The following is a 184,953-nucleotide window of genomic DNA, read 5'->3' on the forward strand; positions in this document are numbered from 1 at the left end:
TGAGTCTATTAAAGCATATGAGTTAATTGAAAAAGAATACTTTGAAACTCTATCGATTTCTAAAAAAGCGAAGGTCCACAATAACAAGGGAGCTCTTTTCCTTAAGATGAATAAATTTATCCAAGCTAAACAGGAGTTTACCAAGTCACTTAGTTTAAAAAATCAAATTAATGATATTAATGGAATTGCGACTACCCTTCAAAACTTATTTGAACTCTCAATTAATCAAAAAGATCTTGAACTATCGCATATTTATCTAGAAAAATTAGAAATACTCTACTGTGAACATAATCTTGATATAAATACTAGATTAAATTTTCTTTATTCAAAGATTGACTATTATCTATTACTAAATGACATTGAAAAGGCAAGAGAAGCTATTAATGTTTTAGTCAACTCTAAAGACTCCCTTTCCAACGCTGCTTTCTCCGACAAGCTTATCGACATGCAAAAGAGCTTTGAGCTCAAAGAAAAAGACCGTGAGATAGCTCTGCTCGAAAAAGAAGATGCCCTTAACCAAGCGCGCCTAAAAACAAAAAATATCTTGGTCTATGTTTCCGTTGGCTTTTTAGTACTGATGATTATTGTGGCCTATTTTATCAACCGTCAGCGCAAGGAGTTAGTGCAGTCGCGTCGCCGCCTGTTGCGACAGAAAGAAGACATCACCGGCATGAACGAGCAATTGCGGGTGTCTAACCTGGCCAAGGAGCGCATTTTGTCGGTTATCGGTCACGATTTACGAGGACCTGTTGGTGGTTTAAAAGAATTGATTGAGCTTTATATGGAGCTGCCCGAATACGAGCCTCATGATATTGATAATTTATTAAAAACGGCTCGCGAAGCATCAACTAGTACCTACCACCTGTTAGAGAACTTGCTAAGCTGGGCCAATTCTCAGCGTGGCGATATCGTTTATAACCCGGTATCAACACCTCTATTGCCTCTAATTAAACAAACCGTGCAATTGCTGGATGCTTCCATCAATACGCGTCGTGTCAAATTCGAATACGATATACCCGAGGCATTGGTGGTGCAAGTGGATATGAATATGCTGCGCACCATCATTCGCAACCTGGTATCCAATGCCCTTAAATACTCACCGGAAGACAGCCTGATAAACATATCGGCTAAAGAAGAAGGCCGCAGCATCCATTTTTGCGTCTGCGACCAGGGTGAGGGTATGACAGCCGACGAAACCGAACGCATCTTTAAAAAGAAAGAAGCTTACTTTATTGGCACCGAAATGACTGCCAAAGGTACTGGTCTTGGACTCATACTCTGTAAGGAGTTTGTGGAGCGCCATGGTGGCACCATCTGGATTGAATCAGAAGTAGGGGCCGGAACCAAAGTATGCTTTAGTATCCCTTCAAAAAGCTATAAAAAGGTGTCCGTTGGTGAGGTAAGTGAGGTGAGTGCTCAGTAACAGATTTTTATCCATCAAAAAAAATAGTATTTTACATCGCTGATTAATACTCTTACTCAAATGCGACTAATAACCTCCTTGTTAACGATTTTGTGTTTACTATCAGTACATCTGGTATTTGCTACAGAGCAGGATTCACTTACTAATAAATATTTAGATGCTAAGGATAAAGCGATTCGGTTTGTAGCAAAACAAAATAAGGGAACTGAGTTTGAGTTACTTTTAAAAGAGGTTATTGAGGAAGTTACACATAAAGAGGAGTTCGAACAAGCGGCTTTTTATATTCAATTTTGTAAACAACATAAAAATGAAGGGTTAGAGATAGACTCTTTGCTGCAGCTTGCTGTGAATGAAATGCGAGCGTCCAATTGTAAAAGAGGGCTCGGTGAAGCTTTGTTTTTTGTTGGTGTTAGGGCTATTGATGAAAATGATGTAGAAGAGCTGCATAGTGTGTTTAATGAAGCGGCCAAGTGCTTTAAGGCAACCAATTATGATTTAGGCGTTATTTATGCTTTTTCACGTCTGGCTAATTATTATTCTAAGACGGATAATTTTGAATTGGCAAACAAATACAATCAGCAATTATTGAATTTGGTTGATAAATCGACTGATCGCAATTTAAAGGAAATGGTGTATTTAAATGTGGCTAACTTTTACACCGAACAGGCGCAGGCAGATGAGGCCTTGGAGTATTACAAAATGCTTGAGGAGAGTATTAATATTAGTAATAATACCAGGCGCTTAAAACCTTTGTATAACAACCTTGGAGTCATCTATATTTATAAGCATGATTGGGCAAATGCGAAGAAATATATTAATAAATCTCTTGCCATAAAGCAACAGGAGAAAGATTCACTGGGGATGTTTGCCAGCTATCAAAACCTATTTAGGATTAGCATAAAGACCCAACAGATGCAAGATGCAGAATTCTATCACACCATAATGAGTGATTGGCTTACCAAACTGAAAATCCCATCTGAACAAATACTTTCTTTTAAATTCAATACTACCGATTATTATATTTTAAAAGGAGAAAGAGAACAGGCACAAGCCGCTCTTTATGATTTTTCGTCGGATAAAGATTCGATTAGTAATGCCGTTTTCTCTGAGCAACTACTTGAAATTGAAGAAGCATTTGAAATAGAACGACGTGATCAGACAATAAAACTGATGCAACAGGAAGATGAGCTACAACAAGCAGAACTTAAGAGCTTAAAGGTGATCGTTTTTTTTGTGATAGCTTTTATTGTTGTTTTGTTAATTAATGGTTTTTACATGAAGCGGCATTGGAATAAATTGATACGTGCCGATGAAAAGTTGAAGCTAAAACAGGGAGAGCTGATAGCGCTTAACAAGAAACTGGAACAATCAAGCCAGTCAAAAGACCGTATTTTGTCAATAATAGGGCATGATTTACGTGGTCCTGTTGGCGGCTTGAAAGAATTGGTGGAGCTATATATGGAGTTGCCAGAGTTAGAACCGCAAGACGTTACGAATCTACTTCAATCAGCCCGCGTATCATCGTCAAGTACCTATTATTTGTTAGAGAATCTGTTAACGTGGGCCAACTCTCAGCGTGGTGAAATTTCTTATAGTCCGCAAACGACACCAATTTATCCGGTTGTCAAGCAAACAGTTCAATTATTAGAGCAATCGATTAATAACAAAAATGTTGACTTTATTATTGATGTGCAGAAAAGCCTTAGTTTGAAGGTGGATGTTAATATGTTTCGCACTGTGATTCGTAATCTTGTGTCGAATGCCATTCGATACACCCCTGAAAATAGCCTGGTGTCTATTGCCGCAACCATTAGCGACCATGAAGTTCGCTTTACGGTAATTGATAAGGGAACCGGCATTACAGCTGATAAGTTAAATCAGCTGTTTGATAAAAAGGAAACTTATTATATCGGTTCTGATATATCGAAAAAGGGTACAGGTCTTGGTTTAATTTTGTGTAAAGAATTTGTGGAGTTGCATGGAGGTAAAATATGGGTAAATTCTCACCAGGAAGTGGGAACACAAGTTTGTTTTAGTATTCCAACAGTATCCACAAAAGTTATAGAAACAAAATTGGGTAAAGAAGTTATGCAATCGTAGAGCTTGTCTTCAAACAACTAACTCGGTCACTGAGCGGAGTCGGAGTAATTAGGTGTCGATAATCAGTTTGGTTTAAATGTCATCTCGACTCCACTCAATGAACAGACTTCGAGAACCACTTCTTTGGTTGCTCAAAATACTTGTCTTCAATTTCTGAGTTATTCGCGTCATGGTCCCTCGCTGCCGAGCGACTCCCGTTGCATGGTTATTAACAATATTTTACCACAACAGCTCTTTTTTACCATCTAATCCTGCCCGATAAAACCGGTTATTATCAATGATTAATAGTTCACCGTTTTCGCCTCTTTTAATGGATGTATCGGCAGCCAGAATGCGCTTGTCAAACAATACTTCAACTTGCTCCATAGAGGTGTGTCCAACCACTATATGGTTCACATTAAAATGATGAAGGATGGAGTCAATAGAGGCATTTGTTAAAGTAGTGTCACGGAAATAACCGCGGTACCAGATGGGGCCTTGCGAACGTGCTAATAAGGATAACTCTTCGCTGGCGCGAATACTGTCTTTATTGTTGTCAATAATGCTTGTAGAAAAGGTGTTATTAATCTTATCAATTGTTTGTCCGCTATTGACCATGGCCATAGAAAGACCGGCATGGTTAAAAATAATATTGTTAATGCGCAGCACCACCGGACAGTTTCTGAGCCATTGTCCCATTAATGAATTGTGAGCGAAAAGCTGTGCATAGCTTAAGCCGGTTTGTTCTGCAACTGTTTTGTATTTATCGTGTATGTAGCGTAAATCACCGTTAAGAACCATCACGTCGTGGTTGCCTAGTAAATAGTGCACTTTGCCACCTGCCTTGTCGGCTTGTTGTCTTAGTTTTAAAATATGCCAGAGTGTTTCGGTCACTTTTTCGCCCCGGTCGAAGGCATCACCAATAATTACCAGGTGGCCTTTGCCGTAGCTCCAGTTACCTTTTGCGTCAATAATGTGGTTGGCCTCCAATAATTGAATGTACAATTCGTATTGACCATGAATATCGCTTAATGTAGCTATTTTATCCACCTGGTCATATTGGTTTTCAGGCCTGCTGTTTAACGCCAGTAATTGTTTGGGTTGGAATTTAAAATCAACACCTTCACCAATGTGGATATAGTCGCTTGGTTTGCTCTCTAACTTAAAAAGCGAATCGTTGCTAATCCATTGCACGCTCGTTGTTTTGTTGTCGAAAAATACGTAAGGGCCATCGCTAATACCTGCTTCGCTTAATAAATCTATTTCTACAACATGGCTTGTTAAACGAGGGTAAAACTTTAAGGCTAGAATAATGGCCAATGCTACGCCAGTAATTATAACAATGCTTTTTCTTACTGTTAATTTCATCGATGCTGTTTTAGGGGAGTAAATATATTAAAAAGGCCGAAGAAGCCAGTCACACATCGGCTTCTTCGGCACTGTTACCAAGGTTATGCAAAAATTACACAACTAAACCTTTAATCATATGTTGCCTTACTCGCCAGCAGCATAGGGGGCATAACCAGGGTTTTGTTGATCTCGTATGTTAGGGTTGGCTTCCATCTCATTCATTGGGATTGGATATACCACCTGAGGCTGTGTGTAATCGATATGTGCCACATCATTACTCACGTTGCCTTCAGCTTCGCGGTCAAAAGGAATAGCACGGCGGAAATGATCCCAAAATGTGTGTCCTTCTAATACCAACTCTTTGCGGCGTTCTTTTAAAACGTCGGCTACGATTAGGTCTCCTGTCGCTGGTGCAGTATATTCAACATTGGTTCGTGCTTCATACACATGATTCATGTATTCAGCTGCCTTGCCAAGATCAGTTCCTTGTTCGGCATAGGCTTCGGCCAAAGTCAGGTAAACTTCTGGTAGACGCACCATATAGATATTGTGTACCGAGTGGTTGCCATCACCAATGTATTTGCGAATTCCGGTATCGTCGCCCAATTCGTTGTCGCAAATCAGATATTGACGCACGTCGCCATCTACTTCATTCAGTAGGGCACCCAAATAGATGTTACCACCATAACCAGCATATCCAATTCCGTCATCTGCTATGGTTCCATCGTTAGGATCACCAGGTATATCAACTGTTGGGTTACGCGTTAGGTGGTTCAATGAGTTAGAACCCAGGTTATCGGCTAAAGAATACTCAATTTCCCAAATACTTTCACTGTTATAAGGCTTAAAGTAGTTACTTGTATAAGCAGCATAACCGAGCATGCTTGTTCCACCCAGGGCTTTTTCGCCAGCAGTTATCACTTTGCTCCATTCGCCCATATACAAGTAGACACGTGCTAATATCGCATTGACAGCTTCGTATGAGATGGTGCCTGATGCTGCAGAAGTTCCATCTAAATAACCAGCGGCCTCTTCAAAGTCGCTAGTGATTTGGGCATAACAGGCAGCAGCCTCAACTCGCTTTGGTCCTTCTATTGATGCATTAATATGGTCTTCCTGAGATAATAACAATGGAACACCCCATTTGTATTGGTCATTGTAATTGGCACCTCCCGGAACTGAGAAAGTAGGCGGGTAAGCAAATAAGCGCATCAGGTCGAAATAGGCCAATGTACGAATGGCTAAAGCTTCACCTCTTAATCGACGGATTTCATCAGCCTCTCCTTCTGTTAAGTCGATATTAGCCAACATTTTATTGCATAAAAAGATAGTGCTGTAAATTTTATCCCATGCATCGTTGGCATAGCCATCTAAAGTTGATGATTCGCGATAGCCATTTTCCTCCTGGAATCGGTTACCAGTATCCTCCACATAAAAATCGGGCCCTTTAGAGCCTTCAAAGGCATAGATAAGACGTCCATAGTAGTCGGCACCGCTGATTTCGTTGTAAATACCGTTGAGTGCTTGTTGAGCACCTTCAGTATCGGTAAACATTTCAGAATCGGGTATCGATGTGTATGGTTGTTTGTCAAGTACATCATCACAGCTCCATAAAACAGCTAGTAATAAGGTAATTATTAATAGTTTATTTTTCATTGTAGTACGTGTTAAAAGTTAAGCTTTAAACCAAATGTGTATGTTGTCGCTGTTGGATATTGATCAGGATCTCGGTATCCACTTAACGAAATTTCAGGGTCGAAGCCATCGAGTTCTGTAGCCACCCAAAGGTTTTCAGCCTGTGCAAATACGCTGGCGCTGCGCAGTTTTAATTTATCCGTTATCGACGATGGGATGGTATATTGTAATTTAATGTTCTTCAGTTTCAGATAGTCACCTTTATACAGGTAACGCGACGAGCGGTAGCGATTCCATGTTCCTGATGAGTTTACACGGATGGGTTCTTTACCGCTTCTGTTGTCAGGTGTCCAGCGATCGAGCTGACTACGTTCAATGCCGCGATAATCGCGATAACCATCATTTTTAGTCGCCGTACGACCAGTATAGTCCATCACATGATGTCCCACTCCATAGGTGAATAAGAAACTAAAATCAAGACCTTTCCAGGTAAATGTACTGGACAATCCTCCGGTTACTTTAGGTAATGCTTTGCCTAAAATACGACGTTCAGCATCATCAAAGTCTTTAACAATGATTTCCTCTCCAGTCTCTTCATCTCTGCCATACCATCGCTGTTCTCCGGTTTCAGGGTCAACACCAGCCCACTCTGGCATGTACCAGGTGTAGTAGCTTTCGCCATTACGCTTAATCTGTGTAGTGCTTATAATGTCGTTTTCAAGGCCTGAAAACTCATTTTTTAAGGTGGCTGCATTTACATTTATGTTCCAGTTAAAATCAGAGTTGCGGATGATGTCGGCATTAATATCCACTTCAATACCTCTGTTGCTCAGGCTAGCATCAGAATTAACCAGCATTGATGTATAACCACTAGTACCCGATATAGGAAGGTCTTGTAATAAATTTTTGGTTGTTCGGTTGTAGTATTCAACGTTAAAATTAACACGGTTGAATAAACGTGATTCGAAACCAATATTATACACTTCATTTTCCTCCCAGGTTAAGTCTTTATTGGCGATGCTAGGAGGCGTTGAACCGGGTGTCTCTTTGTAGTCATATCCAAAAGAATAAAGCGACTGCCAGGCATATAATTCAGAAGGAAGTGTACCATTGGTACCAATACTCGCCTTTAGTTTTAGATTATCTATAAAACTAATGTTCGACATAAAATCCTCTTCTGAAAGGCGCCATGCCCCTGAAACAGACCAGAAACTACCTTTGCGGTTCGCCTCAGAGAAACGAGACGATTCATCAACACGGTAGGTTGCCGATAAGTAATATTTACCATTATACACATAATTGGCGGCAGACAAGATAGAGAACATACCATATTCGTTACCCGAACCACTAACCGATTCAGGAGTTGCTGCAGCACTCAGGTAAGGTGTGTTATTTGTTGGGAAATTAACACCTGATGCTCCAATGTATTCGTATTTTACATCTTCTACTTCTGCACCTACATAACCGCTGATGCTGTGTACTTCGTTAAAGCTTTTATTAAAATTAAGCAAAGTCGTGTTACTTAACTTACGGCGACGGGCATCTCTTTCGTATAAAGAACCACCGTCTGACAATCCATCCCCAAAATCTTTATTGTACCAGTTGCGCTGACGGGCATGGGTGTAATCCAGGTTAGTTCTGCTATTCAAATTGAGGTAATCAGTGAAGTTAAGTTGTAACCATCCTGATGTAATAATTTTGGTTTGTGGACGTAAGTAATAGTTTTCTTTGGAAACAGCCACAGGATTCTGGTTATTGTTAACACCTTTGGGCAGATTGAGGTTGTAGGAACCATCTTCCAGGTAAACAGGGGCAACAGGAGCAATGGCTAAAGCCGTGTATTGCGGCATGGCATAGCCATATGCATTAGAACGCGGTCCTTGCTGATCACTGTATGACATCATGTTGTTTAATCCCCAATGAATGAGTGCACCACTAGGTTTCGACGAAAGGTTAGTACGCAGTGAGTAACGCTCTAAACCACTACCGATTATAATACCTTCCTGGTTAAAGTATTCAAGTGAAGCATAATAGTTAAAGTGACTATTTCCACCCTGTGTTGAAACATTAAATTTTTGGAAAGGAGCCACACGTGTTATTTCATCGTACCAGTTGGTATCGGCCAATTTATCGTAATCTTCACCAGGAGTACCGTCTTCATTAAAGAAGTTATCGTAGTAATCATCGTTATTAGGACTGTAGATTTTGAAATGACTGTTGAACTGATCTTTGGCATAATTGTACCAATCGTGGTAGTTTCGACCATTGACCATGTAGTTTTCTTTATCTGCATATAGGTTTTGGATTTCTGTAAAGAAATCGTCGTAGCCTGTTTTGCGTCTTACCTGGTAGTGCATTTCACCTTCCAGCCATAATTCCATAAACTCCTCTTTGTTAACTAAATCTGGTTTACTGGCATTGAATAATTCTGAAACACCCATTTGCATATCCACACTGTATTGCGGCTTATCACTTTCGCGACCTTGTTTGGTTGTAATAACAATAACACCATTGGCACCTCGTGAACCATAAAGCGAAGCCGAAGCAGCATCTTTCAATACTGTCATCGATTTAATATCGGATGGGTTAATGGAGTTGAGCGGGTTGGTGGCGTACTGAGAGCTGCTCGACATGTTTGAAATGTCCATAATGACACCATCAATGACATAAAGCGGTGCATTGGACGCATTCATAGAGCTGATGCCACGCAGGCGTATGCTGTTCATAACACCTGGCTGACCGGTTCCAGTCACAATGGTACCTGGAGAGTTACCTCTTAAAACATCCTGGAAAGATGCTACCGGGCGTTCCTCAATTTTCTTAGCACTAACAATGGATGCTGAACCTGTATAAGCTTCCTTAGCCACCGTGCCATAACCTGTTACAACCACTTCTTCAATCCCTATTTGCTCTTCAACAAGGGTTATGTCAACTTTTGTGCGACCAGCAACCTGTACCTCTTGATCTTCAAAACCGATAAATGAGAATGCTAAAACAACATTTTCATTAGTGACATTGATAGTATAGTTGCCGTCAATGCCAGTAATCACACCGTTTTGAGGATTCGTTTTATCGTACACATTAACTCCTGGTAATGGGTCTCCATTGGCATCAACCACTTTCCCGGTTACCTGAACCGCTTCTTGTTGTATTGATTGGTTTTTTGTACTTGATTGTACTTTGGTTACCACTACATTGTTTTCGATGATGGTGAACGTATAGTTTGCTTCATCCAGCAATTCGCTCAAAAATTCATGTACATCTTCATTTTGGGCATTCACCGAAAAGGTTTGGTTAAGATCTATCTGGTCGTTTTTATACAAAAAGCCTAAATCGGTTGTCGCCTCAATTTCTTTGAATATCTCCAGAAGAGTGGCATTTTTAACCGAAAGGGTTAGTTTTTTGTTTTGACCAAAACCGGCAGCCGATACCGACAAACCGCATACGACCATTAGAACGAACGTAATTTTCATGATACGTAGAATTTTCCCAATGCCCAGGTGCTTCCACCAGAGCCTAGTTTGCTTTTTTTTCATAAATTTGTGATGTTATAATTAAACATTATGAAACTGTTGGAGCAGTTTCGTAAAAACTATAAGCAGTAGCCGCTTCCACCTGGCTGCTGCTTTTTTATTGGATCATAATTTCTGTTTGATTGTTTATTTTGTTAATACTGTATTTAATGCCTGCCGAATAGGCAATGACTTCCAGAACTTTATCAATGTTGGTGCTTTTTTGAATGACACCAGTAAAACGCTCTTGTGCAATTTTCTTGTTTTTAAACGTGATATGAACGCCATACCAGTTCTCCAAATCGTGTGCAATGTCTTCCAGTGATTTGTTCACAAATTCAAACTTGCTATCCTTCCAGGTTCCTACATAAGTTGTGTCGATACTGGCTATCGTATAGCGTCCATCAATGGTTGAGTATTGCATTTGTTGACCAGGCAATAAATGCTCAGTAAATTGATGTTGGGTGTCACTGATTTCAATTTCTCCTTCAATCAGAGTCGCTATAACTTCTTTATCTTTCTCAAAGCTTCTGATGTTAAAACGGGTACCTAAATCCTCAATTTTTAACTGATTAACATTGACAATAAAACGACGATTGTCGTTGTGTACAATGTCAAATAGTGCTTCACCACTTAATCGCAGTTCAATGTAGTTGGATTCTGCTTTGTTGATATCGATTGATGAGTTGGCATTTAACCAAATTTGTGAGCCATCACTTAATAGAATGGTATTCACACTGCCTTTTCCCGTTTCGTAGTGGTTTACTGCTACATAGTTTGATGATTGAGAATTGTTAAACATCCATAGCGAATAGGATGAGATGAATGCTATAATAAGAATTGCGGCGTATTTCAAAATTGGCAATATCCATGATTTTTTTGCTTCTTTTCTTTGGTATGACTGCTTAAATTCTTTGTATTTGGCCTCAACGTCTTTTTGCGGCAACGCACGGTAGCTATCAGATAGTGACCAGATGCGTTTCATGTTTTTATATTGGCTCAACCATTCAGGTGATGCCTGAATCTGTTCCCAGAGTTCACTTTCTTTATCAGGAGGTAACTGTTTTGTAATAAGTTCCCAAATCAATTTTTTATTCATGGTGTCGTTGTCTTCTGATTATTAAGACAGGTAAACGATTAGTTACCCTACATAGGAAATAAAAAAAATAGCTTGTTTAGATGAGTCCTAGTAAAATACAAAGAGGCAGGTAATCTTTTAAATGAATGCGCAAAGACTTTAAAGCTCTGGTCATGTTAGCCTCCACAGCTTTAATAGAGATGTTGAGTTCTAAAGCAATTTCTTTGTTTTTTAGTCCATTAAAGCGGCTTAATTCAAAAACCCTTCGACATTGCTCTGGCATTTCGTCTAATGCTTTATGAAGTAATTGTTCAATTTCATCAAATGTCACATCTGATATTTGCATTTGCCCAAGGATATCAATGTCAGCTTCATGTTTTTGGCGCTGATAATTGGTGTATTGGCGTTTATTACTTTCCTTTTCCAGATAATTAAGGCACTTATTTTTTAAAGTGGTGTAAAGCCATGATTTTATTGTGTTGTTCGATTGGCCTGTTATACTCTCTTTATTGACCCACAACGATAAAAAAGTTTCCTGGACAAGGTTTTCTGCTTCAGATTTTTTGTCAACATATTGGATGGCAAAAAAGTAAAGTGAACTAAAGTATTGTTTATATACTTTTTCAAAGGCGCCTTCATCTCCGGAACGGATGAGTTCAATGTTAATATGTTGGTTATGAATTTTCAATTACTTTCTTTTGTATGATGTTTTTGTATTCAGAAATTTTTTGAAAGCTATAAAAATAGTTAGCGTAATTAAAATACCAAATTGAACATGATAAAACAAAGTTAAAAACATGACAATATTCAGCGTAAATAAATCTTCAGTTCGTGCTTTTATTGAAAGAATATTATAAATTTATTGGCAGAAGATTTACCTTTTAATAGAGCAGTTATGAAGAATACATCAGAACTCATAGAGCGTATTATTAAACTGATGAATGATAACCTGATTGTGTATGTTCAGCGACAAAGCAAGCGCGTCATTGCTATTCCTGAGGATTACGATTTTATGGATTTTATGGATTCTGATGAAGATTATGAACGACTGTACAATGAGATTGAATCCAATCCGGATAATTATTATAAGATTGAGCCGCTTACTTCCCGTGAACTGTATAATGTTATGATGGATTTCTCCATCGATCAGGAGCGTAGAAATAGTGTTCCATTGGTTAAGGCACTGCGCACCAATCGACCAATGGAGGCCTTCATGAAACAGCTGAACAAACTTGATGCTGATATCCCCGTAGCATGGCAAATTTATTATAGTGATCGCCTTAAACGCATCTACAGAACACGCTTGTGTAAAGAACATATCCATTTTATTTCAGAGCAATGCAGTTAAGCTTTCGAAATATTTCTATACAAATGAAAAGAAAATTAATTACTTCAAAACGAAAGTAAACGATAGATTTTTGGTTTTTAAATGTATATTTGTTGCATCAAAAATTAAAACCAAAAAATAATCGACATGACAAATTCTACAGGAAATGACGGGAAGAGTTATTTGGTTCCTATCATGATTATTGGTTTAATGTTTTTTGCAATAGGATTTGCACTAGGCATTAACAGTTACTTAATACCACTTTTAAATTCGGCACTTGAAATATCCTCAACAGAATCATATTTGGTGTTGGCAGCTACTTTCTCGGCCTTTTTATTGTTTGGATACCCTGCGTCACTTGTAATAGGTAAGATTGGATATAAAAACACCATGGCACTTTCATTCTTAATGTTTGCCATCGGGTTTTACTTGTTTATTCCTTCGGCCAAAAACGAAAGTTTGCCTTTATTTTTAGTAGCCTCTTTTATTAGCGGAATGGGTAATACTTTCTTGCAGGCATCTGTAAATCCTTATATAACTATTTTAGGCCCCATTGAGAGCGCTGCAAAACGTATGAGCATAATGGGTATCGCCAATAAACTGGCGTGGCCAATTGCTCCCCTATTTCTGGCTTTGGTGATTGGAAAAGAAGTTGAGCATGTACAATTGGTTGATATCAACTTACCATTTATGATTATCATAGGTGTGTTTCTTTTATTAGGTGTTATTGCTTTGCTTGCTCCGCTGCCTGAGATTAAGGCAGCTGGCGAAGATGAAGATAACGCAGATGACTGCCCCTATGCAGCTAACAAAACATCTATATGGCAGTTTCCACACCTATTATTAGGCGTGTTGGCGTTGTTTCTTTATGTAGGTGTTGAAACCATCTCATTAGGTACTTTGGTTGATTATGCTACCAGCCTTGGATTGGCCAATGCTGAGTATTATGCATGGATTGCACCAATTGGCATGGTGATTGGCTATATCTGTGGGGCAGCGTTTATTCCGAAGTTTATTAGCCAGGATAGAGCATTGCGCATTTGTGCCTACTTGGCCTTGTTTGGTTCGGTTATGACGGTTGTAGTGCCAGAGGCCTATTCAATTTATTTTATTGCTTTTATGGCCTTGGGTTGCTCATTAATGTGGCCGGCTTTGTGGCCGTTGGCAATGACCGATTTAGGGAAATTCACCAAAGCAGGTTCATCATTGATGGTGATTGCCATTGTTGGTGGAGCATTGATTCCAACAGCTTTTGCATCCTTAAAGGATGTTTTTAGTGCTCAATATGCTTATGCTATTTGCATACCATGTTTTCTTTACATCCTTTATTATGGATTGAAAGGACATAAAATCAGGAGTTAGTAGTTTCTACAAATCAATATCCTAAGGTGTTCATTCGAGTTGTGGTGAGCACCTTTTTTATTGATAGCTGTTCATCAATTGAATAGCTTGTTGTTTATATGATGCGCCAAATAGGTTCAGATGGTTCAGAACATGATAGAGTAAGTAGATGTTTTCCCGGTAGGCATATCCATCTTTTAAAGGATAAGCGGCATTGTAGCTGGTATAAAAATCGTCTGAGAAGCCGCCAAAAAGTTTCGTCATTGCCAAGTCCGCTTCCCGATGGCCATAGTAAACGGCCGGGTCTATCAATACTGCTTCACCGCGGTCATCTACCATATAGTTGCCTCCCCATAAATCGCCATGCAACAAACATGGAGGTTCTTCGCTTCCTTTTAGTATGGTTTCAATGTTCTGTTCAATAACCGCAAATGCTTTTCGAAAAGAGTTGTCACTATGGCCATTTTTTTCGGCTAGTTTGAATTGAAATAACAGTCGATTGGTAAAATAGAAGTCTGCCCAGTTATCCATCCATTTGTTAACCTGAGGGGTAGAGCCAATAAAGTTATCTTCATCAAAACCATAGGATGAATGGGTAAAGAGGTGCATCCTGGCAAAGGCTTGGCCAAATTCAGTGAAGAAACCTGCTTTTTTACGTCCGCTTCTGATGGCTTCCAGCAACAACAAGTCATCATCAACTAAAATAACTTCTGGTATGCGAATGGCTTTGGTTTTAGCAAGTTCCTGCAAGCCTCTGGCTTCGTTTCGAAACATGCTACCGCTAAAACCTTGCTTTAAAAAGAAGGAGCGCTTATCATTGGTGGTAATGACAGAGCTTTGAGCAATACATCCACCACCAGCTATATTTTGCTTGGTGATAGAGCATTGCAGAGCTTTTTCTATTTTCGAAAAAATCTTATTTGACATTGGCTTCAATATGATTTAGCAAACCATCACAGGCATCTTCCAGTATATCAAGTACTAACTCAAAGCCGGCTGCACCACCATAGTAGGGGTCAGGAACCGATGCATTTTGATGATGCGAGCAATAATCGGTCATCTTGCTGATTTTGCCCGATTTGTCACTGGGCGATAAACCATAAAGGTCGTCCATGTTTTGGTCGTCCATGCCAATGATGTAATCAAAGTAATCAAAATCTTTGGGGCTTTTTACCTGTCGGCTGATACTGGTTAAGTTAATGCCGCGATTCAGGGCGTGCCGCTGCATACGTTGGTCGGCAGGTTCACCAGCATGGTAACCCGTAATGCCTGCTGAATCAATTTCAAATTCTTCCTCAATGCCGCGGTTTTTAACAAGGGCTTTCATCACCGCTTCAGCACTTGGGCTTCGACAAATATTGCCCAGACATACAAATAAGATTTTTGTTTTATCCATTATAATTTTGTTTTACATGTCTATTCTAAACGAAAATAAATAAACAAACCTGAGCTGGCGTTGTTTTTCTTACTAAAATATATTTCTTTAGCTGATTCTACTAAAAAAATGTCCCATGAAAAGTGTAACAACTATATTTCTATCAGTCGCATTCCTTATAGGAAATAGCGTTTTTGCCCAGGAAGATTATAAAGATATTCATGCCAAACATGAATATACTATTGAAAAAAAATACGATGTTCTGGATATCAATTACGATGAACTACGCTTTAAAAAGCGTCCAAAGAACATTATTTTGTTTATTGGCGATGGTATGGGCGTAGCCCAGGTTTTCTCAGGTATCACCGTCAACGGTGGATTAAATATGGAGCAGATGCCCTATATTGGATTTAGTAAAACACAAAGCGCTGATAATTATGTGACGGATTCGGCGGCCGGAGGAACAGCTCTCTCAACAGGAGTGAGGACGAACAATGGAGCTATTGGTATTGATGCGAATGGCGAAAAACTCACTACTATTCTGGAATATGCCGAACGTAATGAAAAAGCCACCGGGTTGGTTTCGACGTCAGCGATAACCCACGCCACGCCGGCTTCGTTTATAGCCCATCAGCCACAGCGGAGCATGTATGAGGCAATTGCTGCCGATTTTTTGGAAACAGATATTGATGTATTTATTGGCGGAGGAGCTGATTTTTTTACCAAGCGTGTTGACGGGCGTAACCTGGTACTGGAGCTAAATAAAAAAGGCTATCGTGTTGGTTATAATATTGATGAAGTGAAGGAAGTTAACTCTGGTAAGTTGGCAGTTCTAACAGCAGTAGCTCACAATCCTGGCTATCGCGATAGAGGTGAGATGCTAACACAATCAACAAGTAAAGCGATTGAAATATTGGACAATGCCGATAGTAAAGGTTTCTTTTTAATGGTTGAGGGCAGTCAGATTGATTGGGGTGGCCATCAGAATGACGCATCTTACGTTACTGGCGAGGTTTTAGATATGGATAGAGCACTGGCTGAAGCCCTGAAATTTGCTATGGAAGACAGGCGGACACTGGTTATTGTTACAGCCGACCATGAAACTGGAGGAATGACCATTAATGATGGAAACTCGGAGGCAGGTTATGTGAAAGCTGGCTTTAATGTTGGCGACCATACGGCTGTTATGGTGCCCGTATTTGCTTTTGGGGCTGGAGCTGAAGAGTTCATAGGTACTTATAACAATACTGAGATTTTTGAGAAGATGTATAAGCTTTTTAAATTTAAAGAAGAGGATAAGGATCAATAAGATAATATGACTGTTATTGTTAAGGGCTGCCTGTTGGGTAGCCTTTTTTATTACTTTTATGGCTTCAAAAAAGTTTATTATGACTCAACAATACGATTACGAATTAGAGTTTAAAGTGCGTGATTACGAATGTGATTTGCAGGGTATTGTTAATAACTCGGTTTACCAGAATTACCTCGAACACACTCGTCATGAATTTCTTGATTCGCTTGGGGTGAATTTTAAAGAGTTGTTTGAAAGGAACATTGTAGCTGTAGTGGCACGCATTGATTTACAGTATAAGACACCATTGAAAAGCAATGACAAATTTGTGGTACGTACCCGCGTGGAGCACAAAGGCATTAAGTACATGTTTTATCAAGACATTTATCGCTTACCTGATGAAAAGCTATGCTTAAAGGGAATTGTTACTACAACTACCCTAATTGATGGTAAACTGGCAGTTTGCAACGAATTAGCAGATGCTCTTATGCAAGGAAAATAAGAAAGTATAACAGATGTCATCGCTAAGCAATTCAAGCAAATAGCGATGACATCTGTTAAAAGATTATAACTCCACACCAACCGGACAATGATCAGAACCCATAACTTCGTTGAGGATAAAGGCATCTTTCAATTGAGGTAAAAAACTTTCAGACGCTAAGAAATAATCGATTCTCCAGCCTACATTCTTACCGCGTGCTCCGGCTCGGTAGCTCCACCATGAGTATTTGTCTGTTACTTCGGGATAAAAATAACGGAAGGTATCTTTGAAACCACCTTGCGTAAAGCGATCCATACCATCAATCTCTTCCTGCATATAGCCGGCCGACTTGTTGTAATTAGGCTTTGGACGCGCCAAATCAATTTCGGAGTGGGCTACGTTAAAGTCGCCACATACCAGCACTGGTTTCGTTTCTTCCAGCTTTTTCAGGTAGTTGAAAAAATCTTTATCCCATTCCTGACGATAGCTTAATCGCTTCAATTCGCTGCCTGAGTTTGGCACATACACGGTTACTAAAAAGAAGTTTTCATACTCGGCACAAAGCACACGTCCTTCCTGATCGTGCTCTTCAATACCCATATCTTTGGTGATGCTCAGTGGTTTTTCTTTACTGATAATAGCTGTGCCCGAATACCCTTTTTTAACTGCCGAGTTGGAGTAAATATGATAGTCGTTAAAATCGGCCAGAGCTTCAGTTACCTGATTATCCTGTGCTTTTGTTTCCTGCAGGCACAGTATATCGGCCTCCATTGCCTTGAATGATTCAGTAAATTCCTTTTTCATCACGGCACGGATGCCATTAACATTCCATGATATAATTTTCATACGTAATTGCTAAATGTGGAAGTGCAAATTAACGAAACTAACGCATGCTTCAAAAATATTTAAGCACTGCGAACAGGTTTGTGGAATCGTTTTCCTCGGGTAAAAGTTAATTGCTGCGCCAGTTCTGGCTTTTTCTCATCAGGTGCTAAAATATAGCTCTGGCAATCGTTACTGCAACAGGCATCGTATTTTGCTCTGCAGCTCTCGCATTGTATAAAGAGCAGGTTACATTGCTTATTGGCGCAATTGGTGTGTGTATCGCAAGGTGCACCGCATTGGTGGCAATGGCTGATAATATCGTCACTAATGCGTTCACCTAAACGATTATCAAATACAAAGTTTTTACCGATAAACTTATTCTCAATATTTTCTGACTCAATTTGTCGTGTGTAATCTATAATACCGCCCAGCAGCTGGTTAACATCTGAAAAACCATGGTGCTTGAGATAAGCACTTGTTTTTTCACAACGCACACCACCCGTACAATACAATAGTATTTTCTGGTCTTCTTTACCTTTTAATTTATCAACCACCTCAGGTAGTTCTTCTTTAAATGTTTCGGCATCGGGCAGAATAGCACCATCAAAACGTCCGATCTCGCTTTCGTAATGGTTACGCATATCAACCACAATAGCACCTTCGTCCATGGCTTGGTTCCATTGTTGAGCGCTCAGGTGTTGACCCACATTGGTCACATCGTATTCATCCGATTGTAATCCATCGGCCACAATTTGTTGCCGTACTTTAATTTGAAGTTTGAGGAAAGATTGTCCATTGTCCTCCACGGCTATTTTAAAGGGGATGTCTTTAAACTGAGGAATGGTATTCAGCTGCTCCTTAAAATCCTGCCAAAAATGGTCGGGCACACTCATTTGTGCATTAATACCTTCATTAGCCAGATAAATACGGCCATAGCACTGCAGTTTATCCCACATGTAATAAAGAATATCACGCAACTCTGAAGGATTGTCGATAATAACATAGCGATAGAAAGAAACAGTGGTGCGACTATATGTTTCATTAGCCAGACGTTGTTTCAATTCTTCCGGGTTAAGGCGATTTATCAGGTGCTTTTTGTGGCTATTTGGATCCATATTTTAAATATTAAAGCGCAAAAATATAAAAAGACCTCAAAATCTGAAAATATAATTCAGTACAAAAAATAAGCTGCCAAATCTGACAGCCTATTCTTTGTTTTAAACGACGGAGACTGTGAATAAACTACTGCCTTCTGCCAATATACTTTTAACTTGTTTTACAATCCGCTAAAATCAATGTCATTAAATACTAATGTAGGACTTAGAAGACTTGAATATTTATAGGGATCATTGCCCATTTCGGTCAGCTGCTGCCAAAATTCTTTAGCATTTCCCGAGATATTCATTTCGTTAACAGGTTTTACGATTTTACCACCTTCAACCAAAAAGCCGGAAACACCAAATGAGAAATCACCGGTTGTTGAGTTGGAGTTACCACCGTTAAATGAGGTAACGAAAATGCCAGATTTTACATCTTTCACAATTTCATTAAAACCTCGCTGACCCAGTTCAAAACGAATGTTAGATGATGAACCTCCATTGGGTGTCATTCCCAGTTTTTTACCGTAATAATTGTCGATGTAATACTCTTTGAGCACGCCTTTTTCAATCATCACACGCTTTTTAGCCGCAATACCCTGGCCATCATATAAGCGAGAGCCAAAACCACTTTCGATAAATGGATCATCAATGACGGTTAAGAGTGGCGAGGCAATTTGTTTGCCTAACATACCATCTAAGTAGGAGCTTTTTTGTTGCAAGGCTCTGGCCGACATGGGGCGCATAAACATTGATAGCAAGCGTCCGGCTGTGCGATTTTCAATCAGCATATCGTATTTACCTGATGCAATTTTGGTCTGACCCATCTTTTGAATCGCATATTCAGCTGATTTGCTACCTAGTTCTTCAGCCGATGGCATTTGATTAAAGAAGCGGCTGCCTCCCCAATGCCAACCTTCAGGACGAGCATCACCATCTTTGACCGTTACAGAACCGCCTGCCCAGAATGATGTTGAGGCGCGCTCAGCCACTAAGCCGTTACTATGTACCAACACACTTTCGGAATAGTCGTCGCTGAAACCTCCGGTTGCTGAAATAATTTTATCACTTTTAGAACGGGCTACCTGCTCAATCTCTTTTGAGATTTGGACACGCTGCTCAGGTGTCACCTGTAAATAGGACTTGTCTTCTAGTTTTAAATCCTTGCTCAAGTCGCTTGGGTAGAGCGATGGATCTGGTAATTCACGATATTCATCGGCTGTTAAATACTTGGTGGCTTCAACTGCTTCAGTGATAAATTTCTCCAGCTCCTTCTTGTTTAGGTTATTGGTTGAATGACCTGAGTATTTGTGGTCACGATAAATATTCAGGTTCAGACCGTTTGATGTTGATTCCTTAATGGTTTCTATCTTCTGTTCGCGCACTTCAATTTCAACCGAGCGCGAATTGCTAATGGATGCAGCCACTTCGGATGCTCCTTTTTGCTTGGCGAACTCAACGGCCCACATGGCCAGTTCTTGTCGTTCTTTATTGTTCATCGTTATCGTTTTTCGGGTTAAAGATTAAGCATTAACACCACCAACGGTGATTTTGGATACTTTAACGGTTGGCAAACCTTGCGAAACAGGCACACCTTGTCCGTTTTTACCGCATGTCCAGCCACCTTCGGCCATCTTCAGGTCATCAGCTACCATTTCAATATCGGCCAATACTTTTGGTCCATTACCAATGATGTTGATGTCTTTAATCGGACGTGTTAGCTTACCATTTTCAATCAAATAACCCGACTTAACGTAGAAAGTGAAATCACCGGCGCCAATCATTACCTGTCCATTTGAGAAGGACTCGGCATACACACCATATTTCACACTTTCAATAATTTCTTCTTTTTTATGAGGTCCGTTCTCCATGTAGGTGTTACGCATACGAGGCATCGGCATATGTCGGAAAGATTCTCGTCGGCCATTACCCGTTGGTTTCACGCCGTAATGTTTGGCACTGATGCGGTCGTGCAAATACGATTCCATGGTTCCGCCGGCCACCATGTAGGTTTTTTCAGTATTATTACCTTCATCATCCACATTGATTGAGCCACGAACGTTTGCATTTGTTCCGTCATCAACAATGGAGATAAAGTCTTTAGCTACTTTTTTACCGATCTTATCGCTGAAGATAGATGTCTCTTTACGGTTAAAGTCTGCTTCCATACCATGACCGATTGCTTCGTGTAATAAGATACCCGAACTACCCGCAGCTAATACAACTGGTAATTCACCAGCCTTAGGTTTTACAGCATCAAATAAAGAAACGGTGCGTTTCACAGCTTCACTCGCTAAGGTATTGATGGCTTCAGGCGTAAAGAATTCGATGCCACGACGGCCTGAATAATCGAAATAGTTTTGCTCTTTTTGTCCGTTCTGCTCGGCTGTTACGCTAACCGATAACTGCGCCATTGGTTGATAATCGCATGTCATGCGACCCTCTGAGTTGGCAAAAAGCACATAAGAGGTTTCATCGTTGAACCATACGTTTGACTTAATAACGCGTCCGTCCAGTGCAAACACTTTTTCATTAACCTGCTGTAGGTAAGGGATTTTTTCATTAATAGACACCTCTTCCCAGGCCGTGTTAATTTTATAGTAGCTTGGTAATTTGGGCGATTCAAAAGCAACCGGCTCAACAGTGGCACTGCTATTGGCAATGTTGGCCGCTGTTTTAGCCGCCGACTTCATGGCTTCCAGGCTCACTTCTTCGCTGAATGAATAGCCTGTTTGGTCGCCTTTTAATACACGAATACCCACTCCAAAGCTAATGTCGGAATAGGCGCGGTTAACGGCATTGTCCTCTAATCCAATGTAATTGGCAATGCTGTGCTGAAAGAAAACATCGCAGTAATCGCCGCCTTTTGATAATCCTTCAGCAATAATCTGCTGAATCATTTGTTCGGTCACACCAAAGTGTTCCAGATAGTCGTGAATGGTCATGTTACCTCCAATTTTTGCCGGTCCAGCAGTGCAGCTGGAAAGAACGTGGGGAAGAACAGCTGCACCAACAGCAGTTACCGTTCCGGCTTTTAAGAAATCTCTTCGATTAATAATTGCTTTCATTTGCATAGATTTTAAAGCAAAGCAACAGAAAAGCAATGACTGCTCTGCTCATGGGTTTGTAGATAATAAAAGGTTAATAAATCAGGCATCAAATCGAACTATGATGCCTGATAAATAAGCTAATAAATGGGACTTATAGCTTAACGGGTATTAAAGATATTTTTTATCTGTGTGAATAACAAACTCATCTGTGAAATTATGTTATCCCTTTCTAAGATGGTTTAATTAATAGGTTCCAAATATTTTTTTCAAAATGATGCTTTTTTTATTAGCAGACTATGCTGTTGCACTTAAAAATACACATGTGTGTTACTATCTGCAATGCTTGTGCGATATTGTTTCGTAGTTATTTTGAGTTTAGGTTTGCAGCTAAAAATGATAATAAAAATGAAGAAAATTGTAGTTGCTCTTAGTTTATTCTTGCTTATAACAAGCAGTATTATTTCACAAAAAACAAAACAGATGAATAACGTAAATGAAAAGATGAAGCCTTATCCGAAAACATTTTCACATATTGGCATAACCGTGCCTGATATTCATGAGGCAGTTAAGTTTTACACTGAGGTGATGGGTTTTTATGTGATAATGGAACCAACTGTTGTAGTTGAAGAAAATGAAACAGCCATTGGACAGATGTGTATTGATGTGTTTGGTGAAGGGTGGGGGAGTTTTAAAATTGCCCATTTATCATCAGGTGATAAGATTGGGTTTGAGTTATTTGAATTTAATGAAAGTAAAAATTCAAGACCAAAATTTGAGCCTTTCAGAACCGGATTGTTTCATTTCTCGGTGCAAGATCCAGATGTAGAGGGATTGGTAAAGAAAATAGTAGAAGCAGGCGGAAAGCAAAGAATGCCAATCCGAGAATACTATCCTGGCGAAAAGCCTTTTAAAATGTGTTATGTTGAGGACCCATTCGGTACTGTATTTGAAATTTATTCACACTCCTACGAATTACATTATTCAGCAGGAGCATATAAGTAATGTGTCTGAGCAAAGTCTTGTCCCCATTTGTCTAATTCAAGAATAATGGGGATAAGGCTTTTTCCGTCTTCCGTTAGTTCATATTCGACTTTAGGAGGCGTAACCGGGTAAATGGTGCGCTTCACCAGTTTATCCTTTTCAAGTGCTCTTATAGAGTAGGTAAACATTCTGTTTGACAAGTCAGTAATGCTCTTCTGTAATACACCTGAGCGTTGTGGGCCATCTTTTAAGTGATATAAAATTAGACTTTTGTACTTGTCGCCAATTAAGTGTAGTGCAAACGCTAATGTGCAGTTAAACGCTTTGTCCCCGTATATTATTTTTTGGTTGTCACTATTGTTACTTTCCATGATCAATATATTTTTAAGCGTTTATTATAGCGGCAGAGTTTTGCTGTTTTACTGACGATGAAAGACATCACCAACAAACTGCAAGCCATGGATGATGTTGGTTCGCCAGTAAGTCCAGTTGTGGGCACCCTCACGAATACGATATTGGTGTTCGATGTTTTTGTCACGCATCAAAACATGTAACGCTGCATTGCCTTTGTACAAAAAATCATCATCGCCGCAATCGATATAAAACTTCACACCATTGAAGATTTTCGGCTCAGACTTTTCAATGATATTAAGTATGTTGTAATTCATCCAGTGTTGAGGCAGATTACCATTCTCATCTAATTCGCCATAAATGGGAGCAAACCATTGTTTATTACCTGATGTCAAATAGTTTTTCATCTCTTCGTTGGTATAAACAGCCGCGCTAAAAGCTGCACAGGCACCAAACATATTTGGGTGTTTGATGGCATATACCAGCGAACCATGACCGCCCATGGATAAGCCACTCACAGCACGAAATTCTTTTTGAGAACGAATGCGATATTGCTTCTCAATCTGAGGAATAAACTCTTCGAAGAACATATCTTCAAAAGGATCGGTTCCATCAAACTTATTCACATACCAGGTGACCTTGGCATCTGGCATTACAATGATCATTGGCGGGATTACACCTTCTTCAATGGCCTTGTCGGCTGTGCGGTTGACTTCGCCAAATTGTACCCAGGCCGTTTCGTTATCGCTGTAGCCATGCAATAAATACAAAACGGGGTAGGAGCGCTCCGATGTGTCATAGCAAGGTGGTAGATAGACAGAGTAATTGACATTATAACCAGTTAACTTACTTGAGATGGATTGGCCTTCAATGATTTTGCCTTTAGGTGTTTGCGCTGCAGTTGTTAGGGCTATGAGGATAATAGCGAGTGATAGGAGTTGTTTCATGTTTTATTTATTAAGATTGTGATTCATACGAACTGAGAAAGTGACATTGTCATTCCCGTAATCTATTGAGTACACATAATTTGATTCTTCCCAGAATAGACTATAGTTTTTAATCTCTTCAGTGATAATTTTTTCGAATAATAGCTCGTAGCTATTAAACTCATATGAATAATCACTCGTTAATTGTTTCTGGAATCTTATTAAAGATGGTGGAGAATTTAAATTAAAACGTATGATGTTTTTAATTCTTGTAATACCATTTTTTAAAGACTCCTGATATTCAAAGTGACCAGATACGCCTCCTATGATGTAATTATCAGAGTCGCCCCAATCGTCAATGCAAGATCCGCTTACAGGACATCTGCTTTCGGGATATATTGTGTAGAAACCATTGGCTGTTTCGACACTGTAATAAGAAATCTTGCCTTTAGGTTGCACCAGGTTTTTCTTATTTTTTTCTTTAAAGTAATCAAGATCGTTACCAATGTATCTCTCAAAATTTCTGAATCTTATTTCAGGATAGATTGATAAAGTATCCTTATTGCAGCCAATACAAACAATTATCAGGAGTATGAATGGTATTTTCTTCATTGTAGATTAGATTATCAGCTCTAAAATAAAAAAGACCTTAAGCTTTTCAAAAACTTAAGGTCTAAATAGAAGTATTTTTAAAAGAGGTTTACCAAAGTTTTTCAGGGTAAACACCTTTTGCAATAAGCTGATCCAGTTTTTTCTGTACCAAGGGCTTGTCTTCCTGGTAAGTCACACCAAACCATTTGGCATCGGTGCGGATGACTTTAGTGCTGGCTTCACCTTTTTTAATCATGGTATCTACCACTGCATTAAAGTAGAACTCTGATTTCATTTCTGTTCCTTTTTCTTTCAGGAAGTCAATAAACGCAGTTTCTAAATGCTGGAAGTACTCTGGTTTAAAGGCCCAGAAGTTCATTGATACAGCCTCATTACCTGTTAACTCAGTTTTGCTGTTTTCTTCGTAATAGAAGATTTTATCGTCCTCGTAGCCAATTTTAGTGCGCTCGGTAATGTTGACTAGGTTGCCTTTTTCATCAGCTTCACAAACACCGCGCGACACGGTGCCGTGCTCCGAAAGTGTGTTGTTAAGCGCATAACCAACCATGGCGTATTCATTGGCATTCGTGCTTTCGGCTACAAAATCAAATACCTGTTTGTAGGCTTCACGACCATAGAAATCATCAGCGTTAATAATTGCAAAAGGCTCCTTGATGGCATCCTTCGCCATTAAAATGGCATGACCTGTTCCCCAAGGTTTTTCACGTCCTTCTGGCACTGAATAACCTTCAGGTAAATCTTTTAAATCCTGATAAACGTATTCGGTTTTAATTTTTCCAGCCAGGCGAGGTTCGAAGCGCTCCTTAAAGGCTTCAGCAAAATCTTCGCGAATAACAAAAACGACCTTTTCAAAGCCCGATTGAATAGCATCATAAACAGAGTAATCGATGATTGATTCGCCGTGTGGACCCAATTCATCCATCTGCTTCAAGCCGCCATAACGACTTCCCATACCTGCTGCTAAAATTAAAAGTGTTGGTTTCATTGTAATCTGTATTTGCGTGTTTTTAGTATTGGCTTGCAATATCCATATTTATTTTTGCAAACCACACTAAATAGTTAGTTTTAAATTATACGAAAGGCAAAAGTAAGGATTATTTCTTATTATTTCTTTCAAAATCTTTCTTTATTCCATCGTAAAGCCAATTGGCCAAAGCTTGCCGATTATCGGCTTTAACAAACCGTTGCTGGTCGCGATAGTTTTGGATATTTCCCAATTCGATGAATACCGAAACAGGTGTAGTGTTCCTTAAGAGGTAGAGGTTGCGCGTACTAACGGTTCCTGAAAAACCACGGGAAGGTTGATGTTGGTTATATTTTTCGTCAAAAGTATCGCGCAATTGGTAGGCCAGGTTTTTACCGCTTTTACTTTTTTTGTGGTGATAGAAGAAAACATCTATCTGCTTGCGTTTACTACGACTGTCGAGGTGAATGATGATGCACCGACGATAGGCTTCCGAATCTTGTTTATACAGTTTATTAACTTCAAGCGTTCGCTGCTTAAGACGTTCGTTCTGGTCGAGCGGAATGGTGTTGGTGCCACAGGTTTCATGATTGTCGTAGCGTAATATTTGTTGGTCGCGGATGCCATCATCCTCATCCTGAATAACAAAATGCACCTTGGCACCATTTTCCTGCAGCTTCTTGGCCAATCGAAGTGTGATGTCATAAGCATACTCGTCTTCATGCAATTCGTGACTGCCATATTTTCCAATCGCACCCGGGTCGGGACCACCGTGGCCCGCCACCAAATAAAAAACGCTTCCTTTTAATGCTGTCGACTCCAGTGGAAATCGTTCGCGCTCTGTTCCATAAAGTGGTTCGTATAATTCAATTTCGGCCGAGGGAATTAAATAGCTTTGATGGGCTAATAAGGAGTTGTTCTTGCCAAATTTTCCTTTGTTGAGCTCTATAAACGTTTGCTGATACTCTTTCGGCGATAGCTGATGACGAATAAGAAAGCTGTGAAGGCCTTCTCCTGCTTTGGGTCTGGCTGTTTCGTAATCAGCATTGGCCTGGGCAAAAAGTAGGATATTGCAAATTATAAATAGCCCAAGTATAATATGTCGTTTGGCATTAATTGTACTCATCGTGTACAAAAATAATTTTTTTAGTAGATCTGAAGGCAATAAAAGAAATCATAGTCTTACATATTTATAAATGTCATTATTAGAAGGATGAATAATCCGGTTTTGATGATTGTTTTAGAAGAAAGACATGCGTAGATCTCCACGATGGGAGCATATTTAAATAAACACAGAGACACCGAGTCGCATAGTCTTTATAATAAAAGCTCTGCGACTCGGTGTCTCTGCGTTTATTTTTATATTTGAGATGAATAGCGTCCTAAAGGCTTTGTGCCTATTTTTGTAAAGTTGTGATTTTGAATGACCTCAGCCGGTGAACCTAAAAGCAAGGTTGATTTGACTATTAAAAATTGATTTCTGTCCGAGCCTTTTGGAGGAACGAAAAAAGGCGAGTTTAATCAATTTCAGTCAATCAATTGTAGCTTTTAGAGTGAAGTGGGTGTAGTCTTGATGTTTTTTCCTTAGTTTTTGTCATCAAGAACATCGGAACAATGAAGAATTGATTATTCTTAATTGTTTCAGCATAAGTCGGGTTTGGGCGAAGCGCCAATATAATTAGGACAATAATGATTTGAGATGAATTATAATCATGTTATCTATCAATGTAGATATTCATAAAAGCACATTACCATGCACAAAGAAGCATATTTGAAGGAAAAAAAGGAAGTGGCTAAATGGATGCGTCGTTTGTATAAGAAAGGGCTGACAACTTCATTGGGTGGTAATATCAGTCTACGTATCGATGAACATCATATTGCCATCACGGCATCGGAAACCGATAAAGGGCGAATCAAAGCCAGCCAGATTGCGATTGTTGCCATGGATGGTCAGTTAGTCGATTTATCCAATAAAGTTAGCATGGAAACAGGTATGCATTTATCTATATATAATAAGCGGTCCGATGTTATGGCTATCGTGCATGCCCATGCTCCGATGGGAAGTTTGTTTGCTGTAACAACTAAAACCATCAATACGCATCTGCTGGCAGAAGCTTATACCATTTTAGGTCATCCTGAAAAAGCGGCGTATGCAGCACCTGGTTCTGAAGAGTTAGCGGCTAATGTTGCTGTTGCATGTAAAGCGGCAGATGTTATTTTGATGGCCAATCATGGTGTGTTAGCTGTAGGAACATCTCTATTGCAGGCTTTCGACCGGATTGAGGTACTGGAGAATGCTGCTAAGATGACCGTTCTAACAGCTTTACTAAAGGATAAGTCGGAATTGACTGAAAACCAATTGACAGAATTAAAGTCCATTTTTTTCTGATTTTTTAGAGTGTTGAAGGCTAGTGTTTAGGAGTGCTTTGTTTTTTAGTAACTAAAAAAATCGTTCGCTAACGAAAAAAATAGTTGATAAAACGAAATGAATAGTTATATTTGTTTTGTCAATACATTCATGGTACAATTTTATTAATGCAATAACGATGATTACAAAACGATTAACCAAGCGCGAAGAAGATGTGATGAAGATATTGTGGGAAGCCGGTAAGGGCTTTGTGAAGGACTTGCTGAAGCAGCATCCTGAGCCAAAACCGCACTACAATACTTTTAGTACCATTATTCGCGGACTGGAGGAAAAAGGTTATGTAGCTCATAATTCTTATGGTAATTCGCACGAGTATTATCCGGCGGTTACTAAAGAGGAATATCGTAAATTGTTTATCAAAAATGTGGTGTCCGATTATTTTGAGTCGTCTTACAAAAATGTGGTGTCATTCTTTGTAAATGAAGACAAGCTGAATGTGGAGGATTTAAAAGAGTTGATTGACATTATTGAAAAGAAAAAGCAGGACTGATGGACACATTTATCGAACTACAACTGAAGACAGGCGGAATCATAGCGATTTCGGTTCTACTGTTTGTTTTACTATTGGCAAAAGACCACTTTTTTAACCGCAACAGGGCATGGCTGTTGGCCACCTTAATCGTACCATGGATAGTGCCTGTTGTGGCGATGCCTGCTTGGTTAAAAAGTTTGTTTTTTAAACCCGAAGTAGCGGCTCAACCACTCGTATTGACAATGGATGTGCCGGTAACTTATGGTGAAGTAGTGGCGATGCCCGAATCAATTAACTGGACGCAGATTGGTTTGAGCATTTACGCAGTTGTTAGTTTGTTATTGGTAGTCCGCTTAATTTGGGGATATGTCTATATCCACCGATTAAAAAAACGTGGGCAACATCAGCACTATAAAGGTTTTGGTGTTGTGCTGCTGAAAGATAAGGGCGTGAATCCTTTTTCATTTTTCCGAACCATTTACCTGCCAAAGCATTTGGAGAGAGACCCTAACAGGCAGATGATTCTGGAACATGAGCGCAATCACTGTGCTCAATTACATTCAATTGATATTTCGCTGGCCGAATGGTTACTGATTATCCAATGGTGGAATCCGTTTGTGTGGTGGCTTCGTAAGCTAATTGCCCAAAACCATGAATATTGTGTTGACAACGCGATGGTGCATACTACCTGCGAACCAAAGGAATATCAGTATTCCCTGTTGAATTTATTACAAGGCCATAAGCAAATGCAATTGGTGAATAACTTCAACCAAAGTTTAACTAAAAAAAGACTTGTAATGATGAATAAAAAACATACTAACAAAATAATAGGATGGGCTAAAGGTCTACTTGTTTTGCCGCTTGTAATAGCTGCTTTGCTGGCTTTTACCAACCCTGACAAAACGGTTGTTAAACCTGTTGATAAATTAGAGATTAACGATGCACAAAGTTTAAGGAAATACTTTGCTATGCGCATTAAATATCCTGTTCAAGCGCAGGAAGAAGGTGTTGAAGGTACTGTTACCGTTCACTTTAAAGTGGATAAAAAAGGTAAGGTAAGTGACGTAACAATTGGTTCGAATGCCAGTGCCACTCAACTGGATAAAGTGGTTGTGGTGGCTTACGCCAAAGACACGGATAAGACACAAGCTAAATATACCCATGAAAACGACGGGACTAAACATCTGGAAGAAGAAGCAAAGCGTGTGGTTGAAACCATGCCTGAAGTAAAAGACAAAGCCTTAAGAGGTAAATTGTTGCAAATTGATTTTGAGTTTATGCTTCAGAAACGTAGTATCGAGGAAAAAGAACAGGTTTCTTCACAATGGGAAGAGATTAAAACTCAAGTGGTGAATTCAAAAGGTGAAGAGTTTACCCTGATAGCGAGTAATGGTCATATTCATTTGAATGGGCCAGAAACTAATCAACCGGAATTCGTTTTAGATAAACAGCCATCTACAAAGGAAGAGGTTGCCGCTTTGGATATAAGTGATGTTGGTGCTATTGGTAAAAGTCCTGCCGGATTGCATGTAAAAGCCCTTGGTAAGAAAGCTGAGAATGGTGCTTTTACTATTCATACCAAGAGTTATATGGAGACCTTAAAACGTTCGTCTGTTTTTAATGTAAAAAAATCAGAGCCTTCGCTTTATTTTGTTGATGGAAATGAAGTGACGAAAGAGGAAATGAATGAACTAGCTGTTGAAATTATTGACAACGTGAATGTTCTCAAAGGAGATGCAGCAACTAAAAAATATGGCGAAAAAGCCAAAGATGGAGCGATTGAAATAACCACCAAATCAGCACTCAAAGAAGAAGTTTTACTTAAGTCAACAGATAAGGTAAAGGTGGAATCTTTTAGCATTGATGCTGATAGTGGAGAAGCACCAGTTTTTATTGTTGATGGCGAACGACGCTCTGTTGAAAATATGAATGCCGAAGATATTGAAGTGGTTACTGTTTTAAAAGATCCTGAAGTAACCCAACTATATGGAGAAGGAGCTGAGAATGGTGTTGTCTTGGTGACGACAAAAGATAAGGCTGAAGAGAAAGTTATTTTTAAATCGACTGAAAAGGCGAAGATAAGTTCTATTGAACTAAATATAACAGACGAGAATGGCAAATCGCCTTTGTATATTGTTGATGGAGAAAGAATCACTGATGGTGAAATGCTAAAGGCAAAAGATGTTGAGAAAGTTAGTGTTCTTAAAGGTGAAGAAGCTATTAAGAGGTATGGTGAAGATGCTAAGAATGGTGCTATTTTGATTGAAACCAAATCAGATAAAAATGTAGATGAGGTGGTGGTTGTTGGTTATGGAGCCATGAACAAATCTGATATGAATAATTTGTTGGTACGTCGTGGTGAGAAGGCTGAAAATGTTTGGCTAAAAGGAGCTTCAGGTGAGAAAAAACCTCATGTCATTTTAGATGGCGAAGAATTTGATGGAGATTTAAAAGATTTAGATGCTGAAAAAATAAAAAGCATGACTGTACTAAAGGATGAATCTGCAAAAGCTTTATACGGCGAAAAAGCTGAACATGGCGTGATTATTATTGAATCGAAAAAACAGTAGTTATTAGCTGCTAGAAGCTAGAGGCTAGTTTCTAGCAGCTTATTATTTATTCTTCTTCAATCTGCACCGTTTGCTTGTCAAACGACCAAGCACGGAAATAACCCAAGATATTTTCCCCCATATTCGACTCAGGATTAAAAGGTGTGGAGCTGCCGCCACCTTCCTGATCAATGATTTCTTCCAGTTGCGAGTAGTAATCGTAGGTGCCTTCATCAATAGAATAGGCTACCAGTGTAACTACATCTTCTTTTGTAAACGAAAAACGCAGAGGCGTAAATTCAATGGTTTCCTCATTGGCGAAATACTCGTGTGACCACACGCTATATGTATCTTCCTTTTCTTCGTCGTTCAGGTAATACTTTATCAGGAAGTAATTTTCCTCGTTGGGATTATTCTTCAGGGTAATTATCAGGTTGTATTCCTCTTCATCGCCAGACCCACCAAAACCATCAAATTTTTCATAGCCCAGGCTTAGAATCTCGGTTGGAGTTAATATCTGGCTACTTCCTTTATATGTTTTCTCTTCTACTGTCACTGATAATTCATATTCCATGCCAACCTGGCCTCGCATTAAGGAGCCTTCGTACAGGCCTTTACCTTTATGAATCAGGGTTTCACTATTGCCTTCCGAGTCGCTGATTGAAACAGTGGCTGATTCTTCGTATTGTGGTTCTTCTTCAGAGAAATAGCTGGTGGTATAGCTTAACTGTACAGTAGCCGTTTCATTAAGCGTTATCTGTCCGTCAATCGATAATTTTGGGTCAGCATCGTTGAGGTCAATATCAATGACTTCTTCGCACGACTGGAGTGAGCCTCCAATCAGCATAGATAGGGATAGGAAAAACATGGCTTTGGAAATTATATATCGTTTCATAATCGGGTGTTTAAAATTTAAAGTTCCAGGTAACAGATGGTACAATGCCAAACAAGCTTAGTTTAACTGCTTCGGTAACATTGGGGTTATTCTCGTTTTCGCGGAAGTTAATGGTATAGGCATTCATTTGGTTGTAAAGGTTATAAAGCGAGAAATCCCAGCTCGACCTAAATCGTCCTTTGTTTTTTCCTTCGAGATGCACGTTTAAATCCAGGCGATGATAATCGGGCATGCGGTATCCATTGCGCTCTGTGTAATAAGGTACCTGGTTGCCATCAAATTCGTATTTTCCGCTTGGGAATGTAACAGCATTACCGGTATAGAATATCCAGTTGGCCGATACAGAAACACGGTCGGTAAACTGGTAACTGGTCACAATGGATACATCGTGTGTTTTATCGTACGACGAATCGTACCAGTCGCCATTGTTGATCCCTTCAATTTTGTTATCGGTGTTGGATAAGGTATAACTAATCCAACCGGTAAAAGCACCGTATTTTTTCTTTAAATAAAGCTCCATGCCATAGCTGCGGCCTTCGCCCTGCAGTACATACGATTCGATATCTTCATTAAGCATCACCTGCGTGCCGTCTTTGTAGTCGCTGATGTTGTTCATGGTTTTATAATAGGTCTCAGCCGAAAACTCAAAAGTGTTATCCATAAAGTTGCGGAAGAATCCTACAGAGTATTGATTTACCGTTGTTGGTTCAATATTAAAGGTACTTGGCATCCAGGTGTCGGTTGGCTGGCCCGATGTACTGTTGGACATCAAATGCAGGTACTGCACCATGCGATTGTACGATGCTTTTAGTGAGCTTTTGCTGTTCATTCGATAATTTAGACCTATGCGAGGCTCAAAGCCATAGTAGCTTTGCATCACTTCACCTTTCTCGAAATATTCCTTTTCAACAATGTTGTTATCATTGTCGTAGGAGGTGTTATTGCCGGCTCCAAACTGGTTAAACATCGATGCCCTCAGACCGTAGTCCAAAGTTAGTTGAGTGCCCAGCTTTTGCTCATTGCTGATATATATTGAAGATTCTAATGCTTGCTTTTCGGCTACTTTAATGTCTGATATTGAATTGTCTTCAAACAGGAATTCGCCGGGATAGAATGTATGGTATGTGGCATTTAAACCAAATTTCAAGGTGTTTTTAGGACTGGCATACCAGGAAAAATCCTGTTTCAGGCTAATGTCTTTAATGCCTGAGGACATACTGCCATTGTCGCCAAAGTTAAAACCATAATCGTATTCGCTGTATAAAGCTGTGGTGTTGGAGAAGAGCTGCGAGCTAAACAAGTGGTTCCAACGAAGCGTGGCAGTTGTATTGCCCCAGTCCATGCCCAGGTCATCGAAGCCAAAGTCATCTTTACCAAAATAGCCAGACAGGAATAGGCGGTTATTATCGTTGATTTTCCAGTTGAGCTTGGCATTTAAATCATAGAAATACATCTGGGTATCACCGTCAATCTGATTCGCACCTTTGGCCATTAGGTCGGCATAACTACGTCGCCCCGATACAATAAATGACATTTTATCTTGAATGATTGGTCCTTCCAGTGTTAAGCGTGATGCCAGAAGACCGATGCCTCCAGCGCCCTGAAACTTCTTCATATTGCCATCGCGCATTGTAATGTCTAGCACCGAAGCAGCTCGTCCGCCATAATTGGCCGGAATGCCACTTTTGTATACCGTCATGCCTTTGATGGCATCGGCATTAAAAACCGAGAAGAAACCCATGAGGTGAGAGGCGCTGTACACTGGTGCTTCATCCAGTAAAATAAGGTTCTGGTCGATAGAGCCACCGCGTACGCTAAAGCCATTGCCTCCTTCCGATACTGTGCTGATGCCAGGTAGTAACTGGATGGTTTTTAGCACATCGCGCTCGCCAAATAACACCGGCAGCTTATCGATGGTTTTCATGTCCAGCTTTTCTCCTGTCATCTGGGTAGCAGCAATGTTTTTATCTTTTTTTTCAGCACTCACCACCACTTCATTCAAAGCTGTTTGATTGGTTTGAAGTTGAATTTTAATGCTTTGGTTAGCCGTTAGGTTTATTTGTCGTTGCTGCGTTTTGTAGCCTACAAAGCTGTAAAAAATAGTTTGTTGTCCTTTGGGAATTGTCAGAGAATAAAAGCCATAGGTGTTAGTCATGGTGCCAACTGTTTTGTCGGCTGTGTAGATGGTTACACCAATAAGTGCTTCCCCTGTTTCTGCGTCAATCACTTCACCGCTAATGGTGTATTTTTCTTGAGCAATGGCTGTTAAGGTTATAAGGAAAAACAGGGCTAAAACTGCCCATATCTGTCTTTTAAAATCCATGAAAAAGATTTAGGTTGATACTATACTAGGTTAACGTGATGTTGTAATGACAGCTGCTTTTTTGAAAGGATGCATCTGCTACAAACTTTTTTTAATCTCTCCGGCAACAAATGTAAAAGAATATTGTGATGAAGCTGAATTATAAGGAATGAACCGAGAAAGAAAATGGATGAAGAACTGGATGTTTGATGTACGATATTAGATGTGAGGATTAAAAGATATTGGTTTTGAAGTGTCCTAGGTTGTAATTTGCGATGTTCGATAGAGAGATGTTTGATTAGTGGATGGGGAATTACTTTTTATTTCTCAGTGATTTGCGAGTGATAATGAATGCAAGCTCATGTGCTTCTTTAATAAGTGGTGCGATAGAGTCGTGCGGTAATAGTTCCATCCAAAATTCAGATTCATCGGCTTCTTCAATAACGATACTTAGGTTGGCAATATATGCAGCTTTTGATTGTGCCAGACAGGCTACTCAGTAATTGGCAGCAACAGACGTTGAGCAACGTATTGATTCAGATTTGATATGTTTACATAAGTGATTTTGAGGTAAGTTTTCAGTTAAGCCAATTACTTTAATGGCAAAATGCTTCGTCCGGTCTTTAAGGATTTTCTGGTTCATGTGAGGATTTTATTAGTTAGATTCTAATCAAAGTATCCTAAGCTATTAAAATTGACCTCGAATTTCCACTATTCAACTCGAACAATCTCACATCGTAAATCCTTACATCCCCTCATCCAACATCCTTCCATCTCACATCCCTATAACTCTGCCCATATGCGTGCTAAAGAAAAGCCTGGTGCATCAATTTTCAGATCCAGGAAATAGCCAAAAGGGGTTTGTGCCACTTGGTAATCGGCATTCTGCAGTCGTATCTGTGCATCGTCAAACAGTTGCCTGGTAAATTCTACCGAGGCTTTTGATTCACTCAGGTGAGCAAAGGAATGCAGTACTATTTTTTCGGTGTTATTTTTGCGTGCGGCCCATTTGAGGTGGTTGGCCAACTTTTTCTCACGACTACGCACGCCTTTTCCTTCATCGGTTTCTTCCACCTGTATGCAAGCCAGCAGACAATCGTTGAAAGTTTGAGGTTCGCCCGGGTCGGGTGCATTATCCAGGTTTTTCTGTGATGGGGTATAGGCAAATTCTTTGGTGTAAAATATTAGGACTTTCATTAATGGTTGTATTGAATAAAATAGTTAATGACAGGATTTAGTAATGCTGTATGAGCAAAAATAGTAAAATGTCTTTTCTCTTTTTGTTGAAGTAGCTAAAACATTAGGTTTGTTTATAGTTAACCGCCTTAAATTAATACTGAAATTAGACTTGAATGTTCATAAAATAGCTATTTTTACTTTGAAATTATTTAACCTAAACAAACTATGACTCAAAAGATAATAGGGCTAATACTCATCAGCCTGTGTTTATCAGCTTGCAAAAAAGAGGAAAAAGTTCAAAATCCTGCAGTTGTTGTATCTGCTGTTCAAAAAGATGATGTAAGGCTTTATGGAGAATATGTTGGACGAATACGCGCCTATCGATATGTGGAAGTGCGAGCCCGAGTAGAAGGCTATCTCCATCAAATGATGTTTGAAGAAGGGAAACGAGTAGAGCAAGGTGAGGTATTATTTTTGATTGATCAATCACAATATAAAGCAAGACTCGACAAGGCAAAAGCTCAGCTTAAAAGCGATATTGCTACCTTTAATAAAGCCAATCGTGATTTAAAACGTATTGAACCTTTGTTTATGGACAATGCGGCCAGTGAATTGGATATGGATAATGCCAGAGCTGCTCAGGAAAGTGCAATAGCTGCAGTGGCTATGAGTGAGGCTGACCTGGCACAGTATCAATTAGAATTTGATTTTACCACCGTTCGTTCACCTTTAAAGGGTAATATAAGTGAGCGTTATGTTGACATTGGAGCCTTGGTCGGACCGGGTAATAATTCTTTATTGGCAACTGTTGTGCAGAGTGATACTGTTTTGGTAGACTTTAAAATGACGGCGCTGGATTATTTACGAAGTAAAAAAAGAAATGTAGCGATTGGTGAAACAGACAGTACACGCTCATGGCAGCCTACTGTTAAAGTTACTCTAGCCGATAATACCGAATATCCTATTGAAGGAATTGTTGACTTTGCTGATCCGCAGGTAGATCCTAAGACCGGTACTTTTGGCGTTCGTGCCGAACTGGCTAATCCAGATCAGGAGTTGTTACCTGGCCAGTTTACCAAGGTGAAATTCTTACTCGATATCATCGAAGATGCGGTAGTAATACCACGTAAGTCGCTGATTATTGAAAAAGGCGGAAGTTTTGTGTATGTGATGCGTCGAGATAGTATCGCCGAACAACGATTTGTTGAAACTGGACCTGAGATTGGTAATAGAATTGTTGTGGAACGTGGTCTCGGGGCGAATGAGGTAATTATTATCGAGGGGCAGCAGAAGTTAAATCCAGGCGTTAAAGTGAAAGCTGTAGAACCAACAATTAATGAATTAACGGACAAAAAAGAAGACTAATGAAACCAGGATTTTTTATTGAAAGACCGGTCTTTTCCTCCGTTATTTCTATTCTTATCGTATTAATTGGAATTATTGGTCTTCTGTTTCTACCCATTGATCAATATCCGAAAATAACCCCACCGGTCGTAACCATAAGTGGTTCCTATCCCGGAGCAAGTGCTTTAACTGTTTCTCAAGCTGTTTCAACACCCATTGAGCAGGAGCTGAACGGAACACCCGGTATGATATATATGGAATCGAGCAGTTCCAACTCCGGTGGGATATCGATTAATGTGACCTTTGAGGTAGGTGCTGACCCTGATTTGGCTGCCGTTGAAATACAGAACCGGGTGAAGCTGGCCGAATCGCGTTTGCCTGCTGAAGTGGTGCAAAATGGTCTGGGTGTGGAGAAGCAATCATCCAGTCAGTTGATGACCATTTGTCTCGTATCTGAGGACCCTAAATTTGACGAAATATACCTGAGTAACTTTGCCACCATTAATGTGTTGGATGTGCTGCGACGGATTCCTGGCGTAGGGCGTGTTTCCAATCGGGGTAGTCGTTATTACGGGATGCGCATCTGGGTGATGCCTGATCGCTTAGCCAGTTTTGGATTAACGGTAAAGGATCTTCAGGATGCCTTAAAAGACCAAAACCGCGAATCTGCAGCCGGTGAATTGGGCTTACAGCCTATGCAGTACATTGATGTGACGATGCCCATTTCAACTAAAGGGAGATTAGAAACGGCAACTGAGTTTGAGCAAATAGTCGTGAGGGCTAATTCTGATGGCACACTTATTCGCATGCGTGATGTGGCCCGTGTATCACTAGAATCGTCATCTTATACGCAGGAGAGCGGTATTAACAATGGTAATGCAGCCATGCTGGCCATCTACCTGTTACCAGGAGCCAATGCGGTGGAAGTAGCCGAAAATGTGCGTGGCGCTTTGGCCGAAATTAGTCGGAACTTCCCGGAAGGACTGGACTATCTGATTCCTTTTGATATGACTGATTATATCAAAGAGTCGATAAAAGAGGTGTATGTAACTTTATTTCAGGCCTTGCTGCTGGTTGTGATTGTGGTGTTTTTATCGCTACAGAACTGGCGGGCTACTGTTATACCTGTCATTGCTGTGCCAATATCTTTAATTGGTACTTTTGGCTTTATGATGGCCATGGGCTTCTCCTTAAATATGTTGACTCTTTTGGGACTAATCCTTGCTATTGGTATTGTGGTGGACGATGCTATTGTGGTGGTTGAAAATGTGGAGCGCATCATGGAAGAAGAAAAAGTGGGGGCACGCGAAGCCACGCATAAAGCTATGAAAGGTTTGTCTGGGGCTCTAATTGCCACTTCCTTAGTATTGGCAGCTGTATTTGTACCAGTTAGTTTCTTATCGGGTATCACGGGTGAATTGTATCGCCAGTTCTCGGTGACCATTGTTGTATCAGTATTAATTTCAACCGTGGTGGCCTTAACTTTAAGCCCTGCCATGTGTGCTATTATTCTAAAACCCGGTGGAAGCAAGAAACATATTGTTTTCAGGAAAATTAACAGTTGGTTAGATTTTAGTAATAATAAATATCAGAGTATTTTGACTAAGGCCGCTGGTAACCCCAAACGCATATTGGCGGGGTTTGGCATGGCACTGATATTCATCTTCATATTGAGCCGTGTGATACCGACCTCATTTATTCCGGAGGAGGACCAGGGCTTTTTTACGGTTGAGATTGAGTTAAACGAAGGGGCTACCCTGGAGCGGACACGAGTTATTACTGCCGAAGTAGTGGATTATTTTATGAAGCAGGAAGCCGTGGCTTATGTACAAAGTATTTCAGGTAGAAGTCCACGAGTAGGTGTTAACCAGTCGCGAGCTGAGCTCACAGTGACCTTAAAGCCATGGGGCGATCGAACAGATGATGAGTTAAGCCTGCAGAGCGTAATCGATAAAGCACGTAAGGATTTATATGATATTCCGGAAGCACGTTTGTTTTTTAACAAACCACCTGTAATTCCAGGACTGGGTACTTCGGGTGGTTTTGAATTGCAGTTACAGGCAAAGTCGGGTGCCAGCTTGGAAAACTTGGTTGACGCAACAGATAGCTTGTTATATTATGCATCTCAGCGAAAAGAACTGAATAATATTTCGTCTGCTTTACAGGCTGATATCCCACAGATTTATTTTGATGTGAATCGAGATAGGGTTAAGTTATTGGGTATTCCATTGGCCGATGTTTTCTCAACCATGAAAGCCTTTTTAGGTTCGGTTTATGTGAATGACTTTAATATGTTTAACCGTATCTATAAAGTATATATTCAGGCCGAAGCCCCTTATAGGGCCAATCAAAATACATTGGGATTGTTCTTTGTGAAAGGAGCCGACGGTGCTATGGTGCCGTTAACAGCCTTGGGTAGTACTAATTACACAACAGGTCCGGGTAATATCAAGCGGTTTAATATGTTCTCTTCAGCGGTTATCCGAGGCGTACCAGCCAGTGGGTATAGCTCTGGTGATGCCATGGAAGTGATGGAAGAGTTGGTGGAGAATCATTTGCCAGAAAATATCGGGCTCGACTGGAGTGGTTTATCCTACCAGGAAAAACAGGCCGGTGGGCAAACGGGTATGATTATGGGATTGGTTTTTCTATTTGTCTTTCTCTTTCTGGCAGCCCAATACGAGAGCTGGCTGGTGCCGGTGGCCGTCTTATTGTCCCTGCCAATTGCTGCTTTAGGTGCTTTTGCCGGTGTTTGGGTAACCGGGCTGGAAAACGACATCTATTTTCAAATAGGTTTGGTTACACTCATTGGTTTAGCGGCTAAAAATGCTATTCTGATTGTTGAATTCGCTAAGGTGGAAGTAGACAAAGGTATGGATGTGGTTCAGGCCGCCATTTTAGCTGGTAAACTACGTTTCAGACCTATTGTGATGACCTCCCTGGCCTTTGTGTTGGGTATGCTACCTATGGTATTGGCAACAGGACCGGGTTCGGCTGGTCGCCATTCAATAGGTACGGGAGTGTTTTTTGGAATGTTGGTGGCCATTACAATTGGTATTGTATTAGTGCCATTTTTCTTTGTGATGACTTATAAGCTGAAAGAGCGAATTACTAAGCGCTTAAAGTAGATGATAATGAACAGACATATATTAAAAACTTTATCCCAAACAGGAATGGTAGTGATAGCACTGGTGGTGCTAAGTACCTCATGTAAGGTAGGTAAGAAGTATTCACGTCCCGAATTGAACTTACCAAGTAAGTTGGAGGAGATGAGCATAGATACCAGCACTATTGACGATATAACATGGTGGAAACTTTACACAGATACGATTCTTCAGAGTCTGATACACGAAGCGTTGGAGAATAATAAAGATATGCTGATTGCTACGGCTCGTTTAAAGCAATACATGGCGGCCAAACGAATTGCTTCGGCTGATTTGTTTCCGCATTTATCGGCTGATTTTCATGCCGAGCGTGAGATGGAAAACTATGGCGGAAATAATGAGGAAATATCACCGGAACTGGAACTGGAAGGAACTTTAAGTTGGGAGCTTGATTTATGGGGCAATATAAGATGGGGGCGTGAAGCGGCAATTGCCGACTACCTGGCCACACAAGAAGGACAGCGTGCTTTGCAAATGACGATAGTGGCCGAAGTGGCCCAAACCTATTTTGTTCTGATTGCTCAGTATGATGAGTTGGATATCATCCGCCAAACCCTGAAGGCTCGCGAGGAAGGTGTAGGCTTTGCCAAGAAACGATTTAATGGAGGATTGACATCGGAAACATCGGTGCAACAGGCCGAAGTGGAGCTGGCTAAAACCATGACACTGGTGCCGGTGCTGGAACGAAAAATCAGACTGACACAAAATTCCCTGGCTCTGCTGCTGGGTACCTATAAAACAGAAATTGATGCCTGGAAAAGACTGGATGAGCAGGAGATGCCAGAGCAGTTACCGGCAGGGTTACCTGCTCAACTATTAGAGCGTCGCCCCGATATACGTAAAGCAGAGCAGGAACTGATTGCAGCCAATGCCCAAGTTGGGGTGGCTACCACCAATCGTTTTCCACGTTTGTCCTTAACATCCAGCTTTGGTCGCGAGAACGATGATTTAGGTGAGTTGTTAAAATCACCCTATTGGTTTTTTGCCGGCGACATTTTAGCGCCTATTTTTCAAGGGGGCAAATTAAAGGCGCAGCAAAAAGTATCAGAGGCTTTGCTGGAGCAGCAAATATATGCTTATCAGCAAACCGTATTGGTGGCCTTTCAGGAAACCAATGCAGCTATTATGACCGTGCGAAAGGCTAAGGAGGTGTATGAAGCGCAGTCGAACCTCCAAGCTGCCTCTCTCAGTTATCAAAAGCTAGCCCGACTGCAATATCTCAATGGTGTCATTAGGTATATTGATTTGTTAGATGCGCAACGGAATCTCTTAGATGCTGAAATCGAGCTTAATAATGCAAAGCGCGATGAGCTACTGTCGATGGTTTATCTATATAAAGCTCTAGGGGGTGGATGGCAACGACAATAACTGATGCCAAAAGAAATTAGGCTAACATAGCGATTAAAAAAGCACTCTGCCACAATGTTAATGGAAGGGTGCTTTTATTTTTTGAAAGACATATCTATTTCTTGCCAATGGTGCAATGCTTCGAGGTTTGAGGCAATCTCTCCCAATTGTATTTAATAGAATGTTTGATTGCCTGATGCTGTTTGGCTATTAATTTTAATTGGACCTGAACCAAGCGCTAAACTTCTTTTAACTGTATTAGAGTATGCTTTTAATATACCCGATTTTGATTTCATCAGAAAACTAAGTTCGCTCTTGGGATTTATTAATTGAAAATAAATGTTACCTGATAAAGAAGTGAATGTTGAATTACCTGTTAATCTTACTGACTTTCCTGTTTGACTGCCTGCAACGGTGTTAATAGATATTGTACCAGAGGCCTGTTCAATATTAACCTGACCTGATGTTGATTCTGCATTGATATGTCCCTTAATATTGTTTATCGTCAGATCACCTTCTTTTGATGTCAAATCAATATTTCCATTCATCATTTTAATTGTTTGGCGACCGCTGGAGGTTTGAATCTTAAGAGGTCCATTGAAATCGCTAACTGTAACATGTCCTCTTCCGGTATTAATAGAGGCTTCTCCGCTACAACGCCTGAGTATATGATTTCCCAGCTGCGCTGATAACTCCAATTGACCTTTTAATCCTGCTACTGTTACATCTCCTGATACAGTTTTGATGTCAACCGTGGCAGAAATATTTTCAAGATGAATTTTTCCCAATGTGGTGTTGATGGATTGCTTGGTACCTGTCAGGTTTTGCAACAATACCTGACCATTGGTGTTTTTAACAGCTATATTTGTACGTGAAGGTACTGATAGTCTAATAAGGCCTTTTGTGTTGTCTGGATTCGATTTTGGTGTATCAACCGTAATGGTCAGAGTTCCATTTTCACTTTTATGATGAATGTTAAGGTAGGGGTGAAGAGATGACGAGATATTTGCTTTAAGAATTGTTTGTGAAGTGCTGGTGCCCATAACTTCAACCCGGCTGTAATACCCATTAATAATAATAGTATGTATACCAGAATAATCTTTTTCAACAGAACTAACAATGCTCTGAGCATTAATTAGGTGAGTCATAAAAAGCAAGCTGATAAATAATGTCAGTAGTTGGTGTGTTTTTCTCATGATAGATTTTTTTTGATAAAAACAGATATTGAGATAGATCTATTTAGTTTCCTAACGAGTTAACTGGCTCGTTTGTTGCATTATAATATGTTTATATTATGGATTGTTCATATCCAAACTGTCGGAAATATTTATGCCGACAGGCTCAATGCAATAATTGCCTATAACTGGATATATGGTTGAAGATGTGGAGTGGAACTTAAAAAAGACTATTAATTACAATCGGTAACATAGTTTTGTTACTTCGGTTATTAACTTAAAATTGATGGATTACATTGTTTATAGTAGAATAGAAGCTCATTTTAAAGAAAGAATACTGATTGAAGGCAAATGGGGCGATGATTTGATTTATGCTTTCTTATATAAAGAATGGAGCAGGTAAAGATTCTGCCTTTTCCTTCTTAGGTTGGATTCAGATAGTAAAGAAACGCCGCCACTGAAACAAATCAATGGTGGCGAATCGTATACAGGAAACTATAAAGAAATTACTGTCTTAGCTGACTAACTGTATCAACAATTGCTAGTAAAACGGCCGCACTAACTATGGTTACAACAGCTACAAGGAAAAATTTAACTAGTATCATGGCTTATTATTTTAAAGGTTAATATATGCTGGTATTAAAACAATAGCTGTACCAAAAAAGTAAGCCTTTATAGTCTTTAACAAAGATTAGTATTTCGAAATAATTAAGGTTTACCTAACAACAGGCCAGAAAGAATTGGCCGAGGTAGTTCCTTTAATAGCCCCAAATAGATGCATGGATCATACACAAAATAACTCGAAGTTTCTTCGATGATTATTGAATAAATATTGATGAAATAATTATAAACTATCTTCGAGTGAACAATGGGTATGAGTATACACCAGTTCATAGTTAGATTGATACGACTACAAACAAAAAAAAGCTTCAGTATTATACCGAAGCTTCTTTCTTGGTGACTCAGCAGGGATTCGAACCCTGGACCCACGCCTTAAAAGGGCGTTGCTCTACCAGCTGAGCTACTGAGTCATCCTTATACCGACTTTTGTCGGCTTTCAAAAAAATAGACCTTCCTTGAAAGGTCTAAAAGTGGTGACTCAGCAGGGATTCGAACCCTGGACCCACGCCTTAAAAGGGCGTTGCTCTACCAGCTGAGCTACTGAGTCATCCTCATACCGACTTTTGTCGGCTTTCAAAATTAAGACCTTACGCTTTAAGATCTAAAAGTGGTGACTCAGCAGGGATTCGAACCCTGGACCCACGCCTTAAAAGGGCGTTGCTCTACCAGCTGAGCTACTGAGTCATCCTTGTTTTTCTCAATTGCGGGTGCAAAGATATATGCTTTTCTTGTGATTGCAAATTTTGATGTGAAAAATATTGTAAAATATTCCAATGTAAGAAGGTCTTTAGCTGACTTCTTTATATTTTCTTGTTGATTTTCAGATAGGATAAAAGTGTCGTAACTTTAGTTGTAATAATTTAAGCAATGAAACGAAAAGCAGCAGTAGCAGGCACGTTTTATCCCGGTGAGAAACATTTGCTGGTGACCAAGGTTAACCATTACCTGGATGAACAAGAACAAGTGTTGTCTTCTGAAAATATACGTGCCTTAATTGTGCCGCATGCAGGTTATGTGTATTCGGGCAGTGTAGCCGCCGATGCTTTTGTGCAAATAATAGGGCAAGCGTTTGATACCGTATTTCTGATTGGTACCAGTCACCAGGCAACGTATAAAGGTGCGGCCCTTTGCGATGTCGATATTTTTGAAACACCTATTGGTGATGTGGTGGTTAATACCCAAATTACTGCTGAATTATGTTCCAACAGTCCCTTGTTTCAGTATAATAACTACTTGCATCGTGATGAACACACTTTGGAGGTGCAGTTGCCTTTTTTGCAAGGTGTGTTAAGTGATTTTCAGATAGTGCCTTTACTCATTGGCACAAAAGATACGGATGAGATTCAGCAAATAGCTGATCAGCTAAAGCCTTACTTCAGACCGTCAAACCTGTTTGTTATCAGTACTGATTTCTCGCATTACCCACCTGCTTCATTCGCCGGGGAAGAGGATAAAAGTACGGCCGAAGTCATTTCCATCAACAAAGCCGAAGAGCTAATCAAGCACCTGGAGAACCAGCAAGAAAGTTTGACGCCCAACCTTTTAACCGGCCTGTGTAGCTGGACAGCTGTTTTGACGCTCTTGTATTTAACTCGCGATGAAGCTGTGGTATACCATAAGTTGAGCTATGAACATTCCGGCATGAAACTTCAGCGCGATACGTCACGCGTGGTGGGTTATCAGGCTTTCGCTATATCTGATAAACCCAACGTTTACAATTTAACCCAGGAGGAAAGAAAAGCACTGCTTAATTTGGCTCATCAGTCTATTGTCAGTCATATTAAAGGAGAAAAGGTAGAGGAAGAGGAGTTGGCATTGGATGTTTCTGGTGTATTTGTATCTGTCTATTGTCAGGATGAATTAAGAGGGTGTTTGGGGCACGTTGACAGTAGGTTGCCATTGGGGCAGTTAATTCGAAAGTTAGCGGTCGATGCTGCTTTTTATGATTCGCGCTTTAAGGCTATTGAGGCGGAAGAACTGGAAGATGTACATATTGAAATATCTCTGCTGACGCCCCTGAAGCAAGTGGACAATTTAGAAGAAATTGAGGTTGGACGGCATGGAATTTATATTAAGAAAGGGTTTAGCAGTGGCCTGTTTTTACCACAGGTTGGTGCCCGAAACCATTGGAGTACAGAGGAGTTTCTGGGGCATTGTTCAAAAAGCAAAGCGCAGATAGGCTGGGATGGTTGGAAAGATGCCAATATATTCACATTTGAAGCAATGATTATAGCTGATAAAGATGAGGCACGAGGCTAAATATTATCGCAAAAAAGGAAATACTGTCATCTGTGAGCTGTGTCCGAATATGTGCCGTCTGTTAAATGGAGAAACAGGCAAGTGTCGTACGCGAACCAACCGACATGGGATGCTTATAACGGAGGCTTATGCCAATCCTTGTGCCTTGCATATTGACCCAGTGGAAAAGAAGCCCTTGTATCACTTTTTGCCCGGAACATCAACACTATCTTTAGCTACTGCAGGATGTAACCTGGCTTGCCGAAACTGTCAGAATCACGACATTTCGCAGACATCGCCTTTAGAAACACAGAATTTAGATTTACAGCCTGATGATATCGTAGTCATGGCGATTCAAAAAGGATGTTCATCGATATCATACACCTACACCGACCCGGTGGCCTACTATGAATACATGTTAGATACGGCTCAAAAGGCAAATGAAAAGGGATTGAAGAATATTATGGTTTCTGCCGGTTATATCAATCCTCAGCCTTTAGATGAACTGCTGCCTTTTATCGATGCTGCCAATATAGACTTGAAGACATTTGACGATAATGTTTACCACGAATTATCAGGCGTCCACTTAAAACCGGTACTTAATACGCTGCTAAAGCTCAAAGAAGCCGGAGTATGGCTCGAAATAACCAACCTGCTTGTACCTACTTATTCTGATGATGTGGCGATGATTGAAAAAATGCTTGATTGGCTAGTTGAAAATGGGTTTAAAAGTGTGCCTATACATTACAACCGTTTTGTTCCCACTTATAAACTGCATTATCTGCATTCAACCCCTATAGCTTTGTTGTTGCAAGTGGCCGAAATGGCCGTATCTAAAGGTATGAAGTATGTTTATGTTGGCAATATTGGCCCTAACCATTACTCAAACACTTACTGTCCGGTTTGCCAAGCTGTTTTATTATACAGAACGGGTTATTCCATTCGTTCAAAGTTAAATAATTATGGAAAATGTGATGAGTGTAACTGTGAGTTGGATGGTGTCTGGAAATGAGTGTTTTATAGTGGTGTCATTAGCTTTTGCTCGTTGCTTAATTGGCTCTATCTACTATAAAAATGTTTTTTGATGAAACAAAAGTAATCCCTTATCGTAACTGTGGTTCCTAGCCCGCACAAGCAATTTTATGAATTTAATTTAATGAATTATGAAACAGTTATTTGCAATTGTTTTTGTTGGTGCTTTGTTCTTGGGGATATCACAAAGCGCTAGTGCTCAGTTGTCAGACGAGGAGTACAATTATGTGACGATGGATTTACGTGGGATTTTAAATCTTACGATGACAACTAATCCACAAGTCGATTTTTCTTTTAAAACCATTGCTGAGTACCAGCAGGGTATCACACGTTTTAACGCCACTCAACTAGAGGTGGATGCTACATTAGCGTGGGATTTATTTGTTTATGCTAATACAGATAATTGGACCCAGGTTGAAGCATACTCAACAAATGGTAATGCTGCTTTGCCGGCAGAGATTTTAGAGTTACGCTCATCAGTGGATAACTCAGCTTCTCCATCAGATTTCTTAGCAGGCTTTGAGTCTCTAAAAGGATTAACTAACTCAGGTGTTGCTGCCGGCGTACCAGCTGCTGCGACTCAGTTCTTAGCAGGTGGCGTTGGAACCGGATTGGCTCCTAACTCATTTGCTCCTGGTACGGCTGCAGGTAATCCTACGACACACCGTTTCCGCATTGATATGCGTATGGTGCCTGATATACCAGCAACATTCCCGAATTCAACAGTGGCAATGGCTGGTCCTGATTATGCTCAGGCTGGTTACTATTACCTGGAGGTAGTTTACTCGTTGGTTGAAGACTTGTAGAGTTAAAACATAACAAATGACGAAAAGAGGGTGCATCACCTTCTTTTCGTTGTATTATAAAATCACTTCATTAATGCCTGGATTGAAGAAACATATTAAGTTGATAATGGTCGTGGCCTGCCTGTTGGGGAACAGTTTTACTCCAAAAGCACAGTCCGTTAACTTTGCCATAAAAACTTCTCCAGCCATTAATTTAGATTTTAATACAGTGCAGAAATATGTTTCTGGTATCACTGTTATGAATGTTTGTGAATTAAATATTGAAGCGGTAGGTACCCAATGGGATTTGTATGTGGGAGCCACCACTACCGTGCCGGGACAATGGGATGTGAATAGTGTCTATTCGGCCACAGGAAGCGTTCCTCCAATCAATATTTTGGAGTTGCAATTTCGCAATGCATCCGGTACTTCGCAGGTGCCTGGATTTTTTCCAATACAAGATATATTAGCTCCTACTTATATCATCGGCTCACCTGTTGCCCCTGACCCGACTATTAACTGTCCGGCGGTTGGAACTAATCAGGCAGGCAATTATCTGGCCTCACCATCGTGCCATAAATTTAACGTGGATATGCGCGTGGTACCAGGTTTTGGTTTGCAGTCCGGCTCTTACAGTTTAAGAATTGACTACATTCTTGTTCAGGATTTATAAATGATACCTAATTAATGATGCGTAACCTGAATAAAAGCTTTTTCACACTGGCCATTTTGTTATTATGTAATTTGGTGGTTCATACTGCGAAGGCACAATCAGGTGTTAGCATGAATTTCTTACAACCTAATTCCGAAATAAAACTATCTGAATTTGCGAGTAATGTGCTTCGCTTGGTCAACAATACCAATCGGCCACAGGAGGTAAAGCTAATGGTTAATCCACCTGCAGGATGGCGTATGCTTGGCAAGTCAGTCAAAAAATATCAACTGGCCGTAAATGATTCGCTGATTGTTCCGGTTCGCCTGCAACCAGCTGGTAATCTACAGGGCGATATGACCTATATCACCAATGTTTTTCTCACTTCACAAGGCTATACTATCGCCAACGCCACCTGGAACATTGAAATAAAAAAGCGATCGGACTGGAGCGCCAACTTATCATCCAACCAGGTCTACTTCTCGCAAAATACAGATTCAACCACCTGTACTTTAAACCTGTTTAACAGTGGTAATGCCGATGAAGCATTAATCGTTAATGCGCTTACCGAGCCGGGCGTATTGATTCAAAACCAACGGGGTGACCTGGTAAAAGAAATACGTTTACCGCTATTGCTAAGAGTCAATCAGGATACCAGCCTAACCTTTAATGTGGCCCGAATAGAAGAAGACGTTCTTCCAACCCAACAGGACGAAGAGGAAGTAAAGCGTTACCGTATCAAGGTTAAAGTGCTGAACGAACGGCAGAAGCACTTGTCGAAAGGCACATGGACAGGCAATATCAATTTCTTAAAGCTATCGGATAGCAGGCAGGTGGAAGAGTCTGTTTTGCCATCGTTTCCTTTAACAGTGGAATGGAATAGCTTTAATATTCTTGAAGATAATACCTATGGTTCATTGGGGCTGTATGGTTACAAGAAACTTAGTAACAGTCGCTATTTTTCCTATTACTACCAGGCCAGCTTTGTTCAAAATCAAATTGACTTTGGAGCTCTGCAAGGCGATTATTTCTACCTGGGCTATTTTACCCCACACTATAATGTGGAAGTGGGTGATATCACCGCCGGTAAAATTGGTAGCTTGCTGGTCGGTTCAGGTATTAAGGGAAGTTATACCTATAAAAACCATCAGGTGGGAGCCATTTATATTGGTAATCCATCGCCTTTTGAAGATCCTTTTTTAACAGGCTATGGGGCCTTTTATACATACAAGAAGAACAAATTAAAGGCCGATGTTTATTATGAATCGACTAATAACACGGTGCACGATATTCAGTCGAACTATGCAACAGTAGATGCTAATTACCGCGTGAATCAGAGTCACACGATACAGCTGGGAGGAGGTTATAGTATTGAAAACTATACAGGAGCAGGTGTTGAGGGTGTTACTGGTTATAGAGCGAAACTGGGTTACTGGGGCTTAGTAAAGAAGTTTACCATTAATTTTAATGGATTGTATCATTCCGAATCGTATGCGCCTCGCCGGGGTGTAATTAATAGTTCAGCAACGGTAGCTTACCCTATAACCGAACGTATCCGTTTACGTGGTGGTGGATCTTTTTTTGAAAATGCGCCATCAGATGTATTATACGATGGCAGTATTCGCGATACGATTTCAACCAGTAGGACTAATTATTTTGTGCAGATGTTGCAGACGGTTAATGGACAGAGTTTTGTGTTGCAGCCCCAATATATTATGTACAAATCCAATGCTCTGAATACCAATACGGCTGGAGCAAGTTTTGAATACCGCACCCGGCTTAATAAACAAACTAGTTTCTTTTCGACTGTTTTTGCAGGTCAGGCTAGTTTTCCAACCTATTCCGATATTGACCCGATTTTTGTTTCAAATATTCGCTTGTCGCTGCGTTATAAGCATTTTAATGCCAATGTGCGTTATTATTATGGCCCGTTTTATTTAAATGAGCAAATTATCTATGTGAATACCTTAGAGAATCCCCAGCGCTTATTTGCCATGGTGAATCACGATTATTGGTTCGCCAGGAACAAGATGCAGCTTAATTTGAATATGAATTACAACTACCGAACAATACAAGGTCGCCATCAGTTGGTGGCACGTCCTGAGTTGTTTTATCATAGCAAAAGTCGTTTCCGCTTTAGCGTATATGCCAATTACCTCTTGTATGCCAATGCTCAATATGAGCGTTCGTCGACAACGGTTAACTATTCACCTATACAGAGCACTGATTTCTTAGTGCCGGCCAGTACATCTAATCGCATTGAATTTGGGTTTGGAATTAAGTTTAATGTGAATGTGCCGGCAGGTGTCGATCGTAATTATCGGGCTACCATGCTGGTGTTTCGCGATTTAAATGGCAACGGTATAAAGGACAGAGGAGAAGAGGGGTATGAAAACATGCTGATTCGGGTGACGCCTGTATCTGAAAACTTTACGGAAGATGATATATTGTTTCAGCAAGAGATATACGAACTCATAACCAATTACAAGGGAGAAGTGGAATATCGTCATTTGCCGAAAGGGAATTACAAGATTGAAACCATCCCGTTGGTTGCCACTGAAGGCTGGTATGGCGGACAGGAGTTTTATAAGTACATTGATGGTAATCAAGTGATAAATATTCCCTTGTCAAGGGGGGCTCGTTTGAGTGGTGGGATTTTTGTGCAACGTGATGTGCACAGTGACGATAAAGCCATTGTGTTGGGAGGCATTCGTGTGACTGCTGTTAATCAGTTGACGGGTGAGTCTTTAAGTTCGCTCACCGACCAATACGGTAATTACAGCATGTATTTGCCCAACGGCGATTACATCATCACCATCAACGAAGGTGCTGTTGGCTCTCGCTACCAGTTTTTGGAAAATAATATTCCCCTCTCGGTAAAAAACAGCGGAGAGAATTATAATGTTGGATTCTTCCTGGTTGAAAAGCAGCGTACCATCAATTTTGGAACAAAGAGAGGCTCAAATGCGATAATGCGTTCAGCAGGTATAAGAGATAACCGAAGTGGCAGCCAGGGTGAAGATGCTGGTTTAATAAGAATTTCTCCGCCTGAAGCTATTGGAAAGGGGCAGGTAGTGCAGTTGTTTGGAGCGGAACGAGAGCGCCTGAAGCTGGATGAATTAGATACTTTACAAAGTGTTGCAGATGTGATGTGTATTGAAACCATAAGTGGTAAATACCTGTATGTAACCAATGGAGTAACGAAGAAAGGAACGGTTAAAAAGTTGCTTAAAAAAATAAAAACACTCGGATATGCGGAGGCCGCTATTGTGAAAGTTGATGATTTGCCAATTGCAAAGGAAGAAGAGCAGGATGCAGCGCCGGTTGAAACAGGTGAAAAGCCCGTTAACTCTAGTAAACGTTTTGAAACGATTTCAACGGAGGCTGATAAAACGTTATTTAGAGTGCAGTTTGAGTCAACAGCCATATTGTATGAGCCATCTGATTTTGAAGAGAGTTTGCCAGGTATTGATGTGATATATACCATTCAGACTGGGGATGTCATATACTATTCGGTTGGTGCTTTTCAAACAGAAAAAGAAGCAAAGAAGTATTTGAAGTCGTTTAAGAAAAAATACAATACAATAGAAGCTGTCATCAGACAGTATGTTGATGAAGAATAATTGGATGTTGGATATAATATTTTAACAATGAAAAATCTTGTTTTTATACTCATGTGTTTAGTGTTGGGTGGCATCACGCAGGTGAATGCTCAGAGTGTTTCTGTTTCGCCGTCGCGTTTGTATTATAAAGAAGCTTTAGGGGGCTATAAAAGTCAGAAAATTCGTGTCACTAATAATGGAAGTAGCACGGAGACGTTTCAGGTTGTATTTAATAATTTTGGGTCGACGGGTAATAAAGGGAAAACACAATTGATTGAAGAAGAAGAATATCAACATGGGTGTTCGCAGTGGTTATCAGCATCGCCGGCCTTTTTTGAACTGGCACCGGGTGTAACACAAGATGTTGAAATTATGCTGCAGGTGCCTAATGTGCCGGAAGCTAACACAGCACGTTGGGCAGTAGCTAATGTCAAGTTATCAAAAGAAAATACAGGTGGACAAAATGGAGCCGAGAATGAAACCGGGATGCAGATTATGCAGACCTTTCAGTTTCTGATTCATATTTTTCAGACACCGCCAAGCGTAACGTATAAAGAGGCGCATATTACCCGATTTGTCCACAATGGTGTTAATGCCAGTAATCAACAAGAGTTACTGATGGAGGTGGAGAATACGGGGGAGACCATTTTAGATTGTGCACCTTATCTGGATGTGGTTAATCTGAAAACCGGAGAATCATCGCGTATTAAATCGCGTGCTTTTACGGTTTTACCACAAGGGAAACGAGAGTTGAAGTTTTATCTGCCTTCAGCATTGGCAAAAGGAAAATACAGCATTTTAGGTGTTGTTGACTATGGTAGTGATACCGATTTGGCCGGTGCTGAATTAGAGATTGAGATTAAGTAAGAGCAATAAAACACTTAATATTGTTAAGAAATTTTACGTCGAACTCGGGTTAACTACATATTGGATAAAAAAAAGTCGAGGTTGGGAGGATTAATCGACAGCCTGGCGTGATAAAAATCAGTGTTAAAAATGATTTCTGTTGAAAATATAACACTCGAAGTGTAAGAGTCTGAGGAGCGGGGTAACTTTTTTATCCCGCTTTTCTTATTATCTCAAAGGATGTTTAGGAAAGTCCTGAAAAATTGAAAGCAGTTATGCTAATTTGCTTTTGCGATTGAAAGTAGTTGGTGAATTTCTTGCTAGTCGCCTTGTTATGAGCACTATTTCTAGCGCTAAAAGCTTTATTTTTGTTGCTTACAACAATGATGCATTAGTTTGCAGAGCTGAAAAAATGTAATGTTTTTCATTGGCCTCAGCTGATGAACCAAAAAGCAAGTTTAGATTGATGGTTAAAAATTGATTCTTGTTTGAACCGCTGTAGGCGGAGAGTTGAATCAATTTCAATCAATCAAACGTAGTTTTTTGAGAGAAGCAGGTGCAGCCTTGATGTTTTTTCCTTAGTTTTTGTCATCAAGAACAAAAAGTAAGTCGGGTTTGGGCGAAGCGCCAAAAAGTATGTTTTTAGAGCAGAATGATGCTCTTAAGTGTTGACTATGCAAGGATTTATAAAGCCAAACAGAAAAGTAAACTATGGCCTCGATATTAATCGAGTATCGATAGGTCAGGAGATTGTCAGTCATTTTAATATAACCGTTGATGAATCGGTTCATAGCTTATGGAGTGGCCTGATGCCGACATCATCGTACCCGGAGAATAGTCGCGAGTTTGCCGGCATCTTAGGGTTTCATGAGTTGTTTTTGCCCTATGGCTTTTTAATGAACCTGACATTAAGTTTAGGTGTTGAGAATTTTGCACACTCAAGCCTTTTACATCTGGAAATTCGTAACGCTTTATATTTAAATCCTGCCTTTGCTGGTGATACCTTCTCTTGCGTGATTAAAATTAAGGATGTAAGCGATACCTCCAATGGTAATTATTCAACGGTTGTTTCTGAGCATGTGTTATCCAATCAGAAAGGTGAGCCTGTTTTTACATTAGAGCGTGTCACCTTGTTTCCGCGCATTAATGTGCTACAGCAATCAGGGGAGACAATGGTTGAACACCTAAAAAATCATCATTTTAAAGAAAAGATACTTGCCCGTGTGCGAGGTATTTCAATTGAAAACAAGATTGATGATTTTAATGCAGGTGATTTGTTGTTACATCCATTTGTTAGGCCAGTAGGTAAAAGTGAAAACTTATTCTGGGCCACCTATTTTAAAAACACGCATCCCATTCACTTTAACTACCAGCGCTACAAACCTGGTGAGATTATTATTTCAGGCGGTATTGTATTATCTATGGTATTAGGTATTTCGGGCCGCGAATTTCGTCAGTTGTTGTTGCCTCAGGTTGATAAAGCCTTTCATGTTGTGCCGGTGGTAGCCGAAGATAGGCTAGGGGCTTTTAGCTACATCAAAAGTAATACGCAGATAATGCCAGGTTTTGAAGAGATTGAAGTACGTACCTTTGGTTTACGTAACGTCGATACAGAGCCCGAGCTTTCGGATGCAGACTTCCCATTGGAACTGTTTAACGGCCTGCAGCGACCTGCCGACGTGGAACGTATTTTAGAGGAAAAGTGCCCGGCACTGAAAGGGAAAATCTGCTGTGTGGCCGATTGGAAAGCATTGAGGAAAGTGGAGTAGAAAATATAATATGAAAGTAAAGCCTGTCAGACGACAGGCTTTTTTATTAGCTGGTATTCGGGAGTGAAAAACTGAACGGATAAGGGAGGAAAGTAGAGAGAAACAATCAATGTTGTTTAAAAAGGAGTCTCAAATTAATAACGCTTAGTGCATAGCCGTTATGTTAATCGAAGGATTTGCGCAGCTTATCAATTTTTTTAGTTCATTAACACAATTAAGTGTTACATTTGTATTGTAAGTGTGTATAAACTAACGTAATGATGTAATAGTAGAGGATGGTGAAACGTTATAAACTACTATACGTACAAATGTTTTTTGGGAAAGAAATAGGTGAATATGAATTACAATATGATTCGAAGAATAAAAGTATTGGTAGCTGTTTTGTTGTTGCAAGTGGGGAGTATTAGTCTTATGGCTGTAAATATCACAACAAGCCAAACTGTTACAGGACCAGTGACTTATAATGAGTTGGTGACAATAGTAGATAATGGTAATCCTAATGATACGGTTACTTATATTGTTGAAGGAGATTTTAGTTGTTTGGAATTGACAGTTCAAGCGAATACAATTATGTATATTAAAGGAGATCTGGTGGTTGGAGCTGTTAATCAAAATAATGTTGACTTTCAGGTTTATGGTACGCTTGTAGTGACTGGAAGTTTGGATGTAAGGGGTAAAAATTCATTGGAGCTTAATATTGAAACTACTGGTATTTTAGTAGTTGGAGGAGCTTATGACTACACAGGTAAGAATGGAGGAGCAGCTGAGGATAATGCAGGACAAATGTATTTAAGTGATCCTGATGACTTTACCGGTTCTGGTAATGGTTCAGGTGATATAGGTGACTTAGTTGAAGCTGGGGTATTGCCAAGCGATATAGTGGAAGACTTTGTAGAAAACGTTGATGAAACTTTATTTACGACAGCTACATGGAATGGAGGAAGTACACAATGGGATATTGATGGTAATTGGACAAATACAGATACACCAACTACAGGTGATAATGTATTTATTGGTGCAGGTGTAGCTTTATATCCGCAGTTTTGTTCAGGTAATGAATATTTTATGTGGGATTTAGATTTGGAGTCTGGAGCTGAATTAGTTATACCAGAAGGTAGTAAAGTAACAATCTTGGGAGATGTTACAATTCCACTTGGAGCAAAACTTACAGTTCAAAACTCAAATGCCAGTCCAACATCGCTAATTGTATATGGTGATGTTGTAGGGAATATTGAGTTCTCTTGGACTTTTGACCCATTACACTGGTTTTTTATAGGACATCCTATTTCAAATCCATCGATGGCCAACTATCGAGCTATCTTAACAGATGAATCTAATCCAAACAATAAGTATGCTTTATACGATTATCAGAATGATGGTACGCTCAACAACCTGGCTTCTGAAGTTGAAACCTATGAGTTTAATCAAGAAGTAGCTTCAGGAGAAAGAATCAAAGGTTATCAATTAAAGGTGTTGAATGCAACAACTATTTCACAAACCGGACTGCCTAATAACCAAGAAAGCTATTCAAAGCAGGTTGTTTATGGCTGGCAGATAATTGCCAACCCTTATCCTGCCTATTATCAAATACCCGTTGGTAGTCTTGATTTTGAAGGAACAGAAAAAACTGTTTATGTATCAGATTCTGACAATAGTTCATCAAAACAGTTTTATACTTTTAATACAGTGAATGGAATTGATGTTCCTGAAGGTTCAGCAGGTAATATAACAGATGGAATTATCGCTCCCGGGCAGGCCTTTTACATTCAAGGTACCAATACGGCGGAATCAATAGTCTTGAGAAAGTCAAATCTGGTGCATGCATCAGGGGTTACACTAAAGTCAGCACCTAAGGAAATAGAAGAAAACCTTCTACGCATAAAGCTATCTAATGAACATGGTTTAACTGATGAAGCAGTTATAGCATTATTCCCGGATGGAGATGTTGCTTTAAATAGTCAGGACTCGAAGCAAATGATGCACAATGGCACCGACTATTCTTACATCTATTCAATGGTAGATGGAGAAAAAACGGTTATTAATGTATTGCCCGAGACACTAGATGCTTATGAACAGCCTTTGGGTATTAAAGCAAAAGAAGGCACGCAGTATTTAAAAATATCAGGTCTTGATAATCTGATAAATGATTATGGAGTCGTTTTATTAGATAAAAAGACAGGTCAGGAGGTTGAAATGACCAGCAGCACAGTATATGAGTTTAAGGCTGATGCAGGTGAAGATCATGAACGTTTTGTGTTGCAATTTAATGTTGCCCATAAAAGTGAAGTGGCTACAGATTTGGATGATGTAGAAGATGATAAGGTGAGAATTTATATACTCGATAGTTCTAAATTAAAGATTGCAAGTGCTTGGGATACACATGAGAAAAAGGTTACTGTTTATACCTTATCAGGTTCAGTAGTTTTGTCAGACAATTATTCGGGACAGGAATATATGAAAGAGCTAAATATCAACACAGGTGTGTATATAGTAAAAGTCACTTGTGGAAATCAATCCTATCAACAAAAAGTACTCATTAAGTAATTAAACTGTCATATAGATTAGATAGAGCCTCCATTTGTGGAGGCTTTTTTTGTTTGTAATACTGAGATTATTCAATGTTGCGCTAAAAAAGACATTAGACATTGGTGCATAATTGGCCTAACTTTAAGGATGTCCAAAATAGTATGAAAGAGAACTTAACTATTGTATCTATTTATTGAATTATACGTATAAAATTTTTAGGATTTGTTTTTGGTGTGGAAACCTTAATTGTTGGTATGTTTTGATAAACCTTGATGTATGAAAAATATTTATGCCTATTTGTTGTTGCTGTCTATACTTTTGATTGATGTAGGGTTTGTGAATGGACAATCAGTTTTATTTGAAGACGACTTTTCCAGTGGTTCAATTAGTGCCGTCAGGTGGCCCGATAATGGTGGATATACATACAGCGCAGGAGAGATCTATGGTAGTGTTGACAGAAATAATCGGACAGAGTATATCGAAACTCAATCAGTTGTCCTGTCACAATATGGGAATGTGCTCATTTACAGAGAAGACCGTACAGATAGAACTGGAAGTACAACATGCACTGTATCTATTACAGATGATAGTGGTGCCACCTATGATGTTCTATTGACTTACGATCAATCCACGATTGATAACACAGGTGCAACTTATAGAACCATCGACCTTAGTAGCTACTCGGGTTCTACCGTGAATATACGTTTCGAGTTAACATATCCTTCTGGGTTTTCAGGTGCCGATAGATATTGGTATCTTGATGATATTAATATAACAGGTTATTCTCTTGAGAACCCCGGTGCTTTTACCATTACCGGTTCATTGACTACTCAATTAGACTTAGGTTGGTCTTTAAATACCTTAGGTGAAGATATTTTATTGGCTTGGTCAACTGATGGTGTATTTGGAGAACCGACCGGAACTTATAGTGTTAATGATCCAATTACAGGAGGAGGAACTGTTTTAGCTATGGGGGCTTCCTCAAGTTATTCACATACAGGTCTGACTGAAGGTCAATCTTATTATTATAAAATATGGTCTTATGATGGTAGTTCTGAGTATTCCATGGGAGCAACTACATCAGGTGTTACTACCAGTAATACAACTTTTGAAGATACCGATTTTGAATCCGGCTTAAACGGTTGGACCGCCTCCTCAGGATGGGATTCGGAAAACTATTGGTACAGAGGAACCGGTACATCATACCGAGGAAGCTACTCTGCATACATATCAGAAGATTTGGGAGTAACGCCTGGTTATAATTCGAGAAGGAGTGATGATTATTCATTAACTAAGTCTATTTCTATACCAGCTTACCAAAGTGTTTCCTTTTCGTTCTTCTTTAAAGCCATGGGAAGAGACGGATTTGCTACAGGAGAGTTATATGTGGATGGTAATCTGGAGAGTGAAGTGGATGAATTCTATGGTTATACAAGTTGGACGGAAAAAGTTGTTGATTTAACACATTATAGTGGTCAGACTGTAGATATAGAATTTAGGTGGAAACAAACCTGGGGAATGGATGGTACCAATCCTGCATTTTGTGTCGATGATATCAGAATGACTGGAAGTAATGTTGCGCGATTAGCGTCTTTTAATGCAAGTGTAATTGGTGTCGATGATGTTGAATTAACATGGGAGCAAAATTCTAGCGCCCATCCTGTTGTTATAGCTTACTCGTCAAATTCAACAATAGGTAACCTGGTTGATGGAGTGAGTTATAGTGTTGGTGATTTATTAGTAGGTGGCGGCGAAATAATTTATGTGGGCAGTGCATTGTCATACACCCATGCTGATGTTTCAGGAGCTGTCGCTTATTATAAAGCCTGGTCGAATAATGGAAGTGATTACTCAACAGGTTTGTCTGCAAGAACCTCACTGCCCGTTACCCTACCATTTACGGAAGATTTCGAAGGTGATGTGGAAGTTTGGAACCTGGGTTTTAATGCCTATACCCAATGGGTAATAGGTAGAGCAGAAGCAAACTCAGGTTCTAAGTCAGCCTATGTGACTGAAGATGGTGGAATAACTTCATCTACTTATAATTTTGCTACCACTTATGATGAACTTACTCTGCCCGTTAACTTAAAAGGATTTCAAACAGCTACCCTTGATTTTGCATGGCAGTTTGGAAATGAGTCGAGTGGAGAATGGGATGCTCAAGGCGATGTTTATATTGACAATAATCAGTTGAATGCCGGAGACCTTGAGCGTACTAGTGCATGGGGCGGCTCAGAAAGTTATTCATTGGACGCTTATTTAGGGAATATATCACTTATTCGCTTTGTAAATAGAACAGGATGGAATGCTTCTGAGACACCCGGTTTTTGTATTGATGATGTTGTAATAGATGGTACCATATATCCTGTTCAGGCTTTTACAGTGGAGAATTATAATACTTTGGCGAATAATTTGTCGTGGACAAAACATGCACAATTGGATGAAGTTATTGTTGCTTATTCTTTCGATGCCGGGGCTTTCGGAGAACCTGTAAAAGGACAAGAATATGTTGAAGGAGATGTTTTTACGGCTGGAGGTACTATTATTTATGCAGGGACAGGTACATCATTTACACATGAACCTCTGCAAACAAACAGAACTTATTATTATAAAATATGGCATAAAAGTGGGTTGATTTATTCTACATCCTTAACTGGTAATGCGACCACGCCTGACAATGTACGTTTTTTTGAGGATTGGGAAAATGATATCACTGGCTGGACCTTGGGTTCTTCAACAACCAATGCCTGGACAAGAGGAACGGCAGAAGCTTTCCAGGGAACACAATCGGCTTATGTATCGTCAGATGGAGGCATGTCTGCCGATTACGATACAGGTGATCCTGCTACAATTTGGTTAGAACATGCTATTGATTTAAGAGATTTTGGTTCCGCTAAACTGGCTTTTTATTATAAGGTAGATGGAAATATCAGTGATTATGGTGCAGTTTATCTGGATGGAGTTCAGGTTGGGAGCAATCTTAATAATCAAACAGTCTGGACAAAATTAGAAATAGATCTAAGTGCCTATATTGATCAAACGCCTACCCTTAGATTTATGTGGGTAAATGCCAGTGGTTCTGCTGAAAATCCGGGGTTGTGTCTGGATAATATTGCTATTACAGGCACCTATGATGAGGATTCTGAAATAAGTGCCGGAGCAGGTGTTGAACCCGATGATATTAGTTCTATAGTTGATACTCAGGCAGAAGAGTTGACTGTGTTGGATTTTGACATAACAGATCTTGGTACGGCAGATACGCGTGCAACGGTTTTTCATCAGATTACCTTTACACAAGGTGATAACAACCAAATTGCTAACTGGACAAATGCCATAGCTGGCGCCAGTTTGTATGGACCTGATTTAGGAGAAAGTACCGGCGTAAAATTAAGTGGAGTTATAAATGCTACCAATATTGTTTTTGAAAGCGATTCAATGATTGTAGTTGAAGATGGAACTATTGAGAATTATGAATTACGTATTTGGTTAAATTCATCACTAGAGTCTACTCTTGATAATCAGTTGTTTGAATTTAGGTTAGATGTCAATGATATGGTAGTTTACGATGGTTCTGGCTTTAAGGATGATTTAACACAAATGGTTGAAAGTGGCGATGCTAAAAATGCCTTGAGGATTATTGCAACGCAATTGCAATTCACTCAGCAACCTTCCGCATACGCTAGTGTTGATCAGGCTTTAGCAACTCAACCTGTTGTTGCCGGAACTGATGAAAATGGGAATGTTGATACTGATTATACAGGTACTATTGTGATTACAAACAGTGGAGGCATTGCTATGACGTATTCCGATCCCGGAGTGGCCTCGGGAGAAGCGATTTATACCGATCTTACTTTTACTGCCAGTGGAGGGCCTGTTACATTAACAGCAACTGATGGTGTACTAACTGACGGCATATCTAATAATGTTTTAATATCTAACTATTGTACAGGTGTTCCATTGACAAATACTAGTTTTATTACTTTAGTTAACCTTAATACAACCATCGACAATTACACTGGTGCAGATGGAGGTTATGGAAACTATTTAGATCAGTCAACCAGTTTGACAAGGAACAACGAGTATACCGTTACTGTTGGCTATGATTTAAGTGGCACTCGAAATATATCTATATGGATTGATTATGATGGAGGTGATGATTTTGATGCTTCGGAACAGGAATTATCTGTGTCAAGGTCGGGTTCAGGAGTTGTTAATGCTACCTTTACTGTGCCATCAGGTGCTGCCCTTGGAGCAACAAGAATGCGGGTAATGGTTACAAATCAAACTATTCCTTCAGATGGTTGCCATCCAGATGGCATAGGAGATGGAGAAGTTGAAGATTATACAATAATATTGACTGATAATAGTTGGCAAGGTCAAAATACTGATTGGACAGCAGATTCTAACTGGAGTAGTGGTTCAGTTCCTAACGGTACATCGGTATATATTCCTGAACATCCACTTTATGGAGATAGGTATCCAATTATTATCAGCTCAGTCTCAATTGGAGATATAGAAATAGCAAATAATGCATCACTGACTATTAAGCCAGGTGCATTAGTGGATGTTGACGGAGATGTTACTGTTAACGGAGATTTTATAATTGAAAATACAAATGCTTCACCGGCATCAGTTATTACCAATACAGCCGCCAGCATTACAGGTGATGTTACCGTTCGCTGGACCTACGATGAATTACATTGGTGGTTTACCGGGCATAGTATTTCAAACCCGACGATTGCTACCTACCAAGGTATCTTAACTGATTTAAGCAACCCTGGTAATAAATATGTGCTTTATGATTATACAGATGCTGGTAGCTTTGTTAACCTGGGCAGCACTGGTACTGAATTTAACCAGGGAGTCACTTCAGGTGAACGGATTCGAGGTTATCAGCTAAAAGTTTTGAATCCATCCACTGTAGTGGAGCACGTGGGTGCTTTAAACAATCAAGTATCCTATTCGAAAGAAGTGCAAAATGGCTGGCAAATAATTGCTAATCCATATCCGGCCTATTACCAGTTGCCTAAAGTAGCTGATGATAGCGGAGATTTTGCAGCGACAGAAGGAACGGTTTATGTGTCCGATTCAGATACCAATGACGATAAGCAATTTTTAACGTATAGTGTATTTACAACCATTGCTGTACCTGAGACTTTTGATGGCGTGATTGCGCCAAATCAAGCATTTTATATTAAGACCAAAGATAGTGAGTATGATTCTGGCAAATTAATTACAATGGATGCAGCTAATCGTACGAATGCAAGCTCAACCCCATCATTAAAGTCAGTTAGTACAACGCCACAGAATCTTCTACGCTTTTATCTAAGTAATGAGCACGGCTTAACTGATGAAGCAGTCATTGCTTTATTTCCTGAAGGTGATTTAGCTTTAAATACTCAGGATTCTAAACAACGTATGTATACGGGAACCAATTACTCATACATCTATTCGATGGTGGAGGGTACTAAAACTGTAATTAATATATTGCCAGAGGATCTAGAGGATTTTCAACAGATATTGGGAATCCAAACAAAGGCAGGAGAGCAGGAATTGAGGATTAGTGGCGTAGATGAATTAGGTGAGCAGTACGAAATTGTATTAGAAGATAAGCGAATGGATACTTTCACCACCATGACCAATGCATCGGTTTACGCATTTACAGCTGAAGAAGGTGTCGACCATGAGCGTTTTGTGTTGCATTTTAAGACATCGAAAACGGAAGTGCCAACCGATATTGATGATATTCATTCAGAAGATGGAGCTGAAGTAAAAGTATATGTGCAAAACGAGTCAAGCTTAAAAGTAACATGCGAATGGGATTTAAGAGATAAAACGATAGAGGTGTTTACCATTAGTGGTTCTTTAATGATGAACGATGAGTTTAGTGGCGAAGTATATGAAGCAGAGTTAAATGTTCAGCCAGGCATATACATTGTTAAGGTGTCGGGTGGTGAGCAGGTTTATCAGCAGAAGGTATTTGTAAAGTGACTTTAGTTGTTTAAAGTATATTTCAAAAGGCTCTCATTTGTGAGGGCCTTTTTATATATTGATATAGAAATAATAAAAAGGATGCTTCTGCTGATACGCGGTCACAGAATTGGGTTCTAAGGCTAATATTACTTATAAAAGTGAATAATAAATTTAATTTAAAGGTTAGATGGAAGTCACACATCTAGCCAACCCATATTTTATATCTCCGTATGTGGATTGTAAATCCGTTGTTTCATAGGGACATAATAGCCTTTTTATCACTGGTATTCGAACTAGTGTTTTATCACTATTAATTCTGGATAAAAAAGAATTACTACATCTATCCATCAGACGTTTGTCACTGGATAGTATTCAATTGTCAAATTTTTGAACTATAAAGTCTGGAAATCGTTATTTTTACGAACTTTTTTAAAATTGCTATACGTGGGGATTTATGGCATTATAACGCATGAATTGGAATAATTTAATCATCCATTTGTGTATTAATCTGGAGTAAAAGGATAAAAAAAATGAGATATTATTACATTGTAGTATTATTACTTCTGTTGGGGGCAGGAGTAAAAGGACAGAATCCATATGCCGATGGAACTGTTATACCGGGAGGAACAAGTATAAATGCAAGATGGTCAATTGCTGCAGGAACATCTGTCAGCACGAACGGTCATTTTACCTCAAGTGCTGATGGAACAGTCAGTGGCGATTTTACTGTTAATGGTAATTATACCCATACTGGTTGGACAAGAGACCGCTTCTTAAGTGGTTCGGTCGTTGAAATATTTGGAAACTTATACGCTAATCAAGAGTTAAGGGTTGCCAATGGAGCTACCCTCATCGTCCATGGCGATTTTTACAATTATGGAGGAGGATCCACCCGGTTAGCAGGGAATATTGTTGTGACAGGTGATGTTTACTTAAACAATACTAGCATTCGAAACACTGGTAATATTGTTGTTGGAGGTAATTTAACAATGTCAGGTGGAAGTAGCTCTTCGGGCGATATTTATGTGCTTGATCCAAGCGCCACCGTCAATGTCCCCGGCTGGATGGGGGTTAATACCGGAGATGAGGAAGATTTTATTAATGATGAATCTGACAATACAGCTCTAAACGATGCCTTGGTAAAGGCAGGCTTAGCTACTAGTGTCGACGAACCGACGAATTTTACCTACACGAACCTGACTGATGTGACAGTAGATTTAAGTTGGACAGCCAATGCAGATGGCGATGATGTGCTCATCACTGTTGCAACAAGTGATCTAACCATTAATCCGGTTGATGCCACTATCTATTCAAATGGCGATAATATTGATGGTGCTACAGTGATATACACGGGTTCTGTGTCGCCTCAGCTTGGGGTTACTATTACAGCTGATGTGGATAACTATTTTGCAATTTGGTCGGTTAATAGTACAGGTGAATATTCCCGGGCGGTAAAACTAACGGTAGATATGCTTTCTTCTTCAACTCCATTTTATGAGGATTTTGAAAATGGAAATGCAAATAGTTGGTCAATCGGTTCTAGCCGTGGTAATACATGGGCCATAGGAGGAGATGAAGCGTATATGGGGGGAAATGCTGCGTATGTGAGTGAAGATGGTGCAACCGCAGGTTACGATGCCAATACTGGTTCAACTGGATGGGTTTCAATGGAGAAGACCATTGATTTATCATCGACTGACTACAGTTCATTTAAAAGTTTAGAACTGTCTTTTTATTGGAAAGGAATATCTGAGCCAGGCTACGATGGCGGTATTGTTTATGAAAATCGTACTAACACATCCTTAACCAGTGACTTGGAGTTAGCCGGTCAGGAAGCCTGGAAAGAAAAAGTAATTGATATAACCGATTATCTAAACACCTCATTTGAGCTTGGTTTTTGGTTTTATTTCGATTGGAGTGTTGGGGAAAATCCTGCACTTTGTATTGATGAGGTGAGGATAACCGGTAGTGAAGTCGCTCGTCCTCAAAGCTTTTCTGGAGCTGCCACGTCCACTTCGCAAGTTGACCTGAATTGGGTGAAGAGTGTAGATAATGATGATGTAATAATCGCCTACTCTACTTTTGGCTCGATAGGCCGGCCCGAGAGCGGCCAGGCTTATACTGCTGGTGATTATTTAAGTGGTGGAGGCCAGGTGATATATGTCGGTTCTGCCAGTTCTTTTGCACATACCGGGAACTTTTCCGATGAAATAAGCTATTCAATCTGGTCGGTCAATAACGATATTTATTCATCTACATTATCAACAACAGTAAAGATACCAGTAGCATTGCCTTTCAGCGAAGGTTTTGAAAGCGATATAAGCGTTTGGGAGTTTAATGGAGGAACCGATAATGAGTGGGTAAGAGGTAAAGCAGAAGCAAGTACGGGTACACAATCAGCTTATATTTCAAATGATTTGGGTATTTCAGCGGGTTATGATAATGGCGTTTATTCAGATACATACCTGGAGTTGGAGGCCGATTTAAGAAATTTCGAAACAATCACGCTTAGCTTCGAATGGAAAGCAAATGGTAACTACAATCAGTCAGGTAGGGTCTATATTGATGGAGTACAACTCAATGGTTCCACAGATACTTATAATACCCGACGCTACTACGATCAAACGAGCTGGCAAAGCGAATCAATAACCTTAGACGGAACAAATGCTAATTACAACGGCATAAAAACAATTCGCTTTAGATGGTATAATAATACAGGTGGATCCTCCCAAAACCCAGGTTTTTGTGTCGATAATTTTAAAATCACGGGTACGATTGCCGACCCCACTTCCTTTTCTGCAACCAACCCAAATGATTTGTTCAATACTTTAAGTTGGGGAAAGAATGCTTATGACGATGAAGTATTAGTGATTTGGTCAAGCGATGGCGTATTTGGGACGCCTGAAGAGGGTGTCATTTATGACGAAGGAGATGTATTACCCGGTGGCGGGACTGTGCTGTTTATTGGCGATTTGTTAAGTTATGAGCACTCACCACTTAATTACGGTTCAGTATATTATTACAAAGCTTTTTCGTCACGAAATGGTATTTATTCAACTGGTATAGAGGCTAGTGCAAATACACCAGCCAAAGTGTCCGTGTTATTTGAAGACTGGGAAGATAACTCAGATGCTTATCCCGAATGGTCATCAAGCTATTCTAATATTGCTTCGGCATCATGGTTGTTAGGAGGAACAAATCTTGTTTCAGGTGGATCTCGTTCTGCTTACATAACAGCTGATGGTTCAACCGCAGGTTATGTTGAAAGTGGAGGAACGTATTGGGCTACATTATCAATAACAGTTGATTTAACCGATTTGCATACGGCCAATTTAACTTTTGACTGGTTGAGCCTGGGAAACCCAACTTATGACTATGGCTCGGTTTTTATAGGTTCTACGCAAATAGGACAAGAGTATTCTGGTGAAGGAACTAACTGGTCGAAGGAATCAATTAATCTGGATGCATTTGTAGGAAGTGTTCAAACGCTTGAATTTCGATGGAACAGTACGGGTTCTGCTTATTATCCACCGGCTTTTTGTATTGATAACATAGAAGTCGGCGGGATTTATGAACCAACATCAACTATTACCAACGGACAGAAATTAGCCACATCAGTTTCTTCAATTGCCAATACATTGGCAGATGCGATAGAAGTATTTTCTTTCGATCTAACCGATAAATCATCGCAGTATTTCGATATTACACGACTTCAGCAATTGCGTATTAGTAAAGGTGCAACCAATACAATTGGTGATTGGAGCGATGCGTTGGCAGGGGCTAGGTTGTTTGGACCAGATATACCAGCAGAAGGGATGGATGGTGTAATAACAAGTTCAGGAATCACGTTCACAGCAAGCGATATGATTCTATTGGAAACGCAGGATGCGCCGGAAACCTATTCTATCAAATTGTGGTTAAACGCCGATTTAAATAGCAATGGTATTAACGATGGTGATAGTTTTGATTTGGCCTTGGAAGGAAGTAATATGGTCACTGGTTTGGGAGATGATTTTATAAAAATTGACATGGTTGAGAGTGGAGCTATCCCTGTTTCGGTAATTGCCACCGAGCTGCGCTTTACTCAACAACCCTCTGCTAATGCAACTATCAATTCTATTTTAGGACAAGTGCCCGAAGTGGCTGCTACTGATGCTAATGGTAATATCGATTTAAATTACTCAACCAACGTAGTAATGACGAATGATGATGGCGCGAGTGGATCAATTGGTATGAGTAATGTAACTGTGTCGCCTGTCAATGGGGTGGCTTCTTTTGCTAATTTAACATTTACAGAAACTGGCGTAGTAACACTTAGCGCTACTTCCGGAAGCTGGACCTCCGATGTTTCTAACCAGGTGACGGTCGGTAATTATTGTCAGCCCGTTAATAATTCATCCGATCGTTATATAACCAATGTCATCATAGAAAGTATTAATAATACCACAGGAGACGATGGTGGATATGCCGAATTTTTGGATCAGGTAACCAGTTTTGCTAAAGGAGAAACCTACAATATTAGTATAGGGGTGAGAAATAACACAGGAACAGGTTATGCTATTGTGTGGGTTGATTGGGATGGTGATGAAAACTTCGATAGTTCCGAAAGCTTTGCAATTGGAAGTACCAGTAATACGGGAAGTCGCGTTTTGATAGGGCAGATTATCGTTCCGCCAGGGGCTTTATCCGGGACTACAAGAATGCGAGTGCGCTTTACGCAAAGTAATAATACATCAACACCATGTAATGCTTTGAATGGAGAAACAGAAGATTATTCAATCGTTGTTGCTTCTGATGGATGGTTAGGACAAAACACAAATTGGAATGTCTCAAGTAACTGGTCCACAGGTTCAGTTCCTGATGGTGCGACTGATATTTATATTCCAGAGCATCCTTATTACAACGATGCTTTCCCAATTATTGATGGAACTGCCAGTATGAATGATTTGGATATTTCGACAAACGCATCACTTACTATTATGAAAGGAAGTTTAGTGACGATAAATGGAGATGTCAATGTTCAGGGAGATTTTATCATTGAAAACACTAATACGCAGCCTACTTCTATTATTACTAATACAGCCGCCAGCATTACAGGCGATGTTACCGTTCGCTGGACCTACGATGAATTACATTGGTGGTTTACTGGGCATAGTATTTCAAACCCGACGATTGCTACCTACCAAGGTATCTTAGCAGATTTAAGCAACACTGGTAATAAATATGTGCTTTATGATTATACAGATGCTGGTAGCTTAGTTAACCTGGGCAGCACTGGTACTGAATTTAACCAGGGAGTCACTTCAGGTGAACGGATTCGGGGTTATCAGCTAAAAGTTTTGAATCCATCCACTGTAGTGGAGCACGTGGGTGCTTTAAACAATCAAGCATCCTATTCGAAAGAAGTGCAAAATGGCTGGCAAATAATTGCTAACCCATATCCGGCCTATTACCAGTTGCCTAAAGTAGCTGATGATAGCGGAGATTTTGCAGCGACAGAAGGAACGGTTTATGTGTCTGATTCTGACTCCAATGACGATAAGCAATTTTTAACGTATAGTGTATTTACAACCATTGCTGTACCTGAGACTTTTGATGGCGTGATTGCGCCAAATCAGGCCTTTTATATCAAAACAAAAGATAGTGAGTATGATTCTGGTAAATTAATTACAATGGATGCAGCTAATCGTACGAATGCAAGCTCAACTCCAACATTAAAGTCAGTAAGTACAACGCCACAGAATCTTCTACGCTTTTATCTAAGTAATGAGCACGGCTTAACTGATGAAGCAGTCATTGCTTTATTCCCTGAAGGAGATGTGGCATTAACAGATATGGATTCTAAACAACGTATGTACTCAGGTACCAACTACTCTTATATCTACTCAATTGTGGACGATACTAAAACAGTGATTAATGTTTTACCTGATGAGCTCAAGGATTATCAGCAAATATTAGGTGTTCAAACTAAAAAGGGAGAACAGCAATTACGCATAAGCGGAATTGATGCCTTAAGTGTCGATTATAATATTGTATTGGAAGACAAAAAAGGTGTTTCAACTACATTGACTAATGACTTTGTTTATAATTTTACGGCTGAAGAAGGTGTCGACCATGAGCGTTTTGTATTGCATTTTAAGACATCGAAAACGGAAGTGCCAACCGATATTGATGATATTTATTCAGAAGATGGAGCTGAAGTAAAAGTATATGTGCAAAATGGATCATTCTTAAAGGTAAGCTGTGGATGGGATATACAGGAAAAGACCGTTGCGGTTTATACAGTTTCTGGTTCTCTGGTGATGAACGATGAGTTTAGTGGCGAAGTATATGAAGCAGAGTTAAATGTTCAGCCAGGCATATACATTGTTAAGGTATCTGGGAGTAATCATCAATTCCAGGAAAAAGTGTTGATAAAGTAATTTGAATCAGATAAGATCAATAGCCCGTTCATGCAAATGAGCGGGCTTTTTTTTGAGTCGTTAACGGATGATATCTTTACTGTTAGAATGCTAATAAAGATGTCATCCGTACAAATTGAGCATTTATATTCATAATATACTAGGAAAAGAGCGTATGTATCAGTCCGGTTCAACTAGCTATCTGCTCCGTGCCAGGTTCGTACCAACAAGTCACTAAACTCAGAGTAAACTCAGAGTAAAGTCATATTAAACTCAGATTAAATTCGACTATAGTTGAGTTTAACTTGACTTTAGTATGTATTAAATATAACTTGAATATGTTTTTAAAGCGAGCCTGGTACCTTGTTGGTAATAAGCTGGTGCGAAATAAGTATAGTGCCTGTTCCTTATGTACCAGCTTGGCTATATCAGGCGTATTAAGATGTTGTAGTTACTTAAGTACTAATGTTAAATCATTATTCCAGACATTTATGGCACAATTTAATATTAACGATGGTTCTTCAGGGAGAGTAGGCAATGTTATCACCTACCAGATGTATGGTAAAAGCTATATGCGCTCACTACCCGGGCAGTATAAAGACAAGAAGTCGGAGAAGCAATTGGTACAACGACAAAAGATGCAGTTGGTCAATGCATTTCTGGGGCCATACAAAGATGTATTAAGAATAACTTTTCAAAAGGAAGCTGTTGGGCGTTCTGCTTTTATGGCTGCTAAATCTTATAACTTGCTAAATGCTATCGGCGGTGTCTATCCTGAGCAATACCTTGATTATACTAATGCGCGGGTGAGCCGGGGCTCTGTGCCACTGCCGGCAGAGGCAAGTGTTGAGCGCACAGAGGATGGCGTATTGTTTAAATGGAACGATAATGGGCTGGGTTATGGCTCGGATACCTTATTGGTTATAGCCGGTTTGCACAGCCAATACGCTACTCGTTATAAACAAACTGGAGGAGAAAGGCGTGATGGATCCTATTTATGGAAAGTTAAGCTGAGTGAAGTTGAGCAATATGATTTTTGGCTGGTATTTCGCGATTACAAAGAAAGAGACTTTAGCAATAGTATGTGGCTGGGACTAAAATAAGTGCGTGGTCTGTTGTCGTAGAGTTATTTATGTCTTGATTAGTTAAGGGGCTGTTAAACTTTAAAAGATTGTACTCCAGAGTTTGTTGACTCCAATTTCTCGATTACCCAGTTTGTCAATTTATCAGTTTTCAACTCTATAACGGCAACACCTTGATGGCCTCTTTAAACTCTTCCAGCACAACTGGTTTTTTCAGAAATGCTTTGGCACCGTAGTATTCGCAGGCACTAATGGTTTCCTCTTGAGAATCACCAGATACAATAACCACTGGAATCCCCATCCACTCTTCTTCCAGGTCTTCCAATATCGAAAAGCCATCTTTATGAGGCATGTGTAAATCCAATAAAACCAAGTCGGGTTGTTCGGCAACGATCTTTTTCCAGCCATCAACACCATCATTGGCTTCCACCACTTCAACGTCATAGTTGCGCAACATACTTTTTAAAATCAGTCGGCTATCTGCCGCATCATCAACAATTAATATCTTCTTCACGATTTAATACATTTTGAGCATGATTAATAGTTAACTAACAAAGCAGTGAAGAAAATGGTTTATTCAAAATCATGATATATGCTTGAAAATTAGATTTATTTCTTCATGAAATCACACTTGTCATGAATGAAAAGATCATCATATGCAGAACGCTGTCTAAATGGGTGGCAAAAATAGGTATGTGCTTTTTCCGTTTATCGAACAAAATGAGCTGTTGGTCAAATATTTAAAATGGTAATGTCTTTGTTGTTGGCGTGTAAGTGGTTGAAAATAAACAGCTAGCTGTTATTGGAGGAATTAATGCTGATAACCTAAGTACGTTATATCAGTATTTTATTACGTAATAATTATAATTTTGTGGCTCTTTAGGGCTTATACTAGGGGATCGCTAAGCCTTATAATAATTTCTAGACAAACTCATGATTATGAAGTATACTTCTACTAAAGGGATTTTAAACTTGCTATTATTATTTATAGCGAGCCATGTATATAGTCAAACAGGCCCTGGTGGGGTTGGAAGTAGTGAAGAGGTTGTAGTATGGCTTAAAGCTGACGCCGGTGTTACTATGGATGGCTCTAATATTGTTAGCTCCTGGACAGACCAGTCGTCAAATGGTTTTATTGCCGAACAATCAACTGTCGGTTATAGACCAACATATGTGGCTGATGGAGGAGCTGATTTTAATAACTTGCCTGTCATTCGGTTTAATGCTGACTTTTTATCAATACCAGATGATAATGGGCTGGAAGGCTTTGCAGATGGTGTATCTGTCTTTGTTGTACTAAAGTCAAATGGTGTTAGTGAGTTTCAGGGAGTTGTTTCTAAGAGTTCTGCCTGGAACTCTAATTGTGCCTATAATATGTACATTAGAAATGATGGTGATTTGAGAATGATTATTAATAATGGAGGTGCAGATGCTCAGTCACTTGGGAGTGGAACTATTGGAGCAAATACCTATATTCTCTCAGGCGTATACGATCCGATTGTCAAGCAGAGTTTAGAAATTTTTTATAACTCAACATTCAGTGATACCGATGGTGGTGAAACTGCTGCAGTTGGTTCTTATGCATCAAACTTAAATATTGGGAATGATACACCTTCAAGTAATACAAATGCTTTAAGAGGAGATATTGCCGAAGTCATTATTTTTAATAGAGGATTAAAAAGTGCTGAGCGTTTATTATTAGAGAATTATCTAAGTCAGAAATACGGAATTACGGTTAGTTCAGACATTTTTGCCACCGATGCCGATTATGACAATTCGTACTTTAACGATTATACAGGAGTTGGTGAAGAATCTGATGGTACACTAACAGTATCTAATAGTGCCGGTTTTTACATTTCAGAAACAGGCAGTTCGTTCAATTCAGGAGAATATATTGTATTTGCCCACAATAATACGGTCAACGCCGTTGTTACTTCAGATATAACAGGAAGCGTGGAAGCCCGATGGGCCCGCGATTGGTGGGTCGAAAAAAGTAGTGGAGCTAATACCAATGTTAGTATGACCTTTGATTTACCAGAAGGTATTACCGGAGGACAATTTCCACAAGATATTGCTAATTACGTTTTGTTGTATCGAAGCACTAATGCAGGTAATTACTCTGTCGTTTCAGGTGCCACACCAAGTATTGGAGATGCCGACCAGGTTTCTTTCGATGTGCTGGATGCTAACCTGCAAAATGGATATTACACCATTGGTACCATTAACCAAACAGATAGCCCTGTTGAGGGAGCGCCTGGAGTGACCTGGTACACCTTAATAAGTGGTGATTGGGATAACTGGGAGACCTGGACATTAGACCCGTCCGGTTCATTGCCTAATAACCCGGGCAATTCATATCCACAAGCAGTAACGGATCATGTTGTTATCAGAGATGGAAAAACAGTAACCATGAATCTGAATAGCATACATTGTGCCTCAATTGATGTTGATGGTCGTTTGGATCTGGGAACGACAACAGGTCATACTTTTGATGAAATTTCTGGTGAAGGCCGTATTTTAATGGCCGCTGACAACTTTCCAAGCTACACCGATTGTTCACAATTTGTTGATGAAGGGCAGGATAAGGGTACGGTTGTCTACTATGGTAATAATTATTCCATAGCAAATGACTACACTTTCTATAGTATGGAGGTTTCCATGTCTGCAGGTCAGCAATTAACCTTACTGGGTGATTACACCTTGAATGGTAACTTAACGATTACCAGTGGTACCTTTAGAGTAAATAACAATGCATCTACAGATGTTATTACCATGACAACTAAAGGTAATGTGACGGTGGAGTCTGGTGCTGCCATACGGACCGGTTCTGGTGATACATACACCTGGTGGGGAGGTTACCATGATCAATATCACCAATTTATTATAGAAGGTGATTTTACAAATAATGGAACCGCCTATTTTACCAATCGTACAAGTGCTGATTACAATGATGACGACGATACAGGAGCCTGTGAGGTCATTTTTAATAATGCCTCTCAAAATCAAACTGTTTTGTGTAATGGCGTAACACGTTTTAATCAGTTAACATGTGATAAAGGTGTTGATGATACTTATGTTTTAGATGTTTCGGCGAGTGCTACGGCTAATTTTAACCTTTACGGAAGAAATAATGAGGCTGTTAGCGGAGATAATGACAACGGAGGCAACCGAGATGGAAATAAAGCTTTAAGATTATTAGCCGGTACCTTGAAGCTGGGAAGTAATATTGTGATTGCCGAATTAGCTGAAGGTAATACCTATGATATTGATACTGATGCCAGGTTATGGTTATATGCCAATGCCTCGGTTACTGTTGACGACGCCAGTTGGCTGGCCGTATACGGTACTTTACAATGTTCGGATAACTCAAGCTTTAATGAAATTACTGGAAGTGGTACCATTCTTAGAGGACGTAGTACCTTAAAGTTCGAAGGAGGAACACATAATCTAAATACCGTAAGAACTTCAACCTGGGGAGGAGCTGGAGATCACCTGGGGGCCTATATTCAATCAGGAGGAACGGTTAATATCGTGAATGAGACAGGCGGCTATGCCTCTTTTCATTTACCTTTCCAAACCAATGTGTTCAACATGTCGGGCGGTACTTTACGAATTACAGATCAAGGTAATGGCGGCGATGGCGATGATTTTGCGATGATTGTGAACTCATCAGATGCCAATAGCAATGTATCTGGTGGAACTGTTATTATTGATGCGGCACAAAATGTTGGTTCAACATACAAGATAAACCTTCGAGCCCCCGTGTGGAACTTTATTTGTAGAAATACACATTCAACTACATGGCCTATTGAGATAGATGCATTCACAGCTACTGATGATAACACGGAAACGATGGCTGCCATGCCATTACGTGTGTTAAACGATTTCACCATTGAAGGTGCCAATAATACAGAGTTTTATCACAATGGAGCAGATGTATATATTGGACGAAACTTCACAATAGAACGAGGAGCTACTTATGAGTGGGGATTAAGATCTGCCAGCTCATGGCCGGCGTCGTGGACAAAGAATACAACCACATTTAATGGAACAGAAGATGGTGAGCTTTATTTTACATGGCACAATAATGCAGATGATGGAGAGGAGCAAAACTTCTGGAATTTTGTTGTGAATAAACCAAGTGGGAAAAAGCTAACGCTAACAAGCGACGAGGTTAATCGCGATAATTCAGGAGTCTTAAACCGACTTATTAAAACACATGGAGAATTAAGAGTTGAGTCAGGAATATTGGAACAGGGTATTTTCTCCATTCGGGCTTATGGCGATATTGTTAATAATGATGTATTGACAACATATGAACATGGCGTTACACCCGGAGAGGCTAATTTAAGATTGAGACCTGGTAGTTACAATATTGAAACTATCGAGGGTGCAGAGTTTGGTCTTGTGAAATGTAATCCTGGTGATGCTTCTGTGATAACTTTTACATCTGATGTTTATATTAAACGTTTAAACTTCCATAATGGTAATATTAATATTGGAGATTATAATCTAAAGCTGGATTATTTATATCGTAATGCCTCTGAAGGAGCCTATCGAATTACGGATGGGGCAGTTGACAACAAGATTATAACATCCGGAAATGCCTCTGATGGAGGAGTTTCTTTAAGAGTTTATGCGAATGCAAATTATCGATTCCCAATTGGTATCGGTACCGATGGCGTGGATGTAACATCGGGAGGTAATTCGAAATACACACCGGTCGAAGTGGTTGTTTCCGATTTTTCAGATGAGGGATATATTACCATCAACCCGGTTGACAGTTATCTGAAAACAACAAACCCATTAGGTGGCGATCCTTTAGACTATTATTGGCGCGTTCGTCATGAAGGCTTTACTACTGTGCCAAATGTCGTTTATAGTTTGACGTATAATGAAAGCGATGTTGTTGGTAATGACTCAAATTACTACCCGGGAAGAGTGTTAGGAGAGAACCCATATACCAGATCATACATTAATGATAAGAGTAGGGTAGATGATACTAATAACATCATTACGTATGACGATGGAAGTGGCGGTGCATTGCCATTGGTGGTTGCCAATTATACAGCAGGTCCTAATAATCGCTTTAATGGTGAAGTACAAGTATTTTACTCCAGAGATAATGCCCGTCAAGCGAACTGGCGTTCCAATAATACCTGGACGCGTAGCGATCGTTTAAATGATATTGACGGTAATGGTACTATAGATGAAGATGAGTATCACGACAGTCGTCAGCCGGGTGTGAATGATTATCCTCAGGAAGGTGATGTAGCTGTGATTGGTTGGGTGCCATGGGGTAATACAGGAAGTTCAGGAAATGAAGGCGAACCTCATGGTATATGGATTGATAATACGCAAGAAACGTGTGCCGAAGTTATTTTTACACAGATGAAGGATGCTGTCGGTAATCCAACAGAAAGGTTGTACCGTTCTAATTTCCAATTCCGCCCATGTTTGTGTATCAATAATACCGGTGGTGAGCTAACAGCCGATTTAGTTCGAGGTGAAGGAATGTTCTGGGCACGCATTGGAGATCCTGATTTCTCATTAATGGATATGGGCGAATTTGCTAAAGAGGATTCGGCTTATATCGTGTATGAAAACTTTACATCATCAGGGAGAACTATTAATAATACGCCTGATGAGGTTCCTAACCTGATGATTGCGAATAATGATTGGGGTGGTAGTAATTATGATGTTACATTGACAAAAGCGATAACAACGAACGGTAACTTTGAAATACTTGGCGATGCAAATGTCATATTAGATAACGATGCCGATGGTGATTTGAATATTGGAAGAGACCTCGTGTTATTTGAAATAACAAATCCTGTTGAAGGTAGTCCTAGTGGTGGAGGTGCCGAATTGGCCTTCCAGAATAGTGGTACGGCACGAACAGTGACGGTGGGACGTGATGTATTATTACATAATACAGGTAATCAAATTCATGTGAGAAGTGCCAATGGTTCAGCATTGGATCATCATATGTATGTTGGACGTCATATTCAACAAACAAATACAGGTGTCGGTCTTAATTTGTGCGATGGTGTCAACAATGACCGCGTGACATTATATCTGAATGGAAATAGTGATATGACCATGGATATAGGAGCAGGCACTAATCCTGATTTATACCGTTTAGTGGTTAATAAAGGAACCGGACAAACAACAACAGCTACAATCAATAGTAATTTTACGATACAAGGAGCTACTTCAGGTGTTGGTGTTGCGAAAGCAATCGAGCTGCAAAACGGAATATTAGTACTGAATCATCCAGATATTGATGTTGATTTAACGACCGGTGATGATAATTTCTCTATTCCATCAACTTCCGGACTTGAAGTAAGACAAGGGAGTGCCAATGCTTCAGGTAATTCTGGTGTTTTTCTCGATGGATTGCTGAAGATATCAGGTGGTACGTTGGATATGCGTGGAGGCGATAACCCAATTATATACTCTGTATCTGGTAATGCCCATATTGAGGTGACAGATGGCGCACTTTACATTGGTTCACAGTTACGTCGTGATGAAACAAGTGCAGAAGGCGTGTTAACTTATACTCAAACAGGAGGGACCGTTGAGGTAGGAGAAAGTGCTGCCGGGGTTGATAACAGGGGTATTTTCGAAATTCTTAATGCGGGAAGCTCATTTACACATACTGCCGGTACCTTAACGCTTGTAAATGATTTACGTTCGAATCCAACCGTGGCCTCGTTTAATTTTGCACCTGAAACGGTTAGTTATGGAGCCGGAACTGTTTTAACTGTTGGTCATGCCAATACCGTTGTAGCCGGAAAAGATTTTAGTATTTATGGTAGTGCGGCATTGTCGAATTTAACGATTGATAATACCAGTTCAGTTGGAACAAGTGCAACATCATTGGTTGTGCCGTTAATTATTAGTGAAGCATTAGAAATCCAAACTGGTGCACAATTTGATGCCAATGGATTGGACTTAACAGTTGGTGGTGATTTTACCAATCATGGCGATTTCGTGGCAAATTCCAATTCAACTTATTTTAATGGTGTGGCCGAACAGATAATCACCAATACCGGAACAGGTGATTTTTATAATTTATATAAAACAACCAGCAATCAATTGACGCTGGCAAATGACATTACGGTTGATAGAGAGCTGCATTTAACCGGAGGAGCATTCGAAGATGGTGGCCACAACCTGTTTGCACAAGGTGATATGTATATCAGTATTACAACCAGTCATACGGCAGGTGGAGATGGAATTGTTGCATGCGGAAGCAGTCAACAACATTTATATGGGACATCTGATTTAGCGAGCCTGAAGATTGATAATATTGGTGGTGTTAAAGTGCCAGTTGGTAACCAGGTTACAATCACAGGTAACCTGATAATGAGTAAAGGTATCTTTGATATTGACCAGAATCTATTAGTAATTGAAAAGGCTGCTACAATTACGGAAGCATCCTCATTTTCTGAGCAGAATATGATTCAGACGAATATTTCATTTACCGATGCGGGTATTAAGAAGTTTTACCCCACCATTAGCAGCGCAACTGATTTTGTTTATCCAATCGGTTCGCAGGGTAAATATACGCCGGTAACAATGACGGTGCGAAGTATGAATGACGGAGCTTCTATTCGTGTGAAGGCAGCAGACGAACACCAGCCAACCGTTCAGGATGGCCTAGGCGCAATGGGCGTCAACGAAACCAGTAATGTATTGCAATATTACTGGATATTAGATGCCGAAGGAACAAGCGGTGTTGATGCTACAGCACTAATGCAGGCCTATGGTGCAGATGAAATGGTGACTGCACCAAATACCACCTCTCAGTATATTACGGCTCGTTTAAGAAGCCGGGCGTCTGGTTTATGGGAAAAATATGGTGATGCAGCCAATAACGATTATAATGAATCGACTCATGAACTAACGTTCGAACTGATTGGAGGCGATGATCAGATAGATGGTGATTACACGGCGGGTATTGATGATGCGATACCGGATCAGGTTGCTCAATACATTTCGCAAAATGATGGCGATTGGACAAATGCTTCAACTTGGTTGCCAAATATTGCAGGTGGCCCACGAGGCGCGCGCGTATTGGTTCGTCACGAAGTAGTTATGGATGATAATTACCGCGTATCGTATGAAACAAGGATTGATGATACAGGTAAGCTAAAAGTGGATCAGGGCTATGGTCATCGATTAGGTAATGTGATCGGTACGGGAACTTTATATCTCGAGCGCGGTGATTTACCGGCCGGCGATTACGGCGGATTCTTTGCACCTGATAGTGGTAAAATAGAATATGGTTATACCGGTGCTCTAAATGGCGATGAGGATTATGATATTCTCAGTTCGGTACCATCGGCTAACACCGTTATAGTTAGCGGAGATGGGACACGACGTTTACCAAATATTGAGTTGCAGTTACATGGCGATTTAATTATTAATGGCTCAGACCTTATTAATGAACATGAGCAGAAACTGAATATTAAAAAGAATTTGGAATTCAATGGCGGCACCTATACTACAAAATCAAGTGCTAACTGTATTGTTAATTTCAATGGAGACAGTGAGCAGTTAATAACCGGTACACGAGGTTTTACATCTGCTAATTCCAGTGCTTTATATAGCGTTGAAATAAGTAACCCTGGTAGCGTAACACTTAATAATGACATTGAAATAAATAGTCAATTAACATTTGTAGATGGTTTGATTAATTCATCTTCAAGTCATACAATTTTAATTACTAACACAGCAACTGATTGTATTAGCGGGGCTACCGATTACAGGTATGTGAATGGACCGTTATTTAAAACAATGAGTGCCGGAGATGAATTTAATTTCCCTGTAGGAAAAGGAAATCGTTATGGTAATGTAGTTGTTAAAGGCGTTAGCGATAATGGTATTTGGGAAGCTGAATATTACAATAATAACCCAACTAATGATGGTTATGATGTTAGCAGCCTGGACGGTGATGTTGAGTTTGTTAGTCATAACGAATATTGGAGAGTAAAAGCACCGGTGTCAGGTAATTCGGCGAATCTATTATTACGATGGGATAGTAGCAGTGGTGTGTCTCCGGACGATAATTTAAGAATTGTAAGATGGACTGATTTAACGCCTGATGCATGGTCGGAGTTAACCGTTGGTACCACTGCAGGTAATGCGAATAGTGGAACAGCCGATTTAGCAGGGGCATTAAGCTTTGGTTTTAATGGAAGTGACAATAACCACTATATCACTTTTGGTTTTGTGTCAATTCCTGAATATACATGGTTAGGTGGTGATAGCGATTGGTTTAAAGTAAGTAACTGGCAGGGAGGATTAATCCCGGGAGCTGGTGTAGATATTGTCATCAATCAGGCTGGTGTTGCCCCCGTTATTAATACAACAGATGTGGCTCAGGTACATGATTTGACAATTGATCATATTGGTGGCTTAACGCTTCAGCCTGGTGCTCAAATGACGGTAAATGGAGTGTTAACAACTAACAACAACTTAATAATTGAGAATACGAATAGCCAACCATCCTCGCTCATTACAATAGGAAATGTAGTGGGAGATGTTACCATTAAATGGACCTACGATAACCAGCACCACTGGTTTATAGGTCATGCTATTGATGCCCCGGCAATGGCTAGTTATGATGCCTTAGTTGGAGCAGGAAACGATTATGTTCTCTATAAATACAAGGCTGGTTCATTAGAACAGATTGGTAAAAACGCAAGTGGTTTTGTTGGCGATGACGAGATTACAGGTTATCAGCTACTAGTGAGGTATTCGGATGCTGTTGTTACACATACAGGAACATTAAATAATGCCTCAAGTTACTCAACTTCATTGCAAGACGGTTGGCAGATTATTGCTAATCCATACAATGCGTATTATCAGTTGCCCCGTGAAGATGGCGTTACAGGTGATTTTGTCAACACTACGGGTACTGTTTATGTGTCTAACTCAGAGCGAAATAGTAACAAGGTGTTTGAGACCTATAATATTTATACAGGAATTGCTTCTCCAGCTGAGACTTTGGTTAATGGAATTATTGCACCTTCTCAGTCGTTTTATGTTCAAACAGATGCAGGAAAGGTGGGGACCAATATTTCGATGAGTGCTTCTAATAGGATTCATGATGTGAATAAAGTATCGTTAAAATCAACATCAACGCGAGATGATTTGCTACGAGTTAAGCTAACTAATGCTTTTGAACTAGTTGATGAAGCTGTTGTGCTGTTGGATGAAAACGGCGATTTAGGAATGAGTCGCAGGGACTCAGAGCAACGTTTCTATAATGGTACAAGTATCTCATATATTTATTCAATTGTAGAAGGTAAGAAAGCTGTTATTAACACTTTACCACAGGATATGTTGGGAGGTGAAGTCGTGTTAGGAATGAAGTTAAAGGCTGGTAATCACACCATTCGAATTGATGGTTTGAATACGCTTAGTGAGGATTATCCAATTTTATTAGAGGATAAAAACGGCACAGGAGCAATGGTTGAGATGGATGCTAACTCAGAGTATACCTTTACAGTTGATGAAGATGTTGAGCTTAATGATCGTTTTGTGCTGCACTTTGGTAAATCGAAGGTGGCTACTGATATTGATGATAAGCCATCTGAATCAGCAGCTGATGTGAAAGTATATATTGAAAATTCATCAAAACTGGTAGTTTACTGTGATTGGGTGGGAGATAAGCAGGTTTACTTATTTACTATCGATGGTCGTATGGTGTCAACCGAAGAATTTAAAAGCGATAGCTATACTAAGGTTCTAAGTTTACAACCAGGTGTTTATGTGGTGAAAGTGATAGGTGAAAATGAGCAATATGAACAAAAAGTGTTCGTAAAATAATACCGATTAGTTAATGTCATAAGCGTTAAATTTACTTTGTATTTGACGCTGTCATTAATCTCCCGACTAAAGTGCGGGACAAGTTATCGGTATTATACCAAAGACTCCATTATAAAAATTGTATAAGTTTTAGTTTGAAGAAGAAGAAAGCCGGGTTTGCATTTGCAAATCCGGCTTTCTTCTTTTAGTGCTGTTGGTGTTTCCCTAATTCAGTATAGGTTTTAGTTGCGAATCATCTATTGACCTAACGACCTATCAGCCTACTGATCTATCAATCTACTGACCTAATATTATCTTTTTTGCCTAAAAAATTCCTGAATAATGGCCTGGCACTCCTCTTGCATAATGCCGGTTATAACCTCTGTTTTGGGATGAATGAGGGAAGGTTGACAACGGGCAAAACCCCGTTTATCATCACTGGCACCATACACAATACGCTTTATTTGCGACCAGTTTAAAGCGCCGGCGCACATCACGCAGGGCTCAAGCGTGACATAAAGCGTACATTCGTTGAGGTATTTGCCTCCCAGAAATTCAGCTGCCGAGGTGATGGCCAGCATTTCGGCATGGGCGGTTACATCGTTTAATGTTTCTGTGAGGTTATGAGTGCGGGCTATAATCTGGTTGTTACATACCACAACTGCACCTACTGGCACTTCATTTTTTTCCTGGGCTTTTTGTGCTTCCACAAAAGCCTGTTTCATATAATATTGGTCTGAGAAAGTGATTTCGCTCATTGTCTGATTCGTTAAATAGCTGCTTGAAAACTGATAAATATCATGTATTAAAATACCAGGCATAAAAAACTCCGGCCTAAAACTCTTAACAGCTTTTTTGTATGCTTTTTCTTACTATTTTCGCAAAGATAATTTTAAACGTCAATATCGTTGCATACATTTGCCAATTGGCAACGATAAATAAGAATTACAATGTACAGGACACATACGTGCGGAGAATTAAGAATTGAGCACATCAATCAGTCGGTAACACTTAGTGGTTGGGTGCAAAAAGTAAGAAACCTTGGGGGAATGACCTTTATCGATTTGCGAGACAGGTACGGGATTACCCAATTAGTTTTTAACGAAGAAACACATAAGGAGCTTTGTGAGCAAACTGCCGAGTTAGGCCGTGAGTATGTGATTCAGATTAAAGGACAAGTTGCTGAGCGAAGCAATAAAAACAATAAAATTCCGACAGGTGAAATTGAAATATTGGTTGAGGAATTAACCATTTTAAATTCATCGGAATTGCCGCCTTTTACCATCGAAGATGAAACAGATGGTGGTGATGAATTGCGTATGAAATACCGTTACCTCGATCTACGCCGTAATCCGGTGCGTGAGAATTTGGTATTGCGTCATAAAATTGCATTCGAGGTTCGTAACTACCTGAATGAAGAACAGTTTATTGAAACAGAAACACCTGTTCTGATTAAATCGACTCCTGAAGGAGCGCGTGACTTTATTGTGCCTTCGCGCATGAACGAAGGTCAGTTTTATGCCTTACCACAGTCGCCACAGGTATTTAAGCAATTGTTGATGGTGAGTGGTTTCGATCGCTACTTCCAGATTGTGAAGTGTTTCCGCGATGAGGATTTACGTGCCGATCGTCAGCCTGAGTTTACACAAATCGACTGCGAGATGTCGTTTGTAGACCAGGAAGATATTCTGAATACGTTTGAAGGAATGACCAAGCATCTGTTTAAAACGATTAAAAATGTGGATATTGATTATACTTTCCCACGTTTATCGTATGCCGATGCAATGAAATATTATGGTTCAGACAAACCGGATACGCGCTTCGAAATGAAGTTTGTTGACCTAACTGCCGATGTTAAAGGTTCTGAATTTAAGTTATTCAACGAAGCAGAGTATGTGGGTGGTATCTGTGCTGAAAGTTGTGCTACATACACCCGTAAGCAGTTGGATAAACTGACTGACTTTGTGAAGAAACCGCAGATTGGAGCTGGTGGATTAATTTACATCAAGTTCAATGCTGATGGTTCTGTTAAGTCGTCGGTTGATAAATTTTTCTCAGCTGAGGAACTAAAAGCGATTGGCGCTAAATTTAATGCCAAAGATGGTGATTTGGTATTGATACTAGCCGGCGCATTGAATAAGACCTTAAATGCACTTTGTGAGTTGCGTTTAGAGATGGGCTCACAATTAGGCTTACGTGATAAAAATAAATTCTCACCACTTTGGGTGGTTGATTTCCCATTGTTGGAGTGGGACGAAGATGCTGAGCGTTTCCACGCTATGCACCATCCATTTACGTCGCCTAAAGCCGAAGATATGGATAAGCTGGATAGCGAACCGGGTCAGGTTCGTGCCAATGCCTATGATTTGGTTATTAATGGTGTTGAAATTGGTGGAGGGTCAGTTCGTATTTTCAACGACGAGCTGCAGCAGAAGATGTTCAAACTACTTGGTTTCACTGAAGAGGAAGCCGAAAATCAGTTTGGTTTCTTAATGAATGCCTTCAAATATGGTGCACCTCCGCATGGTGGTGTGGCCTTTGGTTTCGACCGTTTGGTATCCTTATTTGCAGGTTTAGATTCCATCCGCGACGTGATTGCCTTTCCTAAAAACAACTCAGGACGAGATGTGATGATTGATTCGCCATCGCCGGTAGCTAAGGAACAGTTAGACGAGTTGCAAATTGCGCTTAACATGAAAGAAAAAGAATAAGCAAGATATATTCTAATAGAAAATGGGGCATCGCTTACGGTGCCCCATTTTTTGTTTTTATAGAAAGGGAATTGATTTTCAATAAAGAAGAAGGATGGAATCTTTATCAGCGTATTGCAAATAAAGATGCCATCCTTTATAGTCTTATGTCTTTAATCTTTCGTCTCTAAAAATTATAATACAAACTCTTCAGTGAGGTTCTCACGCCAAAATACACATGCTGAGTGTCCATGCTTTCGTTATCATTCTCCAGTTTTCTGATGCGCGCTCCGGCTACAATATTAAACATGTTGCGCGGGTTGATTAAGAAGGAGATATTGACATCTGCATTGTAAACATTCGTTTCTAATCCCTGTCCAATAGTATGGCCATAATCATAGGGGCGTTGTGTGTTGGGCTTCATCACATCTTTTCCCCAACTAACACCATCGCCATAATCATCACCATATTGGGTAGCCATTAGTTCGGCTTTAAATAACCAACGGTTTTTGCGGTACTTTAATATAGCTAAGCCTTCGCGGAAGTTCGCACCCAACACGTGTGCCATGGGTTGATTCAAGTGACTGTAGGAATATATACTCGTGTAGTGCGAATAGGTGTAAGGCCTCACCTGGTTGTATTCCAGCTGTAAATCCAATTTATCAATACCAAATAAGTCAAAAGTGCGGGCGCCTAACTGGAAGCCATGTTTGTTGGCCCACCATTGGTTACCACCAAACACCTCGTCAAACTTAAATTCACCCAATACAAATTGGCTATATAATGTGAGCCAATCGGCGGCAATATAGCGGGTGTTTAGTCCCATGGTCACATTATCAGGTGAGCCCAGATTATACTCCACTGGTCGGAAGAAACCAAAAGGATTGAGGTAGTGCATATCAAAACCGCGATGTCCGGTTGTGTCCTGCTCGGCATACACCACGTTGGCATATAGCCCAATGCTTAGGCGTTTATTCACATTCCAATCCAGATACTGATGTACACCATATTTGCCATCAAAGCGATAATCTCTATCGGCTTTAAATTGGTCATACTCCAGCATCTTGTTCCACATGATCATGTACTTGATGTTCCAGAAGTCGGCCGTCAGTTTGACGTAAGGATAACTAAAAGCACCATCAGATAATAAAAGTGAACGATGACCATCGCCGATAAAATGCTTGCCATTACCTAGCTGGAAATTAAAATATTTGACGAAGTTAAAGCCAATATAACCGGTAGCCTGTGCATAATCATGACCATTAGTGCCAAAGTCTTTTCGTTGCCCTTCACCGGGCATCATGCTGGTTTTCTGAGCAAACTCATTGATGTAATTAGGTACTACGGCCTGATTTTCCATGAAATCGGTGTAGAAATACAGATGTTTGCCAATATTTCCTTTAATAAACAAGCCGCGTGTATTCTTCCAGGTGTTCAAGCCTTCATCGTTTTCACGTCCGGCTTCGAAAGCAAAAATAGGATTGACTACAATGTTTATATCGCCTTTATCAAGCTTCAATAAATCATCGTGAAAGATACGTTTCCAAAAGTTCAGATGACCATCTGGAACTCGCAGGCCGTCATACAGTACCGAGTCAGTATTGATAATGGCATTCAGTTCATCCATCCGATACTGTCGGACTGAAGTATGAAAACCGGTACCTGGTTTGTACACATGTCTTTCGAAAGGAGAGTAGTAAGGATCTTCGTAATGACTGACAGATTGTGCGCTAAGTGCACTATAAGATGAAATCAGAAGGGCGAATAAAATTAGCCTTTGTATCATGGAGAAAAGTTATTTTTAAAACGAATATACGATATTAATACGAGCATCCTATACGCCGCAGGAAAAGCAAGGTTTCATGGAAGGAATGATACTAAACAATAAGGCATGAAAAAAGAGCTAAAAGCCGTTTCATCTCTCGTTATCCCGCAAACGGTAATACTTTCACCAGGATCCTCGTACCCTTATTATAGCGAGGTGCCACAGCTTTTGGCTCCATAACTGAATTCGAAATCTCATCCTCGAGACAATCTCTAATTTACTATATGTAGTTTCTGTTGTCAATACCATTAGCGCTTTATTTATCTAATGATTAAAAAAAAGAAGTTTTTGTGCTAAAAGGTGCGCATACCGGCTTTAAATCATAAATTTGTCTTTAACAATAATTATCGCACCAGAGCTTGGGACTATTGATTATTTGAATATGAGGCTATTAAAGAAGATTCTAATTTACACATCCCTTGTGTTGCTTGGGGTGTTTTTGTCGTTATTACTGATTGCTGAGCTGGCTGAAAATAAAGTCGCTACTATTGCTTTGAATCGCATCAATGAAGGTGTTGATGCTACTATTTCAGTCGGTAATATTGATTTATCACTCATTACTAATTTGCCAGATGCTACCTTGGAATTTAGTGATGTTGAAGTGATAACACCTGGCGATACACTCACTCAAATTGAGCGCTTATATATTTCTGTGGAGCTTTGGCCTTTGCTCAAGAGTCGTTTTAATATTACCGAAATAAGTCTTGAGGGTGGATGGCTTAACTATCAGGTTGATAGCCTTGGTAAGAGTAATTTCGATGTATTTTTAGCTGTGCCGGAAGAGCAGGAGGCAGATACAACTACTAATGAATTATTCCTGTCGTTGAAGCATTTGGCCCTCAATAATATATTCTTTTCTTATACCGATAAATCTAGTGACATCAATGCATGTTTATACATCGACGAAGGGTTAAGCAAGGTTTATATTGACAACAATAATCAGAAAGCGGCATTTAAAGGTGTATTGCGAGCCAATCAATGTCAATATCCGCAAAGCAAGCTTCATTTAATGGAGGAGCTAAAGGTAGAGTTGGATGTGTCTTATTTTAACGACAAACTCACTATTGCCGGCTGTGATATTGAAACGGATGGTGCCCGTTTAAAAGCCAATGGTGAAATTCACCTGGCGGATGATATTTATACCGATGTGCGAATTTCCTCGTCTGTTTTTGATATCAGGGAGTTGAGTAAATACATTCCGGATACTTTATTGAGTAACTACGATGTGCGCCATGTGGCCGGTATAGCTACTTTGCAGGCCAATATAAAAGGCATTTATAACGATAGTGTCATGCCCAAGATAGATGCCTGGCTACAGTTAAATGAAGGTAGCGTGGCGCTTGGTAATTATCCGGCTGTTAATCACATTAAGTTTACAGGAATGTATTCCAACGGTGAATTGATGAATAACGAAACCACACAACTGGCTATTGATACACTCTCGTTTGCAGCAGGTGGAAGTCGTGCATTTGTGACGGCCAATATTCAAAACCTGGATGCAATAGCGTATCGGGCTAAAGCGAAGCTACAGATCGATTTGGGAGATATCTATTATCACTTGCCCGATTCCGTTGTTGATGGTTTGAGCGGACAAATGCAATTACATGCTTCAACACAAGGGCAGGTGCCTGAAACGATAGATGAGCATTTTGCTGACTATGTGATGGCACGCACACACATCAATTTGCACTTAGCCGATGTTGGTGTTCAAATGGATTCTGTGATTTCTTTGGAGAAAATGAACGGACAGCTGAGCTATGGCGACCGGACATTTAGGCTTAATGATTTTTCTGTTCGTTTGCCCGACTATGGTTTAAGTGTTACCAAAGCCAATGTAGCTGCCAGCTATAACGGACAATTGGCCAGGATGAATACCCTGGGTCTTAATATCTCTAATTTTGATATTGCTACAGTACAAAGCCGATTTAAGGGAGAAGCCAGTTTTAGTCATCCTGATTATCCCGAATATCGACTGGACGCCACGGCCAAATTGGGTCTTAGCGAGTGGATGGCTTTTGCGCCCGATTCACTTCTAAAGTCAATGACGGGTTCTGTAAGTGCTTCGTTAAAAACGGCCGGTCGACTTCATCTGGATTCGATTGCCAACAATTTGATGGAAACACTATTCATGCATAGCGAATTAAGTGCCGACCTTAACGATGTAGGTGTTGAGATGGATAGTTATCCTGTAAAAATCAGTCACCTGAGTGGAAAAGTAGGCTTGTCAGCCGATTCTCTGAATCTCGAAACTGTATCGGGCGACTTTAACGGAATTACTTTCGATGCCGATTCCTCCTTTGTCAAGCATATCTATACGGCCTATTGGCTCAATCAACCCGATACCATTATGGCGGAAGGCTACTTTAATTTTGGGGATATTGATTATGCTATGTTTGAGCCATTTATGGTTGAAGAAGTTGAAGAAGAGCCTACTGAAGCAGCCGAGCCTGCCGAACCAGCGCGTTACCATTTTGCCGCTAAAGGAAAGCTGTCGGCCAATAGTTTTTGGTATGACAATGCTTTGTTGGAGAATATGAGTGCCTTATACAACGTGTCGGATAGTCTGTATATTGCCGACCAGATAAAGATTGATGCTTTTAAAGGACACATGAACAGTTCGATTAGAGTAGAAATGTTGCCCGATGATGGCATGACGATTAACTTCAAAAACAGCACGAAAGGACTCGATATCAATCAACTCTTATACGACTTCGACGACTTTATGGATTATACTGATGAGGTGTATATCAGCCATAATCAATTGAGTGGGTTGTTTAGTACTGATAACCTAAATGGTGAGTTAACGTTTAAAGGTGATTCGATTGATATGAATTTAATCAAACTAACTGCTAATTTGACGTTGGAAAATGGACGTTTAAGTAATTACCCAATTACAACAGAGATGGGAAAGGATTATAATATAGATGGTCTGGAAGACTTGCAATTTAAAACTTTAGATACAAAAGTGTTTATTTATAAACAAGCTGTTTATATGCCAATGACGAATGTAAAGTCGAATACGTTTGATATTACTTTGTTTGGAAGACAGGATTTTAATCTTGATTGCCAGTATCACCTTAGATTCTATTTAAAAGAGATCTTACGAAAAGGGAAAACCAATCGATTAGAACGGAAACAATCAAAAGAAGATAAGGTAGATGACTATGGAGGAACTAAAGGGCTTACGTCAATGTTTGCTATATACAAAGTTGTTAATGGTGATGTTGAGAAGAGTTTTTTGGAAGGGAAGAAGTCCGAAGATAGGCGTATAATGCAACGTTTAATAAATAATAAGGAGGGAATTTATGAGTTTTACTTCAAACCAAAATTTGTGAAATACAATACGAAAGTATTGGTGGACTGATTATGAAGAGATATTATTGGTTAATAAGTTTAATTCTAATGCTTTTATTGGTATTAGGATTTTACATTACAAAGCTTAGCAAACATAGAGATGTGCTTGTTGCTATTAATGAGGATGTATCAAATAGCATTGTGCTTGGTGCTTCTGATGCACCTGAAACTATTACCTTGTTTTTTGATTATAATTGTAGGTTCTGCAAGAACTTCTTTTCAGATGTATATCCACAGCTAGATGAAGATTATATACAAACTGGTAAGGTGAAATTAAACCTTAGACTTGTATGTTCTGAAAATGATAAATTTGCTTTACTAGCATATCAAACAGCATTGTGTTTATATAAATTTGGAGAGTTTGATAAATTACATAAACTATTACTGCATCAAAGTAAAGTGATGTATACAGAACAATTTGTAACTTTAGTAGAAGATTATATTGCCATTAATGAGATGGTTGGTGAGTGTATAACTGAGTCGAACAATCAAGAAGTTTTATACAATATTTATCAATTTGAGAAGTTAAAAACAAAAGGAACGCCTACCTTTGTCATAAATAATGGTGTTATAGTAGGTTACCAGAGTTACGAATCAATTATCAAGAATCTTAATTAATAGTTTTGAAATGAAAAAGGTTAAATGGTTTATTTGTTTGATGGTCGTGGTTGCTATGGTGGGTTGTAGTGATGATGATGAAACGTGTGAAAGGTTAGATGAAGACTTCAAACCAGAAGAGTGTAAGAGTGACAATATTTCAGTGTGTAGTGATGATGATGGTGGACGATATTTCATCTTCAATGGGGAAACTTATGATACCTCAGATGAGTTATCTTTGGCATGTTCTCCACAGGCTTCGGCTGAAAGATTGCAGATGATTAAGATGGAATTTGATGAAGCAACATTGAAGCTATTCAACGAAGCGCGCTCAGCCGCCATCTGCGACTAACAATATTATTTAAACAAGGATCGCATCTTAATAAGCAAAATGCCTGTTAAGATGCGATCCTTGTTTTATGCGTTCCTTTTTTACAATCAGTTTTAAAACCTTTATTCCCAAAAGCGATACCAGGCTTTGCGTTTTAAACGGCGGAGTTTTCTATCTAACTCATCACCTCGCAGGTTAGTAGCAATTATAACACCTTCTTCATCAATCAAAAAGCTGTAAGGCACACTGCGGATGCCATATTGCTTAGCAACCGAGTTGCGCCAGCCTTTCAGGTCGCTCACATGGGTGTCCCAAATAAGCTTATCGTCTTCAATGGCTTTTTGCCAGGCTTTTTGTTTCACATCGAGCGAAACACTTAAAATGGTAAACCCTTTAGCTTTTCCAAATGTTTCGTTTTTATAAAGATTGTAGGCTTGTACCAGGTTTGGATTTTCCTTTCGGCAAGGGGCACACCACGATGCCCAAAAATCAATGAGTACTATCTGGCCTTTAAACGATGATAGAGAAATGGATTCACCATTGGGCATTTGCTGAGTGAAGTCGGGTGCTTGATCACCAACGCCATACGTTTGCGCCTCTACATGTGTTGAAGATAGTACGAAACTGGCAATTATAAATGCAAATAGTACTCTCATACCGAATGGGTTTTATGCTGCTAAGATAAGCAAATAAATAATTTGGGGTATCAAACAATGCCACCTGCAATAATCATGTCATTGGTATAAATAACAATGGATTGCCCCGGCGTAATGGCCCAAACTTTTTCGTCAAAATCAATATGTAATTGATGATTAATAATGTTTATATGGCCCCAATAGCCCGGCACACTATCCAAGCCCCGAATGCGGATAAATAGCTTTTTATTTTTCCAGAGATATTCATCTTTACAAATGCTAAAATCTTTTAGTGTCAGCGACTTTGTGTTTAGCGAATCCTTTTCTCCGGCGATTAATTGTTTCGTTTCAGGCTTGATGGCTATCACACATTTTCCTTTTGCCACACCTTCGATACCGCGGCGCTGCCCAATCGTGTAGAAGGGAAATCCATCATGATGTCCCAGTACGTTTTTTTGTTCATCAATAACTTCGCCCGGTGAAAAGGCCGGATGGTCTTCAGATAATAAGTTTGTCAGGTAATGTCGGTAGTCAGTGCCTGCTAAAAAGCAAACGCCCATGCTCTCTTTTTTATCGGCTATTTCGCCATAGCCTAATTGACGAGCCAGTTGGCGAACTTCTTCTTTATGTAGGGCACCTAATGGAAATAGTGCTTTGCTAATCACTTTCTGTGATAAGTTCCAAAGGAAATAGGACTGATCTTTATTGGGGTCTTCTCCTTTTTTAATAAAGTATTGACCATTCACACATGCTTTCTGCACATAATGACCTGTTGCTATAAACTCACAATCCAGTTTTTGAGCCAATTCAAGTAATAGTTTCCATTTGATGGTTTCGTTACACTTAATACAAGGATTGGGGGTTCTGCCATTCAGGTACTCATCAGTGAAATATTGAATAACTGTTTCTTCAAACTCCTTTCTGCAATCAATCAGATGGTGAGCAATATTGCGTTCTTTTGCCAGTTTTTGAGCAGCTATTATGCTGCTGTCAGTAGCATCAGTATGTGTTTGCAAGGTTGCACCAATTACTTCATAGCCCTGTTGTTGCAACAAAACAGCCGACATGGAACTGTCCATGCCACCACTCATCCCTAATAAAACTCTCTTTTGTTCCATAATACCGGGGCGAAAATAGTAAAAATAGTTACTGCTTAGAGGTCAGAAGTGATGAGTAAAAGTTATTAGTTTAGGGAAGTAACTGATGTTATCGCTATAAGCGATGACATCAGTTTATTCTGTTGCAAAAATAATAAAAGAAGTCTGGAGTTCTCTAAAAGATAAGGAATGGCCTCTGCAGCTAACAGAGCCAGTTAGTTATAACTAATAGCGGCTGTTAGTTATAACTAATGATTGTAAATAGTTACTACTAATGGGTGTTGTTAGTAGTAACTATTGTTAAAAATAAAAAATGCCCGTTGTTCATAAATGATCAACGGGCATTCGCCATTCACTATTATCGGTGCTATTCTTCAATGTTTTGTCTTACTTTATTTAAAAAGACCTGCATGCCTTCTGAATCTTTATTGTCGATGAGTTGCAATAAGTGTTTTAGTTGAAAACGAATATTCTCCACCTGTTCGTAGGTAAAGGGGTTGAATAATATTTCGGTCAGCAAATGATCTTCTTCCGATAGCAAGCCTTTGGCAATGTTCATGTGTTTGGTAAACGTTGTACCCGGAGCTTTCTGGTGTTTCATGCATGCCGCAAACACCAGTGAAGACGAGAACGGAATAGACAATGAATAGGCAATGGTTTCATCATGCGCATCAAAGCTATATTCATGAATGTTAAGGCCTAGCGATGCATAGAAATCTTTGAAAAAAGCCTTGCCTAAATGATCACTTTGGCTGATGATGATGGCATGGTGCATACTCAAATCCTTAAGATTGGCAAAAGTGGGGCCAAACATGGGGTGCGTAGAGACATAGTGCATGCCACTTTGCTCATAAAATTCCTGTAGTCCGGTTTTTACCGATGAGATATCTGATATGATACAGTCTTTGGGTAAATAGGGCAATACTTCTTCAAAGGCAGGCAAAGTATATTTGAGACTCACTGCATTGATAAGTAGTTCTGGCCCAAACTCTGTTATCTCTTCCAGTTGGGTGAGTCGTTGCGTGTTAAAAACATAGCGAAGCCGGGTAATATCTTTATCAAAGATAGCCACTTCATGCTGAAGGCAAAGGGCATCGGTTAGCCATGTGCCCATTTTTCCCGCTCCAAGAATACAAATTTTCATTGTTTTAGTATCAAGTATTGAGTTCAAAGACTTAAGATGCAAGACATAAGATGTAGAGTATAATATTCTGTCTTCTGTCTTGCTACTTCTGTCTTGTGTCTATTTTATTTTTTAGCCAATTCTTTATTCATCACCTTGTTCTGGCGATTAATTGATTCTTCGTGAATGTGCTCATAAACCTTCACTACAAACTCAGGACTTAAACCAACTTCTTCTGCCTGGCGTCGACGGTTATTCATTACCTCGTCGTAACGACGTGTTTGCAGAATCGTAATGCCATTTTCGTATTTGTATTGACCAATGGCTTCTGAAATTTTCATACGTGATTTCAGTGTTTCTAATAATTGCTTATCAATCTGGTCAATTTTTAAACGCAACTCGTCAAGGGTAACACGAGGCGTGTCGCCAATGGCCGAACGACGTACCACCAGCTTGCTCTTAATTTCTCCCAGTTGTTCGGGTGTTACCTGCTGGCTGGCATCGCTCCAGGCTTTCTCTGGGCACATGTGCGATTCAATGATAAGCCCGTTGAAGTTTAAGTCCATTGCTTCTTGCGATAAATCAGCAATCATTTCACTTTTACCTGTGATGTGACTTGGGTCGGTAATAATTGGTAACTCTGGAATGCGACGACGTAGCTCAATAGGAATCTGCCATTCCGGGTTATTGCGGTATTGGCTTTTGTCGTAGGTGCTAAAGCCACGGTGGATAGCACCAATCATTTTAACTCCGGCACGGTTAACACGCTCAATGGCACCAATCCACAACTCTAAATCAGGATTGACCGGGTTTTTAATCAATACAGGTTTATCAACGCCCGTCAAAGCATCTGCCACTTCCTGTACTGCAAATGGATTGGCTGTGGTGCGTGCACCAATCCACAGCATATCCACCCCAAATTTAAGCGCTTCGTACACGTGGTGCGCATTGGCCACCTCAACAGCCACGAACATACCTGTTTCTTCTTTTACTTTTTTTAGCCAGGGCAAACCAACCGTTCCAACACCTTCGAAGGCGCCTGGTCGTGTGCGTGGTTTCCAAATACCGGCTCTGAATATTTTTACGCCTTGAGCAGCCAGTTGACGGGCTGTTTCTAATGTTTGTTCCTCAGTTTCGGCGCTGCAAGGACCGGCGATTATAATCGGACGTTTTAATTCCAATCCGGGTAGTGCAAGTGGTTGTAGATCTAATTTACTTTCCATGGTTATTTAGTTTTTAATGCGTTAATACGTTGTTTTGCTTCTTGTAATACGGTTTGATTGGTACATAAACTGATGCGAATATAGCGCTTGCCTTTATCGCCAAAGATGAATCCTGGCGTGATAAAAACATCACAGCCATATAGTATCTCATCAGATAATTGACCACTGTCTTTATAGTTGTCTGGTATTCGGGCCCAAACGAACATGCCAGTCTGGTTTATATCGTATTCGCAATTGAGTAAATCCATTATCTCATGAACCAGTACTCGACGTTTTTTATATTCACTGTTTACCGTATTGTACCAATCAGTATCCAATTCAAGCGCTTTGACAGCTGCTAATTGAAGCGGTTTAAACATCCCTGAGTCCATATTGCTTTTGACACGCAAAATGTACTGGATAAATGTAGGATTTGAAACGGCCATGCCAACGCGCCAACCTGCCATGTTATGCGATTTACTCAATGAGTTTAGTTCAATGGCAATATCTTTAGCCCCTTTAAGACTCATAATGCTTTGAGGATTGTCGTTTAAAATAAAACTATACGGATTATCGTTGATAATGACAATACCATGCTTCTTGCCGAAAGCAATTATTTTTTCAAAAAACGCTTTGTCGGCATTGGCGCCTGTGGGCATGTTTGGGTAGTTAATCCACATTAGTTTAACCTTGCTTAGATCTTGCTTTTCAAGTTCTTCTATATTTGGCAGCCAATTGTTGTGCTCATCCAGATCATAATGGAGAAGCTTTGCCTCGGCAATTTTGCTGGCAGAGGCATAGGTTGGGTAACCCGGATTTGGTACCAGTACACTATCGCCGGGATTGACAAAGGCCATGGTGATGTGCATGATGCCTTCTTTTGAACCCATCAATGGTAGTATTTCCGTGTTTGAATTTACTTCAACATTATAATGTTTATTGTACCATCTTGACATGGCTTCCCGTAACTCGGGAATACCAACATAACTCTGATAGCCATGGTTGTTCTCAACAGAGCTTTGTTTATTTAATTCTGCCAATACATCAGGAGCAGGAGGCAAATCGGGGTTGCCAATGCCCATATTAATGATGGGCTTGCCTTGTTGACGAAGTTTTTCTAATTCCTTCAGTTTGATGGAGAAGTAATACTCTTCAACGGTGCCAATTCTGTTGGCTGGTTGTATATGGTTTTGTGTTTGCATATGCTTAAAGAGCTTTCTGTGTTTCTATATGGCCATTATTAATCGGGTACGATTGTCCTCCTTTTTCATATTCACCCAATGATTTCAATTTGCTGGTTAAAGGTCTGATAGCATCAAGTGATTGTAAATAGCGTTTGTAATCAGTAAAGGTTAAATCAACATAGAAAAGGTATTCCCATTCTTGCCCCACAATTGGAAGCGATTGTATTTTAGTCAGGTTGATGTTATAAAATGCCAGAATTGTCAGAATCTTTGACAGGCTTCCTTCCTCATGAGGTAGTGAAAAAACAACGGACGACTTATTAACTCTGTTTTCAAGTAATAAGTTGTCAACTTCTGTCTTGCCTCTGTCTGACACAATCAGGAAACGGGTGAAATTCTTTTTATTTGTCTCAATATTCTTTGCCAAGGTCTTCAATTCATACATCTCAGCAGCCAATTCAGAAGCAATAGCACCAATACCTTCTAGTTTTTCATCAGCAATGCGTTTGGCACTTAGAGCAGTGTCTTCTGACTCAATCAGCTTGATGTGAGGGTATTGCTTAAAGAAAGCTTCGCACTGAGCAATGGCCATAGGGTGTGAGTATACTTCTTTAATATCTTCTATGGTTTGACCAGGTAAGGCTAAAAACTGGTGTTTAATGCGTAATTTGTATTCACCAATAATCACCAGATCACTGTCTTTTAACATGGTGTAGTTTGGTAAAAGACTTCCAACCAAAGTATTTTCAATAGCAATAATTCCATAACAATCACGGTCTTTCTTTAGTGTTTCAAACAAATCAGGAAAGGTGAGACAAGGAATTATTTCAAGATTTTCATCTTCAAAGTATGCTTTAGCGGCAATTTCGTGGTTGGCTCCCGGCCACCCTTGAATGGCTATTTTTTTCTTTGTTTGGTTCATTGTTTTGAATTATGGTCATAAAAAAACCCGCCTTACTGAGGCGGGTTTCAAATATTTTGTATCATTTCGTTTATATCATAGAATGCCCACCTCTTTAACTGTTGCTAAAAAAGAAATAATAAAAGTTATAAAAGAAAATGTGAGCCATCATTGCTTTGTTTATGTGTTGCAAATGTATAAATATATTTGTGATTGCAAAACTGTGAGCAGATATTTTAATTAAAAAATAATTTGACACGATTTTATTCGTAGAACTTACAACCTGTAATTTGTATTTTTCGCTGCGCTTTTTATTTACGAATATTGTGTGAATCTATTTTCTGGAATTGAGAACTTGCGCGTTGAAAATAGTTGTTCCCGCTGGTTCAATTTTACGCTTAAGTGGATGAACCAGGTAGAATGTACTTCCTTTACCAACTTCAGATTCTAATCGGATGAATCCGCCCAATTGTTTAATTAAATCATGGGCAATTGTCAAACCTAAACCAGAACCACTTGCCTTTTTGATTTGGTTGTTTTCAACTTGAGAAAAGCGTTTGAATACTTCTTCGTGTTTATCTTTTGGAATACCAATGCCCGTGTCTTTAACGTAAATGGTTAGATGTGCGTTTTCTGTATAGGCACCGAGTGTAATGCTCCCTTTATCGGTGAATTTAATAGCGTTTGTTAATAAGTTGAATATTATTTGCTTAATTCTTACCTGGTCTGATTCAAGCTTGAGTGATTCGTCAACTTTTGAATCGAGTATAATGTCAAGAGCCTTGTCATATTTATTAATTTCGCTTTTAAACTGCTCGTAAGTTTCATTTAAAAGTTGATCTATTTGAAACAAACTGTAGTGCAATTTAACATGACCGGATTCTATTTGCGAAAAGATAAGTATATCTGAAATGAGTTTTAACAATTGATTGCCATTGGATTGGATGATATGCAGGTAACTTTTTTTCTCCTGTGTGGATAATGATTCATCTTCCAGAAGCTCTGAGAAACCTATGATGGCATTCATTGGAGTTCGAATTTCGTGCGACATATTGGCCAGGAAAGCGGATTTAAGGTAATCAGACTGTTCTGCTTTTTCTTTGGCTTTGATTAGTTCTTGCTCATGTTTCTTCTTTTCTGAGATGTCTGATAGGATTTCCACGAAACCAATGTGTTGATGTTCATTGTCAAAAACCGGATGTGTTTTATGTATATATGTCTTCCCTGAAATTTCGCTTACGTGTTCTCGTACTTCAGTTCTGTTAGTCAATAAGCTGGTCTCAAATTGGCAAAATTCACATGGCGTATCACGTTTAAAATTGGCCTTGTAGCACTTGGTGCCTACCAATTTTTCGAAAGGAGTATCGCTGGTTTTCTTAAACGCATCATTAGCCCATACCAAGTTATAGTCATTGTCGATAAATACTACCTGTTCATCCAGGCTGTTAAGAATCAGTGTTTTTTCGTGCTCAATCTGTTTAATCGTTTTTCCTCTTTGAGCGCTTATTTTTCTGGCTTCATGAAGTCGGTCTGTGCGTTTCTTTACGATGCTGCGTTGGATCAGTAATGCAATTATTAAAATTAAGGTTAAGCCGGATAGGGCATAAGTAAGGTATAAAACCCAGGTTGTTGATTGCTTAGCATCTTTAATTAACCATTGATTGATGGTGTCTTGATATAATTCGGGTTCTTCTAACTTAAATTTAATCAAAGCCTCGTCAACTTTATCCAGCAGCGGTTGTGATAATGGTCCCCCGGCAAAATGAACGTTTACAGGGTTGAATAGAATGGGGGTTACTCTTAGTTTTTGGTCAAGGTTTTGACGGTAGCCAAAAAGTTTGTTTACAGCACCTGCTTCAGCTTCATTATTGTTGATTTTATTAAAAACTTCAGTAGGGTTTTGGCACCAAATAATTTCAGCATTGATGTTAAAGTTGGCTAATAGCTTTAATAAAGCCTGAGCATGGATGTCACCTTTTTCTAGCGCCAGTTTTTTATGCTGCAGATCAGTTATGCTTTCTATTCTACTATTTTTATTAGTATAGATAATGCCCCAGTTGGTAAAGATGGTTTCGTTAGAGAAGTTAATTAATTGTTCGCGTTTCTGGGTGCGGGCAACTGTTGTTAATAGTTGAATTTTACCATATTTAAGGGCGTCAATTCCTTCTGTGAAAGTAAGTGGTATATAATCGATGTGCCAATTGTTCACATCTGCAACTTTGTTTAGCAAATCGATAAAAATACCTTCAGCTTGATTAGTGGAATCAATACTGCATAGCGGTGGATTGTAATGCACCCCCACTTTAATTGTTTCAACAGCATTAGCCGATGTGTTAAGGCTTAGGAATAGAGCTGCCTGGGTCAGGAGTATTTGGAGTTTTTTGCGCATAAAAACAGGTAAAGCGTCACAAATATAGTATTTTACCTATACAGTTATTATAAAGTTAGTTATCCTCTATCTCTTTTAATTCAAGCCAACGCATTTCCTTTTCATCTAGCGTATCCATTATGTCGTTCAGTTGTTTCGATTTTTCAACCAGTTCGTCAGAAGCCAGATTGCCCGAGTTTAATTCGTTCTGGAGATCCTCTTTCTTTGTTTCCAGTTCCTGGAGTTCCTGTTCAATTTGCTCCAGCTCTCTCTTTTCTTTGTAGCTAAGCTTTTTCTTTGGATTATTGGGCTTTGGTTTTTCAACAACCGTTTCTTGTTTGGTGGCTTTTGTTATTTGCCGCTCTTCGTGTTTCTTTTGTTTATTGTAGTCGCTATAACTACCAACAAAGTCTTTAATGCGACAATTACCTTCAAAGGCAAACAGGTGATCGGTTACTTTGTCGAGGAAATAACGATCGTGTGAAACGACAATGACACAACCTTTAAAATTCGTCAGATAATCTTCTAATACATTTAAGGTGAATATGTCGAGGTCGTTGGTGGGCTCATCCAGAATTAAGAAGTTAGGATTTTTAATCAGGACAGTCATCAACAAAAGACGCTTTTTCTCGCCACCACTTAGCTTATTAACTTGCACATAATGCATTTCATTTGGAAACAGAAAATAGCGGAGGAATTGAGAAGCTGACATACGTTTGCCTTCGCCCAATGAAATATCTTCTGCAATATCGGTGATAACTTCAATGACTTTTTTATTATCATCAATTTTAATTCCTTCTTGACGATAATAGCCAAATACAACAGTTTCGCCTTTTTCTACTTCACCAGCATCGGGTTGAAGTGTTCCTGTTAAAATATTGAGGAAGGTAGATTTGCCTGTTCCATTTTTTCCAATGATTCCTACTTTTTCGTAAGGCGCAAATTTGTAGGAGAAATCTTTTATGAGCTCTAAATCGTCAAACGACTTAGAAATGCTGTGTAAGTTGATGACTTTTTTGCCTAATCGCGCTTGTGATATGCCTAATTCAAGATTCTGTTCATTAATATTTTGATGAGCCTTGTCTTTTAAATCGTAAAAGGCATCAATACGATATTTAGCTTTAGTAGCACGTGCTTGTGGCATTCGGTTCATCCACTCTTGCTCCGTTTTTAGTAGGTTGCGTGCTTTTTCTATCTCGGCCTTTTTATTAGCTAATCGTTCTTGTCGCTTCTTTAAAAAGTAGGAATAATTGCCTTGGTAGCGGTAAATAGTCTCATCGGCCAACTCAATAATTTCATTGCAAACGCGATCCAGGAAATAGCGATCGTGAGTAACCATCAATAAAGTTGCTTTCGATTTAGAAAGATACTGTTCCAGCCAGTCTACCATTTCTAAATCCAAATGGTTGGTTGGCTCGTCTAATATCAATAATGAAGGCTCACTAATCAGGATGCTTGCCAGAGCCACTCTTTTTTGTTGCCCGCCCGAAAGTTCGGATACAGGCTGGTCGAAACGGGTGATTTTTAGCTGCGATAATATCTGCTTAATGCGTTGTTCGTAATCCCAGGCTTGGAGGATATCCATTTTTTCGATGAGCGCTCCCATTGCTTGCTGATCGTTTTTTTCAATCGCTTGCTCATAGGCTTTAATGGTTTGTACCACTTCGTTATCAACATTGAAAACTTCCTCAATAACCGTATGCTCTTTATTCAAATACGGATCTTGAGATAGGTAGCCCATTGTAATACCATTTCGCAAGGTTACTTTTCCTTCGTTGGCTGGTATCTTTCCACCGAGTATATTGAGTAAAGTGGTCTTTCCAGCTCCGTTACGGGCAATCAATGCCACTTTTTGTCCTTCGTTTAAACCAAATGAAATATCATTAAAAAGGCGAATGTCGCCCCAGTGTTGTGTCAGATTTTCAACTGATAAATAATTAATCATAGCCTGTTTTTATCGAGTCACAAAGGTAATATAAAACTCGGAGGGCTACTATTGGCGTAGTGCAAATAGTAGCCCTCCGGGTAATATGCCAGCTTGTATTTTATTTATCGTCGTTAGTGTAAAAATTCTTAACCGGATTGGCATACATTTCGAGCAATGATGAATGTAAGAATTCTTTGTCACCATCGATTCGCGACAGGTGTTCATCCAGGTAGGCCAGGAAGGTGCTTTTATCTTCGTTGGTGTATTTATTGATATGACGTGTATGATTAGTGAACAAATCATCGGCAATAAAATTACCCGGGAAGAACTTGTAGTTGTTATGTATTTGGTTGTCAATTATTTCAGCCAAAGCTTGTAGCTGGTCATTCTTAACCAATTCATTTAATTCTTTTAGCTCCTTCTTTATTGGCGTTCCAAAGCTAAAATGAACACGACCTTTTCGGCCTCTTAGTCCGGCGCCCATGTGTTTTAAATCGTCAGCCTGTGTTTTTTTGTATTCAGGATTATCACGTTTCATCTGAAATTCCAGTGCTTTCAGATAATCGCACGGATCGTATTCATACGAAATGGATAGTGGCACAATGTTAATTTCCTCAAAGTTCTTAGCAAAATCACCATTTCCACTCATATTTAGCATTTTTAGCAGGCTTACCTGTGTGCGATCGTCACCATCTTTCGAACGGCCCTCGCGTTGCGCTATCCAGATACTTTGGTTTCGCTCAGTCAGACTTTGTCTGATATACGTTGAGAGACGTTTAGTACTTTCCATCATCTGACGAACTGGTAAATTGCGTTCTACGATGAATGACTTGTTCAATTTTACCAAATCAGTAATCCATGGATAGATTAGCAGGTTGTCGCCAATGGCAATTTCAGTGGTGTTAAACCCATTTTCCACCATCAGAATATTTAGTATGGCTGAGTCTAGTACAATATCACGATGGTTGGAGATAAACAAATAATGTTCGTTGGGATCCAACTTATCCAACCCTGAATGTGTAATGCCCTTAGTGGTAGTTCGAAGTACCTCTTTTACGTATGGATAAATCACTTCGGTTTGAAATTCCCGGATTGATTGTATGCTTAATAACTTATTGAGGAATTGCTCGGTTGAGAAATTAGGGTAGAGGAATTTAACTAATTCCAAAAAGTTGACTTCATTAATTAAGCGCTCAAACACTTCATGAATCTCTTCGTCATTGTATGGACGAATCGAATCAAAGTTTAATTCTTTTCCCATTTCTATTCTATAAAGTTTATGGCAAAATTACGGCAAACAATTGTGTTTATGAAATTATATAAACTTTTAACTAAAAAGGGGGGTGTTTTGTAAATGGATTAATTCCATAAAATGGAAAAACATTCTTTTGAATGGATAAATTGAGAAGTTGCTAAATTTATATGCACTGATAATAAGATAGATAGAAAAAGTGGCACAGGCCTTGAATAATTCCTGGCACAAACACCCGAAGTTATGATACGAGTAAAAGTTTTTAAGAATACCACGTTAATGTCCTTTGATAAGAAGGAGAGTTTAGATCTTCAAACATCTAAACAATTCAAAAACCAAATGATGGACATATTAAAGAAACCTTTTACAAATCTGTTTCTGGATTTAGAGAAGGTAGAAAATGTTGATGCGGAGGGATTGAATACTTTAATGGCAGGTCAGCGTTTGTCAGAAATGAATCAAAGTCAGCTGAGCTTGTTTAACGTGAAGGAGGAAGTGCTTAAATCAATGAAAAAGTATGACCTCGACAGCTATTTTTTCTTTTGTGACCGTCCAAAGCCCTTTTCTGATGACCTATTAATGGTTTAAAGTTAAGGATTCCAGGAGGCTTAGGCCTCCTGGTTTATAATTTCCCAATATTCAATGGCACGTCGTGTGTGAGGAATAACAATGGTTCCTCCAACCAGGTTAGCCACGGCAAATATTTCCATCATTTCATCGTGGGTAACACCTTGTTCATGGCATTTCTCTAAATGGTATTTAATGCAGTCGTCGCAACGCAACACCATTGAGCTTACTAAGCCTAACATTTCTTTTACTTTTGTAGATAAAGCGCCTTCCATATAGGTATTGGTATCTAAATTAAAGATGCGCTTCATCACTTTATTGTCACCTGCCAGAATTTTTTCATTCATGGCCTCCCGGTATTCGCGAAACTCTTTTACTTTTTCGTTCATGGTTATTATAAGCTAATGGCTATCAGTTGCCCCAATAGCCAGATGGTTTATGCTTTAAAGCGCTTCTCCTTTCAGAGTTGCTTGTGTGGCCTCCTTAATCACAACCTGAACCAAATCGCCGGTTTTGAATTCTTTCTTAGGGAATACCACCACTTTGTTTTGAGATGTACGGCCGTATAGTTCTTCTTTCGATTTTTTAGATGTGCCTTCCACTAATACTTCAAATGTCTGACCAATATCGCGTTGGTTACTTTCAAACGATAATTGATTTTGTAAGTCGATAATCTCCTGCAAGCGACGACCTTTTACTTCTTCTGGAACGTTGTCTTCCATGTTTTTAGCGGCATAAGTGCCCGGTCGTTCTGAGTATTTAAACATAAATGCTGAATCGTAACCGGCCCATTTCATCAAACTTAATGTTTCCTGATGCTCTTCTTCTGTTTCACTATGGAATCCGCAAAATACATCGGTTGATAAACCGCATCCCGGTAAAATGCGTCGGATGGCTTCAATCCGATCCATGTACCATTCGCGATCATATTTACGATTCATCAATTTAAGAATGCGAGAGCTACCCGATTGCAAGGGTAAATGGATGAACTTACAAATATTATCGTGTTTGGCCATTACCTCCAGTGTTGCATCACACATATCTTTTGGGTGAGAAGTTGTGAAACGAATGCGCATATCAGGGAAGCTAGCAGCAACAAAGTCAAGCAATGCCGGGAAATTCATTTTGTTATCTTCTGCCTCGTAGTTATAGGAGTTAACATTTTGCCCCAGCAATGTTACTTCTTTAAAGCCCTTGTTGTATAAATCCTGAATTTCTTTTTTAATACTTTCTGGCTGACGACTTCGCTCACGACCTCGTGTATATGGTACAATACAGTACGAGCAGAAGTTATTACAACCACGCATGATGGACACAAATCCTGAGATCTTGTTCTTGCCAATTCTCGATGGAATAACATCTGCATATGTTTCATTGGTTGAGAGCTCAACATTAATGGCTTTATCGCCACGCTCGGCCATACCAATTAAGTTGGGTAAATCAAGATAAGCATCGGGTCCAACAACAATATTGGCTCCTTGCTCGAATAATTTGTCTTTTACACGTTCGGCCATGCAGCCAATAATCCCGATAATTAAGTTGGGTTTATTTTTTCGCATAGCAGTCAGCTGCTGCAAACGGCCTAAAACGCGCTGTTCCGCATTATCGCGTATGGAACAAGTATTGATAAATACAGCATCGGCATCGTTGATGTCATAACTAACGCCATAGCCATCCATTTCCATCACAGATGCCACTACCTCACTATCGGCCACATTCATTTGGCACCCGTAGGTTTCAATAAAGAGTTTTTTCTCGCTCTTACTGCTAATCAAAGGCTTTACCTCACTAAACTCCATCATTTTTATCGACGATTATTTTTTTGATTGTCATTTTTTTAGGAGCAGCAAAGTTAATGCTTGTATTAATAATGACAAGTATAATCGCTCTGAATTACTTCAATCAAATAAGTGTTTCCATATTTTGGAAATTAGTACTTGTTCGTTCATTTGTAATGATTTAAAAGGTATTTTTATTAACTTTATTCAGCACTGTTAACTTAAAATTCCTCACCATGAAAGAAGTATTAATTCCCGTTGATTTCTCTGAAGAATCAGTCATAGCTTTAGAGTATGGTATTGATTTGGCCAATCACCTGCAGGCCAATGTACGTGTCATTCATGTCAAAACCGATTCAGTTATTGTTCCCTTTTTTACAAATGATTTAGCTACAGATACTTTAAGTCAGGATGTAGAAGCCTGGGCACAAAAGCTGCATGACAAATTTGTGAAGAACTACACTGTTAAATGTGGCTATTTTGATTTTAAAATTCGCGAAGGCAATGTTGTCAAGGAAGTTTGTAATCAAGCTAGATATGGTGACTCAACCCTTATTGTTTTAGGGGCACATGAAGATTCTTCTATTAGTGCAAAATGGGTCGGAAGTCCGGCTTACCGTTTGGTGGCACATTCTCCATGCCCTGTTATTGTAGTTAATAAACGTATGAAAATGAAACATGAAATCTCCAGTATTGCGTTGCCCGTCGATTACAGCATTGCCAGTCGGAAAAAAGTACCGGAGATTGCTGGCATGGCACGCTTGTTTGGTGCCGATGTTCATGTGGTTGGATTAAAAACGGCAGATTTAACCTGGATGAATAAGGAAATGAAGAACTATGTGAAGCAGGTAAAGCAGTTTATTAGTAATAAAGCAAAAGTTGAAGTTGTTGAGGCTGTTTTAACCGGAAGAGAGTATGCTGAGAACTTACTGACTTATGTTGATGAAAACGATATTGATTTGGTAACCACTCATGTACATCATACGCCTAATCCATTTGTCAGAATTTTTCAATCATTTACAAACGATTTAATTAATAATTCTATAAAACCTGTTTTAGTTATTCCTACAAAAGATTAATCTAATCATTATCTTTGCCACTCTATTAAGTAACTATGACATGAAGATATTGCTGCTATTAATATGTTTTTTTTGTTCGGTATTGGTTAATGCCCAAAGCGAAGGTAATCTTGCAGGTAATTTGCAGGAGCGTGTGGAAGGAGAAGGTGTTATTACCATTTATGACGAAGATGGCATTGAAGAATTAGTTGACATACAAGTTGAAGTCAACGAGCGAATAGGTGGTGTTGAAGGTTACCGTATCCAGTTATTTTCAGGTTCAGGGCCAGCTGGAAAACGAAAGGCATTAAATGTAAAAGGGAAGTTTCTGAATAATTTTCCTGGCTATGATGCCGACCTGTCATTTACATCGCCGTTTTGGCGCGTTAGGGTTGGTAACTATCGACACAAGCACGAAGCTCTTCAGTTGTTAAATGACTTGAGAAAGATTTTTCCGAACTGTTATATTGTGAAAGACGGATATGTGAAAATGAATAAGTTTTAAAAAATATATAGGATAAAGCCGGAATTATTCCGGCTTTTTTCTTTTGTAAAAATCGTATTGGCGATTAAAAAAATAGAAATAAATTTGCGCTTTATTTTATAAGAGGGAAATATCATGAGTGACCAGATTAAGCACGAGTGTGGGATTGTTCTTATCCGATTACTAAAACCACTGGAGTACTATCAAGAGAAGTACGGAACATGGCGTTATGGCCTGAATAAACTGTATCTGTTGATGGAGAAACAGCATAACCGCGGACAAGACGGTGCTGGAGCAGTTAATCTTAAAATCGATCAGCCTGCGGGACAGAAATATTTCTCGCGCCATCGTTCTAACAAAGCCAATCCAATTAAGGATGTGTTTGAAAAGATAAATGAGCCATTTATCAAGCAACAGGAGAAAGATGCCGATTTATTAAATGACCCAACATATGCCAAAGAGCATTTGCCATTTGCTGGTGAATTATATCTTGGTCACCTGCGATATGGAACTTTCGGCAATCATAGCATTGACTATGTGCACCCGGTGATGCGCGAAAATAACTGGCGCTCGCGTAACCTTACATTGGCAGGTAACTTTAACCTGACAAATGTGGATGAAATATTCCAATCGTTGACCGAATTAGGTCAGCACCCAAAGGATTACACTGATACAGTTACGATACTTGAAAATGTTGGCCATTTCCTTGATGAGGAAAACCAGTTGTTATTCAGAAAATACAAGAACGAAGGAAAAACCAACCAGGAGATATCGCACTGTATTGAAGAAGAGTTGAATATCCGCGAGATATTAGAACGTTCGAGTCGTCGTTGGGATGGTGGTTACGCTATTGCTGGCGTGGTTGGTCATGGTGATGCTTTTGTTACACGTGACCCTTGGGGTATTCGTCCGGCATGTTATTATGCCGATGACGAGATTGTAGTAGTTGCTTCAGAGCGTCCGGTGATTCAAACAGCTATGAATGTGCGCTCGGTTGAAGTAAAAGAGCTAAAGCCCGGTCATGCTTTAATTATCAAGAAAAATGGTCATGTAACTGAAGAATTGGTTCGAGTGCCGCAGGAGCGTCGTTCTTGCTCATTTGAACGTATTTATTTCTCGCGTGGTAGCGACCGTAAAATATATGATGAACGTAAAGAGTTAGGTCGTTTATTGGCTAAAACGATTCTTGAAAAAGTAGATTACGATATCGATAATACTGTATTTTCCTACATTCCAAACACGGCTGAAACAGCCTTTTATGGTATGATGGAGGGGGTTCGCCGTGAGATGGACCAGGTGAAAAAACAACAGATTATTGATTTAAATGGCGACCTAACACCTGAAAAGCTGGATGCTATCTTGAGTCGGGAGCCGCGTGTTGAGAAGATTGCCATTAAAGATGTAAAGATGCGGACCTTTATTGCGGATGACGATAGTCGTGATGATATGGTGGCGCATGTGTACGATGTCACTTATGGTATCGTCAAGAATGGTGTTGACACTTTAGTGATTATCGATGATTCCATTGTTCGTGGTACCACCTTAAAGAAAAGTATTCTACGTATATTGGATCGTTTGCACCCTAAGAAGATTATTGTGGTGTCATCGGCCCCTCAGATTCGTTACCCTGATTGTTACGGTATTGATATGGCCAAGCTAAAAGATTTTTGTGCTTTTTCGGCGGCTGTTGAGCTATTGCACGATACTGACCAGGTTCATATTATCGATGAGGTGTATAAGAAGTGTAAAGAGCAACAGTTCTTACCAAAAGAAGAGATTGTCAATCATGTGAAAGAAATTTATCGTCCTTTCACAGTGGAACAAATTTCGGATAAAATTGCAGAGATGCTTCGACCAGAAGATATCGATGCGAGTGTTGAATTGGTGTATCAAAGTGTTGAGAACCTGCATTCAGCATGTCCGGATGATAATGGTGATTGGTATTTCACAGGTGATTATCCAACGCCGGGTGGAAATAAAGTAGTCAATACTTCATTTATCAATTTTGTTGAAGGAAAAAGTGGTCGTGCTTATTAAGCACCTTGCTTAAAGTATATACAAAAACGTCCATTAGCAGTGAACAAAGACTGGCTGATGGGCGTTTTTTTATTGACAATACATATAGAAATGCAGATATGTAGATAAATTAACAAAAGTTAGTATTCAATAACATAGAAGAATAATTTTTGGCACAGAGCTTGCAAATATGTTGATAGATTTTTTTCATAGATTTGGGTTAGGTTAGTAAATGGGATGCATAGCAACGGTTATGGTCCCATTTTTTTTATCGTAAAAAGAGCCCGTCATAATGACGAGCTCTTAATTGACTAAAGGTTTAAGCTTATAAATAGGACAATAAACTTCTAAAAATAAAATATATCAATTTGCTGAGTTAGTAAATAACCAATTATACCCTTTCAACACACATGGCAATGCCCATACCACCTCCAATACACAAGGTAGCTAAGCCTTTGTTGACTTCACGTTTTTTCATTTCGTGAACCAATGTGGTTAAAATGCGTGTTCCACTGGCTCCGATAGGATGTCCAATGGCAATGGCACCACCATTTACGTTAGTGATGTCTGGGTTTAGACCAAGTTCCTTCATTACAGATAATGATTGAGCGGCAAAAGCTTCGTTGGCTTCAATTAATTCCAATTCATCCTTGTTCCATTCGGCTTTATCCAGAGCTTTACGAACAGCTTCAACAGGACCGATACCCATGATTGATGGCTCCGTACCATGCCAGGCATATGATACAATTTTAGCCATTGGTTTTAAACCGTATTTTTCAACAGCTTCTTTGCTGGCCACGATAACAGCCGCCGCACCATCGTTAATTCCCGATGCATTAGCAGCTGTAACTGTACCGTCCTTTTTAAAAGCCGGACGTAACTTAGCCAATGAGTCAGTTGTTACGCCAAAGCGTACAAACTCATCCTGTTTAAAAATGATTGGGTCTTTTTTGCGTTGTGGTATTTCAACCGGAATAATCTCATCTTCGAAGCGACCTTCGTTAATTGCTTTTTCAGCTTTGTTTTGAGATTCTGCAGCGAAAGCATCCTGCTCTTCACGAGTCAGTTTGTATTTATCAGCCAGGTTTTCAGCCGTTATACCCATGTGGTAGTTGTTAAAGATGTCTGTCAGTCCATCGTATACCATGGTGTCGACTAATTTGCCATCGCCCATGCGATAGCCAGTACGTGCCTTAGGTAAAATATATGGTGCCTGAGACATATTCTCAGCACCACCAGCAATAATTAATTCGGCGTCACCGGCTTTAATGGCTTGTGCAGCGGTTGCTACTGTGCGTAGTCCTGAACCACATACCATGTTGATGGTCATGGCCGACTTTTCTTTAGGAATACCGGCCTCCATGGCTATCTGACGAGCGACGTTCTGGCCATGACCAGCTTGTAGGACGCTACCCATCAACACCTCGTCTACCTCCGAGCCATTTAAGTTATTACGTTCCAATAATGATTTAACAACAGTAGAACCCATTTGAGCCGGAGATATGGTTGATAATGTTCCTCCGAAATTTCCAACTGCAGTTCGTGCAGCATCGACTATATAAATTTCTTTCATGATTAATATTTTAGTTCAGAGTCCGATGTTCGGAGTCCGACGTTTGATTACTTTTTAGTTCTAACGCTGGCGCGAATTTGTAATTTGTGCCTGATTGTTTTTATCTTAGCCCCCATCGCCTTTCAGGCACTTCCCCAAGGGGAAGATGGTGTAAATGATGAACAGAAATTCTCCCCATGGGGAGAGGGGCTGTCAGCTAATAGCCAGCAGCTATTGACTATTTCGTTCCACCATCTTCTCAACAATAAACGAGCCTACATTTTCTGGATAGGTGCCGCGGCCAAAACCAACGTCGTAACCCAGTTCAAGTGCTAGTTTGTTGCTAATGCGCGGGCCTCCTGCACAGACGATTAATTTAGAGCGTAAGCCTTCTGCCTCTAATAGTTCAATGAGGTCGGTCATATTCTGTATATGCACTTCTTTTTGAGTGACTACCTGCGAGACCAGGATGGCATCGGCCTTTAATTCCACTGCTTTTTTTATCAACTCCTCATTTGGAATTTGTGCACCCAGGTTATGAGCCTCCATCATAGGATAACGCTCCAGTCCATAGTGCTGGTCAAAACCTTTCATATTCATGATGGCATCAATACCAACGGTATGAGCATCGGTGCCAGTACATGCACCAACCACCACCACTTTACGTTTAATGTGCTCTTTAATGTAGTTGTTTACTTCGTAAAAGTCCATTGACTTCTCCACTGCTTCAACTTCAATCTTGTCATAATCAAGTTGAAGCTGAGACTTACCGTAAACCACGAAAAATGAGAAGTTCTCAGATAGTGGATTGGAGTGAACTACTTCCACTTCCTGGAAACCTAATTTATGTGCATATTGCTTCGCAGCTTCGTCAGCTTTGGCCGAGTGTGCCACCGGAAGAGTAAATGATAGCTGCACTGCACCATCATTCATTGTATCACCATAGGGACGTATCATATTATCCATCACTTTACTTTTTTAATCCTAGTTCAACTTCCAAATAACTGTAAACAGGGTTGAAGTAATCAGCCGCTTTCTCATAAACGCCATCAAAGCCTTTGCCGCCATGCTTAGGACGACTTACTTCGGCAAACATTTTTTGCTCAATGGAATCGAACAGACCTTTATCATTGATTTGCTCAAGGAATTCAATGGTTTCATCGAGTACGTTTTGAGCACGTGTTTGCATAATGCCACCTTTTTTGAATTCGATATCGTTGGCAAAATCTTTGGTGTTATTTAAGATGTAACGGGCATTTTCAACTGCGAGGAAACGGTCTTGCATAAATGGCGTATGAATAGCCTCGGTAAGCATACCAAGTAGCAGAATGCCCTGGTTGGTTGACTTGGCGATGAAATTAAACATCGCATTCATAATGTAACCCTTAAATACGTCGCCGGTCATGTATTTGGTTGGCGGCATGTATTTTAACGGTGCTTCTGGGAAGATTTCGCGTGCCATCTGTGCTTGTGCCATCTCGTATAAGAAACCATTTTCAATCTCTGGGTTCATTTCAAAGGCATGACCTAGTCCCATTAGTTTGGCAGGCAGACCAGAATCATAGGCAAACTGTTCATTAATAAACTGCGAAGCAGTTACGGTATAGGCTTTTTCATAAGCATCAGAAGTAGTCAAATAATTATCTTCGCCTGAATTAATAACAATCTCTGCAAAGGCATTGATCATACGTGAAAACTTCTGGTCAACGAATGTTCGATACATGTTAATGTCGCGGAACAGCACACCATACATCGAATCATTCAGCATCATATCCAAACGTTCTATGGCCCCCATGGCAGCTATTTCAGGCATACAAAGACCCGAGCAATAATTCACTAAGCGAATGTATTTACCGGTTTCATTGCCAACTTCGTCCAATGCTTTACGCATAATTTTGAAGTTTTCCTGGGTGGCATAGGTGCCTCCAAAACCTTCGGTTGTAGCGCCGTAGGGAACAAAATCGAGTAAGCTTTGTCCGGTTGTGCGAATAACAGCAATTATATCAGCCCCCTGACGAGCAGCAGCCTGTGCTTGTTTGACATCTTCGTATATATTACCGGTAGCCACGATGAGGTAGAGTAAGGGGGAGTTTTCCTTCTCTTTGTATTCGGTTACTTTAGAGGTGCGATACGCCACATTGCCTTTTACGCGGTGGGAGAAAGCAGCCACTAATTCATTGGCTTTTTCGATAATAACTTCTTTGTCAGTCAACTCAATGGTTGAAATATCCAGTCCTTTGGCAATTTCTTCGTTTAATTGCTCTGTGTTCAGGTTGTTACGAACCATAGCGTTAACGTAGTACAAAGAGGCACCATATTGAATTTTATCACCCAACGCATTGACAATAGCATTGGGAACAGGTACGTCATCAGCCGTTACACCATCAGCACCCAGCATGCGTAGCGTAGCTCGCTCAATGGCTACGGTGGTATGCAGCACTATATAATCGTTAACAGGACGTGCAATTTCTTTCGACAGTTCACGTGCTCTGTTGATTTTTTGTTTATCGAGATTTAGTTTTGATTCTGTCATGTTTTTGTCTTTAATTTCTTTCCAGGTAGTTGTTAGCATTCATTAATATCTCTTCATGTAATCCCAGCATTCCCGCGATTGTTAAAGCATCATTGGATTTAGTCTCACCTGTATCTTTCGTTATTTCGTACTGCATAAAGGTGTTAATCAGGCCTATTTTTTCATTCAGGTCATCCGACTGTTGGTTACAATGTGCAGCATATGCTTCTTTGTTTAAACCTTTCATACGGTATTTAACGACGCCTTTGATTTCAGGCAGGTTAATGAAGTGTGTAGAAAAGAAACCAGTTAACAGTTGATTTTTCTGCACGTATCTTAAAACGGCATATAAGATGGCTTTGGCTTCTGTTGCATTGGTTGTTTTAGCTAGTTCATCCACAATTATCAATCGTGTATGTGCAGGCTTCAGTGCTTGCGTCAGTTGATAGATTTCCTGCCCAAAGGAGCTTAGGCCTTCTACACTGTCATTTATTTCATTTCCTAGTATATGGATGTGATTAAACAATCGGGTGTGAAAGTGTTTTGCCGGCACATAAAAGCCCATTTGGGTTAGTAGCTGCAGAAAGGCAATTGTTTTAAACAGAACTGTTTTTCCCCCCATGTTAGAGCCGGAGAGTAAAATAGTATTGCTTTCAAACCCTACTGTCAAAGGAGTGTAGTCTAATCCTTTTGTTGAATGTTTTTCCCAAAGCGGATAAAAACGACCATTGGAAACTGATAATGTTTTTGCATTGATAACTGGTTTTACCAACTTCAATGTATTGGCTAATCGAGCTTTGGCCAAATGAATATCTAATAATTTAATGGCTTCTACTGCAGCAGCTAAGTTCGTTTTTTGCTGATTAACTTTGTTTGAAAGCTCAATCATTACTTGCTTTTCGGCTTTAGTTTCTTCAATGAGCAATTGTTCTTTTTCTACAAGTTTATCCAGATAGGGTTTGCCAAATGCAGGTTTTATTTTAACTAACTGTGAGTCGTAGAACTCGTGTATCAATTCATTAACATCCATTTCAACCAGCTGCTTTTTATTCAGCAAAACAAAATCACGCCCTTTAAAATCAATCTGATACTTTTCTTTTATTATTAAAAGTACATCCTGGCGAATAGTGTTGAGTTGCTGGTTAGCGGAATTTATTTCATTCCGCAATTGTTTTAGCTTTGGGCTGTAAGCCGATGAAAGGTAAAAAGCTTCTTCTTTTTCGCCGTTAATAACCAATGTCTCCCATAAGTCTTGCATTGTGAATGACAGTTGGATCTCCTTTTTGATTTCAGAAGGCAACAACATATCAATCGCTTTAAAGTGAATCAGGAACTTTTTGATGAGCTGAAGGTCGACGGCATCAAAATCAGATTTATCCAGACTGTTTAATCGGTCTATTCGACTCAGGTGATGCTCCACTTTCAACACCTTATTCTCCTTAGAATTGATAAATCCAATTAATCGCTCTGTGATGTTGTGGATTTGACAAATTTCTTCGAAACTGACATAAAACGGCTTACTGTCTTTCTCGGTCGTTCCATACGGCGTTAGAGGCTTATACTTGCGGTAAAAGCTTAAAAAATCAGTGAATTCTATGACTTTATTAATGCACATACGGGTTGTAAATAATTTCAGTGTCAATGTGTTTGTTACTGATTGAGTGTTCAAAGTCAGCTTGTTCAATGCCTTTCAAAATCACAACAAAGCCTTTCATGTTTAGCTTGTTTTTCACCTTAATTTCAATTTGTTGTAATAGCTTTTGAAGCTGGTTGAAATTCAGGAAAACAGACGTTAAATCGTTAATTAACAAGGTGCGATTATCTCCGGGAATGTTGTCCAGCTTAGATGCTGTTAAAGCACCCTCAATAGTGTAATAGTCAGTGTTGGGCTTAACTGTTTCAAACCTGGTACATTGAGCTAATAATTGCATCTGCTCGACGGTCTTTTTGAGATTCCGATGGTCGATGTTAGCCAAGTAATAGAAGCCAGAACCGGGAATGCAATTAACAGGCGTGATACGACTGGCAGCACCGTCAATGATAATGGATTTGTAACCCAATTCATGATTTAAGTAATCGACTACTTCTTTTAGTTGCTCATTGTGCTCGGGTCCCACCAATTCAATATTTCCACTTCTGATGGTTCTGGCAATCACAATCTGCCCTAACTGTGTGTAAATCGGGAATGCTTTTTCAATCGTAAACAAGCCATTACTTTTCAGAAGCATATTGGTACTTGTAACAATCGCATCTCCTTCCAAGGTCATTATCTGCGGTTTCGATTGGCCGTCAATTAAATCGTAATTTTCCCCATCAATTCCAATGGTTGCAAAAGCAGGAGGCTCAACTTTTCGAATCTGGTTTAATGCCCAGTTCATAAAAGTTGTTTTACCAGCATTTTTGCGGTTACCCATAACAAAAGTAGTGGTGTTAATAAAACGATATGTTAATGCTTCAGGAGTCATTGTTTCTAAAGGCATAGACCAGCTTTATATGAAGCTGGCCTATGGCTTAGTTGTATATGGATTGTTTAAGAGACATTATTGTTTACCATTTCCGTTGGTGCGTGTTTCGCGTCGCATAGCCTGAGGACGGATAGTTCCACCTTCATTCAGCAATTTGGCCACACCATCTTTGGCTACTAATGAGTCATCGCTGCAGAATTCACAGTTGTCAATACTGTGACCTTGGTAGTCGGATGGCTGAGTGTAGCTAGTAATCATGCCTTCGTAATTGCGTAATACCACACGCTTTTCTGTCTGTGAAATGAGGTAATCGGGCATTACAGGTATTTTACCACCACCACCTGGAGCATCTACAACAAAGGTCGGTACTGCCATACCCGTCGTATGTCCACGTAGGTTCTCAATTATCTCAATGCCTTTCGAAATGGTAGTTCGGAAGTGAGAAATGCCCTCAGATAAGTCACATTGGTAGATGTAATACGGCTTCACGCGGATGCGTAATAAATCATGCATCAGTGCTTTCATAATATTTGAGCAGTCATTAACACCTTTCAGTAGCACAGATTGGTTACCCATTTGAACACCCGCGTTAGCCAGTTTCTCACAAGCCTGGCGTGCTTCTTCGGTTATTTCCTTAGGGTGGTTAAAGTGGGTGTTTACATAAACCGGATGGTGCTTTTTAATGATGTTACACAAGTCATCCGTAATGCGTTGTGGCAATACGACAGGCATGCGGCTACCAATACGGATTATTTCAATATGCTCAATCTTACGAAGTTCAGTTAAGATGTAATCAATTCGACTATCACTCAAAATTAGTGGGTCACCACCAGAAATTACCACATCGCGAATTTCAGGTGTCCTGGCAATGTATTCAAAGGCCTTTTCTAAATGACCTTTAGCCATGTCTTCATCGGTTTCGCCAACAATACGACGACGCGTACAGTGACGGCAGTACATCGAGCACTCGTGCGTTACCAATAAAAGGGCTCTATCGGGATAACGATGCGTTAATCCGGGAACCGGAGAATCGACATCTTCGTGCAAGGGGTCGCTTAGGTCAGACTCTGCGATATGTAATTCGTTTAATACGGGTACTGCCATTTTACGAACAGGACAGTTTACATTCTCCTTGCTCATCAAAGCAGCATAATAAGGTGTTATGGCCATCTTAAACTTCTTGAGCGTCTTGGCCAAATGCTCCTGTTCTTCTTCGCTTAAGGGTAAGACTTTTTCAAGGCTGGGTATGTCACGAATGGCATTACGCATTTGCCATTTCCAGTTGTTCCAATCCTCCTCACTCACATCCTTAAATAGCGGGATGCTTTTATAGTCAACGTTTGAAAATTGTCGTTTCATTTATGTAGATTTTATTTTTTTTTTGTGATTGATGCGTAGTGCACAGTGCACCGATTACAGCGCACTATTACGTATACAACTCCTCGTATAATTGTCTAATCTTCTCGTTTTTTCTTAAGATATCAATGGCCATATCAGCATGTCCGATAGCATAACCATTACCAATCAACATATCCACATCTTTGCCAACGCCTTCAGCGCCTAAAGCTGCCTTTGTGAAAGATGTAGCCATACTGAAGAAATATACTGTACCACGGTCTTTACACATTAGTATGGTCCCCATTTCAGTATTAGGAATGTTGACGTTGTTAATAACAACATCGGCCATTTCACTTTTTGTTAATTCATTGATAGTATCGTAGCACTGAAGTGCATCTGTAGCATTCAGTTTAATAGCGTGGTGGCAGACTCCTACCTGCTTTAAGCGCTCAATGTTTTCATCGCTGTAATCTGCGCCTACTACCATTCCGTTTTCACCTACCATCTCTTTGGCAACAGCGCAGCAAAGAATACCTGATTTACCACCAGCTCCTAGAACAACAACAGTATCACCTTTTTTCACTAACCGCTCCGTTTGGGCAGGTGCACCGCATACGTCAAGTACTGCGAGTGACAGTGTTTCTGATAAATCAGTGGGAAGTTTAGCATAGATGCCGCTTTCGAATAAGATGGCTTTACCCTTTATCTTCACCTGGTCAATTTCAGGTTTGATATCGATGATCTCTTCAATATGAAGTGGTGTTAATGAAAGTGAAACCAATGTTGCAATGCGGTCACCCTCATCAAGATTTATTTTGCCTTTCAGTGCATCACCAATCTTTTCAATAGAACCAATTAACATACCGCCTGAACCTGTCACCGGGTTTTTCATTTTTCCTTGTTTGCCAACAATATCAAGAATGATGTTCTTGATTTCATTCGTATCACCATTGGCTTGCTCCTTTATTTGTGTAAAACTGGCTGAGTCAATGTTTAGAACATCTACATCGATTAAAATCTCGTTGTCGAATACTTGGCCCATATTATTGTCAACCTTTGTAGCTGGTTGTGGCAAAACACCTTGTGGTTCAATCACCCGATGTGTTCCGTATTTATTCCCTGTTAAGTTCATGTTTTATCTATCCTTACAAATGCTATCAGCCAATGACTACCAGCTGATAGCTTTGTTGTATTACTTAATTCCCTTCAATTGTAATATTTCTCTTACATCAGCAGGTGTAGCAATTTCATAACCTGCGTCGCGTGACAACTTAGCTGTGCGCTCTACCAGTTGTGCATTACTGTCGGCCAATACACCTTTTTCGTAGTAAACATTGTCTTCAAATCCTACGCGGATAAAACCATTACCAATGGCATAGGCTCCATAGTGAGCAGGTAAACAGGCACGACCAACACCCATCACAGTCCAATGTGCACCTTCAGGAATACGGCTAACCAATAAGTTCAATAATTCAATGTCATAGGGGATAGCTGCAGGTACATTCATCACAAAACCATAGTGATAAGGAGGTTTTAGTAATCCTTCTTTAATTAATATGTCGGCAGCTGCTACATGTGAAATATCAAAACATTCTAAGGTAGGACGTACATTGTGCTTAATCATTTCCTTGGCAAAACGACGCATTGTTGGTAAGGTGTTGACGATGTACTCATCGCCAAAGTTGACTGTTCCACAGTCTAAAGAAGCCATCTCTGGTTGAATCTCTTCAATGACTGCTACACGTTCGTCATCAGTCATACCAACAGCTCCTCCAGTTGTAATTTCAATGACGATATCGCAACGTTCGCGGATTAAGCGAATCGCTTCTTTGAATACTTCAGGATCTTGAGTCGGACCTCCATTTTCGTCGCGAACGTGTAAATGAACGATCGATGCACCAGCTTTGTAGGCGTCGTATGTTGCATCGGCTATTTCAAGAGGCGTTAATGGTAAATTAGGGTTGTGCTCGCGTGTGGTTTCGGCTCCACAAACTGCACATGTTATTATCATTTTTTTCATCACTGTCGATTTTTTAGTTGTTGATTGTAGTTAAGGTTTAATTGTTGAAGAAGGGAGTGTCTATCTTCCGATAATTACGCCTGCCGGGTCAACTTTCTCGCGTAGAATTCTTAATTCTTCAGCACTTGGCTCAACCGTTGTTTCGTAATTGTCAGGGATGATGATGTCAAATTCGGCATTCGCTTTTACATCATCAATGGTTTTACCCGGGTGAAGCGACAGTAGAATCATTGCTTTCGATTCGGGATGATAGCCATATACGCCAATATCGGTAATCACCTTGTAAGGTCCTGTGTTAGCAGGTAATCCAGCGTCAACACGTGACGTACCTCCTTCTAAGAAACCCGGCGTGGTGATGAAATCGACTTTGTTTGCGAAGCGTTTGGGGTTTTGAGGAGTAACCACCATGGTTCTCCAGCAAAGTGAAGCGAGGTCATTGGCGCCACCACTGCCCGGGAATCGGGTTTTGGGTTTATCGTAATTATCTCCAATCAATGTGGAGTTAAGGTTTCCATATTTATCAATTTGCGCCCCACCTAAAAAGCAATAGTCAACCACACCAGCCTGACAAAGTTCCATAATTTCGGCCATTGAGGTTGCTTTAAGTCCTTTATATGTTGTGCGTGAGTCGCCAACCGAAATTGGCATGGTTGGTAGAAGCGGAGCAATACCTCCGGCTTCAAACATTATGGTCAGGTTGGGCGAATCAGTCATTTGAGCCAGCATAGCCGCTGCTACCGGAACACCTGTACCTACCACTACCATTGCGCCATCTTCCAGGTTACGGGCTGCAATCGTTATCATTAATTCCATTGGATTATATGTAGTTTCCATTTAATCGGCTTTTTAAAGATTAGTACAAATGTTCGGCTTGCATTAATTTTCTCATCTTATTCATACCACCATTTTTGTCCAGGTACTCATAGAAGTCCTTAGATGACAAAATGTGATGACCAATGAATTCTTCCAGTTGCATTTCGTCTTTCTCTGCTACCAGCCAGTCTTTTAAATGTTCTTCGTCAGAAAAATACTCACCTGGCATATTGCCTGGGTATGAGCCAAATGGTACTTCAATGACAGCATCGACGCACCAGTAAGGAATTACTGTTTTTGAAGGCTCTCTTCGTATCTCTTCATTCGAAATGATCTTTTCAGTGGTGATAATCACTCGTTTTGAAGCTTTAGCAATGTCATCGTCGGCAACCAAAATGCCATCAATCTGGCAGTTGCCATAGATGTCGGCGCGGTGAACATGGATAATGGCCACATCAGGATAAAGTGCAGGAAGAGCGGCTAGCTTCTGATTGGTAAACGGACATTCTACTTCCATGGCCGCAGAATGCTTAAAAGTATCAGTGCCTAACATGACACGTGAAGGCAAATAAGGTAAACCCATGGCGGCTGCTTTGAAACGCCATGATAGGGCACCGTTTGACCATTCTGTTACCTTTACATTGCCTGACTCAAACATACGACGTGAGTTTTTTGATAAACCACGTGCTTCCAATCCAACAATGTAAGCAGCATCACAACGATTAAAAGACTTACCGGCACTTAACAACTGACAGTCATGAGTTGAAACATGACCGGCAAATCCTAAATTCTTTTTCTCTTTACGAATGATTTCATGAATCAGCGCTGTTGGGATACGAACGCCTCCGAAACCACCAATGGCCAGGTAGTCATTGTCGTTGATATATGTGTCAACTGCATCAGATACAGTTGTTAGTTTACTTTTCATTTGCTTTTTCTTATCACGGAAAAAGCCTCTCATATCATCAGCATTGGGCGACATAAATAATTCGCCAATACCTTTATTAAGTTTTGAGTTACTCATATTCTTAAGCTGTTAGCTTCTAGCCTATAGCTATTAGCGATTTACATGATGGTTATAATGTTGTTTCCTGCAGATTGCGATGAATAACGCTGATTTTTTTTGCGTAAAACTGCGATATCCGCGGGAGATAATTACATATCAGTATTTTTCAGTTAGGTACTGTAAAGCTTCTTCGATGGCATTCACCGTATAATCTAAATCTTCCTGAGTATGACGGTGACAGATATAGCCATGGTGATATGGCTGAAGGAATACTTTACGGCGAATTAATTGTGTATAGAAATCTTTACGCATTGCTTTATAGGAGCCATCTTCGTTTTTATCGAAAGTGATGAACATCATAGGGGCAATGCCGCTAATGCGTGCACCAACAGGATATTTTTTAAGCAGTGCTGCAATTTTAGTGTTAAACTCTTCTCCTTTTTCCCAAATTTTATCAAGCACCTTATCACGTTCAAGAATTTCGATTGTTTTTAGGGCTGCAACGTAACTCAAGCTATTGGGGAAGAATGTTGATGAGATAAAAACATTCGATTCACCTTCTTTCATGATTTCAGCCTTGCCAGTAACAGCTCCGATAGGGTAACCGTTAGCCATTGCTTTTCCGAATACAGCTAAATCAGGTGTTACTTTGTATAGTTTTTGAGCTCCGCCAATGCTGGCACGGAAACCAGTACGAATTTCATCGAAGATTAAAACGACACCATACTTCTCACAAAGTGCTTTTACACCTTCTAAGAATCCTTCTTTTGGTTCGGTGATAGGTGCTGCCAATGGGTGACCAAGCGGAGTGATAATAACAGCCGCTGTATCATCGCCATGTTCTTTTAATAAGTTTTCAAGTGATTCCAGGTTGTTGTACTGGAACTCAAAAACATCTTCGTAAAGCTTTTCAGGTACACCACCTTTTACTTCAACGCACCAGTCGTGCCATCCATGGTAACCACAGCGCATTACTTTAGTGCGTTTTGTATAGGAGCGCGCTAAACGAATAGCTGTTGAAGTAGCGTCAGAACCGGTGCATACGAATAAACTCATTTCTGCACAGGGAATCAATTCATTCATTTTCTCAGCCAGCATGTTCTGGTACTTCTGAGTTAATGAAAAGCAAAAGCCTTTGTTCTGAATTTGTTCAATTACAGCGTCATCTACTTCTTTCTCACGATTTCCAAGAATCATTGGCCCATAAGCACATAAGTAATCAATGTACTCGTTGCCATCAATATCTTTTACTCGGCCACCTGTGCCTTCGTCGAAGTAAACAGGGAATTCGCCTTCAACAAAGTTGTAAGGACGACGAATGCCAAGTACGCCACCAGGAATTAGAGATTTACCTTTTTCTAATTCATTTAATGAATTGTCAAGTTGTAGTTTTTTAACTTCCATAACTATATTTTTTGGACTTTAGCTAAATAAGACGTTCAATGAACGTTGTTGATTAGAGGTATGGGTGCACACAAACATATTTGGCTTTGGGAGATGCCAAATGTCGCTATCTAGAAATCAGTTACTTCTATGCGTTCGAACTTGTCGAAAATATGTTTATAAACCCAGATTGTCATTGTGCAAATTAACACTAATTGATTATCGATGTTAAAATATACACAAATATATTGTAGTAGTTAAAAATACAACATGATAAAGCGCATGAATTTTATGAAAATTCATGCGCTTTAGCTAATTTAAATTTATTCTAAATGGAAATTGTTTGTTTACTATTTGTGGTTCAGGGTTCAGGGCTTTTATTTTCAATAACTTAAGTCAAATGATTCAAGGGGCATGTTAAATGTCTACTTCGGGAGTCCACTCTCGAATGTTAATTAAATCGGGGAAGGCTTCGGGTTTATAAACCGATTTGCCGCTTAATGTTCTTAAGCACTCCTGTATGCCCTCAGGAATACTTGGGTGAGGATAGAATATTTTAAGTACTTCATGCAGGCTGTTTCCCTGGTTGATGAGGTGAGCTACTGAAACAATAAATGCCGATGCTTGTGGTCCTGCAGCACGCATTCCAAGGATGCGCTGCTCGTCATCGCTACTGACCAGTATCTTAACAAAACCATTGGTGTTGCGCATGGCAATAGCACGGTTAACTAATTTATTGGAATAATAGGCTGCTTTATAAGGTATTTTCTTTGCTTGTAGCATTTTCTCATTGGCACCTACAGCAGCTACCTCCGGCTTGAAGAACATTAAAGTACTCATGTGTGAATAATCCAATGGGTATTGTGGAATATCGCCAATTTTTTCAGCAGCCAGACGTCCCTGGAATTCGGCTACACTATATAACTGGCTATGTCCGGTAACATCACCGGCTGCGTAAACATGGCAATTACCTTTTCCATCGCGTAATAAGCAATCATCTTTAATTGGTATAGTGCCGTTTTTGTGTAATTCGATGTCTATTTTCTCAAGATTTAAACCTTCGGTGTTTGGTATGCGGCCGATGGCCACCAATGCCACATCAACTTCAATCACTTTGCTGTGTCCGTCCTGATAATCCAATACTACTTCTAAATGCTCAGGGTGCTTTTTGATGTGACGCAGTGTTGCTGTGTGGTGAATGTTAACACCATTGTCTTCCAAATTGCGAGATACAAAGCTACTAACATCATTATCTTCATAGGGAAGTACGCGATGTGAACGGTCAAGCAGATGAACTTCGGTTTGTCCGAAGTTGGAGAAGATGGTGGCAAACTCACAACCTATAATGCCAGAGCCAATAATGAGCATGCGTTCCGGGAATTCTTTGAGGTTGAGGATGCCATCTGATGTGATAATGCGTTCGCCATCGATTTGAATCCCGTCATATAAACGAGGGCGTGAGCCTGTGGCAATCACAAAATTCTTTCCTTTTATCAATTTGGTTTGGCCCTGCGTTTTAACTTTAATATGGTCGTAATCTTTAAAGCTGGCCCATCCGTATTCTATTGTTAACGAGCCTTTCTTATTTTGCGCAGGCGAAAATGTTTCAATCTGGCTCAGCATCTGGTATTGCTTCTCTTTGGCTGCCTGAATAACGGTTTTTTTAACCTTTTCGAAATTGACACTTAGAGATCCAACTCTGTAGCCACGATCGATGCGTGCAGCGATGGCATAATCCATCGAAAGCTCATACATCGTTTTTGAAGTCAGGGCACCATTCATAATGCCAGCGCCACCCAGGTGTTTGCCTTCTACAATACACACATTTAATCCATAATCCAAAGCTCTGATGGATGATGAGAATCCGGCAGGTCCGCTACCGATAACTACTAAGTCGTAAGTGTCTGTCATAGGTTAACCCTAATAATTCGTTTAAATAGATATTAAGTTCATGCCGACTAAGTTTTACAATCAATTTTGTTACCTAATCCCGATAACTATCGGGAGGGTGCAACTATGTCGGGGTTAATCCGCAAGTGATATTTCCAAAATAGTATTGAGAATAGTGCGGGTTAAAAACTTATAACACTATAAAAAAAAAGAGTTGCAATTGTTTAATCGCAACTCTTCTTTAGTCGAATATCTTCGTTTTATTTTTTAATCATGTGGTTCATTTGGGTTAAATGTATCAACATGACGATTGATTTTTTGTTTGTATAACTCATTTATAGTGAGTATGATGCCTGTTTCTTCCACATCTCCGAAGCGGTCGTTGATAGCTGTACCAAATGTTTTCATCGACGGAGATAAGTTCATGTAGGCATTAATTAATGGAGGTATGTTTTCTCCAAATTCACGCACGCGTTTAGTTAATATTTTATAATCTTCCTGATAGTTTTCACCACAGAAAATTTCTTTTAAATCTTGTTCGGATAAATCTATTTGAACAGGTTTATGAGGATAAAGTAAACGATCCGGATCGTTGAAGTACTTTTGCATAAAACCTAAGATGAGGTCGCGGGCATAACGATTAAAGTGAGTATACATAGTTACTTTTCCAAAGAAATACTTCATCTCTGGATGACTCACAATCAGTGAACCCAGTCCATCCCAAAGGTTGTCAAGCGCAAAAAGGCTCTTGGTTCCTGCTTTAGATGACTGATAAGTTGGTTGAACGAATGAACGCCCTAGCTCAATCATATATGGTAAATACTCCTGAACAAACTTATCGGAAAATTGAAATAAGCGCGATGTGGCTAATTTTACATTGCCAAGCTGATCAACTGGGATATCGCTGCCCAGCAGATAACGGTAGCCGCCTAATATTTCTTTTGACTGAGGGTCCCACACAATTAACTGACGATAAGGAACTTCTGCTGTATCGTAGTCGTCAATGTCAGTTTCTTTGCCTGTTCCCCCACCAGCTAGTCGGAATGTTATTTCACGAAGGCGTCCGACTTCGCGCATCAGGGCAGGAGCTTGATGTGCGGTAAAATCATAGATTTTATTGTCGCCTTTATTAGTGTTTCTTACAAAGGTCTCCTGAGTCAACTCAGCCTCTAATTCTTCCCTTGGTACAGGAGGTATAATTTCTTTTACTCTCATTCGGTGAATTTCTAATCAGTAGGCTACAAATTTAATTTATTTTTGATAAGTCGTAGACTTCATCCTTTATTTTTTGAGCCCATTCTTTCGCCTTTTTAGCAGCTTCTACGTCACTTATTTTAATAGGTTTCCCAAATGTAATAGTTATTGTTTTGTTGCGCTGTAAATAAAGCTCGTCTACCAGGTAAAGCATTTCTATGTTTACTTTAATCCCTAGCCGTTTGCGCCAGTTGGCTAAATTGTAAAAACGGTTGCTGTTGCGTCCTGAGATATGTACCGGAATAATATCACGATTATGCGTTTTAGCTTTTTTGATGAAATTTGGCTTCCATTCCAGGTCTTTGATGACGCCATTTTTTCCTTTTCTCGAAACTAAACCAAAGGGAAACATCAATATTTGATTGTTACTGGCATAGGCTTCGTCAATGGCTAAGGCTGCTTCACGACTATGGCCTCCATGTTTGTTGACAGGTAAGAATATTTCTCCCAGGTTCTTAATATTCATCAGGATATCATTGACCGGGAATTTCAAATGTTTAAAATATCGTCCAACAGCAGCAACAAACACCATCCCGTCTAAGCCGCCAAGCGGATGATTGCTGACAAAAACATAACGCCCTTCCTTCGGAATATTCTCTTCGCCTTTTATTTCGTAGCGCGACTGGAAGTTGGCTATAATGGCTTCGGCATATTCAATGCCGTAAGTGTCCTTGTTGTTGGCAATAAACTCGTTGATTTCTTCCTGATGCGTAATGCGTTTCAGATAGTTGATTAAAAACTTAGGAATAAAACGCTTGAGCTTGGGGTTTTTGTCATGAAAAACCTTGTCAATGTCAATAAACTTCTCTTCTATCTTTACTTGTTCCATGAATTCATTCGAAATAGACTTCAATTTTAGGAAATATTTATGACATAAGACAGGATTAGTAGTGGCATTATTAACCCCAATTATTCATCAATTGAGCGATATACTTTATAACGACTAAGTTTTACCATCAATTTTGTTACCTAATCCCGATAACTTCGGGAGGGTGCAACTATGTCGGGGTTAACCCGCAAACCATATTAATTGCATTAATTGTGATAAATAATGCGGGTTAATGAGTTGTTGTTATAATACAGGTTGCCTTAAACGTGTGTTTTCCTCCAAAGAGCGATTGCTTAATCGATACATTTGGTTGACTTCTATGCAGATAAAGCCATACTCTTCAACTACTTTTCCGCGTATCAGGTAGCAACCCGGGCCACGAAATGGGTAACGCTTAAATGAATCGGAAAAGTGAACCGTATCAAGCCAGTGTCCGTCCATATCCAGGAAGGTGCCAAATGACATGCTTTCGCCACTACTGGTACGTGTAGGTTTGCGGGTAATTAGATAAGCCACAATCGCAATAGTTTGGTTGATGAAACGTGGCAGGTCGGCTGATTTAAGCAGGCTTGGTACTTGCTTTTTCAGTAGCCTGAACGGGGAGCTCAATGGGAAGCCTAATAACTCTATCTCATCAAAAGCACTTTCCAGTTCATGCTCCCACAAATCGGGTAATTCAAATTCGCGCACTTCGGGCTGAAAGAGTGTAGGTTCGGGTTTGGTGGATTTGCTGTGTCCCAATAAGTGATGAGCGTCCCAGAGTAGTTCTTTCTTTGTTTTTCCGGTAAATCGAAAAGCATCGATGCGGATAAGTATGATTAATTGCTCCAGTGAAATAGGCACGCGCGAAATAAAATCAGACAGGCTTTTAAATTCTCCAAACAATCCACGCTCATTGAGCAGCATTTCAATTGATTTTTTTTCTAAACCATACAGCATAAACAAACCGAGGAATAGGCGTTTACCCTGGATGGTGCAGGGCCAGTCGCTGTGATTAACGCAAGGAGCTTCAATAATGGCACCATGCATGCGTGCTTCGTGTATGTAAAGTTCCTGGCGGTAAAAGCCACCTCCGTTATTTAGTGTTGCTACCATGTATTCGCGCGGAAAGTAGGCTTTTAAGTATAGAGCCTGGTAGCTTTCAACAGCATAGCTGGCAGAGTGGCCTTTGGCAAAAGCATAATTGGCAAAGCTTTCGATTTGTCGCCAGATGTCAGCAATGGTTTGTTCGGCATATCCTTTTTTGCGACAATTACTGAAGAATTTTTCGCGTACCTTCCAAAATTCATTGCGCTGCCTGAATTTCCAAGACATACCCCGGCGTAGTACATCAGACTCGTCCAATGACAGGCCGGCAAAATAGTGCGCTACTTTAATAACATCTTCCTGGTACACCATCACGCCATAGGTTTCTTCCAGGATGTTATATAAATCAGGTAAGTCTTTTCGTGCCTGTTCGCGCCGTTCGGGGTTTTGAAAGCGCAGAATATACTCGCGCATCATGCCACTTTTGGCTACTCCCGGACGAATAATGGAGCTGGCAGCCACCAGTCGGAGGTAATCGTCGGCTTTGAGTTTGGTGAGTAGCATGCGCATGGCCGGTGATTCAACATAGAAACAGCCAATGGCTTTGCCTACCTTTAAGAGCTCTTTGATTTGTTCATCCGCTTTAAACTTATTGATGTCGTCAATGTCAATTTCTACACCTGTGTTTTTGTGAATGATCTCCAGCGAATCTTTGATTTTACTAAGGCCGCGTTGACTTAAGATGTCGAATTTATGCAGGCCAACATCTTCCGCTATATACATATCGAATTGCGACGATGGAAAGCCTTTGGGAAGTAATTCGGTAGATGAATAACAGGAAATAGGCTCTTCGGATATAATGATGCCACTGGAATGAATGCTGCAGTGGCTGGGAAAACCATCGATAAACTGACTGTATTTAATTACCCATTGGCCATATTTGTTATTGGCAGCATTGGCCGGATTTTTTTGAAGTGCCACAATTTCATCGTCGGGGAGGCCAAAAACTTTACCAATTTCCCGAATGGCTGATTTGTATTTGAAGGTGACGTAATTGCCCAACAGGGCAACTCGATCGTAACCATATCTGTCAAATATGTATCGGGTAACGTCGTTGCGATCGGTCCGGCAAAAATCAATATCAAAGTCGGGCGGACTTTTGCGGAAAGGATTAATGAATCGCTCGAAATAGAGTTGAAGGTCAATGGGATCGACATTGGTGATGCGTAGCAGATAAGCTACCAGGCTGTTGGCTCCGCTTCCCCGACCAATGTAGTAATAGCCTTTACGGCGGGCATAATCAATGATGTCGAGTGTTACTAAAAAATAGGCACAAAAACCTAAATCGCGAATAACCTCCAGTTCTTTGTTCATGCGTTTGAGCACTTCTTCATTCGCATTGGGGAAGCGATAGGCAAGCCCTTCTTTGCATCGTTTTGTTAGTAGTTGAAAATCGGCTTCTTTTGAGCCGGTAAACACTTGTTTGTTTTTGTTGGTGCCAAAATTAAAATCAATACTGCAGGCATTTAGTAAGCGCTCTGTGTTTTTAATTATTTGTGGATAGTTGGCAAAAAGCTTTAATAATTCAGCCCTAGGAATAATGGTGTCAGCTTCATTGGCGTGCTCTTCTTTGGGTAGTTTGCTCAGTAAGGAGTTGTTGTCGATGGCTCGCAGCAGACGGTGAGCATTGTAATCATGTTTATTGCGAAAGGTGCAGGTGTGTTTGATAACCAGTTTATCTTGTTTATTTTTCCAATGGGAAAAAGGAAGTTGTTTTAAGTCCTCGGGCGAAATGCCGATAAACTCATTGTCGCGTAATTCATCATCGGCGTACGAGAAAGGGTAAATGACATATGCGTTATTAAATTGAGGTGCTCGTTCATCAAAGTCTATTTTTTCGTGCAGGTGTGGCGTCAGGTATTCGTTTATTTCCCTGAATCCATCGCTGTTTCTGGCCAAGGCAATGAATTGTTGTTGTATGCCATTGCGAAAATCAGCACCAACAACTGGTTTGATGTTGTTCTGCAGGGCTAAGCGTACAAAATCCATACTGGCAGCTGTGTTGTTGATATCGCTTAGTGTCACAGTGCTGTAGCCATGGTGGGCTAATACTTTTAATAAGTCTTCGGGCGAAATGGCACCGTATTTAAAGCTGTAGTAAGAGTGGCAATTAGTTAGCATTTCTTTATTATTGGTGTGTTGGAGATTGCTTTTTAGATTTCATTAAAATTCGTAGCTCGGAATCTTCAATTCATTATGAGTTTTCAGTTCTGGTCTGATTTCCAGCTTTGGAGTAGGAGGAATGATGGCACCTTCCATTTGCCCGTTAAAAGGGTTCATTTGTTTTATATGGCGGGCTTTCATACCTTGAGCACGTTTGACCGCGTCTTCGCCATAGCGTCCACGCAGTTTATCCATGGCCTGATAGAGCTTAATCATTTTAAATGAATCTTCGAATAGCCTGATTTGGTAGCTGCCACCGACCAGGTTGCTAAAGCGTACGCCAATTAACCGTACCAATACCCGACGGTTGTATACTTTTTCAAACAAATCCTTTACGGTTTCAATCAGTGTGTGGTCGAGTGAAGTGTAAGGGATGTGTTTTTGTTTGGTGTGTGTCTGAAAGTCGGCATAGCGCACTTTTACTGATACACATGAGGTTAATTTATTGCTATTGCGCAGCTGGTAAGCCAGGCTTTCGGCCATGGCCAGCAAAATGCTTTTGAGTTTGTATACATCGGTTGTGTCCTGGTCAAAAGTGCGTTCGGTTGAAATGGATTTGCGTTCGCTCCAGGCTACCACCGGGGAATTGTCAATGCCTTGCGCTTTTTTCCAGATGGCAATGCCGTTTTTGCCCAATACGCGCTCCATCAGTTCGAGCGGCATTTCTTGTACGGTGCGCACGCGCTCAATACCCATTTGTCGGAGCAGGTGATAGGTTTTGTTGCCCACCATGGGTATCTTTTTGATGGAGAGAGGAGCCAGAAATGGTTTTTCCTGACCAGTTGTGATTTGTATGTGGTTATTTGGTTTGGCTTCGCCAGTGCCAACTTTAGCAACTGTTTTGCTGGTTGAAAGGCCAAACGAGATGGGGAGTTTGGTATCGTGTATGATTTTTTCGCGCAGTTCTTTAGCCCATAAGTAGGTGGTTTGTACATAGCGGTCCATGCCGGTTACATCAATATAAAACTCGTCGATGGATGATTTTTCAAATAATGGTGAGCGTGCACGAATGATTTCGGTTATTTGATTTGAAAATTCGCTGTAAGCCTGACTGTTCCCGCGAATAACCTTGGCATGGGGGCATAGCTGGCGGGCCATACGCATGGGCATGGCCGAATGTATGCCGTAGGCGCGGGCTTCGTAGCTGCAGGCTGCCACCACACCTCTGTCCGATGTTCCGCCAATAAGCACAGGAACGCCAATTAATTCTTTGTGCAGCAGGCGTTCGCACGATACAAAAAAGGTATCTAAATCCAGATGAACTATTGATTTGTTTGTCATTGTCGATTAAATCGTCATTATGTGGTTAATAATATAGTCAATTTTATTACTTTTGAGAAGTGAAAACAGAAGGAAATTTGGCTGTAGATGCTGAATGTGTTGAGGGAGAGGCAGAAAAAATAAGAGATGAAAATTAACGAGTAGAGATATGTATTTTGCAGAGAATATTAAGTTTTTAAGAAAGCGAAAAGGATTGTCGCAGAGTGTTTTATCATTGGCTTTGGAGCTGACGCGAACAACGTTGGCAGGCTATGAGAAAAATGTGCAACCACCATTTAAAACGCTCATTCGTTTTGCAGAATACTTCAATGTGTCTATCGATGCCTTAGTGCGTTATAAACTGGATGTTTTGTCGGAGTTTCAGCTGTCGCAAATAGAAGATGGTTTTGATGTTGATGTTACCGGTCAAAAGCTGCGCCTGTTAACTGTGTCGGTCGATAAAGAAGGAAAAGAAAATATTGAAATGGTGCCGGTAAGGGCGCAGGCGGGTTATGCAACCGATTATGGCGATATGCAGTTTATAGCTTCGTTGCCCAGGTTTTCGTTGCCTTTTTTGCCGCCGGATAAAACCTATCGAACGTTTCAGATACGCGGTGATTCGATGTTGCCAATACCAGAAGGGGCATGGGTGACTGGCTCATATATTCAAAACTGGACGCGGGTTAAAGATGGTACGCCTTGTATTATTGTAACCCGCGATGAGGGGATAGTTTTTAAGGTGGTTTATAATCTGATTGAGAAAAAACAACTACTGTTACTTGTGTCGACCAATCGTATTTATAAACCTTATGAAATTGCGGTAGATAAGATTGTTGAAATGTGGCAATTTGAGACTTATAATGGTTTTGAAATAGGTGGGTGAGATTTGAGCGTTGTGGCTTTTGTATTAAAAAGTTATCAACAGGTGGTATAAAGTGGTTTAAAGTGGTTGCAAGTGGTTTTAAAGTTTTATACTTTTACCAAAGTAAATACGTATTTAATAATGACCACATTTATAGGCGATTTTGTTTGTAAGCCCGATGCAAAAGGGCGAATAGTTTTGCCTTCGCTCTTTAAAAAAGTGATGAGTGAAGTCAATCAGTCTGTCTTTGTGGTTCGTAAAAACCTCTTTGATAACTGCCTTGATTTAATTCCTCAGCACGAATGGCAGAAAGAAGTTCAACTTATCGAAAAAAAATTAAGTGGTTTCCGACAAAAAGATCAGCGATTAAAACGAGCTTTGTATCGTTCTACAGCCGAAGTGACTTTGGATGCTAATGGCCGTTTTTTGGTGCCAAAGCGTTTGATGGAAATGGTTTCTGTTAAAGGTGAAGTGGTGTTGTTGGGCGTTGGTGGCAATATTGAGTTGTGGAGTAAACAGCAATTCGAAAACGATGGATTGGAGGGTGAAGAATTAGGAGAGTTGGCAGAAGAGTTGCTAGGTGGTAACTTTGGCGAAGAAGAAAATTAAAGGATATGGAACAGGGGTATCACATACCGGTATTGCTAAATGAATCAGTAGATGGTTTAAATATCAAGCCAGATGGCATATATGTGGATTTGACATTTGGTGGCGGTGGTCATTCGCGCGAAATATTGAGTCGGTTAGGTAAGGGTGGAAAACTGGTTGTTTTTGATCAGGATGAAGATGCTTATAAGAACCGCCCCGATGATGAGCGCTTATTGTTTGTGCGCCATAATTTTCAATATTTGTCACACTTTCTTCGCTATTTAAATATTGATGCTGTAGATGGAATTTTAGGCGATCTGGGTGTGTCTTCACATCACTTTGATGCAGCTGAACGTGGTTTTTCATTCCGATTCGAAGGAAAGCTGGATATGCGAATGGGGCAGGGGTTAAAAATGACTGCTGCCGATTTGGTTAATACCTATGAGTTGGAAGATCTAAAACGCATTTTCTGGCAGTATGGCGAAATCAAGTCATCTTACAAGTTAGCTTCTGAAATAATTAAGCAGCGCTCAAGTAAATCTTTCGAAACAACTACAGACTTGAAAGAATTGGCTGAGAAGATTGGGCCAAAAAAGGAAAATGCAAAATTTCTTGCGCAAGTTTTTCAGGCTTTACGCATTGAAGTGAATAAGGAAATGGATGTTTTGAAGTCGGTGTTGATGCAAAGTACAAATGCAATTAAACCAGGAGGACGTCTGTCAGTCATATCATATCATAGTTTAGAAGATCGCTTGGTGAAGAACTTTATCCGTTCCGGCGATTGTGACAAGAATCAACCTGAAAAAGATATTTACGGACAGTCAGATGTTCCATTTAAAGCCATTAATCGGAAGATAATTATTCCGAACGATGAAGAAATAGAGCGAAATAATCGTGCGAGAAGTGCGAAACTTAGAATAGCAGAACGGGTATGAAGTGGAGAATGAGTAAAATACCGGAGTTTATTCTTTCGAAAGAGGATGTTGACGAACTAAAAAACATCTCTTTAAAAGATGTTATTAATGGTCGTTTGTTTACGCGTTCCCTAATTGCCAATCAGTTGCCTTTTGCATTGTTTTTGGCATTTTTTGCTTTTTTATATATAGGTAATCATTATCGTATGGAGGAGCAAATGCGTGAAGTAGCTGTTTTAAATAAAGAATTAAAGTCCTTGCGCTACGAAGCGATAACGACATCGTCGGAATTGATGTTTATGAGTAAACAAAGCGAGGTGCTAAAGAAAATAAAATCAAGAAATCTGGAGTTGGAAGAGTTAACCGAGCCTCCGCGACGATTAAAAGTGAAGAAGTAAATGCAGATTAAAAAAAGTATCATATTGCGCTTTGGCCTTTTGTATATTGGTATTGCCGCTTTGGCTGTGCTAATATTGGGTAAGGCATTGTATCTGCGTATTGTTGAGGGTGATAAGTGGGAAGAGGTTGTTGAAGAGCATAATAATAAAGATATAGTTATTGATGCCAATCGTGGTGATATTTTAGCCTCTGACTATAGGAAGCTGGCCTGTTCAGTACCAACCTATCGGATATATATGGATATGCGAGCGCATGGATTAACTGATGAGGTATTTAATGCCAATATTGATAGTTTAGCTTTATTGCTATCGCGTTTTTATGGCGACCGTTCTAAAACTTCTTTTAAATCGGGCTTAAAAACGGCCCGTGCTCAAGGAAAACGTTATTATCGAGTTCATCCCCGCCGTATTTCTTTTACCGAATTAAAGAAAGTAAAAGAGTTTCCAATTTTTAGGCTGGGAGCTAATAAAGGGGGATTTATTCCTAGAAAGTACGAGAATCGTAAGTTGCCCTTTGGAGAGCTTGCATCGAGAACAGTAGGAAGTTTGTATGCCGAAAAGGATTTGGGTGGACGTTTTGGTTTAGAGATGGCATATAATAAAAGCTTAAAAGGTGTGGCTGGTGTTAGCACTCGCACCCGTGTTAGTGGCAACTGGGTCGTTGAAGAGCAAATAGAGCCGATTGATGGACACGATATAGTGACAACTATTGATATTGGTTTGCAAGATGTGGCGGAAACGGCCTTGTTGCAACAGTTGCAAAAACATCAGGCTGATCATGGTTGTGCTGTTCTGATGGAGGTTGCTACTGGTAAAATTCGAGCCATTGCTAATCTGGGGCAAACCACAACTGGTCAGTATGCTGAAGATTATAATTACGCCATAGGTGCAGCTACTGAGCCTGGTTCCACATTTAAACTGGCCTCTATGATTGTGGCACTGGAAGATGGTGTAGTGCAATTGAGTGATAGTATTGAAACAGGCAATGGTAGGTGTCGCTTTTATGATCGTGTTATGACGGATAGTCATCATGGTGGTTATGGAACCTTATCAGTTAAAGAGGTCTTTGAAAAATCATCCAATGTGGGTATTTCAAAAATTATCTTTGATAATTATCGCGAAAATCCGCGTCGTTACGTCGATCGTTTATATTCAATGAATTTAAAAGAGCCTTTGGGTATTGAGATTAAAGGAGAGGGGCGACCAGTGATGAAGTATCCAGGCGACAAAACCTGGTCGGGCGTTACTTTGCCTTGGATGTCCATAGGTTACGAAATACAACAGACACCACTGCAGGTGCTGACTTTCTATAATGCAGTGGCCAATAATGGCAAGATGGTTAAGCCAATGTTCGTTGAGAAAATTCAGCATCATGGGGAGGTGATTCGGGAAATGAAACCAACGGTTATAAATCCTTCGATATGTTCGTTGGAAACGATTGAAAAAGTGCACAAAATGTTGGTTGGAGTGGTTGAAAACGGGACGGCCAAAAATATTAAAAGCAGTCGTTACCAAATTGCAGGAAAAACAGGTACTGCTCAGATTGCTAAAGGTTCATCGGGCTATAAAGGTGAAGGAGGAAAGAAGCATCAGGCTTCGTTTGTGGGGTATTTTCCGGCCGATCGACCCCTGTATACCTGTATTGTAGTGGTTAATGCGCCATCTAATAATGTGTATTATGCCAATGTAGTGGCTGGTGCTGTTTTTAAAGAAATTTCAGACCGGGTGTATGCGCAAAGCTTCAATCATTCTGATGTTGAGACAATGTATGAAGTTGAATTGGCCAAGCATCAACCTTACTCAAAAGGTGGTAAAAAAGAAGATTTATTAACAGTCTTAAATGATGTTGGTGTGATGGTGCATGGTCAGGAGTTGGAATCGGAATGGATTTCGACCTCGGCTCGCGAGCATGACATCAGCTTGAGAAGTAAGAGTTTCCCTGCAGGAATAGTGCCTAATGTGAAAGGAATGGGTGCTAAAGATGCAGTTGCTATACTAGAAAATATGGGTTTGAAAGTGAAGTTAAGTGGTGTTGGTCGTATTAAGCAGCAATCGATGACGGCAGGGCAAAATTATCGTAAAGGTTCAATCATCTATTTGAAAATGGGTTAGGCAATGAAAAAGTTATCTGAAATTATAAATGGTGTTGAAATAATAGAGCAACTCAATTATGCCGATTCTGATATTGAGCAGATTGTGTTTGATTCACGAACGGCTAAGGCGGGAACAATGTTTGTTGCCATGAAAGGCACTGTTGTGGATGCTCATCGATTTATTCCTCAGGTGATTGAGGCTGGTTGTAAGTGTGTTGTTTGTGAAGAGGTTCCTCCAGAATGCCCGGAGGATGTAGCGATGCTCAAGGTTGAGGATAGTTCATTCGTTTTAGGGCAAATGGCATCTGCTTTTTACGATAACCCTTCGGAACAGTTAAAATTAGTTGGAGTAACAGGAACGAATGGAAAAACTACCACGGCAACGCTTTTGTATCATTTGGTTATGAATATGGGCTATAAGGCCGGTTTGTTCTCGACTGTTGCTAATTATATAGGCAAGTCAAAAATTGATGCCACACATACCACGCCTGATGCGGTAACCTTGAATAAAACAATGTCGGAAATGGTGGATGCCGGCTGCGAATATTGCTTTATGGAAGTGAGTTCGCATGCTTTGGTTCAAAACAGGGTAGCTGGTCTAAACTTTGCTGGTGCTTTATTTACAAATATTACGCATGATCATCTGGACTATCATAAGACCTTTAAAGCGTATATCGACGCTAAAAAATCCTTTTTTGATGGATTAGCCAAAGGAGCTTTTGCTTTAACAAATGCTGATGATAAAAATGGGGCTGTCATGCTTCAAAATACAAAAGCAGACAAGTACAACTATTCTCTGAGGGGCATGGGCGACTTTAAAGGTCGTATTCTTGAAAGCATGTTTGAAGGTATGCAGCTCGAAATTGACGGGCAGGAGATTTGGACGCAATTTGTTGGTGATTTTAATGCTCAGAATTTGCTGACGGTTTATGGATCAGCTTGTTTGTTAGGTTTTGAAAAAGAAGAGGTGCAAGTGGCATTGAGTCAATTAAAGCCTGTTGATGGACGCTTTGAAACCATTCGTTCTAATTCTGGAAAAACGGCTATTGTAGATTATGCGCATACGCCTGATGCTTTAAAAAATGTAATCGAAACCATCAATTTGGTACGTCAGCCACAGCAGCAGTTGATTACAGTTGTTGGAGCAGGTGGCGATCGCGATCCGATGAAACGCCCTGAGATGGCTAAAGAGGCTGTAGTAGGAAGTTCAAAAGTGATTTTAACATCAGATAATCCACGAAGTGAAGACCCCGAAACTATTATCTCACAGATGATGGAAGGGGTGAGCTTTAAGGATCGCATTAAAGTGCTTTCGATAGTTAATCGACGGGAAGCGATTCGAACAGCTTGTATGGTGGCTCAGTCTGGCGATATTATTCTGATTGCTGGTAAAGGTCACGAGACTTACCAGGAGATACAAGGTGTGCGTAACCATTTTGATGATAGAGAAATTGTAAACGAAATATTTAACGAAGAATAAAACCTGAATCATGCTGTATTACTTATTTGAATACTTTGAAAAGATGAATATGCCTGGAGCAGGTGTGTTTCAGTATATTACTTTCCGCGGTGGCTTGTCAGTTATTGTGGCTTTAATAACGGCCACTATTTTTGGTAAGATGGCGATTAAAATGCTACAGCGTCAGCAAATTGGTGAGGTGGTTCGTGATTTAGGCCTTGAGGGTCAGTATCAGAAAAAGGGAACACCAACAATGGGAGGGGTTATTATTATCGCTTCTATTCTGATTCCGGTTTTATTATTTACCAAGCTGGATAATATCTATATTATCCTGATGATTGTTTCTACATTGTGGTTGGGGACAATTGGTTTTATCGATGATTATATCAAAGTATTCAAAAAAGATAAAGAAGGTCTGGCCGGACGTTTTAAGATCGCAGGGCAGGTTGGTATTGGCTTGATTGTAGCGATAACTTTGTTTTCGAGCGGAGATGTGGTAATACGGGAAAGAATACCGGGTGAAACGGTAACGGTGCAGTTGGATAATGGACAAGAAGTGGAGCGTGCTGCAACTCGTGAAGTTAAATCGACTGTTACCAATATTCCATTTTTAAAAAATCATCAGTTCGACTACTCATCTGTGCTTTGGTTTTTAGGTGACCAAGCTAAAAAGTGGGGGTGGTTGATTTTTGCTGTTGCGGTTATTTTTATTATCACAGCTGTATCTAATGGGGCCAATATTACTGATGGTCTTGATGGCCTGGCTACAGGCACGTCGGCCATTATCGGTGTCACCTTAGGGATTTTTGCTTACCTGTCAAGTAACGTCATCTATGCCGATTATCTAAATATTATGTATATCCCTCACTCTGAGGAGTTGGTGGTGTTTATGGCAGCATTCATCGGTGCGACAGTAGGATTCTTGTGGTACAACTCATTCCCGGCTCAGGTGTTTATGGGTGATACTGGTAGTTTGACATTAGGTGGTATTATTGCTGTTTTCGCCATATTGCTGCGTATTGAATTACTGATTCCGATTCTTTGCGGCATCTTTTTAGTAGAAAATTTATCGGTGATGATTCAGGTTTCGTGGTTTAAATACACGAAAAAGAAATATGGTGAAGGGCGACGAGTATTTAAGATGGCTCCTTTGCACCATCATTATCAAAAGATTGGTTATACGGAGTCTAAGATTGTTACTCGTTTCTGGATAATTGGGATTATCCTGGCTGTATTAACAATTGTCACGCTTAAAGTTCGATAGAAGTTATGCAAAAACTGGTTGTATTAGGTGCAGGTGAAAGTGGAGTTGGTGCGGCTTTATTAGGTAAGCAGCAAGGATGGGATGTGTTTGTTTCTGATAGTGGTGTTATCAAAGATAGCTATCAGAACGAGCTGGATGAGGCTGGAATTCCCTGGGAACAAGGATTACATTCGCTTGAGATTATTTTTGCTGCCAATGAAGTGGTAAAAAGTCCTGGTATTCCCGATTCGGTGCCAATGATACAACAGTTGCATGCACGAAATATTCCGGTCATATCTGAAATTGAATTTGCAGGTCGTTACACGGATTCGAAAACGATTTGCATTACCGGTAGTAATGGCAAGACAACCACAACCATGTTAATTCACTATTTGCTCAAGCATTCAGGGGTGAATGTGGAGATGGCCGGTAATGTGGGGACGAGTTTGGCACGTCAAATAGCTGAAGGTAAGTGTCCGGAATGGTTTGTGATTGAGTTGAGTAGTTTTCAGTTGGATGGTATGTATAACTTCAAGGCTGATGTGGCGGTGTTGTTAAATATCACCCCTGATCATTTAGATCGGTACGAATATAAAATGCAGAAATACATCGATAGTAAGTTTGGAATAGTTCAGAATCAAACTGAAAATGATGTGTTTATCTATTGTCAGGATGATGAAATCATCGCCAATGAGTTACCGAAACGTATTTTTAAGTCGGAGTTACTTCCTTTTACACAATCGGATATTCTCAAGCGGGGAGCTTATTCAACCATTGATGAATTGATTATTAACTATAATGATGAAACTATGAGTGTTTTCTCTCGGGACTTATCGTTGCAAGGGCGTCATAATTTGTATAATTCAATGGCGGCTGGTATTGTAGCCAAAGTGTTAAACATCAGGAAAAAGTTTATTCGTGAGAGTCTTTCGAGTTTCAAAGGAGTGGCTCATCGTCTTGAGAGGGTTGTCTCTGTTCGAAATATTGAGTTTGTAAATGATTCAAAGGCAACCAATGTCAATTCAACCTGGTATGCGTTGGAGTGTATGAAGAAACCGGTCATCTGGATTGCAGGAGGAGTAGACAAAGGGAATGATTACGATGAGTTGATGCCTTTGGTGGAAGAGAAAGTAAAAGCCCTTATTTGTTTGGGCACTGACAATCAAAAGTTATTGGACGCTTTTGGAGGTAAGGTGTCAGTAATCAAGGAAACACAATCAATGGAGGAGGCTGTGAAGTTGGCTTATCGATTGGGTAAGAAAAATGATGTTGTGCTTTTATCGCCGGCATGCGCAAGCTTCGATTTGTTTGATAATTATATGCAGCGCGGAGATTTATTTAAAGAAAGCGTCAGGAAATTGTAGTTCAAAAATAGAGGATGAACGAATTATTAAAGAAATATATAAAAGGAGACCGGATTATTTGGTATGTCATATTGCTGCTATCTGTTTTTTCTTGTTTAGTGGTTTATAGCGCAACTGGTAATTTGGCCTATAAGCATCAGGATGGTAATGCGGTGTTTTACCTCTTTCGCCATGCCAAATTTTTATTGGTCGGGCTGGGGATAATCATTGCTGTGCATCATATTAACTATAAATGGTTCGCCCGCTTTGCAACCGTTTTTCTTTACTTTTCCATTGTACTTTTGATTATAACAGCCGTTTCGGGGGTGAGCTTAAATCAGGCCAGCCGATGGTTAACGGTGCCTGTTGTAGGTATATCTTTTCAGCCTTCAGAGATAGCTAAATTAGCTCTGATGATGTACATCGCAAAAGTGTTGGCGCAATATCAGGCTAATGATCGAACAGCTGATGAGGCTTTCAAGCCAATAATGATACATGTTGCTATTGTCTGTGGATTAATTTTTAAAGATGATTTCTCAACGGCTGCACTAATAGGTTTTACCAGTTGGTTGGTGATGATGATAGGGCGAGTGTCTATGAAGTACCTGTTCGGAACCGTTGCGGCAGTTTTAGTGTTTGTATTTGTAGTAATATGGCTTTCCGACTATGTGCCGTTTCTGCATCGTGCCAGTACCTGGAAAGCGCGTATTGAACGCTTTGTTGGTGGAGATGAGCAAAAGGAGGCTGGTGGAAAAACGGCCGACTATCAATCGGAGCGATCGCAAATGGCCATAGCAACGGGTGGTGTTTTTTGGGGCCGTGGACCTGGTAATAGTCAGCAACGCTACTTCTTACCTCACCCCTATAGTGATTTTGTCTATGCCATTATCATAGAGGAATGGGGTATACTAATAGGTGGTTTTTTAATCATGTTCGCCTATCTGATTCTGCTATTTCGGGCTGGCGTCATAGTGCGGGCGAGTAGTAGAACCTTTCCGGCCTTTTTGGTTGTGGGTTTGTCGACCTTGCTGGTGGTGCAAGCCTTTATAAATATGGGAGTAGCTGTAGGTGTGATGCCGGTTACAGGTCAGCCATTACCATTGGTTAGTATGGGTGGAACATCTACTTTGTTTACATGTCTTGCGTTTGGTGCTATACTTAGTGTCAGTCGAAATAATATGGAAGAAAAGGAATTAGCTGCACAAGCTGAAAATGAAAACTATGAGTCCGATAAAAGTAATAATTAGTGGAGGTGGTACAGGAGGTCATATCTTTCCTGCCATATCTATAGCTAATGCTGTTAAAGCCAAACAGCCTGATGCGCAGATTCTATTTGTAGGTGCACAGGGCAAAATGGAGATGGAAAAAGTGCCGGCAGCCGGTTATGAAATTGTGGGATTGCCTGTGGCTGGTTTTCATCGGAAGTTAACGCTGCGCAACCTCGCATTCCCTTTTAAGTTGCTGCGAAGTATGATGAAAGCACGAAGTGTAATCAAGAATTTCAAACCTGATGTAGCTGTTGGTGTTGGAGGGTATGCCAGTGGTCCTGTTCTGCGAATTGCATCGCAATCGGGAGTTCCGAGTTTATTACAGGAGCAAAACTCCTTTCCTGGTGTCACTAATCGGATTTTGGCTAAAAAGGCAGCTAAGATATGTGTGGCCTATGAAAAAATGGAGCGTTTCTTTTCTAAAGATAAAATCTTAATAACCGGGAATCCGGTTCGAAATGATTTGCTGTCGGATATTGCAAAAGAAGAGGCTTTGGCGCATTGGGAGCTGGATGTCAATAAAAAAACAATATTGGTGATAGGAGGAAGTCTTGGGGCTCGCTCAATCAATAATGGAATAATTGCCACGATTAAAAATTTGCCTGATGATGTTCAAATGATATGGCAAACAGGCAAGTTTTATTTCGAAGAAATGAAGGGTAAGATTCCCAAAGAAGTAGAAGATAGGGTGATTGTAACGGATTTTATTAGTCGCATGGATATGGCTTTTGCTGCGGCCGATTTAGTGGTGTCGCGTGCAGGTGCCAGTTCTATTTCTGAATTGGCCATACTGGGCAAATCCACTGTCTTTGTGCCTTCGCCCAATGTGTCGGAAGATCATCAAACGAAAAATGCAATGGCTCTGGTTGAAAAAGAGGCTGCCGTTTTGGTAAAAGATGCGCAAGTTAATAGCTTAATTGCTGAGGCTTCAGCACTATTAAAGAATGATGAAAAATTAATGTCTTTGGCGCAAAACATTAAACAATTCGCCAAACCAAATGCAGCTAATGACATTGCTGATGAAGTGATTAAACTGGCTCAAAAATAAGGGTATGCTACAATTGAAAGATATACAAAGTGTTTATTTTGTTGGTATAGGTGGCATTGGTATGAGTGCTATTGCCCGATTTTTCAAATACGAGGGTCTGCATGTGGCTGGTTATGATCGTGTTTCAACGTTGTTGACGAAGGAGTTAGAGGCTGAAGGTATTACCATTCATTATGAAGATGATGTGCAGCAGATAGCACTTAATTATCGCGATAAAACATCAACTTTGGTGGTATATACGCCGGCCATTCCCAATGAACATACCGAGTTGACTTATTTTCGGAAAAAGGGATTTGATGTTCGTAAACGTGCAGCTGTATTAGGATTAATTTCAGGAGGTATGAATAGTGTTTGCGTAGCAGGTACGCATGGAAAAACCACTATTTCATCCATGACAGCACATTTGTATAAGCAATCAGCTGTTGGTTGTAATGCATTTTTAGGAGGGATTATCAATAATTATAAAACCAATTTTTTACACGATTCAAATTCGGATTATGTTGTTTTAGAGGCTGATGAATTCGATCGTTCGTTTTTGCATTTATCACCGCATTTTGCGCTGCTTTCTGCTATGGATGCTGATCATTTAGATATATATGGTGATAAGGAATCGATTAATGAGGCATTTTTGGAGTTTGTAGATAAAATTGAGCCGGGTGGTGTGTTGCTTCATAAAGCTGGGTTGCCTGTTGAAGTGGCTCATGATGAAATTGAGGTGTTTACCTATTCGATTGAAGAGAAAGCAGATTTCAAAGCTTTTAATATTAAGTTGATTGATGGCTTGTATCAATTCGATTTAAAGTCGCCTTTTGGAACAATAAAGGGGTTGAAAATGGGCGTTCCGGCATTGGTGAATGTGGAAAATGCAGTTGGTGCAATTGGCTTGGCCTTATTGGGTGGAGTGGAAGCAGAGGAGATTAAAGCTGCTTTGCCATCTTTTGAGGGAATTCGTCGCCGGTTTCAGTATCGGCTAAAAAGTGACGAAATTGTTTTTATTGATGATTATGCACATCATCCCGAGGAAATTAAAGCGACTTTGAAATCGGTTAAAGCCATTTATCCAAAATCGCATATAACGGTTGTCTTTCAGCCGCATTTGTATACTCGAACACGTGATTTTGCAGATGGATTTGCAGCCTCCTTAGATATATGCGATCGAGTATTATTGTTAGATATCTATCCGGCACGTGAATTACCAATTGCTGGGGTGGGATCGGAAATGATTGCGAAATTGATGTCTAACGAAAGTGTTAAGGTTGTTAGTAAAGAAGGTTTGTTTGATGAATTGTGTAGTCAGAAAATAGAGATTTTACTGACGCTTGGTGCTGGCGATATTGATAAAGAAGTGCCGGTTTTAGAGGAGAAATTAAAGGTGTTTATCGCCAATAAATAGACGTTTAACAAATTGTTAATAAATAATAATAAATACGCAGCCGTCAGAAGGTGGAAAAGGTTATATTTAAGCGGATTTATAAGGTTTAGTCGCAAATGAAACGATTCAAAAACATATTGTTTTTAGTTATTGCTGTAGTTTATATTACGGTAATATTCTCATTTGTAGCTGTTAATAAAAGCGAAGTTGTTTGTGGTCAAATTTTGCCTTCTATTTGCGATAGCATAGACAATCAGTTTATCACAGCTCAGGAGCTGTCGGATATTACACTGGAAAAATATCCGGCTATCTTGGGAAGTAAGCTGAAAGATATGGATTGTAATCAGATGGAAGAGTTTTTTCAGAAACATCCGGCCATTGAGAACTGTGAGGTTTATTTTACCTATGGTGGTACACTTCATCTTGATGTGACACAGCGTGAACCATTGGTACGAGTTTTCGATAATGGGGCTTCGTATTATTTAGATATGGATGGCGATAAAATGCCAGTCTTTAAAAATCACTCGGCACACGTGTTGGTTGCCAGTGGTTATATCAAGCGCTTGTCATCAAAGCATGATTTGCTGTTGATTGCCAATGCGATTTATAGTGAAGCGTTTTGGAAAGCTCAGATTGAGCAGGTGTATGTTGATGAGAAAGGGGAGTTAACTTTAGTGCCGCGTGTAGGAGATCATCTGATTGAGTTTGGAAAGGTTGAGGATGTTGACGCAAAGTTTCGTAACCTGAAAGCGCTTTATACTCAGGGCTGGGATGCTCGTGAGTGGAATTTGTATAAGAAAGTAAGTTTGAAATATAAAGGACAAGTTGTTTGTACAAAAGGATAGATGTTATGAACCACGAACCTAATCTAATTGCAGCCATCGATATTGGAACCACAAAAATTGTGGCTATTGTTGGACGTAAGCTCGAAAATGGGAAATTACAACTTCTTGGCATAGAGAAGGTGCCTTCTATTGGTGTTAAGAGAGGGGTAGTTTTAAACATTGACGAAACGGTTGCTTCTATCAAACAAGCTATTGCGAGCATTGAAGAGAAACTGGATATAAAACTGAAAGATGTGTATGTGGGCATTGCCGGACAACACATTAAGAGTCTGCGAAATAGGGGCTATCGTTTTATTGAAAGTGGTCTTGAGATTACTCAGGATGATGTAGATAATTTGTTTGATGATAACTATAAAATTCCGGTAGAAGCCGGAGAGAAGATTATGCATGTTATTCCACAGGATTATATTGTGGATAACGAAATGGGTGTTAAAAACCCTGTAGGTATGTCAGGGCGCCGTTTAGAAGGTAACTTTCATATCGTACTAGGTCGTATTGCATCTGTCAAGAATATTGAGAAGTGTATCCGTCGGGTGGCGCTTCAATTAAATGACTTGATTCTTGAACCCTTGGCTTCGTCTAAAAGTGTGTTAACCGAAGAAGAGAAAGAGGCGGGGGTTGTTTTGGTTGACATAGGTGGAGGTACTACCGATGTAGCTGTCTTTTATGATGGTATTATTCGTCATACAGCCGTGATTCCTTTTGGCGGTAATGTGGTGACTTCAGATATTAAGGAAGGTTGCTCTGTTCTTTACAAGCAAGCAGAGTCTTTAAAAGTACAATTTGGTTCAGCCATGGGTGATATGGCACGTGAAGATATGGTGGTAACCATTCCGGGTATGGCCGGGTGGGAGCCAAAAGAAATTTCTTTCAAAAGTTTGGCCTACATTATTCAGGCTCGTATGGAGGAAATTATTGATTATGTGATGTATCAGATTGAAAATTCCGGCTGCCTTGATAAAGTAGGTGCTGGTATTGTGTTAACCGGTGGAGGAGCTTTGTTGAAGAATCTACCACAGTTAATCAAATTACGAACTGGATTGGATGTTCGAATCGGCTTGCCAGATCGTTGCCTGGAAGGTGATGTGCCTCCAATTGCACATTTGCCAAATTACTCAACAAGTATTGGTTTAGTTCTAAGTGCTATGGAGCGTCCTAAGCGTGCGATTGTTGAGCCCGAGTTATTCGGTGAAGTTGAGCCGCAATGGGATGAACAATCGCGACGTGCGAGTGCAAAACGGGAAAAGGTGAAGAAAGAAAAATCGAGTTACAAAACGGGTAACTTGTTTAGTGGCATTAAAAACGGATTGGTCAATATCTTCGATGAGAAAGATGTTGAAATGTAGAAGGTAAAACTGGACGGATATGAGTGAAGAGTTGATGAATTTCGATATACCGCAATCTGAATCTTCAATAATAAAAGTAATTGGAGTTGGAGGTGGAGGAAGTAACGCCGTCAACTACATGTATGGCCTCGGTATTAAGGATGTAAATTTTGTTGTTTGTAATACAGATGCCCAGGCCTTGGAAAGTAGTCCTGTGCCTGTTAAAATTCAATTGGGCGAATCATTAACGGAAGGCCGTGGTGCAGGTAACCGTCCTGATAAAGGTCGGGAGTCGGCTATTGAAAACCTGGAGGACGTTGTTAGTGTTCTGAAGCAAAACACAAAAATGGTATTTGTGACGGCCGGAATGGGTGGTGGAACAGGTACCGGTGCAGCTCCGATTATTGCCAAAACGGCTAAGGAAATGGGTATCTTAACCGTTGGTATTGTTACTATTCCTTTTAAGTTCGAAGGTAAGTTAAGGATTAATCAGGCATTGGATGGCATTGCTGAAATGGAAAAGAATGTCGATTCATTGCTGATAATTAATAATGAGCGTCTGCGTGAGATGTTTGGTGATTTAAAATTATCCAATGCCTTCTCAAAAGCAGATGATGTATTAGCGACTGCCGCTAAAGGTATTGCGGAGATAATTACTGTACATGGCTATATAAACGTCGATTTTGCCGATGTGGAAACGGTAATGAAGGACAGTGGTGTTGCTATCATGGGTTCTGCGTATGCCGAGGGTGAAAAACGTGCTATTGATGCTATTCAGGCATCGTTAGAATCGCCGCTATTGAATAATAATGAAATTAGAGGTGCGCGAAATATCCTTCTGAATATTACTTCCGGTACCGAAGAAATTACCATGGATGAAGTGGGTGAGATAACCGACTATGTGCAAGATGTTGTTGGTGAAGATGCATCGATTATATGGGGTACCGGTAATGATGATACACTAGCCAAGCAGGTTTGTGTAACGATTATTGCCACTGGTTTTGTGTCTGAGCAGTTAATCGAACATCGTGTTAGGAAAAAACAGGATAATGTAACGCGTTTTTCACTTGATGAAGAGGGGGAGGTGACGGCTGTGCCTCAGGAAGAGGAGGTGATTGATTTTTCTGTCGAGCCTGGAGAAGAACAAGGGCGTGTGATTGATTTTGAGGCAGTGGAGCGGAAAAAGCAAGAGCGTATAGATACCTATTATCAACCTGTAGTGCCACAAAGTCGCAAGTCTGAAGTTGATCATTATAATCCATCAAATGATAACTTTATTGATGAAGGCTTTAGTACGGCTGGGGCTAGTTATTATAAGTCTCATTTGAGTCAGGAGGAAATGGAAGATGAGCGTTTTATTGAGCAGATTGAGAATGTTCCTGCATATAAGCGTCGTAAAATGCCGGTTGAGAATGAGCCTAACAGGCGTGTAAGTCAGGAGAAGAAAGTGAGTCGTTTCTCTTTATCTGATGATCCAAAGAATGGACCGCAAATTAGTAAGGATAATCCTTACTTACATGATAATGTAGATTAACCAGTTTTAAGAATTAAATATTATGAGTTTAGAGGCGCAGATAAGCAATGATATCAAGGAAGCAATGAAGGCTAAAGAGCGTATTCGATTAGAGGCATTGCGTGGTGTGAAAAAAGAAATGATTGAAGCTAAGACTTCAAAGGGAGCGGCTGAAGAATTGACGGATGCTGATGTGATGAAAATCATTCAGAAGATGGTGAAACAACGCAAAGATTCAGCAGAGTTGTTTAAGTCTCAAAATCGCGAAGATTTGGCAGAAAAAGAATTAGCTGAAGTTGAAGCGATAAATGTGTATTTGCCGGCTCAATTAAGTCAGGAAGAGTTGCAGCCAATCGTAAAAGCTATTATTGAGAAAGTTGGTGCCACATCAATGAAAGAAATGGGTAAAGTAATGGGCGTTGCCTCTAAAGAACTAGCAGGCAAGGCTGATGGAAAAGATATTTCAGCTGTGGTAAAGCAGTTGTTAGGATAGGAATTTGATTGTAAAAAAAGCCGATGTTTATTTGAACATCGGCTTTTTTGTGCGTTATAGGCTCATTACGCCTTCAATGATTGCCACTTGGCTTGTGACGTCAATGATAGCATTGGCGCTTTTCATGCTGACACGGCAAGTTACAGATACGTACTTTAGGTTTTTAGTGTGGTTGTATGTAACTGTTCCGTGTTTTGGAAGTAAATCAACCACCTGTTGAACTTTCCCGTCTTCGTTCGGAACAATAAACTTAAACATATATAACATTGGCCATTTTTTGTTATTGGCCAGTAATTCTTTTAGTTTCTCGTAATCCTGCATCGACATATCATCTGCTTTTAAGGCTGCAAAAGTAGCTTAAAAAAAGGAGCGGATAAAGTAAAAATGAATGTTGTATCTTTAAAAAATATAAACCCATCAATATTTTAAGAATGAAAAAATTACATGTTATACTGGTTTTTACTTTGGTGTCGTTTGTAATGCAGGCACAAACTAAAGATAAAGAGATTAAGGCCATTAAAAAGGTGATTCAGTCGGCCTATGTTGAAGGTATTCAAAATGAAGGTGACATTGCTAAAATTGATGCCGGTATTCATCCTGATTTTAATTTATTAGGGATTGGAGAAAATGGTGCCATTTGGAAATTACCTATATCTGAGTGGAAGGAGAAAGTTGTTCAGCGCAAAAGTGAAGGGAAATTGCCCCGTGATAAGGATAATTTGATTAGTGTTAAGTTTTTGTCAGTAGATGTGACAGGAACGGCTGCAGTGGCTAAATTTGAATTTTATGTGGGGGAAGAATTGAAGTATATCGATTATATTTCCTTGTATAAATTTGATGATGGCTGGAAGTTAGTAAGTAAAATCTATTACAAGTTCGAGGACTAAAAGTGTTGTCCTGATACATAGTACCACATCCCTCTTTCTTTGCGGAAGAGGGATTTTTCATGAATGGTTTCTAATTGACCAGCCTCCATGTATAGTGCTTTGAACTCTACCATGCCTTTTGAATCTGCTTCCAGTCCTTGCTCTTTGTTCAGGATTGTTAACCCCATCCATTGTACGGATTCCATCCATTCCTTAATGTTCTTTTTGTCTTTTAAAGGGCGTGTGCTAGTGTGATGTGTTTTCATCAGGTAGTCGACCTTAGTTAGAGAGAAAGCTGTATAACGCGAGCGCATGAGTTGTTCTGCTGTTGCAGGCTGAGCTGTGTTGTCGATATATACCTGGCAGCATTCGCCGTAGTTTTTTCCAGATGAGCAGGGGCATTTCATATTATTCTATTTCAATAAAATGAGGATTTTTCATCAGGCGCTCTTCTACAGTTTCAAAACTTTGGTGCCATTTATTGGCGAAGAAAAGTAGTTGAGGGTTTTTAAGGCCGTCTGCAATTCTGTATATGATGGCATGGTGAGTGTTGGCGATGACAATATCAGCATCGTCAACAGCCAGTATTTTAACCTTCGTCATTGGAATGCCATTAATATTGACTAGTTCCATCAGTCGTTTGGGGGTGCAGAATAGTACGTCAAGCCCATCGTATATTTCATCTTTCTGATACTGAAGAATGCCTTGATCAAAGGCGACGAAGCTTCGTAAGTTTGTTTTTGTTGCCAGCGACTGAAACTGCTCTTCCAGTTCAAAGGCTTTTTCTCTTGTTGAAGTAATAACAATTGCTCTGGGAGCTTCTTCAAATGGTTCTTTTAATTGCTGGATAAGTCCAATCAAAAGAGCGGTCGATTTGCCTTCTTGTGCTGGTGCAATAGCAAAGAGATCGGCGCCTGATTTTATCTTAGGTATACTTTGACTTTGGATCTCTTTGGGTTCTTTGTTATATCCTAAATCAATAATGTTGGATGCTAATTGAGGAATGAGTTTCTTCAGTTTCATGTCAATGACTATTTCAAACTGCAAAGATGTAGAAAAGTATACAAACAGGAATGGCTCTTTTGTTTAAAAGAGCCATTTTTATAAATTAATGGCAAGTAATTGTTCCCTGCCATTTTGTTGTTTTATGCGTAATAAGCAATTAGCCTCTTGCCGGCGAATATTTCAATGCTGTTATTAGAGCCTTCCTGTGCCTGGAAACTGAATTCAGGATTCTTTTTCTCTAAAAACTTATTTAATCGTTGCATTAAAATGGATGCTTTAGTGTTATTTCTCTTTGTCAGAAAGTTGTCTAAAGCAATTAAAAATGAAATCTGCTTATTCTTGGCATTTGATGTTATACGAAGATTCATAGCTCACATTTTTAAGATTATTTTGACTAGTTTACTATTTTAATTGACGAAGGTTGCATTTTTAACACTTAATAACTTTCTGTCCTTTTCTGGGCGGTATTAGTTATAGGATGTTAATGACCTGACAATTAAATTCTAGTGGTTATAATCAAATATTGTGCCATAAAAAAACGAGCTCAGATGTGGGTTGTTTTAAAAAAAAAAGAGAGCGCTAACAAGTTGGTTAGCACTCTCTTTATATGTAATTATTAGGAGTTATATAACAGGGCCCGCTTTTTCAAGTTCTTGACCTTGAGGAGTGTCAGTGTATTTTTTGAAGTTTGTAATGAATTTTGAGGCCAAATCTTTTGCTTTGGTTTCCCAGTCTTGTGGATTGTTGTATGTATTTCTTGGATCCATAATGTCGGGATTCACGTCGTGCAATTGAGTTGGAACCTCAAGGTTGAAAATAGGAACTGTTGTTGTTTCAGCTTCTTCAATTGAGCCATCTAATATAGCATCAATAATAGCTCGGGTATCTTTTATAGAGATGCGCTTTCCAGTTCCATTCCAGCCTGTATTAACCAAATAGGCTTTTGCGCCGTGTTGTTCCATTTTCTTCACTAGTTCTGCACCGTATTGCGTTGGGTGAAGTGATAGGAAGGCTTCGCCGAAGCAAGCAGAAAATGTTGGGCGTGGTTCTGTTACGCCTAGTTCTGTCCCTGCTAGTTTGGCGGTAAAGCCTGATAGGAAATGGTACTGCGTTTGTTCGGGAGTCAGTTTAGAGACTGGTGGCATTACCCCAAATGCATCAGCTGTTAAGAAGATGACTTTGTTAGCATGTCCTGCTTTTGATATTGGCTTAACAATGTTGTTGATGTGATAAATTGGGTATGAAACTCTTGTGTTTTCTGTGACCGAATTATCAGTAAAGTCGATTTTTCCTTTTGCATCAACAGTTACGTTTTCCAATAAGGCATCTTTTTTAATGGCATTATAGATGTCTGGCTCGCTTTCTTTATCCAGGTTGATTGTTTTGGCATAGCAGCCGCCTTCGAAATTGAATACACCATCGTCATCCCAGCCGTGTTCGTCGTCACCAATTAGTTCTCTCTTAGGATCGGTGGAAAGTGTCGTTTTACCTGTTCCGGATAATCCAAAGAAAATAGCCACATCGCCATCTTTACCTTTGTTGGCTGAGCAGTGCATAGCTGCCATACCGTTTAGAGGAAGGTAATAGTTCATCATGGCAAAAATACCTTTCTTCATCTCGCCACCATACCAGGTTCCACCAATGATTTGCATGCGTTCGCTCAAATTAAACATGGTGAATACTTCTGAATTCAATCCTTGTTCTTTCCAGTTTTTATTGGACGTTTTGGAGGCGTTTAATACCACGAAGTCTGGTTCGCCAAAGGTGTTCAGCTCTGACTCGCTTGGGCGTATAAACATGTTTTTTACAAAATGAGCCTGCCAAGCTACCTCTGTTATAAATCTTACTTTCAATCTACTGTTGGCATTGCTTCCACAGAAAGAGTCAATAACGTAAAGTTTCTTGTTTGAGAGGTGTTGGCAAACGTCTGCTCTTAACTGACTCCACGTTTCTGTCGATACGGGTTTGTTGTCGTTTTTAGAATGATCTGAGGTCCACCAGATGGTGTCTTTGGTAACGTCGTCGTGAACGATGTATTTGTCTTTGGGGGAGCGACCTGTGAATCTTCCAGTCATAACGTTAATGGCGCCTGTTTCTGTTAGTTGTCCTTTTTCAAAACCTTCCAGTTCAGGATTTAATTCATCTAAGTATAAATCTTCGTACGAAGGGTTGTGTATAACAGTGTGAGTGTTAGTGATTCCGTACTTTTTTAGGTTTACCGTAGATTTTACTGCTTCCATTTTGTGTGTTGTTAATTGGGTTACTTACAAATTGAAATTAATATTGGATTTATCGTGATTTAAATGATATAATAGAATGCTAATATCTTTAAAAAATTAACTAAGCAAAACAAATAGTAACAAATTAATACAAATAAAAATACTGAAATACATCTTTAATATCAGATAATTAAGAGGTATATCAGTATGTTCTGTGAATTGATATGCTAAGATTTGTGATTTGTTATAAAATAAACAAATAATTTGGCAACTATGTTTTTGTAAGTGGTGTAAAGGGCTGAAAAAGAGGTATAAAAATTTAAATAGAGAAATATATAAGTAATTAAGGTTGTAAAAAGTAATAAAATTCTCGTTTTTGATGATTTAGTTCCGTTGTATTCCTCAATTGTTCATGTTTTGAGTCTTTGATTTGAAAGGGAGCTTACGATTTTATGTAGTTTTTGAAGGTTTATTAGGTATTGTGTTCTCAAAAATAAGGGGTGATGTTTTGTTATGTACTATTAAGATGGCATTTGGGGGTTGTAAAAATGGGGGGTATATGTAGTAAAGAGACTAAAATATGGTATGTGGTAATTGAAATGCTAGGGTGGGTGAAAATATTATAAAAAAATACTAATTAATCTATCTATGTCTAATGAGTTGATATCTAGAAGATAAGATGTATGATATGTAATGTAGTATAATAAAATACGTATAATATATACAGTGTAAATTTTGAAAAGTGCTTTGTAGTAAATATTTTAGCTTGTGAATGAAGTATGATGCCTCCTCCCAGTATTACTTCATTTATTAATTTAAGGTTGTTTATATGTTATTGGTAGTATGTATGATTAAAAGCGCCTTAATTAGTTCAGCTTTACACCATTATTAATTAATTATATTGCTATGAAGAAAATCTATGGAATTCTTGTATGCTTATTTCTGGGGATACAGGTTTTTGCACAAACCACCATTGTAGGTTCAGTGACCGATGAGGATGATGAGCCAATTGTAGGTGCTAATGTGTTTGTTAAAGGAAACCCTGGCGTTGGAACTATCGCTGATATCGATGGTAACTATACCCTTGTTATTCCTGAAGGCGCCACTGCTCAATCGCTAGTTTTTTCATTTATTGGAATGCAAACCAATGAAGTCGAGATTGGCCAGCGAACCACTATTAATGTTGTATTAAAAGCAGCAGATATCTTATTTGATGATGTGGTTGTTACTGCTTTGGGTATTTCCAGGGAAAAGCGCTCCTTGGGTTATGCATCGCAGGATGTGAACAGTGAAGATATTGCTGTGCCAGACCCTACATCAGCGGTTAATGGCTTACAGGGGCGTGTTGCCGGTGTTCAAATTAAATCAGGCGCCGGTACGGTTGGAGGTTCAACCAATGTTATTATTCGCGGTATCAATTCCTTAACCGGATCAAGTCAGCCTTTGTATGTTGTTGATGGAGTACCAATCTCCAACTACAATATTAGTGGTTCAACCAGTGGGTACGATTATGGAAACGGCGCACAGGATATTAACCCTAATGATGTGGAAACCATGTCGGTATTGAAAGGAGCCCCGGCAACTGCATTATACGGAAGTAGGGGAGCTAATGGGGTTATCTTGATCACAACCAAATCTGGAAAGAAAAAGAAAGGACTTGGGGTAGAGATTAATTCCACCACCACTTTTGATAATGTTTACATTTTACCCGAGTTTCAGAATGAGTACGGAGGGGGTTATTCGCAAGAGTTTCCAACCTTCGATTACAAAGCTTCCGGACTTGGGTCGGAGTGGGCTCAATTTGATGGACAACCTGTAGTTGAGACTGGTGCTGATGAAAGTTGGGGACCAAAGCTTGATGGTACTCCTGTTTTGCATTGGGATTCATTTGTGCCCGAAAGTGAAAACTACATGAAGATGCGACCTTTCGAAGCCAATCCCGATAATTATAAGGATTTATTTGATACGGGTGTTACTTATAGTAATAGTGTTATTGTCAGTAACGCCAATGATGTGTCTAATTTTAGATTGTCCTATACCAATTTAAAGCAAAATGGGGTGGTGCCAAATTCTGAAATGAAGAAAAATACCATCAGTTTTAAAGGTAGTACCAAATTAGCCAGTTTTCTCGAAGCTTTTGTGTCGTTTAATTACATTAAACAAAGCACAACAGGCCGTTCTCCCTTTGGCTATAGCGGTTCAGGAACCAGTGTGCCGGGCGGTATGAGAATCTGGACTCAGCGTCAGATTGATACTGATTTATTGCGTAAGTATACATATTCAAATGCCTTGGGACAGCAAGTTGGCTGGAACTTTAGGAGCATTGCCGATGGTCGTACATATATTCGCTGGAGTAATAATCCATTCTGGACTCTTGATAATATCTATGCTGAAGATGCCAAAGACCGTGTGTTTGGTAATGCCGGTTTTACCGCCACTCTTTTACCTGGTTTGACTTTTACTGCAACCGGCCGTACTGATTATTATACTTTGAATACGAATAACCGGGTTGGTACCGGCGGTACTTCAACCGATTATTATGGCGAGTCGCGCTATACATCGTATGAAAATAACTTCGAGGGTATCCTTAACTACACGAAGCATTTTAACGACGACTGGTCATTAAATGCCATGCTGGGGGGCAATATTATGTATTCGCAATATCGTTCAGCTTATATGGGAACGGTTGATGGTTTAGTTGTGGAAAACTTTTTTAGTATCAGTAACACGGTATCACCGGCAAATGCCAGCTCCTATTTCTCCGAAAAACAGATTAACTCGGTTTTTGGTACTGCATCTGTAGGATTTAAAGACATGCTTTACCTGGATGTTTCAGCCCGTAATGATTGGTCTTCCACTTTGGCTGTTGACGATCAGTCCTATTTCTATCCGTCTGTTAGTTCCAGTTTTGTGTTCTCCGAATTACTCGATTCATCTGTATTATCTTATGGTAAAGTACGTGCCGGGTACGCCTATGCTGGAAAAGATACAGGCCCATACAAGCTTTATAATGTTTATAATAGCAGTAATTATGGTCCAACTACCACTTTTACGGTTGGTAATACGCGACTTAATCCAAACTTAGTTAATGAGCTAACGAGCGAATTTGAAATCGGAGCAGAGGTGTCCTTGCTCAACAATCGATTGGGTGGTGAGTTAACTTATTTCGACCGCAAAACAAAAGATTTGATTTTTGATTTGGATGTTTCAAATACCACAGGTTATTCAGTGGCGATGATTAATGCGGGTGAGTTGCAAAATACAGGTGTAGAAGCTGTGATTTACGGAACACCCGTCAAAACATCTGATTTCTCATGGGATGTTTCATTAAGTTACTCGCAGGTGGACACTAAGATGAACGATTTGTATGGTGATTTAACAGAGTTTGAAGTGTCGTCAGCTGGTTCGGCATGGGTAACAGCTACCGTGGGTGGCGATTTTGGAACCATGTATGCCTACAGCGGTTATGAATATTATAACGGACGTAAGTTGGTGGACGAAGATGGTTATTATGTGCAGTCTGGTAAACCCGCAGAAATCGGAAATATGATGCCCGATTATAATGGTGGTATCATGAATAATTTCAAGTATAAAGGCATCTCTTTTAGTGCACTTGTTGATTTCCAGGTTGGTGGCCTTGTTTATTCGTGGGCGAACAGATGGGCGACTGTTTCAGGGCAAACGCCTTGGACTGTTGGTTTGAACGATAAGGGCAACCCCAAGCGTGATGCTGTTACTGACGGTGGTGGTATGCGTTCTGACGGTGTTATACCAACTTATGATGGGGATGGAAATGTTGTTTCAGTGCGTGAGAATGATGTTTACATCGAAGCTTCATCGTATTATAACCATACCAAGCGTTTTCCTGAAGAATATATGGACGACGCCAGTTATGTGAAGCTTAGAGAATTAAAGTTGGGCTATGATCTGCCTAAACAATTTGTCTCTAAAATAGGTCTGCAAAGCGCTACTTTATCTGTTGTGTCGCGAAACGTAGCGCTGTTGTATTCAGAAGCAAGGGGCTTTGATCCTGAGCAGGTTAACTCAATTTCTAATTCTTCATTAGGATACGAAGGTGGCTCCTTGCCATCAAGCCGTTCAGTCGGTTTCAACATCAATCTTATATTCTAATTTTAATGAATCAGACGATGAAAATATTACAAAATAAATGGTTGTTAACTCTGGGAATTGTAGCTGCACTATTGACTGCCTGTCGCGACTTCGAAGAGATGAACTACGACCCAAATAAAACAAGTGAAGTGCCTACATCAGCTTTGTTGACGCAGGCACAGGCGAATCTGGTTTACAACTTAAATGGTGAAATAGCGCAGCTGGGAGCGCAATACGTACAATATTTTGCACAGCTCGACTATCCCGATAAATCAAATTATCTCGATGAGGGTGTATCTAGCTTTAACGGCATATACCTGGGGGGATTAACCGATTTAAAGGAGATTATTAGCCTTAATACAGAAGATTTATCAAAAGAGCGCGTTTCGCAGTTTGGCGATAACAATAATCAAATCGCCGTGGCGAAAATTTTATCTGTTTGGGCTTATCATTCGATGACTGATGTGTGGGGCGACTTGCCCTATTACCAGGCTATCAGCCCGGATTACCTGATGCCTGTATATGATACACAATCGGATGTTTATGATGGTTTGTTGTCAGAACTGAACGATGCCCAGGCATTAATTGACACCGATCCTGTTTATGAACTAAAAGGCGATCTGATTTTTGATGGTGCTATGGCCAAGTGGGATGCATTTGCTGAGTCGCTAAAAATAAGGATGGCCATGCGTTTAACCGAGGTAGATGATGCTAAAGCCAAGACCTTGCTGCAAGGGGTGAGTTTTGATAATGCTTTCTCGACTTCATCTGATTATGCTCATTTTGTTCATTTGGCAACCGAGGCTGAAGGTAATCCTTTGTGGATTGATAATGAGGTGAGTGCTGGTGGAGATTACTTTGCCTGTGCCAACACGTTTATCGATGTCTTGAATGCCGTGAGCGACCCGCGTATTGGTGCTTTTGCCAATCCGACTGCTAACTCTGGTGCATATGTTGGAATGGTGTATGGGCAGGAAGAAGCAGGTAATGCTGACGATGTATCGATGCCCGGTGATCAATATGCGTCTCAAACAGCGCCAACCATCCTGATGACGGCTGCTGAAATTTTATTTGCCAAGGCAGAAGCCATTCAGCGCGGGTATATAACCGGTGATGCAGAGGCCGTGTATGAGCAAGCCATTCGAGTTTCGATGGAATACAATGGTGTGGGTGAAGCTGATATAACAACTTATCTGGCTCAAGCCGAAGTACAATATGATGCGTCCAATTGGCGCGAAAGTATTGGGGTTCAAAAGTGGATTGCCTTATTTAACCAGGGAATTCAGGGGTGGGCCGAATGGCGTCGCTTAGATTATCCTGTTTTGTCGCCAGGTGCAGGAGCTTCGCCATCTGCTACCATTCCTCGTCGCCGAGCTTATAGTTCCAACGAGTACACAACCAACCGCCTAAATGTGGAAGCGGCAGTGGCTCGTTTTTCTTCTGGTAAAGATACGTTTAACGAACGCGTTTGGTGGGATAAATAGGTTTGACTCTAAATATTGGATAAGCCGTTTTGCCATTGTGCAAGGCGGCTTTTTTATTCGAATAATGTCAGCTGTTGTTCAGGTATGGCTCCTTCCAGTTGAAGCAGTTTTTGTTTAGCGCTTAAACCTCCTGCATATCCAACTAATTTGCCATCGTTACCAATAATCCGATGGCACGGAACAATTATTGATATGGCGTTGGCACCATTGGCCGAAGCAACAGCTCTAATGGCTTTTTCATTGGCTAAGGCTCTTGAAAGTTCAAGGTAGGAATTCGTTTGTCCCCAGGGAATGGCTAATAAGCTCTTCCATACCTTTTTTTGAAAATCAGTTCCAACAAATAATAGGGGTAAATCAAAAGTTGTTCGTTCACCATTGAAATAGTCTTCCAGTTGTTGAATGGCTTGATCTATAATGACGGATGATTCTTTTTTATAGTCGGCATTTAAGCCTTTTGTGATTCGTGAGTCGATTGACTGACGCATTTTTCGGTATCGCCAATCGCATAAGCAGAGTTGCTCTTTGTAGGCGCCCAATATGAGTTCGCCCAAAGGACTTTTATAATATTGAATAGAGATATGCTTCATCACATGCAGAAATAGGTCTGCAAAGTAAAAAATAAAAAGGTGCGATTTCCTCAAATATGAAGAAATTGCACCTTTGATATATTGTCAAAAAGACTTGACTGATATTTACAATTTAGCAAAGAAATCGTTGCCTTTGTCGTCTACAATGATGAAGGCAGGGAAGTTTTCGACGCGAATCTTGCGCACAGCTTCCATTCCTAATTCTTCGAAATCAACGACTTCTACTGATTTAATGCTGTTTTTGGCTAAGATGGCAGCCGGGCCACCAATCGAACCAAGGTAGAAACCGCCGTTGTTCTTGCAGGCGTCTGTTACAGCTTGCGAACGGTTTCCTTTAGCAACCATAATCATCGAGCCTCCTTGTTTCTGGAAAATATCAACATAAGGATCCATACGACCTGCTGTGGTTGGACCGAAGCTACCTGAAGCCATGCCTTTAGGCGTTTTGGCCGGACCAGCATAATACACCGGATGGTTTTTAAAGTACTCTGGCATTGGCTGGCCTTCATCCAACATTTGCTTGATGCGGGCATGAGCGATGTCGCGAGCTACAATCAATGTACCTGATAAGTTTAAGCGAGTCTTAATCGGGTGTTTCTTCAACTCTTTCAAGACATCTTCCATTGGTTGATCTAAATCAATATCGATGGCAGGTGCCATGTGAGGCGCTTCTTTGGGTACAAAGCGTGAAGGATTCTTCTCTAATTCTTCAAGAAAAATACCTTCTTCAGTGATTTTACCTTTGATGTTACGGTCGGCACTACAGCTAACACCTAATCCCACCGGACAAGAAGCCGCGTGACGTGGCATGCGGATAACACGTACATCGTGTACAAAATATTTTCCACCAAACTGGGCACCAATAGTACTTTCCTGGCAAATCTTCTGCACTTTAGCTTCCCATTCCAAATCGCGGAAAGCCTGGCCACCATCATTGCCTTCAGTTGGTAAATGATCGAAATAACCAGCCGAAGCTTTTTTAACAGCTGCTAAGGTTGCCTCCGCTGAGGTTCCGCCAATTACCAGGGCCAGGTGATATGGAGGACAGGCTGATGTTCCAAGGTCTTTAATTTTGTCTTGAACGAATTTAGTCAGGTTTTCTTCAGTTAATAAGGCTTTGGTTTGTTGGTATAGGAATGTTTTATTTCCAGAACCGCCACCTTTGGTCATAAACAAGAAATCGTACTGGTTACCTTGCTCGGCATAGATATCTATTTGAGCTGGCAAGTTAGAACCTGTATTTTTCTCTTCAAACATTGAAAAAGGAACCACTTGTGAATAGCGCAGGTTTCTGTCGCGGTAGGTTTCATAAACACCACGAGATAAATGCTCGGCATCGTTGGCACCCGTAAATACATTTTCACCTTTTTTACCCATGACAATAGCTGTACCTGTATCCTGGCAGGTTGGCAGCTCGCCTTCGGCAGTAACTACCTGGTTCATTAGCATGGTGTGCGCCACAAATCGGTCATTATCCGACGCTTCTTCATCTTTCAGGATATGTGCCAGCTTTTCGAGGTGCGTTGGACGAAGGTAAAACGAAACATCGGCAAATGCTTCTTTTGACAAAAGCTCCAGACCTTTGGGATCTACTTTTAAAATTTTTCTGCCATCAACCTCAATGGTAGAAACATAATCTTTAGTAATCAATCGATAAGGAGTAGTATCCTTAAGAATTGGAAAAGGTTTTTGGTATTTGAAATCAGCCATAGTGTAATTTGCTTAATAAGCAAAAGTCATTAGTCGTCAGTGTGTTGATAATGATGATGGCGACTATTGGCTTAAGCAGAATTTATGATATTGATTATTAGTTTCTCTTGTTAGTTGTTTTCATTTTTCAATGAATGAATGCAAATCTAAAACTTAATTCAACATGTATTAAAGAAATCTTGCAATAATTAGCGTTAAAAAATTTTAAAGCTATGAGAAACAAATTCTTTGTCATGCTTTACGGTTTTTCTATCTTTCTAAAATGAAACGAAAGGATAAATTTAATTATCTAATTTTTGTTCAGGAGATAATTAAATTTATTTGCGAGTTCCACGCAGCCATTAAAATCAATATTTGTGCATGAAAGAAATTGAAAACCTAATCATCAAATTTAGTGAGTTTATTTGGGGAACTCCACTACTAATTCTACTCCTTGGCGGAGGGTTCTTTTTTATGATATATAGCAAGCTGATGCCTTTCAGGTATATTATGCATGCGGTTGATATTCTTCGGGGTAAGTATGACGACCCGAATGAAGCCGGACAAATTAATCATTTTCAGGCTTTATCAACTGCATTGGCAGCCACTGTTGGGATGGGAAACATTAGTGGAGTAGCTGTGGCTATTACTGCTGGGGGGCCGGGTGCTATCTTCTGGATGTGGGTAAGTGCATTGTTGGGCGTTTCAACCAAATTTTTTACCGGAACTCTGGCTGTAATGTTCAGAGCTAAGGATGACAAAGGGGAGATACAAGGTGGCCCCATGTATATTATCACCGAAGGACTGGGGAAGAAATGGAAGCCTATGGCGGTGTTCTTTGCTGTGGCTGCCATGTTCGCCGTATTTCCGGTTTTTCAGAGTAATCAGCTGACACAGGTTTTTCGCGATATTGTGTTGCAGCCTAATGGTGTTGAAACAGGATTTACCTCCGATTTAATTACCGGAATTATCATCGCGATAAGTATGTCTGTTGTGATTTTCGGAGGAATTCAACGCATAGGGAAAGTGACAGCCAGTATCGTTCCGTTTATGGTGCTGCTATATGTTGGCATTGTTTTGTTCATTATTTTCTCCCATCCCGATCAATTATTGGATGCTGTTTTATTAATTTTTAAGGATGCTTTTGAGGCGCAAGCTGTTCTGGGAGGTGCTGTTGGAATAATCATTATTACCGGTATTAAGCGGGCTGCTTTTTCTAATGAAGCTGGTATTGGTACCGCGCCATTAGCGCATGGAGCTGCTAAAACGAACGAACCAGTGCGCGAAGGACTGGTCGCCATGTTAGGTCCTATAGTTGATACATTAGTTGTTTGTACCATGACAGCGTTAGCTATTTTGGTGACCGGAGTGTGGCAAACCAGCGATGCAGATGGTATCACGCTAACGGCTTTGGCATTTGATAAAGCCATACCTACTTACGGACCTTATTTATTGATTTTATGCGTCATGTTTTTTGCTTTGTCCACATTGTTCGCGTTCCCATATTATGGTAATAAATGTTCTTCCTATTTATTCGGAACGAAATCGAAGAATATTTATAATGTGGTAAGTGTGTTAAGTGCTGTAATTGCGGCTGTGGTATCCATCGATGTGGTGATTGCTTTTATTGATTCGGCATATGCCTTAATGGCTTTTCCTAATATGATAGCTGCACTGCTTTTGGCGCCGCACGTAAAGCGAGCGACTATTGATTATTTTAATCGGCATAAATAAGTACCTACATGTAACTATAAAGTTGTTGAAAGCGTCCTATAATCTGAATACATAAACTTAAGTATATGAGAAAGATTACACTTATTGCCCTTATCGTTTGTTTTGCAGGCGTTTTGGTGGCTCAAGAAAAAGAAAAACGCAGCATTGGTGAATTTTCCAGTGTGAGCGTTTCGTCGGGTATTGATTTGTATTTAACCCAATCAAGCGCTGTAGAACTGGAGGTGGAGTGTCGCAAAGATGATCTTCATAGATTGAGAACAGAAGTGGAGGGCAAGACTTTGAAAATATATATGAAGGGTAATAGTAGCTGGAATTGGAATAATAAAACAGTGCCAAAAGTCTATTTGTCGTTCAAGCAATTGGAAAAATTGATAGCTAGTGGCGGTTCTGATATTTACGGACAAAATACCATTGATCAGGAGTATTTAGAAGTTAGTACAAGTGGTGGTGCTGATATTTATGTCGAGGTAAAAACTACTGAGTTGAAACTAACCACTTCGGGAGGTTCGGATCTTAAAATAAAAGGAACAACAGACAAATTAACTGCTTCATCGAGCGGAGGTTCTGATATTAATGCTCGTGAGTTAAAAGCTCAGCGTGTTAAAGTAACCAGTTCGGGAGGATCGGATGCGATTGTATGGGCTGAGAAAGAAATAATGGCTAATGCCAGTGGAGGAAGTGATATTGTTTATTACGGAAACCCTGAAATTAAGCAATTAAACGAGTCGGGTGCTGGCGATATAAGTCATAGATAGTTATAGCGAAAACAGGATTTCTGAGCTGCATCTGTTAGGGTGCAGCTTTTTTTATTATATAAATGCTTTACAAATAAAAGTCGATTATTATGATTTGTAGATAAAAACATTATCTTCATAAAAAAAAATAATGCGCCTATCCCTCTTGCTTTTTTTGCTATTCGTAGTCGTCTCCAGAGTATGTGCCCAATTGCCCGATTGCCAGGTTAATAAATATCACAAGCAAGTTAAACTTGCAGGCAACAAGCTGGTTGAGTATACCGAAATAGAATTGCAGATAAACTCGGCAAAAGGCACTGATTATGCCGAAATTGATATTCCTTTCACCAAGGGCAATAACATTAAAGAACTTGAGGCAGGTATTTATGATTTGACGGGTAAAAAGATTCGTAGCCTGAAGAATAAAGACATCGTGCGAACCAATATGTTTTCCTACGAATCATTCCATAGCGACGATATGAAGTTGTCGTTTGAATTAGTGCACAACCGTTATCCATACGTCATTAAATACAGTTACAAAGAGGATGCGAATGACTATTTGTATATTGCCAACTGGTATCCGCGTTGGTATAAAAAGGCGCCGGTGAAGAAAGCATCGTTAAAGGTTGAATTGCCAACAGACTATCCTATCCGGTTGTATCAGCAGGGACTTGATTCGGCAGTTATTGAGCATCTGCAGGATAAGGTTGCTTATAACTGGAAAGCAGAAGATGTAGAGTATGTTGAACGACAAAAGTTCGGTCCTCAATTAATAGAGTTACAGTCACATGTGGTCATTATTCCTGAATCCTTCAGATATGGCACGGAAGGGAGCACCAAAAGTTGGCAGGATTTTGGGCAGTGGGCGACCGATTTAAAAGCCGGCACCGACTATCTGACAGAGGCAGAAAAGAAGAAAGTAAGGGAGTTAACAAAAAACTGCAGCAACGATCGTGAGAAGATTGACGTGTTGTATAAATACATGCAGAACAATACCCGCTACATTAACGTGTCGTTGGATGTTGGCGGTTTAAAACCGGAATCGGCAACCTATGTATGCAATAATAAATATGGCGATTGCAAAGCTTTAACGAACTACATGTATAGTATGTTGAAAGAAGTTGGTATTCAATCATTGTATACCATGGTATATGCCGATCGCTACCCTGTGCCGGTTAAAACTGATTATCCATCGCAGCAATTTAATCATGTGATTTTGTGTGTGCCTCAGCCAAACGATACCATATGGCTGGAGTGTACTGATAATTCTGCACCTTTTAATTATTTGGGAGCATTTACTCAAAACAGAACGGTGCTTTTAATTGATGGTGATAAAAGTAAACTGGCTAAAACGCCGGCATTAAGTGTTGATGATGTGGCCACTCGTTATTCAACAAAAGTAGTTGTAAATGAGGATGGAAGTCAGAAGATGACAACAGTAGCTAAAGTGAAAGGCCCTGTTTTTGATTATCTGAAAGGGATGAATGATGCCTTACCACAGCGCGATAAAATAGACTACCTGGAAGAGTTGGAGTTGTTTGAACAGGCCGATATTAGAGATTTTGAAATTAAACAAGCCGATAGAGATACAAGGTATCTGACTTTAGGGTTGCAAGCCAACTTAAATGGTATTGTTGAGCCAATTGGTTCGCGTGTGTTGATAAAACCACTACGTACATTTTATTTTAAGCTGGAGAAGCCCGAAAAGCGAACACAGGAACTTCGTTTTGCTTATCCATTTAATGTATGCGATACGATTGAATACGAATTACCTCGTCCTATCGAAAGTGTATCTGGAATAAAAGATGGGAAAATTAACTCAGATTACGGTTATTTTAAGTGCAAAGTGACCTACGAAGGAAACAGGCTTAAAGTGACCCGGCATATTGTAATTAACCCAGGAGTTTATCAGCCGGATGAATACGATGCCTTGTATATGTTTGTCAGGCTTTGTGCCAACAAAGAGCTGCAAAAGCTCATGGTGAAATATCAGTAAAACATCTAATCCATTATTATATGAAAACAATTATCCCATTATTAGTCCTGCTGTTTAGCACAGCAATAAATGGCTTTGCTCAGAAAACGGTGTTTGGTATTCTAAATCCATCGGATGTTGAAATGAAAGAATGTGCTTTTGAAAAAGATGCACCCGCTGTGGTTCTTTTCGATAAAGGTAACTCGTGGTTTGTACATGGCGATGACGGTTTTATTTTAAGGTTTGATCGTCATATCAGGATAAAGGTATTTAGCGAAGCAGGTTTTGAACAAGGTGAAATTGAAATCCCCTTGTTTCATAATGAAAATAATCGCGAGAAAGTAAAGGATATAAAAGCGATGACCTTTAATTTTGAAGAAGGACAGCTGAAAAGAGCGACACTTGATAGTAAGAATGTCTTTACCGAAGACATTAATGAAAACTGGACCTTAAAAAAGTTTGCTATGCCCAATGTGAAAGAGGGCTCAGTCATTGATGTCACCTACTCGGTTTATTCCCCTTTCTTTACCCATTTTAAAGATTGGGAATTTCAAACGGATATACCCACCCTGTATAGCGAATACAAGGTTAGTATGATACCTTTTTATTCGTACCGTTACCGCATGCAGGGAGCCAGCCGAATGGATCATTTTAAAAGCTACGAAAAAAGTGGGTTGGGGAGAACGTTTTCGGGCATTCCCTATAACGATATGGTATATGAATTTGGTTTGAGGAATGTGCCATCGTTTAAAGATGAAAGTTTTATTTCGTCGCGCAACGACTATATAAAAAAGATTGATTTTCAATTGTCGGAGATTAACTATCCATCGGGTTACAAGAAGCAGTTTATGAATACCTGGCCGTCGTTGGCTGAAGAATTGCTGGATTACACCGATTTTGGCAAATACTTGAAAAAAGCCGAAAAATGGGGCAGTAAAACTTTGGCATCGCTATCTTCTAAACCGGAAGAGGAGCGATTGGATACGGTGCTGAACTACATGAAAGAAACCTATAAATGGAATGGTTACTATGGCAAGTATGCCCGCTCTTCCTTCAAGGAATTTAACGAGCAGTTGACCGGTAACTCGGGTAATATAAACCTAAGTACTATTGGTGCTTTACGTGCTGTTGGACTAAAGGCTTCACCGGTTATTATCAGCACGCGCGATAATGGAAAGGTGAGTGATAATTTTCCTTATTCGAACCTTTTTAACTATGTGTTGGTATTGGTTGAGGTGGATGGTAAAAAGCGCCTGGTGGATGCAACGGAAGATATGTGTCCAAACTTCTTAATTCCATCGCGATGCATTAATGGCAAGGGTTTTATTGTAGAGGAAGATAGCGAAGCCTGGGTTACCATATCCAATAGTGCCGCCTCGTTGGAAGAGTTTAATCTGTCGATGGAGCTTGACCTGGAAGCCGGCGAGCTGGAAGGACGTTGCATGGCTAAAAGTACAGGTTACATGGCATTGGCCGAACGCCAGGAATACCACAATGATAAGGAGGATTTTGAAAAGGAATTTGAGAATAAGGGCATTAATATAGTTGATGATATTAGTGTGACTAACCTGACGGATAAAACCTTGCCGTTTAAGTATAATTTCGATTTTACTAAATCATACGACCAGATAGATGAGCAATTAATCATATCGCCATTTGTTAACATTGCCCAAACCGAAAATCCGTTTAAGCAGGAAAAGCGCACCCTGCCAATTGATTTGGTTTACCTGCAAGGTAACCGCTTTATTGCTACCATTAAAATTCCAGAAGGATACAAGGTAGAGGAATTGCCTTCGCCCCGAAAAATTAACTCGGACAACGTGGCCTTTAGCTATATTGCTAAAGTAACCGGTAAGCAAATTCAAATTGTTGCTAATTATAGTTTTAAAAAACGCAATTATCCATCCTCCAGTTATAAAGAGCTGAAAAACTTTATGAACACGGTGACGTCAACCGTTAATTCGAAAATAATACTGGTTAAAGAGGATGATGTAGCGGTGTTGTAGAACTTAGTTATTCGCACGGATGTCATCTTTGTTGCCAATAGGCCAATAAAGATGACATCCGTATTCAAGGGAATGATAGAGCACTTACAGTTCTGGTTGTTTGTTTTCAAAAAGCTCGTTATCTCCAAACTGTCGCTTTAATAAAAGAATACACACAACAGCCACCACAATCGCGCCGCCTGTCACCAATATGGCATTGGTTATACCGCCAAATGACTCGGCAAACGACTGGTCGAGCATGGCTTCTTCGTCCATTAAAAATTTTAAGAAAAAGGAAGTGCCATTAACGGCTGCATGAATAATCATACTGATGCTCAGACTGCGTGTGCGGTAATATACCCAACCGATAAAAGCACCAATCACCAAACCAGTCACAAACTGCCATGGATTCAAGTGCACAAAGCCGAATAAAAACGATGACCAGAAAATAGCCTTAGCCGGACTGTATCGCTTGAGCATACCATCTAAAATAATACCTCTAAAAATAAGTTCTTCAAACAGGGGTGCGGCTATGACCATCATGGCAAAGGCCCCGAAACCATTTAAGCTGGCCAGTTCTTTAAACATCTCCTTAAACAGGTCGGGCATGGGAATAAGGTTCCCAATAGGGTTGACGATGCCAAAAACCAGTCCTAACGCACCGAAAATGATTAATGGCAAAAGTTCCGGACGATTAATGTTTAGTGGATAGTGCTTTAGCTGTGTTTCGTTTTTACGAATAAGGTGAGCAATAAAAAAAGCAACCCCCATGGTTAAAATATAGTAAGTAAGCATCGCATATTCTTTACCCATCACCGGTATCAAAATCATGTTAATAGGTGTGAATAGTATCATGCAAAGAATAGTGATGCCTGTAATGCCCCAGCTTTGAGCCAGGCTGGGATAGATTTTTTGTGTATTCATAGTTTTGTTTTATGTGTTTAAATATAATTTAAATACTCCGTTCCACGTAGCAAAAAATAAACAAAACTGTTCGGCGTAGCGTCACGCTACGTCGTTTATGACAAGGCCTCTGGCCTGTAATGGCCTGCCCGAAGTAGAAATGTTGACTTTAAGTGTAATAATTGTGAAATGATAATTAGGCCGGACGTCTGTAAAAAGGAAACGTAGCGAGACGCTACGCTTAACAGTGGGATGCCAATAAAGATCGCATCCATATTTTTTAATTATCAGCGTTAATCTGCGTCATTTGCGGGAAACGCCATCTCACATCATACATCTCACATCATAAATCCCTACATCCTCACATCCATTAACTAATCATACTCCAGTTCATCTTTTCGCGAGCCAACTTTTTTAGTTGTTTATTAAGTATGAAGTTGTCGTCTTTTTCCAATAAAGGATCATCGGCCAAAATGGCTTCGGCTACCTGGCGGGCAAATTGCAGAATCTGGCCATCGCGACCCAGGTTGGCAATTTTAAGTGTGAATGGTAAGCCCGATTGCTGGGTGCCTTCTAAATCACCAGGGCCACGCAGTTTCAGGTCGGCTTCAGCAATCTCGAATCCATCGGTTGAGCGGGTCATAATATCCATGCGCTTGCGGGTTTCTTCCGACAGCTTGTAACCCGTCATCAAAATGCAATAACTTTGGTCGGCACCACGGCCTACACGGCCACGCAACTGGTGCAGCTGCGACAGGCCAAAACGCTCAGCACTTTCAATCACCATCACCGAGGCGTTGGGCACGTTCACGCCCACTTCAATCACCGTAGTAGAAACCAGTATCTGTGAGCGGTTAGCGGCAAACTCTTGCATCTCGGCATCTTTTTCAACGGGTTTCATTTTGCCATGCACCATGCTCACCTTATAATCGGGGAACACCCGCTGCATGTATTCGTATCCTTCGGCCAGGTTTTTAAAGTCCATCTTCTCCGATTCTTCAATCAGCGGATACACCACATATACCTGCCGGCCTTTGTCCAGTTCGCCTTTAATAAACTTGTTGAGGTTGTTACGTCGGTTATGAAAATAATGTGCTGTTTCTATAGGCTTACGTCCGGGCGGCAATTCATCAATCACCGACACATCCAAATCGCCATAGATGGTCATGGCCAGGGTGCGGGGGATAGGTGTGGCTGTCATCACCAGCACATGTGGGGGTTGTGTATTTTTTTTCCACAACTTGGCGCGTTGTGCCACTCCAAAACGGTGCTGCTCGTCTACTACCACCAAACCAAGGTTGTTGAATACTACTTTATCTTCCAAAAGGGCATGTGTGCCAATCAATACCTGTAGTTCGCCACTTTGCAAGTCCTGGTCAATTCGTTCGCGCTCTTTCTTTTTCGACGAACCGGTCAACAAGGCTACTTTTATGCCTAAGCCTTCCACCATCTCGCTGATGGTTTCGAAATGTTGTGTGGCTAATATTTCTGTGGGTGCCATCAGGCAGGCCTGAAAGCGATTATCCAGAGCAATGAGCATCACCATCAGCGCTACCAGTGTTTTGCCCGAGCCCACATCGCCTTGCAGCAGGCGGTTCATTTGCTTGCCCGAACCCATGTCGCGTCGTATTTCTTTAATAACACGCTTTTGCGCATTGGTCAGTTCAAAAGGTATTTTTTGCGAATAAAAGTTATTCAGATGGTCACCAACTGTGTCAAACAGATGGCCTTTAATGGCTTTCGTGCGTTGGTTGCGTTGGCGCAAAATATTAAGCTGAATATAAAACAGCTCTTCAAACTTCAGTCGCAACTGAGCTTTCTCCAGTATTTGCGCATTGGGTGGAAAATGAATCGCTTTTAGCGACTCATGCAGGTTGAGGAATTTATATTTCTCAATAATACTGGCCGGCAGGCTTTCAGATATCTTCCCCTGAAACGACAAAAACACATTCTGTTGAAGCTTTTGAATCGTTTTGGAGTTCAAAAAGCCTTTTTTCATCTTCTCCGTCGTGTTATAAAAGGCTTGCAGTGCCGATGATATTTTCACCTGCGTATCGTTCACCTTCTCCAGTTCAGGATGCACAATGTTTATCTTCCCGTTAAATGCCGATGGTTTACCAAAAACAATGTATTCGGCCTCGGAGTTGATGCCTTCTTTAACGTATTTATGCCCTTTAAACCAAACCAACTCTAACACTCCCGTTCCATCACTGAAAGTAGCGGTCATGCGACTTTGCCGCCCTGAGCCAACCGTATTGAGAGATGTGAAGCGACCTTTGACCTGTATGTAAGGCAGCTTGGCATTTACCTCTCTTATCTGGTAAAATTTACTGCGATCGACGTATTTGTATGGGAAGTAAAACAGTAAATCCTCGTACGATGCAATCTTCAGCTCCTGCTTGAGTAGTTCAGCTCGCTTGGGACCAACGCCTGGGAGGTAGGTGATATTTTGCATTGAGAGGTCAGACATAGATGCAAAAATAATAATTCCTGTAAATGTTGGGCAGAACAAGCAGCATTTAATAAATCGCCGCCAAGACACGATGAGCACTATGAAAAACTCCGTGTTCCTGGTGTTTTTGTGGTAATGAAATAGCGTGGTTTAGAAACGTTAAGCTGGATTTAGCTCACCTGACTTAATTGAGGAAGTAGTATTATCAAGTTGATTTCTTATCTGTTTAACCATTCGCTTAAACTCTTTTTTGTCGGTGGCTCGAATTTGACCATCAGGATTCGATAAAATAGATTCTAATAGATTTTGTTTTTCTTCAGATAGGAACGAAGAGACTGTTGACGCATGATTGGCACGGCGCACCCTGTCATACCACTGGTATAGATGGTTGATGATGGCTTTGTTTTCTCTTTTGTTAATGGCGGATAGTAACTGTTTAAAATAGAAGGCTTCACTTTGCAAGTAGTGTTGTCGTTGTTTAATAATACGTTTGATAAGCCTAATCAGATGCCGAAGCACATAGATGCTAAAAAGTGATGCAAGAATAAAAGCAAGCGTTTTTTTCCAAGGCAACTCTTTCTTTTCAGCTTTAACAGCAAGGGGGGGATTTAGTGCCTGCAACGAATCTTTAAGACTTTGCATCATGGCTAAATCCGGATTTGGCGCTATCGTAATAGTGTGTGCTTTCAGACTACGTTTGTAAATGCGCTTAGTTCTGGGGTTGTACCAACTAATTTGTTCTTCGGGTATAGTAATGGTTCCTTCTTTTTCAAACAGGTAGGCATATTTCTCAATGCGTAAACCACTTGCTTCGGTATCGTTTCGTCGGTCTTTCAGTTCAACTTTTCGTGGGTAAAGACTTGTGTTATTGGGTTGAGTAGGCTCAAAGGGCGAAATTAATGATGGTAAAGTGCCGCTGGCATATATGTCAATTGTTCGCTCAATGACATCACCCACTTTCAATTGATTCAATGGTTTGTTCCATTTTTCCTCAAGATAAACATCATTAGCCACCATCGTAAGCGATTCATCGTTGGATGAAGGAATAGCATTGACTTTAATGGTCTGCGGACGAGTTCGTATGGACACCGGTACACCTTTGTAATCTCCTTCGGGCGGAGTAGTGGCTGTTATTTCAAGTGGTGGAATAAGAATATCGCCGGTTTCGTATGGAAATACCAGGTAGAAAAAGGTCAAAGTTGCATAGCCTTTGTTATTAATGTAGGTCATGCTGCTTAATGTTCGCGTAAATGGGATGATAAAAGCATTATCAATTTGTAGGTTCGAAAATTGCAATGGTGCTGTGTACCATGTGGATGTATAAACCGAGATGGTGACCTTATAGGCTTGTTTGACAACTCCTTGTCGCGGATTCACTTTCACGCGTGCAAAGGTATCGTGCTGTGCGAAGGTTTGTGCACAGCCCAGTAGCATAATGATTATACAACAATATTTAATCGCAGCTCTCACCATTTTTCTTTTGGTTGCTCAATGTTCTGATAATGCTTTTTGTATTGATAGTTGAATCGTCGTCGCAAAAACTCAGAAGGGTCTTCTGAGATACCTCTCAGCAAAACATTTTGTGGTGTGTCTCCACTTCCTGATTCGAAATTATCGGGTACTTCTTCCAATTCTTTAGCTTTGCGCATGTCGGTTTCTACCTCGTCAGTCACCCGTTTTCCACCTTTAGGCAATTCATCCACTTCGGTATCAGAACTTAATTCTTCATCTTTCGATGATGCTTTGCGTTCTTTTAATGGCTCTTCTTTTTCCTTTTTCTTTTCGGGTAAGGCTATTGGTTGTCCGCTGGCTTTCAGCGAGTCGATAATGCCGATGGTTTTGTGGGTATTATTAATTGCCGTTTCATATTGCTTATTACCTGGTTCTTTTTGAGCTGCCAGCTCAATCGCTTCCAAGGCTTCATCGTACATTCCCATTTGTGCATAGGATAAGCCCAGGTTGTATAAAGAGTTGGCCGAACTATCCTGGGCAAAGGCCTGAGCCGCCGCATCGTAATTGCCGGCTTTGAAGTAGGCCACGCCTTGATGGATTGGCGACTGAAAGGTGTTGCCTGCTGTTTCAAAATTCTTTTGCTCGTATAGTTGTTGGCCTTGGTAATCTTTGGTGTACCATAAGTCATTCCAATTATCAATCTCAGAGCAAGATGATAGGCCAAACGCCAGCCAAATGTAGTTGACCATCCAGCCTTTTCGAAACCAGAAAGGAACTAATACAACCAGTATGATTACCAAAAGAAAGCCCATATCTTTCCATTGTTCTTCGCTGGCGACGTCATCTTCCTGATAATTCAACTTGCTTCTGATTTTTTTTGCCATGAGCTCAACATCCGAATTGTCGAGGGTTAAGGTGTTGATATTTATTTTCGGATGATTTTGCAGTTCAAACAACACGTCGGCATCCAGTTTTGAAATAATAACATGACCTTGCTCGTCTTTAAGTGGATGCTTCCATTTATTTATTGGAATCTGGGCCCCCTGTGCAGTGGCCATGGCTAATATTTCAATTTGATGAGGTGAGTTATCAACAAAACTGGTCAGTGCACTTATGTCTTCTTGTTGAATCACATCACTAACAATTAATAATATGCTTGGCGCTTTAACCTTAGTCAGCGATGAGTCGGCCAGCTGCATTAAATGTTGCAGGTTGGAGCCACGCCTTGGCATTATTCCAGGAAAAATAGATTCGAGGTGATGTTTCACCAGCTTGTAGTCAGAGCACATAGGGACAACCGTGTGCGCGGTGCCGGCATAGGCATATAAACTGACTTTTGAGCCGGGATTAGCTGCCAGCAGATCATTGATTTTGTATTTGGCTCGCTCCAGTCGATTAGGTTGAATATCTTCAGCTAACATCGATAATGAGGCGTCTAAAGCAATCATTAATACGGCTTCGCTTTTAGCACCGGGTACTTCCTGCTTACTCCAGGTTGGTCCGGCCAAGGCCAGAATCCCAATACTCATAATAAGTAAGTAGGAGAGAAGGGGAAAAGTAATAGCCGTACTTTTTTCTTTGGTAATCATAAAAGGTCGCAGTGCCGGAGCAATCACTTTTTGCCATTTGGTATTTTCTTTAAATGAAATAATAACGAGTATGGCAACTAATAAAACAGGTGCAAATCCCCACAGCCATAGTGGACGAAACCAATGGAAGTTTTCGGCATCAAATCGTGCTATTTCATTAAAATACTCTAACATTAGCCTTTAAATAATTTAATAATACCTCTGAAAAATGATAATGCAAATGCCAAACACATTCCAATGGTGAGTGGATAGTGATAGAGCAGGGTGACGGGTTTGTTTTCTTCTTCTTCAAATTCAACTGGCTCCAGTTGATTCAGTGTAATGTATGCTTGCTCTAACTGCTCAGCGTCTTGCGCCAGGAAGTATTGGCCTTCGGCAATATTGGCAATGGAGCGTAAGGTGCTTTCATCCAATCCACTATTGGTGCCTGTGGGTTCGCCAATGCCAATGGTGTATATTTTAACGCTGTCCTGGTGAGCCATGCGGGCTGCATCAGTCGGAAAAATACCGCGACCATCATCTTGTCCATCGGTGAGCAATAACAGAACTTTTTGGTCGAGCGAGTCGCCTTCGAATATTTGTAACGAATAGCCAATAGCTTTACCTATACTGGTCATTTGGCCGGCCATGCCCACATCTGTTTCTTCCAGCATAAACTTAATCACCTCGTGGTCGGTGGTGAGGGGGGCCTGCAGGTAAGCATTAGTGCCAAAGAAGACCAGTGCCAGTCGGTCGCTTTGTCGTTGTTGAATAAATTCACGCATCACTTGTTTAACGCCTTCCCAGCGTGTCACACGTTTACCATCAATAAACCAATCGGTGTTAGCCATGCTAAACGAAATATCAGCTGCAATCACAAAGTTGCGGGCTGTTTTAACCTTCATTTCCGGTTCGCCAACAATTTGGGGAGAAGCTAATGCGGTTAACAAGCTAATCCAGACCAGTGTAAGCAATATCCATTGCATTACGTTACGTTTTGCTATCCAGGCTTTTGATTTCGCTTTTTTGCCACTGGCTTCAATGGTTTGTTGAAATAAAGGGTAGCGAAGCGCTTCTTTACGCTGCTTAAAGGCAGGTAACAGCCAATACAGCAAAAATGGCAGGGGGAAGAGTGCAAAGGCCCATATGTATCCAAACTCAAACATGAACTTTGTGTTTAGTGAACCATAAACATGCAAATTCAATAAATTCATTTCTGCTTTTGAGTGAGCTGATAGAAGGATTATATAGCGCTTGATTAAAGGCTTCAAAATTATAGTCTGCCTCACTATTCATGCTCATCGTAAGAAAATCAAACCATTCAGCACCGTGTAATGAACCAACTCTTAGACGGCCGTATAAGTCTATAGCTGTTATTTTTATTAGTTTGTTGATTTCGTAAATCACAGATAATCCATCACTATCCTTAAGCATCTCAATTTGTTTGATGGCTTGTCGGCGATAAGCATTTCGTCTGTACATTCGGATTTGAAGAGAAACAAAGATGAATATCGCTATAAATAAGCCTGCGGCAACAAAATACCAACCCAGCGTATCAAAGCTATAATTGATTGCTTCCGGTTCGATGAGTTCACCGATGTTGGAATTTTTTAAGGCGTCATTGGTCATTGGTCATTGGTGTTTGAGTTTAGATTTGAATAGGTTTTTCAGTTGCAGTTCAATGCTTTCTTGTGTATTGAGTTGAATGATTGGAATATTGTATTTCAACATTTCATCCGTAAATTGATTTTGATGAGTTTCAATCAGTTCTTTAAATCGATGATTTGTTGTTTGTTTTTGCTGCCATAAAAGTTGTAAATCACCGTCAGATAGAATAAGCTTTTCGTCGGGAAGCTGGTGTTCCATTGCATCCTGTACCTGACATAAAATAACATCATTATGCTTTGAGAGCTGTATAAGTTGTTGTTTGCTTTTGGGGCTAATGTTATAAAAATCGCTGATTATTAAAATTAGATAATCGTGCGAAGTTATGGAGCTGGTTCGTTTCAGTGCATTCTCTAAATGAGGGGTATTTGACGCTACCTTCAATTCATTATTTTGAAATGCTTCACTGTTTTTGACGACTTGTTGTAAATATTGCAAAATAGCTTTACGGCTTCGTTGGGGCCGGAAGAACACAGAGCCAGAGTCGGAGAAAACCAAGCCGCTAAAGCGGTCGCCGTTTTTTAATACTTTAAATGCTGATATGGCTGCTATTTGCGCGGCTATATATGATTTAGTGTAAACTTCCGAACCAAAGAACATGCAGTTGGTCAGGTCGGTTATAACCAAGGCCGGCTTTTCTTTTTCTTCAGTAAATACTTTAGTGTGCGTGGTGCGTGTTCGGGCTGTCACTCTCCAATCGATGTTGCGAATATCATCGCCGGCCACATATTTGCGAGCCTCTTCAAAGTCGAGTCCACGGCCGCGCAGTTTTGAGGCATGCTTGCCCGCCAAAACACTGTGCACTGGTTGCTTTGGAAGTAACGAAAAGCCTGTTGATGCAACCAGATATTCGAGTTTTAACAGATCATTCAGGCTTGGTATGATGTTTTGAGTATCCATTAAACCACTGCTACATTCTTAAGAACTTCATCAATCACCCGATCGCTGTTAATACCTTCGGCTTGCGCTTCGTAGCTTAGTATCAGCCGGTGACGCAGCACGTCATGAATAATCTCTCGTACATCGTCTGGTTGCACATAATCCCTGTTATTCAGCCAGGCAATCACTCGTGAGCAGATATCTAAAGCAATGGTTCCGCGTGGGCTGGCTCCAAAATCTATCCAACGGGCCATTTCTTCGTTATACTTATCTGGGTAACGCGTGGCATTAATTAAATCTACAATGTAATTTTCGATGGCTTCAGAAACCTGAATATCTTGTATCTCTTTTCGTGCCTCAAAAACGATGTCCTGGCTTAAAGATTCATGGCCATTAACCGAATTGCCTTTCGTTTCTTTTCGAATCAATTGTAGAATTTTTGCCTCTGCCTCCTTATCCGGATAATCAATGAGCACCTTCATAATAAAGCGATCCATCTGTGCTTCAGGTAAGGGATAGGTTCCTTCCTGTTCAACAGGGTTTTGTGTTGCCAATACCATAAATAGAGGATCCATTTGATGGGTTTTACCTGCAACCGAAACTTGTCGCTCTTCCATGGCTTCAAGCAGGGCGGCTTGCACTTTGGCAGGAGCACGGTTTATTTCATCAGCCAGAATAAGGTTGCTGAAAATTGGGCCTTGCTGGAAGATGAATTTTTCTTTCAGTTCGGGTTGATAAACTTCAGAACCAGTAATGTCAGATGGTAATAGATCGGGAGTGAATTGTATTCTGCTTAATTCGGCATTTAATTCTTGTGCAAGTGATTTAACGGCTCGTGTTTTTGCTAATCCGGGTAATCCTTCTAAAAGTAAATTGCCATTCGCCAGCAGAGCAATCAGTATTCTTTCAACCAGCTTTTCCTGTCCTATTATCGATTTATTAATTCGCTCTTTTAATTCATTAATAGCGTGCTGAGTCTCCATTTAAAAAGTGTTTAGGGTTTAACTGATTGTTGATAAAAGAATTGGCTATCCTAAGATAGCCAATTCAATTGTATTAACAAATCGTAATATTATTGTGCATTGGGGTGTGCTGTCATTGACTGTACAACCTTATCAACACCTAATGAAGAACCTCTCACTGGTGGAAAATCTTTAAATGTGGCAAGGAATTGTCCAACAACATCTTGTGCCGGCACAAATAGCCACATATTATAAGCAAACCAACGGATGTATAAGGCCGATTTCCATGATACCTCATAAGGGTCGGCACGTAAGTTAATAGCAATAGGCCATGATGGTGTTTTTCTATAGGCTTCATTAATCGATCCTTCCATCAGAGTGAAATGTAGTTTCCAGTCGTTGTAGCGGACCGCATTTAAATTACCACCGGCATCAAAATAAAATATTTCTTTACGCGGGCACTGTTCTTCTTTGCTTTTCCAGAAGTCAAGCATATTGTATCCGTCAAGGTGAATTTTAAATGTTTTATCACCAGCTTTATAGCCTTTTAATAACTTCCCTTTTGCATCTTTTACGCCCGCCGCTGCTAACATAGTAGGTAGCATATCTTCGTGCGAATGAATATCATTATTGATGGTTCCGGGCTCTATTACACCTTTCCATTTAATCATACAAGGCACTCTGAATCCGCCTTCCCAGGTCGTTCCTTTTTCTCCGGCAAATGGTGTTGTTCCTCCATCGGGCCATGTGAATTTTTCAGCACCATTGTCAGTCGAGTACATAATCATGGTATCATCGTAGATACCAAGTTCTTCCAGTTTGGCTAATACACGGCCAATTTGATTGTCATGTTCCACCATACCATCCGGATAAAGACCAATACCTGTTACGCCAACACTTTCTTCTTTAAGGTGTGTCCAAACGTGCATACGTGTGGCACTCAACCAAACAAAGAATGGTTTACCTTCTTTATGGGCTTTTTCTATAAAAGCAATAGCAGCATCTGTAAATTCATCATCAGCCGTTTCCATGCGTTTACGTGTCATAGGTCCTGTATCTTCAACTTTGCCATCGGCATAGGAGTGTAATACACCTCTAGGTCCATATTTTTTATGAAATTCCGGATCTTTAGGATAATAATAAGTTTCCGGCTCCTCTTCTGCGTTTAAGTGATACAGGTTACCAAAGAATTCGTCAAATCCATGATTAGTTGGTAGATGTTCATCGCGGTCGCCAAGGTGATTTTTACCAAACTGTCCGGAGGTATAACCTAGTGGGCGCAGCAATTCTGCGATAGTGGCCTGGCTATCCTGAATCCCTTGTTTAGATCCTGGCATTCCAATGGTTAGCAAGCCTGTTCTGAATGGATGCTGTCCTAAAATAAATGCAGCACGTCCTGCCGTACATGATTGCTGAGCATATCAGTCGGTAAACATGGCTCCTTCTTCGGCCAGTCGGTCAATGTTAGGCGTTTTATAACCCATCATACCGTGGTTATACTTACTAATATTGGCCCAGCCAATATCATCACCCCAAATGACGAGGAAATTTGGCTTTTTGTTTTTTTGCGCATGTGTAAAAGTTGCCATTAACATAATAGCAACAAGAATTAGGAAATTTTTCATTCGTTTAAAAGTTATATGAATACTATGTTAATTAGTATAATCATTTAACGAAAATGATTAGGGATTGTTTATATAAGAGTATTCAATTTCTGAATTATATAATTCAAAATCAACCATTAATCTATTCCGGCACTTTTTATTTGTTGTAATGTGGATATTGGAAATAATAAAATAGTAAAGTGAACTACTTTGCGTATATTTATTCCAATGAAGCATTTAATGTTTTTATTTGATTGATAAAAAACCTTGTCCATGAGAAAAATTTTAACATTAATAGTAGTGTTGCTTTTAACTAAGGGGGTAGGTGCTCAGGTGTTTAGTAATAAGGTAGTTGGTGAGAAACATTCCGAGGAAAGAGATAGTTTGGTTGTTGCTGAATATCCTTATATGTTGCCAATTCTAGGCAAGAAAGTGACACAAATGGGCTTTGATTTGCCCTATTCGGCCGGTTTAAGCATGCAATATGTTTGGCAGGAATCAGATATAGTGATTAATAACCTAAGTATTGGATTTAACAATTCCCAAATGTTTGCATTGGATGAAATAGTTCGGTTTAACAATGCAACGGCGACCACTTCGGGAGTTAACTTCAGGCCTGATGTATGGGTGTTTCCATTCTTAAACGTGTACGGTATTTTTGCTCGTTCGCAGAATACAACAGCCGTAGATTTTGGATTGTATGCTCCAGGAAATTTCTCCATAAATGAAGGCACATTGGAATGGGAGTGGACTTCTGTAATGGAAGCCAAAACGAAGGCTAATTTTGAAGCTACCAGTTTTGGTATTGGAATGACTCCCACCATTGGAGTGGCCGGAGGTTTTTTGGCTTTGGATATGAATTTTACCTGGACCGATATCCCGGAACTTGAGCGTCCAACTCATATTTTTATTTTTGGACCGCGCCTTGGAAAAACATTTCAGTTTAAGAAACCGGAAAGTAACATAGCCATTTGGGTTGGTGGTTTTAGGGTTAGAATGAAATCGGAAACCAGTGGTTCGTTGGCCACAACCGATCTCATGCCAGATTATTATGAAAAAGTAGACAATGGTATTGAAAAGGTTGATCAGGCTTATCAGGCAGTGGAGGATACTTGGAACTCATTACCTTTATCAGAAAGATTAAAGCCTCAAAACATTCTTAAATACGAAGCGGCCAAAAAGTCTCTTGACCTAGCAGGAGGAGTGCTGGATGCAGCCTCTCGTGCCGAATCAGTGCAGTATGATTTGGACAAACGACCTAAGATGATGTGGAATTTTATTATTGGTTCGCAATACCAGTATAATAAGCATTTAATGTTCAGAGGAGAACTTGGTTTTTTAGCAGCTCGAACGCAAGTAATTGCAGGAATACAATACCGCTTTGGATTATAAAATTAACTACCATATTCATACAGACATCAATCATTTAGTAATGATTGGCCTGTTGTTTTTATTGTCATTTAATACTGATGCGCAATGTAATGCCGACTCTTTATTTAGAAAGGAGCATTATCTTTCTGCTTTTGAATGTCTTTCCAATAGTGATTCATCCCTGACCGTTGAACAAAGTTTGCTCAAGGTTGAATTGGCAATGAATTACCACCTGAATTGCCAGTACTATCGTGAGTTTTCATTTGTGGATCTAAGAATAGCAGAGAGCCTGGAAGAATTAAGGCAAAGTAAGGCTTATGGCGCCACTCCGTTTGAATTTTACGTGGATAGTTTCCTGTTAAAATTACAGGATGAAAATCCGGGTGATTATCGTGTGGCAAAAGCTTTAGGTGATTTTTATAATCGTGTTTATTACGATTTTGGCGATAGTTGGGGTGAAAGGGCGGAAGTATTGCTCGAAAAAAGTAATAGCTATTATTTACAGGCTTACGAACATGGCGTATTCGATTATTATAGTTTGTATGCATTGGGATATTATCAATCGCTTTTTCAAAATTATTTTGAAGCACAGAATTGGTTTTTAAAGTCGCTGAATTTGAAACCGGATGCAGCTTTAACAAATTATAGCTTAGCAGTTACTTATTTGTTCGACGGTCTTCCACAAAAAGGCATTCGATATAGCGAACACGCCTTTAAGTTATACACTGATTCGATTGAAAAGTCAGATGCTGCGCGTATTACTGGTATTTTATTTCTAAAGAATCAGGAGGTAGAAACGGCTAATGACTATTTTGAGAAAGCCGATTCGTTGCATGCCAACTATAGGCCCAACCAAATGTATTTGTTAAAAACCTCCTTACTTCTGGAAAATGATTCGGCCTGTATTGAATTAGGGACCGGGATAATATTAGATGCTCCTTATTCTCCCGAAGTGCCTGAAGAATTTAATAGCATGTTTTTACAAGAAGATAAAGCAGAACTGTTAGGCTCAATATACAAAAATAGCCTCGATGCTTTAGCCGATAATTATGAGGCTTGTGGAAACATCCGTTTTCATTATGGAAAATTGCTTTTTAAAGCAGGCCAAAAACGAAAAGCCAAGCGGATGATTAAGGATTCCAAAACGGATTTTGAGAAGGTATTTGACAACACGCACCAGGTATTTGATGCTATTGAGCAAACCCTTGACAGGCTTTGAAAAGCGTGAGTAAAGCTGCGAATTAGGGTGGTTTTGATATAAATGATGATAAGTATCATTTATTTTTAAGCTTTTTACACAAAAAAATACATTTTAGCTATTGAACTCTCAAATAAAATGATAGTTTTACATCGGTTTAAAAAACAACCGTAACCAATGGCACCATTGGGTTACCTGCAACGGGAGGTAATTTTTTCGCATCGTATGAGTGCGATAATATCTGAGAGATGCAAATAGAATTTGTCGTAATTCTTAAATTTTCCAACTAAGCTTCTCTCAGATTTTTTTATTCATCAAATCCTGGTCGAACAAATGCTCTTGCTTCAGGAATATATTCTTCCAATTCTGTTCTTAATTTCGATAGATGCTTTAATAGGTTAAGGATGCTATCTTCTTTTGATGGGATAGACATCATAATATTTTCCCAGGCACTGATGCATTCATCTATTGCAATTAATGCAATTTTAGCAGAACCTTTAGCGTCATAATGGTCTGTTTCACTGTTTTCATTGTTGAGCATTCCATTAATAGCACGGTTTACTTTGGCTGGTATAAATAATTGAAACCAGGTGATGGTTTCCGTATCTTTTCCAATCCCAGACTCTGATTGGGCTACAATTCTGCTTTCCAGCTCCATTTGATTGGACTCCAGCCAGCGTTTAATTTTTTCGGCATATGATTCGGCTTGTTTTTCCAAATCGTGTTTGGGTTTGGGTTCACAAGTTAAGTCATCTAACTCGGTTAATGCCTCATCTATATTGATGCCTTTCTTAGTTAATTCTTCTTCAAGAATTTCGGTTGTGGCTTTTAAAATTACTTTTAGTTGTTTCTCACTTTCTGTCTTATCGGTTTGGTGCAGGTTATCGATTTCAGCATTTAGTGCATGCGAACTGCACCTATCGGTAAAAGCACATAAGTTACAACGTCCGTCACAATAATTATGAATACCAGCTATGTAATGATCCAACTTGGGTGCTTTCATCAGATATTTGACCTTGTCAATATCTGCTCGCATTGTAGCTTCTTCCTCAGCTGAATAATCTGGCAGTAGGCTAGTAAAATCAACCTGACCTTTATTTAGATGGTGATCGCTGTCTTTATCACCTTTAAAACTTTGGCATACGTTACAATGTCCTGGAAAAGGACAATTGTTTTCGTCAAATTTACAGGTTTCAATCTGTACAATTCCTTGTTGACAGTGCACATGCTTTGAACTCCAGTGATCGATGATGAATTGATATTTAACTTCATCGGTTACCTGCTCGGGAAACATAAATTCCCAATTATACGCCAAAAGCAAGCTTTCAATTGCTTTGAGTAGGGTTGTTGTTTGTTTTTCTGATAGTTTATTGGCCGAAGGGAAATTATATTTATCAATACCAACAATGTTTGAAATCATTTCAGGCTTTCCTTGCAAAAAATCTTCTGCAAAATGCTGTTCAACTTCTAAGTCATGGTGGTCGATGGGTGGAGTGGCTTTATTTAGTGACTCCTCAATAAGTTCTAATAGTTGTTGGATATATGAATTCATTCAGGTTGTTCTGTTCTAGTAGTTTTCTTTCTAGCTAAACAACTACTGGTAAAAAGTGTTTAATGGCCAATGAAAAGAAATTTCTTTAATCGTATATTTCAATAAGTGAAACATCGAAGATAGTGAGGGCATAAGGACCAATTCTACCTCCCGAACCTTTTTTACCCCATCCAAGTTCAGGCGGGATGTAAAATTTATAACGACTTCCAACAGACATCAATTGAAGACCTTCGGCATAGCCTTCTATGGTTTCTTCCAAACTAAATTCAAGTGGTGTGGCATCTTTATAAGTGTCATCAAGCATTTTGCCGCCCAAAAGCATAGCACGCTGATGAACTTTTACAGTTGAATCAGTATTAGGTTTCGCTCCTGTCGTTTGTTTGATGATTTCATATTGAAGTCCGGATGCTGTTTCATAGATGCCATCCTTATTTCGGTTTTGTGTTAAAAACTCTTCCGATTTTTTTCTGTTTTGGCCAGCAGATCCACTATTTTGCTTTTTACCTTTGCCTTTTGCCATATAATATATAGTTTGGCGCAAATATAAGTGCTTTCGTATAATTGTTGAAAAAGCACTTTGGGTTTACTTTCAATTAAGTTGCTTCTAATGAATTGGTTTCAAATAAAAAGTTATTTAAAATATTTGCTTAAGGCTCGATATAAAAAAGGTTACGGATTGCATAGTCCTTTTGTATTCAATTTGGTACGTGAGGTTTTTTATTGTGAGCATAAATATTACGCATTCGATGAGGTTAAAGATTATTGTGAGAAATTAAAACACTCAGACATAATTATAGAACCTGTAGACTACGGTGCCGGTAGTGTCAACTTTCGTAAAAATACGCGTAAAGTATCTGCTATGGTTTCAAAATCATCGATATCGAATAAATATGGAGAGTTATTATTTCGCATATTAGTGCAGGAGAACCCAAAAACGATTTTGGAACTTGGTACATCGGTTGGTGTAAGTTCATTGTATTTTTCATTGTCTGACAAACGCCGTAACGTATATACAATTGAAGGATGTGCCAATACGGCCCAGGTAGCAAAAACAACATTTGAGGAAATGGGATGCACTAATGTCAACCAAATAGTAGGACAGTTTCAGGATGTTTTACCAGATTTGTGCACGCAACTAAAGCAACTCGACTTTGTATTTTTTGATGGTCATCATGATAAAGTGGCGACACTCAATTACTTTAATAACTGCTTACCTTATGCGGCTAACGATTCTGTTTTTGTATTTGATGATATTCATTGGTCGAAAGGAATGGAAGAGGCCTGGGAGATTATTTCGTCTCACCCCAAGGTGACCGTTTCGATAGATTTATTTCAATTAGGCATTGTGTTTTTTAAAAAAGAATGTCAAAAGCAACATTTCGTTGTGCGTTATTAACTTTTAATCCTTACTTAAAAAGTTATATTTGTAATAATTAGCTTAACACCTAACAAAGAAAATACTTGCGCAGATGAGTAATCAGGTTATAGAAATTAACGACATAAAGAAGTTTTATCAGGTTGGAACCGAGGTTGTGAAAGCGCTTCAAGGCGTATCGCTTACAATTGACAAGGGCGAGTATGTTGCCATAATGGGGCCATCTGGTTCAGGTAAATCAACTTTGATGAATATTATTGGCGCACTTGATACCCCAACTGGTGGCAAATACGTTTTGAATGGAACCGATGTTAGCCATTTAACAGATGATAACCTGGCTGAAATAAGGAATAAGGAAATTGGGTTTGTTTTTCAAACCTTTAATCTTCTACCCCGATATTCAGGTTTAGAAAACGCTATGTTACCTTTGATATATGCTGGAGTTTCGAAGAATGAACGACTTGCACGTGGTGAAGCCGTTATGGAAAGTGTAGGATTAACCGACAGGATGCATCACCGGCCAAATGAAATGTCGGGAGGACAGCGACAACGTGTAGCAGTTGCTCGTGCGTTAATCAATGATCCGTCTATTATTTTGGCCGATGAGCCAACGGGTAATCTTGATTCAAAAACATCCGTCGATATCATGCGCTTGTTTGGTGAAATTCATTCGCAAGGCAATACAATAATATTAGTAACGCACGAGGAGGATATTGCACAACATGCCCATCGAATAATCCGTTTGCGCGATGGATTAATTGAATCTGATTTAATTAACGAAACTGTAATGGCCTTGTAAGGACAGATAATGATATAATAACTGTTTAGGTTTAAATCTTTTTTAGCCCGGATTTTTAATCGTTAATCAAACATTTTTCCGGTTGAGAAAATTCCATTGAATACGAAGTTGTTTGATTGGAATTTTTTTTTATATTCGCAGATAAGTAAAACAAGAAATAACACAATTTTATTAATGTTAAATTGAGTTGCTATGTATTGGACACTCGAACTTGCCTCTAAACTAGAAGATGCGCCATGGCCAGCTTCAAAGGATGAATTGATTGATTTTGCAATTCGTTCAGGTGCACCTCTCGAAGTAATCGAGAATCTTCAGGAAATAGAGGATGAAGGGGAAGTTTTTGAAAGTATTGAGGATATCTGGCCAGATTATCCAAGTAAAGAAGACTTCTTTTTCAATGAAGATGAATATTAAGAGAGCAAAAAAAAGGGGCGTAAGCCCCTTTTTTATTTCTTAATTGTTCGTATCACCAAATTGGTAATCATCGAAGTTGTCTTCTAAAGCTTTTAATTTTGGCATTTCTACATGTTTAAATATATCCCACCTGTTTTTGGGTCTTATGGATTCTAGCCACACAAACCCTTTTAATTTAACATCCTCATCAGGTAGGAAGTAGGGTGGATTTAAATTGCCATTAGGTTCAGTTTTTAATGTGATGCCAGTAATTTTTCTATCTTTTAAAAAGATGCTCAGTGAACTACTCTCTGCGCGATTTACGCCAATAACCACTTCTTTATCTTTGGGATAATAGATGGTTTGGCCATTGCCATCCACATCAATGCGGTATAGTTGGTTGTTTTTAATGTAACCGATCATGTTTCGGCCCTTAATCTGGTTGAAACTTAGACTGTCTTCCGGGGCTACAATAAAGGCAGAATTATTTAATTCGGCTTTGTATAGGGCATTGTTTCTGCTGTAGAGTTTAATTGTCTGAGCCGTCATCTGATTGCCTTGTGCCCATATAACAGGTGTGTTATAAAAGGTATTGGTCGAGTCGCGCATGTCATAAACCATGGAGTCGCAGCGCCCTTGCATATCTTTTCTGAAGAACTTTACATTGTAATAAGCTTTTACCAAGCGGCTTTGTTCTTCTGGAAGAGGAATGGCCTGTAAGGTGTCAGCATGAAGGTAGAGTGTATCGTTTTGATAGATTTGTAAGAGTTGTGCTTTTTTAGTTGCCAGAGCATATTGACTAAGTTCGTTGTAAAATCCATAGTCGCCCGCAATTATCATATTATTAGTCGTATCGTGCAGTTCAAAGTTTTGATAAGCTTCGCCCAGTCCTTCACGACGATTATAATAGATTGTATCTCCTTTTAGGAGATTTTCTTTTCCCTGGACATAGCTTTGAGTTTCCCCTTTAAATAACTGGGCTTTGTCATTCATGGTATCGTAAGCTCCATTTTCACTGTAGATTAAGTTGTTGTCGCTATGGATGAATGTGGGGCCAAGAATGCTAGCTACTTCCGTTACTGTGTGGTACTTTAAAGTATCAGAGAAAATGGTGTAGCGTGGGTTATGAACCACCACTGAGTCTTTAAAATGAACTTCGCTCAAATTAGGGTAATAATATCCGAAGTCACTTATTAGTGTGTTTTGTCCGCTTAATACTTCGCCACCATTAAAATAATAGCCAAAGTTATTGACGCGGTCATAATCCAGAAATTCAGTTAATACAGTTACGTCTTTTTTCTGAATCCTTACATTATCTCTAACTCGGGCAATTCCTTCTTTGCCACTATAAGTTAAGTAATCGCCATACAAATGGATGGAGTCGTTTTGTATAATATGGATATTATTAAAAGCTTCAATGTAACTTGAATCTTTATAGCTATAATGATAGGCGCTATCACAATACATCAATGTGTTTTGGTGTTTAAGCCTGACATTGCCAATCAATAACTTAACATTCTTTCCTTTATCGGGTCTGCCATATAAGACGTCGGTGTGTAGTATCTTAACTATGTTCTTCTTTTGGGAATATGTATTGCTACTAATTCCAATCGACATTAGAAGTAATATAGATAGAAGTTTTATCTGCATTCTGTCTGTTATTATTTGAAGGGTGTAAAGTTGCTAAAAAATATGCTTTAATTAAAGTTGTATCCACTGAGATGGTTGATTTGTAGAGTCACAAAATATATCAATAGTTTATTTATAGACCGTTACCTTGTTTAATGCACGTAATTTAAATACTATAATATTTGTAAAATTTTGAATAGGCTAATAGCTAAGATGAATTTGTAGCGCCTTTAATATTAAGCTCCCACCGGGAGCCTTTTTCATATTCCTTTCTTCACCCCACCATTCTCCCCTCGATATTACAACCCCACACTTTCATCACAGTCAACACATATTTAAGCCATATTAAAGTCAACCAGACTCGAATTTAATATGAGTTTAGTATGACTTTACTATGACTTTAGTTTGAGTTTGCTTATGTTCAGGTACGATTCAGCTCCTACGCAGTGGCCTATTTCACCATCAAACAACAAGCCGTCAATTTTCTTCAAAAAATAATTACGTTCCAATCGTCACCAAATCAACTCCTAAGCTACAGCGAAGGAAAAAGGCCTTAAAAAACTTTGTCTTACGATTTGGTTCTTCCAAAAATACTCCCTTATTTTGCACCCGCTTTTGAGAACAACGGTTCATCTAAAAAGCAAGGGTGGTAAGGGTTTCGGTGCTTATTGCTACGTAATGAAAGAGGTAATTTGGATTGAAAACAATCGAGGTTATTGACAAGGCGGGTCAGGTATACTAACTTGCATTTCGCTGTCAAAACCAACTCGAATTTTTTTCAAAAATAGTTTTGGAAATTAGAAATAAAAACCTTTATCTTTGCAGCCGCAAAAACAACAAGGGTTGTGGTTACTGAGCGAAGTCGAAGTGAGTAACGGCGAGGTGTTGAAAGGGGTTTTTATTGAGAGTTTAGTCTTGAATTTGATGTTTTAAGTCTCGAATTTTTTTTCTAAAAAACTTGAAAAAACATTTGGATTGAAACTTTAAAAGTTGTTACCTTTGCAGCCGCTTCTCGAACGAGGGGAGTTAAAAAATACTGAAAGACAAGTGGTGAAACACTTGATTTTACACTGAGCGTAAGGCTCAAGAAGTTCTTTGAAAATATTGGATAGTACCTATTTTAAACGATAAAATAGAA

The 184,953-nt window shown here is 39.9% G+C and carries 129 protein-coding genes, 3 tRNA genes and 1 pseudogene; 60 read left to right on the forward strand and 73 right to left on the reverse strand.

Annotated features, from left to right (window positions below; all coding sequences use genetic code 11):
• Both J1N10_RS09380 and J1N10_RS09385 read left to right on the forward strand, forming a co-directional pair.
• Positions 1–1,423, forward strand: a 1,423-nt coding sequence (locus J1N10_RS09380) for a sensor histidine kinase (protein ID WP_262326440.1), incomplete at its 5' end; no start/stop codon positions are given.
• A gap of 60 nt (positions 1,424–1,483) precedes the next feature.
• Positions 1,484–3,523 (forward strand): sensor histidine kinase, encoded by a 2,040-nt coding sequence (locus J1N10_RS09385; RefSeq protein ID WP_262326441.1) that lies wholly within the window; start codon positions 1,484–1,486, stop codon positions 3,521–3,523.
• A gap of 219 nt (positions 3,524–3,742) precedes the next feature.
• On the opposite strand, the gene J1N10_RS09390 is transcribed toward J1N10_RS09385, so the two are convergent.
• From J1N10_RS09390 to J1N10_RS09410, 5 genes are all read right to left on the reverse strand, one after another.
• The gene (locus tag J1N10_RS09390; RefSeq protein WP_262326442.1) at positions 3,743–4,870 is read right to left on the reverse strand and encodes a metallophosphoesterase; all 1,128 of its coding nucleotides are present in this window, start codon (positions 4,868–4,870) and stop codon (positions 3,743–3,745) included.
• Between the two features lie 126 nt (positions 4,871–4,996).
• Positions 4,997–6,508, reverse strand: a complete 1,512-nt coding sequence (locus J1N10_RS09395) for a RagB/SusD family nutrient uptake outer membrane protein (protein WP_262326443.1) — start codon at positions 6,506–6,508, stop codon at positions 4,997–4,999.
• Positions 6,509–6,519: 11 nt separating this feature from the next.
• The gene (locus tag J1N10_RS09400; protein WP_262326444.1) at positions 6,520–9,960 is read right to left on the reverse strand and encodes a TonB-dependent receptor; all 3,441 of its coding nucleotides are present in this window, start codon (positions 9,958–9,960) and stop codon (positions 6,520–6,522) included.
• 157 nt (positions 9,961–10,117) lie between these two features.
• Positions 10,118–11,098, reverse strand: a complete 981-nt coding sequence (locus tag J1N10_RS09405; RefSeq protein WP_262326445.1) for a FecR family protein — start codon at positions 11,096–11,098, stop codon at positions 10,118–10,120.
• 76 nt (positions 11,099–11,174) lie between these two features.
• Complete coding sequence (locus J1N10_RS09410) at positions 11,175–11,765, reverse strand: RNA polymerase sigma-70 factor (protein ID WP_262326446.1); 591 nt, start codon at positions 11,763–11,765, stop codon at positions 11,175–11,177.
• A gap of 207 nt (positions 11,766–11,972) precedes the next feature.
• On the opposite strand from J1N10_RS09410, the gene J1N10_RS09415 reads away from it, so the two are divergent.
• Both J1N10_RS09415 and gluP read left to right on the forward strand, forming a co-directional pair.
• Positions 11,973–12,425 carry a UPF0158 family protein gene (locus J1N10_RS09415; protein WP_262326447.1) on the forward strand — a complete coding sequence of 151 codons (453 nt, stop codon included), beginning with the start codon at positions 11,973–11,975 and terminating at the stop codon, positions 12,423–12,425.
• Between the two features lie 126 nt (positions 12,426–12,551).
• Positions 12,552–13,766: a glucose/galactose MFS transporter gene (gene gluP, locus J1N10_RS09420; RefSeq protein WP_262326448.1), complete on the forward strand. Its 1,215-nt coding sequence runs from the start codon at positions 12,552–12,554 to the stop codon at positions 13,764–13,766.
• A gap of 57 nt (positions 13,767–13,823) precedes the next feature.
• On the opposite strand, the gene J1N10_RS09425 is transcribed toward gluP, so the two are convergent.
• Both J1N10_RS09425 and J1N10_RS09430 read right to left on the reverse strand, forming a co-directional pair.
• Positions 13,824–14,672, reverse strand: a complete 849-nt coding sequence (locus J1N10_RS09425) for a fructosamine kinase family protein (RefSeq protein WP_262326449.1) — start codon at positions 14,670–14,672, stop codon at positions 13,824–13,826.
• Positions 14,662–15,141, reverse strand: coding sequence for a low molecular weight protein-tyrosine-phosphatase (locus J1N10_RS09430; protein WP_262326450.1), 480 nt, complete (start codon positions 15,139–15,141; stop codon positions 14,662–14,664). The genes J1N10_RS09425 and J1N10_RS09430 overlap by 11 nt, the downstream gene beginning before the upstream one ends.
• Before the next feature lie 115 nt (positions 15,142–15,256).
• On the opposite strand from J1N10_RS09430, the gene J1N10_RS09435 reads away from it, so the two are divergent.
• Together J1N10_RS09435 and J1N10_RS09440 are read left to right on the forward strand one after the other, a co-directional pair.
• Positions 15,257–16,429, forward strand: coding sequence for an alkaline phosphatase (locus J1N10_RS09435; RefSeq protein ID WP_262326451.1), 1,173 nt, complete (start codon positions 15,257–15,259; stop codon positions 16,427–16,429).
• A gap of 79 nt (positions 16,430–16,508) precedes the next feature.
• Positions 16,509–16,913 carry an acyl-CoA thioesterase gene (locus J1N10_RS09440; RefSeq protein WP_262326452.1) on the forward strand — a complete coding sequence of 135 codons (405 nt, stop codon included), beginning with the start codon at positions 16,509–16,511 and terminating at the stop codon, positions 16,911–16,913.
• Between the two features lie 63 nt (positions 16,914–16,976).
• On the opposite strand, the gene J1N10_RS09445 is transcribed toward J1N10_RS09440, so the two are convergent.
• The 4 genes from J1N10_RS09445 to J1N10_RS09460 all read right to left on the reverse strand — a co-directional run bounded on the left by J1N10_RS09445 (position 16,977) and on the right by J1N10_RS09460 (position 21,882).
• Positions 16,977–17,738, reverse strand: coding sequence for an exodeoxyribonuclease III (locus tag J1N10_RS09445; RefSeq protein ID WP_262326453.1), 762 nt, complete (start codon positions 17,736–17,738; stop codon positions 16,977–16,979).
• 59 nt (positions 17,739–17,797) lie between these two features.
• Positions 17,798–18,832, reverse strand: coding sequence for an oxygen-dependent tRNA uridine(34) hydroxylase TrhO (trhO, locus tag J1N10_RS09450; RefSeq protein WP_262326454.1), 1,035 nt, complete (start codon positions 18,830–18,832; stop codon positions 17,798–17,800).
• 161 nt (positions 18,833–18,993) lie between these two features.
• A complete protein-coding gene (locus tag J1N10_RS09455) occupies positions 18,994–20,313 on the reverse strand; it encodes a TldD/PmbA family protein (protein WP_262326455.1) in 1,320 nt (439 codons plus the stop codon).
• A gap of 24 nt (positions 20,314–20,337) precedes the next feature.
• Entirely contained in the window at positions 20,338–21,882 is a 1,545-nt protein-coding gene (locus J1N10_RS09460) for a metallopeptidase TldD-related protein (protein WP_262326456.1), read from the reverse strand.
• A gap of 462 nt (positions 21,883–22,344) precedes the next feature.
• Here J1N10_RS09460 and J1N10_RS09465 point away from each other — a divergent pair, with 462 nt between their 5' ends.
• A complete protein-coding gene (locus tag J1N10_RS09465) occupies positions 22,345–22,866 on the forward strand; it encodes a lactoylglutathione lyase family protein (protein WP_262326457.1) in 522 nt (173 codons plus the stop codon).
• Here the strand turns inward: J1N10_RS09465 and J1N10_RS09470 are convergent.
• The 5 genes from J1N10_RS09470 to J1N10_RS09490 form a co-directional block, all read right to left on the reverse strand.
• Positions 22,842–23,216 carry a winged helix-turn-helix transcriptional regulator gene (locus J1N10_RS09470; protein ID WP_262326458.1) on the reverse strand — a complete coding sequence of 125 codons (375 nt, stop codon included), beginning with the start codon at positions 23,214–23,216 and terminating at the stop codon, positions 22,842–22,844. The two genes, J1N10_RS09465 and J1N10_RS09470, sit on opposite strands and share 25 nt — an antisense overlap.
• A 48-nt stretch (positions 23,217–23,264) precedes the next feature.
• A complete protein-coding gene (locus J1N10_RS09475; protein WP_262326459.1) occupies positions 23,265–24,143 on the reverse strand; it encodes an alpha/beta hydrolase in 879 nt (292 codons plus the stop codon).
• A 3-nt stretch (positions 24,144–24,146) separates the two neighbouring features.
• Complete coding sequence (locus J1N10_RS09480; protein WP_262326460.1) at positions 24,147–24,734, reverse strand: hypothetical protein; 588 nt, start codon at positions 24,732–24,734, stop codon at positions 24,147–24,149.
• 88 nt (positions 24,735–24,822) lie between these two features.
• The gene (locus J1N10_RS09485; RefSeq protein WP_262326461.1) at positions 24,823–25,719 is read right to left on the reverse strand and encodes a nucleotidyltransferase family protein; all 897 of its coding nucleotides are present in this window, start codon (positions 25,717–25,719) and stop codon (positions 24,823–24,825) included.
• 109 nt (positions 25,720–25,828) lie between these two features.
• Positions 25,829–26,824 carry an N-acetylmuramoyl-L-alanine amidase family protein gene (locus J1N10_RS09490; RefSeq protein ID WP_262326462.1) on the reverse strand — a complete coding sequence of 332 codons (996 nt, stop codon included), beginning with the start codon at positions 26,822–26,824 and terminating at the stop codon, positions 25,829–25,831.
• A gap of 627 nt (positions 26,825–27,451) precedes the next feature.
• Here J1N10_RS09490 and J1N10_RS09495 point away from each other — a divergent pair.
• The 3 genes from J1N10_RS09495 to J1N10_RS09505 all read left to right on the forward strand — a co-directional run bounded on the left by J1N10_RS09495 (position 27,452) and on the right by J1N10_RS09505 (position 31,168).
• On the forward strand, positions 27,452–28,087 hold the full coding sequence (locus J1N10_RS09495) for a class II aldolase/adducin family protein (protein ID WP_262326463.1): 636 nt from the start codon (positions 27,452–27,454) through the stop codon (positions 28,085–28,087).
• Positions 28,088–28,244: 157 nt separating this feature from the next.
• Entirely contained in the window at positions 28,245–28,616 is a 372-nt protein-coding gene (locus tag J1N10_RS09500; protein WP_262326464.1) for a BlaI/MecI/CopY family transcriptional regulator, read from the forward strand.
• A complete protein-coding gene (locus J1N10_RS09505; protein ID WP_262326465.1) occupies positions 28,616–31,168 on the forward strand; it encodes a M56 family metallopeptidase in 2,553 nt (850 codons plus the stop codon). Before J1N10_RS09500 ends, J1N10_RS09505 begins: the two co-directional genes overlap by 1 nt.
• A 46-nt stretch (positions 31,169–31,214) precedes the next feature.
• On the opposite strand, the gene J1N10_RS09510 is transcribed toward J1N10_RS09505, so the two are convergent.
• From J1N10_RS09510 to J1N10_RS09520, 3 genes are all read right to left on the reverse strand, one after another.
• Positions 31,215–32,042, reverse strand: a complete 828-nt coding sequence (locus J1N10_RS09510) for a DUF4249 domain-containing protein (RefSeq protein WP_262326466.1) — start codon at positions 32,040–32,042, stop codon at positions 31,215–31,217.
• Between the two features lie 10 nt (positions 32,043–32,052).
• Positions 32,053–34,365 carry a TonB-dependent receptor gene (locus tag J1N10_RS09515; RefSeq protein WP_262326467.1) on the reverse strand — a complete coding sequence of 771 codons (2,313 nt, stop codon included), beginning with the start codon at positions 34,363–34,365 and terminating at the stop codon, positions 32,053–32,055.
• Between the two features lie 762 nt (positions 34,366–35,127).
• A complete protein-coding gene (locus J1N10_RS09520; RefSeq protein ID WP_262326468.1) occupies positions 35,128–35,541 on the reverse strand; it encodes a threonyl-tRNA synthetase editing domain-containing protein in 414 nt (137 codons plus the stop codon).
• Between the two features lie 207 nt (positions 35,542–35,748).
• Here J1N10_RS09520 and J1N10_RS09525 point away from each other — a divergent pair, with 207 nt between their 5' ends.
• The 3 genes from J1N10_RS09525 to J1N10_RS09535 are packed head-to-tail and all read left to right on the forward strand — an operon-like array spanning position 35,749 to position 41,399.
• Positions 35,749–36,888, forward strand: a complete 1,140-nt coding sequence (locus J1N10_RS09525) for an efflux RND transporter periplasmic adaptor subunit (protein WP_262326469.1) — start codon at positions 35,749–35,751, stop codon at positions 36,886–36,888.
• On the forward strand, positions 36,888–39,995 hold the full coding sequence (locus J1N10_RS09530; RefSeq protein WP_262326470.1) for an efflux RND transporter permease subunit: 3,108 nt from the start codon (positions 36,888–36,890) through the stop codon (positions 39,993–39,995). Before J1N10_RS09525 ends, J1N10_RS09530 begins: the two co-directional genes overlap by 1 nt.
• Before the next feature lie 6 nt (positions 39,996–40,001).
• The gene (locus J1N10_RS09535) at positions 40,002–41,399 is read left to right on the forward strand and encodes an efflux transporter outer membrane subunit (protein WP_262326471.1); all 1,398 of its coding nucleotides are present in this window, start codon (positions 40,002–40,004) and stop codon (positions 41,397–41,399) included.
• Between the two features lie 152 nt (positions 41,400–41,551).
• On the opposite strand, the gene J1N10_RS09540 is transcribed toward J1N10_RS09535, so the two are convergent.
• From J1N10_RS09540 to J1N10_RS09555, 4 genes are all read right to left on the reverse strand, one after another.
• Positions 41,552–42,574, reverse strand: a complete 1,023-nt coding sequence (locus tag J1N10_RS09540) for a DUF4097 family beta strand repeat-containing protein (RefSeq protein ID WP_262326472.1) — start codon at positions 42,572–42,574, stop codon at positions 41,552–41,554.
• Positions 42,575–43,508: 934 nt separating this feature from the next.
• Positions 43,509–43,584, reverse strand: a tRNA-Lys gene (locus J1N10_RS09545).
• Between the two features lie 61 nt (positions 43,585–43,645).
• Positions 43,646–43,721: transfer RNA gene (locus tag J1N10_RS09550), tRNA-Lys, on the reverse strand.
• Positions 43,722–43,782: 61 nt separating this feature from the next.
• Positions 43,783–43,858, reverse strand: a tRNA-Lys gene (locus J1N10_RS09555).
• A gap of 183 nt (positions 43,859–44,041) precedes the next feature.
• Between J1N10_RS09555 and amrB the strand changes: the two genes are divergently transcribed.
• The 11 genes from amrB to J1N10_RS09610 all read left to right on the forward strand — a co-directional run bounded on the left by amrB (position 44,042) and on the right by J1N10_RS09610 (position 70,101).
• The gene (gene amrB, locus J1N10_RS09560; RefSeq protein ID WP_262326473.1) at positions 44,042–45,433 is read left to right on the forward strand and encodes an AmmeMemoRadiSam system protein B; all 1,392 of its coding nucleotides are present in this window, start codon (positions 44,042–44,044) and stop codon (positions 45,431–45,433) included.
• Entirely contained in the window at positions 45,417–46,424 is a 1,008-nt protein-coding gene (gene amrS, locus J1N10_RS09565; protein ID WP_262326474.1) for an AmmeMemoRadiSam system radical SAM enzyme, read from the forward strand. Before amrB ends, amrS begins: the two co-directional genes overlap by 17 nt.
• A gap of 151 nt (positions 46,425–46,575) precedes the next feature.
• On the forward strand, positions 46,576–47,250 hold the full coding sequence (locus tag J1N10_RS09570; protein WP_262326475.1) for a hypothetical protein: 675 nt from the start codon (positions 46,576–46,578) through the stop codon (positions 47,248–47,250).
• Positions 47,251–47,266: 16 nt separating this feature from the next.
• Complete coding sequence (locus J1N10_RS09575) at positions 47,267–47,902, forward strand: hypothetical protein (protein ID WP_262326476.1); 636 nt, start codon at positions 47,267–47,269, stop codon at positions 47,900–47,902.
• Positions 47,903–48,012: 110 nt separating this feature from the next.
• A complete protein-coding gene (locus J1N10_RS09580; RefSeq protein ID WP_262326477.1) occupies positions 48,013–51,504 on the forward strand; it encodes a carboxypeptidase-like regulatory domain-containing protein in 3,492 nt (1,163 codons plus the stop codon).
• Between the two features lie 27 nt (positions 51,505–51,531).
• Positions 51,532–52,350 carry a fimbrial biogenesis chaperone gene (locus tag J1N10_RS09585; RefSeq protein WP_262326478.1) on the forward strand — a complete coding sequence of 273 codons (819 nt, stop codon included), beginning with the start codon at positions 51,532–51,534 and terminating at the stop codon, positions 52,348–52,350.
• Positions 52,351–53,003: 653 nt separating this feature from the next.
• Positions 53,004–54,098, forward strand: a complete 1,095-nt coding sequence (locus J1N10_RS09590) for an FAS1-like dehydratase domain-containing protein (RefSeq protein WP_262326479.1) — start codon at positions 53,004–53,006, stop codon at positions 54,096–54,098.
• A gap of 348 nt (positions 54,099–54,446) precedes the next feature.
• Positions 54,447–56,642 (forward strand): T9SS type A sorting domain-containing protein, encoded by a 2,196-nt coding sequence (locus J1N10_RS09595; protein WP_262326480.1) that lies wholly within the window; start codon positions 54,447–54,449, stop codon positions 56,640–56,642.
• Between the two features lie 258 nt (positions 56,643–56,900).
• Positions 56,901–62,615, forward strand: a complete 5,715-nt coding sequence (locus J1N10_RS09600; RefSeq protein ID WP_262326481.1) for a T9SS type A sorting domain-containing protein — start codon at positions 56,901–56,903, stop codon at positions 62,613–62,615.
• Positions 62,616–63,127: 512 nt separating this feature from the next.
• Positions 63,128–69,019, forward strand: coding sequence for a T9SS type A sorting domain-containing protein (locus J1N10_RS09605; RefSeq protein WP_262326482.1), 5,892 nt, complete (start codon positions 63,128–63,130; stop codon positions 69,017–69,019).
• 317 nt (positions 69,020–69,336) lie between these two features.
• Positions 69,337–70,101, forward strand: coding sequence for a DUF6266 family protein (locus J1N10_RS09610; protein ID WP_262326483.1), 765 nt, complete (start codon positions 69,337–69,339; stop codon positions 70,099–70,101).
• Between the two features lie 136 nt (positions 70,102–70,237).
• On the opposite strand, the gene J1N10_RS09615 is transcribed toward J1N10_RS09610, so the two are convergent.
• Positions 70,238–70,594 (reverse strand): response regulator, encoded by a 357-nt coding sequence (locus J1N10_RS09615; RefSeq protein WP_262326484.1) that lies wholly within the window; start codon positions 70,592–70,594, stop codon positions 70,238–70,240.
• 425 nt (positions 70,595–71,019) lie between these two features.
• On the opposite strand from J1N10_RS09615, the gene J1N10_RS09620 reads away from it, so the two are divergent.
• Positions 71,020–80,922, forward strand: a complete 9,903-nt coding sequence (locus tag J1N10_RS09620; protein ID WP_262326485.1) for a T9SS type A sorting domain-containing protein — start codon at positions 71,020–71,022, stop codon at positions 80,920–80,922.
• Positions 80,923–81,212: 290 nt separating this feature from the next.
• On the opposite strand, the gene J1N10_RS09625 is transcribed toward J1N10_RS09620, so the two are convergent.
• Entirely contained in the window at positions 81,213–81,659 is a 447-nt protein-coding gene (locus J1N10_RS09625) for a nucleoside deaminase (RefSeq protein WP_262326486.1), read from the reverse strand.
• Between the two features lie 192 nt (positions 81,660–81,851).
• On the opposite strand from J1N10_RS09625, the gene aspS reads away from it, so the two are divergent.
• Positions 81,852–83,612, forward strand: a complete 1,761-nt coding sequence (aspS, locus tag J1N10_RS09630; RefSeq protein ID WP_262326487.1) for an aspartate--tRNA ligase — start codon at positions 81,852–81,854, stop codon at positions 83,610–83,612.
• Between the two features lie 166 nt (positions 83,613–83,778).
• Here the strand turns inward: aspS and J1N10_RS09635 are convergent, their stop codons facing one another.
• A complete protein-coding gene (locus tag J1N10_RS09635; protein ID WP_262326488.1) occupies positions 83,779–85,377 on the reverse strand; it encodes a hypothetical protein in 1,599 nt (532 codons plus the stop codon).
• Between the two features lie 421 nt (positions 85,378–85,798).
• Between J1N10_RS09635 and J1N10_RS09640 the strand changes: the two genes are divergently transcribed.
• Genes J1N10_RS09640 through J1N10_RS09650 form a run of 3 tightly spaced genes read left to right on the forward strand, consistent with a single transcriptional unit; the run spans position 85,799 to position 89,719 of the window.
• The gene (locus J1N10_RS09640; protein ID WP_262326489.1) at positions 85,799–88,780 is read left to right on the forward strand and encodes an AsmA family protein; all 2,982 of its coding nucleotides are present in this window, start codon (positions 85,799–85,801) and stop codon (positions 88,778–88,780) included.
• Positions 88,781–88,818: 38 nt separating this feature from the next.
• Positions 88,819–89,388 carry a DsbA family protein gene (locus J1N10_RS09645; protein ID WP_262326490.1) on the forward strand — a complete coding sequence of 190 codons (570 nt, stop codon included), beginning with the start codon at positions 88,819–88,821 and terminating at the stop codon, positions 89,386–89,388.
• Between the two features lie 10 nt (positions 89,389–89,398).
• The gene (locus J1N10_RS09650; protein WP_262326491.1) at positions 89,399–89,719 is read left to right on the forward strand and encodes a hypothetical protein; all 321 of its coding nucleotides are present in this window, start codon (positions 89,399–89,401) and stop codon (positions 89,717–89,719) included.
• Positions 89,720–89,820: 101 nt separating this feature from the next.
• On the opposite strand, the gene J1N10_RS09655 is transcribed toward J1N10_RS09650, so the two are convergent.
• The 9 genes from J1N10_RS09655 to J1N10_RS09695 form a co-directional block, all read right to left on the reverse strand.
• Positions 89,821–90,354 (reverse strand): peroxiredoxin family protein, encoded by a 534-nt coding sequence (locus J1N10_RS09655; protein WP_262326492.1) that lies wholly within the window; start codon positions 90,352–90,354, stop codon positions 89,821–89,823.
• 50 nt (positions 90,355–90,404) lie between these two features.
• Positions 90,405–91,451, reverse strand: coding sequence for a tRNA 2-thiouridine(34) synthase MnmA (gene mnmA / locus J1N10_RS09660; protein ID WP_262326493.1), 1,047 nt, complete (start codon positions 91,449–91,451; stop codon positions 90,405–90,407).
• A gap of 346 nt (positions 91,452–91,797) precedes the next feature.
• A complete protein-coding gene (locus J1N10_RS09665; RefSeq protein WP_262326494.1) occupies positions 91,798–92,574 on the reverse strand; it encodes a prephenate dehydrogenase/arogenate dehydrogenase family protein in 777 nt (258 codons plus the stop codon).
• A gap of 104 nt (positions 92,575–92,678) precedes the next feature.
• Positions 92,679–93,776 (reverse strand): bifunctional 3-deoxy-7-phosphoheptulonate synthase/chorismate mutase type II, encoded by a 1,098-nt coding sequence (locus J1N10_RS09670; RefSeq protein WP_262326495.1) that lies wholly within the window; start codon positions 93,774–93,776, stop codon positions 92,679–92,681.
• Positions 93,777–93,778: 2 nt separating this feature from the next.
• Positions 93,779–94,957 (reverse strand): pyridoxal phosphate-dependent aminotransferase, encoded by a 1,179-nt coding sequence (locus J1N10_RS09675; RefSeq protein WP_262326496.1) that lies wholly within the window; start codon positions 94,955–94,957, stop codon positions 93,779–93,781.
• Between the two features lie 4 nt (positions 94,958–94,961).
• Positions 94,962–95,861, reverse strand: a complete 900-nt coding sequence (locus J1N10_RS09680; protein ID WP_262326497.1) for a prephenate dehydratase — start codon at positions 95,859–95,861, stop codon at positions 94,962–94,964.
• A gap of 313 nt (positions 95,862–96,174) precedes the next feature.
• Complete coding sequence (locus tag J1N10_RS09685) at positions 96,175–98,229, reverse strand: ATP-binding protein (protein ID WP_262326498.1); 2,055 nt, start codon at positions 98,227–98,229, stop codon at positions 96,175–96,177.
• A 55-nt stretch (positions 98,230–98,284) separates the two neighbouring features.
• Entirely contained in the window at positions 98,285–100,153 is a 1,869-nt protein-coding gene (locus tag J1N10_RS09690) for an ABC-F family ATP-binding cassette domain-containing protein (protein WP_262326499.1), read from the reverse strand.
• Positions 100,154–100,253: 100 nt separating this feature from the next.
• Positions 100,254–101,396, reverse strand: coding sequence for a 1-acyl-sn-glycerol-3-phosphate acyltransferase (locus J1N10_RS09695; RefSeq protein WP_262326500.1), 1,143 nt, complete (start codon positions 101,394–101,396; stop codon positions 100,254–100,256).
• Between the two features lie 234 nt (positions 101,397–101,630).
• On the opposite strand from J1N10_RS09695, the gene J1N10_RS09700 reads away from it, so the two are divergent.
• Complete coding sequence (locus J1N10_RS09700; RefSeq protein ID WP_262326501.1) at positions 101,631–101,975, forward strand: STAS domain-containing protein; 345 nt, start codon at positions 101,631–101,633, stop codon at positions 101,973–101,975.
• Between the two features lie 20 nt (positions 101,976–101,995).
• Here the strand turns inward: J1N10_RS09700 and J1N10_RS09705 are convergent, their stop codons facing one another.
• Both J1N10_RS09705 and miaB read right to left on the reverse strand, forming a co-directional pair.
• Positions 101,996–102,343: a carboxymuconolactone decarboxylase family protein gene (locus J1N10_RS09705; protein ID WP_262326502.1), complete on the reverse strand. Its 348-nt coding sequence runs from the start codon at positions 102,341–102,343 to the stop codon at positions 101,996–101,998.
• A 54-nt stretch (positions 102,344–102,397) separates the two neighbouring features.
• A complete protein-coding gene (miaB, locus tag J1N10_RS09710) occupies positions 102,398–103,756 on the reverse strand; it encodes a tRNA (N6-isopentenyl adenosine(37)-C2)-methylthiotransferase MiaB (protein ID WP_262326503.1) in 1,359 nt (452 codons plus the stop codon).
• 212 nt (positions 103,757–103,968) lie between these two features.
• On the opposite strand from miaB, the gene J1N10_RS09715 reads away from it, so the two are divergent.
• The 3 genes from J1N10_RS09715 to J1N10_RS09725 all read left to right on the forward strand — a co-directional run bounded on the left by J1N10_RS09715 (position 103,969) and on the right by J1N10_RS09725 (position 107,311).
• A complete protein-coding gene (locus J1N10_RS09715; protein WP_262326504.1) occupies positions 103,969–104,811 on the forward strand; it encodes a universal stress protein in 843 nt (280 codons plus the stop codon).
• A 40-nt stretch (positions 104,812–104,851) separates the two neighbouring features.
• A complete protein-coding gene (locus J1N10_RS09720; protein ID WP_262326505.1) occupies positions 104,852–105,295 on the forward strand; it encodes an SPOR domain-containing protein in 444 nt (147 codons plus the stop codon).
• 114 nt (positions 105,296–105,409) lie between these two features.
• On the forward strand, positions 105,410–107,311 hold the full coding sequence (locus tag J1N10_RS09725; RefSeq protein ID WP_262326506.1) for an amidophosphoribosyltransferase: 1,902 nt from the start codon (positions 105,410–105,412) through the stop codon (positions 107,309–107,311).
• Between the two features lie 370 nt (positions 107,312–107,681).
• Here J1N10_RS09725 and J1N10_RS09730 read toward each other — a convergent pair whose 3' ends face one another.
• From J1N10_RS09730 to dinB, 16 genes are all read right to left on the reverse strand, one after another.
• Positions 107,682–108,863: an acetyl-CoA C-acetyltransferase gene (locus J1N10_RS09730; protein WP_262326507.1), complete on the reverse strand. Its 1,182-nt coding sequence runs from the start codon at positions 108,861–108,863 to the stop codon at positions 107,682–107,684.
• A gap of 210 nt (positions 108,864–109,073) precedes the next feature.
• Positions 109,074–109,808 carry a lysine 5,6-aminomutase subunit beta gene (kamE, locus tag J1N10_RS09735; protein WP_262326508.1) on the reverse strand — a complete coding sequence of 245 codons (735 nt, stop codon included), beginning with the start codon at positions 109,806–109,808 and terminating at the stop codon, positions 109,074–109,076.
• Positions 109,809–109,812: 4 nt separating this feature from the next.
• Positions 109,813–111,375, reverse strand: a complete 1,563-nt coding sequence (gene kamD / locus J1N10_RS09740) for a lysine 5,6-aminomutase subunit alpha (protein ID WP_262326509.1) — start codon at positions 111,373–111,375, stop codon at positions 109,813–109,815.
• 10 nt (positions 111,376–111,385) lie between these two features.
• On the reverse strand, positions 111,386–112,969 hold the full coding sequence (gene kamC, locus J1N10_RS09745) for a lysine 5,6-aminomutase reactivase ATPase KamC (protein ID WP_262326510.1): 1,584 nt from the start codon (positions 112,967–112,969) through the stop codon (positions 111,386–111,388).
• Complete coding sequence (locus J1N10_RS09750) at positions 112,959–113,834, reverse strand: hypothetical protein (RefSeq protein ID WP_262326511.1); 876 nt, start codon at positions 113,832–113,834, stop codon at positions 112,959–112,961. Before J1N10_RS09750 ends, kamC begins: the two co-directional genes overlap by 11 nt.
• Positions 113,835–113,894: 60 nt before the next feature.
• Complete coding sequence (gene kamA / locus J1N10_RS09755; protein WP_262326512.1) at positions 113,895–115,178, reverse strand: lysine 2,3-aminomutase; 1,284 nt, start codon at positions 115,176–115,178, stop codon at positions 113,895–113,897.
• 67 nt (positions 115,179–115,245) lie between these two features.
• Positions 115,246–116,289 (reverse strand): L-erythro-3,5-diaminohexanoate dehydrogenase, encoded by a 1,044-nt coding sequence (kdd, locus tag J1N10_RS09760; protein ID WP_262326513.1) that lies wholly within the window; start codon positions 116,287–116,289, stop codon positions 115,246–115,248.
• 60 nt (positions 116,290–116,349) lie between these two features.
• Positions 116,350–117,177 (reverse strand): 3-keto-5-aminohexanoate cleavage enzyme, encoded by an 828-nt coding sequence (gene kce / locus J1N10_RS09765; RefSeq protein WP_262326514.1) that lies wholly within the window; start codon positions 117,175–117,177, stop codon positions 116,350–116,352.
• Between the two features lie 60 nt (positions 117,178–117,237).
• On the reverse strand, positions 117,238–118,011 hold the full coding sequence (locus J1N10_RS09770; protein WP_262326515.1) for a CoA-transferase subunit beta: 774 nt from the start codon (positions 118,009–118,011) through the stop codon (positions 117,238–117,240).
• A 19-nt stretch (positions 118,012–118,030) separates the two neighbouring features.
• Complete coding sequence (locus J1N10_RS09775; protein ID WP_262326516.1) at positions 118,031–119,014, reverse strand: CoA transferase subunit A; 984 nt, start codon at positions 119,012–119,014, stop codon at positions 118,031–118,033.
• A gap of 138 nt (positions 119,015–119,152) precedes the next feature.
• The gene (locus J1N10_RS09780) at positions 119,153–120,400 is read right to left on the reverse strand and encodes an aspartate aminotransferase family protein (protein ID WP_262326517.1); all 1,248 of its coding nucleotides are present in this window, start codon (positions 120,398–120,400) and stop codon (positions 119,153–119,155) included.
• A 396-nt stretch (positions 120,401–120,796) separates the two neighbouring features.
• Positions 120,797–122,290 (reverse strand): dihydrolipoyl dehydrogenase family protein, encoded by a 1,494-nt coding sequence (locus J1N10_RS09785; RefSeq protein ID WP_262326518.1) that lies wholly within the window; start codon positions 122,288–122,290, stop codon positions 120,797–120,799.
• Between the two features lie 246 nt (positions 122,291–122,536).
• The gene (locus J1N10_RS09790; protein ID WP_262326519.1) at positions 122,537–123,484 is read right to left on the reverse strand and encodes a GNAT family N-acetyltransferase; all 948 of its coding nucleotides are present in this window, start codon (positions 123,482–123,484) and stop codon (positions 122,537–122,539) included.
• A 31-nt stretch (positions 123,485–123,515) separates the two neighbouring features.
• On the reverse strand, positions 123,516–124,352 hold the full coding sequence (locus J1N10_RS09795; RefSeq protein WP_262326520.1) for a 1-acyl-sn-glycerol-3-phosphate acyltransferase: 837 nt from the start codon (positions 124,350–124,352) through the stop codon (positions 123,516–123,518).
• Positions 124,353–124,595: 243 nt separating this feature from the next.
• A complete protein-coding gene (locus J1N10_RS09800) occupies positions 124,596–127,559 on the reverse strand; it encodes a DNA polymerase III subunit alpha (protein WP_262326521.1) in 2,964 nt (987 codons plus the stop codon).
• 42 nt (positions 127,560–127,601) lie between these two features.
• A complete protein-coding gene (gene dinB, locus J1N10_RS09805; protein WP_262326522.1) occupies positions 127,602–128,882 on the reverse strand; it encodes a DNA polymerase IV in 1,281 nt (426 codons plus the stop codon).
• A gap of 148 nt (positions 128,883–129,030) precedes the next feature.
• Here dinB and J1N10_RS09810 point away from each other — a divergent pair, with 148 nt between their 5' ends.
• From J1N10_RS09810 to J1N10_RS09880, 15 genes are all read left to right on the forward strand, one after another.
• Entirely contained in the window at positions 129,031–129,744 is a 714-nt protein-coding gene (locus tag J1N10_RS09810; protein ID WP_262326523.1) for an XRE family transcriptional regulator, read from the forward strand.
• A 120-nt stretch (positions 129,745–129,864) separates the two neighbouring features.
• Entirely contained in the window at positions 129,865–130,332 is a 468-nt protein-coding gene (locus tag J1N10_RS09815; RefSeq protein WP_262326524.1) for a division/cell wall cluster transcriptional repressor MraZ, read from the forward strand.
• Positions 130,333–130,337: 5 nt separating this feature from the next.
• Positions 130,338–131,246 (forward strand): 16S rRNA (cytosine(1402)-N(4))-methyltransferase RsmH, encoded by a 909-nt coding sequence (rsmH, locus tag J1N10_RS09820; RefSeq protein ID WP_262326525.1) that lies wholly within the window; start codon positions 130,338–130,340, stop codon positions 131,244–131,246.
• Positions 131,243–131,623, forward strand: coding sequence for an FtsL-like putative cell division protein (locus tag J1N10_RS09825; protein WP_262326526.1), 381 nt, complete (start codon positions 131,243–131,245; stop codon positions 131,621–131,623). Before rsmH ends, J1N10_RS09825 begins: the two co-directional genes overlap by 4 nt.
• Positions 131,624–133,735, forward strand: a complete 2,112-nt coding sequence (locus J1N10_RS09830; protein ID WP_262326527.1) for a penicillin-binding protein — start codon at positions 131,624–131,626, stop codon at positions 133,733–133,735.
• Positions 133,736–133,738: 3 nt separating this feature from the next.
• Positions 133,739–135,196: a UDP-N-acetylmuramoyl-L-alanyl-D-glutamate--2,6-diaminopimelate ligase gene (locus J1N10_RS09835; protein WP_262326528.1), complete on the forward strand. Its 1,458-nt coding sequence runs from the start codon at positions 133,739–133,741 to the stop codon at positions 135,194–135,196.
• 10 nt (positions 135,197–135,206) lie between these two features.
• A complete protein-coding gene (mraY, locus tag J1N10_RS09840; RefSeq protein WP_262326529.1) occupies positions 135,207–136,439 on the forward strand; it encodes a phospho-N-acetylmuramoyl-pentapeptide-transferase in 1,233 nt (410 codons plus the stop codon).
• Positions 136,440–136,444: 5 nt separating this feature from the next.
• Positions 136,445–137,782 carry a UDP-N-acetylmuramoyl-L-alanine--D-glutamate ligase gene (gene murD, locus J1N10_RS09845; RefSeq protein WP_262326530.1) on the forward strand — a complete coding sequence of 446 codons (1,338 nt, stop codon included), beginning with the start codon at positions 136,445–136,447 and terminating at the stop codon, positions 137,780–137,782.
• A gap of 14 nt (positions 137,783–137,796) precedes the next feature.
• Positions 137,797–139,008, forward strand: coding sequence for an FtsW/RodA/SpoVE family cell cycle protein (locus J1N10_RS09850; protein ID WP_262326531.1), 1,212 nt, complete (start codon positions 137,797–137,799; stop codon positions 139,006–139,008).
• Entirely contained in the window at positions 138,983–140,077 is a 1,095-nt protein-coding gene (gene murG, locus J1N10_RS09855) for an undecaprenyldiphospho-muramoylpentapeptide beta-N-acetylglucosaminyltransferase (protein ID WP_262326532.1), read from the forward strand. Before J1N10_RS09850 ends, murG begins: the two co-directional genes overlap by 26 nt.
• A gap of 4 nt (positions 140,078–140,081) precedes the next feature.
• Positions 140,082–141,470 carry a UDP-N-acetylmuramate--L-alanine ligase gene (gene murC, locus J1N10_RS09860; protein WP_262326533.1) on the forward strand — a complete coding sequence of 463 codons (1,389 nt, stop codon included), beginning with the start codon at positions 140,082–140,084 and terminating at the stop codon, positions 141,468–141,470.
• A gap of 95 nt (positions 141,471–141,565) precedes the next feature.
• A complete protein-coding gene (locus J1N10_RS09865; protein WP_262326534.1) occupies positions 141,566–142,294 on the forward strand; it encodes a cell division protein FtsQ/DivIB in 729 nt (242 codons plus the stop codon).
• A 5-nt stretch (positions 142,295–142,299) separates the two neighbouring features.
• Positions 142,300–143,640 (forward strand): cell division protein FtsA, encoded by a 1,341-nt coding sequence (ftsA, locus tag J1N10_RS09870; RefSeq protein WP_262326535.1) that lies wholly within the window; start codon positions 142,300–142,302, stop codon positions 143,638–143,640.
• A 19-nt stretch (positions 143,641–143,659) separates the two neighbouring features.
• Entirely contained in the window at positions 143,660–145,153 is a 1,494-nt protein-coding gene (gene ftsZ / locus J1N10_RS09875) for a cell division protein FtsZ (RefSeq protein ID WP_262326536.1), read from the forward strand.
• Positions 145,154–145,175: 22 nt separating this feature from the next.
• On the forward strand, positions 145,176–145,625 hold the full coding sequence (locus J1N10_RS09880; protein WP_262326537.1) for a GatB/YqeY domain-containing protein: 450 nt from the start codon (positions 145,176–145,178) through the stop codon (positions 145,623–145,625).
• 54 nt (positions 145,626–145,679) lie between these two features.
• Here J1N10_RS09880 and J1N10_RS09885 read toward each other — a convergent pair whose 3' ends face one another.
• Entirely contained in the window at positions 145,680–145,952 is a 273-nt protein-coding gene (locus J1N10_RS09885) for a DUF493 domain-containing protein (protein WP_262326538.1), read from the reverse strand.
• 104 nt (positions 145,953–146,056) lie between these two features.
• On the opposite strand from J1N10_RS09885, the gene J1N10_RS09890 reads away from it, so the two are divergent.
• Complete coding sequence (locus tag J1N10_RS09890; protein WP_262326539.1) at positions 146,057–146,512, forward strand: nuclear transport factor 2 family protein; 456 nt, start codon at positions 146,057–146,059, stop codon at positions 146,510–146,512.
• Here J1N10_RS09890 and J1N10_RS09895 read toward each other — a convergent pair.
• From J1N10_RS09895 to pckA, 4 genes are all read right to left on the reverse strand, one after another.
• Positions 146,509–146,898 (reverse strand): YchJ family protein, encoded by a 390-nt coding sequence (locus tag J1N10_RS09895; RefSeq protein WP_262326540.1) that lies wholly within the window; start codon positions 146,896–146,898, stop codon positions 146,509–146,511. The two genes, J1N10_RS09890 and J1N10_RS09895, sit on opposite strands and share 4 nt — an antisense overlap.
• A gap of 1 nt (position 146,899) precedes the next feature.
• Positions 146,900–147,514 (reverse strand): DEAD/DEAH box helicase, encoded by a 615-nt coding sequence (locus tag J1N10_RS09900; protein WP_262326541.1) that lies wholly within the window; start codon positions 147,512–147,514, stop codon positions 146,900–146,902.
• A gap of 122 nt (positions 147,515–147,636) precedes the next feature.
• Positions 147,637–147,864: a hypothetical protein gene (locus J1N10_RS09905; RefSeq protein ID WP_262326542.1), complete on the reverse strand. Its 228-nt coding sequence runs from the start codon at positions 147,862–147,864 to the stop codon at positions 147,637–147,639.
• Positions 147,865–148,119: 255 nt separating this feature from the next.
• Positions 148,120–149,736, reverse strand: a complete 1,617-nt coding sequence (gene pckA / locus J1N10_RS09910) for a phosphoenolpyruvate carboxykinase (ATP) (RefSeq protein WP_262326543.1) — start codon at positions 149,734–149,736, stop codon at positions 148,120–148,122.
• A gap of 885 nt (positions 149,737–150,621) precedes the next feature.
• Here pckA and J1N10_RS09915 point away from each other — a divergent pair.
• Positions 150,622–153,846 carry a SusC/RagA family TonB-linked outer membrane protein gene (locus tag J1N10_RS09915; protein ID WP_262326544.1) on the forward strand — a complete coding sequence of 1,075 codons (3,225 nt, stop codon included), beginning with the start codon at positions 150,622–150,624 and terminating at the stop codon, positions 153,844–153,846.
• A 17-nt stretch (positions 153,847–153,863) separates the two neighbouring features.
• Entirely contained in the window at positions 153,864–155,309 is a 1,446-nt protein-coding gene (locus tag J1N10_RS09920) for a SusD/RagB family nutrient-binding outer membrane lipoprotein (RefSeq protein ID WP_262326545.1), read from the forward strand.
• A 53-nt stretch (positions 155,310–155,362) separates the two neighbouring features.
• Here the strand turns inward: J1N10_RS09920 and J1N10_RS09925 are convergent, their stop codons facing one another.
• Together J1N10_RS09925 and J1N10_RS09930 are read right to left on the reverse strand one after the other, a co-directional pair.
• Entirely contained in the window at positions 155,363–155,896 is a 534-nt protein-coding gene (locus J1N10_RS09925) for a methylated-DNA--[protein]-cysteine S-methyltransferase (protein ID WP_262326546.1), read from the reverse strand.
• A gap of 105 nt (positions 155,897–156,001) precedes the next feature.
• The gene (locus J1N10_RS09930; RefSeq protein ID WP_262326547.1) at positions 156,002–157,606 is read right to left on the reverse strand and encodes a fumarate hydratase; all 1,605 of its coding nucleotides are present in this window, start codon (positions 157,604–157,606) and stop codon (positions 156,002–156,004) included.
• Positions 157,607–157,966: 360 nt separating this feature from the next.
• On the opposite strand from J1N10_RS09930, the gene J1N10_RS09935 reads away from it, so the two are divergent.
• The 4 genes from J1N10_RS09935 to J1N10_RS09950 all read left to right on the forward strand — a co-directional run bounded on the left by J1N10_RS09935 (position 157,967) and on the right by J1N10_RS09950 (position 164,034).
• The gene (locus J1N10_RS09935) at positions 157,967–159,319 is read left to right on the forward strand and encodes an alanine/glycine:cation symporter family protein (protein WP_262326548.1); all 1,353 of its coding nucleotides are present in this window, start codon (positions 157,967–157,969) and stop codon (positions 159,317–159,319) included.
• A 65-nt stretch (positions 159,320–159,384) separates the two neighbouring features.
• Entirely contained in the window at positions 159,385–160,074 is a 690-nt protein-coding gene (locus J1N10_RS09940; RefSeq protein ID WP_262326549.1) for a head GIN domain-containing protein, read from the forward strand.
• Between the two features lie 130 nt (positions 160,075–160,204).
• Complete coding sequence (locus tag J1N10_RS09945; RefSeq protein WP_262326550.1) at positions 160,205–162,049, forward strand: DUF3857 domain-containing protein; 1,845 nt, start codon at positions 160,205–160,207, stop codon at positions 162,047–162,049.
• Between the two features lie 20 nt (positions 162,050–162,069).
• A complete protein-coding gene (locus J1N10_RS09950) occupies positions 162,070–164,034 on the forward strand; it encodes a DUF3857 domain-containing protein (protein WP_262326551.1) in 1,965 nt (654 codons plus the stop codon).
• Between the two features lie 84 nt (positions 164,035–164,118).
• Here J1N10_RS09950 and J1N10_RS09955 read toward each other — a convergent pair whose 3' ends face one another.
• The 10 genes and pseudogenes from J1N10_RS09955 to J1N10_RS21305 form a co-directional block, all read right to left on the reverse strand.
• Complete coding sequence (locus J1N10_RS09955) at positions 164,119–164,937, reverse strand: CPBP family intramembrane glutamic endopeptidase (RefSeq protein WP_262326552.1); 819 nt, start codon at positions 164,935–164,937, stop codon at positions 164,119–164,121.
• A 349-nt stretch (positions 164,938–165,286) separates the two neighbouring features.
• Complete coding sequence (recG, locus tag J1N10_RS09960) at positions 165,287–167,386, reverse strand: ATP-dependent DNA helicase RecG (protein ID WP_262326553.1); 2,100 nt, start codon at positions 167,384–167,386, stop codon at positions 165,287–165,289.
• 141 nt (positions 167,387–167,527) lie between these two features.
• The gene (locus J1N10_RS09965; RefSeq protein ID WP_262326554.1) at positions 167,528–168,802 is read right to left on the reverse strand and encodes a BatD family protein; all 1,275 of its coding nucleotides are present in this window, start codon (positions 168,800–168,802) and stop codon (positions 167,528–167,530) included.
• Positions 168,803–168,834: 32 nt separating this feature from the next.
• Positions 168,835–170,583, reverse strand: coding sequence for a VWA domain-containing protein (locus tag J1N10_RS09970; protein ID WP_262326555.1), 1,749 nt, complete (start codon positions 170,581–170,583; stop codon positions 168,835–168,837).
• Complete coding sequence (locus tag J1N10_RS09975) at positions 170,583–171,554, reverse strand: VWA domain-containing protein (RefSeq protein WP_262326556.1); 972 nt, start codon at positions 171,552–171,554, stop codon at positions 170,583–170,585. Before J1N10_RS09975 ends, J1N10_RS09970 begins: the two co-directional genes overlap by 1 nt.
• The gene (locus tag J1N10_RS09980; RefSeq protein ID WP_262326557.1) at positions 171,547–172,017 is read right to left on the reverse strand and encodes a DUF4381 domain-containing protein; all 471 of its coding nucleotides are present in this window, start codon (positions 172,015–172,017) and stop codon (positions 171,547–171,549) included. The genes J1N10_RS09975 and J1N10_RS09980 overlap by 8 nt, the downstream gene beginning before the upstream one ends.
• 3 nt (positions 172,018–172,020) lie before the next feature.
• A complete protein-coding gene (locus J1N10_RS09985; RefSeq protein ID WP_262326558.1) occupies positions 172,021–172,953 on the reverse strand; it encodes a DUF58 domain-containing protein in 933 nt (310 codons plus the stop codon).
• Positions 172,953–173,915: an AAA family ATPase gene (locus J1N10_RS09990; RefSeq protein WP_262326559.1), complete on the reverse strand. Its 963-nt coding sequence runs from the start codon at positions 173,913–173,915 to the stop codon at positions 172,953–172,955. The genes J1N10_RS09985 and J1N10_RS09990 overlap by 1 nt, the downstream gene beginning before the upstream one ends.
• 89 nt (positions 173,916–174,004) lie before the next feature.
• Positions 174,005–175,297 (reverse strand): annotated as a pseudogene (locus tag J1N10_RS09995) (sulfatase-like hydrolase/transferase); the annotation flags it as partial.
• 18 nt (positions 175,298–175,315) lie between these two features.
• Positions 175,316–175,519 carry a hypothetical protein gene (locus J1N10_RS21305; protein WP_410053441.1) on the reverse strand — a complete coding sequence of 68 codons (204 nt, stop codon included), beginning with the start codon at positions 175,517–175,519 and terminating at the stop codon, positions 175,316–175,318.
• 252 nt (positions 175,520–175,771) lie between these two features.
• On the opposite strand from J1N10_RS21305, the gene J1N10_RS10000 reads away from it, so the two are divergent.
• Both J1N10_RS10000 and J1N10_RS10005 read left to right on the forward strand, forming a co-directional pair.
• The gene (locus J1N10_RS10000; protein ID WP_262326560.1) at positions 175,772–176,890 is read left to right on the forward strand and encodes a hypothetical protein; all 1,119 of its coding nucleotides are present in this window, start codon (positions 175,772–175,774) and stop codon (positions 176,888–176,890) included.
• Positions 176,880–178,088: a tetratricopeptide repeat protein gene (locus J1N10_RS10005; protein WP_262326561.1), complete on the forward strand. Its 1,209-nt coding sequence runs from the start codon at positions 176,880–176,882 to the stop codon at positions 178,086–178,088. Before J1N10_RS10000 ends, J1N10_RS10005 begins: the two co-directional genes overlap by 11 nt.
• Before the next feature lie 286 nt (positions 178,089–178,374).
• On the opposite strand, the gene J1N10_RS10010 is transcribed toward J1N10_RS10005, so the two are convergent.
• Together J1N10_RS10010 and J1N10_RS10015 are read right to left on the reverse strand one after the other, a co-directional pair.
• Entirely contained in the window at positions 178,375–179,619 is a 1,245-nt protein-coding gene (locus J1N10_RS10010; protein ID WP_262326562.1) for a hypothetical protein, read from the reverse strand.
• An 85-nt stretch (positions 179,620–179,704) separates the two neighbouring features.
• Complete coding sequence (locus J1N10_RS10015) at positions 179,705–180,139, reverse strand: FKBP-type peptidyl-prolyl cis-trans isomerase (protein WP_262326563.1); 435 nt, start codon at positions 180,137–180,139, stop codon at positions 179,705–179,707.
• An 87-nt stretch (positions 180,140–180,226) separates the two neighbouring features.
• Between J1N10_RS10015 and J1N10_RS10020 the strand changes: the two genes are divergently transcribed.
• The 3 genes from J1N10_RS10020 (at position 180,227) to J1N10_RS10030 (ending at position 182,207) form a co-directional block, all read left to right on the forward strand.
• Positions 180,227–181,015, forward strand: coding sequence for an O-methyltransferase (locus J1N10_RS10020; RefSeq protein ID WP_262326564.1), 789 nt, complete (start codon positions 180,227–180,229; stop codon positions 181,013–181,015).
• 73 nt (positions 181,016–181,088) lie between these two features.
• Complete coding sequence (locus tag J1N10_RS10025; RefSeq protein WP_262326565.1) at positions 181,089–181,793, forward strand: ABC transporter ATP-binding protein; 705 nt, start codon at positions 181,089–181,091, stop codon at positions 181,791–181,793.
• A 192-nt stretch (positions 181,794–181,985) separates the two neighbouring features.
• Positions 181,986–182,207: a DUF2795 domain-containing protein gene (locus J1N10_RS10030; protein WP_143304314.1), complete on the forward strand. Its 222-nt coding sequence runs from the start codon at positions 181,986–181,988 to the stop codon at positions 182,205–182,207.
• Positions 182,208–182,246: 39 nt separating this feature from the next.
• On the opposite strand, the gene J1N10_RS10035 is transcribed toward J1N10_RS10030, so the two are convergent.
• Positions 182,247–183,836, reverse strand: coding sequence for an OstA-like protein (locus J1N10_RS10035; protein ID WP_262326566.1), 1,590 nt, complete (start codon positions 183,834–183,836; stop codon positions 182,247–182,249).
• Between the last annotated feature and the right edge of the window lie 1,117 nt (positions 183,837–184,953).

This window comes from Carboxylicivirga litoralis, assembly GCF_025499605.1.
GTDB lineage: Bacteria > Bacteroidota > Bacteroidia > Bacteroidales > Marinilabiliaceae > Carboxylicivirga > Carboxylicivirga litoralis.

Coding starts and splice junctions, on each gene's coding strand:
- J1N10_RS09385 (WP_262326441.1), top strand. CDS start 1,484: ATGCGACTAATAACCTCCTTGTTAACGATTTTGTGTTTACTATCAGTA.
- J1N10_RS09390 (WP_262326442.1), bottom strand. CDS start 4,870: ATGAAATTAACAGTAAGAAAAAGCATTGTTATAATTACTGGCGTAGCA.
- J1N10_RS09395 (WP_262326443.1), bottom strand. CDS start 6,508: ATGAAAAATAAACTATTAATAATTACCTTATTACTAGCTGTTTTATGG.
- J1N10_RS09400 (WP_262326444.1), bottom strand. CDS start 9,960: ATGAAAATTACGTTCGTTCTAATGGTCGTATGCGGTTTGTCGGTATCG.
- J1N10_RS09405 (WP_262326445.1), bottom strand. CDS start 11,098: ATGAATAAAAAATTGATTTGGGAACTTATTACAAAACAGTTACCTCCT.
- J1N10_RS09415 (WP_262326447.1), top strand. CDS start 11,973: ATGAAGAATACATCAGAACTCATAGAGCGTATTATTAAACTGATGAAT.
- gluP (WP_262326448.1), top strand. CDS start 12,552: ATGACAAATTCTACAGGAAATGACGGGAAGAGTTATTTGGTTCCTATC.
- J1N10_RS09425 (WP_262326449.1), bottom strand. CDS start 14,672: ATGTCAAATAAGATTTTTTCGAAAATAGAAAAAGCTCTGCAATGCTCT.
- J1N10_RS09430 (WP_262326450.1), bottom strand. CDS start 15,141: ATGGATAAAACAAAAATCTTATTTGTATGTCTGGGCAATATTTGTCGA.
- J1N10_RS09435 (WP_262326451.1), top strand. CDS start 15,257: ATGAAAAGTGTAACAACTATATTTCTATCAGTCGCATTCCTTATAGGA.
- J1N10_RS09440 (WP_262326452.1), top strand. CDS start 16,509: ATGACTCAACAATACGATTACGAATTAGAGTTTAAAGTGCGTGATTAC.
- J1N10_RS09445 (WP_262326453.1), bottom strand. CDS start 17,738: ATGAAAATTATATCATGGAATGTTAATGGCATCCGTGCCGTGATGAAA.
- trhO (WP_262326454.1), bottom strand. CDS start 18,832: ATGGATCCAAATAGCCACAAAAAGCACCTGATAAATCGCCTTAACCCG.
- J1N10_RS09455 (WP_262326455.1), bottom strand. CDS start 20,313: ATGAACAATAAAGAACGACAAGAACTGGCCATGTGGGCCGTTGAGTTC.
- J1N10_RS09460 (WP_262326456.1), bottom strand. CDS start 21,882: ATGAAAGCAATTATTAATCGAAGAGATTTCTTAAAAGCCGGAACGGTA.
- J1N10_RS09465 (WP_262326457.1), top strand. CDS start 22,345: ATGAATAACGTAAATGAAAAGATGAAGCCTTATCCGAAAACATTTTCA.
- J1N10_RS09470 (WP_262326458.1), bottom strand. CDS start 23,216: ATGGAAAGTAACAATAGTGACAACCAAAAAATAATATACGGGGACAAA.
- J1N10_RS09475 (WP_262326459.1), bottom strand. CDS start 24,143: ATGAAACAACTCCTATCACTCGCTATTATCCTCATAGCCCTAACAACT.
- J1N10_RS09480 (WP_262326460.1), bottom strand. CDS start 24,734: ATGAAGAAAATACCATTCATACTCCTGATAATTGTTTGTATTGGCTGC.
- J1N10_RS09485 (WP_262326461.1), bottom strand. CDS start 25,719: ATGAAACCAACACTTTTAATTTTAGCAGCAGGTATGGGAAGTCGTTAT.
- J1N10_RS09490 (WP_262326462.1), bottom strand. CDS start 26,824: ATGAGTACAATTAATGCCAAACGACATATTATACTTGGGCTATTTATA.
- J1N10_RS09495 (WP_262326463.1), top strand. CDS start 27,452: ATGCACAAAGAAGCATATTTGAAGGAAAAAAAGGAAGTGGCTAAATGG.
- J1N10_RS09500 (WP_262326464.1), top strand. CDS start 28,245: ATGATTACAAAACGATTAACCAAGCGCGAAGAAGATGTGATGAAGATA.
- J1N10_RS09505 (WP_262326465.1), top strand. CDS start 28,616: ATGGACACATTTATCGAACTACAACTGAAGACAGGCGGAATCATAGCG.
- J1N10_RS09510 (WP_262326466.1), bottom strand. CDS start 32,042: ATGAAACGATATATAATTTCCAAAGCCATGTTTTTCCTATCCCTATCT.
- J1N10_RS09515 (WP_262326467.1), bottom strand. CDS start 34,365: ATGGATTTTAAAAGACAGATATGGGCAGTTTTAGCCCTGTTTTTCCTT.
- J1N10_RS09520 (WP_262326468.1), bottom strand. CDS start 35,541: ATGAAAGTCCTAATATTTTACACCAAAGAATTTGCCTATACCCCATCA.
- J1N10_RS09525 (WP_262326469.1), top strand. CDS start 35,749: ATGACTCAAAAGATAATAGGGCTAATACTCATCAGCCTGTGTTTATCA.
- J1N10_RS09530 (WP_262326470.1), top strand. CDS start 36,888: ATGAAACCAGGATTTTTTATTGAAAGACCGGTCTTTTCCTCCGTTATT.
- J1N10_RS09535 (WP_262326471.1), top strand. CDS start 40,002: ATGAACAGACATATATTAAAAACTTTATCCCAAACAGGAATGGTAGTG.
- J1N10_RS09540 (WP_262326472.1), bottom strand. CDS start 42,574: ATGAGAAAAACACACCAACTACTGACATTATTTATCAGCTTGCTTTTT.
- amrB (WP_262326473.1), top strand. CDS start 44,042: ATGAAACGAAAAGCAGCAGTAGCAGGCACGTTTTATCCCGGTGAGAAA.
- amrS (WP_262326474.1), top strand. CDS start 45,417: ATGAGGCACGAGGCTAAATATTATCGCAAAAAAGGAAATACTGTCATC.
- J1N10_RS09570 (WP_262326475.1), top strand. CDS start 46,576: ATGAAACAGTTATTTGCAATTGTTTTTGTTGGTGCTTTGTTCTTGGGG.
- J1N10_RS09575 (WP_262326476.1), top strand. CDS start 47,267: ATGACGAAAAGAGGGTGCATCACCTTCTTTTCGTTGTATTATAAAATC.
- J1N10_RS09580 (WP_262326477.1), top strand. CDS start 48,013: ATGAATTTCTTACAACCTAATTCCGAAATAAAACTATCTGAATTTGCG.
- J1N10_RS09585 (WP_262326478.1), top strand. CDS start 51,532: ATGAAAAATCTTGTTTTTATACTCATGTGTTTAGTGTTGGGTGGCATC.
- J1N10_RS09590 (WP_262326479.1), top strand. CDS start 53,004: ATGCAAGGATTTATAAAGCCAAACAGAAAAGTAAACTATGGCCTCGAT.
- J1N10_RS09595 (WP_262326480.1), top strand. CDS start 54,447: ATGATTCGAAGAATAAAAGTATTGGTAGCTGTTTTGTTGTTGCAAGTG.
- J1N10_RS09600 (WP_262326481.1), top strand. CDS start 56,901: ATGAAAAATATTTATGCCTATTTGTTGTTGCTGTCTATACTTTTGATT.
- J1N10_RS09605 (WP_262326482.1), top strand. CDS start 63,128: ATGAGATATTATTACATTGTAGTATTATTACTTCTGTTGGGGGCAGGA.
- J1N10_RS09610 (WP_262326483.1), top strand. CDS start 69,337: ATGTTTTTAAAGCGAGCCTGGTACCTTGTTGGTAATAAGCTGGTGCGA.
- J1N10_RS09620 (WP_262326485.1), top strand. CDS start 71,020: ATGAAGTATACTTCTACTAAAGGGATTTTAAACTTGCTATTATTATTT.
- J1N10_RS09625 (WP_262326486.1), bottom strand. CDS start 81,659: ATGAGCGAAATCACTTTCTCAGACCAATATTATATGAAACAGGCTTTT.
- aspS (WP_262326487.1), top strand. CDS start 81,852: ATGTACAGGACACATACGTGCGGAGAATTAAGAATTGAGCACATCAAT.
- J1N10_RS09635 (WP_262326488.1), bottom strand. CDS start 85,377: ATGATACAAAGGCTAATTTTATTCGCCCTTCTGATTTCATCTTATAGT.
- J1N10_RS09640 (WP_262326489.1), top strand. CDS start 85,799: ATGAGGCTATTAAAGAAGATTCTAATTTACACATCCCTTGTGTTGCTT.
- J1N10_RS09645 (WP_262326490.1), top strand. CDS start 88,819: ATGCTTTTATTGGTATTAGGATTTTACATTACAAAGCTTAGCAAACAT.
- J1N10_RS09650 (WP_262326491.1), top strand. CDS start 89,399: ATGAAAAAGGTTAAATGGTTTATTTGTTTGATGGTCGTGGTTGCTATG.
- J1N10_RS09655 (WP_262326492.1), bottom strand. CDS start 90,354: ATGAGAGTACTATTTGCATTTATAATTGCCAGTTTCGTACTATCTTCA.
- mnmA (WP_262326493.1), bottom strand. CDS start 91,451: ATGGAACAAAAGAGAGTTTTATTAGGGATGAGTGGTGGCATGGACAGT.
- J1N10_RS09665 (WP_262326494.1), bottom strand. CDS start 92,574: ATGAAAATTTGTATTCTTGGAGCGGGAAAAATGGGCACATGGCTAACC.
- J1N10_RS09670 (WP_262326495.1), bottom strand. CDS start 93,776: ATGGAAAGTAAATTAGATCTACAACCACTTGCACTACCCGGATTGGAA.
- J1N10_RS09675 (WP_262326496.1), bottom strand. CDS start 94,957: ATGCAAACACAAAACCATATACAACCAGCCAACAGAATTGGCACCGTT.
- J1N10_RS09680 (WP_262326497.1), bottom strand. CDS start 95,861: ATGAACCAAACAAAGAAAAAAATAGCCATTCAAGGGTGGCCGGGAGCC.
- J1N10_RS09685 (WP_262326498.1), bottom strand. CDS start 98,229: ATGCGCAAAAAACTCCAAATACTCCTGACCCAGGCAGCTCTATTCCTA.
- J1N10_RS09690 (WP_262326499.1), bottom strand. CDS start 100,153: ATGATTAATTATTTATCAGTTGAAAATCTGACACAACACTGGGGCGAC.
- J1N10_RS09695 (WP_262326500.1), bottom strand. CDS start 101,396: ATGGGAAAAGAATTAAACTTTGATTCGATTCGTCCATACAATGACGAA.
- J1N10_RS09700 (WP_262326501.1), top strand. CDS start 101,631: ATGATACGAGTAAAAGTTTTTAAGAATACCACGTTAATGTCCTTTGAT.
- J1N10_RS09705 (WP_262326502.1), bottom strand. CDS start 102,343: ATGAACGAAAAAGTAAAAGAGTTTCGCGAATACCGGGAGGCCATGAAT.
- miaB (WP_262326503.1), bottom strand. CDS start 103,756: ATGATGGAGTTTAGTGAGGTAAAGCCTTTGATTAGCAGTAAGAGCGAG.
- J1N10_RS09715 (WP_262326504.1), top strand. CDS start 103,969: ATGAAAGAAGTATTAATTCCCGTTGATTTCTCTGAAGAATCAGTCATA.
- J1N10_RS09720 (WP_262326505.1), top strand. CDS start 104,852: ATGAAGATATTGCTGCTATTAATATGTTTTTTTTGTTCGGTATTGGTT.
- J1N10_RS09725 (WP_262326506.1), top strand. CDS start 105,410: ATGAGTGACCAGATTAAGCACGAGTGTGGGATTGTTCTTATCCGATTA.
- J1N10_RS09730 (WP_262326507.1), bottom strand. CDS start 108,863: ATGAAAGAAATTTATATAGTCGATGCTGCACGAACTGCAGTTGGAAAT.
- kamE (WP_262326508.1), bottom strand. CDS start 109,808: ATGGATAATATGATACGTCCCTATGGTGATACAATGAATGATGGTGCA.
- kamD (WP_262326509.1), bottom strand. CDS start 111,375: ATGACAGAATCAAAACTAAATCTCGATAAACAAAAAATCAACAGAGCA.
- kamC (WP_262326510.1), bottom strand. CDS start 112,969: ATGTGCATTAATAAAGTCATAGAATTCACTGATTTTTTAAGCTTTTAC.
- J1N10_RS09750 (WP_262326511.1), bottom strand. CDS start 113,834: ATGCCTTTAGAAACAATGACTCCTGAAGCATTAACATATCGTTTTATT.
- kamA (WP_262326512.1), bottom strand. CDS start 115,178: ATGAAACGACAATTTTCAAACGTTGACTATAAAAGCATCCCGCTATTT.
- kdd (WP_262326513.1), bottom strand. CDS start 116,289: ATGAACTTAACAGGGAATAAATACGGAACACATCGGGTGATTGAACCA.
- kce (WP_262326514.1), bottom strand. CDS start 117,177: ATGAAAAAAATGATAATAACATGTGCAGTTTGTGGAGCCGAAACCACA.
- J1N10_RS09770 (WP_262326515.1), bottom strand. CDS start 118,011: ATGGAAACTACATATAATCCAATGGAATTAATGATAACGATTGCAGCC.
- J1N10_RS09775 (WP_262326516.1), bottom strand. CDS start 119,014: ATGAGTAACTCAAAACTTAATAAAGGTATTGGCGAATTATTTATGTCG.
- J1N10_RS09780 (WP_262326517.1), bottom strand. CDS start 120,400: ATGGAAGTTAAAAAACTACAACTTGACAATTCATTAAATGAATTAGAA.
- J1N10_RS09785 (WP_262326518.1), bottom strand. CDS start 122,290: ATGACAGACACTTACGACTTAGTAGTTATCGGTAGCGGACCTGCCGGA.
- J1N10_RS09790 (WP_262326519.1), bottom strand. CDS start 123,484: ATGAGAGTAAAAGAAATTATACCTCCTGTACCAAGGGAAGAATTAGAG.
- J1N10_RS09795 (WP_262326520.1), bottom strand. CDS start 124,352: ATGGAACAAGTAAAGATAGAAGAGAAGTTTATTGACATTGACAAGGTT.
- J1N10_RS09800 (WP_262326521.1), bottom strand. CDS start 127,559: ATGCTAACTAATTGCCACTCTTACTACAGCTTTAAATACGGTGCCATT.
- dinB (WP_262326522.1), bottom strand. CDS start 128,882: ATGACAAACAAATCAATAGTTCATCTGGATTTAGATACCTTTTTTGTA.
- J1N10_RS09810 (WP_262326523.1), top strand. CDS start 129,031: ATGTATTTTGCAGAGAATATTAAGTTTTTAAGAAAGCGAAAAGGATTG.
- J1N10_RS09815 (WP_262326524.1), top strand. CDS start 129,865: ATGACCACATTTATAGGCGATTTTGTTTGTAAGCCCGATGCAAAAGGG.
- rsmH (WP_262326525.1), top strand. CDS start 130,338: ATGGAACAGGGGTATCACATACCGGTATTGCTAAATGAATCAGTAGAT.
- J1N10_RS09825 (WP_262326526.1), top strand. CDS start 131,243: ATGAAGTGGAGAATGAGTAAAATACCGGAGTTTATTCTTTCGAAAGAG.
- J1N10_RS09830 (WP_262326527.1), top strand. CDS start 131,624: ATGCAGATTAAAAAAAGTATCATATTGCGCTTTGGCCTTTTGTATATT.
- J1N10_RS09835 (WP_262326528.1), top strand. CDS start 133,739: ATGAAAAAGTTATCTGAAATTATAAATGGTGTTGAAATAATAGAGCAA.
- mraY (WP_262326529.1), top strand. CDS start 135,207: ATGCTGTATTACTTATTTGAATACTTTGAAAAGATGAATATGCCTGGA.
- murD (WP_262326530.1), top strand. CDS start 136,445: ATGCAAAAACTGGTTGTATTAGGTGCAGGTGAAAGTGGAGTTGGTGCG.
- J1N10_RS09850 (WP_262326531.1), top strand. CDS start 137,797: ATGAACGAATTATTAAAGAAATATATAAAAGGAGACCGGATTATTTGG.
- murG (WP_262326532.1), top strand. CDS start 138,983: ATGAGTCCGATAAAAGTAATAATTAGTGGAGGTGGTACAGGAGGTCAT.
- murC (WP_262326533.1), top strand. CDS start 140,082: ATGCTACAATTGAAAGATATACAAAGTGTTTATTTTGTTGGTATAGGT.
- J1N10_RS09865 (WP_262326534.1), top strand. CDS start 141,566: ATGAAACGATTCAAAAACATATTGTTTTTAGTTATTGCTGTAGTTTAT.
- ftsA (WP_262326535.1), top strand. CDS start 142,300: ATGAACCACGAACCTAATCTAATTGCAGCCATCGATATTGGAACCACA.
- ftsZ (WP_262326536.1), top strand. CDS start 143,660: ATGAGTGAAGAGTTGATGAATTTCGATATACCGCAATCTGAATCTTCA.
- J1N10_RS09880 (WP_262326537.1), top strand. CDS start 145,176: ATGAGTTTAGAGGCGCAGATAAGCAATGATATCAAGGAAGCAATGAAG.
- J1N10_RS09885 (WP_262326538.1), bottom strand. CDS start 145,952: ATGTCGATGCAGGATTACGAGAAACTAAAAGAATTACTGGCCAATAAC.
- J1N10_RS09890 (WP_262326539.1), top strand. CDS start 146,057: ATGAAAAAATTACATGTTATACTGGTTTTTACTTTGGTGTCGTTTGTA.
- J1N10_RS09895 (WP_262326540.1), bottom strand. CDS start 146,898: ATGAAATGCCCCTGCTCATCTGGAAAAAACTACGGCGAATGCTGCCAG.
- J1N10_RS09900 (WP_262326541.1), bottom strand. CDS start 147,514: ATGAAACTGAAGAAACTCATTCCTCAATTAGCATCCAACATTATTGAT.
- J1N10_RS09905 (WP_262326542.1), bottom strand. CDS start 147,864: ATGAATCTTCGTATAACATCAAATGCCAAGAATAAGCAGATTTCATTT.
- pckA (WP_262326543.1), bottom strand. CDS start 149,736: ATGGAAGCAGTAAAATCTACGGTAAACCTAAAAAAGTACGGAATCACT.
- J1N10_RS09915 (WP_262326544.1), top strand. CDS start 150,622: ATGAAGAAAATCTATGGAATTCTTGTATGCTTATTTCTGGGGATACAG.
- J1N10_RS09920 (WP_262326545.1), top strand. CDS start 153,864: ATGAAAATATTACAAAATAAATGGTTGTTAACTCTGGGAATTGTAGCT.
- J1N10_RS09925 (WP_262326546.1), bottom strand. CDS start 155,896: ATGAAGCATATCTCTATTCAATATTATAAAAGTCCTTTGGGCGAACTC.
- J1N10_RS09930 (WP_262326547.1), bottom strand. CDS start 157,606: ATGGCTGATTTCAAATACCAAAAACCTTTTCCAATTCTTAAGGATACT.
- J1N10_RS09935 (WP_262326548.1), top strand. CDS start 157,967: ATGAAAGAAATTGAAAACCTAATCATCAAATTTAGTGAGTTTATTTGG.
- J1N10_RS09940 (WP_262326549.1), top strand. CDS start 159,385: ATGAGAAAGATTACACTTATTGCCCTTATCGTTTGTTTTGCAGGCGTT.
- J1N10_RS09945 (WP_262326550.1), top strand. CDS start 160,205: ATGCGCCTATCCCTCTTGCTTTTTTTGCTATTCGTAGTCGTCTCCAGA.
- J1N10_RS09950 (WP_262326551.1), top strand. CDS start 162,070: ATGAAAACAATTATCCCATTATTAGTCCTGCTGTTTAGCACAGCAATA.
- J1N10_RS09955 (WP_262326552.1), bottom strand. CDS start 164,937: ATGAATACACAAAAAATCTATCCCAGCCTGGCTCAAAGCTGGGGCATT.
- recG (WP_262326553.1), bottom strand. CDS start 167,386: ATGTCTGACCTCTCAATGCAAAATATCACCTACCTCCCAGGCGTTGGT.
- J1N10_RS09965 (WP_262326554.1), bottom strand. CDS start 168,802: ATGCTACTGGGCTGTGCACAAACCTTCGCACAGCACGATACCTTTGCA.
- J1N10_RS09970 (WP_262326555.1), bottom strand. CDS start 170,583: ATGTTAGAGTATTTTAATGAAATAGCACGATTTGATGCCGAAAACTTC.
- J1N10_RS09975 (WP_262326556.1), bottom strand. CDS start 171,554: ATGTTTGAGTTTGGATACATATGGGCCTTTGCACTCTTCCCCCTGCCA.
- J1N10_RS09980 (WP_262326557.1), bottom strand. CDS start 172,017: ATGACCAATGACGCCTTAAAAAATTCCAACATCGGTGAACTCATCGAA.
- J1N10_RS09985 (WP_262326558.1), bottom strand. CDS start 172,953: ATGGATACTCAAAACATCATACCAAGCCTGAATGATCTGTTAAAACTC.
- J1N10_RS09990 (WP_262326559.1), bottom strand. CDS start 173,915: ATGGAGACTCAGCACGCTATTAATGAATTAAAAGAGCGAATTAATAAA.
- J1N10_RS21305 (WP_410053441.1), bottom strand. CDS start 175,519: ATGAAAAATTTCCTAATTCTTGTTGCTATTATGTTAATGGCAACTTTT.
- J1N10_RS10000 (WP_262326560.1), top strand. CDS start 175,772: ATGAGAAAAATTTTAACATTAATAGTAGTGTTGCTTTTAACTAAGGGG.
- J1N10_RS10010 (WP_262326562.1), bottom strand. CDS start 179,619: ATGAATTCATATATCCAACAACTATTAGAACTTATTGAGGAGTCACTA.
- J1N10_RS10015 (WP_262326563.1), bottom strand. CDS start 180,139: ATGGCAAAAGGCAAAGGTAAAAAGCAAAATAGTGGATCTGCTGGCCAA.
- J1N10_RS10020 (WP_262326564.1), top strand. CDS start 180,227: ATGAATTGGTTTCAAATAAAAAGTTATTTAAAATATTTGCTTAAGGCT.
- J1N10_RS10025 (WP_262326565.1), top strand. CDS start 181,089: ATGAGTAATCAGGTTATAGAAATTAACGACATAAAGAAGTTTTATCAG.
- J1N10_RS10030 (WP_143304314.1), top strand. CDS start 181,986: ATGTATTGGACACTCGAACTTGCCTCTAAACTAGAAGATGCGCCATGG.
- J1N10_RS10035 (WP_262326566.1), bottom strand. CDS start 183,836: ATGCAGATAAAACTTCTATCTATATTACTTCTAATGTCGATTGGAATT.